General features: G+C 63.4%; 208 protein-coding genes, 1 tRNA gene, 1 other RNA gene and 4 pseudogenes (2 of these 214 cut by a window edge). 113 read left to right on the top strand and 101 right to left on the bottom strand.

Translation table 11 applies throughout. From position 1 onward, the window contains the following. From ACP2YP_RS36505 to ACP2YP_RS36480, 6 genes are all read left to right on the top strand, one after another. Positions 1-45, top strand: partial view of a hypothetical protein gene (locus ACP2YP_RS36505; protein ID WP_426421139.1) — the 3' portion only. The gene continues 204 nt to the left of window position 1, outside the view; 45 of the gene's 249 nt are visible here — the last part of the coding sequence; the start codon falls outside the window, past its left edge; the stop codon is at positions 43-45. A 134-nt stretch (positions 46-179) separates the two neighbouring features. Continuing rightward, on the top strand, positions 180-902 hold the full coding sequence (locus tag ACP2YP_RS36500) for a hypothetical protein (protein WP_426421138.1): 723 nt from the start codon (positions 180-182) through the stop codon (positions 900-902). An 88-nt stretch (positions 903-990) separates the two neighbouring features. Next, positions 991-1671 carry a hypothetical protein gene (locus ACP2YP_RS36495; protein WP_426421137.1) on the top strand — a complete coding sequence of 227 codons (681 nt, stop codon included), beginning with the start codon at positions 991-993 and terminating at the stop codon, positions 1669-1671. A gap of 240 nt (positions 1672-1911) precedes the next feature. Beyond that, complete coding sequence (locus ACP2YP_RS36490; protein WP_426421136.1) at positions 1912-3654, top strand: hypothetical protein; 1743 nt, start codon at positions 1912-1914, stop codon at positions 3652-3654. Between the two features lie 10 nt (positions 3655-3664). After that, positions 3665-4132 carry a hypothetical protein gene (locus ACP2YP_RS36485; RefSeq protein ID WP_426421135.1) on the top strand — a complete coding sequence of 156 codons (468 nt, stop codon included), beginning with the start codon at positions 3665-3667 and terminating at the stop codon, positions 4130-4132. A gap of 2 nt (positions 4133-4134) precedes the next feature. Next, positions 4135-6018: a hypothetical protein gene (locus tag ACP2YP_RS36480; RefSeq protein ID WP_426421134.1), complete on the top strand. Its 1884-nt coding sequence runs from the start codon at positions 4135-4137 to the stop codon at positions 6016-6018. A gap of 85 nt (positions 6019-6103) precedes the next feature. Here ACP2YP_RS36480 and ACP2YP_RS36475 read toward each other — a convergent pair whose 3' ends face one another. From ACP2YP_RS36475 to ACP2YP_RS36465, 3 genes are all read right to left on the bottom strand, one after another. After that, entirely contained in the window at positions 6104-8797 is a 2694-nt protein-coding gene (locus ACP2YP_RS36475; RefSeq protein ID WP_426421133.1) for a DUF2235 domain-containing protein, read from the bottom strand. 259 nt (positions 8798-9056) lie between these two features. Beyond that, a complete protein-coding gene (locus ACP2YP_RS36470) occupies positions 9057-9242 on the bottom strand; it encodes a hypothetical protein (protein WP_426426399.1) in 186 nt (61 codons plus the stop codon). Next, entirely contained in the window at positions 9155-9382 is a 228-nt protein-coding gene (locus tag ACP2YP_RS36465; RefSeq protein ID WP_426421132.1) for a hypothetical protein, read from the bottom strand. Before ACP2YP_RS36465 ends, ACP2YP_RS36470 begins: the two co-directional genes overlap by 88 nt. A 79-nt stretch (positions 9383-9461) precedes the next feature. Here ACP2YP_RS36465 and ACP2YP_RS36460 point away from each other — a divergent pair, with 79 nt between their 5' ends. Next, complete coding sequence (locus ACP2YP_RS36460; RefSeq protein ID WP_426421131.1) at positions 9462-9923, top strand: DUF6314 family protein; 462 nt, start codon at positions 9462-9464, stop codon at positions 9921-9923. Between the two features lie 22 nt (positions 9924-9945). On the opposite strand, the gene ACP2YP_RS36455 is transcribed toward ACP2YP_RS36460, so the two are convergent. From ACP2YP_RS36455 to ACP2YP_RS36430, 6 genes and pseudogenes are all read right to left on the bottom strand, one after another. Further along, a complete protein-coding gene (locus ACP2YP_RS36455; RefSeq protein WP_426421130.1) occupies positions 9946-10248 on the bottom strand; it encodes a hypothetical protein in 303 nt (100 codons plus the stop codon). 424 nt (positions 10249-10672) lie between these two features. Then, complete coding sequence (locus tag ACP2YP_RS36450; protein ID WP_426421129.1) at positions 10673-11941, bottom strand: threonine/serine ThrE exporter family protein; 1269 nt, start codon at positions 11939-11941, stop codon at positions 10673-10675. Between the two features lie 187 nt (positions 11942-12128). Further along, positions 12129-12305, bottom strand: a pseudogene (locus tag ACP2YP_RS36445) ((2Fe-2S)-binding protein); the annotation flags it as partial. Positions 12306-12521: 216 nt separating this feature from the next. Continuing rightward, positions 12522-13472, bottom strand: a complete 951-nt coding sequence (locus ACP2YP_RS36440) for an MBL fold metallo-hydrolase (protein ID WP_426421128.1) — start codon at positions 13470-13472, stop codon at positions 12522-12524. A 263-nt stretch (positions 13473-13735) separates the two neighbouring features. Then, positions 13736-14095: a hypothetical protein gene (locus ACP2YP_RS36435; RefSeq protein WP_426421127.1), complete on the bottom strand. Its 360-nt coding sequence runs from the start codon at positions 14093-14095 to the stop codon at positions 13736-13738. Between the two features lie 421 nt (positions 14096-14516). After that, positions 14517-15527 carry a helix-turn-helix domain-containing protein gene (locus ACP2YP_RS36430; protein WP_426421126.1) on the bottom strand — a complete coding sequence of 337 codons (1011 nt, stop codon included), beginning with the start codon at positions 15525-15527 and terminating at the stop codon, positions 14517-14519. Between the two features lie 652 nt (positions 15528-16179). Between ACP2YP_RS36430 and ACP2YP_RS36425 the strand changes: the two genes are divergently transcribed. The 11 genes from ACP2YP_RS36425 to ACP2YP_RS36375 all read left to right on the top strand — a co-directional run bounded on the left by ACP2YP_RS36425 (position 16180) and on the right by ACP2YP_RS36375 (position 26327). Then, positions 16180-16692, top strand: coding sequence for a hypothetical protein (locus ACP2YP_RS36425; protein WP_426421125.1), 513 nt, complete (start codon positions 16180-16182; stop codon positions 16690-16692). 540 nt (positions 16693-17232) lie between these two features. After that, on the top strand, positions 17233-17883 hold the full coding sequence (locus ACP2YP_RS36420) for a hydrolase (RefSeq protein WP_426421124.1): 651 nt from the start codon (positions 17233-17235) through the stop codon (positions 17881-17883). Between the two features lie 78 nt (positions 17884-17961). Then, the gene (locus tag ACP2YP_RS36415; RefSeq protein ID WP_426421123.1) at positions 17962-18246 is read left to right on the top strand and encodes a XapX domain-containing protein; all 285 of its coding nucleotides are present in this window, start codon (positions 17962-17964) and stop codon (positions 18244-18246) included. Then, the gene (locus ACP2YP_RS36410) at positions 18243-20120 is read left to right on the top strand and encodes an amidohydrolase (RefSeq protein WP_426421122.1); all 1878 of its coding nucleotides are present in this window, start codon (positions 18243-18245) and stop codon (positions 20118-20120) included. The genes ACP2YP_RS36415 and ACP2YP_RS36410 overlap by 4 nt, the downstream gene beginning before the upstream one ends. Before the next feature lies 1 nt (position 20121). Beyond that, positions 20122-20559, top strand: a complete 438-nt coding sequence (locus ACP2YP_RS36405) for a DoxX family protein (RefSeq protein ID WP_426421121.1) — start codon at positions 20122-20124, stop codon at positions 20557-20559. Continuing rightward, a complete protein-coding gene (locus ACP2YP_RS36400) occupies positions 20552-21460 on the top strand; it encodes a glyoxalase (RefSeq protein WP_426421120.1) in 909 nt (302 codons plus the stop codon). Before ACP2YP_RS36405 ends, ACP2YP_RS36400 begins: the two co-directional genes overlap by 8 nt. A 59-nt stretch (positions 21461-21519) precedes the next feature. Next, positions 21520-21747: a hypothetical protein gene (locus ACP2YP_RS36395; protein WP_426421119.1), complete on the top strand. Its 228-nt coding sequence runs from the start codon at positions 21520-21522 to the stop codon at positions 21745-21747. 416 nt (positions 21748-22163) lie between these two features. Beyond that, positions 22164-22916 carry an SDR family oxidoreductase gene (locus tag ACP2YP_RS36390; protein WP_426421118.1) on the top strand — a complete coding sequence of 251 codons (753 nt, stop codon included), beginning with the start codon at positions 22164-22166 and terminating at the stop codon, positions 22914-22916. 65 nt (positions 22917-22981) lie between these two features. Then, positions 22982-23371 carry a cupin domain-containing protein gene (locus ACP2YP_RS36385; protein WP_426421117.1) on the top strand — a complete coding sequence of 130 codons (390 nt, stop codon included), beginning with the start codon at positions 22982-22984 and terminating at the stop codon, positions 23369-23371. A 198-nt stretch (positions 23372-23569) separates the two neighbouring features. Continuing rightward, entirely contained in the window at positions 23570-25123 is a 1554-nt protein-coding gene (locus tag ACP2YP_RS36380) for an MFS transporter (RefSeq protein WP_426421116.1), read from the top strand. Between the two features lie 10 nt (positions 25124-25133). Next, positions 25134-26327 (top strand): HlyD family secretion protein, encoded by a 1194-nt coding sequence (locus ACP2YP_RS36375; protein ID WP_426421115.1) that lies wholly within the window; start codon positions 25134-25136, stop codon positions 26325-26327. 156 nt (positions 26328-26483) lie between these two features. On the opposite strand, the gene ACP2YP_RS36370 is transcribed toward ACP2YP_RS36375, so the two are convergent. The 12 genes from ACP2YP_RS36370 to ACP2YP_RS36315 all read right to left on the bottom strand — a co-directional run bounded on the left by ACP2YP_RS36370 (position 26484) and on the right by ACP2YP_RS36315 (position 39409). Beyond that, complete coding sequence (locus ACP2YP_RS36370) at positions 26484-27266, bottom strand: 3-hydroxybutyrate dehydrogenase (RefSeq protein ID WP_426421114.1); 783 nt, start codon at positions 27264-27266, stop codon at positions 26484-26486. A gap of 38 nt (positions 27267-27304) precedes the next feature. Then, positions 27305-28918 carry an MDR family MFS transporter gene (locus tag ACP2YP_RS36365; protein WP_426421113.1) on the bottom strand — a complete coding sequence of 538 codons (1614 nt, stop codon included), beginning with the start codon at positions 28916-28918 and terminating at the stop codon, positions 27305-27307. A gap of 48 nt (positions 28919-28966) precedes the next feature. After that, positions 28967-30112 carry an HlyD family secretion protein gene (locus ACP2YP_RS36360; protein ID WP_426421112.1) on the bottom strand — a complete coding sequence of 382 codons (1146 nt, stop codon included), beginning with the start codon at positions 30110-30112 and terminating at the stop codon, positions 28967-28969. A 28-nt stretch (positions 30113-30140) separates the two neighbouring features. Next, positions 30141-31325 carry a DUF3734 domain-containing protein gene (locus ACP2YP_RS36355; protein WP_426421111.1) on the bottom strand — a complete coding sequence of 395 codons (1185 nt, stop codon included), beginning with the start codon at positions 31323-31325 and terminating at the stop codon, positions 30141-30143. A gap of 33 nt (positions 31326-31358) precedes the next feature. After that, on the bottom strand, positions 31359-32156 hold the full coding sequence (locus tag ACP2YP_RS36350) for an acetoacetate decarboxylase (protein WP_426421110.1): 798 nt from the start codon (positions 32154-32156) through the stop codon (positions 31359-31361). 77 nt (positions 32157-32233) lie between these two features. Then, positions 32234-33439: an NAD(P)/FAD-dependent oxidoreductase gene (locus ACP2YP_RS36345; protein WP_426421109.1), complete on the bottom strand. Its 1206-nt coding sequence runs from the start codon at positions 33437-33439 to the stop codon at positions 32234-32236. Between the two features lie 118 nt (positions 33440-33557). Further along, complete coding sequence (locus ACP2YP_RS36340) at positions 33558-33851, bottom strand: hypothetical protein (protein ID WP_426421108.1); 294 nt, start codon at positions 33849-33851, stop codon at positions 33558-33560. 99 nt (positions 33852-33950) lie between these two features. Continuing rightward, positions 33951-34904 (bottom strand): helix-turn-helix domain-containing protein, encoded by a 954-nt coding sequence (locus tag ACP2YP_RS36335; protein ID WP_426421107.1) that lies wholly within the window; start codon positions 34902-34904, stop codon positions 33951-33953. A gap of 51 nt (positions 34905-34955) precedes the next feature. Next, positions 34956-35951 carry a helix-turn-helix transcriptional regulator gene (locus ACP2YP_RS36330; RefSeq protein ID WP_426421106.1) on the bottom strand — a complete coding sequence of 332 codons (996 nt, stop codon included), beginning with the start codon at positions 35949-35951 and terminating at the stop codon, positions 34956-34958. A 190-nt stretch (positions 35952-36141) separates the two neighbouring features. Further along, positions 36142-38238 carry an ATP-binding protein gene (locus ACP2YP_RS36325; protein ID WP_426421105.1) on the bottom strand — a complete coding sequence of 699 codons (2097 nt, stop codon included), beginning with the start codon at positions 38236-38238 and terminating at the stop codon, positions 36142-36144. Further along, a complete protein-coding gene (locus ACP2YP_RS36320) occupies positions 38231-38668 on the bottom strand; it encodes a response regulator transcription factor (RefSeq protein ID WP_426421104.1) in 438 nt (145 codons plus the stop codon). The genes ACP2YP_RS36325 and ACP2YP_RS36320 overlap by 8 nt, the downstream gene beginning before the upstream one ends. A gap of 39 nt (positions 38669-38707) precedes the next feature. After that, positions 38708-39409 carry a response regulator transcription factor gene (locus ACP2YP_RS36315; RefSeq protein WP_426421103.1) on the bottom strand — a complete coding sequence of 234 codons (702 nt, stop codon included), beginning with the start codon at positions 39407-39409 and terminating at the stop codon, positions 38708-38710. Between the two features lie 704 nt (positions 39410-40113). Between ACP2YP_RS36315 and ACP2YP_RS36310 the strand changes: the two genes are divergently transcribed. The 3 genes from ACP2YP_RS36310 (at position 40114) to ACP2YP_RS36300 (ending at position 42127) form a co-directional block, all read left to right on the top strand. Further along, a complete protein-coding gene (locus ACP2YP_RS36310; RefSeq protein WP_426426397.1) occupies positions 40114-40767 on the top strand; it encodes a sigma-70 family RNA polymerase sigma factor in 654 nt (217 codons plus the stop codon). Positions 40768-40885: 118 nt separating this feature from the next. After that, on the top strand, positions 40886-41815 hold the full coding sequence (locus tag ACP2YP_RS36305; protein WP_426426395.1) for a helix-turn-helix domain-containing protein: 930 nt from the start codon (positions 40886-40888) through the stop codon (positions 41813-41815). Between the two features lie 111 nt (positions 41816-41926). Beyond that, positions 41927-42127 (top strand): hypothetical protein, encoded by a 201-nt coding sequence (locus tag ACP2YP_RS36300; RefSeq protein ID WP_426421102.1) that lies wholly within the window; start codon positions 41927-41929, stop codon positions 42125-42127. Positions 42128-42710: 583 nt separating this feature from the next. On the opposite strand, the gene ACP2YP_RS36295 is transcribed toward ACP2YP_RS36300, so the two are convergent. Both ACP2YP_RS36295 and ACP2YP_RS36290 read right to left on the bottom strand, forming a co-directional pair. Continuing rightward, positions 42711-45818, bottom strand: a complete 3108-nt coding sequence (locus ACP2YP_RS36295) for an efflux RND transporter permease subunit (protein WP_426421101.1) — start codon at positions 45816-45818, stop codon at positions 42711-42713. 13 nt (positions 45819-45831) lie between these two features. Continuing rightward, on the bottom strand, positions 45832-47082 hold the full coding sequence (locus ACP2YP_RS36290; protein ID WP_426421100.1) for an efflux RND transporter periplasmic adaptor subunit: 1251 nt from the start codon (positions 47080-47082) through the stop codon (positions 45832-45834). Between the two features lie 226 nt (positions 47083-47308). Between ACP2YP_RS36290 and ACP2YP_RS36285 the strand changes: the two genes are divergently transcribed. The 7 genes from ACP2YP_RS36285 to ACP2YP_RS36255 all read left to right on the top strand — a co-directional run bounded on the left by ACP2YP_RS36285 (position 47309) and on the right by ACP2YP_RS36255 (position 54506). Further along, entirely contained in the window at positions 47309-47965 is a 657-nt protein-coding gene (locus ACP2YP_RS36285; protein WP_426421099.1) for a response regulator, read from the top strand. A gap of 3 nt (positions 47966-47968) precedes the next feature. After that, on the top strand, positions 47969-49303 hold the full coding sequence (locus ACP2YP_RS36280; protein WP_426421098.1) for an ATP-binding protein: 1335 nt from the start codon (positions 47969-47971) through the stop codon (positions 49301-49303). Positions 49304-49499: 196 nt separating this feature from the next. Then, positions 49500-50420, top strand: coding sequence for a hydrogen peroxide-inducible genes activator (locus ACP2YP_RS36275; protein ID WP_426421097.1), 921 nt, complete (start codon positions 49500-49502; stop codon positions 50418-50420). Positions 50421-50447: 27 nt separating this feature from the next. After that, positions 50448-51245 carry a hypothetical protein gene (locus ACP2YP_RS36270; RefSeq protein ID WP_426421096.1) on the top strand — a complete coding sequence of 266 codons (798 nt, stop codon included), beginning with the start codon at positions 50448-50450 and terminating at the stop codon, positions 51243-51245. A gap of 354 nt (positions 51246-51599) precedes the next feature. After that, a complete protein-coding gene (locus tag ACP2YP_RS36265) occupies positions 51600-53123 on the top strand; it encodes a catalase (protein ID WP_426421095.1) in 1524 nt (507 codons plus the stop codon). Positions 53124-53195: 72 nt separating this feature from the next. After that, a complete protein-coding gene (locus ACP2YP_RS36260; RefSeq protein ID WP_426421094.1) occupies positions 53196-53834 on the top strand; it encodes an ankyrin repeat domain-containing protein in 639 nt (212 codons plus the stop codon). Between the two features lie 96 nt (positions 53835-53930). Next, entirely contained in the window at positions 53931-54506 is a 576-nt protein-coding gene (locus ACP2YP_RS36255) for an NADPH-dependent FMN reductase (protein ID WP_426421093.1), read from the top strand. 654 nt (positions 54507-55160) lie between these two features. Here ACP2YP_RS36255 and ACP2YP_RS36250 read toward each other — a convergent pair. Beyond that, positions 55161-55245: transfer RNA gene (locus tag ACP2YP_RS36250), tRNA-Leu, on the bottom strand. Between the two features lie 156 nt (positions 55246-55401). Here ACP2YP_RS36250 and ACP2YP_RS36245 point away from each other — a divergent pair. Then, positions 55402-55944, top strand: coding sequence for a disulfide bond formation protein B (locus tag ACP2YP_RS36245; protein ID WP_426421092.1), 543 nt, complete (start codon positions 55402-55404; stop codon positions 55942-55944). Here ACP2YP_RS36245 and ACP2YP_RS36240 read toward each other — a convergent pair whose 3' ends face one another. Genes ACP2YP_RS36240 through ACP2YP_RS36230 form a run of 3 tightly spaced genes read right to left on the bottom strand, consistent with a single transcriptional unit; the run spans position 55945 to position 59490 of the window. Further along, positions 55945-56676: an ABC transporter ATP-binding protein gene (locus ACP2YP_RS36240; RefSeq protein WP_426421091.1), complete on the bottom strand. Its 732-nt coding sequence runs from the start codon at positions 56674-56676 to the stop codon at positions 55945-55947. It abuts the gene before it with no gap. Further along, positions 56673-58442 (bottom strand): ABC transporter permease subunit, encoded by a 1770-nt coding sequence (locus tag ACP2YP_RS36235; protein ID WP_426421090.1) that lies wholly within the window; start codon positions 58440-58442, stop codon positions 56673-56675. The genes ACP2YP_RS36240 and ACP2YP_RS36235 overlap by 4 nt, the downstream gene beginning before the upstream one ends. A 7-nt stretch (positions 58443-58449) precedes the next feature. Then, positions 58450-59490 (bottom strand): branched-chain amino acid ABC transporter permease, encoded by a 1041-nt coding sequence (locus tag ACP2YP_RS36230; RefSeq protein ID WP_426421089.1) that lies wholly within the window; start codon positions 59488-59490, stop codon positions 58450-58452. Positions 59491-59667: 177 nt separating this feature from the next. On the opposite strand from ACP2YP_RS36230, the gene ACP2YP_RS36225 reads away from it, so the two are divergent. Continuing rightward, positions 59668-60201, top strand: a complete 534-nt coding sequence (locus ACP2YP_RS36225) for a MarR family winged helix-turn-helix transcriptional regulator (RefSeq protein ID WP_426421088.1) — start codon at positions 59668-59670, stop codon at positions 60199-60201. Positions 60202-60326: 125 nt separating this feature from the next. Here ACP2YP_RS36225 and ACP2YP_RS36220 read toward each other — a convergent pair whose 3' ends face one another. The 10 genes from ACP2YP_RS36220 to ACP2YP_RS36175 all read right to left on the bottom strand — a co-directional run bounded on the left by ACP2YP_RS36220 (position 60327) and on the right by ACP2YP_RS36175 (position 71851). Continuing rightward, positions 60327-61610 (bottom strand): glycerate kinase type-2 family protein, encoded by a 1284-nt coding sequence (locus ACP2YP_RS36220; RefSeq protein ID WP_426421087.1) that lies wholly within the window; start codon positions 61608-61610, stop codon positions 60327-60329. A 194-nt stretch (positions 61611-61804) separates the two neighbouring features. Continuing rightward, the gene (locus ACP2YP_RS36215; RefSeq protein WP_426421086.1) at positions 61805-63034 is read right to left on the bottom strand and encodes an ABC transporter substrate-binding protein; all 1230 of its coding nucleotides are present in this window, start codon (positions 63032-63034) and stop codon (positions 61805-61807) included. Between the two features lie 163 nt (positions 63035-63197). Next, a complete protein-coding gene (locus ACP2YP_RS36210) occupies positions 63198-64427 on the bottom strand; it encodes an ABC transporter substrate-binding protein (protein WP_426421085.1) in 1230 nt (409 codons plus the stop codon). Between the two features lie 225 nt (positions 64428-64652). Continuing rightward, positions 64653-65879 carry an ABC transporter substrate-binding protein gene (locus ACP2YP_RS36205; RefSeq protein WP_426421084.1) on the bottom strand — a complete coding sequence of 409 codons (1227 nt, stop codon included), beginning with the start codon at positions 65877-65879 and terminating at the stop codon, positions 64653-64655. 120 nt (positions 65880-65999) lie between these two features. Beyond that, positions 66000-67229, bottom strand: a complete 1230-nt coding sequence (locus tag ACP2YP_RS36200; RefSeq protein WP_426421083.1) for an ABC transporter substrate-binding protein — start codon at positions 67227-67229, stop codon at positions 66000-66002. Positions 67230-67258: 29 nt separating this feature from the next. Beyond that, the gene (locus tag ACP2YP_RS36195) at positions 67259-68275 is read right to left on the bottom strand and encodes a branched-chain amino acid ABC transporter permease (protein ID WP_426421082.1); all 1017 of its coding nucleotides are present in this window, start codon (positions 68273-68275) and stop codon (positions 67259-67261) included. Between the two features lie 2 nt (positions 68276-68277). Then, entirely contained in the window at positions 68278-69156 is an 879-nt protein-coding gene (locus ACP2YP_RS36190; protein WP_426421081.1) for a branched-chain amino acid ABC transporter permease, read from the bottom strand. Positions 69157-69410: 254 nt separating this feature from the next. Continuing rightward, positions 69411-70124, bottom strand: coding sequence for an ABC transporter ATP-binding protein (locus ACP2YP_RS36185; RefSeq protein ID WP_045002467.1), 714 nt, complete (start codon positions 70122-70124; stop codon positions 69411-69413). Next, positions 70121-70918 (bottom strand): ABC transporter ATP-binding protein, encoded by a 798-nt coding sequence (locus ACP2YP_RS36180; protein WP_426421080.1) that lies wholly within the window; start codon positions 70916-70918, stop codon positions 70121-70123. Before ACP2YP_RS36180 ends, ACP2YP_RS36185 begins: the two co-directional genes overlap by 4 nt. A gap of 66 nt (positions 70919-70984) precedes the next feature. Next, a complete protein-coding gene (locus ACP2YP_RS36175; protein WP_426421079.1) occupies positions 70985-71851 on the bottom strand; it encodes an IclR family transcriptional regulator in 867 nt (288 codons plus the stop codon). Positions 71852-71980: 129 nt separating this feature from the next. Between ACP2YP_RS36175 and ACP2YP_RS36170 the strand changes: the two genes are divergently transcribed. From ACP2YP_RS36170 to pimD, 5 genes and pseudogenes are all read left to right on the top strand, one after another. Continuing rightward, positions 71981-74077 (top strand): 3-hydroxyacyl-CoA dehydrogenase NAD-binding domain-containing protein, encoded by a 2097-nt coding sequence (locus ACP2YP_RS36170; protein WP_426421078.1) that lies wholly within the window; start codon positions 71981-71983, stop codon positions 74075-74077. A gap of 223 nt (positions 74078-74300) precedes the next feature. After that, on the top strand, positions 74301-75977 hold the full coding sequence (pimA, locus tag ACP2YP_RS36165; protein WP_426421077.1) for a dicarboxylate--CoA ligase PimA: 1677 nt from the start codon (positions 74301-74303) through the stop codon (positions 75975-75977). A 74-nt stretch (positions 75978-76051) separates the two neighbouring features. Then, a pseudogene (locus ACP2YP_RS36160) lies at positions 76052-76174 on the top strand (acetyl-CoA C-acyltransferase); the annotation flags it as partial. Positions 76175-76190: 16 nt separating this feature from the next. Continuing rightward, complete coding sequence (gene pimC, locus ACP2YP_RS36155) at positions 76191-77381, top strand: pimeloyl-CoA dehydrogenase large subunit (RefSeq protein WP_426421076.1); 1191 nt, start codon at positions 76191-76193, stop codon at positions 77379-77381. A 133-nt stretch (positions 77382-77514) separates the two neighbouring features. Then, the gene (gene pimD / locus ACP2YP_RS36150; protein ID WP_426421075.1) at positions 77515-78657 is read left to right on the top strand and encodes a pimeloyl-CoA dehydrogenase small subunit; all 1143 of its coding nucleotides are present in this window, start codon (positions 77515-77517) and stop codon (positions 78655-78657) included. An 81-nt stretch (positions 78658-78738) separates the two neighbouring features. Here the strand turns inward: pimD and ACP2YP_RS36145 are convergent, their stop codons facing one another. Together ACP2YP_RS36145 and ACP2YP_RS36140 are read right to left on the bottom strand one after the other, a co-directional pair. Further along, entirely contained in the window at positions 78739-79620 is an 882-nt protein-coding gene (locus ACP2YP_RS36145; RefSeq protein ID WP_426421074.1) for a hypothetical protein, read from the bottom strand. Between the two features lie 2 nt (positions 79621-79622). After that, the gene (locus ACP2YP_RS36140; protein ID WP_426421073.1) at positions 79623-80981 is read right to left on the bottom strand and encodes an MBOAT family O-acyltransferase; all 1359 of its coding nucleotides are present in this window, start codon (positions 80979-80981) and stop codon (positions 79623-79625) included. Positions 80982-81331: 350 nt separating this feature from the next. On the opposite strand from ACP2YP_RS36140, the gene glpK reads away from it, so the two are divergent. The 3 genes from glpK (at position 81332) to ACP2YP_RS36125 (ending at position 86117) form a co-directional block, all read left to right on the top strand. Next, positions 81332-82834, top strand: coding sequence for a glycerol kinase GlpK (gene glpK / locus ACP2YP_RS36135; protein WP_426421072.1), 1503 nt, complete (start codon positions 81332-81334; stop codon positions 82832-82834). A 45-nt stretch (positions 82835-82879) separates the two neighbouring features. Then, positions 82880-85327 carry a penicillin acylase family protein gene (locus ACP2YP_RS36130; protein ID WP_426421071.1) on the top strand — a complete coding sequence of 816 codons (2448 nt, stop codon included), beginning with the start codon at positions 82880-82882 and terminating at the stop codon, positions 85325-85327. 193 nt (positions 85328-85520) lie between these two features. Continuing rightward, positions 85521-86117, top strand: a complete 597-nt coding sequence (locus ACP2YP_RS36125; RefSeq protein WP_426421070.1) for a GNAT family N-acetyltransferase — start codon at positions 85521-85523, stop codon at positions 86115-86117. 129 nt (positions 86118-86246) lie between these two features. Here ACP2YP_RS36125 and ACP2YP_RS36120 read toward each other — a convergent pair whose 3' ends face one another. Next, positions 86247-86618, bottom strand: coding sequence for a BBP7 family outer membrane beta-barrel protein (locus ACP2YP_RS36120; RefSeq protein WP_426421069.1), 372 nt, complete (start codon positions 86616-86618; stop codon positions 86247-86249). 296 nt (positions 86619-86914) lie between these two features. Between ACP2YP_RS36120 and ACP2YP_RS36115 the strand changes: the two genes are divergently transcribed. After that, positions 86915-87673 (top strand): CPBP family intramembrane glutamic endopeptidase, encoded by a 759-nt coding sequence (locus tag ACP2YP_RS36115; RefSeq protein ID WP_426421068.1) that lies wholly within the window; start codon positions 86915-86917, stop codon positions 87671-87673. Positions 87674-87840: 167 nt separating this feature from the next. Here the strand turns inward: ACP2YP_RS36115 and ACP2YP_RS36110 are convergent, their stop codons facing one another. Beyond that, on the bottom strand, positions 87841-88788 hold the full coding sequence (locus ACP2YP_RS36110; protein WP_426421067.1) for a threonine/serine dehydratase: 948 nt from the start codon (positions 88786-88788) through the stop codon (positions 87841-87843). A 167-nt stretch (positions 88789-88955) separates the two neighbouring features. On the opposite strand from ACP2YP_RS36110, the gene ACP2YP_RS36105 reads away from it, so the two are divergent. After that, positions 88956-89585: a glutathione S-transferase family protein gene (locus ACP2YP_RS36105; protein WP_426421066.1), complete on the top strand. Its 630-nt coding sequence runs from the start codon at positions 88956-88958 to the stop codon at positions 89583-89585. A gap of 317 nt (positions 89586-89902) precedes the next feature. On the opposite strand, the gene metH is transcribed toward ACP2YP_RS36105, so the two are convergent. After that, the gene (metH, locus tag ACP2YP_RS36100; protein WP_426421065.1) at positions 89903-93754 is read right to left on the bottom strand and encodes a methionine synthase; all 3852 of its coding nucleotides are present in this window, start codon (positions 93752-93754) and stop codon (positions 89903-89905) included. Positions 93755-93760: 6 nt separating this feature from the next. Further along, on the bottom strand, positions 93761-94687 hold the full coding sequence (metF, locus tag ACP2YP_RS36095; protein ID WP_426421064.1) for a methylenetetrahydrofolate reductase [NAD(P)H]: 927 nt from the start codon (positions 94685-94687) through the stop codon (positions 93761-93763). A gap of 394 nt (positions 94688-95081) precedes the next feature. Here metF and ACP2YP_RS36090 point away from each other — a divergent pair, with 394 nt between their 5' ends. Then, on the top strand, positions 95082-96098 hold the full coding sequence (locus tag ACP2YP_RS36090; protein WP_426421063.1) for an LLM class flavin-dependent oxidoreductase: 1017 nt from the start codon (positions 95082-95084) through the stop codon (positions 96096-96098). Between the two features lie 112 nt (positions 96099-96210). Here ACP2YP_RS36090 and ACP2YP_RS36085 read toward each other — a convergent pair whose 3' ends face one another. Both ACP2YP_RS36085 and ACP2YP_RS36080 read right to left on the bottom strand, forming a co-directional pair. Beyond that, a complete protein-coding gene (locus tag ACP2YP_RS36085; protein ID WP_426421062.1) occupies positions 96211-97071 on the bottom strand; it encodes a prephenate dehydratase in 861 nt (286 codons plus the stop codon). Between the two features lie 21 nt (positions 97072-97092). Then, positions 97093-97833 (bottom strand): 3-deoxy-manno-octulosonate cytidylyltransferase, encoded by a 741-nt coding sequence (locus ACP2YP_RS36080; RefSeq protein ID WP_426421061.1) that lies wholly within the window; start codon positions 97831-97833, stop codon positions 97093-97095. 234 nt (positions 97834-98067) lie between these two features. On the opposite strand from ACP2YP_RS36080, the gene ACP2YP_RS36075 reads away from it, so the two are divergent. From ACP2YP_RS36075 to ACP2YP_RS36050, 6 genes are all read left to right on the top strand, one after another. Then, entirely contained in the window at positions 98068-98622 is a 555-nt protein-coding gene (locus tag ACP2YP_RS36075) for a c-type cytochrome (RefSeq protein ID WP_426421060.1), read from the top strand. A gap of 211 nt (positions 98623-98833) precedes the next feature. Next, positions 98834-100750 carry an extracellular solute-binding protein gene (locus tag ACP2YP_RS36070; RefSeq protein ID WP_426421059.1) on the top strand — a complete coding sequence of 639 codons (1917 nt, stop codon included), beginning with the start codon at positions 98834-98836 and terminating at the stop codon, positions 100748-100750. A 14-nt stretch (positions 100751-100764) separates the two neighbouring features. Further along, positions 100765-102636, top strand: a complete 1872-nt coding sequence (locus tag ACP2YP_RS36065) for an extracellular solute-binding protein (RefSeq protein ID WP_426421058.1) — start codon at positions 100765-100767, stop codon at positions 102634-102636. Positions 102637-102638: 2 nt separating this feature from the next. Next, a complete protein-coding gene (locus ACP2YP_RS36060; RefSeq protein WP_426421057.1) occupies positions 102639-103748 on the top strand; it encodes a microcin C ABC transporter permease YejB in 1110 nt (369 codons plus the stop codon). Beyond that, complete coding sequence (locus ACP2YP_RS36055) at positions 103748-104926, top strand: ABC transporter permease (protein ID WP_426421056.1); 1179 nt, start codon at positions 103748-103750, stop codon at positions 104924-104926. Before ACP2YP_RS36060 ends, ACP2YP_RS36055 begins: the two co-directional genes overlap by 1 nt. A gap of 7 nt (positions 104927-104933) precedes the next feature. Then, positions 104934-106571, top strand: a complete 1638-nt coding sequence (locus tag ACP2YP_RS36050) for an ABC transporter ATP-binding protein (RefSeq protein ID WP_426421055.1) — start codon at positions 104934-104936, stop codon at positions 106569-106571. 22 nt (positions 106572-106593) lie between these two features. Here ACP2YP_RS36050 and ACP2YP_RS36045 read toward each other — a convergent pair whose 3' ends face one another. Further along, positions 106594-107472, bottom strand: coding sequence for a C40 family peptidase (locus tag ACP2YP_RS36045; RefSeq protein WP_426421054.1), 879 nt, complete (start codon positions 107470-107472; stop codon positions 106594-106596). Further along, positions 107465-108838 (bottom strand): leucyl aminopeptidase family protein, encoded by a 1374-nt coding sequence (locus ACP2YP_RS36040; protein ID WP_426421053.1) that lies wholly within the window; start codon positions 108836-108838, stop codon positions 107465-107467. Before ACP2YP_RS36040 ends, ACP2YP_RS36045 begins: the two co-directional genes overlap by 8 nt. A 202-nt stretch (positions 108839-109040) precedes the next feature. Here ACP2YP_RS36040 and ACP2YP_RS36035 point away from each other — a divergent pair, with 202 nt between their 5' ends. From ACP2YP_RS36035 to ACP2YP_RS36025, 3 genes are all read left to right on the top strand, one after another. Then, positions 109041-109244: a hypothetical protein gene (locus tag ACP2YP_RS36035; RefSeq protein WP_426421052.1), complete on the top strand. Its 204-nt coding sequence runs from the start codon at positions 109041-109043 to the stop codon at positions 109242-109244. A 275-nt stretch (positions 109245-109519) separates the two neighbouring features. After that, positions 109520-111028, top strand: a complete 1509-nt coding sequence (locus ACP2YP_RS36030; RefSeq protein ID WP_426421051.1) for a metallophosphoesterase family protein — start codon at positions 109520-109522, stop codon at positions 111026-111028. A gap of 71 nt (positions 111029-111099) precedes the next feature. After that, entirely contained in the window at positions 111100-111912 is an 813-nt protein-coding gene (locus tag ACP2YP_RS36025) for a tetratricopeptide repeat protein (RefSeq protein ID WP_426421050.1), read from the top strand. Positions 111913-111975: 63 nt separating this feature from the next. On the opposite strand, the gene ACP2YP_RS36020 is transcribed toward ACP2YP_RS36025, so the two are convergent. The 10 genes from ACP2YP_RS36020 to ACP2YP_RS35975 form a co-directional block, all read right to left on the bottom strand. Next, on the bottom strand, positions 111976-112950 hold the full coding sequence (locus ACP2YP_RS36020) for a type II secretion system F family protein (RefSeq protein ID WP_426421049.1): 975 nt from the start codon (positions 112948-112950) through the stop codon (positions 111976-111978). A gap of 9 nt (positions 112951-112959) precedes the next feature. Continuing rightward, positions 112960-113937: a type II secretion system F family protein gene (locus tag ACP2YP_RS36015; RefSeq protein ID WP_426421048.1), complete on the bottom strand. Its 978-nt coding sequence runs from the start codon at positions 113935-113937 to the stop codon at positions 112960-112962. 16 nt (positions 113938-113953) lie between these two features. After that, positions 113954-115417 carry a CpaF family protein gene (locus ACP2YP_RS36010; RefSeq protein WP_426421047.1) on the bottom strand — a complete coding sequence of 488 codons (1464 nt, stop codon included), beginning with the start codon at positions 115415-115417 and terminating at the stop codon, positions 113954-113956. Positions 115418-115438: 21 nt separating this feature from the next. Further along, complete coding sequence (locus tag ACP2YP_RS36005; protein WP_426421046.1) at positions 115439-116704, bottom strand: AAA family ATPase; 1266 nt, start codon at positions 116702-116704, stop codon at positions 115439-115441. Further along, positions 116701-117435, bottom strand: a complete 735-nt coding sequence (locus tag ACP2YP_RS36000) for a CpaD family pilus assembly protein (RefSeq protein WP_426421045.1) — start codon at positions 117433-117435, stop codon at positions 116701-116703. The genes ACP2YP_RS36005 and ACP2YP_RS36000 overlap by 4 nt, the downstream gene beginning before the upstream one ends. A 20-nt stretch (positions 117436-117455) precedes the next feature. Continuing rightward, positions 117456-118931 carry a type II and III secretion system protein family protein gene (locus ACP2YP_RS35995; protein ID WP_426426393.1) on the bottom strand — a complete coding sequence of 492 codons (1476 nt, stop codon included), beginning with the start codon at positions 118929-118931 and terminating at the stop codon, positions 117456-117458. A gap of 11 nt (positions 118932-118942) precedes the next feature. Continuing rightward, positions 118943-119740, bottom strand: a complete 798-nt coding sequence (gene cpaB / locus ACP2YP_RS35990; RefSeq protein WP_426421044.1) for a Flp pilus assembly protein CpaB — start codon at positions 119738-119740, stop codon at positions 118943-118945. Between the two features lie 127 nt (positions 119741-119867). Further along, positions 119868-120392, bottom strand: a complete 525-nt coding sequence (locus ACP2YP_RS35985; protein WP_426421043.1) for an A24 family peptidase — start codon at positions 120390-120392, stop codon at positions 119868-119870. A gap of 125 nt (positions 120393-120517) precedes the next feature. Further along, on the bottom strand, positions 120518-120658 hold the full coding sequence (locus ACP2YP_RS35980) for a hypothetical protein (RefSeq protein WP_426426482.1): 141 nt from the start codon (positions 120656-120658) through the stop codon (positions 120518-120520). A 77-nt stretch (positions 120659-120735) separates the two neighbouring features. Then, positions 120736-120900 carry a Flp family type IVb pilin gene (locus tag ACP2YP_RS35975; protein ID WP_426421042.1) on the bottom strand — a complete coding sequence of 55 codons (165 nt, stop codon included), beginning with the start codon at positions 120898-120900 and terminating at the stop codon, positions 120736-120738. A gap of 257 nt (positions 120901-121157) precedes the next feature. Between ACP2YP_RS35975 and ACP2YP_RS35970 the strand changes: the two genes are divergently transcribed. The 4 genes from ACP2YP_RS35970 to ACP2YP_RS35955 all read left to right on the top strand — a co-directional run bounded on the left by ACP2YP_RS35970 (position 121158) and on the right by ACP2YP_RS35955 (position 124083). Beyond that, on the top strand, positions 121158-121985 hold the full coding sequence (locus tag ACP2YP_RS35970) for a sterol desaturase family protein (RefSeq protein ID WP_426426392.1): 828 nt from the start codon (positions 121158-121160) through the stop codon (positions 121983-121985). Positions 121986-122145: 160 nt separating this feature from the next. Beyond that, positions 122146-122643, top strand: a complete 498-nt coding sequence (locus ACP2YP_RS35965) for a pilus assembly protein N-terminal domain-containing protein (protein WP_426421041.1) — start codon at positions 122146-122148, stop codon at positions 122641-122643. 211 nt (positions 122644-122854) lie between these two features. After that, positions 122855-123436, top strand: coding sequence for a TadE/TadG family type IV pilus assembly protein (locus ACP2YP_RS35960; RefSeq protein ID WP_426421040.1), 582 nt, complete (start codon positions 122855-122857; stop codon positions 123434-123436). 23 nt (positions 123437-123459) lie between these two features. Then, positions 123460-124083, top strand: a complete 624-nt coding sequence (locus ACP2YP_RS35955; RefSeq protein ID WP_426421039.1) for a TadE/TadG family type IV pilus assembly protein — start codon at positions 123460-123462, stop codon at positions 124081-124083. A 92-nt stretch (positions 124084-124175) separates the two neighbouring features. Here ACP2YP_RS35955 and ACP2YP_RS35950 read toward each other — a convergent pair whose 3' ends face one another. The 3 genes from ACP2YP_RS35950 to ACP2YP_RS35940 all read right to left on the bottom strand — a co-directional run bounded on the left by ACP2YP_RS35950 (position 124176) and on the right by ACP2YP_RS35940 (position 126544). Then, positions 124176-124388 carry a cold-shock protein gene (locus ACP2YP_RS35950; protein ID WP_148755276.1) on the bottom strand — a complete coding sequence of 71 codons (213 nt, stop codon included), beginning with the start codon at positions 124386-124388 and terminating at the stop codon, positions 124176-124178. Between the two features lie 270 nt (positions 124389-124658). After that, positions 124659-124946, bottom strand: coding sequence for a translation initiation factor IF-1 (gene infA, locus ACP2YP_RS35945; protein WP_008131890.1), 288 nt, complete (start codon positions 124944-124946; stop codon positions 124659-124661). A gap of 23 nt (positions 124947-124969) precedes the next feature. Then, on the bottom strand, positions 124970-126544 hold the full coding sequence (locus ACP2YP_RS35940) for a DEAD/DEAH box helicase (protein ID WP_426421038.1): 1575 nt from the start codon (positions 126542-126544) through the stop codon (positions 124970-124972). A 502-nt stretch (positions 126545-127046) separates the two neighbouring features. On the opposite strand from ACP2YP_RS35940, the gene urtA reads away from it, so the two are divergent. The 15 genes from urtA to ACP2YP_RS35865 all read left to right on the top strand — a co-directional run bounded on the left by urtA (position 127047) and on the right by ACP2YP_RS35865 (position 140963). Continuing rightward, positions 127047-128369: an urea ABC transporter substrate-binding protein gene (gene urtA / locus ACP2YP_RS35935; RefSeq protein WP_426421037.1), complete on the top strand. Its 1323-nt coding sequence runs from the start codon at positions 127047-127049 to the stop codon at positions 128367-128369. Positions 128370-128450: 81 nt separating this feature from the next. After that, a complete protein-coding gene (gene urtB, locus ACP2YP_RS35930) occupies positions 128451-130061 on the top strand; it encodes an urea ABC transporter permease subunit UrtB (RefSeq protein ID WP_426421036.1) in 1611 nt (536 codons plus the stop codon). After that, positions 130058-131227: an urea ABC transporter permease subunit UrtC gene (urtC, locus tag ACP2YP_RS35925; RefSeq protein ID WP_426421035.1), complete on the top strand. Its 1170-nt coding sequence runs from the start codon at positions 130058-130060 to the stop codon at positions 131225-131227. The genes urtB and urtC overlap by 4 nt, the downstream gene beginning before the upstream one ends. A gap of 5 nt (positions 131228-131232) precedes the next feature. Continuing rightward, entirely contained in the window at positions 131233-131994 is a 762-nt protein-coding gene (gene urtD, locus ACP2YP_RS35920) for an urea ABC transporter ATP-binding protein UrtD (RefSeq protein ID WP_426421034.1), read from the top strand. A gap of 3 nt (positions 131995-131997) precedes the next feature. Further along, positions 131998-132693, top strand: coding sequence for an urea ABC transporter ATP-binding subunit UrtE (gene urtE / locus ACP2YP_RS35915; RefSeq protein WP_426421033.1), 696 nt, complete (start codon positions 131998-132000; stop codon positions 132691-132693). 53 nt (positions 132694-132746) lie between these two features. After that, positions 132747-133589, top strand: a complete 843-nt coding sequence (locus ACP2YP_RS35910; RefSeq protein ID WP_426421032.1) for an urease accessory protein UreD — start codon at positions 132747-132749, stop codon at positions 133587-133589. A gap of 40 nt (positions 133590-133629) precedes the next feature. Next, positions 133630-133932: an urease subunit gamma gene (locus ACP2YP_RS35905; protein ID WP_007605424.1), complete on the top strand. Its 303-nt coding sequence runs from the start codon at positions 133630-133632 to the stop codon at positions 133930-133932. A gap of 9 nt (positions 133933-133941) precedes the next feature. Further along, positions 133942-134247, top strand: coding sequence for an urease subunit beta (locus ACP2YP_RS35900; RefSeq protein ID WP_092227079.1), 306 nt, complete (start codon positions 133942-133944; stop codon positions 134245-134247). Between the two features lie 3 nt (positions 134248-134250). After that, positions 134251-134790 carry an HD domain-containing protein gene (locus ACP2YP_RS35895; protein WP_426421031.1) on the top strand — a complete coding sequence of 180 codons (540 nt, stop codon included), beginning with the start codon at positions 134251-134253 and terminating at the stop codon, positions 134788-134790. Positions 134791-134827: 37 nt separating this feature from the next. After that, positions 134828-136543 carry an urease subunit alpha gene (gene ureC, locus ACP2YP_RS35890; RefSeq protein WP_426421030.1) on the top strand — a complete coding sequence of 572 codons (1716 nt, stop codon included), beginning with the start codon at positions 134828-134830 and terminating at the stop codon, positions 136541-136543. Between the two features lie 154 nt (positions 136544-136697). Further along, positions 136698-136997, top strand: a complete 300-nt coding sequence (locus ACP2YP_RS35885) for a putative quinol monooxygenase (RefSeq protein WP_426421029.1) — start codon at positions 136698-136700, stop codon at positions 136995-136997. A gap of 6 nt (positions 136998-137003) precedes the next feature. Further along, a complete protein-coding gene (locus tag ACP2YP_RS35880) occupies positions 137004-137633 on the top strand; it encodes an urease accessory protein UreE (protein ID WP_426421028.1) in 630 nt (209 codons plus the stop codon). Beyond that, positions 137614-138342 (top strand): urease accessory protein UreF, encoded by a 729-nt coding sequence (locus tag ACP2YP_RS35875; RefSeq protein ID WP_426426391.1) that lies wholly within the window; start codon positions 137614-137616, stop codon positions 138340-138342. The genes ACP2YP_RS35880 and ACP2YP_RS35875 overlap by 20 nt, the downstream gene beginning before the upstream one ends. A gap of 38 nt (positions 138343-138380) precedes the next feature. Further along, positions 138381-139004 carry an urease accessory protein UreG gene (ureG, locus tag ACP2YP_RS35870; protein ID WP_426421027.1) on the top strand — a complete coding sequence of 208 codons (624 nt, stop codon included), beginning with the start codon at positions 138381-138383 and terminating at the stop codon, positions 139002-139004. Between the two features lie 300 nt (positions 139005-139304). Continuing rightward, a complete protein-coding gene (locus tag ACP2YP_RS35865; RefSeq protein WP_426421026.1) occupies positions 139305-140963 on the top strand; it encodes a CHASE domain-containing protein in 1659 nt (552 codons plus the stop codon). Here ACP2YP_RS35865 and ACP2YP_RS35860 read toward each other — a convergent pair. From ACP2YP_RS35860 to ACP2YP_RS35840, 5 genes are all read right to left on the bottom strand, one after another. Then, positions 140960-141568 (bottom strand): TetR/AcrR family transcriptional regulator, encoded by a 609-nt coding sequence (locus ACP2YP_RS35860; protein ID WP_426421025.1) that lies wholly within the window; start codon positions 141566-141568, stop codon positions 140960-140962. The genes ACP2YP_RS35865 and ACP2YP_RS35860 overlap by 4 nt on opposite strands. Positions 141569-141672: 104 nt before the next feature. After that, positions 141673-142815 (bottom strand): OpgC domain-containing protein, encoded by a 1143-nt coding sequence (locus ACP2YP_RS35855; RefSeq protein WP_426421024.1) that lies wholly within the window; start codon positions 142813-142815, stop codon positions 141673-141675. 188 nt (positions 142816-143003) lie between these two features. Then, positions 143004-143456, bottom strand: a complete 453-nt coding sequence (locus ACP2YP_RS35850; RefSeq protein ID WP_426421023.1) for a hypothetical protein — start codon at positions 143454-143456, stop codon at positions 143004-143006. An 80-nt stretch (positions 143457-143536) separates the two neighbouring features. After that, the gene (locus ACP2YP_RS35845; protein ID WP_426426390.1) at positions 143537-143908 is read right to left on the bottom strand and encodes a DUF883 family protein; all 372 of its coding nucleotides are present in this window, start codon (positions 143906-143908) and stop codon (positions 143537-143539) included. Between the two features lie 80 nt (positions 143909-143988). After that, entirely contained in the window at positions 143989-145101 is a 1113-nt protein-coding gene (locus ACP2YP_RS35840) for an AI-2E family transporter (RefSeq protein WP_426421022.1), read from the bottom strand. Between the two features lie 218 nt (positions 145102-145319). Here ACP2YP_RS35840 and ACP2YP_RS35835 point away from each other — a divergent pair, with 218 nt between their 5' ends. Together ACP2YP_RS35835 and ACP2YP_RS35830 are read left to right on the top strand one after the other, a co-directional pair. Further along, on the top strand, positions 145320-146093 hold the full coding sequence (locus tag ACP2YP_RS35835) for a L,D-transpeptidase (RefSeq protein ID WP_426421021.1): 774 nt from the start codon (positions 145320-145322) through the stop codon (positions 146091-146093). Positions 146094-146111: 18 nt separating this feature from the next. Further along, a complete protein-coding gene (locus ACP2YP_RS35830; RefSeq protein WP_426421020.1) occupies positions 146112-146765 on the top strand; it encodes a DUF2865 domain-containing protein in 654 nt (217 codons plus the stop codon). 69 nt (positions 146766-146834) lie between these two features. Here ACP2YP_RS35830 and ACP2YP_RS35825 read toward each other — a convergent pair whose 3' ends face one another. Beyond that, entirely contained in the window at positions 146835-148931 is a 2097-nt protein-coding gene (locus tag ACP2YP_RS35825) for a methyl-accepting chemotaxis protein (RefSeq protein WP_426421019.1), read from the bottom strand. A gap of 202 nt (positions 148932-149133) precedes the next feature. On the opposite strand from ACP2YP_RS35825, the gene ACP2YP_RS35820 reads away from it, so the two are divergent. Next, positions 149134-149289 (top strand): Thivi_2564 family membrane protein, encoded by a 156-nt coding sequence (locus tag ACP2YP_RS35820; RefSeq protein ID WP_426421018.1) that lies wholly within the window; start codon positions 149134-149136, stop codon positions 149287-149289. Positions 149290-149364: 75 nt separating this feature from the next. Here ACP2YP_RS35820 and ACP2YP_RS35815 read toward each other — a convergent pair whose 3' ends face one another. From ACP2YP_RS35815 to cysD, 4 genes are all read right to left on the bottom strand, one after another. Then, positions 149365-149565, bottom strand: a complete 201-nt coding sequence (locus ACP2YP_RS35815) for a CsbD family protein (RefSeq protein ID WP_426421017.1) — start codon at positions 149563-149565, stop codon at positions 149365-149367. A gap of 107 nt (positions 149566-149672) precedes the next feature. After that, positions 149673-151838 (bottom strand): malate synthase G, encoded by a 2166-nt coding sequence (locus ACP2YP_RS35810; protein WP_426421016.1) that lies wholly within the window; start codon positions 151836-151838, stop codon positions 149673-149675. 293 nt (positions 151839-152131) lie between these two features. After that, complete coding sequence (gene cysC / locus ACP2YP_RS35805) at positions 152132-154069, bottom strand: adenylyl-sulfate kinase (protein WP_426421015.1); 1938 nt, start codon at positions 154067-154069, stop codon at positions 152132-152134. A 19-nt stretch (positions 154070-154088) separates the two neighbouring features. Beyond that, positions 154089-154883, bottom strand: coding sequence for a sulfate adenylyltransferase subunit CysD (gene cysD, locus ACP2YP_RS35800; protein WP_426421014.1), 795 nt, complete (start codon positions 154881-154883; stop codon positions 154089-154091). 236 nt (positions 154884-155119) lie between these two features. Between cysD and cysG the strand changes: the two genes are divergently transcribed. The 9 genes from cysG (at position 155120) to ACP2YP_RS35755 (ending at position 163354) form a co-directional block, all read left to right on the top strand. Continuing rightward, on the top strand, positions 155120-156544 hold the full coding sequence (cysG, locus tag ACP2YP_RS35795; RefSeq protein ID WP_426421013.1) for a siroheme synthase CysG: 1425 nt from the start codon (positions 155120-155122) through the stop codon (positions 156542-156544). Beyond that, complete coding sequence (locus ACP2YP_RS35790; protein WP_426421012.1) at positions 156541-156858, top strand: DUF2849 domain-containing protein; 318 nt, start codon at positions 156541-156543, stop codon at positions 156856-156858. The genes cysG and ACP2YP_RS35790 overlap by 4 nt, the downstream gene beginning before the upstream one ends. An 11-nt stretch (positions 156859-156869) precedes the next feature. Then, positions 156870-158525 carry a nitrite/sulfite reductase gene (locus ACP2YP_RS35785; protein ID WP_426421011.1) on the top strand — a complete coding sequence of 552 codons (1656 nt, stop codon included), beginning with the start codon at positions 156870-156872 and terminating at the stop codon, positions 158523-158525. Then, a complete protein-coding gene (locus ACP2YP_RS35780) occupies positions 158512-159027 on the top strand; it encodes a DUF934 domain-containing protein (protein WP_426409536.1) in 516 nt (171 codons plus the stop codon). Before ACP2YP_RS35785 ends, ACP2YP_RS35780 begins: the two co-directional genes overlap by 14 nt. Positions 159028-159032: 5 nt before the next feature. Next, on the top strand, positions 159033-159773 hold the full coding sequence (locus ACP2YP_RS35775; protein ID WP_426421010.1) for a phosphoadenylyl-sulfate reductase: 741 nt from the start codon (positions 159033-159035) through the stop codon (positions 159771-159773). A gap of 112 nt (positions 159774-159885) precedes the next feature. Continuing rightward, the gene (locus ACP2YP_RS35770; protein WP_426426389.1) at positions 159886-160716 is read left to right on the top strand and encodes a TOBE-like domain-containing protein; all 831 of its coding nucleotides are present in this window, start codon (positions 159886-159888) and stop codon (positions 160714-160716) included. A gap of 90 nt (positions 160717-160806) precedes the next feature. Beyond that, positions 160807-161310 carry a CAP domain-containing protein gene (locus tag ACP2YP_RS35765; RefSeq protein WP_426421009.1) on the top strand — a complete coding sequence of 168 codons (504 nt, stop codon included), beginning with the start codon at positions 160807-160809 and terminating at the stop codon, positions 161308-161310. Between the two features lie 78 nt (positions 161311-161388). Continuing rightward, on the top strand, positions 161389-162564 hold the full coding sequence (locus tag ACP2YP_RS35760; RefSeq protein WP_426421008.1) for a DUF3734 domain-containing protein: 1176 nt from the start codon (positions 161389-161391) through the stop codon (positions 162562-162564). Position 162565: 1 nt separating this feature from the next. Further along, positions 162566-163354 carry a 3-hydroxybutyrate dehydrogenase gene (locus tag ACP2YP_RS35755; RefSeq protein WP_426421007.1) on the top strand — a complete coding sequence of 263 codons (789 nt, stop codon included), beginning with the start codon at positions 162566-162568 and terminating at the stop codon, positions 163352-163354. 123 nt (positions 163355-163477) lie between these two features. Here the strand turns inward: ACP2YP_RS35755 and ACP2YP_RS35750 are convergent, their stop codons facing one another. The 3 genes from ACP2YP_RS35750 to ACP2YP_RS35740 form a co-directional block, all read right to left on the bottom strand. Continuing rightward, positions 163478-164296 carry a sulfite exporter TauE/SafE family protein gene (locus ACP2YP_RS35750; protein WP_426421006.1) on the bottom strand — a complete coding sequence of 273 codons (819 nt, stop codon included), beginning with the start codon at positions 164294-164296 and terminating at the stop codon, positions 163478-163480. A gap of 196 nt (positions 164297-164492) precedes the next feature. Then, entirely contained in the window at positions 164493-165860 is a 1368-nt protein-coding gene (locus tag ACP2YP_RS35745; protein WP_426421005.1) for an oligosaccharide flippase family protein, read from the bottom strand. A gap of 121 nt (positions 165861-165981) precedes the next feature. Beyond that, on the bottom strand, positions 165982-166821 hold the full coding sequence (locus ACP2YP_RS35740; protein ID WP_426421004.1) for a protein-disulfide reductase DsbD domain-containing protein: 840 nt from the start codon (positions 166819-166821) through the stop codon (positions 165982-165984). A 142-nt stretch (positions 166822-166963) separates the two neighbouring features. Here ACP2YP_RS35740 and ACP2YP_RS35735 point away from each other — a divergent pair, with 142 nt between their 5' ends. After that, on the top strand, positions 166964-167608 hold the full coding sequence (locus ACP2YP_RS35735) for a YqgE/AlgH family protein (protein WP_426421003.1): 645 nt from the start codon (positions 166964-166966) through the stop codon (positions 167606-167608). Between the two features lie 167 nt (positions 167609-167775). Here ACP2YP_RS35735 and ACP2YP_RS35730 read toward each other — a convergent pair whose 3' ends face one another. Next, complete coding sequence (locus ACP2YP_RS35730) at positions 167776-168663, bottom strand: TauD/TfdA dioxygenase family protein (protein ID WP_426421002.1); 888 nt, start codon at positions 168661-168663, stop codon at positions 167776-167778. Between the two features lie 171 nt (positions 168664-168834). Here ACP2YP_RS35730 and ACP2YP_RS35725 point away from each other — a divergent pair, with 171 nt between their 5' ends. Next, positions 168835-169572, top strand: coding sequence for an SDR family NAD(P)-dependent oxidoreductase (locus ACP2YP_RS35725; RefSeq protein WP_426421001.1), 738 nt, complete (start codon positions 168835-168837; stop codon positions 169570-169572). A gap of 62 nt (positions 169573-169634) precedes the next feature. Beyond that, positions 169635-170009, top strand: a complete 375-nt coding sequence (locus ACP2YP_RS35720) for a CsbD family protein (protein WP_426421000.1) — start codon at positions 169635-169637, stop codon at positions 170007-170009. Between the two features lie 157 nt (positions 170010-170166). On the opposite strand, the gene ACP2YP_RS35715 is transcribed toward ACP2YP_RS35720, so the two are convergent. Next, a complete protein-coding gene (locus ACP2YP_RS35715; RefSeq protein WP_426420999.1) occupies positions 170167-171852 on the bottom strand; it encodes an SGNH family hydrolase in 1686 nt (561 codons plus the stop codon). A gap of 149 nt (positions 171853-172001) precedes the next feature. Next, positions 172002-173402, bottom strand: a complete 1401-nt coding sequence (locus tag ACP2YP_RS35710) for a lytic murein transglycosylase (RefSeq protein WP_426426388.1) — start codon at positions 173400-173402, stop codon at positions 172002-172004. 217 nt (positions 173403-173619) lie between these two features. Here ACP2YP_RS35710 and ACP2YP_RS35705 point away from each other — a divergent pair, with 217 nt between their 5' ends. Continuing rightward, positions 173620-174495 carry a UTP--glucose-1-phosphate uridylyltransferase gene (locus tag ACP2YP_RS35705; protein ID WP_426420998.1) on the top strand — a complete coding sequence of 292 codons (876 nt, stop codon included), beginning with the start codon at positions 173620-173622 and terminating at the stop codon, positions 174493-174495. A gap of 120 nt (positions 174496-174615) precedes the next feature. Here ACP2YP_RS35705 and ACP2YP_RS35700 read toward each other — a convergent pair whose 3' ends face one another. Continuing rightward, positions 174616-176112, bottom strand: a complete 1497-nt coding sequence (locus ACP2YP_RS35700; protein ID WP_426420997.1) for a diguanylate cyclase — start codon at positions 176110-176112, stop codon at positions 174616-174618. 146 nt (positions 176113-176258) lie between these two features. Between ACP2YP_RS35700 and ACP2YP_RS35695 the strand changes: the two genes are divergently transcribed. Then, complete coding sequence (locus tag ACP2YP_RS35695) at positions 176259-176540, top strand: DUF7662 domain-containing protein (protein ID WP_426420996.1); 282 nt, start codon at positions 176259-176261, stop codon at positions 176538-176540. Here ACP2YP_RS35695 and ACP2YP_RS35690 read toward each other — a convergent pair. Both ACP2YP_RS35690 and ACP2YP_RS35685 read right to left on the bottom strand, forming a co-directional pair. Beyond that, on the bottom strand, positions 176537-179413 hold the full coding sequence (locus tag ACP2YP_RS35690; RefSeq protein WP_426420995.1) for an EAL domain-containing protein: 2877 nt from the start codon (positions 179411-179413) through the stop codon (positions 176537-176539). The genes ACP2YP_RS35695 and ACP2YP_RS35690 overlap by 4 nt on opposite strands. A 165-nt stretch (positions 179414-179578) precedes the next feature. After that, entirely contained in the window at positions 179579-180577 is a 999-nt protein-coding gene (locus tag ACP2YP_RS35685; RefSeq protein ID WP_426420994.1) for an NAD(P)H-quinone oxidoreductase, read from the bottom strand. Positions 180578-180697: 120 nt separating this feature from the next. On the opposite strand from ACP2YP_RS35685, the gene ACP2YP_RS35680 reads away from it, so the two are divergent. Together ACP2YP_RS35680 and ACP2YP_RS35675 are read left to right on the top strand one after the other, a co-directional pair. After that, positions 180698-180889 carry a DUF1192 domain-containing protein gene (locus ACP2YP_RS35680; RefSeq protein WP_426420993.1) on the top strand — a complete coding sequence of 64 codons (192 nt, stop codon included), beginning with the start codon at positions 180698-180700 and terminating at the stop codon, positions 180887-180889. Positions 180890-181434: 545 nt separating this feature from the next. Then, a complete protein-coding gene (locus ACP2YP_RS35675) occupies positions 181435-181944 on the top strand; it encodes a DUF1465 family protein (protein WP_426420992.1) in 510 nt (169 codons plus the stop codon). 155 nt (positions 181945-182099) lie between these two features. Here the strand turns inward: ACP2YP_RS35675 and rpmE are convergent, their stop codons facing one another. Continuing rightward, positions 182100-182327, bottom strand: coding sequence for a 50S ribosomal protein L31 (rpmE, locus tag ACP2YP_RS35670; RefSeq protein ID WP_027530154.1), 228 nt, complete (start codon positions 182325-182327; stop codon positions 182100-182102). A gap of 203 nt (positions 182328-182530) precedes the next feature. Here rpmE and ACP2YP_RS35665 point away from each other — a divergent pair, with 203 nt between their 5' ends. After that, positions 182531-184357, top strand: a complete 1827-nt coding sequence (locus ACP2YP_RS35665) for an ABC transporter ATP-binding protein/permease (protein WP_426420991.1) — start codon at positions 182531-182533, stop codon at positions 184355-184357. A gap of 18 nt (positions 184358-184375) precedes the next feature. Here ACP2YP_RS35665 and ACP2YP_RS35660 read toward each other — a convergent pair whose 3' ends face one another. From ACP2YP_RS35660 to ACP2YP_RS35645, 4 genes are all read right to left on the bottom strand, one after another. Continuing rightward, positions 184376-184657, bottom strand: a complete 282-nt coding sequence (locus tag ACP2YP_RS35660; RefSeq protein ID WP_426420990.1) for a hypothetical protein — start codon at positions 184655-184657, stop codon at positions 184376-184378. A gap of 67 nt (positions 184658-184724) precedes the next feature. Continuing rightward, positions 184725-185171 (bottom strand): GNAT family N-acetyltransferase, encoded by a 447-nt coding sequence (locus ACP2YP_RS35655; RefSeq protein ID WP_426420989.1) that lies wholly within the window; start codon positions 185169-185171, stop codon positions 184725-184727. Further along, positions 185171-186199, bottom strand: a complete 1029-nt coding sequence (locus tag ACP2YP_RS35650) for a peptidoglycan -binding protein (RefSeq protein ID WP_426420988.1) — start codon at positions 186197-186199, stop codon at positions 185171-185173. Before ACP2YP_RS35650 ends, ACP2YP_RS35655 begins: the two co-directional genes overlap by 1 nt. A gap of 155 nt (positions 186200-186354) precedes the next feature. Then, positions 186355-187377: a flagellar motor protein MotA gene (locus tag ACP2YP_RS35645; RefSeq protein ID WP_426420987.1), complete on the bottom strand. Its 1023-nt coding sequence runs from the start codon at positions 187375-187377 to the stop codon at positions 186355-186357. 170 nt (positions 187378-187547) lie between these two features. Here ACP2YP_RS35645 and ACP2YP_RS35640 point away from each other — a divergent pair, with 170 nt between their 5' ends. From ACP2YP_RS35640 to ACP2YP_RS35630, 3 genes and pseudogenes are all read left to right on the top strand, one after another. Further along, on the top strand, positions 187548-188579 hold the full coding sequence (locus ACP2YP_RS35640; protein ID WP_426420986.1) for an SAM-dependent methyltransferase: 1032 nt from the start codon (positions 187548-187550) through the stop codon (positions 188577-188579). A 98-nt stretch (positions 188580-188677) separates the two neighbouring features. After that, positions 188678-189007: pseudogene (locus tag ACP2YP_RS35635) on the top strand (efflux RND transporter permease subunit); the annotation flags it as partial. Between the two features lie 122 nt (positions 189008-189129). Beyond that, entirely contained in the window at positions 189130-190257 is a 1128-nt protein-coding gene (locus tag ACP2YP_RS35630) for an AAA family ATPase (RefSeq protein ID WP_426420985.1), read from the top strand. 389 nt (positions 190258-190646) lie between these two features. On the opposite strand, the gene ACP2YP_RS35625 is transcribed toward ACP2YP_RS35630, so the two are convergent. Beyond that, the gene (locus tag ACP2YP_RS35625; protein ID WP_426420984.1) at positions 190647-191342 is read right to left on the bottom strand and encodes a winged helix-turn-helix transcriptional regulator; all 696 of its coding nucleotides are present in this window, start codon (positions 191340-191342) and stop codon (positions 190647-190649) included. An 83-nt stretch (positions 191343-191425) separates the two neighbouring features. Then, positions 191426-191737, bottom strand: a complete 312-nt coding sequence (locus ACP2YP_RS35620; protein ID WP_035971275.1) for a hypothetical protein — start codon at positions 191735-191737, stop codon at positions 191426-191428. A gap of 614 nt (positions 191738-192351) precedes the next feature. Here ACP2YP_RS35620 and ACP2YP_RS35615 point away from each other — a divergent pair. The 4 genes from ACP2YP_RS35615 to ACP2YP_RS35600 all read left to right on the top strand — a co-directional run bounded on the left by ACP2YP_RS35615 (position 192352) and on the right by ACP2YP_RS35600 (position 195377). Next, entirely contained in the window at positions 192352-192780 is a 429-nt protein-coding gene (locus ACP2YP_RS35615) for a PaaI family thioesterase (protein ID WP_426420983.1), read from the top strand. Between the two features lie 169 nt (positions 192781-192949). Beyond that, positions 192950-193513, top strand: coding sequence for an N-acetyltransferase family protein (locus tag ACP2YP_RS35610; protein WP_426420982.1), 564 nt, complete (start codon positions 192950-192952; stop codon positions 193511-193513). Positions 193514-193721: 208 nt separating this feature from the next. Beyond that, positions 193722-194177 (top strand): MaoC family dehydratase, encoded by a 456-nt coding sequence (locus ACP2YP_RS35605; protein WP_195804748.1) that lies wholly within the window; start codon positions 193722-193724, stop codon positions 194175-194177. A 291-nt stretch (positions 194178-194468) separates the two neighbouring features. Continuing rightward, positions 194469-195377 carry a DMT family transporter gene (locus ACP2YP_RS35600; RefSeq protein WP_426420981.1) on the top strand — a complete coding sequence of 303 codons (909 nt, stop codon included), beginning with the start codon at positions 194469-194471 and terminating at the stop codon, positions 195375-195377. Between the two features lie 363 nt (positions 195378-195740). On the opposite strand, the gene ACP2YP_RS35595 is transcribed toward ACP2YP_RS35600, so the two are convergent. The 8 genes from ACP2YP_RS35595 to tkt form a co-directional block, all read right to left on the bottom strand. Continuing rightward, positions 195741-196526 carry an inositol monophosphatase family protein gene (locus tag ACP2YP_RS35595; protein ID WP_426420980.1) on the bottom strand — a complete coding sequence of 262 codons (786 nt, stop codon included), beginning with the start codon at positions 196524-196526 and terminating at the stop codon, positions 195741-195743. A 128-nt stretch (positions 196527-196654) separates the two neighbouring features. Next, positions 196655-197761 carry an HcpA family protein gene (locus tag ACP2YP_RS35590; RefSeq protein WP_426420979.1) on the bottom strand — a complete coding sequence of 369 codons (1107 nt, stop codon included), beginning with the start codon at positions 197759-197761 and terminating at the stop codon, positions 196655-196657. A gap of 8 nt (positions 197762-197769) precedes the next feature. Next, positions 197770-198438, bottom strand: a complete 669-nt coding sequence (locus ACP2YP_RS35585) for a thiamine phosphate synthase (protein ID WP_426420978.1) — start codon at positions 198436-198438, stop codon at positions 197770-197772. A 3-nt stretch (positions 198439-198441) separates the two neighbouring features. Continuing rightward, positions 198442-199482, bottom strand: a complete 1041-nt coding sequence (locus tag ACP2YP_RS35580) for a class I fructose-bisphosphate aldolase (RefSeq protein WP_426420977.1) — start codon at positions 199480-199482, stop codon at positions 198442-198444. A 144-nt stretch (positions 199483-199626) separates the two neighbouring features. Further along, positions 199627-200694 (bottom strand): class II fructose-bisphosphate aldolase, encoded by a 1068-nt coding sequence (fba, locus tag ACP2YP_RS35575; RefSeq protein ID WP_426420976.1) that lies wholly within the window; start codon positions 200692-200694, stop codon positions 199627-199629. 49 nt (positions 200695-200743) lie between these two features. Further along, positions 200744-201940: a phosphoglycerate kinase gene (locus tag ACP2YP_RS35570; RefSeq protein WP_426420975.1), complete on the bottom strand. Its 1197-nt coding sequence runs from the start codon at positions 201938-201940 to the stop codon at positions 200744-200746. Positions 201941-202085: 145 nt separating this feature from the next. Continuing rightward, positions 202086-203093 (bottom strand): type I glyceraldehyde-3-phosphate dehydrogenase, encoded by a 1008-nt coding sequence (gap, locus tag ACP2YP_RS35565; protein WP_426420974.1) that lies wholly within the window; start codon positions 203091-203093, stop codon positions 202086-202088. Between the two features lie 168 nt (positions 203094-203261). Further along, positions 203262-205247, bottom strand: coding sequence for a transketolase (gene tkt / locus ACP2YP_RS35560; protein ID WP_426420973.1), 1986 nt, complete (start codon positions 205245-205247; stop codon positions 203262-203264). 413 nt (positions 205248-205660) lie between these two features. On the opposite strand from tkt, the gene ACP2YP_RS35555 reads away from it, so the two are divergent. The 5 genes from ACP2YP_RS35555 to ACP2YP_RS35535 all read left to right on the top strand — a co-directional run bounded on the left by ACP2YP_RS35555 (position 205661) and on the right by ACP2YP_RS35535 (position 208366). Continuing rightward, positions 205661-205981, top strand: a complete 321-nt coding sequence (locus ACP2YP_RS35555; RefSeq protein ID WP_027530137.1) for a DUF4164 domain-containing protein — start codon at positions 205661-205663, stop codon at positions 205979-205981. After that, positions 205978-206361: a cell division protein ZapA gene (locus ACP2YP_RS35550; RefSeq protein ID WP_426420972.1), complete on the top strand. Its 384-nt coding sequence runs from the start codon at positions 205978-205980 to the stop codon at positions 206359-206361. Before ACP2YP_RS35555 ends, ACP2YP_RS35550 begins: the two co-directional genes overlap by 4 nt. Positions 206362-206595: 234 nt before the next feature. After that, positions 206596-206756: non-coding RNA, 6S RNA (gene ssrS, locus ACP2YP_RS35545), on the top strand. Between the two features lie 211 nt (positions 206757-206967). After that, entirely contained in the window at positions 206968-207564 is a 597-nt protein-coding gene (locus ACP2YP_RS35540; RefSeq protein WP_426420971.1) for a 5-formyltetrahydrofolate cyclo-ligase, read from the top strand. After that, positions 207542-208366, top strand: coding sequence for a TIGR00282 family metallophosphoesterase (locus tag ACP2YP_RS35535; RefSeq protein WP_426420970.1), 825 nt, complete (start codon positions 207542-207544; stop codon positions 208364-208366). The genes ACP2YP_RS35540 and ACP2YP_RS35535 overlap by 23 nt, the downstream gene beginning before the upstream one ends. Before the next feature lie 198 nt (positions 208367-208564). Here ACP2YP_RS35535 and ACP2YP_RS35530 read toward each other — a convergent pair whose 3' ends face one another. The 4 genes from ACP2YP_RS35530 to ACP2YP_RS35515 all read right to left on the bottom strand — a co-directional run bounded on the left by ACP2YP_RS35530 (position 208565) and on the right by ACP2YP_RS35515 (position 215005). Beyond that, the gene (locus ACP2YP_RS35530) at positions 208565-209908 is read right to left on the bottom strand and encodes a c-type cytochrome (protein ID WP_426420969.1); all 1344 of its coding nucleotides are present in this window, start codon (positions 209906-209908) and stop codon (positions 208565-208567) included. Continuing rightward, positions 209905-212079 carry a molybdopterin cofactor-binding domain-containing protein gene (locus tag ACP2YP_RS35525; RefSeq protein ID WP_426420968.1) on the bottom strand — a complete coding sequence of 725 codons (2175 nt, stop codon included), beginning with the start codon at positions 212077-212079 and terminating at the stop codon, positions 209905-209907. The genes ACP2YP_RS35530 and ACP2YP_RS35525 overlap by 4 nt, the downstream gene beginning before the upstream one ends. A gap of 8 nt (positions 212080-212087) precedes the next feature. Then, positions 212088-212552, bottom strand: a complete 465-nt coding sequence (locus ACP2YP_RS35520) for a (2Fe-2S)-binding protein (RefSeq protein ID WP_426420967.1) — start codon at positions 212550-212552, stop codon at positions 212088-212090. 710 nt (positions 212553-213262) lie between these two features. Further along, entirely contained in the window at positions 213263-215005 is a 1743-nt protein-coding gene (locus tag ACP2YP_RS35515) for a methyl-accepting chemotaxis protein (RefSeq protein ID WP_426420966.1), read from the bottom strand. Between the two features lie 209 nt (positions 215006-215214). Here ACP2YP_RS35515 and ACP2YP_RS35510 point away from each other — a divergent pair, with 209 nt between their 5' ends. From ACP2YP_RS35510 to ACP2YP_RS35480, 7 genes and pseudogenes are all read left to right on the top strand, one after another. Next, positions 215215-215961, top strand: a complete 747-nt coding sequence (locus tag ACP2YP_RS35510) for a YebC/PmpR family DNA-binding transcriptional regulator (protein WP_426420965.1) — start codon at positions 215215-215217, stop codon at positions 215959-215961. Between the two features lie 98 nt (positions 215962-216059). Then, positions 216060-216587: a crossover junction endodeoxyribonuclease RuvC gene (ruvC, locus tag ACP2YP_RS35505; RefSeq protein ID WP_200471882.1), complete on the top strand. Its 528-nt coding sequence runs from the start codon at positions 216060-216062 to the stop codon at positions 216585-216587. Next, on the top strand, positions 216584-217201 hold the full coding sequence (ruvA, locus tag ACP2YP_RS35500; protein ID WP_254133958.1) for a Holliday junction branch migration protein RuvA: 618 nt from the start codon (positions 216584-216586) through the stop codon (positions 217199-217201). The genes ruvC and ruvA overlap by 4 nt, the downstream gene beginning before the upstream one ends. 125 nt (positions 217202-217326) lie before the next feature. Continuing rightward, positions 217327-218385: a Holliday junction branch migration DNA helicase RuvB gene (gene ruvB, locus ACP2YP_RS35495; protein ID WP_426420964.1), complete on the top strand. Its 1059-nt coding sequence runs from the start codon at positions 217327-217329 to the stop codon at positions 218383-218385. 129 nt (positions 218386-218514) lie between these two features. Then, on the top strand, positions 218515-219432 hold the full coding sequence (locus ACP2YP_RS35490; RefSeq protein WP_426420963.1) for a metallophosphoesterase: 918 nt from the start codon (positions 218515-218517) through the stop codon (positions 219430-219432). Between the two features lie 56 nt (positions 219433-219488). After that, a complete protein-coding gene (locus ACP2YP_RS35485; protein WP_426420962.1) occupies positions 219489-219683 on the top strand; it encodes a type II toxin-antitoxin system VapB family antitoxin in 195 nt (64 codons plus the stop codon). An 11-nt stretch (positions 219684-219694) separates the two neighbouring features. Next, positions 219695-219772 (top strand): annotated as a pseudogene (locus tag ACP2YP_RS35480) (acyl-CoA thioester hydrolase); the annotation flags it as partial. On the opposite strand, the gene ACP2YP_RS35475 reads toward ACP2YP_RS35480, so the two are convergent. Next, complete coding sequence (locus ACP2YP_RS35475; protein ID WP_426420961.1) at positions 219754-221457, bottom strand: recombinase family protein; 1704 nt, start codon at positions 221455-221457, stop codon at positions 219754-219756. The pseudogene ACP2YP_RS35480 and the gene ACP2YP_RS35475 overlap by 19 nt on opposite strands. A 1375-nt stretch (positions 221458-222832) precedes the next feature. On the opposite strand from ACP2YP_RS35475, the gene ACP2YP_RS35470 reads away from it, so the two are divergent. Further along, entirely contained in the window at positions 222833-223294 is a 462-nt protein-coding gene (locus ACP2YP_RS35470; RefSeq protein WP_426420960.1) for a hypothetical protein, read from the top strand. Positions 223295-223401: 107 nt separating this feature from the next. On the opposite strand, the gene ACP2YP_RS35465 is transcribed toward ACP2YP_RS35470, so the two are convergent. Next, positions 223402-223866, bottom strand: coding sequence for a hypothetical protein (locus ACP2YP_RS35465; RefSeq protein WP_426420959.1), 465 nt, complete (start codon positions 223864-223866; stop codon positions 223402-223404). A gap of 397 nt (positions 223867-224263) precedes the next feature. Beyond that, the gene (locus tag ACP2YP_RS35460) at positions 224264-224752 is read right to left on the bottom strand and encodes a hypothetical protein (RefSeq protein ID WP_426420958.1); all 489 of its coding nucleotides are present in this window, start codon (positions 224750-224752) and stop codon (positions 224264-224266) included. Between the two features lie 393 nt (positions 224753-225145). On the opposite strand from ACP2YP_RS35460, the gene ACP2YP_RS35455 reads away from it, so the two are divergent. The 4 genes from ACP2YP_RS35455 to ACP2YP_RS35440 all read left to right on the top strand — a co-directional run. Beyond that, complete coding sequence (locus tag ACP2YP_RS35455) at positions 225146-225481, top strand: hypothetical protein (protein WP_426420957.1); 336 nt, start codon at positions 225146-225148, stop codon at positions 225479-225481. A gap of 115 nt (positions 225482-225596) precedes the next feature. After that, positions 225597-226529: a hypothetical protein gene (locus ACP2YP_RS35450; protein ID WP_426420956.1), complete on the top strand. Its 933-nt coding sequence runs from the start codon at positions 225597-225599 to the stop codon at positions 226527-226529. Between the two features lie 76 nt (positions 226530-226605). Then, positions 226606-226953 (top strand): hypothetical protein, encoded by a 348-nt coding sequence (locus ACP2YP_RS35445; RefSeq protein WP_426420955.1) that lies wholly within the window; start codon positions 226606-226608, stop codon positions 226951-226953. A 706-nt stretch (positions 226954-227659) separates the two neighbouring features. Then, positions 227660-229268: the 5' portion of a hypothetical protein gene (locus ACP2YP_RS35440; RefSeq protein ID WP_426420954.1), read on the top strand. 20 nt of this gene lie beyond the right edge of the window; the window shows 1609 of its 1629 coding nt (coding positions 1-1609); its start codon is at positions 227660-227662; its stop codon lies beyond the right edge, outside the window.

Raw genomic sequence — 229268 nt, 5'->3', positions numbered from 1 at the left:
GTCGCGGACATCCAGGATGCCTACGATCTCGCCAAAGCCGCCTGATTCCATTGGGTTTTTTGGGATTGTCGCCGCAACCGTGGTGATTGTCGCCGCAAAAGCACACTCAAGCCTTAATTCGTGCCCTTTTCCCGGGCATCGCTAACAACATCGTGAACCGGCCCTTTCCGGAGAGACGTTTGTCCAGAGCCATCACCATCATCGTGCTGACCTGTTTCCTCGTCCTCGGTGCCGCCACCACCGCCATTCTCGGCCGCGACAGCGTGCCCAGCGTCAGCGCCGAGATGATCACGCAGGTCCCGCCGAAGCCGCTCGCCGCCAACCGCGCCGCCAAGGCCGACCGGCTGGTTCCGACGCTGGCGCTGGCCTCGGCCGCGATCGAGCCTGTGCAGGTCCCCGCCGACAGGCTGTCCCAGGCCCCCGTGCTGATCGAGCCGCTGCGCCAGGCCTTTGCCGCAGCCACCCCGTCTGATTTTTCCATGCCCAATTCAACTTCATCGGCGAGCGTGAACGAGGCGCCCGCCACCGCGGGGGCTCCCGCCGTCATCGAGGCCCCGCCGAAGCCGAAGGCCGTCGCGAAGCCGCAGCCGCAAAAGACCTATTCGCTGCTCTCCGACGTGCAGATCGCCGGCATCAGGGATCGCCTGAAGCTGTCGTCGTCGCAGGAATATTACTGGCCCTCGGTCGAGTCCGCGCTGCGCAACGTCGCCCGCAAAATCTCGGCGAACAGGCTCTCCAATCCCAACGGGCCCAACGTGCAGATCGATCCGAACTGCGACGAGGTTCAGCAGTTGAAGTCGGCCGCAATGCCGCTGCTGTTCCAGCTGCGTGACGACCAGAAGGAAGAAGTGCGCAAGCTCGCTCGCATCATCGGCCTCGAGAAGGTCGCGCAGCAGATCTGAGGCTTCAGGTTCCTCCGCGGAACTGCGCTCTCATCAGGAACATCCGGCAATCGACAGGCGTTGCCCGCTCCAAACAGGGAGTGGACCAATGCGCGCCTCGACAGCCTATTTCGTCGGTGCCGGATCGATCGTCGCCGCTATCGCCATTGGTCTCGGCGGCGGCATCGTCGCCGGCAATATCATGCATCCGATCGCGCCCAAGCAGGGGCCCGATACCAGCAAGATGGCGCAACGCGCGGAAGCCGCCGCGCCGGTCACGACAAATGCGCCATCGGAGCGCGTGCAATATCTCACCGGTTCGCAAAGCTTCGGAGCGATGATCGCTGCGCCCGCACAGGCGCAGAGCGAGGCCAAGCCCGATGTGCAGACCACACAGGCGAGCGTTGAACCCGCGGCACCGCCGCCTCCGCAGACAACGGCCGCGATCGAGCCCCCCAAGCCGGTGCCTGCGTCGCCTCCGCAAGCGACAAAACCCGTCGAGCAACAGATTTCGACCGAACCGGCATCCTCTTCCGACAACGCCTACGCCAAAGCCAGGGATTCTGACGTGAAGCGCGCCGCGTCGGAGCGGCGGCGGGCGGAGCGGCACGAGCGCTGGGCCGAGCGCCGTCGCTATGACCAGCGCGATGCACGCGGCGCGCGCGATCAGACCAATTGGGATGATGTCGCGCGCAACGTCCGCGAGGACTCCGACGCGCGTGACTATGCCGGTCGTCCCCGCGGCGGCTTCCCACAGATCCGGCTGTTCGGTCCCGATGATGACGACTAGAGCCATTTCCGTTCCGATGGAATCGGAACGGGACTCTAGATTCTTGTATTGACGCGTTTTCTTGACGCGAACCGGCATCCACTTCGCTTGAAAACGCTCTAGCGCCTGACCCATCTTGGCCGCCGCCGCGCACGCGATCGTGAGCAGCGTTTCGTCCAAGGGAAGCGCCTGCCTCAATTTTCAACTTCCGGATGATCCCTGCGCAAGGCATGATCGACGCAGCCAGCCAGAGGCCGCGTCATGGGAGTAGCGCTGCTAGCTTGGGGACGCTTCTTCGGTCCGCACGGCGAACGCGTGACCGTACCGGCGCCGGTCGACGGGCGTGGCGCACCTTGGCTGCTCGATTTCCTCGCCACCCATGTCCGCGCGCTGCGCAATGTCGGCTTCACCGCGATCCAGCTGCCGCCGACGTCGAAGGCGCAAGGCGGTGCCGGGCCGGGCTGTGACGGCTATGGCGTGTTCGATCCCCGCGACATCGGCGGCAAGAACCAGCAAGGCTCACTCGCCACGCGCTACGGCACCAGGGCATCTCTGACGCGTCTGGTCGCCGTCGCGCATGCCTGCGATATCGACGTCTATCTCGATCTCGTTCTGCATCAGCGCATCGGCGAGAATGGTGGGCCCGGCGTGTTCCGCTATCTCGGCGCGGACGGGCAGTCGCTGAACGGACGGCACACCACCTCTCCCGGCTGGTTTCGTGGCGTGCCGCCGGACGATCTGCCCGACGATGACGTGCCGAGCCCGCCCAACGATTTTCCGTTCGGTCGCGAGCTGTCCTACCAGCACTGCCGTCCGCCGCGCGTCACGGTCGAGGATGCGCTCGACTTCGGCGAATGGGTATTCCGCACCACAGGCGCGGACGGCGCACGCTTCGACGACGTCAAGGGGACCTGGGCGCCGTTCGTGCGCGAGTTCATGACCCACGGCGTGATGGCGTCGAAATTCTTCTATTCGGAGTATTTCGATGGCAATCGCGCGATCCTCAACGGCTGGGCGACGCAGCCGCCGCTGAGCGGCCGGTCGCTGGTCGCCGACTTCCCGATGCATTGGGCGCTGCAATCCGCCTGCGACGGCGGCAATGCGCGCGTGCTGGACGGCGCCGGCTATACGAGCTGGCGTCCCGATCTCGCCTGCACCTTCGTCGACAATCCCGACACCGATACCTCGCCGGGCCAACAGATCACCAGCAACAAGCTGCTCGCCTACGCCTTGCTGTTGTCGATCGAGGGCTACCCCTTCGTCTACGGCAAGGACTATTTTCCACCCAGCGTCTGGCCCGGCGCCTACGGGCTGAAACCGTGGATCGACAACCTCGTCTGGATCCACGAGCACCTCGCCAACGGGCCGACCAGCGGCCGTTTCCTCGATGACAAGGTTATCGTGCTCAACCGGACCGGTGCACCCGGCCTGCTGACTGCGCTCAACTTCGACACCATGAATGCGCGCACGGTCAGCTGCCAGACCGCGTTCGGGGCCAACGTGCACCTGCACGATTACACCGGCCATCATGATGATGTCTGGACCGACGCAAATGGCGTCGCGAACTTCACGATACCGAGCAACGCCTTCAGCAAGGGCCAGAGCTATCTGTGCTTCTCGCGCGCGGACTTGAATCTCGCGTCCATCCGGCATCCGCGCCACACCACGCAGACGATCTTCGGCGCCGCCGATCTCGACACGCTGCCGGCCACCAATGCCGAGACCGAGACGGCACGGATCTGGGTGGAGCAGGGCAGCATGATCGCCCTCCAGGTTAGCCTCGATCGCCACGGCGTGCCGGCAGATGGCTCGATCAAGGTCACCGTCACCGATGCGCTAGGGCACAGCGTGGTCGAGGCATTGTGCAGCGGCGACCATGTCAGCGCGGAAGCAACGGCCGGTGCGACCGGCGAGCATCATATTCGCGTCGCGGGCCGGCAGTTGCCGGAGCACGGCGCGCCGTTTTCCATCGACGTGACCTACCTTGGCCCACAGATCGTTTGAGAGGATCCCTATGTCATTGCAGCTATTGTGGATGTCCGCCGACAGCCTCGTTGCCGCCTTTGCGCTGTCCTTTGTTGTGCCGGTGCGGCATGCGCTGCCGCTCGCGCTGATGTTCGGCCTGTGCGACGGGCTCGGCTCGGCACTCGGCGTCAGCCTGCCGCTTGCGGGTGGACTCGCCGCGATCCTGCTGATGGCGAGCGGTGCGGCGCTTCTCGTCCGACCGCCCATCGCGCAACGTCTGCTGACGGCGCCGGGCTGGCTCTACGTGTTGCCGCCGCTGCTGGCGATCGACAATGTCGTGTCGCGCACGAGCAATGCGCCGGCGCTTGCGGCGCTGTCGAGCGCGGTCATGGCCGGGCTCGGCTTCGCCTGCGGAGCCGTCCTGCTGAGCTGGTGCCGCGCGGGCTTGCGCGATGCGCGACCAGTGGCTGCGGCCTGCCTGATCGCAGGCGGAAGCCTGCTCGCCTGGGGAGCCTGACCATGGCCGGCTCCGTCACCACCCGCAGCTATGACCTCGCCAGAACTGGCGCGAACAATGCCGAGACGGTGCTGACTGCGACCGCCGTCCGCACCAAAGGCATCGTCAAGCTCTTCAGCATTCCCATTCCCGACGACCCCCGGCTCGAGGCGCAGCCGTTGGCTGTCGGCGGCGTGCACACGCCTGATGGCAAGACCCGCGACCTGATCTTTCAGGCCACCATGGGCAACTGGGTCTACGCCTTCGATGCGGTGACCGGCGTAAAAATCTGGGCGACGAATCTCGGCCGTCCCATCGTCGGAACGCCTGCGATCGACGGTCACATGACCAACGTCAATTGGGGGATCCTGTCGACCCCCGTGATCGACGAGACCGCCGGCATCCTCTACGCCTGCGCCTGGATCAGCGACGATGGCAGCGTCGCCAGGGCCCAGCATTTTCTCGCAGGCTTGCGGATCAGCGACGGCGCCAAGGTGCACGACCTGCTCAATCTGGAGGGCGCGGTCTACACGCCGCCCGGCGGCCTGCCCGTGCAGAAATTCGTCTCGATTCAGCGCAAGCAACGCAGCGCGCTGACGCTGACGGGGAACCACGTGCTGATTCCCTTCGGCACAATCAGGGAGACCTCGGCGGCGGCGCGGGGCTGGCTTATCGCGGTCGATGTCCATGCCTGGCATATAGCGGCCGCATGGTGCTCCACCGTGACCGGCTCCGGCGGCGGGCTGTGGCAGAGCGGGGCCGGTCCCGCCATTGCCCCCGACGGTTCAATCTATGTCATCACCGGCAACGGCGCGTTCTCGCCGCAGCATGGCGATTTCGGCGAGAGCGTGGTGCGGCTGGCCCTGCACACCGGACCTCTCACGCATTTCGAGGTGCTGTCGTGGTGGACGCCGTGGACAGACGCCAACCGTGTCGGCGCCGCGGCCGCAGCGCTGCTCGACGATGACGATGCGCACGCGCTGCCGTCGAACGTCTCGCTGACCGCGGTGATCGGCCATGCCAAGCGGATGGGAATGGCGCTCACGCCGCTCCATGCGCGCGAGACGGCGCATGTCGCGGTGACATCAGGGCCCGACGCAATGGATGCACAGATCGCGCCGGTCGTGGCGCATCATTTGGCTGCGATGCAGGAATCGGCGTGGAGCGATCAGGACTTTGGATCGGGCGGACCGGTCTATGTCGCATTGGCTCACGCCGTGCTGGCGGCGGGCAAGGACGGCATTCTCTACACCGGGAACGCCGCGGCGCTCGGCGACACGCAGCCGGCCGATCTTCAGGCCGGCCACTTCGCCGCCAATTATGCCAAGCTCAAGATGCCGCCGATCCTCTATACGTTCTTTGATCCTGCCGTGCCGCCGGCGCCGGACTCACCAACGCAACTGAATCTGTTTCCAGGCGGCGCGACCCGGCATCTGCACGGCACGCCGTTGCTGTTCTCGTCGACCGCGCATGGCGTGATGCATATCGTCGGTGGCGAGAACAGCACGCTGCGGGCCTGGTCGATCGCGACCGACGGGACCTCGACCTATCTCGCCGGATCCAACGAGATCGCCTCGGTGCAATCGCCGCGTCCGTCGGGCGGCATGCCCGGCTGGAGCATCACGCTCGCCGCCAATAACGGCACTGATGCCATTATCGTCGCGATGGTCCCGTACAAGGACAGCAACATGCTGATTAGCCCGGGCCGCTTCCTGATCTATGACGCCGAGAATTTCGCGACCAATCCGGATGGCTCGAAGCGGCTTCAGGTGATCTGGGACAGCGAGAACTGGGGTCCTGAGCACGCCTTCATGCATCCCAAGTTCAACCGCCCGATCGTCTGGAAAGGCCGGATCTATCGCCCGACCTATAACGGACTGCTGGATGTCTATGGGCTGACGAACTAGAGCTGGCGTGGCGAGCCCCGGAATAACGGCGGCGCAGTTGACCCTCCCCTGGAGGGCCGCGGCGCTGCGGGCGCGACACCCATAATCATGGGGGCGGCGGCGCTGGCAACCGCTGGATCCGGATCGTCGCCGTTCCGCTGTTGTTTTGGTAGAACTGGACGCGTCGTCCCTGCACCGGAACGAGCCAGCGCGGCGCGAGCCGCGTGGAGATGAGGCGTGGGAAGAGCTGGACGGCGTCGTTGACGTAGAAGAACAGCTCGCCGGCCTCGGGCGCCTCGAATTCCGCGACGAGCTGCTCGGACAATCCCTGCTTGCGCCAGAGCGCGCGCGCCGCCGGCAGCGCCGCGGCCGGGATCGGCTCGAAATCTCCGAACGGCTTCCAGACACGATTCAATTCGCTGCCCTGTGTCTTGAACTCTGGGGAGTCCTCGACATGGATCGGGTAGTTGTTCTTGCTCTCGTCCTCATAGGCCGGCACCGTCGCGTTGACCCGCCGCGGCAGCTCGTTCGTCGGCAGTCCGTTGATGGCCTGCAGCGGCAGATCGTAAGATCCGCGCGCGCCCACCCGCACGACCGGCTGGAACCAGTCGGCGCCCTGCAGCCGCAGGATCGGGACGGCGAGGCGGTGGGTCGGATCCGGCGGGGTCTTGAATCCGTTCAGGCCGGTCATGATGGTGCGGTCGAACCACGGATCTGCCATCTCAATCCAGACGCGGTATTTGCGGCCCTTCTCGACCGCGACGCGGCTTGGCCAGCAGAAATCGCTGACGTCGAACAATTCGCCGTCGCGCGCCGTCACCGGCGTGTCGCCGACGGCACGCGTCGATGCGCTGCTCTTGCAGAAGTCGCCGACGCCCGCGCGCCAGTCGAGATAGCCGCGGGACAGCAACAGCAGAGCGGAGCCGAAGATGGCCGCGAGGAAAACCGCCGGCATCAGGACGTTGGTGAAGGCCATGCGCACCGGCCAGGCGTGCAGCCGCATCCAGCGGCCGATCGCGAGCAACCAGCCGGATTTGCTGACCCGGCTGCGCGATGCCATCCGGTCGGGCCGGTACCAGGCCAGTCGGGCGCGTTCCTGAATGCTGTCGCGCAGCGCCGCATTCCTGTTCCACGCGATCAGGATGATGACGACGAGGACCGTGGTGAGGAAGGGATAATAGAGCGCGATCGCGAGCCATGGTGCCGCGTAGGACGGCAACACGCTCGCGAGCAGATCGGCGAACGGCTTGACGACCGTGCCCGTGCCGTTGTCGATCGCCGTGATCCATTTGAGCAGGGTGGTATCTTCGAGCCCATGCGCCTTGGACGATCCCACGACGGTGCGTGCGATCCAGGGCCATGCGGCCAGGATGCCGAGCGCGATCAGCAGCGAGAAATAGGCGAAGCGGCGCCACCACACGGTGTCGAGGACCTGCCGCGCCATCTCGGGATTCGGCGGGCTCATCGCCATGAAGGCGTCGGCTTCCGCCGCCCTATGGCCATCGCCTGCCCTGTTCGCGTAAGCGGACCTCATGGCCTTGCGCGTTTCGTCCCGCGTCAGCGGCAGCACCTGGCCATCCGGCAGCAGCACCCTGGCATTTGCCGGAAGCATCAGCGGCGCATAATTGTCGCATCCGTGCAGCATGCGCTCGACCACGCCGAAGTGCACCACCGGCGGTCCGCCATCTTCCACACGGTCGTGGATCGGCCGCGGGCCGTAGCGGTACAGCACCCCGGCGCCGCTGCGCGAATCGTGCATCGGCCCGATCGCCGACTGGTACTTGCGGAAACGCTCGATCGTGCCGTCCTGGAAGCGGAGCCGGTTGCCGAGCTGCTCGGCCATCCAGACCAACGGCACAAAGGACAGCGTGGATTCCGGATAGCCGCCGCCGATGTCGGAATGGGAGCCCGCGAACCACACCTCCTTGACGGTCTGCTCCTCGGCAAGCCCGGCCTGGTCGATGCGCAGCGGATGGAAGGTGGTGCGTTCGTCGTCGAGCGCGAGCGCATGGCAGGCGTGCTTCACCTTGTTGGAGAGCCGGTAGTTTCGGAACGAGATCGGCCAGATCGCCCAGTCGATCGCGACACGAAGCTCCTCGATCGGCACGCCGAACGCCTCGACCGTGTCGAACAGTCCGAGGAATTCGATCTTGACCGCCTTGCGGCCGTCCATGGCCTCGCGGACCCTGGCATAAGAGCGATGCCGGAAAACGAGATGATAGAGATAGATCAGCACATCTCGGATCCAGCGCACGACCCAGATCGTCGGCAGGCTGCGATAGCCCACAGACTCCTTGCGATACTCCCGCCACGCGGCCATCGTGTTGCGCTGCATCTCCGCATGCGACACGGCGACCTTGTCGATCACCGCCGGCACCAGTCCCTGGCTTGCGATCAGGGCTGCCAGCGTGCGCGCGGTGAAAGCGCCGCGGCTGAAGCCGAAGATGTAGATCTCGTCGCCTTCGCGCCAGTTCCAGCACAGGAAGCGATAGAGCTTGCGGACGTTGGCGGGCACGCCGACGCCGGTGGCGCCGTCGAGGGCGGCGAGCGGCGCCCAGCCGGCGGTGCCGACGCCCTTGATGTAGTAGGCGATCTGATCGGGCTTGGTATGGTCGAGCGCCTCGTAGAGACGCCAAACGCTGGATTCCTGGGTGGTGAAGGCGTTGCCGGTGCCGTCGGCAAACAGCACCAGCTTCCGCGGCGGACGTGCGTCGGGTGCATTCGCAGCGGCTCTTGGATCATCGTGCGTATGGTCCGGCCTTGCAGCACCGCCATGCAGCGCCCCGTCCTGGTGCGTCATGGACTCCTCCAAAAATTCAGTTGGGGATGCTTTAAGCCCGGCTCGGGCGGCATCCTTCAAATTCAATCAGTGATTTCATTGTGAAATAATGGATGTATTTCGTTCACAATCGCGCTGAGGTAGCAAGCAAAATTGCGCCGTCTTGCTCCGGCTGTCTATGATCTCCGCCACAATCGGCAAAAGAAATGCCCCGGCAAGCCCGGGCGTGACTCCTCTTAGCGAAGCGGCTGCTATTGCGAAGCGGCCGCGCGGCCAGTTCTCATTTGCCGTTGCCGCGGCAGGCGCCGCCCGGGCCGATGTGGTAGCCGCACGGGCAGGCATGCGCGGCGGGGTTGGCGAAGTTCTTCAGGCAACCGCTTAAAGCGTCTCCACCTTCGGCGGCGGGTATCGTCGTGCCAGTATCGACAGCGGCAGACGCCGCTCGTCCGCCGGCAGTTCGAGCCAGGCCAGCACCAGCGGCCGCTTCCAGTCGCCGACGCCGAACTCCATGTCGACCCATTTCTGCGGCTCGGGCCCGTCGAGGCCGCGGACCCAGACGAAATAGCGAGGCAGGTCGTCGGTGTCCGTCGTGGGTCTCCTGGCCATCACTAGCTCACTGCCTCGACATCGGTTGCTGCAGGATATAGGCATCGGCTCGGCGAAGTCGAACTCAGGTCCCGGGGATATGAACGAAACCGCGATCGACAGTTGGGGTGACGCCTCGGACGTCGTGACGAGGCTGGCCGGCTCCTGGTCGTTCAACCGGGTGATCGAAGGGCAAGGGGGCATGCAGGGCCTTGCGACCTTCACGCCATTGCATGCGGGCAGCCTGGCCTATCGCGAGCAGGGACGCTTGAAACTCCTGAACGGCACCGAGCTTGAGGCCGAGCGCGAGTACGTCTTCTGCAATCGCGACCGGGGATTCGACGTCCTCTTCAAGGAAAGTCCGCCGCGGCTCTTCCACACGATCGAACTCGCTGCATCCGATGGCGGAGCCTTGAGCGGAAGCGCTGGCCATCTCTGCAATCTCGATCATTATCAGTCGACGTACACCTTCTGCGGCCACGGCGGCTTGATCATTCGTCACGTCGTGTCGGGCCCGCGCAAGGACTACACGCTGACGACGATCTACACGCGGGTGGCGTGAGGCGCGCCGCCACTTGGCAACGTCACAGCCAGAGCTCGGAGGTCGCCACCCGGTTGATGTCGGCCAGCCGCCGCTCGGCATCGCCGCGGAGGTCGAGGCTTGCCACCAGCGCCAGCAGGCGTTGATAGGTGCTGTCGGCGACCTCGACCGGCAGCGGGGCCTCGTCAAACGCCTCGACATAGCTGCCGACGAGACCGCTCAACAGGCGGCACAGGCCGCGCTGGTCGGGATCGTCGCGGCCGAGCGTTTCGAGCTTTTGCTGAAAGTTTTGGAAGGTCCGCAAACCGTGGTGCTGTTCGGAAAGCCACGCGTGCAGGTCGTTCATCTGAGCCTCTTCGGTGAAGTGAAGAAGCTAAGGGCTTATACAGTGGGGATGTGACGATTGGTAGAAGGCGGACGAGATGCTGTCATGCTGTGACAGTCCGCCTTCGCCAAGGGGCTTCAGCGGGACAGCCTTCGCCGCTTCGCTTGGATAGGGCTTTGCGTGGCTCGCCCAGCCGTAGCTGCGAAGCAGCGAAGGCTGGTGCCTCTGGCCGATAATCGCCTGATGGCATAACCATTTGAATTTGAAGTCATTTTTTTTCATTGATGGCTGCCGATACCAAACAGCAATACCAACAAGATGACGTAGGGTACTAGCCGGCAAAAATAAAATTGCAGGCTCCGCAGCAGGCGCCGCCCATTGTGCTCCGGGCTCCAAGATCGACCTGACCGGAATCGCGTGGCGCCCGTTACGACGCGCGAGTCCATCAAGAGCGGCCTTCAAGCAGCATGCGTGGCAGGATCAGCCCAAGAGTCATGGCGAGTATGACCAGAAATGCCGTAGCTCCGTTGGCAGCGATGTTCGTCAGCAGCGTATGCGGCGCACGAGATCCTATCGAGACCAACTCGACGAAGGTGCTCGCTGCCTGGAACAGAAAGAAGCCCGGAATCATCGAAACAACCGCGGAAAAGCCGAGCGCGGCGAAGGGTAAATGCAGGCGGTCGACAACCGGCGTGACGATGATGCTGACCAGAATGCAGGCGACAAGCGCTCCGGTCGCGACATTCGACCCCGCGAGCGAGATCATTGCCCAGCGAGCCGCATGTCCGAGCATGCCGGCTACTATGGGGAACGGCAGCATGCGCCACGGCATCGAGAAGAAGGTACCAAAGGAGGCGACGGCGCACCCTGCTGCAATCACGTCGGCCAGGAGCGGAACGGGCGCGGACGGCCCAGCTACCGGTAGGGTTGCGCCACTCGTGGTAAAGCCCAATAGCAGCCCGAAGCAGATCACAAGCAAGATGATGCAGGCATAGGTCAGACGAGCGATGCCAAGCGCGATCCGCGTGCGTGCGAGATCGATGGCTCCGTTGAGAAGATGTGGACCAGGTACCAGCACCATGCAGGGACAGAATGCGACCAGAGCGACTGCAATCGTCTGGTGCAAGCTGATAGCGGCGCCGGCCGCCACGATGCCGGCGATTAGGGCGGCACAAAGCGGCTGGATGAAAGGGTTGTTGCTGAAGCCTGATAGCCAGCGGCGGGCGAGCGCGCCGAGGGCGGCGCTCGCCGCGATCAGCATGAGACTCGTGGCATCGAGTGCGCCGAAGATTACTCCGAGCGACGCCGCGCCGATGGCTGCAAATGACGTGAAGTGCAATGTGCATACGGGTGGCAAGCTTCCGGCCGATAACAGTGCCGGTCGGACTTCGTCAGCACTTAGCGTGCCGTGGCAGACCCGATCCACCACTCTTGTGATGGCTAGCACCCTGTTCATGTCAATGCCGAGCGGCTTCGTAGGAACGATCTCGGACAAGGATGTATCTTCGAACTCGACCGTAAGTTTGTCCCAATCTGGCAGTACCTTCGCTCGCACGCCCAGGGCTCGACCGAGGCGCTCCGCAATCACGACGGTACGCTCTGTGGTCTGGCCGTGAGCGAACAGCAGCATGGCGGCCAGTGCAACCACGCCTGGTGCTGCCTCGCGCGCCGCGGGCTCGAGTTCAAGCGGAGAAGATCGAAAGGCGGCAGTCATGGTTGCTCACCATCTCGTACTGGGTGGTCCAGCCGTCATCGACCGAGATGGCCGTGCCCGTGATTTGGTCCGCCGCAGCGACTTCGATCTGTGCGATGACGCGCGGTCCGACTTCGCTGTCTGCGAGCTTCCTCGGAACCTCCGGAGCGAGCACCGGCGAGCCGAAGTGCTTCCACGACGTTGAACCGCAAGCTACCAGCGCGTCGTCGATGAGACTTCTGATCGTGCGGGTGCAGCGGCCGCATTCGACGCTGCAGCCAAGGCAGCCATAGATCTGCTTGGTGTTTCCCGGAGAGTTGTCTGTGACCTTGACAGCATTACGTACGTCGTGATCGCTCAACACGTTGCAGGAACAAACAATCATTGGAGCACGCGACCTTCTGTGATGAAGCAGTTGTATCGCCCGTCACCAGCCGAGACGCACCTGCTGATCGCCGCTGATCCAACAGCAGATCGATCGACGCCTTCACACGGTTTGCGAGAAACAAATTGGGGATGCCAACCGGCTAGCGAGCAGCCAAGGCGCGAACTCACTAACGCGATGAGCACGCGCCCTGGTCGGCTCTAACCCAACACGCTGTCAGTAGTCCCAGATGGCCGGCACCCAACGAAAGGCGTCACCGTCGACCGCCACATGGCCGACGGACGGGAACGGCATGTGAGTGGCCACCAGCAACTCTCCGGTCTGCGCCAGCTCCCGCAGAAGACGGACCCGGACGCGGGCTGACTCCTCGGGGAAGTGTTCGAAGCCATTGTGCCAGTCGGGGTGCTCGAACCCGACCGTGAACACGGCGTCACCGGCGAATGTCAGCCGGTCGCCGCCGGATGCCAGACGGACTATGCTGTGTCCGGGCGTGTGGCCGCCGGTGCGAGTGACGACCACCCCTGGTGCCACTTCGTGCTTCTCCTCGAACAGCCGTAGCTGGCTGCGGTACTCGTTCAAGAACCGCTTGGCGGCCGATCGAAGCGCGTCCGGGAAGCCCGGCGGCATGGAGGTGCGCGAAAAATCGGGCGACGCCCAGAACTCGACCTCGGCGGCCGCCACGTGGATTCGCAGGTCCGGACGCAGCCGGTCCTTCATCCCGTCGACGAGCAGCCCGCCAATGTGGTCCATGTGCATATGGGTCAGCACCACGTCGGTCACCGATCCAAGATCGATACCGGCGGCCTCCAGTCGCTGGGCCAACCGCCCGGCCCGCGGCAAGTTCGCGTCCGTCCCCCAACCTGCGTCGACGAGTATGGTCCGGCCGCCGCTACGCACCACGACCGCGTTCAGCGCCCAATCGATCATTTCCGGCGGCAGGAACATGTTTTTCACCCAGGCCGCCCGGACGGTCGGGTCGGTGTCGTGTGCCAACATCTTGGTTGGCAGCGATAGGATCCCATCGCTCACCACCAGCACGTCAATCTCGCCGACCCGCAGCGCGTAGCGCGACGGGACCAGTTCGTCGAGGTGCGGTCTCGCCGCGTGTGAGGTGTTTTCCAGGCTCACGTCTGTCTCCTGCTGCGTGTCGAGGATGATCTGATTCATCTTTGAAAACTCCTGCGTTTGATCTTGGCGTTTGATCTTGGCGTTAGATCCTAAGCGGTCTGCGCTTCCTGCGTGGGAAGCTGTCGTGGTGCTCAGAGATCGGCGACACGCTCTGCTGGTGTGTCACCGCGATGGTCTATCGCACCTGACTTGCGACTGCCCCGGAGCGATTGCCGTTGCTATCGAGCGATTGCTGCTAAGAAGCCGACTATTCCAGCATGACGCATTCGTCGAAATGGGTAACTTGATGGCCATCGGCACGCTCAATTGCGTTGAGCCGTCCAATAGCCGGAGCATATGGAGCTCCCGGCGCGACCGTTCCACCTGCCGCCACCGGTGGTGCCGGCGAGCTTGCCGGAGCCCGAAGCATACTTGTCGTGAACCGTGACTGACGCGCGCACCGCGCCGGATCGCGCCACGTATCCTCTGAAATTCAGCAGATTCGGGTGCGAGACGATTCCGTCGGAAACATTGACGGTGAAATTGTAGCTGGGCTCGCACACGCCTCTTTGCGTCACGAAGACGAGGTCCCAGGACCCATCATAGGCCGATCGCGCCTGTGCGGCCGAGGTCAGCGTGACGAAGCAGCTGGTTGCAATCATCCAGAGCGCAGGCGTCTTCATGGTACTTCTCCGTTTTTGTGGAACGATGGTTCATTTGCCTTGGGCCGCGGTGCTGTCCAGCCGGGGTCGAGACCCTCCGGCAACGGTCATGACCACCGAACACTTAAGCTCATTCTCTCGCGGTTACTGCACAGTCCAGCCGAGACGAGGGGACACGAACTTGGGCGTAGTTCGGATCCCGGTCCGCGTGGGGGAGGTGAGCGCCGTCTCCGGTCGTGATGGACATCACCGGATTGATCTCTTGCGGGGATTGCGCCGGAATTTCCACCTCCTCACCGGTTGCCGATGTGAAGCGAATGGCCAACGAAAGTCCGTACACGATTGCCGGTGCGACGAATCTCCGCCGCGGTGCGATTGCGAGGGAGCTGACGAAGTTCCAGGACATCGTTTGTCTCCGTTATTGAGTGGGCACTGTGACGGTTTAGCTGACCGAGCCGGCGACTGCCCCAGAGCGATTGCCGTGCTTGCAGAGCTGTTGCTGGCAACGCACGCGCCGCCGCCAATCGCTCGGGGTTTCGCTGGTGAGCTTCCTGAATGCCAAGGCGAAGGCGCTTTGAGAGGAGTAGCCAAGCGCCGCTGCGACCGACACGATCGATGCGTCGGTGTCATGCAGCATCTTCATGGCCTGATCGAGCCGCTGTTGGCGCAGCCAGGCATGAGGTGAAAGCCCGGTGCTATCCTTGAAGGCACGGCAGAAGTGGAAGCGCGACAGGCCGGCATCGGAAGCCAAGGCAGCGAGGGAGACGTCTGAATCGTCATCGGAGCGCAAGCGTTCGATGGCGCGGCGCAACGCCGTCGGTGATAGCCCACCCCGGATCGGCTGGAACGTGGTTGACGAGCCGGTGTGTGCTGCCAAGAGGCGCGTGGCGAGGAGCTCCGTCATCTGCTGCCTGAATATCGCGTCCAGGATCCCGGGGCCGTCCAGGAAATCCGCCGCGCTCATGAGCAGCCGGGATGTCGTGGGGTCTGGATATGCCGTTCGCTCGAGGAGATCGCTCGGTGCGACCTTGTCGGCCTCGCTTGAAATGCGATCGAGCGCAGCTTGCGGCAGATAGAGCTGAACAACACTCATGGGCTGGCGAATGTCCCACCGTGAGGTCGAACCGGCCGGAATGATCGTCACAACTCCTGGGCGCGCCGTTCCTATCGCAACCGAGTTCCCGGTGCGCCGCTCCAGCCGCTGGGAGCCGGTGGGGTAAGTCATGACGACGTGCTCAGCCATGGGCTCGACCACGTCGTGCAGAGCTCCATGCTCCCAATAGGCAATGGCGCCGCCGCGCGGGTCCGAGACCATGCGAAGCGGTGTGGTCTTGAGGACGCGCGCCATCTCCACATCCGCAGGACGCCGGTCGGCGATCGGCAAATTGCCCTGGTGCGCCCTAGGCGCGACTAGCAGAGCCTCCAAAGGATCGCGCAACATCGGATTGCTCATGGCGGTCTACTCGCGTTTGGAAGGCCATGCGCTCACTCCGCACAGGCCCTTCTACGGATCAACGAGGCGCCGTTGCCTCCTTGCTCGTAACAATGATGGCAAATGCCGCGCGACGATATCGTGCAGCGGGCCTGGTCACATTGGCTCGGTGAATAGACTGACCTGTATCTTGGGATAGTACCGACGCGACGTCCGCTGTCGCGCAGACGGCCGCACCGAGCGATTGCGGTTGGCCGTGGTGCCGGAGGGCTGATTTTCGTCAAAATTGACGCGATGGGCACGCACGTTAACAGCAATCTCTCTACAAATGCACCAATCACTCCGGGGCAGCAGCACGGATGGTGCGGTAGAAGCCGTCGTGCTCACGCAACTACGCTGGCAATGCTGGCCCGGAACAACTCGGTCAGTCGAATTGCGAGGAGCCGCTGCGAAAGGCACTCGAGCACACACGCATGGACGCGGCTTCGCTAATCCATTCGGTGGCCCAAAGAAACCGAGATTCTAACCGACGGATGGATCCTATGATCACAGTCACCAAGAAGGATGGCGTCCAGATATCATGCCAGGATTGCCAGCCCGATGTTTTCCCTCACAGTTGGCCGCTGACCGCGGGCGAGCGGCAGAGCCAGATGCTCTACTTCGGGGGTGCGTCATGATACTTGGTATGAGCCTGGCGACGTTCACCATGGTCCATGTGATCATCAGCCTGATTGCAATCGTGGCAGGCCTGATCGTGATGTGCGGGATGCTCGGCTCGAAGCGGATGCCGGGCCTCACTGCGACCTTCCTTGTATTCACTATCCTGACTAGCGCTTCAGGGTTTCTGATTCCGCCGCTGCTGTTCGAGAAACCGTTGCCGTCCCATATGATCGGTATTCTCTCGCTGGTTCTGCTGGCGATAGCCTGTGTTGCGCTGTACGGGATGAAGCTCGCCGGTGCCTGGCGCTGGATCTACGCGCTAACTGCGATGGTATCGCTTTATCTGAACATATTCGTGCTGGTGGTTCAGTCGTTCCTGAAAGTGCCGGCGCTGCATGCGCTGGCGCCAAGCGTGCCGCCGGCCGAGCCGCCGTTCGCCATCGTCCAGGGCATCGTGCTGGCATTCTTCGTCGTCGTCATCATCGGCGTGATCCGGCGATACCGGTCGAAACCAATACACGCCTGACTTCGGGTTCGTCGAACCCGGCAGTCACCGACATTCAGAATCGTCGTCCAAGCGGACACGCGTGAGCCTGAGGAGTCCGGCTTGCGAAGCGAAGCGGCCTGCGCAAAGCCAAGGTAGCCGTCGCTCGCAAGCTTGCCGTCACTCTGCCTCGAACGTGCATCGAAGGTACAGAATTCAAATGGTCATCAACGCGGGCTGCTGATCGGCCTGCGTTAGAGGATGAAGGGGTTCTCGCTGACCAGCGGGAGCGAGCGACCTCCCTTGGTCGGTTGCCGGTGTGAGATGGCCCTGCGCGATCGGCGAAGACGCTGGCGTTAGCAGCAATCGCTCTACAGGTGCGGCAATCGCTGAGGCGCAGCCCTCGCTTCGATGCGCTAGATCACGGTGGTGCCGACATCCAGCCGGATTAAAACGATGATTTCGAAGGAAACCGAAGCCGGTGACAGGCCCGGCCTCGAAAGGGCGATCGCAAGAGGGCACTCCACGCGAGATCACTAGTTAGCAAACGATATCGATCACCGAAATCAAGGAGACGCCATCATGTCAAAGCTTGAAATGCTGACCCCCCAGAACAGCGCCATCGCGCTGATCGATTATCAGCCTGCGATGTACCAGGGCGTGCAGTCGCACGACCGTCTGGTTGTCTTCAACAACATCCAGGTTCTGGCAAAGGCGGCAAAGCTGTTCAAGATTCCGACCGTGCTGACCACAGTCGCGAAGGACAGCTTCTCCGGTCCCTTCATGCCCGAAGTCACGGACTTATTTCCCAATCACGACATCATCGACCGTACCTCGATGAACTCCTGGCTCGACGCAGGCTTCCGCAAGGCGGTTGCTGCCACCGGCCGCAAGAAGTTCGTCATCGCCGGCCTCTGGACCGAGGCCTGCGTGATGTTCCCGACCCTCGACATGCTGCGCGAGGGCTACGAGATTTACATCCCGGCCGATGCCTGCGGCGACCTCTCGATGGAGGCGCATGAGCGCTCGATGGAGCGTGCGATCCAGGCTGGCGCGATCCCGATCACGTCTTGCCAGTATGTGTTCGAACTCCAGCAGGATTGGGCTCGCTCAGAGACCTATGAAGGCGTCATGGACATCCTGCGCGCGCACTCGCCATACGGCATCCAGGTCCGCTTCTCGAAATGGGCGCTGGGCGAGCATGCCTCGGAAGGCGGCTCCAAGGCGGCCTGACGCAGGATTTGCAACGCATTGCATGCGACGCCGACGGAGAGATCCGCGGGCGGCAACACTGAAGACGCGGAGGGCGTCATGAAGGTTTACGTCCTGTCTCTCGGTGCCGGCATCCTCGTTGGCGTGATCTACAGCCTCCTCAATGTGCGATCGCCGGCCCCGCCGCTGGTGGCGCTGGTAGGCCTGCTCGGCATCCTCGTCGGCGAGCAGGCGATCCCGGTCGGCAAGCAAATCATGGCGGGGTCGGGGTTATCCGCTGCCTGGCGGCAGGCGAAATGCGCGCCGCACATGTTCGGATCGTTGCCCGGCCGGCATGCCGGCAGAGAAACATCAACCGCCAGCCCCGCGGAGAAAGCATCATGAGCGCTCCCGATACAATCCTTCATCGCGGCCTTTTCACCACCCTCGACCGTTCCAACCCGACCGTGAGCGCCGTCGCCATCAAGGACGGGGTCTTCACGGCGGTCGGCCGCGACCACGACGTGATGAAGCTGGCCGGGCCATCGACCAGGGTGATCGATCTGAAAGGACGGCGTGCCCTGCCGGGGTTGATCGATAATCATCTCCACATCATTCGCGGCGGACTCAACTTCAACATGGAGTTGCGCTGGGACGGCGTGTGGTCGCTCGCTGATGCCATGGCGATGCTGAAGCGACAGGTGGCGATCACGCCGCCGCCACAATGGGTGCGCGTCGTCGGCGGATTTACCGAGCACCAATTCGCGGAGAAGCGGCTCCCCACCATCGACGAGCTTAACGCAGCGGCGCCCGAAACGCCGGTGTTCATCCTTCACCTCTATGACCGCGCGATTCTGAACGCCGCCGCGCTGCGCGCGGTTGGCTACGCCAAGGACACTCCGGAACCTCCGGGCGGCGAGATCGTGCGCGACGCCAAAGGCAATCCGACCGGCCTGCTGCTCGCCAAGCCGAACGCCAACATCCTCTATGCCACGCTCGCCAAGGGACCGAAGCTGCCGTTCGACTACCAGGTCAATTCAACCCGGCACTTCATGCGCGAATTGAACCGGCTCGGCGTCACCGGCGCGATCGACGCCGGCGGTGGCTTCCAGAACTATCCGGAGGACTATGCGGTCATCCAGAAGCTTTCGGACGAGGGGCAGCTCACGATCCGTCTGGCCTACAACCTCTTTACTCAGAAGCCCAAGGGTGAAAAGGACGATTTCCTGAACTGGACCAGGACCTCCAGATACAAGCAGGGCACCGATTACTTCCGCCACAATGGCGCCGGCGAGATGCTGGTGTTCTCGGCCGCCGATTTCGAGGATTTCCGCGTCGCGCGCCCCGACATGTCGCCGGAGATGGAAGGCGAGCTGGAAGAAGTCGTGCGTGTGCTGGCGCAGAACAGGTGGCCGTGGCGGCTGCACGCGACCTATGACGAGACCATCTCGCGCGCACTCAACGTGTTCGAGAAGGTCAACCAGGACATGCCGCTGGACGGCCTGCACTGGTTCTTCGATCACGCCGAGACAATTTCCGACCAATCGATCGATCGCATCGCCGCGCTTGGCGGCGGCATCGCCGTGCAGCACCGCATGGCCTATCAGGGCGAGTATTTCGTCGAACGCTACGGATACGGCGCGGCTGAAGCGACGCCGCCGGTGAAGACGATCCTCGACAAGGGCGTCAAGGTGTCCGCGGGCACCGACGCGACCCGGGTCGCATCCTACAATCCCTGGGTCTCGCTCGCCTGGCTCGTCACCGGCATGACGGTCGGCGGCTTGCGTCTCTATCCGCCGCGCAACTGCCTCGATCGCGAGACCGCGCTGCGGATGTGGACCGAGAATGTCACCTGGTTCTCGAATGAAGAAGGCAAGAAGGGGCGCATCGAGGTCGGGCAACTCGCTGATCTGATCGTTCCGGATCGCGACTATTTCTCGTGCAGCGAAGCCGAGATCGCCGACACGACGAGTGACCTCACGATGGTCGGCGGTCGAATCGTCTATGGCGCGGGAGACTTCAGAACTCTCGACGCCAACGAGCCGCCGCCAGCGATGCCAAACTGGTCGCCGGTGCGCACTTTCGGCGGATACGGCAACTGGGTCGGGTCGGACGGCAAGGCACAGGCCGTTAGAGCCCACGCCATGCAGATATGTGGATGCGCCAACGCCTGTGGCGTGCACGGTCACGACCATGCCCGCGCCTGGTCTGGCAAGTTGCCCGTCTCGGATATCAGGAGTTTCTGGGGTGCGCTCGGCTGCGCCTGCTGGGCGGTGTGACATGGCTGCGATGACAGACACACCGCGCTGGATATCGGCCACTCTCTCGATGCCCGGATTGCTGCCGATCGCGAGGATTGCGCTGGTTTCGGCGTTCCTGATCGGCGGGATCCAGAAACTCGCTGATTTTCCCGCAGCCGTCGCCGAGCAGGCGCATTTCGGTTTGGAGCCGGCATGGCTATGGGCGATCGCTGCCATCGTCGTCGAACTCGGCGGCTCCGCGCTGGTGATTGTCGGGCGCTGGGTCTGGCTCGGGGCAGGGGGCCTCGGCGTGCTGACAGCGGTCTCCATGCTCGTCGCAAACAATTTCTGGGCGCAGACCAGTCATGACCGCTTCATGGCCACCAACGCCTTCTTCGAGCACCTGGGCTTGATCGCCGGTCTGGTGTTGATCACCGCATTATCCCTGCGCGAACAGCAAAGAGGCTACCATGCTTGATGACCGTCATCTGATCAAAACCCTGCTGCTGGCAGCCGCGATGCTCACGGGCCCGTCCGCAGCCATTGCGAGGGACGCGGAGCAGGCAGTTCCGCAAGTTGGCGTCGGCGCACAATATGACACGACCCATGTCTATGTTGCGCCAGACGACGTCGACAAGTTCGTGACAAGCTTCCTTGCCACCTTCGGTGGTCAGAGCACGAAGCAGGTGGTCGCGACCGTAACGCCCACGCCGAGCAGCACGACGTCGCAGCTGCTGCAGACGCCGGTAGGCACCGTCTCCCTGTTCGGCTTCAAGACGCCGATCCCTTATCCGTTCGGCGCGGAGCGCACCGGCTACCTCGTCACCGATATCGATGAGGCGATCGAACTCGCCAGGGCATCGGGAGCGGACGTGCTTGTGGCTACCTTCCCTGATCCGATCGGACGCGACGCCGTCATCCAATGGCCGGGTGGTGTCAACATGCAGCTCTACTGGCACACCACCAAGCCATCCTACGCGGCGTTCGAGACGATCCCCGAGAACCGGGTATACGTCTCGCCGGAGCGGGCCGACGCATTCACCCGGAGCTTCCTGCGTTTCTCACGGGGCAAGATCATCTCGGATGACGCGAAGGCGCCGGGTGTCGAGATCGGCCGCCCGAAGGACACATATCGTCGCATTCGCATCGAGTCCGTGTTCGGAAAGATGACCGTGTTCGTCACGGACGGTCAGCTGCCTTTCCCCCACGGCCGCGAACTCACGGGCTATGAGGTGACCAACCTGAAGGACACCTTGGCGAAGGCGGCGGGAGCAGGAGCCAAAGTCCTCGTCGAATCGTTTGCATCGGATCGCAGGGATTCGGCAGTCGTGCAGTTCCCAGGCGGCTACATCGCGGAGATTCATGCCACCGTTAGATAGTTTCCCGTTTGCAGCGCGCGCCACCCTCGACGCTAATGACCGGCACGACGACGCAGATCATGATTGATCTGGCCGATATCATTGTTCGCGGAGGCGATGGACACCCGGCCGGAGCTCGATCAGGCAAGATGGCCCTGAATGTCCTCCTGTTCGCCATCGGATGCGGCGCGGCCGCCCTTCTCTTCATGCGTTTCAAAATGTGGCGCTTTGGGCTGCCGCCGATTGCAAGCGTAGCCGTGCTTGCAATTCGCTTTGCCGGCCCAGAGGATGATTCCAAGCACGATTGAGCCATGATCGCGCGAGCGCTCCCGGCCTGGCGAGCGGAAATGTTGCACGATTCTGGGGCGCAGGCATTGGCAGCAATCGCTCTACAGGTACGGCAATCGCTCTGGCGCAACCGCAGCTCCGATCCGCTAGATCATCACGGTGCCCATATCCAACCGGGCGGAGTAAGGAAAATGATCTGGCAATGCATCGTCGGACCCCGTGCGATCGCAGCGGCTTCTGCGCGCGGGTTGCCCGCAATATCAGGTTCTGCGCGCAAGACGATCGAAACAGTCTCCGACTTCGCTTGCATCCTTTCCAACCTGGTCATGGACGTGCGGGATTGCTACCGGCCCGAGCTGCACTACATGCGTGGCCCCGGTCCGAAATGGCACGCGAAGCATCAATAGAGCGTTTAACGACAACGGAGGATCAAAGCATGAAGATCGTCGTGATCGGCGGCACCGGCCTGATCGGCTCGAAGACCGTCGCCATTTTGCGCCAGGGCGGCCACGAGGTCGTCGCCGCTTCGCCCAATACCGGCGTCAACACCATCACCGGCGAGGGCCTCAAAGAGGCTGTGGCCGGCGCGCAAGTCGTGATCGATCTCGCCAACGCGCCCTCGTGGGAGGACAAGGCGGTGCTGGAATTCTTCGAGACTTCCGGCCGCAACCTTCTCGCGGCGGAGGCCGCAGCGAACGTCCGGCACCATGTCGCACTCTCTATCGTCGCAATCGACCGGACCGACAATGGCTATTTCCGCGCCAAAGTCGCGCAGGAGAAACTGATCAAAGCCTCCGGGATCCCCTACACCATCGTCCGGTCGACCCAGTTCCTGGAATTCCTGGGTGGCATCGCCGATTCAGGTGCGGATGGAAACAGAGTCAGGCTCCCGCCCATCCTGTTCCAGCCTATCGCGTCGGATGACGTTGCTGCCAACGTTGCCGATGTGGCGCTCGCGCCGCCGCGCAACGGCATCGTCGAAATCGCCGGCCCGGAACGAGCGCCGTTCAACCAAATCGTCGCACGCTATCTGAAGGCAGTCGGCGACCCGCGTGAGGTCGTGGGCGACCCCGAGGCCGGATACTTCGGCAGCCGGGTGGAGGAACGCTCGCTCGTGCCATTGGGCGAAGCGCGCCTCGGCCGGATCGGTCTCGACGAATGGCTCCGCCGCTCACAAGCAGCAGCCTGATTCCGCATCGAAGGTGCGCCCGGCCCGTCACGAGCGGGTCCGGGCAACGAACGAAGGAAACGACTATGACGATCAAATTCGCTGCATTGGTTCTTCTGTGCCTCACGACCGGCACGGCGGCGGCGCAGGAGGCCAAGGTCATGCCACTCATGTCCAAGGATCTTCCGGAGTTTCCCGGCAAGGAAGCTCTGATGATCACCGTCGAGCATCCGCCCGGCGGATCGAACGCTAGCCACCGGCACAATGCGCATGCGTTCGTTTACGTGCTGGAGGGCTCCGTCGTGATGCAGCTGAAGGGCGGGAAAGAGGTGACACTGACCCCAGGACAGGCCTTCTATGAAGGCCCTGGCGATGTTCATGTCGTCGATCGGAACGCAAGCGCCACCCAGCCGGCGAAATTCCTGGTGCTCTTGATCAAGGACAAGGGTGCACCGGTGCTCATGCCCGCACAGTGACCGTCGCAGCAAGGGTATACGAAACCGACAGCGGGAGCCGTGAGGCCATGTCCGCGGCGATCGTCAAACGTGGTTCAATCACTCGAAGAGGGGTTTTGTCATGTTCACGGCGACGAACGAAGAGCCCGCCTTCGTTTGGTTGGCGACCATCGCCGCCCCCGAAATCGAGGTTCTCTTCGATGACGATTGGCACCTGCCATGAGTATGAAGCCACTCTTAGGTTTACTCGGCGTGCTGATCGCTGCAATGAGCAGCGAGTTCAACGACACAGTTACGTCAACCGCGCTGGTCGATATTCGAGGCGCTCTTGGTATCGACTATGATTCCGGCACCTGGATCGAAAGCCTCTACAGCACGGGGCTTGCCATTGGGATGGCTTTCGCTCCCTGGTGCGCGGTGACGTTCACGCTTCGCAGGTTCACCCTCTGGGTCGTCGCCGTCGTCGGAGCATCGACGCTCCTGATCCCATTGGCGCTCAACCTGCCGGCGATTCTGATCCTGCGCGTGATCCAAGGTTTAGCCGGCGGACTCACGATCCCGCTTCTCATGACAACGGCGCTGATGGTGCTGCCGCCGCCGATCCGTCTCTATGGTCTGGCCATGTACGGGTTGACAGCGACATTCACAGCGCCTTTCAGTGCCTCGCTCGCCGCGCTCTGGACCGATGTCGTCGGCGACTGGCGCTTCGTCTTCCTGGCAGCGCTCCCTTTGAGCGCTCTAGCGTCGGTGCTCGTCTGGTACGGCATGGAGGCCGGCGAACCTGAATACGACCGGCTTCGGATCTTCGATTGGCGCGGCGCGCTGCTGATGATACTGGGCTTTGGCGCCTTCACCACCATGTTGATGCAGGGCGATCGGCTGGATTGGTTCGAATCTCCGCTCATCTGTGTCCTCGCTCTAATCAGTAGCATTGCCATCCCGTTGCTACTCATCAACGAGTGGTTCCATCCGATGCCGCTGCTTAAGCTGCAGATGCTGCTACGGCGCAATTTCGCATATGCAGCGCTTGCCCTCTTTGCCTTTGTAGTGCTCAGCGCCTCCTCGACAGTGATCCCGGCGACGTTTCTGACAAGTGTGCAAGCCTACAGGCCGGTCCAGGCTCATCTGATCACGCTGATCGTCGCGCTAGGTCAGTTTGTGATGCTACCGGCGATGGCGCTGCTGCTCGACCATCGGCACGTGGATGCGCGGGCAGTTACCCTTTTCGGCCTTGCGCTGATGTTGATCGCCTGCCTTGGCTCCTCATCCGTCGACATCACCTGGCATCGCGATCAGTTCTATATCTGGCAGGTTCTCCAGATGGTTGGCCAGCCGATGGTCGTCGTGCCTCTGCTGATGATGGCGACGAATACGGTTCGCTCCCACGCCGAGGGGCCGCTCGCCTCGGCATTGATCAACACGACGCGCGCCCTGGCCGAGCCGGTGGCGATCTGGCTCATCGAGCTCATCGAGCATTGGCGCGGCGCCCTGCATTCCGAGCGACTTGTCGATCAGATCGGGCTCAATCGCTTCCGGACCATCCAGGCCCACGGGCTGCTACCGCAAGATCCTGCGCCGCTCCTGCCGAACGGAACCCCACGCGCAGCGGGAAGCCTTGAACAATTCGCCGCGGCAGTGACGCAGCAGGCGCACGTGCTCACGACAGCCGACGCCTATCTCGTCATGGCTGCCCTCGTCGTCGCCTTTATGGCGCTGGTGGTGATCCTCCCCGAGCGCACTTATTCGCCACGCATTCTGTTTTCCAAGAAATAAGGAGGCTATGATGTCGGTCGTCCCTTCCGACACGTCGTTTCGCATCCGACCTGGTGAGTCGCCGCCGGTGGGGACTCCGGTCCAATCCAACAAGGTAGAAGCGCTTCCCGCGAAGAAACGGCGGACCCGCTGGCCATGGCTTCTGGCAAGTGGCATCGTCGCGGCGAGCGCCGCCACTTTGCTTTGGCGCATTTATATGCCGACGCCTCATATCTGGACAAATAATGCCTATGTACGGGTACATTATGCGACAATCGCATCACGGGTCGCTGGTCAGATCACCTCTGTAACCGTCGATAACAATCAAATGGTCAAGGCCGGCGATCTCCTGGTTCAACTTGACGATCGCGATTTTCTTGCCGCCCTGGATACAGCTCGAGCCACGCTGGCGCGTGACCGCGCCGCGGCCGCGAATGCCGCCGCCAATGTCAGCCGTCAAGTGGCCTTGATCGCCCAGGCCAAAGCGCAACTTGCAATGGCACAAGCGCAGCTCAACTTCGCAGAGAAGGATGCCACCCGCTATCAACAGCTCGCCTTCACAGGCGCTGGCACTGTGAAGATGCAACAGCAGGCTGACACTTCTCTATTGACAGGCCAAGCGTCGGCCGACGGTGCCAAAGCCGCGCTGGAGGCTGCGCACACGCAGCTTACGATCGCAAACGCGGAACAAGAAGCGGCCATGGCCACGGTTAAGGCCGATGAAGCGCAGTTGACGCAGGCGCAACTCAACCTTTCCTACACTCAGATCCGCGCACCGGTGGACGGTATGGTCGGGCAGCGCGCTGTACAGGTCGGAAACTACGTCAGCCCGGGCGCCGGGTTGATGGCGGTCGTTCCCCTGTCCGATGTTTATGTCGAGGCGAACTACCGCGAAGTCCAGCTGAAACATGTCCAGCCGGGGCAACACGCCCGCATCCACGTCGATGCCTATGACATCGATCTCGATGGCACGGTGGTCGGCGTGCCCGCTGCCACGGGGGCCACTTTCGCCCCGATTCAGCCCGACAACGCCACGGGTAATTTCACGAAGATCGTCCAGCGCTTGCCAGTCAAGATCACGCTATCTCCGAATCAACCGCTCGCGCGGCTCCTTCGCGTTGGCCTCTCCGTTGAGGCGACGATCGAGACAGGCTTGGAAGATGTTGTCGGCGCTCATCGCACGTCTAATGCGGCCTTGACCGACCTATCCAAGAAGGAATTCTAGGATCGCAGGAGTCCTGACAGTAGCCTCTATCTCACGTCACGCTGCATCGTCCGGGATCTTGCCGAACCGAAACTTGGATCGATCCCTGGCGCCATGCTCCGGGGGGCGGGGCGCCTCGAGCGAGCGGAGATGTCCTGCGGCTCTGATCGTAGCATGCTACTGCGCGGTCCATCCGCCATCGACCGAGATCGAGGTGCCCGTGATCTGGTCTGCCGCAGGCGAGCACAGGAAGGCTACGGTGGCTCCCAACTGCTCCGGAGAGACGAATTCGGAGGACGGTTGTTTCTCGCCGAGAAGTGCCTTGGCTGCGTCCTTTTGACTAATGCCTTTCTGCGCGGCGATGTCACTGATCTGCTTTTCGACCAGGGGCGTCCGCACCCAGCCGGGGCAGACCGCGTTGCAGGTCACGCCGCTGCCGGCGGTCTCCAGGCCAACCACCTTGGTCAAGCCGATCAGCCCGTGCTTGGCCGCGACATAAGCCGCCTTGTGGGTCGAGGCGACGAGGCCGTGCGCGGACGCGATGTTGACGATCCGTCCCCACCCCTGCTGCTTCATATGGGGCACCGCCGCCGCTGTGCCGTGGAACGCGGCCGACAGATTGATATCCAGGATCGCATGCCACTTTGCGGACGGAAATTCTTCCACCGGCGCTGTGAACTGGATGCCGGCATTGTTGACGAGGATATCGAGGCGTCCAAACGTCTCGATCGTCGTGGCGATCAATCCGCGAACCGCATCGCCATTCGACATATCTGCGCCGTCGTAGACCACACGAACGCCATGCTCGCGCTCGATCTCGCTGCGGATCGTCTCGATTTCGTTGGGGTCGCCGAACCCGTTCAACACGAGGTTGGCGCGGAGCCTTGCGAGTTCCTTGGCGATTCCGAGCCCGATGCCGCTGGTCGATCCGGTGACGATGGCTGCCTTGTTCTTGAACATGGAATTTCCTTTCGCTGTCAGGTGGAATTGAAGGAGGGTTAGTGAGCCCCGCCGGCGTCGAGCTGGCCGGAACTCTTCAGCATCATGGCTGCGGCAAGTGCGACGATCAGTGCGGCGCCCAGCAGGAAGAACATGTCGCTGAAGGCCAGAATGAACGCCTGCTTCTGGACGATCTTGCCGATCGCGACATAGGCTCGGCGAGTTGCATCGAAGCGATCGATCACGCCGTGGCTTATGAAATACTGCGTCAGCTTCTCGATCCTTGCCTGCGTGGCCGGCTCCAGCGTGGAGACCGACTGCATCAGCACGTTGGAGTGATATTGCTCGCGCTTGGTCAGCAGCGTCTGCAACAGCGCGATGCCGACGGCGCCGCCAAGGTTGCGCATCATGTTGAACAGGCCGGAAGCAGAGCCGGCGTTCTCCGCCTCGATGCCGGAAGTCGCGACTGCCGACAACGGCGCGAACACCAGCGCCTGACCGAAGGCACGGACGACATTCGGCCAGAACAGCTGATCGGTCGCGTAATCGTTGGTCATGTGGATGTTCATGAAGTTCGAAGCGGCGAACATCGCGAAACCGATGCCGATGATGATCCGGGCGTCGAAGCGCTGCATCAGTCGCGGCACCAGCGGAATCAGCAACAGTTGCGGAAAGCCGGTCCATGCCAGCACCATGCCGATCTGCTCGGCGTTGTAGCCTTGAATCCGCGACAGATAGACGGGCAGGATGAACACCGAGCCATAGAGCGCGATGCCGAGCAGGAAGTTGGCCAGGATGCCGAAGCCGAAATTGCGGCGAACCAGCAGGCGAAGGTTCAACAGCGGCTTCCTCGCGGTCAACTCGATCGAAAGGAAGGCCGACAGTGCGACTGCGGCGACGATCGACAGCCTGACGATGAAGGGCGAGCCGAACCAGTCGTCCTTATTGCCTTCCTCCAGCACGGTTTGCAGAGCGCCGAGACCGACGGCCATGGTGACGATGCCGAACCAGTCGCCCTCGCGCAGCAACGCGAGATTCATCGGCTTGGTTTCGAGCGAGTACCACAACATGCCGATCATCAGCGCGCCCGGCACCAGATTGACATAGAAGATATATTCCCAGCCCCAGTTCTCGGTGAGATACCCGCCGATGGTCGGACCGATCGCGGGTGCAAAGGTCGCGGAGACCGCGAACATGGCAAGGCCAATCGACTGCTTCGCCTTCGGCAGAAGCGTGATGATCAGTGTGAAAGCCATCGGGATCAGCACGCCGCCGGAAAAGCCCTGCACCGCGCGCATCACGATCATCTGCGGCAGGTTTTGCGCGAGTGCGCACGCTGCAGAAAACACCATGAAGAGGGAGGCGTTGGTCAGGAGGTAGATGCGGACAGAGAATACCTGTGCGAGCCAACCGGAGAGCGGAATCACGACGATCTCGGCTATTAGATAGGAGGTCGAGATCCAGCCGCCGTCATCGATGCCGGCACCGATCGCGCCCTGGATGTCCGCCAGCGAGGCGTTGACAATCTGGATGTTGAGCACCGCCATGAAGGCGCCGAGCGTGGCGCCGGTCACCGCGATCCAGGTCTTTGCGGAGATGGTAGCTGGAGCGGTAGCGGCTGCCCCGTGGCCGCTGACGGGAATGTTGTCGGTACTGGTTTGCTGCGTAGTCATGGTGGTTCCCCGGGACATGCAAGAGAGATGCAGTCGCACCCGTTCAGCTCAGCTGCGGGGCGCGGTGCGCAAGGCGAGGCGCTTTCGGGCTTCACGCTCGGCGACGGCCGCAGCCTTGGTGTTGACGGTCGGCTCGGCCGACATGCCCGGGCGCAGCAGACCGGTGAGGCCGGGATCGTTGAGCACAATCTTCACGGGAATGCGCTGCACGATCTTGGTGAAGTTGCCGGTGGCGTTGTCGGGCGGCAGCAGAGCGAATTCCAGGCCGCTCGCCGGCGACAGGCTGTCGACATGGCCCTGCAGCTTCGTGCCGTGGAAGCTGTCGATGGTCAGCTCGACCGGCTGGCCGCTCCGCACATGGGTGAGCTGGGTCTCCTTGAAATTGGCGACGATGTAGACGGCATCGAGCGGCACCACCGCCATCAGCTGCGTACCGGCCTGGACGAACTGTCCGACGCGGAGCGAGCGGGCGCCGACCGTACCGTCGACCGGTGCGGTGACCCTGGTGTAGGACAGGTTCAATGCCGCCTGCTCCTGCACCGCGCGGGCGCGATCATGCTGTGCGATGACCCGGGCACGCTCGGTGGTGAGCACGTCAACCTGGCGCTCGGCCGCCAGCAGGCCGGACTTCGCGCGTTGCGATTGTGCGCTGCCGGCGCGCAGCGCGGCGTCAGTCTGCTGCGCCCGCTGCACCGTGCCGGAACCGGTCTTCATCAGGCCGTCGTAGCGAGCCTGCTCTTCCTGTGCGAACTTCAGACTGGCCTCGGCCGCTGCGACGTCTGCCGCGCCTTGCGCGATGACCTGCTGCTGCAGGATGATTTGCGCATCGAGGTTGCGGATTGCGGCTTCCGAGGCGGCGACATCGGCCTCGGCCTGGTCGAGCGCGGTGCGGAAATCACGATCGTCGATCTGCGCCAGCAACTCGCCGGCCTTCACCGCTTGGTTATCGTTTACGAGAACCCGCGCGATGTAGCCCGAGACCTTCGGCGCGATGATGGTGGAGTCGGCCTTCACATAGGCGTCGTCGGTGGTTTCGAGATAGCGGCCGGTGGTCAGGTAGTAGTAGCCATAATCGACCGTCGCGACGACGCCCGCCGTCAGCAGCAGGGCGAGCGCGGCCCGCTTGATCGTCTGTCGGGACGGTTGAAGGCTGGTTTTGACGTCCTGCTCGGAAGCATAGGAAAGGGTCGACATGGCATTCTCCGAAACCTGTGGGGGGCGCTCAGAGTCCATCGCGGCGATGGACGTCGTGGGTGACGATGCCGAGCTCCGGGGCGGGCGGGTCCAGGCGTCTTGGGTCGGCGAGCGTGCGGCGAATGTCCTCGAGTCCGCTCTGCCAATGGGCGCGCATCGCGCTCAAGCCGAACTCGTAGTCCCGTGAATGGCCCTCGTGGATCTTGGTCTGATAGATCAGATGAACGATGTTGTAGGAGCGTTGGCGCGCCAGATCTGCGATGGCGCGGATTTCCGGGTCCTGCTTCGCGGCGTCCGGCAACTTCGCGATCGTCCGTTGCAAGGCCTGACGCATCTTCTGCATCCGTAGCACCTGGTCGGTGACGGTCCGTGTCCGGCTCGAATACTGGATGTCCTTCTGCCGGCTCGACACTTCCATCATGTCGTAGGGAACGCGGCCCCTGGCCGACCAGAGATCGATCTGGAATGTCAGCGTGTCACAGGGCTCGCCGGACAGCACACGGGAAAGAGGTGTGTTCGAGACCACGCCGCCATCCCAATAATGCTCGCCCTCGATTTCGACGGCGGGAAAGCCCGGCGGCAGGGCGCCGGACGCCATGAAATGCTTCGGTCCGAGCTTGCGCTCGGCGGTGTCGAAATAGGTCAGGTTGCCAGTGCGGACGTTGACTGCGCCGACGCTGACGCGCACCTCACCCGAGTTCAGTCGGTCGAAATCGACGAGCCGCTCCAGCGTCTGGTGCAATGGTGCCGTATCGTAGAAGCTGGTTGCGGCATTACCCGAGAACGGCGACCAAAGTGGCGAGGGGAAGCGCGGCTTGAAGAAGCCGGGCTGGCCCTGGACCAGCGCTCGCGTCGCCGCCAGCACGTTGCGTATCGAGCTGATGTCGAACGCAAAGGGCAGGGCATTGGCCAGCCCTTCGCCGGCGGGCCACTCGATCGAGAAGGCACAGATGGTTTCCCAGAACTCGCGCAGCCGCGTCACCCGCTCGGCTTCGGGGGAGCCCGCGATGATGGCGGCGTTGAGCGCGCCGATCGAGATGCCGGCGAGCCAGTTCGGCCGGATGCCGGCCTCGTGCAGGCCTTCATAGACGCCGGCCTGATAGGCGCCGAGCGCGCCGCCGCCCTGCAGCACCAGTGCGACGACATCGTATGGCAGCGGTCGCTTGCTCGGCTGCGGCACGGGATTGCTATGCTCGCGCATCACGTTCAGCATTTTGAGAACTCCAGATGGCATGGTTGATTTCGATCAGCTGGCACTTGCATCGATCAGGATCTCGGAGGACCTGCGGCGGTGTGTAGCTTCGCCCGAAGCGAGATAGTCGTGAACCACGGTGCCGAGCCCAAGCGTGAGGTCGGCCAAAATATGTTTCGCCGACAGAACCTGGAGGACCGGCAGTTCGGCAACAGGTGCCAGGGCATGCGAGTACAGGTCGAGCGCAGCGGGCCCGGTCCATGCCCCCTTCACATTGATGTCCTCGAGGTGGTAGCGCACCAATTCGCAGATGCGCGGTGTCCCGTCGACATGTGGGATGATCTTGAGCAGGAAGTTGGGCGCGGTGAGCTTTTTTGCCTCGGCCGTGGTGTCGAGGGCGCGGTGCTTGTAGCCCATGGTACCGGTCGCGATCCGCACCGAGCCGTAGTTCAAGCTGCCGACCAGCGTGTCGATCTCGACTTCAAGCTTCGGCTGCGCCAGCTTCTTGGGAAAGCCCCACAGCTCGCGCCCGCCGGCAATCGGCGGATGATCGTTGAGGAACATCTGGTGGGTGAAGCTGCCGGACTTGCCCTGATAGGACACCGGGATGACCTGACCGCTTTCGGTGTAGTCGCCGAAGCCGGTCGAATCGGGCATGCGGATGAACTCGTAGTTCACCACCGGCTCGGTGACTTCGAGCGGTGCGGGCACGATCCGGCGTAGCACCTCGGGGTCCGTCCGGTACTGGATGATAAAGTATTCGCGATTGATGAAGCGGTAGGGGCCGGGCGGGAAAGCGGGGCTTGTCAGTGGCATGGCGAACGCCGTCGTGCGCACGGTCTCGTGGTTCATCGGAGTGACTCCAGATCTATGATGGTGAGCGGGCCGCGCACTCTGCGCGAGACGCGCGGCTGGTTGTTTTGACACAGCTACAATTCGCCGACGTGCTCGGGATCGGCCGAGGCCAGCGCAGCGGCGCGCTCGGCCGGTGGCGGATAGATCCAGACGGTGTTGATCTGCTGCTTGGTCTTCTTCGCTTCCGCGCCGACCAGCTTCAATGTCCGCTCCCAACCGATCGTGAAGATCGCACCGGCCTCTCCGAGGTCGAGACAGGTGGCGTAGGCTTCCTGGTGGTAGGGCCTGGTCGGAACTCCCAGCAGTTCGGCAGCGGCATTGTTGCCGGCAAAGGCACCCATCCGCGTGGCGTGCTGGCACGACATGAGCGCGTAGTTGCCGACGTTGTCGCATGCGGCCCTGGCGGCATCGCCGGTGGCGAATACGCCAGGTACCGTCAACACGCGCAGATCACGGTCGACCAGCAGCCGACCGAAACTGTCGCGCTCGGCGGGGATCTGCGCGGTCAGCGGTGCCGCGCGCATGCCGGCGGCCCAGATCACGGTCGCGCACGCGATGTGCTCGCCGTTCGACAACGTGACCCCGGATTTGTTCAGCGACGCAACGGCGGTACCGAGCCGGGTCTCGACGCCGACCTTGCGCAGCGCTTCCTCGATGACGGGGCGGGGAGACGCGCCCATGTCGGGAGCGACCGCGCTGTTCCTTTCGACGATGATGACGCGGGGCTTGGCACCCTTGCCGAGAATCGCGCGCAGCCTTGCCGGCATCTCGGTCGCCACTTCGATGCCGGTGAACCCGCCGCCGGCGACCACCACCGTGTCGCGCGCCGCCGACGCGGGCTGATCCGCCAGGCGGTGCAGATGCCGGTCGAGCGCAATCGCATCGTCGAGCTGATCGACGCTAAAGCCATGCTCGGCGAGACCGGGTATATTCGGGCGGAACAGCCGGCTGCCCGTGGCCACGATCAAGCGATCGTAGGGCAGTGTCTTTCGTGCGCCCTTGGCCGCGACGATCTGCACGGTGCGGGACTTGCTGTCGATCGTCTCGGCGCTACCCTGCACGTAGACCACGTCGATCGCGCTGAGAACGTCGAGCAGAGGTGCTGTCAACGTCTCCGGCTTCGGTTCGTAGAGGCGCGGGCGGACCACCAGCGTCGATTCGGGTGCCACAACTGCGATCTCGAGATCTTCGGGCGAGACGCCCTGGATGTCGCGCAGACGAGCGGCGGAAAGGGCGGCGTACATGCCGGCGAAGCCGGAACCAATGATGACTAGTCGCATGTGGTCTACTCTTGTGATTTGAAGTTTCCTGGACATAGGCGCGTCAGCACCGCCGCTTCTCATTGGCGGCAAGCCATTTGCGATCGACGACGATGACGCGAATCGAACTTGTCGGGTGTTATGGAGAAGGGCAGCTCGACATCGACGAGACCCTCGGTGGCCAGTATTCGCGAAAGGTCATTGGCTGAGCTGCGTTCGGGCTCCAGTCGGCGTAGGGGAGCTGGGCGCTATCCCTTTTCACGATCGACATCACCGGATTGCTCCTTTGGAAGGCCTGGGCCGGAATTTCCATCTCCTCGCCGGTGGCCGAGGTGAAGCGTATGGCCAAGGAGAGGCCGTACACGATCGTGGTCGCTGCAATTCTCCGTCGCGGGACGATTGCAAGGAGGCTGATGAAGGTTCTCGACGCCATCGTTTGTCTCCGTCTGTCGGGAGCGTGGGGGACCCTGATCATCTACCGGACCGAAGCTGCCACTGCGCCAGAGCGATTGCGGCACCTGCAGAGCGATTGTTATTTCCGGATACGCCGTCGCCAATCGCTCGGGGTTTCGCCGGTCAACTTCCTGAACGCTGCCGTGAACGCAGTTTGCGAGGTGTAGCCGAGCTCTGCGGCCACCGTTGCAATCGCTGCGTCGGTACCACGCAGCATGTTCATGGCCTGCTCGAGCCGGTTCTGGCGCAGCCAGGCGTGAGGCGAAAGCCCGGTGCTTTCCCGGAACGCCCGGCAGAAGTGGAAGCGCGACAGTCCTGCATCGGACGCCAATGCAGCGAGAGACACGTCAGCGTCGCTTTCCGAGCGCAAGCGCTCGATTGCGCGTCGCAGAGCGTGGGGAGAGAGCCCGCCCATGATCGGTTCAGGCGTGGTCGGCACGCCGATGTGCTCGGTCAGGATGCGCGTTGCCGCGAGGTCCGCCAGTTGCTGCCTGAACAATGCGTCCAGAACTGTATTGCCCTGCAGCACGTCGGCGGCAGTCATCAGCAATTCGAAAGTGATGGGGTCGAGATGTCCTGTCCTTTCCACGAGATCGCCGGGAGCGGGTGCGTTGGCCTCGCGGGCGACGCGTTCAAGGGTTGCGTGCGGAAGATAGAGCTGGATGACATCGACAGGGCCCGGGATATCCCATCTGGCGCTCGAACCGGCGGGGATGATCGTCACAACGCCGGCGCGCGCCGTTCCAATCGCAACCGATTTCCCGCTGCGCCGCTCGAGGCGCTGAACGCCCGTGGGGTAAGCCATGATGACGTGGTCGATCATCGGCTCGACCACGTCGTGCAGAGGCCCATGCTTCCAATGCGCGATGGCGCCGTTGGAAGCGTCTGAAGCCATCTCGAGAGGCGTGGTCTTGAGGACGCGCGTCATCTCCACATCCGCAGGACGCCGGTCGCCGACCGACAACTCGCTCCGGCGATCGCCAGACGCAACCCGCGGAGTCTTCGGAGGATCGGCCAAGCTCTCGTTGCTCATCGATCTGTCCTCACGCTCCGAAAGCACACCATACCTGCGGAGCGGTTGCGGCTAACGCACGCGTCGGCGCCAGTCGCTCGGCGTTTCGCCGGTGGATCGCCTGAACGCTGCGGCGAAGGCTGTTTGCGAGGCATAGCCGAGCTCCGCTGCAATCAAGGCGATCGTTGCGTCGGTGTCGCGCAGCATGTTCATGGCCTGCTCGAGGCGATGCTGCCGCAGCCAGGCATGAGGCGAAAGCCCGGTGCTCTCCTTGAAGGCGCGGCAGAAGTGGAAGCGCGACAGGCCGGCGTCGGAAGCCAGGGCATCGAGGGAGACGTCCGCCTCGCTGTCCGACCGCAAGCGTTCGACGGCACGGTGCAGGACCTTCGGCGAAAGACCGCCCACGACCGGCTGGAATGTGGTTGGCGAGCTGATATGCGCAGCCAGAAGCCGCATGGCCAGAAGGTCCGTCAGCTGAAGCCTGAACAGCGTATCCAGCGCGCCGTTGCCATCCAGCACGCTGGCTGCGCTCAATAGCAGTCGGGATGTGATGGGGTCGGGATGCGCCGTTCGTTCGAGGAGATCGGTCGATGCCGCCCTGGCTTCATCGGCAAAGCGCTTCAGCGATGCGTGCGGTAGATAGAGCTGAACGACATCAACTGGTTTTGGAATGTCCCAGCGAGAGCTCGATCCTTCGGGAATGACGATCACGACCCCGCGGCGGAATGTCCCTTTCGCGACCGATCTGCCGGACCGCCGCTCCATGCGCTGCACCGAACCGTTGTAAGCCATGATGACGTGATGGCTCATGGGTTCGACGACGTCGTGCAATGGTTCATGCTTCCAGTGCGCGATCCCGGCGCCCGAAGCATCCAGGGCCATGCGGAGAGGTGCGGTGTGGAGGACGCGCGCCATCTCCACATCGGCAGCGTGCCGGTCGGATGCCGGCAAGTTCTCCTGTTGTGTGCTGGGCTTGACAAGCAGAGCCCTCAGGGGATCGGCAATCGGCTCGCTCATGGATTTCGTCCTGTTGGGGGGCTTGCGCTCGCCTGTCGCCGGCCGGTTCATGAGTCGGCAGGCAGGGGAGCGATCGCCTCGACCATGCTGGTCACGATGACGAGGATTGATGCCCGGCGATATCGTGCATCGGGTCTGATTTCCCCGGTTCAGGGGATAGAGTCACCTATGCCTCGGGATAGGTCGGCGCGATTTCGCGGCATCAGGCGCAATGAAAACTGGATCGAACAGCACGACACGCCTAGCGAACGGCGTCGCCGGGATCGGGACTGGCAGCCGTTGGCACCGGAAGCGTGAAGTGGAAATGCGCACCGCCATTCGGACGGTTCGCGCCCGCGATGCTACCGCCATGCGCGGTGATGATCGACTGACAGATGGCAAGGCCGATACCGATTCCCGCGTCCTTGGTGCTGAAGAAGCTGTCGAAGACATGCGCCAGATCTGCTTCGGGAATGCCCGGCCCATTGTCGAGAACGGAGAAGACGACCCAGCCTTCGCCATCGATCGAAGTCCGGGTGTCGATCCGGCGCGTCGGCTGGCCCGATTGCACGATCGCCTGGATGCTGTTGACCAGCAGGTTGATGATGACCTGCTGCAACTGGATTCGGTCGCCCATAACCTTGGGAAGTCCGGCACCGAAGGTTGCCGACAGAACGATCGACTTCGAATCGATATCATGACGAATGAACAGGAGGGCCTCCTCGACCACCTCGTTCAGGTCGATCAGGCGCTTCTCCGGCTCGTGCTTGGCCGCCATACCGCGGATGCGATGAATGATGTCGCTGGCGCGACGCGCATTCGACACGATCCGGGAGGTGAGCTGGGTGACCTTTTCGGTGTTTTGATCGGCGCGCGCCAGCCATCTCAGGCTGGTCTCGCCGTTGGTCACGATGGCCGCAAGCGGCTGGTTGATCTCATGCGCGATCGACGTCGCCAGTTCTCCGAGCGTCGCGATGCGTCCGGCGTGCGAGAAGTCGGCCTGCAGTTTTCGAAGCTGCTGCTCGGCGTTCAACCGCTCGGTAATGTCCTGCATGGTGATGAAGGTGTTATCCAGCTGCTCCGGCGGCACCGGATATGTCACCGTGAACAGGACGTCGATGATCGAGCCGTCGAAGGCGCGGATCCGGGTTTCCGCAATGAAATTCCGGCGGCCCTCGAAGTGCGCAACCATCACCCGTTCGGCAAGTCCGGGAGCGGCGGCAAAAATATAGCGAACCGGCCGGATGAGATCGGCGGGATTGCCGGCACGGAACAGCGAAACAGCGTCCCGATTGACGTCGGTGACGCGAACGACGTCCTTGGCATGTTCGACAAGGTCCGGATTGCGCTCGAGATAGCTCGCGATATCGTCCACCCCGTTCGCCTTCAAATGGTCGAAGGCCTCACCAGCGCGACGGGAATCCACCTGCCAAAGCGCCGTCGGCAGATATTGGATGAGCCTGCGGTACCTGTCCTCACTCGCCTGCAATTCCCACGTCGTGCGATCGTCATTTATCGCACCATTGATCGTCACGAACACGGTGCCGTGGGGCTTCGGCTCTGCCGCGTGCCAGGCCTTGACGACGGGTTCGCGCAGGCTCCCGCTCAGGACCATCTTGCGTGTTTCCACCCGCATACGTTCGCTCGCGACGCTTTCAAGCAGCGCGGCCAGCACGGAGCGGCTCTCGGCCGGCCAGAACGCACCGACGGGCCGGCCGATCATCTGTTCGTAGCCGGCGTGGGCGCCGAACATACGGACCGCGCGATCGTTGACGGCGAGAATGCGGGTTGCCGTCAGCAATCCCTCAACCCAATCCGGATGCTGATCCAGATCGATGGTGGCACCGCTGCGCCGGTGTTCCGCGATCGCATCCAGCACAGGGCGCGCGGGCGACGTATCGAGTTCCCATGCTGCGGCGAGTGAGGATTGCAACTCGGCATCCATGCGGAGGTACGACGCTTGAGAGAGAGACCCTGCGTCGCGGCCGAACTCGACGATATCAAGAACGTCGCCGGCTGCGTCCCGTCTGACGATTTGCCTCACGGCAGCCACGACGTTCATTCCGGTCAGCCCGCGCCGATGGACGATGCCTTCCCACCGGCCTTCGCGCAAGAGCGCGCCGAAATGGTCGGTGCCAGCGTGGACAAGCGAGCCGATCGCTTGGACGGGCTGGCCCACCATCGCCATAGCGGGCCAGCCGTAGAGCGTCTCCGACGCGGTATTCCAGTATCTGATGATGCCATGCGCGTCGCTGATGATGACGCTTTCGGACGCCAGATCGACCAGCTCCATGGCATGGGGAAGGTCAAAATGGAGCTCATGGCCGTTCGCGCCGGCGCGGCGGGAAAGATTACTCATCTGACGGCGTGCCCCGCCGATTGTCGTCGCGTACGTCGCCCGGGCGGCTCAGCGCGGCCTGCAGGTGTTGAAGAAGGACTTCGTCGTTGACCGGCTTGGTCAGGCACGCCTGAGCCCCTCCCTTCAGCGCGCGCGCGCGAGTGGCCGGACTTGGGTCGGCGGTGATGACGATAACCGGCATTGACGAACTTAGTTCCCGCAATCGCTCCTGAAGTTCCAGGCCACTCCGCCCCGGCATGCTCACATCGGTGATCAGGCAGGAGAAGCGACCCGGCATGTATTCGGCCATGAAGGCCTCCGCGCGGTCGAAAGTGCGACATGCAACGTCCATGACGAGAAGAAGATCGGAAAGCGCCTCTCGCACGGCCTCGTCGTCGTCTACGACGGCGACCAGAGGTGGCTTGGACGAACGGACGTTTTTCGCTGGCATGGCTCCACGACCATCCGCGCAATGCCGGCCAGGTTGTACCTATTCTTTGGTGTAGGTCGGAGGCTCTCCTCGAAGCTCGGCAGGCAAGGTCTCCCACAGCCGGATTAGTTCTCCGATCGAGCCCGCCCGCAATTTCCTCGTCGCATTGCCGCGATGCAGCTTGACCGTGATCTCGCTGATGCCGAGGTCAAACGCGATCTGCTTGTTGAGACGACCCTTGACCACTGCACGCAGCACCTCGCGCTCGCGTGGCGTCAATGTTGCGTAGCGCTCGATATGTTGCCGGGCGCGACGTGCGGTCGCTCTTTGTGCGACATCTTTGTCGAGCGCGGCCGTGACCGCGTCGAGCAGCGCCTGGTCCCTGACGGGCTTGGTGAGAAAGTCGATGGCGCCTGCCTTCATCGCCTGCACCGTCATTGCGATGTCGCCATGACCGGTGAGGAAGATGATCGGCCGCGTGTTGCCGTTCAGCAGGAGATGCTGCTGCAGATCGAGACCACTGGCGCCGGGCATTCGGACGTCGAGGATCAGGCAGCCCGGCCGTTCCGGCAGATCGGCGTGCAACAGTTCCTGCGTCGATCCAAAGCAGCAAGCATCGAGTCCGACTGACAGGAGCAGTTCGCGAAGCGCGAAGCGCACCTCCGCGTCGTCATCCACGATCAGGACGAGCGGGTGATCTTTGGTTTCGGAATCCACGTTTAAGGGAGGTGAGGCATAAGAGCGGGCGGTTGTCTCAAGCATGGCGTGGCCTCTTGATCGCTTCCGGCTCCGCGGTCTGTCGTCGTGTCTTTCGGAGGGTCAGAAGACGCCTCTTCCCCGCACGGAATAGTCACGACCACCCGGGCTTTTACGGCTCTTAAGGCTATACCGTACCGTCGTCTTTCCCAAAACGCGCATGGATTGCCTAATTCTGCTTTACGCCGCTGACTTTATCACAAACGCACGATGGAACCGGAGCGGGATGGCTGGCGAGCCACGCGCATTGCGCACGCAAGCCTGGACGACCGTCCACGGATGACCGGTCACAACCGAGTTTGACCCTTTCTTGTCAGCCATTTTTCGCGCGCATTTCGCGTTTCCCACCAGGCTGCCGCCGCACCTTAGAGGCGAGACTTGACCGATCCGCGGCCAGCAGCTCAGCGCACCCCCGCTTCCAGCCGACCGGCTGGTTCACCCTAGACCAGGGGACTAGAAGCACGAGCCCCTCGCAGGATAGCCCGAAGGGCTTCCTGCGACGCATCCTCATCGCCGTCTCGTTGAAAGAAGCGGAGAAGGCGATGTCCATCACCGAGGAGCGACGACCAGCGCAGAAACGGACGTCATCATTGCACCGACTTCGGCGAAGCACTCCCTCATCCCGCCATGCGACGACCCACCCAGCTGTGTCTCCGAGCAGTTGCGTTGATCCCGTTCCTCAGTCCTCGGGCAGGCCGTTCGACGACAAGCTGGTCTACGCCGTTCATCAGGCGCAGCGGGGCGCCTCGGCATGTTCTCCGGAACATGTATCGCGCAATCTCGAGAGGAGCCGAGGCGTTGTCGAGGACGTCTCCGACGAGATGCTGCTCCGGAGCGTTGCGGAGGGCGACAAGGCAGCCATGCACATCATCTTCGCCCGACACCGCAAGAGGGTTTCCCAATTCATCCAGCGCCTGGTTCGTAATCCGGCGATCATCGATGATCTCGTCAATCAGGTGTTCCTCGACGTGTGGCGCTCCGCAAACATGTTCGAAGGTCGCGCGCGCGTCGCCACCTGGCTGTTGGCGATCGCCCGGTTCAAGGCGATCGGTTCACAGCGAGGGCGAACGCATGAGGATATCGATCGAGACGATGTGCTTGGAATTATCGACGGCGGAGAAACGCCGGACTTGGCCCTGGACCGCAAGGAAACCGAGGGCATCCTGCGCGCATGCATCGACAAGTTGCCCCCGGCCCATCGGGAAATCATCGACTTGTTCTACTTCCGCGAGAACTCCGTAGCCGAAGTCAGCGGGATCATTGGTATTCCGCAGGCCACCGTTAAGAGCAGGATTTTTTATGCACGCAAGAAGCTTGCGAGCATCCTGGTAGCGGCGGGTTTCGACGCCACGGCAACCCTCTGAAATCGTGATGTAAATCATTTTGTCATGAGCTCCGCTGGACGGCTCTTCAGCCATCCGCAATAATGGACATCGGTGCGCCGACTTGCTGATCCGCATGCCTGCATGAGCAATGGTTGATATGGCACAGAGCGGTTTTCATGGTCAGAAGTTTGCGGAACTTCTGCGTCTTCGAGATACCCCGCCATCGGTGATCACGCGGTCGATGCGTGGCGTCGAGGTCGCAGCCACGGAAACGCGGGATGACAATCCCGTTCCCGGTCTTTGCGGCGCAATGGTCCCCGAGGATGCCTACATCGTCAGCTTGAAACTTCGCGATTATCCCGACTGCGAATACTGGGAGCACGGAAAGTGCGTGACCAAGCCCGATATCCGGGCAGGCGCAACTTATCTCTACGACATGAAGAACGATCCGCGGTTTGTGATCGACAAGCCGTTTCACTCCCTTCATTTCTATGTTCCGGCTCTTGCTCTCAACGGCATTGCAGAGAGGTTCGGAGCGCGGCGTGTCGGCCAACTCGACTGTCAGTTCGGCACTGGCTTTCACGACGAGATCGTGCATCACGTCGGCGCAGCGCTATTGCAGAGCTTGCGTCGGCCGTCCGAGACGAATCAGCTTTTCGTCGATCACATGATGCTCGCGCTTACGGCGCATGTCGCTCAAGCGTATGGTGGACTGCGCGGTGCCGAACCCGTGACCAGCGGCCTTGCTCCGTGGCAGGTGAGACGTGCTTGCGAAAAGCTCCGGGCTGATCTCACGGGGAAGCTTGCGATGCAGGAGATCGCCGCTGAGTTGGGCCTCTCGGTCGGCCATTTTTCCCGAGCTTTTCGAACGTCCGTCGGGCTGCCACCACATCAGTGGCTGCTTCGCCAGCGCGTGAGCGCCGCCAAGCAGTTGATGACCGTTCGCGGTTTAACACTGGCCGAGATTGCGATAGCGGCGGGGTTTGCCAGTCAAAGCCACTTTACCCGCGTATTCTCGAACTTGGTTGGCGTCAGCCCAGGCGAGTGGCGCCGCGATGCTCGGAGTGGCCGAGAAAGCGAGATTTGAGCTGGGACTTGGCGATCGCACGCGGCATGTCGGCTGGGGCAGAAGCTTGGATTGACGGCGATCGGATTCCTCAGAAGATCGCGTCCTCGAACAGGAAAACGCATATCGGTGATGGCTAGTCAGCTTCTGGACGAATTTCGGTCGTGCGGCGCTGCAGTCGACGTCCGTTCTGATCTGCTAGGCGTTGTCGCGCGCGCCACCATTCTTGCGGGCCATCTGCTCAATTCCTTCATTTGGAAAAGCGAAATTCGCCGCGAACGTTTGTTCGCTCGATACCAGCAAAAATGCCAGCAAACCGGACGGCTGCGGTGAATTTTTACGTGTGTTTTCAATGCGTCGCGAAAATTTTCTCGTGAAAACCGGAATCGAACCAAAGGCTTAAGTTATTGTTATTATTTGTATTTTTTCCGTGGTGCCCCTGGCCGATAATTGCCTAATGGCATAACCAGCTGAATTTGCAGTGATTTTCGGCGCCGATTGCTCCCGATACCAGCAGTAATACCAGCAAGTTGACGCGCGGTAGAGCTGCCAAAAATAAAACAGCAGGCTCCCGGGCTGCAGGCACGCCCTATGCCGTTCGGTCTCCACAACGCCCCAACCGGAATCGAACCCGGCTCCCGACGGGATCGACCCCATCATAATATCGCGAGGTCAAGGAGGATCTTGTGGGTAGGCGTCCGCCAGCTCCTGCTCGAGCATCCCGTTCGCCACGGTGAGCGCAATTATGGTCGCCGGCAGATCGCCGTCGCGCGCTCCATGGCCTGGTCGGCGACAGCCTCGAGCTCCGCGGCAGCGTCACCGGGTCGCTCGGGCGCTGCCTCACCGGCCATCTCGGGGCCTCGAATCGCTCCCTCTTTGCCGGCGCCCTCCCCGGCACTTCGCCGCGGGCATATCGTCACTCTGCCGGTTGCGGTGTGGAGGAGGCATCGTATGCGGCCGCGCGAACGAAGCGGTGGGCGCGGCAGAACCAAGGATAGAGGGCTGGGAGCACCAGTAATGTGAGCAAGGTCGCGCTGATCAGGCCGCCGATGACGACGGTCGCGAGCGGGCGCTGCACTTCGGCGCCGGAGTTCGTCGAAAGTGCCATTGGCAGGAAACCGAGGCTTGCCACGGTCGCCGTCATCAGCACGGGGCGCAGCCGCGTCATGGCCGCCTGCCAGGCCGCAGCGGCGGCGGCGAGTCCTTCCTTCCGCCGTTCCTCCATGTAGCTCACCATCACGACGCCATTCAAAATGGCAATCCCGAACAAAGCGATGAAGCCGACCGCGGCCGAGATACTGAACGGCATGCCGCGCACTACGAGCGCAAAGATGCCGCCGACTGCCGCAAATGGCACGTTGAAGAAGATCAACGTCGCAAGCCGTGCGCTGCCGAACATCAGATAGAGTAGCAGGAAGATGACGGCGAGCGCGACCGGCACCACAGTCGACAGTCGCGCTATTCCCTCCTGAAGGTCCTGGAAACTTCCAGTCCAGGAGATCGTATAGCCCGGTGGCAGGTGCACCTGGGCTGCAACTGCCTGCTGCGCGTCGGCGACAAAGCCGGCGAGCGGCCGCGCGCGTACATTGGCCTGCACCTTCGCCACGCGCTTGCCCAGCTCGCGCTCGATCTGGGCGGGACCAGGCTCCCAGTTGATATCGGCGAGATCGCCGAGAGCAACCGATACGCCGGTGCCGTTGCCGACGCGCAGCGAGCGAATGCGCGAGATGTCGTCGCGGTCCTGCGGGGCCAACCGGACGCGAATATTGTACCTCTCTTCCCCGTCCTTCATGGTGCCCACGGTGCGTCCGCCGAGCGCCTCGACGAGATCGAGCACCTGGGTAGCGTTGAATCCGTATCGCGCAATGGCTTCGCGATTGACGACCACCCGGAGATAGGGCTGGCCCACGGTTTGCTTGGCCTGCACATCGGCCGCGCCGGGAACACCCGAAACGACACGCGCCACTTGGTCGGCCAGGTCGCGGAGTGTTGCGGTGTCGGTCCCGTGGATCACGATGCCGAGGTCGGCCATGACGCCCTGCAGGAGATCGTCCATGCGCATCTCGATCGGTTGCGCCCAGCTTTGGGTAATGCCGGGCACACTCTGATCCAGAGCCTCCTTATAAGCTTCAATCAACCCCGCCTCTGTCTGCGCGGTGCGCCATTCCGACTTCGGCTTGAGGATGATGAAGGTGTCGCTTTGCTCGACGCCCATCGGGTCGGTCGGGATCTCCGAGCTGCCGCCAAGCGTGACGACGGTCTCGACCTCGGGGAATTTTTTCAGCGTCTTCTCGACCATGGTCTGGGTGGCAATGGCTGATTCGAGCGAGATGCCGGGTAGCTTGGTGGTCGTGACGGTGAGCGCGCCTTCCTCCAGCCGAGGCAGGAACTCCGCACCGAGACGGGAGCCGATCACCAGAGCGCTCCCCAGCATCACGGTTGCTACCAACATCGTGATCCCTGGATGGCGCATGGTTCTCGTGAGCACCGGCGCATAACCGCGACGGGCAAAGCCAATGATGCGACTGTCGCGTTCGGCGACCGGTTTGCGCAGGAAAAACGACGCGAGCACCGGCATAACAGTGAGCGTGAGGGCCAGCGAAGCGCCCAGCGCGAACATGACGGTCAGCGCCATCGGACGGAACATCTTGCCCTCCACGCCCTGCAAACTGAGGATCGGAACATAGATCAGCGTGATGATCGCGACCGCAAACGCGACCGGCTGGGCAACGTCGTGCGCTGCCTCGCGCACCGCCTGTGATGCCGGAAGCGAGGGTGCCTCCGCGCGACGGCGGACGATGTTTTCGATCATGACGACCGCACCGTCGACCAGCAGCCCGAAATCGATGGCGCCGAGGCTCATCAGGTTGCCTGAGAGACCCGTGAAGTACATCGCGGTGACGGCCGCGAGCATCGAGAGCGGAATGGCGAGCGCGACAATGAGGGCGGCGCGAAAATTGCCCAGCAAGAGCAGCAGCACCATGATCACCAGCAACGCGCCCTCGGCGAGATTGTGGGCCACGGTCTCCAGAACGCGATCGATCAGACCGGCGCGATTGTAGTATGGAGTGATACTGACGCCGGGCGGCAGGGTCTTGTTGATCTGCCCAACAGCGGTTCCGAGCCGCTGCGCGACTGCCCGCGTATTCTCGCCCAACGTCATCAGCGCGACGCCTACTATGGCCTGGCCGTTGCCTTGGCTCGTGACCGCGCCGAGCCGCGGCATCGGTGCCTCGACCACTTCGGCGACGTTCCTGACGTAGAGCGGCGAACCGCCGGATGCGGTGCGCAGGACGATATTGCCGATGTCGCCCATCGACTGCAGCAGCCCTTCGCCGCGGATCACGGCCTGCTCGCCGTTCCGCGCGATGGTCGCACCGCCAGTCGCACGATTATTTTGCGACACCGCATTATAGATGTCCCCGATAGACAGACCGAAGCGTGTCAGTGCGCTCTCGGAGACGCGGACCTCGTAGGTCTTGAGTTCGCCGCCGTTGACGTTGACCTCGGTAATGCCCGGAACTTGCTTGAGCTGCGGTGCGACCTGCCAGTCCAGGATCGAGCGCAACTGCATCAGTGAGTAGCCCTTGCCCTCAACCCTAAACTGATAGATTTCGGAGAGGCCATCGGAGAGCGGCCCGAGCATGGGCGTGCCAGTGCCCGCCGGCAACGACGTCTGGGTCAGGCGCTGCGCCACCAGCGTGCGGTCGCTCAAGATGTCGCTGCCGTCGGCGAACTTCACGTAGATGACGGAAAGCCCGTAGCGCGAGATCGAGCGGTAGCTCGTCATGCCCGGCAAGCCCTGCAGAGCGAGTTCGATCGGCGTGGTGATCGAACGCTCCACATCCGGGGGAGCGAGCCCTGGCGCTTGGGTCGTGACCAGCACCTGCAGCGGCGAGATGTCCGGATCGGCGTCGAAAGGCAGGCGCTGCATGCTCAACACGCCAACGCCGACCAGCGCGGCGATCAGGACAAGAACGAGCATGCGGTTACCCAGGGCGGCATCAACAATACGATTGATCATGGCCGTGTCTCCTTCAGCCCTGGTCCGGAATGGTGGATTGCATCAGCGCCGCCTTGAGCCAATAGCTGCCCTCGCCGACGACTTGGGTCCCGGCAGTAAGTCCGCTCGTGATCTGCGTGTTTCCGTTTGCAGCCAGGCCGGTATGAACCGCGCGCCAGGCGAACTCGCCATGGCCTGTCGGGACGAATACGACGCTCTGCCCATTGACGTCCTGCAGGCTACTGCTCGGCACCATGACAGCGTTGCCGCCCTGCTGCGAGAGGATGGTGACGGTCGCGAACATGTTGACGCGCAGTGCGCCGTCCCGGTTGGGCACCTCACAGCGCACCTTGGCCATGCCCGTTCCCGATTCGATCTGATCGGGGATGTAGGTGACGCGGGCAGCAAAGACACGGCCCGGGAAAGCGCTCACCTTGACCTCGACTGCATCGCCCACCTTGACTGCGCCGAGATCCCTCTCGGCTACATCCGCCTGCACCCACACAGTTGAAAGGTCGGAGACGGTGAAGATCGCGCTTGCCGGATCCACAATCTCCCCTTGCGCGACCGACACCGAATCGAGCACGCCGTCGAATGGCGCGACAATCGCGGCCCGCGAGTCGAGCGTCGGCTCGTCACTGGGGCTTGTGCCCGCGGCGGCCGGGCGCATGGGCAAGAGCCGCGCCTCTTCTTCCTGGTACTGCCGCAATTGAGCTTCCTTGGTGCGGAGATCGGCTTCCATGGTGGCTGCGGTGGCGCGACGGGTCTGGACCTCGGCCTGGGTCACGAGGTCGCTGCGAATGAGGTTTGTTGCGCGGTCATAAGCTGCATTTGCCGCAGTGAGTTGCGCCTTTGCCTGATTGAGCGCCGCCTCAGCGCCCAGAACTTTGCTGTGGGCGGCACTAAGGTCGAAATTGTCGAGAACGGCCAATCGCTGCCCCGCGGTCACCCGATCACCGGCGTTGACGTCGAGCGTCTCGATCCGGCCGCGCGCCATGGATCTGATGCGGGCAACATGGAGCTGATCATATCCAACACTACCGGTCGCTGACACGGCGCGCATCAGCGGGCCGGCCTTCGCTTCCTCCACTTGCAATTGCAGGTTCGCAAGCTTCGGCTCTGAGAGAGCAATTGTCGCGGGGAGCTGCGCATCTGTCGCCATAACTGCGGGTGCGCTCACAGCCACCGAGTTGGAAGAGGACGAACGACCCGCTGCGAATCCCAGGACTACGGCGATACCGAATGTTGCCACACCAAAAAGCAGTCGACGCTTCAGAGTCGACAACGTCCCAGGAAAACGCGACTGGCGCTGATGGGACTCCGACCAATTCATCGCGAATACGTGAGCTGTGCGTGATGGGCTAGTATGGTTCATTTCCCGCTCCTGACCAAAACCGTTCGTCGGGATCGTTAGCGGGCTTTTCTGACGCCGACCTGAAGCCTATCTGCATGACGTTCAGGTTGGCGTCAGCTTCCTCCTGCAATTTCCCTTCATGACAACGAGCGGGCCCATGCGAGTATTGCTGGTTGAAGACGAGCCGCATCTTGGTTCGGCTTTGCAGGAGCATGTTAGAGCAGCCGGACACGCCGTCGACTGGTTCGAACGGCTTGAACCGGCGGAGCACGCGGTGCGCACGGTATCTTATGACGCGCTGCTACTTGATCTGCATCTGCCCGATGGGCGCGGCCTCGATTTCCTGCGCAAGCTTCGCCGCGGCGGTAATGCGCTCCCGGTCGTCATCCTCACCGCGCGCGACCTGGTCAGTGACCGGATCGAGGGGCTGAAGGCGGGTGCTGACGATTACATCGTCAAGCCCTTCGACCTCGACGAAGTGAATGCGCGATTGGAGGCCGTCAGCCGCCGGTATTTTGGCAACTCAGTGCCGGTCGTTCGGATCGGTCCGGTAGAGTTGGAGTGGGAATCGAAAGTCGCGCGGCTAAACGGACGATCGGTCGAACTGAGCGCGCGGGAGTGGGCCGTCATCGAGGTGCTGGGTCGGCGGAAGCAATCGACGGTGTCGAAAGAGCAGATCGAGGACGCGCTATACGCGTTCGGCGAGGAGATCGAGAGCAATACCATCGAAGTCTATGTCAGCCGCATCCGCCGCAAGCTTGGGCGGGATTTCATTCGCACGATACGCGGTCTCGGCTACCGCTTGGGAGATTAGCACGTGGCACGCGGGAGCCTGGTTTCGCGGTTGATCTGGATGCTGGCCTCATCGATGGCGGGGCTATGGCTGCTGGGGAGCATCGCCGCCGGCATGTTGACCGTATTCGAGATTAACGAGCGGCTCGACGATGCGATCGAGGAGGTCGCGCAGCGGCTGCTGCCCGTGACCTATGATGCTGTCCAGCAACCACAGGGCATGCAGCAGATGGCCAAGCACCTGATCGCGACAATGGATCCGAAGGCTCTGGCCTACCAGATCATCGGGCCGACCGGCGACATCGTCATGCGATCCGAGAACGCGCCCGAGACGCCGTTTCCGGTGCCGCGCCAGGCTGGATTTCATGACGCCCCACGTTACCGAATCTATTCTCAGCCAGCGGCTGTCGATGGCTATTTCATCGCGGTTGCCGAGCCCGCCGTGCACCGCTCCGAGTCTCTGAGGCGGGCAGTCGCGCTCACGGTCGGACCGCTGTTGCTGTTCTTGCCGCTATCATGGTTCCTAATCCGCTGGACAGTGCTCCGGAGCATGAGCTCCCTGGACCAGTTGCGGAGCGAGATCGGCCGGCGCGATGGCTCCAATCTGTCGCAGATCCCTGATATGGGCCTGCCGAGCGAGCTCGCCTCGATGCTGTCCGCAGTGAATCGCTTGCTGGAGCGGTTGGAGCGTGCGCTGGCTACTGAGCGCCAGTTCGCAGCGAACAGCGCGCACGAATTGCGGACGCCGATCGCCGCCGTGCTGGCGCAGATGCAATTGTTGTCGGCGCAGCTCGCCGGCACGCAGCATGCGGAGCGTGCCGCGCGGATCGTCAACCAGATAAAAGGGCTCAGCAGTCTTGCCGAGAAATTGCTGCAGCTGTCCCGGGCGGGGGCCGGCGCCGGCATGCAGCGGGAACGTATTGACGTGATGACCGTCCTGCAAGTTCTGGTTGATGAGTTTCGCCGACGCGAGGACGTGGGAGACAGGCTGGTGGTCACTGCGCAATGTCCCGACGAATTCATTGTGCAGGGAGAGTTGGATGTTCTCGGCATCACGCTCCGCAATCTGATCGAAAACGCCGTCCGCTATGGCGCTCCCGATGAGCCCATCGAAATCGTCATCGAGGGCGGTCGACAAATTCGGATGCTGAACGGCGGCGCTCCCATTCCATCCGAGACGCTCGAAACGCTGAAAAAGCCTTTCGTTCGCGGATCATCGGTCGGCGCAGGCGGAGGTCTCGGGCTCGCCATCGTTGACAATGTCATGAAGCAGATCGGCGGCAGCCTGACACTCATTTCTCCGATTATAGGTCGGCCCGCCGGCTTTGAGGCGCGTCTGGTCTTTCCTGAAACCACATGAAATCCTGAGTATTCGCGTCATTCGGCGTCGGCGCACATTCCGGGAGGTGTCGATCGAATCCCGAGTTGTTGGGCGCGAGAGTTGCCACGAGGCATGGCGAGTGGCTCGGCTGCCGCAGACGCCGGACATCATCAATGCGTGACTGCTCTCTTCGCAAAATCAAGGCGCGTAACGGACAAATTCATTGGACCTTCCCATGACCATCCTGCCAAGTCTTCAACAACTCCGCTTTCTATGTGCCCTAGCCGAGCGATGCCATTTCGGCCGTGCCGCAGAAAGTTGTGCCGTCACTCAATCGACGTTGAGCGGGGGAATTAAGGAGCTCGAGGCTCGGCTGGGCGTCGCGCTGTTTGAACGCAGCCATCGCCAGGTGATGCTGACGCCTCTGGGGAAAGAGATCGCGATGCGCGCCCAGCGTCTACTGGTCAACGCTGAGGAATTGGTCGGCTTGGCGCGCAGCGCGCAGGAGCCACTATCCGGGCTGCTCCGGTTCGGGGTTATTCCAACAGTCGGGCCTTATGTCCTGCCCTCCTTGCTTCCGCATTTGGGCACTGCGCTACCGAAGCTCAGGCTCTACGTCCGTGAGGCACAGACTACGGTACTTCTGGATAAGCTTGCCCAAGGCGAGCTTGATGTTTTGCTCGTGGCCATTCCCTACGAACTAGGCGACGTCGAAACGATGGAAATCACGCAAGACCCGATCGTCGTCGCAATGTCGCGCAACCATCCTCTTGGTCATCACAGCGCGGTCAGCCGCGATGATCTCTGTCGTGAGCAGTTGCTCCTGATCGAGGACGGACATTGCCTGCGCAGCCACTCACTGCAGGCATGTCGGGTGCCTGATCCAATTCGCAACGAGATCTTCCAGGCGACGAGCCTGCGAACGCTGGTCCAGATGGTGGCCGCGGAGCTTGGCATCACGCTGATGCCCCAGATCTCGATAGATTCAGAACTGGCTTCAACCCCCGACGTTGTAGTTCGGCCGCTCTCTCCAGACAAGCCGTTCCGGACCTTGATGCTGGCCTGGCGGTCGACCTCTGCGCGCGGCGCCGAATTCGGGATGCTCGGAACACTCATCCGAGAATGTCTGGCCGGTACCAGGAGAGCAGCTGCCTAATCGGAATACCGAAGCGCAACGAACGCAGTGATCCGGCGCGTTATTCGGCGTTCGCACTGGCGACACGCCTGCCAGGCGCAGGCGCGTCCATCAATATTCTTCGATGGTGCGCGAGGTCCTTCCCGTGCTGATGCCGGCTTCATCGGTGTCTCCGATTACTGCCTTCGAAACTTCCCGTTAGCGATTGGGCTCAAGGTGGCTGCATATGGCGACGGGGACGAACCGTCGGTGACGCCGAATTGTCTACGGCACCTGACGACGTCGTACCTGGGAGCGATTTATCTGACGGAGATGGTGATGTTGCACAAAACGGTTATCGTGTTGTTGGCAGTTGCATGCGTTGGCTCGGTCTCGCCAACGGTGGCGTTGGCCCGTGGCGGCGGTGGTGGCCACGGCGGGGGCCTGGGTGGCGGCGGCGGCTTTGGCGGCGGCGCTTTCCACGGAGGTGGATTCGGCGGTGGCAGTTTCCATAGTGGCGGCTTCGGCGGAGGTTACCATGGTAGTGGCCTCGCCGGTGGATTCGGCGGTGGCAGTTTCCATGGGGGCGGCTTTGGCGGTGGTTACCATGGTAGTGGCCTCGCCGGTGGATTCCATGGTGGCGGTTTCCACAACGGTGGATTTCATGAGCACGGCTTCAGGCACCGGTGGGCCTATGGCTACGGCTTCTACCCGCATGGCTATAACTACTACGGTTACGACGATCCTTACGCCTACAACACCTACTACGACGGTTCTCATGGTGACCATGGTGGTTGCTCCATGGTTCGCCGACGCGTACACACCGCTTATGGTTGGCGCCAGCGCCACGTTCAGGTGTGCGGTTGATCGACCGTCGCACGTCCATTCCAATCACAATTTGACACGATCATCTGGCTGACCGCGTGATGGTCGCCGTGGGATCACCTGTTGGTCTCAGCGTATTCTCGCGCTGAGATCAATTCGCCAACGCCAAAGGCCACGCGTGGCCACGATAAGCGCGCTCAGGTCAATCGATCGTGCGCAGCTGATCGCATTGCCATGTCCGTGTCGGTGCCGGTTCATCGACTTCTCCGATCACTGCCTTCGAAATTTCCTGTTAGCCATCGGGAGCGATACGGCGCATATCCCGCGGCGAGCGGCCGGCGCTCCCGGATTTTCCACGGCATCCGCCGCCATAAAATATGACATGGAGACTTCATCATGCGCGTGTTCCCAATAGTTTGTGTGATGGGACTGTTGTCTACGACCGCACTAGCCGCACCTGCCGCGATGACACAGGATTCGGGCGCGCCCGTCGGCGACAACGAAAACTCGAAAACCGCCGGACCGGACGGCCCAGTGCTTCTGGAGGACTTCCACCTCATCGAGAAACTGGCCCGCTTCGACCGCGAGCGAATCCCCGAGCGTGTGGTCCATGCACGCGGGACCGGAGTGCAGGGCCTGTTCGTAGCCTCGGAAGATTTCTCTCGCTACACGAAGGCATCGCTGTTTGCCAAGCCGGGCAAGGAGACGCCAGTCCTCGTTCGCTTCTCGACAGTTATGGGGTACCGTGGTTCGCCCGAGGCCGCGCGCGATCCGCGCGGGTTCGCCGTCAAGTTCTACACGGATGAAGGCAACTGGGATCTGGTCGGTAACGATCTCCCTGTCTTCTTCATCAGGGATGCGATCAAATTCCCAGATTTCGTCCACGCCAACAAGCCATCGGCCGTCACCAATATCCAGGATCCGAACCTCGCGTTCGATTTCTTCTCCCGCACGCCCGAATCGACGAACATGCTGACGTATCTTTATTCCACCCAAGGCATGCCGGAGAGCTATCGCGAGATGGACGGATTCGGGGTCCATGCGTTCCGGCTCGTCAGCGCCCAGGGACAGCAGATCTTCGCCAAATTCCACTGGAAGAGCGAACTGGGATTGCACAACCTGACCCTGGAACAACAGCAGACTGCTGATCCGAACTATGCGACCCGGGATCTGTATGACAACATTCGTGCTGGCCATTTCCCGAAATGGGATCTGTACGTGCAGGTCCTGACGGCGGAGCAGGTCGCACAGCTTCCCTATGACGGCTTCGACGATACGAAGACCTGGGAAAACGTGCCGGAAACCAAGATCGGCACGATGACCCTGAACAAGGTGCCGGACAATTATTTCCAGTACACCGAACAATCGGCGTTCGCGCCGGGCGTCATGGTTCCCGGTATAGAACCGTCTCCGGACAAGATGCTGCAAGGCCGCCTGTTCGCCTATGCGGATACACAGCGCTACCGTATCGGGACGAACTATCAGGAATTGCCGGCCAATCGTCCGCTGGTGAAGGTCGCCAACAACAATCAGGACGGCACCATGAGTATCGCTCCGCAAGTTGGCGAAGTGAACTATGAGCCTTCCACCGCGAAGAAGGTGGGCGCCGTCACTCCGCAGCCTTCCTTCAGGTTGGGCGAGTACCCAGTGTCCGGGGTCGTGCAGCAAAAGGCGATCGCCAAGACCGATGATTTCGGCCAAGCCGGCAACCATTGGCGCTCCTTCAGCAAGGATGAGCAGGCTTATCTCGTCAAGGCCATGGCGGCCGATTTGAACCGTGTCTCCGACCATGGGATCAAGCTCCGGCAAGTCAGCTATTTCTATAAGGCCGACCGGGACTACGGCACGCAACTGGCGGAGGCGACCCATCTTGACGTGAACGAGGTTGCTGCCCTCGCCGCCAAGGTAGTGTCGTACTAAGGGCCTGCAGTTGTGCCATGTGCGAATGAGCTGCCGCGAGACAACCGCGGCAGCGATTATCAAGGACCCCAGATGAAACGCATACGAAACGCTTTCCTGCTCACCGCAGTGTTGCTTGCGCCTGCCGCATTGGCGGTCCCCGCATCGGCCGTCGTTCGCATGGCGGAATCGCAAGACGGCGCGGCGAACACGCTCGTGCAACACGACGCTGGCAGCCCGAGCCAGGAACATATCAAGGAATTATTCTTCGATGCCGCACGGAGTGGGCGCGACGACCTGCTCGGCGGCCTAATCCAGTCCGGTATGGATCCAGATGAGAGGGATCCGCGTGGCTACACGGCGTTGATCCTCGCTGCATACAACGGAAAGGGCGCCACGGTCGACTTTCTGATCCAGAAGGGAGCAAATCCTTGTGCAACAGACGCCAAAGGCAGCAGCAGCCTGATGGGTGTCGCGTTCAAGGGAGAGACCGAGATCGCACAGCGCCTGATCGTCGCTGGTTGCGATGTAAACGCGCGCAACAATGCGGGCCAAACTGCATTGATGATGGCGTCCATGTTTGGTCAGTTCGAAGTCGTGAAGCTGCTGCTCGAGAACGGAGCAAATCCGACGCTCCAAGATAACGCCGGCAACACAGCAATCATCTTGGCACAGCAACAGAGTAATCCGCGAATGGTTGCTCTGCTCACGAGGGTAGCCAAAGGCCAGTGATCACTACAATGAACATCACGTGGCGATTTGCATTCAACCATGGGGAGAGCCAAATGGCCGAACGCAAGGCTTCATCAAACAGGAACGAGACTCTCCATGCATAAGCCTATCTCAAAGGTGCATCTCGTCGGCATGGCCGGAAGCCTGCGCAAGGCGTCCTATTCATCCGCCATATTGTCTAACCTGAGGGATCATGTTGCCGCGATCGCAACGCTCGAAATCCGTGATCTGCATCTTCCACTCTATAGTGAGGATGACGATGGAGCGGCCACGCCAGAGGACGTGCGCGACTTTCGGCAAGCCATAGGCGCCTGCGACGGCCTTGTCATTGTCACGCCGGAATACAATCATGGCATTCCCGGCGTGCTGAAAAACGCGCTGGACTGGGCGTCGCGCCCGTTCGGGAGTTCCGTGCTGATCGGCAAGCCTGTCCTGGTCATGTCTGTTTCACCGGCCTTCACAGGTGGCGTGCGCGCCCATGCACAGGTCAACGAAACGCTGCTCGCGATCCAGGCGCGCATTGCTCCTGGTCCACAGGTCGTGATCGGCAGCGTCGCCGAGAAGATAAGAGACGGCATTCTGGTCGACGAATCCTGCCAGCGCTTTGCCCTGGCAGCTCTCGATCGTTTGACCGAGATGTCCCGAAGCCTGGAAGGTTCGTTACAGGCCTAGATGCGGTGCGCTCGCGCTGTCGGAAGCTGATCGCCGGTGGCGACCTGTGCGATGAGATTGGTTTCATAGGATCGGGCCAGATGGGCTTCGGCATGGCACGGCCTGCCGCAAATCTGGAATGAGAGAGACTCATCATAGCTCGCAGCCAGCGTCGTTCACGCCGGCGCAAGCGCCTTCGCGGTACGTGGAAGGCTTCTCCGGTTTGATTGTTCTTGAGCGTCGAACTCTGGACGTTCATGCCGACCTTCGCCGCCCAGATCGCCGTGGCGTTCGGGCCGGCGCCCCGTCCTGCATCGGCGAAAGCGGTGGGTGAGAGTTCCACTCTCTCCGCCGCAGACCATGCGCCGGAAAATTCGCATGCAAGATCCGCAACAGCCAGATCAGGCCCTTAGCCCCATCACAGGAGCTCTGGCAGTCGACGTGTTCGGGTTGGCGCTCGCGCTATCGTTCTTGCGGGCATCTGCTCAATTCCTTCATTTGGAAAAGCGAAATTCGCCGCGAACGTTTGTTCGCCCGATACCAGCAAAAATGCCAGCAAATCGGACGGCTGCGGTGAATTTTTACGTGTGTTTTCAATGCGTCGCGAAAATTTTCTCGTGAAAACCGGAATCGAACCAAAGGCTTAAGTTATTGTTATTATTTGTATTTTTTCCGTGGTGCCCCTGGCCGGAATCGAACCAGCACTCCTTGCGGAACTCGATTTTGAGTCGAGCGCGTCTACCAGTTCCGCCACAGGGGCCCTCGGTCGGTCCCAGGAAGGAGCCTCGCGAAGCCGGCGGACTATAGCCATGGAAAAACCGGGGTCAACCCGCGCCAAAGTGATCCCGGGCGTTCTCGACAGGGGCTTGGGCCGGGGTTAGAGCCTTAAAGCCAAGCCTGATCCGGAGAGGCCGCCGTGACGACCCAGAGTGCCGCAATACCTGTATTTCGACCGGCCACCAGCGCGCCTGCGCTGACCGCCTCGCTGGCGGTCACCCTGATCGCGGCGGCGACGATCGCGGGGGCCTGGTTCTTCCAGCTCGTCCTGGAGATCCTGCCCTGTCCGCTCTGTCTCGAGCAGCGCTACGCCTATTATCTAGCGATCCCGCTCGGTGCGCTCACGGCGCTGGCGGCGAGGGGCGGCGCGCCGCGGCCGTTGTTGCTGGCGGGGCTCGCGATCCTCGCGCTGGCGGCGCTCGCCAATGCCGGCCTCGGCACCTACCATTCCGGCGTCGAATGGGGATTTTGGAAGGGCCCGACCGATTGCACCGGTCCGGTCGTCAATCTCGGCAGTGCCGGCGATCTCCTGTCGCGGCTCGACACCGTCAAGGTGGTGCAGTGCGATGAGGTGCAGTGGCGCTTCCTCGGTCTCTCGCTGGCCGGCTACAACGTGCTGGTCTCGCTGCTGATGGCCGCGATCGCCGCCTGGGGCTTTGTGCGGACGGCAAAGCGCGCGTAATTACAGCACGCTTGCACCTTCGTGCTGGAAGCCGAGATAGCTGGCCGCCACCCGCTCGTTTGCCGCGATCTCGCTGGCCTTGCCGCTGAGCACGAACTCGCCGAGCTCCATCACATAGGCCTGGTCGGCGATCTTCAGCGCGGCCTGTGCGTTCTGCTCGACCAGTAGCACGGAGACGCCGCTGGCGCGCAGCTCGGTGATGATGCGGAAGATGTCGGCGACGATGATCGGTGCGAGACCGAGGCTCGGCTCGTCCAGCATCAAGAGCTTCGGGGCGCCCATCAGCGCGCGGCCCATCGCGAGCATCTGCTGCTCGCCGCCGGAGAGCGTGCCGGCGAACTGCTTGCGCCGCTCCTTCAGCCGCGGAAACAGCGCATAGACCTGCTCCATCGAAGCCCTGGCCTTGCTTCTCTCGATGCGGAAAGCGCCTAGCTCGAGATTGTCCTCGACATTCATGGTCACGAACAACTCGCGGTGCTCAGGCACGAGGCCAAGCCCCATTGCGACGCGGTCCTCGATATCGAGCCGGGCCAGGTCCTGGCCGGCAAAGGCGACACGGCCCTTCAACGGCAGGATGCCCATGATCGCCGACAGCAGCGTGGTCTTGCCGGCGCCGTTGGCGCCGACGATGGTGACGATCTCGTTCTCGCCGACCTCGAGCGCGACCGAGCGCACGGCTTCGACCTTGCCATAGGCGACATGCGCATCGGTGACGGACAACAGCGCGCTCATGCCGCCACTCCGAGATAGGCCTTGATCACTTCGGGATTGGTCTTGATCGTGGCGGGCGTGCCTTCCGCGATCTTGGTGCCGAAATCCAGCACCACGATGCGGTCGGCGAGATTCATCACAAAGCCCATGTCGTGCTCGACCAGCAGCACGCTCATGCCGCCGTCGCGCAGATCGCGCAGCAGTTTCGAAAGCTGCTGCTTTTCCATGTGGCGCAGGCCGGCGGCGGGCTCGTCGAGCAGCAGCAGCATCGGATCGACGCACAGGGCGCGGGCGATCTCGACGATGCGCTGTTGCCCGAGCGACAACGATCCTGCGAGCTGATGCATCTGATCGGCGAGGCCGACGCGCTCGATCTGGCGGGCGGCTTCCGCAAGCAGTTTTGCTTCATCGGCGCGGTCGAGCCGCAGCATCGAGGCGAGCGGCCCGGACTGGCCACGCAGATGCGCACCGATCGCGACATTCTCCAGCACGGTCATGTCGGGCACGAGCTTGACGTGCTGGAAGGTGCGCGAGATGCCGAGCTTGACGATCTCCTGCGGCGGCGCGCGATCCACTTTCTTGCCCAGCACCGAGATCGAGCCCGAGGTCGCGGACAGCACGCCGGTGATCAGGTTGAAGGTGGTGCTCTTGCCGGCGCCATTCGGGCCGATCAGCGCGACGATCTCGCGGGCCTGGACGTCGAAGGAGACGTTGTTGACTGCGATCACGCCACCAAATTGTTTGCGCGCCTTCTCGACCTGGAGCAGGACGCTTCCCTGGACGGCCGAGCGGGTGCGGGTCTCGAGCTTCAGCGAGGTGTCCGGCTTCCTGCCACTGGTGCGCTCGGGCAGGAACGACATCAGCCAGGGCCAGACGCCGCCGGGGGCGAGCTGGAGCAGCGCCACCAGCATGATGCCGAACACGATGGTCTCGAGCTGGCCCGAGCCGTGCAGGATCAGCGGCAGGTAGCTCTGCAGCACCTCTTTCAGGATCACGACGATCGCCGCGCCGAGCACGCCGCCCCAGACATAGCCGGCGCCGCCGACCACCGCGATGAAGAGATATTCGATGCCGGCGTGTGCGCCGAATGGCGTCGGCGTCACCGCGCGCTGCAGATGGGCGTAGAGCCAGCCGGAAAGGCCCGCGAGCACGGCGGCATGGATGAACACCAGCAGCTTGGCGCGCGGCGTGTGCACGCCGAACGCCTCTGCTGCCACATGGCCGCGCCGCAGCGCGCGGATGGCGCGGCCGGTGCGGGAGTCCAGCAGGTTCATCGTGAGCAGGGCCGAGATCAGGACCGCGACCCAGATCGCATAATAGATCGAACCGGGCGAGAGCATTTTGAACGCGCCGATCGACAGCGGCGGGATCGCCGAGATGCCGTCGTTACGCCCAAGGAATTCCAGCTTGCTGAAGAGGTAGAACAGGCCGAGCCCCCAGGCCAGCGTACCGAGCGGGAGATAGTGGCCCGAAAGCCGGACCGTAATCAGGCCGAGCAGCACCGCGAGCAATCCGCTGACGACGAGCGATAGCGGCAAGGTCAACCAAGGCGACAGGCCATAGGCCGTCGTCAGAACCGCCGTGGTGTAGGCGCCGAAGCCGACGAAGGCCGCCTGTCCAAACGAGGTCAGGCCACCGACACCGGTGAGCAGCACGAGGCCCATCGCGACCAGCGCGGCGAGGCCGATATTGTCGAGTAGCACGATCCAGAATGGCGGCATGCCCGGGACGAACGGGATCGCCGCCATGACGAGCGTGAAGATGATGATGGGAAGCCGGCTCTGCATCTTGGCGTCAGTCCTTCTCTTCCTCGGCGGCAGGTGCTGCGAGCGACCGCAGCAGCAGCACGGGGATCAGGAGCATGAACACGATCACCTCCTTGTAGTTGGAGGCATAGAAGGACGAGAACGCCTCGACGATGCCGACGAAGACGGCTGCGACCGCTGTGAGGGGATAGCTGACGAGGCCGCCGATGATTGCGGCGACAAAGCCCTTCAGGCCGATCAGGAAGCCCGAGTCATAATAGAGCGTCGTGATCGGCACGATCATGATGCCCGACAGCGCGCCGATGACGGAGGCCAGCAGGAAGGCGATCTGGCCCGACAGCGTGGTGCGGATGCCGGCGAGCCGCGCCCCGAGCCGGTTGACCGCGGTGGCGCGCAGCGCCTTGCCGTAAAGCGTCAGCCCGAAGAACAGCCAGAGCCCGACGATGAAGGCGATGGTGATGCCGTAGACGGTGAGGCTCTGGCCGGTGAAGCGCAGCGAGCCTGCGGTGAAGGCGCCGGAGAGCACCGCCGGTCCGCGCTGGCCCTCGGCGCCGAAGAACAAGAGGCCCAGCCCCTGCAGCGCCAGATGCACACCGACCGAGGCGATCAGCAGGACCAGCACCGAGGTGTGTGCCAGCGGCTGGAACGCGATGCGGTAGAGATAGAGGCCGATCATGGCCACGATCACCAGCGACAGCGCGATGCAGACCGCGACCGGCGGCTTCTGGGCAGCGAAGTAAATCGTCAGCGCCAGCACGATCGCCGGCAGCACGATGTTGGCGAGGACGCTGCGCAGGATCAGCCGGCCATGCAGCGCCTTACGGGCCACGAACAGGTCGAAGGCGCAGGCGCCGATGCCCATCGCCAATGCAAGCTTCGCCGTACCCGGCATCTGGCCCGAGGCCAGCGAGGCATAAGTCAGCGCGCCATAGGTGACGAATTCGCCCTGGGGGATGAGGATGACGCGGGTGACGGCGAACACCAGCACCAGCGCCAGGCCGAGCAGCGCATAGATCGCGCCATTGGTGATGCCGTCCTGCAGCAGGAACAGCATGATGGTGGTGTTCAAGACCGGACGCTCCCCCTCAACGATCCGGACCGGTCGCCGCGATCGCGGTGGATGGTCCGTTCACAGCCATTGAAATACGCTGACGATATTTGATATGATCCATAACAATTATCAAATATAATCTCAAGGGCAGCGAACGACCCGGCCCGAATTTAGCGGGATTGCGAGCACGAGGCGATGACCGTTTCCAAAACCGCTGAAAAGTCTTCTGAAAAGCTGTCCGACGCGGCCAAGGGCCGCAAGGATACCGCCGAAGGGCAGGTGCAGGGTTCTGCCGAAGCCCTCCAGCTCGGCGAGCTCTCGGAACAGCTCGGCTACGTGCTGAAGCGGGCGCAGCTCAAGGTGTTCGAGAACTTTTTGCGCTGCATGGCCTCGCTCCAGCTGACGCCGGCGCAGTTTTCGGTGCTGCTGCTGGTTGAGAAGAACCCGGGCCGTAACCAGACCGAGATCGCCTCCACCCTCGGCATCCTCAGGCCGAATTTCGTGGCCCTGCTCGACAATCTCGAAAGCCGCGACCTCTGCGCCCGGATCCGCTCGACCAACGACCGCCGTTCGCACATCCTGGTTTTGACCGACAAGGGCAAGGCCGTGCTGACGCGCGCCAAGAAGCTCGTCGCCACCAAGCACGAGTCACGGCTCAACGAGCTGCTCGGACAGGCCAACCGCGAAGCCCTGCTCGAGATGCTGTCGAAGATCGCCAACGAGTTTTGAGACGGCGACCTCTCCGTCGGTCGTCATGCCCGGGCTTTGTCCCGGGCATCCACGTTCTTGGCGCGGCTGTAAAGTCGTGGATGGCCGGGACAAGCCCGGCCATGACGGGGAAGATATCCAAGGTCTCAGTCGACCAGGATCACCCTGATGTCGTTGACGTTCGTCAGCGTCGGGCCGGGCAGCAAGAGATCGCCGGTCGCCTCGAAGAACGTCGTCGCGTCGTTGTTGTCGAGATACGCCTGCGGCGCGAGCCCCAGCGCCTTCATCTTCGCAAACGTCGCCGCATCGATCATTGCGCCGGCGGGGTCGGTGGGATGGCCGGCGCCGCCGTCGGCGCCGTCGGTGTCGCCGGCGAGTGCCGAGATGTCAGGTGTGTCCTTCAGCAGCCCGGCGAGCGCCAGCGCGTATTCCTGGTTGGGGCCACCGCGGCCATTACCGCGCACGGTCACCGTGAGCTCACCGCCGGAGAGGATCGCGACGCGCTTGCCTTGCGCGCGGGCCGCGAGAGCGAGCCTGGCGTGATCGGCGGCGACCTCGCGCGCCTCGCCCTCGAGATCGGCGCCGAGATCGATGGTCTCGTAGCCGGCGTCCTTCGCGAGCTTCACCGCGGCGTCGAGCGACTGCTTCGGACGCGCGATCAACTCGAAATGCGCGCGCGCGAAGGCGGCGTCACCAGGCTTGGCGCTTTCGTTGGCGGGATCGTCGAGCGCACGGCGCACCGCATCGTCAATGGCGAGCTTGTACTTTGCCACGATCGCGCGCGCATCGGCCAGCGTGGTCGGATCGGGTACGGTCGGGCCTGAGGCGATCGCGGAGGGGTCGTCATGCGGCACGTCGGAGATCGCGAGCGTCACGATCTCGGCGGCGTTTTGGCCTGCGCGCGCCAGCCGCCCGCCCTTGATGCGCGAGAGATGTTTGCGCACGGTGTTCATCTCGCCGATCGGCGCGCCCGAGCGCAGCAGTGCCTTGTTGACCGCCTGCTTCTGCGCAAAGCTGATGCCGTCCACCGGTGCGATCCAGTTCGCCGAGCCGCCGCCGGTGAGCAGCACCAGCAGCAGATCGTCAGGCCCGGCTTCGCCCGCGAGCGCGAGCGTGTCGGCGGCGCCCTTCAAGCCGGCTTCGTCAGGCACGGGATGGCCGGCCTCGACGACGCGGATGCGGCGCGTCGGCACGCCGTAGCCATGGCGCGTGGTGGCGACGCCGATGAGCCGCTCCGGCGCGAGCTTGAGCGTGTCGAGATAATGCCGCTCCGCAGCTGCGGCCATCGCGGCCGCGCCCTTGCCGGCGGCGAGGCAGATCACGCGTCCCTTGGGCGCGGGGCGCAGATGCGGCGCCAGGATCGTGTTGGGATGGGCGGCGGCAACGGCGGCGTCGTAGAGCGCGCGGAGCAGGGGGCGTCGGTCGGTCATGACGAAAAGCCTTGAGCAGACGGAAGAGGCTGGCGACAAACGCCGCCTATCACATGCCTACCGCATCAGGCGTGAGAGCGTAAGCAGGCTTTACCATCATTCGATTGTGCAATCGCGTGATCATAATCCGCGCGCAAGCAAAAGCCCCCTGCGCTGGCTTCGCAGGGGGCTTTCCATTCTCAATTTGCGGACGGCTAGCCGCCGACGTCGGCGCTGATGACGTCGCCGAACAGATCCCACTTCTCGCCCTTGAACCGCTCGAGCCGGAGCTGGCTGATCGGCGCAAAGTCGGTTGCGGAGGTGTTGATCTGGATGCCCGGCAGCAGCACTTCGGTGCGATAATCCTTCAGGCTGGCGGCCTGCTTCATGATGTTCGCACGCGTAAGATCATCGCCGCACTGCTTCAGTACCTGAACCAGGGTCTGCGCCACGCCGTAACCGACGATGGTGCCGTGGTCGAGCTTGTGGCCGTCGGGGAAATATTTGGTCATGAAGGCGAGGAAGTCCTTCATGCCGGGATCATTGTTCCACTCCGGGTCCGATACGTCCTTGAGATAATCGGCCGAGATGATGTCCTGCGAGTTCTCGAACCCCGCCGGCTTGAGCACGCTGCCGACGGAAGCCGAGACGTTGTTGAGGAAGTGCAGCGGCTTCCAGCCGATCTCGGCGACCTTCTTGATCGCCTGGGCCGCGAATTTCGGCGTCGTGATGTTCATGAAGACGTTGGCGCCGGTCGACTTCAGCTTGACGATATGGTTGTCGATTGTCGGCTCGGAGGTCTCATAGCTCTCCTCCGCAACGATCATCGAGGCGGCCTTGGCCCCCAAGCCGTCCTTCAGGCCCTTGAGATAGTCCTTGCCGTAATCGTCGTTCTGGAAGAGCACGGCGATCTTGGCGTCAGGCTTGTTCTTGAGCAGCCACTTTGCGTAGATCTGCGTTTCGCTCTGGTAATTGGGCTGCCAGCCCATGGTCCAGGGGAAGTTTTGCGGATCGTTCCACTTGGTGGCGCCGGTGGCGACGAACAGCTGCGGCACCTTCTTCGAGTTCATATATTTGTGGATCGCCGAGTTCGGCGGCGTGCCGAGCGAGTTGAAGATGAACAGCACCTCGTCGCTTTCGACCAGCTTGCGCGCCTGCTCCACCGTCTTCGGCGGCGAGTAGGCATCGTCATAGGAGATGTAGTTGATCTTGCGGCCGTTGATGCCGCCTTCGTCGTTGATCTTCTTGAAATAGGCGGCCTCGGTCCGCCCGATGATGCCGTAGGCGGAAGCCGGTCCGCTGTAGGGCATGATGTTGCCGATCTTGATCTCGGTATCGGTCGCGCCGGTATCGTATTTCTTCTGGGCCGATGCGATGGAGGTCGAGGCCGCAATGAGCGCGAGCGCCAGTGAGGCGGCCGCAAGCTTGCCGGTGACAGCGGGCATTCCTATCTCCCTATTCTCTTGGTGTGTGCGCGCTCCTTTTCTTGCCCTGATTGTTTTTGGCGGCGCGGCCGCAATTCAATACGATTTGTATGACGTCTTCAACAGAAAGCCCCTGCGACGGCGTCGCAGGGGCTGCTTCTTTAGTAGTCATTTGGGGGAGGCTTCAGCCGCCGACATCGCCGCTGATGACGTCACCGAACAGTTCCCAAGTCTCGCCCTTGAACCGTTCCAGCTGCAACTGCGAGAGGGGCGCGAAGTCGGTTGGACTGGTGTTAACCTTGACTCCCGGAAGCAGTCCGCCGGGTTCGAAATCCCTCAAGCTCGCGGCCTGCTTCATGACGTTCGCGCGGGTGAGATCGTCGCCGCAAGCCTTCAACACCTGCACCAGCCCCTGCGAGACGATGTAGCCGTACATGACCGAGGCATCGGCCCGGTTCGCCTCGGGATAATATTTGTCCAGGAATTCGTTCCAGGCCTTCATGCTCGCGTCGTTCTTCCATTGCGGATCAGTAGGGTCCTTGAAATATTGGGAGGAGATGATGCCCTGCGCGTTCTCGAAACCCGCCGGCTTGATCACGCTGCCGATCGATGCCGACACGTTGTTGAGGAAATGCAGCGGCTTCCATCCGATCTCGGCGACCTTCTTGATCGCCTGGGCCGCGAATTTCGGCGTGGTGATGTTGAAGAACACGTCGGCGCCGGTCGACTTCATCTTGACGATGTGGGAATCGATCGTCGGTTCGGAAACTTCATAGCTTTCCTCGATCACGATCATCGAGGCGTTCTTGGCGCCAAGTCCGTCCTTAAAGCCCTTGAGATAGTCCTTGCCGTAGTCGTCGTTTTGATAGAGCACAGCGATCTTCGCATCCGGATGGTTCTTCAGCATGTATTTGGCGTAGATCTGCGATTCGCTCTGGTAGTTGGGTTGCCAGCCCATCGTCCAGGGGAAGTTTTGCGGGTCGTTCCACTTGGTGGCGCCGGTGGCGACGAAGAGCTGCGGCACCTTCTTCGAGTTCATGTATTTCTGAATCGCGGAGTTCGGCGGCGTGCCGAGCGAGTTGAAGATCAGCAGCACTTCGTCGCTCTCGACGAGCTTGCGGGCCTGTTCGACCGTCTTCGGTGGCGAGTAGGCATCGTCATAGGAGATGTAGTTGATCTTGCGGCCGTTGATGCCGCCTTCGTCGTTGATCTTCTTGAAATAGGCGGCCTCGGTCCGCCCGATGACGCCGTAGGCGGAGGCCGGTCCGCTGTAGGGCATGATGTTGCCGATCTTGATCTCGGTATCGGTCGCGCCGGTATCGTATTTCTTCTGGGCCGAGGCGATGGAGGTCGAGGCCGCAATGAGCGCGAGCGCCAGTGAGGCGGCCGCAAGCTTGCCGGTGACAGCGGACATTCCTATCTCCCTATTCTCCTGGTGTGTGCGCGCTCCTTTTCTTGCCCTGATTGTTTTTGGCGGCGCGGCCGCAATTCAATACGATTTACCTGGACCCTTCAACAGAAAGCCCCCGCGACAGCGTCGCAGGGGCTGCGTCTTTAGTAGTCAGGGATGCCTGTGCAACTGCGAGAAGGCGAGACCGTCTGAGTTGCCTGATGGCAGTCGGGCTATTCTGAGTTGCGATCAGTGGCCGAGGTCGCTCGAGATGATGTCGCCGAACAATTCCCACGACTTGCCCTTGAACCGCATCATCTGGAGCTGCTCGATCGGCGCGAAATTGTCGGCTGCGGTGCTGATCTTGATGCCGGGCAGCAGCGTGTCCGGCTGAAAGTCCCTCAAGCTCGCCGCCTGCTTCATGATGTTGTCGCGGGTGAGGTTGTCGCCGCACATCTGCAGCACTTTCGTCATGGTCTGGGCCGCGGCATAGCCGAACACCACGCCGGCTTCGAGCTTGTTGGCCTTCGGATCGAACTCCGCGAGGAAGTCGTAGAACCTCTTCATGCCGTCATCGGCGTTCCATTGCGGGTCAGAGCCGTCCTTGAGGTAGCTCGCCGACAGGATGCCTTGCGAGATCTCGAAGCCGGCCGGCTCGATCACGCCGCCGACGGACGCCGAGACGTTGGAGATGATGTGCATCGGATGCCAGTTGATCTCGGCCGCCTTCTTGATCGCTTGCGCCGCGAATTTCGGCGTGGTGATGCTGATGAAGACGTCGGCGCCCGAGGCCTTCAGCTTCACGATGTGCTCATCGACCGCTGGCTCCGAGGTGTCGTAGGGCTCCTCGAGCACGATCATCGCGGCCTTGGCGCCGAGCCCGTCCTTCAGCCCCTTCAGATAGTCCTTGCCGAAATCGTCGTTCTGGAAGAGCACGCCGATCTTCGCGTCGGGCTTCTCCTTCATGATGTACTTGGCGTAGATCTTGGCCTCGCTCGCGTAGCTCGGCTGCCAGCCCATGGTCCAGGGATATTGCTTGGGATCGTTCCACTTCGAGGCGCCGCTCGCCACGAACAATTGCGGCACCTTCTTCTCGTTCATGTATTTGCGGATGGCGCCGTTAGTGGAGGTGCCGAGCGAGCCGAAGATCAGCAGCACGTTGTCGCTCTCGACCAGCTTGCGCGCCTGTTCCACCGTCTTCGGCGGCGAGTAAGCATCGTCATATGAGATGAACTTGATCTTGCGGCCGTTGACGCCGCCCTCGGCATTGACCTTGTCGAAATAGGCCTCCTCGGCCTTGCCGATCGCGGCGTAGGCCGAGGCCGGGCCGCTATAGGGCATGATGTTGCCGATTTTGATCTCGGTATCGGAGGCGCCGGTGTCGTAGGACTTCTGTGCCAGCGCGGGATTGCTCATCGCAGTGCACAACGCGAATGCGGCCGAAATCACCGCAACCTGAAATCGAACGGCAGTCATTGCTCTCCCACCCCACCTGGATCGGCGTCGCATTGAACAAGATTGATGCACGACGTCAACAAAAAGCCCCCGCGACCGATCGCGGGGGCTTCTTTATGGTTGGACTATTGCGTCAGCTTGTCACTCGGAGGCGATGTCGCCGCTGATGATTTCGCCGAAAAGTTCCCATCTCTCGCCCTTGAAGCGCTGCATCTGGAGCTGCGCGATCGGGGCAAAGTCGGTGGCGCTGGTATTGAGCTTGACGCCGGGCAACATGGTGTCCGGGACAAAATCCTTCAGGCTCGCCGCCTGCTTCATCAGGTTGGTGCGGGTGAGATCGTCACCGCACATCTCCAGTACCTTGGCCAATGTCGACGCTGCGCCGTAGCCGTAGACCATGCTGGTGTCGGACTTGTCGGCGCCCGGCATGTACTTGTCGACGAACTCGTTCCACCTCTTCATGCCGGGGTCGTTGGCCCATTGCGGGTCCGTGGAGTCCTTGGCATAGGCCGCCGACAGCACGTTCTGCGAGGCCTCGAAGCCGGCCGGCTTCATCACGCTGCCGACCGAGATCGAGACGTTGGTGAGGATCTGGAGCGGCTTCCAGTTGAGCTCGGCCGTCTTCTTGATGGTCTGGGCCGCGAACTTCGGCGTCGCATAGATCAGCAGCACGTCGGGATTGGCGGCCTTGATCTTGACGATGTGACCGTCGATCGACGGCTCGGACACTTCATAGCTCTCCTCCATGATGATGGCCGAGGAGGCCTTGGCACCGAGACCGTCCTTGGTGCCCTTGAGGTAGTCTTTGCCGAAATCGTCGTTCTGATAGAGGATCGCGACCTTGGCGCCGGGCTTTTCCTTCATCAGCCATTTCGCGTAGATCTGCGCTTCGCTCTGGTAGGAGGGCTGCCAGCCCATGGTCCAGGGGAAGTTCTTCGGGTCGTTCCACTTGGTGGCGCCGGTGGCGACGAACAGCTGCGGGATCTTCTTGGCGTTGAGGTACTTCTGGATGGCGGAATTCGAGGGCGTGCCGAGCGGGTTGAACACGGCGAGCACCTCGTCGCTCTCGACCAGCTTGCGGACCTGCTCGACCGCTTTCGGCGGCGAATAGCCGTCGTCATAGGTGACGAAGTTGATCTTGCGGCCGTTGATGCCGCCCTTGTCGTTGATCATCTTGAAATAGGCTTCTTCGGTCTTGCCGATGATGCCATAGGCCGACGCCGGGCCGCTGTACGGCATGATGTTGCCGATCTTGATCTCGGTGTCGGACGCGCCGGTGTCGTATTTCTTTTGGGCGAGTGCTGCGCCGGAGGTGAGGGTCGCGACCGCCGATACGAGTGCGGTGGTTCGCAGTGTTCTTCCGAAAAACAAATTTAGTCTCCTTGCTTAATTGAACAGTTTCAGTTTTTCCTGAGCCGTCCGGCGAGTTGCTGGCCCAGGATTGCGACTTGCCTCGCGCCGTGCGGCACGAGGTAGATGACCAGGAACAGGAGCACGCCGAACACGGCGCCGGAGAGGCCCTTGGAGATGCCCTCCGCGATGTTCGGCACGAAGATGATGAAGGCGGCGCCGACGATCGAGCCGGGCAGCCAGCCGACGCCGCCGACGACCATGCCGAGGAACAGCTGGATCGCGAGCGTGATGGTGAAGCTGTCGGGCGCGACGAACTGCACCGCGATGGCGCTCAAGCCGCCGGCGACGCCGGTGATGGCGGCGGAGACGCCGAAGGCGAGCGTCTTGTACAGTGCAACATTGACGCCCATGGCCGAGGCCGCGATCTCGTTGTCGCGGATCGCCATGAAGGCGCGGCCCGAGCGGGAGCGCAACAGGTTCACCGAGAAGATGTAGATCGCGAGCACGACGACGAGCGTGAAATAATACAGCCACATGTCCTGCGACATCGGCAGGCCGAACGGCGCATCCGGCTTGGTGACGACCAGGCCCTGCACGCCGCCGGTCCATTTTTCGAGGAAGTTCAGCTTCAGGAGCTGCGGCATCGCGGTGGCGAGCGCGAAGGTCGCGAGCGCCAGGTAGACGCCGGAGAGCCGCAGCGCCGGCTGGCCGAACAGGAAGCCCGCACCGAAGCAAACCACGCCCGCGACCGGCAGGCAGAGGAAGTACGGGATGTTGAACTGCTCCATCATCACCGCGGTGACGTAGGCGCCGATGCCGTAGAACGCGCTCTGGCCGAGCGAGAATTGGCCGGAGCCGCCGGTCAGGATGTTCAGCGCCAGTACGGCGAGGCCCAGATACAGCAACTGGGTCAGCTGGAAGATCACGAAGTTCTTCGCGAACAGCGGAACGGCGATCAGAAGCAACAGCACCACCAGCGAGGTGCCGGTGCCCAGCGTCATGGCCCGCTTTGGAACGGCCTCGACCGCTGGGGCTTCGGTGACGACGTCTTCAACTGCGCTCATGATCAAACTCGCTTGACGATTTGCCGGCCGAACAGACCAGCGGGTTTGACGACCAGGACGGAGATGATCAGCGCGAGCGCGATCGGGAGTTTCAGCTCGTTGCCGACGCCGGGGATGTAGGTGCCGGCGAGATTCTCGAAGATGCCGACCAGGAAGCCGCCGACCACGGCGCCGAACGGGCTGGTCAGCCCGCCGAGCACGGCTGCGGCGAAGCCGTAGATCAGCACCCCGCCCATCATGTTGGGCTCGAGGAACACGACAGGGGCAATCAGCATGCCGGCGATCGCGCCGATCGCGGTCGCCATGCCCCAGCCGAGCGCGATCATCCAGGAGGTGTTGATGCCGACCAGCCGCGCCGATTCAGGCACCGACGCGGCCGCGCGCATGGCAAGGCCGATCCGGGTGTACTGGAAGAAGAAATAGAGACCGAGCAGCAGCAGCACGGTGACGCCGATCATGCCGGCCTGGTGGGTCGAGATCAGCTGACTGCCGAGGAACGGCGAGGAGCCGAACGGGGTCGGATATTGCTTGATGGTGAAGTCCCAGATCAGGCCGGCCGAGGAGTTGATGATCGCAAACAGCGCGATGAAGCCGGCGACATTGGTCAGAACAGGCGCTTTCGCCAGCGGCTTGAACAGGATGCGCTCGATCGCGATGCCGCCGACGAAGGAGAGCGCCAGCGTGATCACGAACGCGGCCCAATAGGGCACGCCCCATTGCATCAGCTGCCAGGAGATGAAGGTCGAGAACATCGCCATCTCGCCCTGCGCGAAGTTGAGATGGTCGATGGCCTGGTAGATCATGACCACCGCGAGCGCCATGCAGGCGTAGATGGCGCCCGTGGCAATCCCGGCCAGGACCTGGTTGGTAAACAGTTCCATTGTCCCGGCTCCTAAATCATGCCGAATTCGGGTTGAACTGCGGCGGCATTGACGGTCCACCTCTCCCATTGGGAGAGGTCGCGCCCAACGGGTCGCGCCGAAGGCGCGCCCGACGACAGGCTCAGGCGCGGGTGAGGGGTTAGGGTCTCACGGTGGAGCTGCGGCCCCTCACCCGATTTGCTGCGCAAATCGACCTCTCCCCGATGGGGAGAGGTGAACGGAGCGCGCGGATTGTTCGTTGCCATCATCCCACCTCAGTAACCCAGATAGGATTTGCGGATTTCTTCGTTGTTCGCGATGTCCTTGGCATTGCCCGACATCACGATGCGGCCGGTCTCGATCACATAGGCCTGGTCGGCGAGCTCGAGCGCGAGCTGGGCGTTCTGCTCGACCACCAGGATCGACACCTTGTCCTCGCGGTTGATCTTGCCGAGAATGCCGAACAGGTCGCGCACGACGAGCGGCGCGAGGCCGAAGGAGGGCTCGTCGAGCAGCATCAGCCGCGGCCGCAGCATCAGCGCGCGGGCGACCGCGAGCATCTGCTGCTCGCCGCCGGAAAGCGTGCCGGCCTGCTGGGTATGGCGCTGCTTCAGCACCGGGAAATGCGCATACATGCGCTCGATGTCGGAGACGATGCCGGCATTGTCCTTGCGGGTGATGGCCCCTAACTGGAGATTCTCCTCCACCGTCATGGTGGTGAAGGTGCCGCGGCCCTGCGGCACATGGGCGATGCCGAACCGGACGATGCTTTCGGTGGAGCGGTTGTTCAGCGGCTTGCCGTCGAACTCGATGCCGCCGGTGGAGCGCACCATGTTGCAGATCGCGCGCAGCGTCGTGGTCTTGCCGGCGCCATTGGCGCCGAGCAGCGTCGTCAGCGAGCCCTCGCTGAGCGAGAAAGAGAGGCCGTGGAGCGCCTGGACCTGGCCGTAATAGGCGCGCAGGTCCTTGACGTTGAGCAGCGTCGTCATTGGTCCTTGCTCCCGAGATAGGCCTTGATGACGTCGGGGTCCGCCTGCACCTGGGCGGGCGTGCCTTCCGCGAGCTTCTTGCCGAAATTCAGCGCGACGACGTGGTCGGCGATCGACATCACGAGGCCCATGTGGTGCTCGACCAGCAGCACCGTCATGTGGCGTTCATCCCGGATTTTGCGGATGAGGTCGCCGAGGACGTGGACCTCTTCGTGGTTGAGGCCGCCGGCGGGCTCGTCGAGCAGCAGGATTTTCGGGTCCGCAGCCAGAGCCCGTGCCAGCTCGACGCGCTTCTGGGTGCCGAAGGGCAGGCCGGAGACGGTGGTGTGGGCGACGTCCTCGAGGTCGAGATAGGCGAGGATCTCGTGCACCTTCTTGTTCACGCTGGTTTCGCTGCGGCGAATCCAGGCCAGCCGCAGCGAGTCGCTGATGATGTCGCTGGAGGTGCGGGCGTGCGTGCCGACGCGGACATTGTCCATCACCGAGAGGTTCGGAAACAGCGCCACGTTCTGGAAGGTGCGGCCGATGCCGATCTCGGCGATCCTATGCGGCGGCCGCGTCAAAATGCTCGCGCCCTCCATCAGGATGTCGCCGGACGACGGCTGGTAGAGGCGGGAGAGGCAGTTGAAGAGCGTGGTCTTGCCGGCGCCATTAGGGCCGATCAGTCCGAGGATCTGGCCCTTGCGCATGTCGAAGGACACGCCGTTGAGCGCGACGATGCCGCCGAACACGACGCTGACGTCGCGAACCGCGAGCAGGGGCGATGTCCCCTGCGCGAGCTGTGCCTGCGTCATGTCGTCTCGCCCACGCTATTCCGTGGGCGACGGGGCGATGCGAACCGCTCCCGATGATGACAAAGGCTATCTGAACCCCTCGGCCACACGTGCAACTTTTCCTCCTGATTTCAGCTTTTTGCTGACTTCTTTTTTGGATTGCGGCATCAGACCCCCAAGTGCCGCTTCGATGTTCCTTACCATCGCAAGCAGTCGCGGTCCAATGTCGTTGATCAAGCGCTCTTCCGTGAAGCGGAATGCAGGTGCACCGCAATTGAAGGCGTAAGGTCCGGTTCCGTCGTTGAGCTTGAGCGCGACGCCAGCGGCGCCGATGTCGTCGTGCCAATCGCCGACGGACATCGCGAAACCGTATTTTGCGACGGTCTCGCCCGAACGTTCCAGTCCGTCGCGCATCTTGGGCCAGCGGCTGCCGTAATGTTCGCGCAGGATGCGCGTGACTTCAGCGCGGTTCTCGTCGTCGAGCGCCCAGAAATAGGCGCGGCCCATCGCGCTGGTTGCAATCGGCACGCGAGAGCCGACGTCAAGTTGAACGCCAACCGTCTCGCTGCCGCGGCTCTGCCCGAAATAGATCATGCTATGACGGTCGCGGCCGCCGACGGCGACCGCGCCGCCGGTCGCGCGCATCATTTCCTCGCGGAACGGCTCGGACAAATGCCGAACGCCGAGATTGGCCAGCGCGGCGTAGCCAAGCGACATCGCGGCGGGCGTGAGTTGGTACTTTTCGAACCGGGGAACCGGCGCAAGATAGCCGAGCTTGGTCAGCGTGTAGGTCAGCCGGGACACGGTCGGCTTCGGCAGATTGGTGCGGGCCGCAATCTCCTGATTGCCGAGAAGGCCATCATTGGGTTGGAATGCGCGCAATACATCCAGTCCGCGGGAAAGCGCGACGACGAAATTCCGATCGGCCGCGGTCTTCTTTGCTGTACGCTTCATCCCTGATCTGCTCTTGCGCGGAGTCGTTGACAAGCCACGTGCTTCAAAATAACCCTGCCGTCAAGATGCGGAATTAAATTCCGCACTGCGAAATCGAACAAAAGTAAATCCCCACCAAGGAGGGAAACCGTGAGCGAAGTGGTCAAGCTTGAGCGTCATGACGAAGTCGGGATCGTCACGGTCAATAGCCCTCCGGTCAATGCGCTGAGCGCCGCCGTCCGCGGTGGCATTCTGGAGTGCATCAAGGCGGCGGTCGCCGATCCCGCCATCAAGGGCATCGTGCTGACCTGCGCCGGCCGCACCTTCATTGCCGGCGCCGACATCACCGAATTCGGCAAGCCGCCGAAGCCTCCGGCGCTCAATGACGTGCTGTCTGAGATCGAGAATTCGCCGAAGCCGGTGGTTGCCGCGATCCACGGCACCGCACTCGGCGGCGGCCTCGAGGTCGCGCTCGCCTGTCATTTCCGCGTCGCCGTCAAAGAGGCAAAGCTCGGCCTGCCCGAGGTGAAGCTCGGCCTGTTGCCGGGTGCCGGTGGCACCCAGCGCCTGCCGCGTGCGGTTGGCCCAGAGCTCGCGGTCAAGATGATCGTCGGCGGTGATCCGATTGGTGCGTCGGAAGCGCTGAAGAACGGCCTGATCGAGGAGATCGTCGAAGGCCCGACCTTGGGTGCTGAACTCTTCGTCCGCAAGCTCGTCGCCGAGAAGCGTCCGCTGCGCCGCCTGCGCGACGACGATTCCAAGATCGCGGCCGCCAAGGCCGACCGCTCGATCTTCACCAATGCGGTTGCCGCCATGACCAAGAAGTCGCGCGGCCTGGAAGCGCCGTTCGCGGCGGCCGACGCCGTCGGTGCGGCGATCGACCTGCCGTTCGACGAAGGTTTGAAGAAGGAGCGCGAAGGCTTCCTCAAGCTCGTCGCCAGCGACCAGTCCAAGGCGCAGCGCTATGCCTTCTTCGCCGAGCGCGAAGCCGCCAAGATCGCGGGCGTGCCTGAGGGCACCAAGTCGCGTCCGGTTAACCGTGTTGCCATTCTCGGCGCCGGCACCATGGGCGGCGGCATCGCGATGTCCTTTGCCAATGCGGGCATCCCCGTCACCCTGATCGAGACCGGCGAGGAGCAGCTCAAGCGCGGCATGGGCATCATGCAGAAGAATTGGGAAGCGACCGCCGCGCGCGGCGGCATCCCGGCTGACGCGCCCGCCAAGCGCATGGCGCTGATCAACGGCGTGGTCGGCATCGAGAATGTCGGCGACGCCGACCTCGTCATCGAGGCCGTGTTCGAGACCATGGCGGTCAAGCAGGAAGTGTTCGGCAAGCTCGACCAGTATGTCAAGCCGGGCGCGGTGCTCGCCTCCAACACCTCCTATCTCAACATCGACGAGATCGCGAAGGCGACCAAGCGTCCGCAGGACGTGCTTGGCATGCACTTCTTCTCGCCGGCCAATGTCATGAAGCTGTGCGAGATCGTGCGCGCCGACAAGACTGCGCCGGATGCGCTGGTGACTGCCGTGACCATCGCGCGCAAGATCGCAAAGGTGCCGGCCGTGGTCGGCGTCTGCGATGGCTTTGTCGGCAACCGCATGCTGGCGCAGCGTGGCAAGCAGTCGGAAAAGCTCTTGTTCGAAGGTGCTCTGCCGCAGCAGGTCGACGCTGTCGTGACCAAGTTCGGCATGCCGATGGGGCCGTTCGCAATGGGCGATCTCGCCGGCCTCGACATCGGCTGGCGCTCGCGCAAGGACCGCGGCATCAAGTCGGAGATCGCGGACGCGCTGTGCGAAGCCGGCCGCTTCGGCCAGAAGACCGGCAAGGGCTACTACAAATATGAAGCCGGCTCCCGCGCGCCGATGCCCGATCCGGAGGTCGAGAAGCTGATCGACGAGACACTGCTGCGCTTGGGCCGCAAGAAGCGCGTCGTCAGCGACGACGAGATCCTCGAGCGCATGATGTATCCGATGATCAACGAGGGCGCGAAGATCCTCGAAGAGGGCATCGCGGCGCGTCCCTCGGACATCGACGTGGTCTGGCTCTACGGCTACGGCTGGCCGATCTATCGCGGCGGCCCGATGTTCTGGGCCGACACCGTCGGCCTCAAGCACATCGCCGACCGTCTCGCCTTCTACGCCAAGGAGACCAACGACCCGAGCCTCGAGCCCGCCCCGCTGCTGAAGAAGCTCGCAGCCGAAGGCAAGACGTTCGCGTCGCTGGCGGCCGAGTCGAAGGCGGCGTGATAGGCTAGGGCGCTGTGACCGCCAATTCTTCCTCCCAGGCACGCTCTCTCCGTTCCCTCCCCCCTTGCGGGGGAGGGTCAGGGAGGGGGGTAGCCCCGGGAGAAGTCGGCGTTCGTGGCTACCCCCTTCCCCAACCCCTCCCCGCAAGGGGGAGGGGAGCCCATCCGTCCGTGCTCACCTCACACGACCCCGTCACGACTGTCTTGCAGAGTATCGACCGTAAATGACCCATCCCGGCGAACAGTTTTACCCCGAGGGCGTGCATTGGGACGACGCCATCGTCCAGGGCACGCTGCCTGACCTGCTCTCGGCGGCTGCCGCGAATTATGGCCTGCGGACCGCGCTGGAATTTCGCGATCGTCCGATCACTTATGCCGAGCTCGCGGCCATGGCCGAGCGCGCGGCGGCCGCGTTCCTGCGCGCCGGCTGCGGCAAGAACACCTCCGTCGCGCTGTTCCTCGGCAATACCCCCGATCATCCCGTCAATTTCTTCGGCGCGCTGAAGGCAGGCAGCCGCGTCGCGCATCTCTCGCCGCTCGACGGCGAGATCGCGCTGACGCACAAGGTCTCGGATTCCGGCTCGCGGTTGCTAGTCACCTCGAACCTCCAGGCATTGCTGCCGACCGCGCTGAAATTCCTGGAGAAGGGGCTGATCGATCGCCTCGTCGTCTGCGAGGACGACACTTGGGGCAAGGTCGGCACGCCGCAGGCGGCGATCCCGGATGATCCCCGCATCGTCACCTTCAAGGCCTTCGTCGAGGGCGCGCCGCTGCCGGCAGAGTGGCCTGCCGTTGCGATCGATGACGTCGCGCTGCTGCAATATACCGGCGGCACCACCGGCCTGCCCAAGGGCGCTATGCTCACGCACGGCAATCTCACCTCCGCGGTGTCGATCTACGACGTCTGGGGCAAGCCGGGACGCGCCGCGCGCGGCGACGTCGTCGAGCGCGTGATCTGCGTGCTGCCGCTGTTCCACATCTATGCGCTCACCGTCGTGCTGCTGTCCTCGCTCCGGCGCGGCAATCTGATCTCGCTTCACCAGCGCTTCGATGTCGAGGCCGTGATGCGCGACATCGAAGTCAAGCGCGCCACCTATTTCCCGGGCGTGCCGACGATGTGGATCGCGATCGCAGCACTCCCCAATCTCGACAAGCGCGACTTCTCCTCGCTCAATGCGATCGGCTCCGGCGGCGCGCCGCTGCCGGTCGAGGTCGCGAGCTTCTTCGAGCGCAAGGTCGGCAAGAAGCTCAAGAGCGGCTGGGGCATGACCGAGACCTGTTCGCCCGGCACCGGCCATCCGCCGGTCGGTCCCGACAAGCCCGGCTCGATCGGCCTGATGCTGCCCGGCATCGAGCTCGACGTCGTCTCGCTGGACGATCCCGCAAACGTGCTGTCGCCGGGCGAGGTCGGCGAGATCCGCATCAAGGGCCCAAACGTCACCAAGGGTTACTGGAACAAGCAGAAGGAATCCGCGGAGTATTTCTCCGACGGCCGCTTCCTGACCGGCGACATCGGCTATGTCGACACCGACGGCTATTTCTTCCTGGTCGATCGCAAGAAGGACATGATCATCTCCGGCGGCTTCAACGTCTATCCGCAGATGATCGAGCAGGCGATCTACACCGTAACAGGCGTGCACGAGGTGATCGTGCTCGGCATTCCCGACCAGTATCGCGGCGAGGCCGCAAAAGCCTTCATCAAGCTGAAGCCGGGCGCAAAACCGTTCTCGCTCGACGAGCTGCGCGCGCAGCTTGCCGGCAAGGTCGGCAAGCACGAATTGCCGGCGGCGGTCGAGTTCGTCGACGATCTGCCGCGCACGCCGGTCGGCAAGCTGTCGCGCCACGAACTGCGCCAGCGGCAGAAACCATCACAATCCACGCAACCAGGAGGTCGCTCTTGACCGACGCCGTCATCGTTTCCACCGCCCGCACGCCGATCGGCAAGGCCTATCGCGGCGCGCTCAATGCCACCGAGGGCGCCACGCTGCTCGGCCATGCCTTGATCGAAGGCCGCCGCCGCAAGGCGAAATACGCGGTCGTTACCATGTGCGTCGGCGGCGGCATGGGCGCGGCGGGACTTTTCGAGGTGTTGCAGTAATTTACAGGAGGATCCGATGGATCTCGCATTCACTAGGGAAGAGCAGGCGTTTCGCGAGGAAGTGCGGTCATTCTTCCGCGACAATGTGCCGCCGGATACGCGGCGCAAGCTGGTCGAGGGCCGTCATCTCTCGAAGGACGAGATGGTGACGTGGTGGCGCATCCTCAACAAGAAGGGCTGGGGCACCAGCCACTGGCCGACGCAGTATGGCGGCACCGGCTGGACCTCCGTGCAGCACTACATCTTCAACGAGGAGCTGCAGTCCTATCCGGCGCCACAACCGCTCGCCTTCGGCGTCAGCATGGTCGGCCCCGTGATCTACACCTTCGGCAATGAGGAGCAGAAGAAGAAGTATCTGCCGCGCATCGCCAACGTCGACGATTGGTGGTGCCAGGGCTTTTCGGAGCCCGGCTCCGGCTCCGACCTCGCCTCGCTGAAGACAAAAGCCGAGCGCAAGGGCGACAAGTGGATCATCAACGGCCAGAAGACCTGGACGACGCTGGCCCAGCACGCCGACATGATCTTCTGCCTCTGCCGCACCGACAACAACGCCAAGAAGCAGATGGGCATCTCCTTCATCGTGTTCCCGATGAAGTCGAAGGGCGTCACCGTGCGCCCGATCCAGACCATCGACGGCGGCGTCGAGGTCAACGAAGTGTTCTTCGACGACGTCGAGGTGCCCTACGAAAACCTGATCGGCGAGGAGAACAAGGGCTGGGATTACGCAAAATTCCTGCTCGGCAATGAGCGCACCGGCATTGCCCGTGTCGGCGTTTCCAAGGAGCGGCTGCGGCGCATCCGCGATCTCGCCTCAAAGGTCGAGTCCGGCGGCAAGCCGATCATCCAGGACGCAGCGTTCCGCGAGAAGCTGGCCGCCTGCGAGATCGAGCTGAAGGCGCTCGAGCTGACCCAGCTCCGCGTCGTCGCCGACGAAGGCAAGCACGGCAAGGGCAAGCCCAATCCGGCCTCCTCGGTGCTGAAGATCAAGGGCTCCGAGATCCAGCAGACCACCACCGAGTTGCTCATGGAAGTGATCGGCCCGTTCGCGGCTCCTTATGACGTGCACGGCGACGACGGCTCCAACGAAGCCATGGACTGGACCGCCCAGATCGCGCCGAGCTACTTCAACAACCGCAAGGTCTCGATCTACGGCGGCTCCAACGAGATCCAGCGCAACATCATCGCCAAGGCGGTGCTGGGACTCTAGGCGTCATTTCGGGGCGCGCGCCGCGCGAGCCCGGAATCCATAACCACGACCGAGAGTATGGATCCCGGGCTCGCGCGATGCGCGCCCCGGGATGACGAAACCAGATAATTCCGGGTACGAGGAAGCAAAGAACATGGATTTTGATTTGACCGAGGAGCAGCGGCTCCTGAAGGACAGCATCGACGGCCTGCTGACCGATTCCTACGATTTCGAGAGCCGCAAGAAGTACATGAAGGAGAAGGGCGGCTGGAGCCAGGCCGTCTGGGGCAAGCTCGCCGAGCAGGGTCTGCTCGGTCTGCCTTTCGCGGAGGCCGATGGCGGCTTCGGCGGCGGCGGCGTCGAGACCATGATCGTGATGGAAGCGCTCGGCAAGGCGCTGGTGCTCGAGCCTTATCTCGCGACAGTCGTGATCGGCGGCGGCTTCCTGCGTCACGCCGGCACCGATGCGCAGAAGGCCGCGCATGTGCCGGGGATCGTCGACGGCAGCAAGACGCTGGCGTTTGCCCAGCTCGAAAAGAACTCGCGCTACGATCTGTTCGACGTCGCCACGACGGCGAAGAAGAAGGGTGACGGCTGGGTGATCGACGGCGAAAAATTCGTCGTGCTCAACGGCGAGAACGCCGACACCCTCATCGTCACCGCGCGCACCAGGGGCGACCGCCGCGATACGACCGGCATCGGCGTGTTCCTGGTGCCGGCAAGCGCCAGGGGCGTGGCGAAGAAGTCGTACCCGACCCAGGACGGCCTGCACGCCGCAGACATCACCTTCACCGGTGTCGAAGTCGGCGCTGACGCCGCGATCGGCAACCCCGATGACTCGCTCGCGCTGATCGAGCGCGTGGTGGACGAAGCCCGCGTCGCGCTCTGCGCCGAAGCTGTCGGCTTGATGGATGAATCGCTCAAGACCACGGTCGAGTACATCAAGACGCGAAAACAATTTGGCGTCGCGATCGGCTCGTTCCAGTCGCTGCAGCACCGCGCCTCCGACATGTTCGTCGCCACCGAGCAGGCCCGCTCGATGTCGATGTTCGCGACCATGGCGAGCGATTTCACGGACGCCAAGGAGCGCGCCAACGCCATCGCAGCCGCCAAGGTGCAGATCGGCAAGTCGCTGAAGTTCGTCGGCCAGCAGTCGATCCAGCTCCACGGCGGCATCGGCATGACCATGGAGGCCAAGATCGGCCACTACTTCAAGCGCCTGACCATGATCGAGAACACCTTTGGCGACACCGACTACCACCAGCGCCGCGTCGCGGACGCGGGTGGGTTGATCTAAGTTGATCTGACCACACGAAGACTGTCGTCCCCCGCGAAAGCGGGGGATCCAGTACGCCGCGGCTTCTCGGTTCTAGAGCTGCTACCGGCCGTGCGCGGCCAGCGCGCCTTCGATCGCACGCACGACGAGCAGGGCCGATCGTTCGTCGAGATGCACGCCGTCGGCCCAGCGCAGTTCGCTCACCGGCGGATTGATCGGCAGCCAGCGTCCGCGATCCGGAAAGGCCGCGTGGACGATCGCCTTGCTCATCCTGACCATGCGCGAGTCCTCGATCTCCGCCGCAAACGGAATCTCGAGCAGGACGGCGCGTGATCCCCGCCGCTCGATGTCGTCGATGAGCTCTTTGATGCGCGCTACATTCACCCGCGCCGGACCAGTGGGGTCGTCGTCATTCATCTGTTGCACGGCACGATCGAGATAGACCTTGTTGTCGAATGGGCTCGGCGGTTCGCCGAGCAGGCGATCCCGCTCGGCGCGCGCGTCCGCAGCGTTCGGCGGCGTGTGATTCCACGTCTCGTAGGCGGCGACCGCCGTTCGTACCGGGCGCAGGAACAGCGCTTCGGTGCGCGCGCCACCCGAGAATTTGGCGATCAGCGCGTCGTCGGGCAGGCGCGTGAGAACATTGGTCTCGATCAGGACAATCTTCGGCAGGCTCTTCTGCTTCGCGACGATGGCGAGGCTGGTCACCGGCGAGCCGCCGGCCAGCGCGAGATTGCGGACGCGGGGCTGCGAGAAATATTCCTCCTTAAGACGCCAGGCGACCGAGCTGCCGACCAGCACGAGATCAGGCACGGGCTCTCCGACATAGCGGTTGAGCGTGATGATGGTGCCGTCGCGGGTCGTGACGGTCGGCTGCTGCAGTGCTGCGCCGAATCGCGCAGTGGCAAGGCCGCAGGCCAGCAGCAGCGCCACCGCGACACCAGCGCATTTGATCAGCCATGAAAACCCGGACGAGTGCTGCATGGTCAGAACTGGAAATAGATGAAGGCGGCGTCGGGTCCGGCCTCGAGCCAGGCCATCGCCGCCAGCGCGCCATAGAGATACGGCTCCCATCGCCGCAATTTGCCCGCGAGAAGCGCGCCGATGCCGAGGTGTTGGATCAGCACGGGCAGGGCGTAGAGCAGCGCCATGTTGCGAAACAGCTTGGTCGGATTGGGATTGTCGGTCGGCGAGAACATGCCTGAGAGATAGCCGAGCGCGTGATCGAAGTTCGGCAGCTTGAAGAAGATCCACAGCATCGTCACGCAGAAAAACACCACGCCCATGCGGACGACCCGCACCACAGGCCCGGCTTCGCCGAGCAGTTTCAGAAACGGCCGCTCAACGACCAGCAGCAGGCCATGCAGCATGCCCCACAACGCGTAGCTCAGGCTCGCGCCATGCCAGAGCCCGCCGAGCGTCATCACGATCATCAGATTGAGGCAGGTCCGGGCCGGCCCCTTCCTGTTGCCACCGAGCGGGATGTAGAGATAGGTCCTGAGCCAGGTGGACAGCGAGATGTGCCAGCGGATCCAGAACTCGGAGAACGAGACCGAGATGTAGGGCAGGTTGAAGTTGACGGGCAGGCGGTAGCCGAACAGCAGCCCAAGGCCGAGCGCGATCGCCGAATAGCCGAAGAAATCGGCATAGATCTGGTAGCTGTACAGGAACACGAGCAGCCAGCGGTCCGGCGTCGCCACCGTCTCGTAGAGCGGATAGTCCATGTAGGACGTCATCTCGTTGAGATTGTTCGCGACGTAGAGCTTGAAGAAGAAGCCGGTCAGGACCCATTTTGCGGCCTCGACGAGATCGACGTCGGCGAGCCGCTTCGGCGCGATCTGCGGCATGAACTGGCCCGCGCGGGTGATCGGCCCGGACACCAGCTGCGGGAAGAAGATGATGTAAAGGAACACGTCCCGCAGTGGCGGCGGCCGCTTCTCCCGCGTCAAATCGACCAGCAGGCTGATATTGTGGAACACGAAGAACGAGATGCCGATCGGCAGCGGCAATCGCAGCAACACATCCAGCGGCGCGACGCCGGTCGGGTGAACCGTGCCTAAGTCGATGAACAGCAGCTTGTATTTGAAGAACGCCAGCAGCGCGAGATTGAAGACGATGCCGGCCGGCATCCAGACCGCGCGGTTGTCGAACGCCAACACCAGGCAGAGATAGGTCCCGAGCACGGCGAGCAGCAGCATCGGCAGCAGGGCAGGCTGGCCGGAGCCATAGAACACCAGGCTTGCGAGCACCAGCAGCTGAACCTGGAAGCGGCGCAGCGGCGGCAAATAATAGGCGCCAAACACCACCGCAACAAAGACGCCGAACTGAAGGGAAGTGAATGTCATGCCGCCCCGGATTGTCCGGTCCGGCATGTATCATCTTCGCTCCCGCCGTCCTAGTCTTGCGGCCGAGTCTGCTTTCTTCCCCTCTCCCCCTGTGGGAGAGGGTGGCTCGCCGCATAGCGGCGAGACGGGTGAGGGGTTCTATCCGCGTGTCCAACTTTTAGCGAAGGCGCGGACAGAACCCCTCATCCGGCGCTTCCGCGCCACCTTCTCCCACAAGGGGAGAAGGAAGGGGCAGCGGCCCGCAAGCCACCTTGACCTTGTCGTCTTAATCCGCTCCTTTTGGCGCGACGGAATGACCCCTCCCGGGGACACGCCGAGAACACGTCAAGAAAGCGCCAGGGTAAGCTTCCATGTCTTTCGTCCTTGCCATCGACCAGGGCACCACGTCCTCGCGCGCGATCGTGTTTCGCAGCGACATCTCGATTGCCGCCCGCGCGCAGCAGGAGTTTCCGCAGCATTTTCCGGCCTCGGGCTGGGTCGAGCACGAGCCGGAGGACATCTGGACCTCGACCGTGATGGTCTGCCGCGACGCGATCCAGCGCGCCGGCATCACGGCCAAGGACATCGCCGCGATCGGCATCACCAACCAGCGCGAGACCACCGTGGTGTGGGATCGCGCGACGGGCCAGGCCGTGCACCGCGCCATCGTCTGGCAGGACCGCCGCACCGCGGAGGTCTGCGCGAAGCTCAAGCACGAAGGCCGTGAGCCCACGATCTCGCAGAAGACCGGCCTGATCATCGATCCCTATTTCTCCGGCACCAAGGTCGCCTGGATCCTCGACCATGTCCCCGGCGCGCGGGCGCGTGCCGCCCGCGGCGAGCTGATGTTCGGCACCGTCGATTGCTATTTGCTCTGGCGCCTCACCGGCGGCAAGGTGCACGCCACCGACGCCACCAACGCCTCGCGCACGCTGCTGTTCAATATCCACACCGGCCAGTGGGACGACGAGCTGCTGGAGATCATCGGCGTGCCGCGCTCGATGCTGCCCGAGGTGAAGGACTCGTCTGCCCGATTCGGCGAGACCACACCGGACCTGTTCGGCGGCGCCATCGCGATATCAGGCATCGCCGGCGACCAGCAGGCCGCGACCATCGGACAAGCCTGCTTCCGTCCGGGCATGATGAAATCGACCTACGGCACCGGTTGTTTTGCGCTTCTCAACACCGGCACCACGCCTGTGGTGTCGAAGAATAAGCTGCTCACCACCATCGCCTACCAGCTCGACCGCAAACGCACCTACGCGCTCGAAGGCTCGATCTTCGTCGCAGGCTCTGCGGTGCAATGGCTGCGCGACGGCCTCGGCATCATCAAGCATGCCGCCGAAACCGGACCTCTTGCGGACCAGTCCGACTCCATGCAGAGCGTCTATCTGGTCCCGGCCTTCGTCGGCATGGGCGCGCCCTACTGGAATCCGCGCGTCCGCGGCGCGCTGTTCGGCCTCACCCGCAACACCGGCCCGGCCGAGCTTGCCCACGCCGCACTCGAAAGCGTCTGTTACCAGACGTTTGATCTCTGGGCCGCGATGCGCGCGGACTGGCCGAGCTCGGAAATCGCGAGCGTCGTGCTCCGCGTCGACGGCGGCATGACCGCGTCGGACTGGACCATGCAGCGCCTTGCTGATCTCCTCGACGCGCCGGTCGACCGCCCCGTGATCCAGGAGACCACTGCGCTCGGTGCCGCCTATCTCGCCGGCCTCAACGCCGGGGTCTATCCCGAGCCGACGAAATTCGCCGACAATTGGCGCCTCGAGCACCGCTTCAAGCCGAACATGAGCCAGGCGACAAGGGAGCGGAAGCTCGCCGGCTGGGCACGCGCGGTGAAGGGCGTGCTGGCGAGCGACGAAGGGGAATAGCGGGCGCACATCGCGCCCCAAACAACAACAAAGAGAGGACCAACAATGAACACGGATTTCAACCGGGTCATCCAGAAGCTCTGCGGCGTAGCGATCTCTGCCGCGCTGCTTGCCTCGCCAGCCATCGCGCGCGACAAGGCGAACCCGCTCGGCAGCGCGCGGCAAACCAAAATGGATGTCGCCGGACTCAACGCCCCCGCCCGGATACTGGTCGATGTCTGGGGCATCCCGCACATCTATGCCGGTAACGAGCACGACCTGTTCTTCCTGCAAGGGTTCAATGCCGCGCGCGACCGGCTCTGGCAGATCGATCTCTGGCGCAAGCGCGGCCTCGGCCTGCTCGCCAGGGATTTCGGTCCGGCCTATGCCGAGCAGGACAAGGCGCTGCGGCTGTTTCTCTATCGCGGCGACATGACTGCGGAGTGGGCGGCCTACGGCCCCAAGGCGAAGACCTATGCGGAGGCCTTCGTTGCCGGCATCAACGCCTATGTCGCCGACGTGCGTGCGGGCAAGCGTCCGCTGCCGATCGAGTTCAGGATCGCCGGCACCACGCCGGATCCCTGGGTCGCGGACGACGTTGTCCGCATCCGCAGCCATGGGTTGACACGCAATGTCGCCTCCGAGGTGAAGCGCTCGCTGGTCGCCTGCGCGGCCGGCCTCGATGCGGATCGGTTTCGTGTGAAGCTCGAGCCGGCGTGGACGACGAAGGTCCCGGACGGACTCGATCCCTGCAGCGTGCCCAAGGCCGTGCTCGCGCCCTATGATCTCGCGACGCGCCCCGTGGCTTTTGCTGCGCCAAAGGACCAGAAGGCCGCGCTCGCGCACGATCCCGACAAGTTCCTCACCGAGGCCGACCAGCAGCGCGACACCATCGGCTCCAACAATTGGGTGATCGCGGCCTCGCGCACCGCGACCGGCCGTCCGATCCTCGCCAACGATCCGCATCGCGAGCACAGCGTGCCGTCGCTGCGCTACATCGTCGGGCTCAATGCGCCCGGCCTCTCCGTGATCGGCGCCGGCGAGCCGGCGCTGCCCGGCATTTCGATCGGCCATAACGGCACCATCGCCTTCGGCCTGACCATTTTCAACGTCGACCAGGAAGACCTCTACGTCTACGAGCTCAATCCGCAAAATCCCAACCAGTATCGCTACGGCAATGGCTGGGAGGACATGCGCATCGTCCACGAGACCGAGCAGGTGAAGGGCGAGGAGAATCGCGACCTCGAGCTGAAATTCACCCGCCACGGGCCCGTCATCTTCGTCGACGACGCCAACAAGCGCGCCTTCGCCGTGCGCTCGATCTGGTTCGAGCCGGGCACCTCGGCCTATTTCGGCTCGTCGGACTACATGACCGCGAAGGACTGGAACGGCTTCCTCGGCGCCATGCGGCGCTGGGGCGCGCCGTCGGAGAACCAGGTCTATGCCGACACCAAGGGCAATATCGGCTGGGTCGCAGCCGGCAAGACGCCGCGCCGCGTCAATTTCGACGGCCTGATGCCGGTGCCCGGCGACGGCCGCTATGAATGGCAGGGATTTTTGTCGCTCGACGAGCTGCCGAAGGCCTATCAGCCGAAGCAGGGCTTTTTCGCCACGGCGAACCACATGAACCTGCCGCCGGATTATCCGGTCAACGAGCGCAGGGTCGGTTTCGAATGGTCCGACAGCGCGCGCTGGCAGCGCATCACCGAGGTGCTCGCGGCCAACACCAAGGTGACGCTCGCCGACGCCATGGATCTGCAGAACGACGACACCACCATGCTGGGACGCCGGCTGGTCAAGCTGTTGCAGCCGCTCACGTCCGACGACGCCAACGTGAAGCAGGGCCTCGATCTGCTCAAGCCATGGGATGCGCGTGACGCCGCCGACAGCGCCGCGGCGGCCGTGTTCGAAGTCTGGATCGCCAATCATCTCGGCCCGGTGTTGCTGAAGACCACCGCGCCCAAGGCCGCCGATTTGATCGCACCCGAGGCCTCCAGCGTCTCGGCGCTCGTCGCGGCGCTGGAATCGCCGGATGCGTCTTTCGGCGCCGATCCCGCAGCCGGGCGCGACCGGATTTTGCGCGATAGCCTCGGTGCGGCCGTCGCCGATGTCGCCAGCAAGCTCGGTCCTGATCCGTCCACCTGGCGCTGGGGCCGCCTGCATGTCGCCAAATTCGATCACGCGCTGATGCCGCTTGCCGACAAGGCGACATCAGCGCAATTGTCGGTCGGCCCGCTCGCCTATGGCGGCGCCGCCAACGTGCCGCGCGCCGCCACCTATCGCCGCGCCGACTATCGGCTGCTCTCGGGCGCCTCGTTCCGCATGGTGCTCGACGTCGGCAATTGGGATGCAAGCCGCACCATCAACACGCCCGGCCAATCCGGCGATCCCTTCAGCGGCCACTACCGCGACCTCGCCCCGCTCTGGGCCACCGGCCAGTATGTGCCGCTGCTCTACAGCCTCCCCGCTGTGGAAGCCGCGACCGCGGAAGCGATCACGCTGACGCCGCGGTGAGTGGTGCGTATCCACAAGCACACCGTCGTCCCGGCGAAGGCCGGGACCCATAACCACGAGTGCAAATTATTTTGCGGCGTTGGGACGGCGAGTCCCGTTCACAACGCCGGCTGCGGAGTATGGGTCCCGGCCTCCGCCGGGACGACACTGAATGTATGGCTGCCGCTTTGGCCCAATCTGAACGAGCCAGCCCATGATCCTCCCCGATGGCTATTCCGACATCCCCGCCGGCAAGATCGCCGCGGTTGTCACCCATCTCGAAATGACCGCACGCCCCGCTGCCCGCGACGATCCACCCGGCGCGTGGTCGCTGTGCAAGGCCGACGCCCCAGCACTCAGCTGGTACCGCGACTTCTTCCGCCGCGTCGGCGAGGAATGGCTGTGGTTCTCGCGGCTACGCATGACCGACACGGAACTCGCCGCGATCATCCACGCCGCAGGTATCGAGGTCTACGCGCTCGTCGTAGACGGCCGCGACGAAGGCCTGCTGGAGCTGGATTTCCGCGACCCCGGCCAATGCGAGCTGGTCTATTTCGGCGTCACCGGTAGCTTGATCGGCACCGGCGCCGCCCGCTTCCTGATGAACCGCGCGCTGGAGCGTGCTTGGTCACGCGACGACGTGCGCCGCTTCTGGCTGCACACCTGCACCTTCGATCATCCGTCGGCCGTTGCGTTCTATCAGCGCTCGGGCTTTCGTCCGTTCCGCCGCCAGATCGAGGTGGCGGACGATCCGCGCCTCGACGGCACGGCACCGCGCACGGCGGCGAGGCATGTGCCGATCATTGATTAGCGCGCGGCTCCTTCCACCGTCATTGCGAGGAACTCTTGCGACGAAGCAATCCAGACTGCCTCCGCGGAAAGACACTGGATTGCTTCGCTACGCTCGCAATGACGGAGTACAGGCGTTGCTACGCTGCCCTCAATAATTATACCGCACGCCGAAACTAAAACCCTGCGCGAGCAGGTTCGTCGTATTGAACATCGGCGCGGGACGGTTCGGGCCGCCGCCGGCCGGCGGTGGCGTGAGGTTCGGATTGACGGTCGTGTCGATCAGCCCGCCGGCGCGCTGCACGCCGGTCCAGTACAGCACGTCGTAGCCGACGGTCAGGCGCCAGGCGGGCGCAATCTGATAGCCCGCCTTCAGTGACAGCTCCGACACCACGGCGAAGCGGGTCTGGTCGTAATGGCCGATATTGCTGGACAGCGCGAGGAAGCCGCCCCCGCCACGCGGCTTGTTCGGTAGCATAGGCTTGATAGCAATCCATTCATAATCGGTGAGTTCGTAGCTCATGATTCGAGCCCTCAGTTTGGACGCTTGAATCACAGGGGTGTGGCCAGACGCAACGCTTCCGGGCGGGGCCCGGTTGGACGCTTACGGGGTAGAAGCGGACATCTGCCAGCCGACAATCTCCGCTGAAACCGTCGAAAATGCCCCGAAGCCGACCTCGCTCACAAGATGTTGGACATTGACACGACACGCAATCGGTCGCAATGTTACAGCGTGTAGCGTTTTGTCGCTTCACTCCACGCGACGAAGCCCTGTCGATCTTTGCCTGCGAGTTCTAGGTCGGGATGAATTTGTCACGGATGCATTGGCGCCTGAGCGCTGTTGTGCTCGCTATTGTGCTGTCTCCAATTGGATTGGCCGTAGTCATCACAGCTATCGGTGTTGCCGCCCAAGCAATCTGGCAAATAGCACAGGGGGAAGCCGTTCGATTGCCGGCACCTGAAAACGTCAGGCTTTATGGGCTCTTTGCCTATGCTGCGAGTAGCTGGATTGCCGTGGCTCTGGCATGGTTCTGGTCAAGGCGCCATGAAATGCAAGGGGAGGTCTTTGTTTTCCGGCGGCTCACCTGGTCCAGCTTCTCAGGGAGCATTGTTGCTTCGGTGATCGTCATATTCGGTGTGCCCGTCGTGACGCATTGGCTAACTCAAATAACTGGCGCCCGAAGCCAGAACGTCCACATCGATTTCAACGACGCGTGGTCAGTTGCAATAGTCGTGTTTCTGTTCGTGGTTACAACGCCCGTGACCGAAGAAGTGCTTTACCGTGGGCTATTAGTCACTTGGCTGCGTCGGCTTGGCTGGAAGGATTTCAACATCCTGGTATTGGGCAGCCTTCTGTTTGCTGCCAATCACATTCTGCCACTCGGCTTAGTTTGGAGCGTCGCGATGATCCTGTTGGGAACCACAACTAACGGGTTACGCTTGCGTTACAAATCCCTGGTGCCCGGTTGGTTGACCCACGTGCTTTTCAACGCCCAACTCACCCTCTTTCATCCGCTGCTCGCTTGGCTTCTTTACCTTTCTAATATCGCGCTCCCCGGACCTTTGGGACGGCTGTAACGACCGGCTGCATCACTCCAACGTGTGCGTTGGCCACCCGAGGCAGCCAGATGCCTGCTTGCGGCCCATCGCGACATACAGCGCTGCCGCACAAACTTGGTCGCTAGAGGAGCACAGCGGACGTAGTCGACAGTCACATGAGCCCGCCGGGTTAATAGGTACACGGCCTAACTGCCGAAGCTCACCGCCGTCGTGTTAGCGCCGCAGACCAGCACCGCGACACGTTCGCCCGGCGACGGACGATAGCCGCCGGAGAGCAACGCAGCGAACGCCGCCGCGCCGCCTGGTTCGGCGACCAGACGCAGGCGCGACCATAGCGCGGCCTGGGCCTGCCGGATCGCGTCGTCGCTGACGAGGACGACGCGCTCGACATGGGCGCGCGCGATCGGAAACATCAGCTCTCCGACGCGCCGCGGCGCGAGGCTGTCGGCAGCGAGGCCGCTGGCCGGTGCGTCGACCGGGGTGCCTGCTTCGAACGCGCTGTGCAGGGTCGGCGAGAGCTCGGGCTCGACGGCTATGATGCGGGTTCTGCCGGCGGTCCACGCCGCGATGCCGCCGATCAGTCCGCCGCCGCCCACAGCCACCAGCAGCGTGTCGATGTCAGGGGCGTCCTGCTCCAGCTCCAGTCCAACGCTGCCCTGGCCGAGCAGGGTTTCGATCTGGTCGTAGGCGTGAACGGCCATCGCGCCGGTCCTTGCGACATGCGCTTCGCTGGCCGCAAGCGCATCGGCGTAGCGGTTGCCCGCGATCACGAGCTTCGCGCCATAACCCTTGATCCGCTCGGCCTTGGCGGGCGAGGTGATGTCAGGAACGAAAATCGTGGCGGGAATCTTGAGCCGCTGCGCCGCATAGGCGACCGCCGCGCCGTGATTGCCGCCGGATGCGGCGACGATTCCGGCTTGCGGCACTTGCCGCAGCAGCAGATTGGCAAAAGCGCCCCGCGCCTTGAACGATCCGGAATGCTGCAGCATCTCGAGCTTGAGCGTGACGGGCGCCGCCGGCAGGCCGAAATCGGCGAGATCGGCCTGGACGAGCGGCGTGCGCCTGATGTGCGGACGGATGACGGCCTCGGTCGCCGCGATCCGCTCCCGATTGATGTCTGATGTCGCTGTCATGATGCCGTCCTTGATAGCGCATCCGGGAGAAATTGTCGCGAGCGCCGTTGCGTCAGGCGCAATGCTCCAATTCTAGGATAAGTCCAGGATTGTCCTTGCGCGGCTACGATCTCATCGTGGAAACTGATCGGCCCTGCCTTGTCCAACGCCAGAGAAGAGCGAGAACCATGTTCCTGATCGGCCAATATGATTCCCCCTTCGTCCGCCGCGTCGCGATTGCGCTGCGGCTCTACGGGCTCGCCTTCGAGCACAGACCGTGGTCGACCTTCGGCGATGCCGACAAGATCGCGCCGTACAATCCGCTGCGCCGGGTGCCGACCCTGGTGTGTGAGGACGGCGAAGCGCTGATCGAGAGCACGATCATCCTGGACTACCTCGACGAGCTTGTCGGCGCAGACAAGGCGATGCTGCCGCGAAGCGGCGTCGAGCGTCGCCGGCATTTGCGCATCTGCGCGCTCGCCTCCGGCCTCGGCGACAAGGCGGTCAGCCTGCTCTACGAACGCGTGCTGCGGAAGGAGCAGCTTGCGCTATGGGTCGAACGCTGCCAGGCGCAGATCGGCGACGTGCTCGGCGTGCTGGAGGCCGAGCGCGCCAAGGTGGCGACGCCGTACTGGCTTGGCGACCGCATCGGTCATGCCGACATCGCCGTCGCCTGCGTCGTCCGCTTCACCCGCGAGGCGCATCCGCAATTGTTCGACTCGGCGCGCTATCCGGCGCTCGCGGCCCACGCCGAGCGCTGCGAGGCGCTGGCGCCGTTCAAGGACATCGTGCAGCCGCTGGCGCCGCCGCAGGGGTAGGCATGCTTCGTGTCCCGGACGCGGTGCAGCGTGCAACGCTGCTCCGCAGTGCCGGGACCCATGTCGCACGGATTGCGGGAAGGCGTGGGCCCCGGCTCTGCAGCGCATCACTTCGTGCTGCGCAGCGTCCGGGGCACAAGACCGGAGCGCTTGCGTCTGCCGGAGCGCGAAACCGGCGCAGGGCTCGATGATCAGATAATACGGGTGTTTTGCCCGACGGAGCAAGCGATTTTCGGTAACACCGAAAATCTCTGAAGCCCGTCAACCCCATCCCTACTGTGTATGGGGTTGTTTTCGCTTTTTGAGTTCGCGGGCGGCTATCCCGCGCCCGCGCGCTTCTTCTGCCAGACCAGATGCACCGCGCAGGTGCAGCCTGGCGGATGCGAGGCGAGATCGTTCGATGTCTCGTCATTCGCCGGTGTCGCCGGGAACGCCTTGTCGGCCTCCTTGCGCGACGGGATGTAGTTCAGCACCGGCGCGAGCCAGCGCTCGGTCTCGGCGACCGTCATGCCCTTGCGCGCGGCGTAGTCCTCGACCTGGTCGCGCTCGATCTTGCCGACGCCGAAATAATAGCTCTCGGGGTTCGCGAAATAGAGCCCTGATACGCTCGAGCCCGGCCACATCGCAAAGCTCTCAGTCAGCTTCACCCCGGCGGTCGCTTCCGCATCGAGCAGCTCGAACAGCGTCGCCTTCTCGGTGTGATCGGGCTGCGCGGGATAGCCGGGCGCGGGGCGGATGCCCTGATACTTCTCGAGGATCAGATCGTCATGTGAAAGCGCCTCGTCCGGCGCATAGGCCCAGAACTCGCGGCGCACGCGAGCATGCATGCGCTCGGCAAACGCTTCGGCCAGCCGGTCGGCCAGCGCCTTGCACAGGATCGAGGAGTAGTCGTCATTGGCGCTTCTGAAGCGGTCGGCGACTGCGTCTTCGCCGATGCCGGCGGTGACCACGAAGCCGCCGACATAGTCGGGCACGCCCGCGGGCGCGACGAAGTCGGCGAGCGCCGCGTTGAAGCGGCCCTCACGCTTCTCGAGCTGCTGGCGCAGAGTGTGCAGCGTCGCGATGCTCTTGGTGCGGCTCTCGTCGGCATAGAGCACGATGTCGTCACCTTCTGCATTCGCCGGCCAGAAGCCGACAGTGGCGCGCGCCCGGAACCATTTTTCCTTCACGATGGTGTTGAGCATCTTGCGCGCGTCGTCATAGAGCGAGCGTGCGACCTCGCCGACCTTGGCGTCGTCGAGGATCGCGGGGAAGCGGCCGGCGAGCTCCCAGGTCTGGAAGAACGGCGTCCAGTCGATATAGGGCACGAGCTCGGCGAGATCGTATTCGTCGAAGCTCCTGGTGTCGAGGAAGGTCGGCCTCACCGGCTTGTTGGCCGCGAAGTCGACCGGCACGCGGTTCTTGCGGGCCGCATCCAGCTTCAGCCGCTTCTTGTCGGCCTGCGCGCGCAGATGCGCATCCGAGATCTTTGCGTACTCGGCGCGCACCTCGGCTGCGTAAGCGTCGCGCTTCTCGGGCGAGAGCAGCGAGGACGCCACGCCGACGGCGCGGCTGGCGTCGTTGACGTGGACGACCGGACCGGCGCGATAGCTCGGGTCGATCTTCACCGCCGTATGCACGCGGCTCGTGGTGGCGCCGCCGATCAGCAGCGGCAGCTTCAGGCCTTCGCGCTGCAATTCGCCGGCGAAGAATGCCATCTCGTCGAGCGAAGGCGTGATCAGGCCGGACAGGCCGACGATGTCGGCCTTCTCCGCCTTCACCGTCTCGACGATCTTGGACGCCGGCACCATCACGCCGAGGTCGATCACCTCGTAGTTGTTGCACTGGAGCACGATGCCGACGATGTTCTTGCCGATGTCGTGGACGTCGCCCTTCACCGTCGCGAGCACAATCTTGCCGGCGGACGAGGAGCCTTCGGTGCCGATGCCGTTGGCGAGGTTGCGAGCCTTCTCTTCTTCCATGAACGGCATCAGCCAAGCCACCGCCTGCTTCATCACGCGCGCCGACTTCACCACCTGTGGCAGGAACATCTTGCCGTCGCCGAAGAGGTCGCCGACCACGTTCATGCCGGCCATCAGCGGGCCCTCGATCACGTCGAGCGGGCGCGAGGAGGCTTTGCGGGCTTCCTCGGTGTCCTGCTCGATGAACTCGGTGATCCCGTGGACCAGCGAATGCGACAGCCGCTTCGCCACCGGCCATTCGCGCCAGGCGAGATCGGCTTCCTTGCTCTCCGTCTTCTTGCCGCGGAATTTCTCGGCGAGCGCCAGCAGCCGTTCGGAGGCGCCGGGGTCGCGGTTGAGGATGACGTCCTCGCACACCTGCCGCAGCTCGGCGTCGATGTCGTCATAGACGATCATCTGTCCGGCATTGACGATGCCCATGTCCATGCCGGCCTTGATGGCGTGATACAGGAACACCGAGTGCATCGCCTCGCGCACCGGCTCGTTGCCGCGGAACGAGAACGACAGGTTCGACACGCCGCCCGAGATGTGCGCGCCGGGCAGGTTTTTGCGGATCCAGCGCGTCGCCTCGATGAAGTCGACGCCGTAATTGTTGTGCTCTTCGATGCCGGTCGCGATCGCAAAGATATTCGGATCGAAGATGATGTCTTCCGGCGGGAAGCCGACGCGGTTGACCAGGATGTCGTAGGCGCGCTTGCAGATCTCGGTCTTGCGCGCGAACGTGTCGGCTTGGCCGACCTCGTCGAACGCCATCACCACCACGGCCGCGCCGTGGCGGCGGGCGATCCTGGCTTCGTGGATGAACTTCTCCTCGCCTTCCTTCATCGAGATCGAGTTGACGACCGGCTTGCCCTGCACGCATTTCAGGCCGGCCTCGATCACCGAAAATTTGGAGGAGTCGACCATGACGGGGACGCGGGCGATGTCGGGCTCGGCGGCGACGAGGTTGAGGAAGGTCACCATCGCGGCTTCCGAATCCAGAAGACCCTCGTCCATGTTGACGTCGATGATCTGCGCGCCGTTCTCGACCTGGTCGCGCGCGACCTGCAGCGCTGCCGTGTAGTCGCCGTTGGTGATCAGCTTGCGGAAGCGCGCCGATCCCGTGACGTTGGTGCGCTCGCCGATATTGACGAAGGGAATCGCATCCGTCAGCACGAACGGCTCGAGGCCGGAGAGCCGCAGCTTTGGCGCGATCTCAGGCACGATGCGCGGCTTGTGCGGGGCGACCGCCGCAGCGATCGCAGCGATGTGGTCCGGCGTGGTGCCGCAGCAGCCGCCGACGATGTTGACGAGACCGTCGCGGGCGAACTCGCCGACGAGACGGGCCATATACTCCGGCGTCTCGTCATACTGGCCGAATTCGTTGGGCAGGCCGGCGTTGGGATAAGCGCAGACCAGCGCGTCGGCGACGCGGCCGATATCGGCGATATGCGCGCGCAGATCTTCGGCGCCAAGCGCGCAGTTGAAGCCGATGGTGACGGGCTTGGCGTGCCGGACCGAATTCCAGAACGCTTCCGGCATCTGACCGGAGAGCAGGCGGCCGGATTTGTCGGTGATGGTGCCCGACACCATCACCGGCATGTCGATGCCAAGCTCCTCGGTGATCTCGGCGATCGCATAGAGCGCGGCCTTGGCGTTCAGCGTATCGAAGATGGTCTCGACCAGCAGCAGATCGACGCCGCCGTCGATCAGGCCGCGGATCTGCTCGCCATAGGATTTGCGTAAGTCGTCGAAGGTGACGGCGCGGTAGCCGGGATTGGACACGTCAGGCGAGATCGAGGCGGTGCGGTTGGTCGGTCCAATGGCGCCGGCGACGAAGCGCGGCTTGCCGTCCTCTGCCGCGACACGCCTGGCGGCATTGCCGGCGAGGCGGGCGCCTTCGCGCGCCATCTCGTAGACGATGTCGGTGAGGTCGTAATCGGCCTGCGCGATCGAGGTGGTGGAGAAGGTGTTGGTCGCGACGATATCGGCGCCGGCGCGCAAATAGGCAGCGTGGATGTCTTCGATCGCCTGCGGCTGGGTCAGGATCAGGAGATCGTTGTTGCCGCGCAGGTCGCGATGGAAATTCTTGAAGCGCTCGCCGCGGAAGGCGGCCTCGTCGAACTGCAGGTTCTGGATCATCGTGCCCATGGCGCCGTCGAGCACGAGGATGCGCTCGCGCGCGGCGTTGATGAGGCCGGTTCGCTTGGGCGAGGTGGATACGGTCATGGTGTCTTAAGCCGCCTTCTGCGCGCTCTTGGCGCGAATGCCGAGCAAATGGCTGATCGCGAACACGAGATCGGCGCGGTTCATGGTGTAGAAATGAAAGGTGTCGACGCCGTGCTTGGCGAGCTTCTGCACCTGGCCGGCCGCGACGGTCGCGGCCACCAGCTTGCGGGTCTCGGCGTCGTCGTCGAGGCCCTCGAATTTCGCGGCGAACCAGTCCGGCACGGTGGTGCCGGCGCGGGTGACGAAGGCTCTCGCCTGCTTGAAATTGTGCATCGGCATGATGCCCGGCACGATCGGAATGTTGATGCCGCGGGCGCGGACGCGGTCGAGATAACGGAAGTAGAGGTCGTTATCGAAGAACACCTGCGTAATCGCGCGCGTCGCGCCGGCGTCGACCTTGGCCTTCAGCGTATCGATATCGGCGTCGAAGTCGCGCGCCTCGGGATGCTTCTCGGGGTAAGCCGAGACGGAGACTTCGATATCTGCGTGCCGTTTCTTGATCCCCGCGACGAGATCGGCCGAGCTTTGATAGCCGTCAGGATGGCTCGCATAGGGCGTGCCGATGCCGCCGGCGGGATCGCCGCGCAGGCCGACGATGTGGCGGACGCCGACCTCGTGATAGCGGTCGACGATCTCGTCGATCTCGCCGCGCGAGGCGCCAACGCAGGTCAGATGCGCGGCCGGCAGCAGCGCAGTCTCTTTCAGGATGCGCGAGATGGTCGAGTGGGTGCGTTCGCGGGTCGAGCCGCCGGCGCCATAGGTCACCGAGACGAATTTCGGATCGAGCGGGGCCAGCCGGTTGATGGTCTCCCAGAGATTCCGCTCCATATCTTCCGTCTTGGGCGGAAAGAACTCGAAGGAGATCGCAGGCCGCTTTGTGGCGAGGTGCCCGTCTTGCCCGCCAGTGTGGGCAGGAATCGTCAAATCGGTCATGGCACCACTCACTCCAGGGCGCTCGCCAGCGGTTTGGCGGCCGGGTCTAGCTTGGAGAGGCTAAGATAGGCCAAAGCCGGTTTTCTCGACAGCCCATCCGAGATGGGAAGTCGCCCACTCTTAGTAGAAATATGTCGAATATTGCGATACGGCGAATGAAGGTGGGAAATGACCTAGGGAGATATATTATAAAATAATATCAGTTAGATAGATCTATTTTCGGTAGCGGATAAGCTCGACCGATGCTTGGTGGGCAGAATGAATTTGGCGTTATGTTGTCTGCATTCGTCCCAACACCGTGCTCTGCCGTTCGCGCGACCTCTGCGCCAGCACACGCCAGACCTGCGCGGTTGGCCCATTGCCGCCGCGCGGCCCTCCATTACGTTAGCGCGCCATGATCCCGCTCTCAGTCCTCGACCTCTCCGTCGTCACCACTGGCGCAAAGCCCGCTGCGGCGTTGCGCAACAGCATCGACCTGGCGCGCCATGTCGATGGGCTCGGCTATGACCGCTACTGGCTCGCCGAGCATCACAACCTTGCCTCGGTCGCGAGCCCCGCGCCCGACGTGATGATCGGGCAGATCGCGGCGGTGACCAAGCACATCCGCGTCGGGTCCGGCGGCGTGATGCTGCCCAACCACGCGCCGCTGGTGGTAGCCGAGCGCTTCAAGATGCTGGAGGCATTGTTTCCCGGCCGCATCGACCTCGGCCTCGGCCGCGCGCCGGGAACTGATGGCGCTACGGCCTATGCGCTGCGCAGCCGGCTCGACCGCCGCGAGGGCGACGATTTCCTGGAGCGGCTGCATGAATTGATCCTGTGGGAGACCCGCGAATTCCCCGCAGGCCATCCTTACCACAACGTCGTCGCAATGCCGGACGATACGAAGCTGCCGCCGATCTGGCTGCTCGGCTCGAGCGATTATTCCTCGCAGCTCGCTGCGCAAGTCGGCATGGGCTTCGCCTTCGCCCATCATTTCGCGTCCCATGATGCGATCGACGCGATGGTGCACTATCGCAATCGCTTCCAGCCCTCGGCCTGGCGCGCGACACCGCATGCGATCCTCGGCGTCACCGTCATCACGGCCGACACGGACGAGGAGGCCGAAAAGATCGCCACGTCTTTCGATCTCAACCGGCTGCGCCGCGATCGCGGTCAATATCTGCCGCTGCCGAGCGCCGAGGAGGCGCTGGCCTATCCCTATACGGATTCCGAGCGCGTCTCGATCGCGCGCAACCGCTCGCGCCTGTTCGTCGGCAATCCGGCGACGGTGCAGAAGAAGCTGCAGCCGCTGATGGATGCAAGCAAGCCGGACGAATTGATGGTGATCACGGCCGTGTACGATCACGACGCGCGCAAGAAGTCGTATTCGCTGCTGGCAGAGGCGTTTGGGCTGGCGAAAAGCGCAGCGTAGACGATGATTGTCATTCCGGGGCGAAGCGAAGCATCGAACTATGGTGCGCACTTGCGCACCAGAGAATCTCGAGGTTCCGGGTTCACGCTTCGCGTGTCCCGGAACGACGGCCTCAATCCTGCTGCGTCTCGCTGAACGTCGCGCGGAACGGGTGGCCGGGATACACGCCGACAATGCGGAATTCGCGCGAGAAGAACTTTAGCTCCTCGATCGCAAACGCAAGGCCCTTGTCTTCAGGGTGGCCGTCGACATCGGCATAAAACTGTGTGGCGAAGAAATTGCCGTCGACCATATAGCTCTCGAGCTTGGTCATGTTGACGCCGTTGGTGGCAAAACCGCCGAGCGCCTTGTAGAGCGCGGCAGGCAAGTTGCGCACCCGGAAAACAAAAGTGGTGACCAGCGGGCCAGAGCCTTGCGCGGCCCATTTCGGCTCGCGCGCCAGCACGACGAAGCGTGTGGTGTTGTGCGCTTCGTCCTCGATGTCCTCGGCGAGAATGTCGAGGCCGTAGATCTGCGCGGCGAGGCGGGAGGCGATCGCGGCGACGGTCTTGTCGTTGCGCTCGGAGATGTCGCGTGCGCTGCCGGCGGTATCAGCGTGCACGATCCCCTTGATGCCGAGCTTGCGGATGATGCGCCGGCATTGGCCGAGCGCGTGGACATGGCTCTCGACGGACTTGATGTCGGACAGCTTCGTGCCTTTCACCGCCATCAATTGATGGCGGACCGGCAGGAACCACTCGCCGATGATGAAGAGGCCGGAGGCCGGCAGCAGATGATGGATGTCGGCGACGCGGCCGGCGACCGAATTCTCGATCGGGATCATGCCGAGATCGGCCTCACCCGACGAAATCGCCGACAGCGCGTCCTCAAAGGTGGCGCAGGGCAACGGCTCGGCGTCGGGATAGGCCTCGACGATGGCGATGTGGGAATTGGCGCCAGGTTCGCCCTGGAATGCGATTTTCAGCTTGCTCATGACGGGCCTTGTAGCAGCGGCTCAGGATTTGGAAAGGATGCTGCGCGCGGTTTCGAGGTCCGGCGGCGTGTCGACGCCGCGAGGCACGCTGTCGACGATCATGATGTCGATGCGCATGCCGGCTTCCACCGCCCGGAGTTGCTCCAGATTTTCTTGAACTTCCAGGGGGGAGCGTGGCAGCGACACGAACCGTTCCAGCGCCGCGCGCCGATAGGCGTAGAGGCCGATATGGTGGTAGCGCGGTCCGTCGCCATAGGGGGCGGTGGCGCGGGTGAAATACAGCGCCCGCAGCCGTCTCGGGCCGATCGGCGAACCGATGGCCTTCACGACGCTCGGCGCCAGGTCCTCTTCTTCGGTGTGGATCTGCGAGGCTAGCGTCACGATATCGACCGCTGGGTCGGCAAAGGGCGGCAGCACCTCGCTGATGGTCTCAGGCGTGATGGTCGGGAAATCACCCTGAAGATTGATCACGATCTCGGCCTTCCCTGCCGGATCGAGCTTCTGCATGGCCTCGTGGATGCGGTCGGATCCGGACGGATGCTCCGCGCGGGTCATCACCGCTTCGCCGCCATGGGCTGTCACGACGGACGCGATCTCGTCCGTATCGGTTGCCACCGCGACCCGGCCGACGCCGGCGGCCTCTGCCCGCCGCATCACGTGCACGATCATCGGCAGGCCCGCGATATCGGCGAGCGGCTTGCCGGGCAGGCGGGTGGCGGCCATGCGGGCCGGGATCAGCACCAGGATGCGGGGATCGATCATTGGTTCAGAGGGCTGGGTTCAAGGGCTTGGAAACGGGACGTTTTCCGCTTCGAGAAATGGTGCGGGGACGGGCTGATAGAACGGTCGCTTATACGGGTTGCCAGACCCCGGGCAAACCGATATCTCAATGGCAAAACTCGGGGAAACAGTAAGGAACGTTTTTGATTCTCCCGAGGCTCGTCCTGGCGGCCGCCCGGCCGCTTATTCTTCTTGCGGTGTGGGGCCTGGCCGGAAATGGACTCTTTCGAACTCAACAAGATTCTCGGTGCCGTGCTCGGTACCTGTCTCATTCTGCTGGTGACGAGCTTCACCGCCCAGGCACTGTTCTCGCCCAAGATGCCGGAAAAGCCGGGTTTTGAGATCGCCGTGAAGGAAGTGGCTGGCGACAAGGAGGGTGGCGCGGCTGCTGCTGCGCCCTCCGAGCCGATCGAAAAGCTGCTCCAGACCGCGTCCGTCGAGAAGGGCGCCTCCGCCGCCAAGAAGTGCGCCGCCTGCCACACTTTCGAGAAGGGCGGCCCGAATCGCGTTGGTCCGAACCTGTTCGGCATCGTTGACGACCATCGCGGCGAAGGCCGTAACGGCTTCAACTTCTCGGCTGCGATGAAGGCGAAGGGCGGCACCTGGACCATCGACGATCTGAACAAGTTCATCGCCAATCCGAAAGGCTTCGTTCCGGGCACCGCGATGGGCTTCGCCGGCATTCCGAAGGACTCGGAGCGCGCCGACGTTATCGCCTACCTGAACAGCCTCTCCGACAGCCCGAAGCCGCTCCCGACCGCGGCGAAATAAGGCTCTTCGGTCTCGATCTCAGATGTGCGGCCAGGCCTCAAAGCCTGGCCGTTTCCGTATTCGGGCCTCGCGGCGTTGTTATCGGGGCGTTTGGCCGCATCTCACAGGTCGTCCGGCCTTCCAAGATGAGGAAAAAGCAACATATTCCGTCGAAACCTCGCCTATATTGGGAACTTAAAGGAGTAGCCTCCTTCAAGACAGGAATGTTGATTTGGCCATTACCCGACGCGATCTCCTGCTCACCGGCGCGGCCGTTGCTGCGCTCCCTGCTTTCGGCTCCGTGGCGGGTGTTCCCGTCGTCGGCACGGCAGAAGCGCAATCGGCCGGTGAGCTGGCTTCAAGTGCGCTCCCTTGGCGCCATGCGCTGTCGCTATTCGGCGACATCAAGTACCCGGCCGACTTCAAGCGCTTCGACTACGTCAATCCGGACGCGCCGAAAGGCGGCGTCGCGCGCCAGATCGCCGTCGGCACCTTCGACAATTTCAATATCGTCGTATCGGGCGTGAAGGGGCAGGTCTCCGGTGCCGTCGCATTCATCTACGAATCCCTCACGACGCCCGCGCTCGACGAAGTCTCGACCGAATACGGCGCGCTGGCCGAAGCCGTGAGCCATCCGGACGATTTCTCCTTCGTCATCTATCGTTTGCGGCCACAGGCCAAATGGCATGATGGCAAGCAGGTCACCGTCGAGGACGTGATCTTCTCGCTCGATTCCTTCAAGAAGCACCACCCGATGTACTCGGCCTATTACAGCCACGTGGTGAAGGCGGAGAAGGTCGGTGAGCGCGACGTGAAATTCGTATTCGACGCGCCGGGGAACCGCGAACTGCCGCAGATCGTCGGGCAGCTCACGGTCCTGCCGAAGCATTGGTGGGAGGGAACGGACGCGCAGGGCCGCAAGCGCGATGTCTCTGCGACCACGCTCGAAGTGCCGTTGGGCTCCGGCCCCTACAAGGTCAAGGAATTCGTTGCCGGTCGCTCGATTGCGCTGGAGCGCGTCAAGGATTATTGGGGGCGCGACCTCGCCGCTAATGTGGGCCGCAACAATTTCGACGAGCTGCGCTACGAGTATTTCCGCGATGCCACTGTCGCGATCGAGGCTTTCAAGGCCGATCAGGTCGATTGGCGCACCGAGAACAGCGCCAAGAACTGGGCGACCGCCTACGATTTCCCGGCTGTGACCGAAAAGCGCGTGATCCTCGAGGAGTTCGCCAATCGCAGCTCGGGCGTGATGCAAGCCTTCGTGCCGAACCTGCGCCGCGCCAAGTTCGGCGATCCCCGCGTTCGCCGCGCGCTCAACTACGCCTTCGACTTCGAAGAGATGAACAAGCAGCTCTTCTATGGTCAGTACAAGCGCATCAGCAGCTATTTTGACGGCCTCGACGAGCTCATGGCGACGGGATTGCCGCAGGGAAAAGAGCTCGAAATCCTCGAGACGGTTCGCGCCCAAGTCCCGCCTGAAGTCTTCACGACGCCCTACACCAATCCGGTCGGCGGCACTCCTGAAGCGGTGCGCGACAATCTCCGGGAGGCGCTGCGCTTGTTCAAGGAGGCCGGCTACGAGGTGCGCGACCGCAGGCTGATCGACGTCAAAAGCGGCACCCAGTTCTCTCTTGAATTGCTGAACCAGGATCCGAGCTTCGAACGTGTCACGTTGTTCTACAAGCCGTCGCTGGAACGGCTCGGCATTGCCGTCAGCGTGCGGACGGTCGACCCAACCCAATACGAGAACAGGACGCGCGAGTGGGATTTCGACGTCGTCACCAACTCCTGGGGCGAGTCGCAGTCGCCGGGCAACGAGCAGCGCGAGTTCTGGTCGTCCAAAACAGCCGACATTGCCGGGTCGCGCAATATTGCCGGCATCAAGAATCCAGCGGTCGACAAGCTGATCGAACGGGTGATCTACACCAAGAACCGCGATGATCTCGTCGCGGCAACCAAAGCGCTCGACCGCGTGCTGCTGTGGAATCACTATGTCGTGCCGCAGTGGACCTATTCGAAGGTGCGCACTGCGCGCTGGGATCGCTTTGGCCAGCCGGCGGAATTGCCTAGATACGGTCAGTCCGGTTTCCCGTTCATCTGGTGGTACGACGCAGACAAGGCGGCGCGGATCGCAAAGAAGTCGTGAGGGACATTTCTCGCATGGCGCAGCTTTCACGCCGGCATGTATTGGCTTTGGGGGCTGGCGGCGCGCTTAGCGCTGCCGCACTCCGCAACGCGGCGGCGTCCGAGGGGCCCGCCGAGGTCCACGGCATCTCGGCGTTCGGCGATCTCAAATACTCCGCCGACTTCCACCATTTCGACTACGTCAATGTCGGCGCGCCGAAGGGCGGCGCGTTCTCGCTCATCCCCTCGGTGCGGGCCTACAATCAGTCCTATTTCACGTTCTCTTCGCTCAATGCTTATATCCTGAAAGGCGAGGGCGCGCAGGGTATGGACATGACCTTCGCGCCGCTGTTGGCGCGCGCCAATGACGAGCCCGACGCGATGTACGGGCTTGCCGCGAAATCTGTGCGGATCTCGCCGGACAAGCTGACCTACATCTTCACGATGCGGCCCGAGGCCCGCTTCCATGACGGTTCCAGGCTCTCCGCGCATGACGTCGCCTTCTCGCTCAACACGCTGAAGGAGAAGGGCCATCCGCTGATCGTCGTGCAGCTGCGCGATTTCGTGAAGGCCGAGGCGCTCGACGACGCCACCGTGGTCGTCACCTTCGCACCGAACCGCGCCCGCGACGTGCCGCTCTATGTCGCGAGCCTGCCGATCTTCTCGAAAGCGTATTACGCCACGCGCGCCTTCGATGAATCGACACTCGATACGCCGCTGGGCTCCGGTCCGTATAAGGTCGGCAGATTCGAGGTCAATCGCTACATCGAATACGAGCGCGTCAAGGACTGGTGGGGCGCCGACCTGCCGGTCTGCCGCGGTAGCTACAATTTCGATACGGTGCGCTACGAGTTCTACCGCGACCGCGACGTCGCCTTCGAAGGTTTTACTGGCAAGAACTATCTGTTCCGCGAGGAGCTCACCGCGCGCATCTGGGCCACGCGTTACGATTTTCCGGCGATAAAAGACGGGCGCGTCAAGCGCGAGCAGCTGCCGGACGAGACCCCGTCGGGCGCGCAGGGCTGGTTCATCAATACGCGTCGCGACAAGTTCAGGGATCCGCGCGTGCGCGAAGCGCTCATCTACGCCTTCGACTTCGAGTGGACCAACAAGTCGATCATGTACGGCGCCTATGCGCGCACGCAATCGCCGTTCCAGAACTCGGACATGATGGTGTCGGGCCCGCCGTCGCCGGAGGAGCTCGCACTGCTCGAGCCGTTCCGTGGCAAGGTACCCGACGAAGTGTTCGGCCGGCCCTTCGTGCCGCCAGTGTCGGACGGCTCCGGTCAGGATCGCGCCCTGTTGCGCAAGGCTGGCGAGTTGCTCAACGAGGCCGGCTACGTCATCAAGGACCGCAAGCGCGTGCTGCCCAATGGCGAGCCGTTCACGATCGAGTTCCTGAACGACGAGCAGTCGATCCAGCCGCATCACGGGCCCTATCTGAAGAACCTCGCGACGCTCGGCATCGACGCCACGTTCCGCCTGGTCGATGCCGTGCAGTACCGCGCGCGGCTCGAGGATTTTGATTTCGACATGACGATCGAACGCTTCTCGATGTCAGCGACGCCCGGCGATGCGATGCGGGCGTTCTTCTCCTCCCAGGCAGCCAAGACCAAGGGCTCGTACAATCTCGCCGGCATTTCCGATCCGATCATCGATGCGTTGATCGACAAGATCATTGCCGCCCAGACCCGGGTGGAGCTGACCACGGCCTGCCGCGCCTTCGACCGCGTGTTCCGGGCCGGGCGCTATTGGGTGCCGCAATGGTACGCGAACTTCCATCGCGTCGCCTATTGGGACCAGTTCAGCCATCCCGACAAGCCGCCGAAATATGCGCAAGGCGTCGGTGCCCCTGAGAACTGGTGGTTCGACGCCGCCAAGGCGGCCAAGCTCGAGCAGGCGAAATAATCATGAGCGCCTATATCGCCCGCCGCATCCTCCTGATGATTCCGACGCTGCTCGGGATCCTCTTTGTCTCCTTTGTCGTCGTGCAGTTCGCACCGGGCGGCCCGGTCGAGCGCGTGATCGCGCAGCTTTCGGGCGCCGACACCGGCGGGACCTCGCGAATTTCGGGCGGCGGCGACTTTGCGCAGCGCGCGCCGGGGCAGTTGGGCGCCGGTGGCGATGCCATCAATTCCAAGTATCGCGGCGCGCAAGGCCTCGACCCTGACTTCATCAAGAAACTGGAGAAGCAATTTGGCTTTGACAAGCCGGCACCGGAGCGCTTTGCGCTGATGGTGTGGAATTTCGCCCGCTTCGATTTCGGCAACAGCTATTTTCGCGATGTCAGCGTGCTCCAGCTTGTCAAGGAGAAGCTGCCGGTCTCGATCTCGCTCGGCATCTGGCTGACGTTCCTGACCTACCTGATCTCGATTCCGCTTGGCATCCGCAAGGCGGTGAAGGACGGAACGCGCTTCGATACCTGGACGTCGTCCGTGCTCGTGCTCGGTTATGCGATTCCTGGCTTCCTGTTCGCGATCCTCCTGATCATCCTGTTTGCCGGGGGCTCGTTCTTCAACTGGTTCCCGCTGCGCGGATTGACGTCAGACGGCTGGTCGCAATTTCCCTGGTATTGGAAAATCATCGATTACTTCTGGCATTTGACACTGCCGCTGATCGCCATGGGGCTCGGCGCGTTCACGACCATGACGTTCCTGACCAAGAATTCGTTTCTGGACGAGATCCGCAAGCAATACGTGATGACCGCGCGCGCGAAAGGCTGCAGCGAGAACCGGGTGCTCTATGGTCACGTCTTCCGCAACGCGATGCTCATTGTCATCGCAGGCTTTCCCAGTACCTTCATTCACGCCTTCTTCTCGGGCTCGCTTCTGATCGAGACCATCTTCTCACTCGACGGGTTGGGGCTGCTCAGTTTCGAGAGCGTTCTCAACCGCGACTACCCCGTGGTATTCGGCACGCTCTTCATCTTTTCGCTCGTCGGCCTCGTGGTCAACCTTATCTCTGACCTGGCCTACATGTGGATCGATCCGCGGATCGATTTCGAGGCGCGGGAGGTCTGATGACGCTGACCGCCCCCACCCCGATCGAGACCACCGCAAAGTCGCCGCTCGGCGACGCCGTGCCGATCACGCGCAAACCGTTTGTGCCGTCGCCGCTCAACAGGCGGCGCTGGCAGAATTTCAGGGCGAACCGACGCGGCTACTGGTCGTTCTGGATCTTCATGGTCCTGTTCATTGTTTCGCTATTTGCCGAGTTGATCGCCAACGACCGGCCGTTCCTGATCAAATATGACGGCCATCTCTACTGGCCGGCCTTCGTCACTTATTCGGAGACGACTTTTGGCGGCGATTTCGAGACTGCCGCTGACTACCGCGATCCCTATCTGCAGAAGCTGATCAAGGATAAGGGCGGCAGCATCGTCTGGCCACTCATTCGTTACTCCTACGACACCCATAATCTCGACCTGCCGACGCCGGCACCCTCACCGCCGACCTGGATGCTGACGGAGGCGCAGTGCAAGCCGGTAGTCGAGAAGAAGGGGCTGAAGAGCTGCCGCGACCTCGAATATAACTGGCTCGGCACTGACGATCAGGGCCGCGACGTGGTGGCGCGCCTGATCTATGGCTTCCGCATCTCGGTGCTGTTCGGCCTCTGCCTGACCATTGTCTCCTCCGTCATCGGCATCGCGGCGGGCGCGGTGCAGGGCTATTTCGGCGGTTGGGTCGACCTGTTGTTCCAGCGTTTCATCGAGATATGGACTGCGATCCCGTCGCTGTATCTGCTGCTGATCTTGTCGTCAGTGCTCGTGCCCGGCTTCTTCGTGCTTCTTGGCATCCTGCTCTTGTTTTCCTGGGTGTCGTTGGTTGGACTCGTGCGCGCGGAATTTTTGCGCGGACGCAACTTCGAGTACATCCAGGCGGCGCGGGCGCTCGGCGTGTCGAACGCCGTGATCATGTTCAAGCATTTGCTGCCGAACGCGATGGTCGCCACGATGACGTTCCTGCCATTCATTGTCTCCTCATCGGTCATGACGCTCACGGCGCTGGACTTCCTCGGCTTTGGCCTGCCGCCCGGATCGCCATCGCTCGGCGAACTGCTGTCTCAGGGTAAGTCTAACGTCCAGGCACCTTGGCTCGGTTTCTCCGGCTTCTTCTCGGTCGCGATCATGCTGTCGCTTTTGATCTTCATCGGCGAAGCCGTGCGCGACGCCTTTGATCCGCGCAAGACGTTCAAGTGAGGGCGTGATGGACGCGATCAACCAGCCCCTGCTCAGTGTACGCGAGCTCTCGGTGGCCTTCCACCAGGGCGGCGCCACCACGCTTGCAGTCGACAAGATCTCGTTCCAGATCAAGCGGGGTGAGTGCGTCGCACTGGTCGGCGAGTCCGGATCGGGCAAGTCGGTCAGCGCGCTCTCGATCCTGAAGCTACTGCCTTATCCCAATGCCTCGCATCCCTCAGGGAGCATTCGCTTCAAGGGACAAGAGCTGATCGACCGGTCGGAGCGCGAGATGCGGGAGGTTCGCGGCAGCGACATCTCCATCATCTTCCAGGAGCCGATGACCTCGCTCAACCCGCTGCACACGATCGAGGCGCAGATCGGCGAGATCATCCAGCTGCATAATCCGACCAGCAATGCGAAGGCGCGCGAGCGGACGCTGGAATTGCTGACTCAGGTCGGCATCCCCGAGCCCGAGACCCGGCTGAAGAGCTACCCGCATCAGCTCTCCGGCGGCCAGCGCCAGCGCGTGATGATCGCGATGGCGCTCGCCAACGAGCCGGACTTGCTGATCGCGGACGAGCCGACCACGGCGCTCGACGTCACCGTACAGGCGCAGATCCTGGCGCTGCTCGCCGAGATCCGCGCACGGCTCGGCATGAGCCTGCTCTTCATCACCCACGATCTCGGCATCGTGCGCCGCATCGCCGACACCGTCTGTGTCATGAAGGGCGGTGAGATCGTCGAGCAGGGGCCGGTCGAACAGGTCTTCAGGACGCCAAAACATCCCTATACGCGCGATCTGCTCGCGGCCGAGCCGAAGCCGGATCCCGCGCCGCCGCAGCCGAATGCGCCGGTGGTGATGTCGGCCGATGATCTCAAGGTGTGGTTTCCGGTCAAGCGCGGCCTGATGCGCAAGACAGTCGGTCACATCAAGGCGGTCGACGGCGTCAGCGTCGCCGTACGCAAGGGCGAGACGCTCGGCGTCGTCGGCGAGTCCGGTTCAGGCAAGACCACGCTGGGGCTCGCACTGCTGCGATTGATCTCCTCGAACGGGCGCATCGTGTTCCTGGGCAAGGACATCCAGGGCCTGCGCTTCAAGGAGATGCGGCCATTCCGGCGCGACATGCAGATCGTGTTCCAGGATCCGTTCGGCTCGCTCAGCCCGCGCATGTCGATCGCCGACATCATCGCTGAAGGCCTCTCCGTGCATCAGCCAAAGCTGTCGCGCGAGGAGCGCGAGGCGCGCGTCGTCAAGGCACTCGAAGACGTCGGGCTGAAGCCGGACACCCGCAACCGCTATCCGCATGAGTTCTCCGGCGGCCAGCGCCAGCGCATCAGCATTGCGCGCGCGGTGGTGCTGGAGCCGGATTTCGTCGTGCTGGACGAGCCGACCAGCGCGCTCGACATGCTCATTCAGGCGCAGATGGTCGACCTTCTGCGCGAATTGCAGCGCAAGCGCGACCTCACTTACATGTTCATCTCGCACGATCTGCGCGTGGTTGCCTCGCTCGCAAGCCATCTCATCGTGATGCGCGGCGGCAAGGTGGTCGAGGAAGGGCAAGCCACCGAGCTCTTCAAGAACCCGCAGACCGATTACACCCGCGCGTTGTTTGCCGCGGCGTTCCGGCTGGATACGGCCGGGAATGGGTCGGTTGCGACCTGATCCCGGCACGATCGCCGCGGCATCAGAGCCGCTTGATCGCGAGGACTTCGCTTCCAGCCTGCCTGATCCGCGCAATCGCCGGCTCGACCGGTTCGATCACCGTTGCCATGTGATGCGCGTTGGCGTGAACCATCGTGCTGCTGTCGCGGACGATGGCGACGTGTCCCTTCCAGAAAATCAGGTCGCCGCGCTGCAGCTTGCTTCGCTCACGCGGCTCCAGCGCGCGGCCGAGGCCGGCCTGCTGCATGTCGCTGTCGCGCGGGCAGCCGGTGCCGGCCGACGTCAGCGAGACTTGGACGAGGCCGGAGCAGTCGATGCCAAAACTGCTCTTGCCGCCCCAGAGATAGGGCGTGCCGACGAAGCGCTCGGCGACCGCGACGAAGTCCGGCTCGCGATGGTCGAGCGGCGCGAGATGGGTCTTTGGCAGGAATGCGCCCTCGCGCGTGACGGCGAAACTGCCGTCCTCGCGCGTGATCGTGAGCTTCGATCCGAGAACCAGCGTGTCGGCCGGCGGCAGCTTGATCGACGGACCCGGGAAGGCGAGCGTCCGCAGCGCGCTGACCTTGTGCGTTGGTGCGGCCGCGGGCTTCATCAGCGCCGCGTCCGGCAGCCAGCCGACATAACCGTCGCTGCCGAGCTGGCCCCAGGCCCAGCCTTCGCCGTTGCGGTCGTAGACCGTGACGCGCTCGCCGCGCAGCGCCTCCGTCATCAGCATCGCGTTCGAAGAGGGTTGCTCACGCACCGGCGCGATCGCTGCGACCACCTCGAATTCCTCGCCGGTGACGAAGCGATCGGCTTGCACTTCGCCTTCAAGATATTTCGCGGCGAGGTCGCCGCGCGCCGGTGTCAGCCTTGGATCGTGTCCTGGATCGTGTCTTGGATCGTTTCTTGGATCAAGCATAGCGCTCGCTCAGCACCTTGTAGATGGCGCGGGCGGCCTGGCATTCGCCGCCCTCGGGCCGCGCCGGCTTGGCGGTCGGCGTCCAGCCATAGATGTCGACATGCAGCCAGCTCCTGGCCTGCTCGACGAAGCGCTGCAGAAACAGCGCGCAGGTGATCGAGCCGGCAAAGCCGCCGGAAGGTGCGTTGGTGATGGTGGCGGTCTTGGAATCCAGCCACGCATCATAAGGGGGCCACAGCGGCATGCGCCACAACGGATCGTTCTCCTTCACCGCGCAGCGTGCGACGTCGGCGGCCAGCGTCTCATCATTGGTGTAAAAGGGCGGTAAATCCGGTCCCAGCGCGACGCGCGCGGCGCCGGTCAGCGTGCCCAGATCGATCAGCAGCTCGGGCTTCTCCTCGTCGGCCAGCGCCAGCGCGTCGGCGAGCACCAGCCGCCCTTCCGCGTCGGTATTGCCGATCTCGACGGTGATTCCCTTGCGGGAGGTGAAGATGTCGAGCGGGCGGAAGGCATTGCCGGCGACCGCGTTCTCGACGGCCGGAATCAGCACGCGCAGCCGCACCTTCAGCTTCGCATCCATCACCATGCGCGCCAGCGCCAGCACGTTGGCGGCGCCGCCCATGTCCTTCTTCATGATCAGCATTCCGCTCGACGGCTTGAGATCGAGCCCGCCGGTGTCGAAACAGACGCCCTTGCCGACCAGCGTCACCTTGGGATGGCTGGGATCGCCCCAGACGATGTCGATCAGTCGCGGCGCACGATCCGAGGCCATGCCGACGGCGTGGATCAGCGGAAAGTCGGTTTTGAGATCCTCGCCGATGGTGCATGCGTAACTTGCGCCGAACTCAGCGGCGAGCTCTTGCGCCGCCGCGGCCAGCTCCTCCGGCCCCATGTCGTTGGAGGGCGTGTTGATGAGGTCGCGCGCCAGCATTGCGGCATCGGCCATGCGGTTGATCTCGGCGGGGTCGACGCCGTCAGACGGCACCAGCCGGACGTCGGGGCGGTCCACCTTGCGGTAACGGGCGAAGCGGTAACTGCCGAGCGCGAAGGCGAGTGCCGCCAGTCGTGCATCGTGCGGTGCATTGGCGAAGCGATAGGTGCCGGGCGGCAGCAGGCCGGGCAGGGCACCCGGCCGGAACGGATCGCGCGATCTGGCGCCGTCGTCCTCAAGCCCGAACAGAACTTGCGCGATCGTGCCGTCGGGCGCGGGCAGTGCGAGATAGCCGCCCGGCTTGGCGGCAAAGGCGCTCGCTGTGGCAAACTGGCGTTGCGCCGGCGGCAGCGTCTCGCGCACGGCATCCCAGCTCGATTTGGTGACGAAGGTAATCGGGGTGGCAGTCGTGGACGTCTCGAAGACGGAAGGCATTGGCGGGTCCGCAAGGTCATTCGGTTGCAGGAGACTTCGCAGAGTTTTGCGGTGGCCGCAATCGGCTTTGCGGTCACCGCTCGGTGAGCCGCTACTCGCAGGGAAGCAGCCATGCTAGGTTCCGGCAGAGGTTGCCAAGCAGGTTGTCGAATGCGCAGAGAGCGCCGGTGACCGAAGACGAAGCGTGCCGGGAGGAATTGCAATGGAATTTGTGTGGAGCGTGATCACATTCATCGGCCAGGCCATCGAGGCCGTCTTTGGCTATGTCGAGCATCACCACTGGGTCTTCGCGTTCCTCGCGGGCGGCTACGTCTTCTATCTTCATGACCGCTCGATTCATGCGCGGTTCGATGCGCTCGACAAGCGCCTGGACGAAATCCGCAAGCGTCTCGCCATCGAATATTGATCCAGCCGGCGAAACAAGGTGCGGACCGATCTCGTATCTTGGTTGAGAAATGTCGTTCACGGGGGCGTTGCTGCAGGGCTTTACTAGCGCTGTGGTTGTGGCATTATTGTTGGTTATTCTTAAGTTGTTCCGTGCGGCTCTGCGCGTATCGAGTGCAAGAGCGCTGCTAAATCTTGGTTGATGCCGATCCGGTTTGGTCCCTGCCTGAACTCTTCGCCGAAGGCATTTCTCGTAATCGTTTGGGCGACGCAGCATTTGCAAATGAGCGGCGCAACATGGATCGATCGTTTGTCATTGCGCAGATATCCGACCTGCATCTGGACGGGTCGGGCCGGCTGCTTGCGGCGATCGAGGTCCTTGTCGAGGCGCTACGCGAGCGGATGGCGGAGTTTTCGGATGTGCCCGACCGCATCCTGCTGATCACAGGTGATATCGTCAATGACCCGACGCCGCGCGCGCTCGACGAAGCGCTGGTGGTCATCGCGTCCTTCCGGCAGACCGGCCTGTTCACCGACATCCAGGCGGTCGCCGGCAATCACGACGTCAAGCGTCCCAGCCAGCGCGGCGGCCGGCACGACGCCTACGACTATCTGCACCTGCCGCGGACCTCGAAGAGCATCTATTACCGCCAGGCCGGCCTCGACCTGGTGCTGCTCGACTCCAACAGGGCAAGCCTGACGACGCTTGCCAGCGGCAACTTCGATGAGCGGGCCTATCATGCGATGGTCGCGCAGTCCGCCCGGCTGAGCGTCGAGCTCGCAGGAAGCATCGGCTCGGGCGGACGCGCTGATTATTCCGAGCCCGCGGAAAATCTGGTGCGCGTGCTGGCGCTGCATCATCATCCGCTGCCGCAGGCGACCGGCGAGGGCAAGCGGTTTCTCGGCGTTCCGGACGAGCCGCTGATGTATCTCGCCGCGCCCGCGACCTTGCTCGAAGCCGCCACCTCGCTCAACGTCAATCTGGTCCTGCACGGGCACCGGCATGTCGAGGGGCTCAGCCGGTATTCGATCCCCGATCCGCGTGCGCCCCGGAGCGGCGGCGAGGATTTTTGGCGCACGATCTATGTGCTCTCCTGTCCGTCCTCCACCGGGCAGGGCGGCGACGACGCCGGCTTCAACATCGTCCATTTTGGTGCAGCGTCCGACGCCGAGCGGCCCCAGTACCGCTTCGCAATCGCCCGCTTTTCGCGACCGCGTAATGATGGCGCCTACAGGCCGCTCGATTCGAATCTGCCAGATGGCGTCGTCAGGCTTCCTGCGGGGCGAGATCTGTCCCGCGATCCCGCTGTCCAGTCCGTGATCGACATCGCCTCATGCGCATCGTTGAAGCGGGATCAGGTCCTGGTACTGGCGTGTCGGCTGCTGTCGCGCCGCGCCTTCTACGATGACGGCGGGCAGGACTGGGCGGACATTCTCTACACCTATCTCGTCACCTCCCATGCCTGGGCGGATCTCTCCGGCAGGTTCGCGAAGTCGGCGCGGAGGACCGATCTCGCGGCGCTGGCAGAAGTGAAGCGGCTGCTCCATCAGTTGATCGGACAATCTGCCGACACGCTCGGCATCGATCGCGCCGCGCTCGACGAGCTTCGCGCCGACCGCCGGGTCAATCGTGATGACCTCTCGCGCCGGTGGCCGACGCTGCTGCGCGAGGCTGCCGACATCGAGGGGAGGGCCCGGCAGCGGCTGCATTTGCTGCGGGACCTGAACGAGCAGGTGAAGCTGCTCGGCCTCGATCTCGGCCTTGGCGGCGAGATGCCGCCGCAAGGCGGCGGACTCCCGCGTTAACCGGCCATTAGGGTTAACAGTCTATTGCTGGCGCGTTCGGCTCGATCAATCGGCTCGAGAGTCAAAGCGTCATGCGTCAATGGTTCCGTCCTGCCCGGCTTCTTGCCTCCGCCTCGCTGATCGCGCTGGCGGCCGCGAGCCTCGGCGGCTGCACGGCAATGTCAAAACTCTCGGATGTTACCGGCTCGATCGGTCCGAAGGCGGAAGCCGCCCCGGCCGATCCGGCACGCGCCACCGAGACCTATGGCGAGCGCTACCGCGCCAATCCGAAGGATGCCGACGCGGCGCTGGCCTATGGCCAGGCCCTGCGCGCCAACGGCCAACGCGCCCAGGCCGTCGCCGTGCTCGAACAGGCGACCATCGCCAATCCCGGCAACAAGCCGCTGCTTGCCCAATACGGCCGCGCGCTCGCCGACAACGGCAATTTCCAGCAGGCCTTCGACGTGCTGTCGAAGGCGCATTCGCCCGACAACCCGGACTGGCGCCTGCTCTCGGTGCAGGGCACCGCGCTCGACCAGATGGGCCGTCACGACGAGGCGCGCGGTTATTATGCGAGCGCGCTGAAGATTGCGCCGGGCGATCCCGGCGTGCTCTCCAATCTTGGCCTGTCCTACATGCTGTCGAGGGACCTGCCCAAGGCGGAAGAGGCGCTGCGGCAGGCCTATGCTTCACCGCGTGCAAGCTCCCGGGTGCGGCAGAATCTCGGCCTGGTGGTCGGTCTCCAGGGCCGCTTTGCCGAGGCCGAAGCCATCGTGAAGGCGGACCTGCCGCCGGACCAGGCCGCGGCCAATGTTGCGTATCTCAAGGAGATGCTGAACCGCAACGATGGCCCGCGCGGTGCGTCGAAGCGGACGCCGGTTGCTTCGCTCAGCCAGCCCGACTGATCAGACCCGATCTTCCGATCCTGAAATTGGCTGCGGACTGCGTGCGGTCCGCAATCCCTGGCGTCAGTGCAGCTCGGAGATCTTGATGCCGGTCGGTCCGAGAATGACGACGAACAGCACCGGCAGGAAGAACAGGATCATCGGCACCGTCAGCTTCGGCGGCAGTGCGGCGGCCTTCTTCTCGGCTTCGTTCATGCGCATGTCGCGGTTTTCCTGCGCCATGACGCGCAGGGATTGGCCGAGCGGGGTGCCGTAGCGCTCCGCCTGCTGAAGTGCCAGACACACCGATTTGACGCCGTCGAGCCCGGTGCGCTTCGCCAGGTTTTCGTACGCCACCTTGCGGTCCTGCAAATAGGACAGCTCCGCGGTGGTCAGCGTGAACTCCTCCGACAGCGCGATCGACTGGCCAACGATTTCGGTCGCGACCTTGCGGAACGCCATTTCCACCGACATGCCGGATTCGATACAGATCAGCAGCAGGTCGAGCGCATCGGGAAAGGCGCGCTTGATCGAGAGCTGGCGCTTGGAGATCGCGTTCTTCAGGAACAGCATCGGGGCCTGCAGGCCGAGATAGGCCGCACCGACGCAGATGCCGATCTTGATCGGCATCGGGCGGTCCATATGAGCGATCAGGAACACGTAGATGACCGAGCCGACGAACAGCACGAGCGGGGCCACCATGCGGGCGAACAGGAACGTGACGTAAGGCGCCTGGCCGCGATAGCCCGCCATGATCAGCTTGTCGCGCGCGGCTTCCTGGGCCAGCCATTTGGTGAGGTTGAAGTCCTCGACGACCCGGGAGACGACCTGCTTGGGCGTCTGGCGCAGCGAGACCTTTTCGCTCTTGTTGAGGCGTTCGCGCTCACGCTGCCGGATACGTTCGCGCTCGCTTGCGACCGCCTTCATGCGCTTGGAAAGGCCTTCGCCGGCGAACAGCGGCATCACCAGCGTATAGACGGTGGCGCTGGCCGCGATGGCCGCCAGCAGCATGGTCATGAAATGGGGATCGTGCAGTTTCGTGACGAGGAAATCGACCATGCGGCACCATCAGAAATCGAAGTTGATCATCTTCTTCATCACCATGATGCCGACCGACATCCAGACGACGCAGCCCACCAGCATGAGCTGGCCGGTGGGATGGGTCCACAGCACGGAGATGTAGCCGGGCGTCGTGAGATAGACGAGGAACATCACGATCGGCGGCAACGAGCCGATGATGCCGGCCGAGGCCTTGGCCTCCATCGACATCGCCTGGATCTTTTCCTTCATCTTCTTGCGGTCGCGCAGCACCTTGGAGAGGTTACCCAGCGCTTCGGAGAGGTTGCCGCCCGACTTCTGCTGGATCGATATCACGATGCCGAAGAAGTTGGCCTCCGGCAGCGGCATGCGGTCATAGAGACGCGAGCAGGCCTCCCCAAGCGGCATGCCGATCGCCTGCGTCTCGATGATGGCCAGGAACTCGCTGCGCAGCGGTTCCGGCGCGTCGGCTGCGACGACCTTGATGGATTCGAACAGCGGCAGGCCGGCCTTGATGCCGCGGACGATGACATCGACGGCGTCGGGCAAGGCCGCCAGGAATTTGTTCTCGCGGCGCTTCTTCAGGAAGCCCAGCGCCCAGCGCGGTAGGCCGAGGCCGCCGGCAAAGGCGAGACCGATCGCGCCGAGCAAGCCGCCGCCGCCGAGCAGCGCACCGAAGAAGAACACGCCCGCCACGACGGCGGACACGATCCAGAATTTCTGCGGCGTCCAGTCGAGCCCGGCCTGCGAAATGCGGATGTGAAGCGGAACGCTCTTCTCCCGCGCGCGCCTCGCCTCGAGATCCTTGAGCGAGCTCTCGACCTGCTCACGGCGTGATCGCTGGCTCTTCTCGGACTGCTTGGCCGCGGGCGCGTCGGCGCGCGAGATCGAGGCGCGGCGGTTCTCGGCCTTCCGTTCGCCTGACAGCAGCGGATAGAGGAAGACCCAGGCCAGGCCGCCGACGGCGGCGGTGGCGAGGAAGGCGAGGGCGAGGATCTGGATGTTCATGGCGGTGCCGACCTGCTCACGTCTTCGGTGTCGATTCCGCGGCGTCGAGCGCAGCGGCTAGGCGTTTCTCTTCGCCGTAATAGCGGGCGCGTTCCCAGAATTTCGGGCGGCCGATGCCGGTCGAGCGGTGCTTGCCGATGATCTTGCCGTTGGCGTCCTCGCCGATCAGGTCGTAGAGGAAGATGTCCTGGGTGATGATGGTATCGCCTTCCATGCCCATCACCTCGGTGACGTGGGTGATGCGGCGCGAACCGTCGCGCAGGCGCGCGGCCTGGACGATGACGTCGATCGAGGCGCAGATCATTTCGCGAATGGTGCGCGAGGGCAGCGAGAAGCCGCCCATCGTGATCATGGATTCGCAGCGTGACAGCGCTTCGCGGGGATTGTTGGCGTGCAGCGTTCCCATCGAGCCGTCATGGCCGGTGTTCATGGCCTGGAGGAGGTCGAAGGCCTCCGGGCCGCGGACTTCGCCGACGATGATGCGTTCAGGACGCATACGCAGGCAGTTGCGCACCAGCTCGCGCATGGTGACCTGGCCTTCGCCCTCGATGTTGGGCGGCCGGGTTTCGAGCCGCACGACGTGGGGTTGCTGGAGCTGGAGTTCGGCGGCGTCTTCGCAGGTGATGACGCGCTCGTCGTGCTCGATATAGTTGGTCAGACAGTTGAGCAGCGTGGTTTTGCCCGAGCCGGTACCGCCGGAGATCAGCACGTTGCAGCGGACACGTCCGATGATCTGGAGAATCTCCGCGCCTTCCGGCGAGATCGCGCCGAACTTGACCAGCTGATCCAGCGTCAGCTTGTCCTTTTTGAACTTACGAATGGTGAGCGCAGGGCCGTCGATCGCCAGCGGCGGCACGATGGCGTTGACGCGGGAGCCGTCGGCGAGGCGCGCGTCGCAGATCGGCGAGGATTCGTCGACGCGGCGGCCGACCTGGCTGACGATGCGTTGGCAGATATTAAGGAGCTGCTGGTTGTCGCGGAAGCGGATGCCGGTCCGCTGGATCTTGCCGTTGACTTCGATGAAGACCGTACCGGCCCCGTTCACCATGATGTCGGCGATATCATCGCGCGCCAAAAGCGGCTCGAGCGGACCATAGCCGAGCACGTCGTTGCAGATGTCGTCGAGCAGCTCTTCCTGCTCGGCGATCGACATCACGATGTTCTTGATCGCGATGATCTCGTTGACGATGTCGCGGATTTCCTCGCGCGCGGACTCGGAATCCAGCTTGGCGAGCTGGGCGAGGTCGATGGCCTCGATCAGCGCGCCGAAGATGGTCGCCTTGACCTCGTAATAATTGTCCGAGCGGCGGCTCTCCATGGCCGGCGCAGGCCTGGAGGGGGCGAGCGGCGGGGAGGCGACGGCCGGCGGGGGCGGCGCACGCGACACCGTCGGCGCCGGAGCCTGGGCAGGCTCTGGCGACACGGCGCCGGGCTTGGGAGCCCGAAGGTCGGTGTCTGTTCCGCTACGCTTACCGAACACTTAACAACTCCATGGGACGGCCTATTTTCCCCGCAACTTCTCAATCAGCGGTGAAAGCAAGGACGACTTTTGTTTCTTCGTCTCGCTGCGGCCGGTCAGCCGCTGGGCGATCTGGAGGAACATCTCGATCGACTTGTGATTGGCGGAGATCTCCGCGATCATCTGGCCGTTGTTGGCGGCCGATCCGAAGATCTGCGGCTCGAACGGGATCGAGACGACCGGCTGGCTCTCGATCGCCTTGGCGAATTCGGCCGCCGCGATCTCCGGTCGCTTGGGAACGCCGACCTGGTTCAGGCAGTACAGCGGCGGGCGGTCGTTGGGACGCGCGGCCTTCAGGAGATCGAACAGGTTTTTGGCGTTGCGCAGGTTGGCGAGATCCGGCGCCGCCACGATCAGGATGTCGTCGGCCCCGATCAAAGCGCGCTTGGTCCAGCCCGACCATTGATGCGGGACGTCGAGCACGATGCAGGGCATGGTCGCGCGCAGCGTGTCGAACACCGCGTCGAAGGCGTCGGTGCCGAAATCATAGACCCGGTCGAGCGTCGCCGGCGCCGCCAGCAGGCTGAGGTGGTCGGTGCATTTCGACAGCAGGCGGTCGATGAAGGCGGTGTCGACGCGATCGGGCGAGAACACGGCATCCGCGATGCCCTGTGGCGGGTCCTGGTTGTAGTCGAGACCGGCGGTGCCGAAGGCGAGGTCGAGATCGGCGACCACGGCGTCCATCGCGAGGTCCCGCGCGATTGCCCAGGCGACGTTGTGGGAGATGGTGGAGGCGCCGACGCCGCCTTTGGCGCCGACCACGGCAATGATGCGGCCGACCGCCTTGGCTTCTGGCGCCGAGAACAGGTTGCAGATCGAGCGGACGACGTCGATCGCACCAACCGGCGCGAGCACGTAGTCGCTCACGCCGCGGCGCACCAGCTCGCGATAGAGCATGACGTCGTTGATGCGGCCGATCACGACCACCCGGGTGCCGGCGTCGCAGACGGTGGCGAGCTGGTCGAGCCCGGCCAACAAGTCGGTACGGGCATCGCTCTCGAGCACGATCACGTTCGGTGTCGGCGCCGAGCGATAGGCTTCGATCGCAGCCGCCATGCCGCCCATCTGGATCTTCAGATGGGCCTTGCCGAGACGGCGATCCTCGCCGGCCGATTGCACGGCGGCCGCAGTCTCCACGGTTTCGCAGAAGGCCTGAACCGACACGCGCGGTGCGGGCGCAATATGCTCCTCGACCGGCGCAGGGGCCTCCGGCTGCTCTTCTTGAGGCTGGCGCGCGTAGCTGATCATTTGCCGGTGTCGCTCAGTTTGGCCCTATCGGCCTCGGGATAGGCAACCGCCGTCGGAATTCCCTTACGGTACTTCTCGAAGGCGGCCGTGCGGCGCGCCGTGTAGGCCGGAGTTTCGGACCGCGGCTGCTCGAGGTCCGACGGATTGTCGACCATGGCCGCCATATTGCGCTGATAGGCGCAGCCGTAATTGTAGTAGTCCTTGTTCTCGAACCAGCTCTTGTTCTTCATCGAGGGGCCGAGATCCTCCGGCCAAAGGCCGCAGGGGCCCGCGACCGCGGCGATCTTGGAATAGGTCAGCCGGATCGGCGGCAGGAAGCGCTTGTCTTCCGGCTGGTAGGGACGGGTGATGATGCCGCGCGGGGGAACGCCCGCCGCCGCCAGCATCGCCTGAATCTCGTGCATCGATTCCGCCACCGGACGCGCATTCGGCGTTCCGGACGGCACGTCGATGTGGATGGCGCCGGTGCCCTCGTGCATCCAGGTCGAGGCCAGGCCCATCACGTCGGCGCGTTGGGCTGCGGTCAGGCCGCCGCGGGCGTGACCGACGAACACGACGATCGAACGGTTCTGCTCCTCGATCGCGATCGGATGCCGCTGCTTGTAATCGTCGGGAATGGAAGCGGTGGCCACCTCGTCGTGCTGGCAGCCGCCGAGCGCGAGTGCAATACCGACGAGGGCGCCACCGAGACCGGCGGCGCGGTGGCGGGTCTGGGGTCGTGTTGTGATCATACTATGTCCCCGTTCCGCCATCAGTCCGTGATGAAGCCGTAGGTGCCGCGGTAGTTCTTTGCCGGTTCGGTCCGGCCCGGCACGCCATAGATGCGATTGATGTTGCCGATCAGTTCGGCCTGCGGATCCGAAACTGCCGCGAAGCCATCATCCGGCCGCGACAAGTCCTTTGGCGCCGCCGCGCGAACGACATAGGGCGTCACGATCACGACCAGCTCGGTCGTGTTGTTGACGAAGTCGCGGCTGCGGAACAGGGTGCCGAGGATCGGGAGCTGCATGAGCCCCGGCAATCCGCTGATCGCCTGCTTGGTCTGCTGCTGGATCAGGCCGGCCATCGCCATCGCGCCGCCGGAGGGAATTTCCAGCGAGGTTTCGGCGCGGCGGGTCTTGATCGACGGCACTGTCAGCGAGTTGACCGAGGTCGAGGTCACGGCCTGCGACAGCGTGATCGCGTTTTCGTTCGACAGTTCCGAGACCTCAGTCATCACGTGCAGGCTGATCTTGCCCTCAGTCAGCACCACGGGAGTGAAGTTGAGCGAGATGCCGAACTTCTTGAAGCTGATCTGGGTGGTACAGACATGCGTGGTGGGATCGCAGGCGTAGCCTGCGGGCACCGGGAATTCGCCGCCGGCGATGAAGGTCGCGGCCTCGCCGGAGATCGCGGTCAGGTTCGGCTCGGCCAGCGTCCGGATCACGCCTGCGGTTTCCATCGCGCGCAGGGTGGCCTGCACCGACGGCGTCGCTCCGAACTTGGTGGTCAGAGCGTTGCCGTCTACGAGATTTTTGCCAAGCGCCGTGAACGGGTTAGTGTTGTTGAAGGTCACCACCGAGGTGCCGTAGTTCAGGTTCGCTGTGAGGTCGATGCCGAGCTGCTTGATGACGGTGCGCGCGACTTCGGCGACCGTCACCTTCAGCATCACCTGGTCGCGGCCGCGGACCACGATCGAATTCACCACCTTTTCGGCGCCGCCGGCAAGGCGTGCGGCGAGGTCGTTGGCCTGCTGCGCTTCAAGCGGGTTGGCCGCGCTCCCGGTCAGGACGACGCCGTCGCCGAGACCGTCGATCTGGATGTCGGAATTGGGCAGGATCTGCTTCAGCGCCGCACGCGCGCCGTTGAGATCGCGCTTGACCGCGATGTCATAGGCGGCGATCTGCTGGCCGGCGGAATCGAAGAACACGATGTTGGTCTGGCCGACCGAGGCGCCGATGATGTAGGCGCGCTGGGACGAGCGGACCACCGCATTGGCGATCTTGGGATCGGCAACCAGCACATCCTTGATGTCGCGCGGCAGGTCGATCACGATCGACTTGCCGATGCCGAGCGACAGGAAGCGCGCGTTCATCTGGCCGTCGGCCGCAACCGGCGCCGCGGGACGGTAATCTGCTGCGATCGCGGGCGTCAGCGCGGGGTTGAGCGTCAGCGCGAGAGCGGCCGAGAACGACAGGGCGCGAACCATCGAGGTCCGCATCGTCGCCAGATCTGCCCTGCATTTCATATCGACTGACCTCATCGTGCCTTCGCCGCCTGGGTTGGAATGCCGTAGCGAATGATCGAGACGCCATCGCGCTTCTGCGCGGTTTCATCGAGCGTGATCTCGCTCGTCTTGACGTCGGCAATGCTGCGCAGCGCCAGCGACAGCGTTCCGGCCTGGCGGGACGAAGACAGCAGCTGGGTTTGTGCGGAATTGAGCTCCAGCGTCACGGTCTTGCCGACCACCGCGTTCTGGCCCTCCTTCTCCTTCGGCGCCTGGTCGATGGCGAGCACGCGGACATTGACCAGAATGACCTCGGAGGTGACGATATCCTGGGCGCCGGCGCTCTGGTCCGGGTTCTTGAGGCGGCGCGTCAGCAGCACATCGACGCGATCGTTCGGCAGGATGAAGCCGCCCGCGCCGGTCTCCGGCGAGATTTCGGTGGAGATGGCGCGCATGCCGCTTGGCAGGATCGCAGCCATGAAGCCGGACCCATCAGCCTTGACCAGCTTCTGGTCGCGGATCGGCTCACCCTGGATAAAGGGGGCGCGCGCGATCGAGCCCACGACCTGGGTCGCGCCCTCGGGGCGTTCGCTGCGGCGGATGAAGGTGGAGCTGGCGGTCGCGGTCGGCCAGGTCTGCCACTGCACGTCATCCGGCTTCACGGTCTGGCCGAGGCCGATGTCGTTCTTGGCGACCAGCACGTCGGTGGTGGGAAGCTGGGCGACCGGAGCCGCTGGGGGCGGCGCAGAGTCCGAGCCGCTCGCCAGATACGCGGCGATGCCGCCGGCGCAGATGGCGACCGTCAGGACGACTATGCGTGCCCTATTCATACGCTTCACTTTCCACAGAACGCCGCGACGCTGCCGCCGCCGTAATCGGCAGTTGACCAGCTATTCGTCAAAGCATGGTTAATGAGGCGTATCTAAATCGCCTTAACGCCGGGTTGATCCGGGGCGTTCAGCGCAGCGCGAGGTGAGCGAGGTCAATCGCCTTCACCCATTCGGTCTCGGGGTAGATCATCAGTGCGCCAAGTGCGAGCGCGATGCCGTAGGGAATGCCGGTCTGCTTGTCGTGGAGCCGTGCCAGCCAGGCCTCGCCGGCAAGCCCGTAAGGCAACGGCCATTGCCGGAACTGGAGCAGGAGCAGGGTCAGCGCGCCGCCGAACAGCGACGCGTAGAGCAGGAAGTCCATCAATGGGGCGAAGCCGAACCAGAGCGCCACGGAAGCTGCGACCTTGGCGTCGCCGCCGCCCATCCAGCCCATCGCAAAGCAAGTGAAAGCCACGACGAGGAGCAGCGCGCCGGCGCCGACATGGCTCAGCATCTCGTAAGGTGCCATGCCACCGGCAAAGGCGAGCGCGAAGAAACCTGCAACCAGTGCCAGCGAAACGCGGTTCGAGATCGTCATGGTGAAGAGATCGCTGGCGGCTGCGAACGCCATCAGGGCCGGGAAGAGCAGAAGGCGCGCGAGGTCGAGGATCATGGGCTGCGTCTTGAGGCCTGGGTCTGTCGCCCGGATCGGGGCGTCGGCGCATGCTAGGGGGCAGTGCTAAACAAACCGACAACGATCGCAGCTGCCTCGGGGCCGGTCATCCGGCGCCAGAAGGCTCACCACATGCTGGCGATGCGCATCGCGAGCGTGACCATGGCAAGCAGCAGCGCAAGGCAGACCCAATAGGCCGACGCGTCGCCTCGCGCCGTGTCCGCCTCGTTCGCCGCAACCGCGGCATCGGCTCTGTGCTTACGCAACGCCACTGGAACCCGCGCTGTCCAAAAAAACAAAGGCCCCGGAGGTCCGGGGCTTTTGCCGTCGTCTGCCGGTCGGCTTACTTCAGCGAGGAGCTGATCGAGCCGAACTTGGCGTTCAGCGTGGTGCCGAGTTGATTGACGACGGTGATGATGGCCAGCGCGATGCCGGCGGCGATCAGACCGTATTCGATGGCGGTGGCGCCGGATTCATCCTTCGCGAAACGCGCAATCAGGTTCTTCATGAACTAAACTCCATCTGGGTGAGGTCGCCTCGATCGGCGCTGTCTTGACACGGCGAACATGTGAGCCGAGCTCTTTCGGTAGAGTTAATTCGATCGGCCAAACCCGCGCTTCACGCGATGCTTTTGACCAGAGTGAATTTCGCCTTAAGGCGGCCGTCTCAATTCATTCCAGTTCCGAATGCGCCGTCAACTTCATCCTCCCTTAAATTTCGCGGAGTAGGTGTAAGAGGGATCAGCAGACTGGAACAGAAGCGATGATGTCGAGCCTACCCATGCAAGTCGCCCTGATGCTTGGCGACACCATCGAGAAGGTGATCCCCGTCACTCTCATGCTCGCGGTGGTCTTCACGGTGCTCGAGCATTTCTGGGCCTGCAATGCCGGTCCGTCGTGGTGGCGCAAGCGCGAGATCGTGACCGACATCTGCTACTGGTTCTTCGTGCCGGTGTTCGCCCGCACGATGCGGATCGGACTCCTGATCATTACCGCGGGCATCGTCTTCAACATCCACGACGCCGACGAGCTGATCGCCTTCTACGACAATGGCCACGGCCCGCTGTCGCAACTGCCGCTCTGGCTGCAGGGCGTGCTGTTCCTGGTCCTGGCCGACTTCATGCTGTACTGGCTGCACCGGTTGTTTCACGGCGGCGGGTTCTGGAAATATCATGCGATCCATCACTCCTCCGAGGAGATCAGCTGGATCTCGGCGGCCCGCTTCCATCCGGTCAATCTGATGCTCGGCACCATCGGCGTCGACGTCGTGTTGCTGATGGCCGGCATTTCGCCGAACGTGATGATCTGGGTCGGCCCGTTCACGACCTTCCATTCGGCCTTCGTGCATGCCAATTTGAACTGGACCTTCGGGCCATTCAGATATGTGCTGGCGACGCCGGTGTTCCACCGCTGGCATCACACCCCGCTCCAGGAGGGCGGCGACACCAATTTTGCCGGCACCTTCCCGATCTGGGACCTGCTGTTCGGGACCTTCCGCATGCCGAACGGCGAGCTGCCGCAGGATTACGGCAAGGACGAAGCGACAATGCCGAAGGAGATCGGCGGCCAGCTTGCCTATCCGTTCCGCCAATAGGATTGCGTCCAGCCCCGGGGCGACAAAAACGCCAGTCCGTTCAAACAATACCTGCCGAATTTGCGGAACGTTCACGAATTACAGGCAGGTTAACCGGGTCGGGCGCCGGCTCCGCTTCCTGATCGATTCTGCCGGTTTGTGACGTCCCGGGGGTAAGAGTATGCGTAAAGAGTTCCTGCGCCGCCATGCGCGCATCTGTCTCCTGGCTGCGGCTGCGATGCTGGCTTCGCCGGCCATTGGCCTTGCCGAGTCCACCGCCGATACCATCGCGGTCAATGTCGACCAGGCCAAGCTCGTGCGGCTGCCCGGCAAGGTGGCAACGATCGTGGTCGGGAATCCCCTGATCGCCGACGTGACGCTGCAGCCCGGCGGGATGATCGTCGTGACCGGCAAGGGTTACGGCGCCACCAACTTCATCGCGCTCGACCGCGGCGGCGAGATCCTGGTCGATCGGCAGATCCAGGTCGAAGGCCCGAGCGACCGGCTCGTCACCGTCTTTCGCGGGATCGAGCGGGAGTCCTATAGCTGCCTGCCGATCTGCCAGCGCCGCGTAACGCTTGGCGACAGCGACAACTACTTCAACACCACGATGGGTCAGGCCGGAACGCTGAGCGGCAATGCCAGCGGCAGCGGCGCCGCGGCTGCCAAGACCAACTAGCAAGAGCAACCGAGAAACCAACGGGCGGGATCATCCGGTCCCGCGCGGCGCTGTCGCGTGTGGCAGGGGCTGTCCCCTGCGCCGCGGCCGATATGGTTAAACCGAGCTTAACGGTGCGGTTCCGGCCAGTGCGGACTGCCTGAAACACTTAAACAATCAGTTTCCGCTACTGATCAGAGCAGAGATCGCTGCCGCCGGGGAATTTCACGCGATGCCATCGCCTGCACCATCGAGGTTCACGCTCCGGACTGCGCTGTGCCGGTTTCGCGGCAATCGCCGCGGATCCGCGGCTGTCGAGTTCGCACTGGTCGCGCCGATGTTCTTCGCCCTGTTGTTCGCGATCATCGAGACGGCGCTGATGTTCTTCGCGAGCCAGGTGCTCGAGACCGTCGCGCAGAATTCGGCGCGCGTGCTCCTGACCGGACAGGCGCAGTCCGGCTCGGTGGCGAGCTGCGCGGTGAATTCGGTGAGTACGCCGTGCACGCAGGCGACATTCAAGGCTTACGTCTGTAGCCAGATCCCGGCGCTGTTCGACTGCAACACTCTCATCGTCGACGTCCAGAATTCTTCAAACTTTGCGTCGACGGCTGCCTCCGGCAGCTATGACGCGTCCTGCAATCTCGACACCTCCAACATGGGGTACAATCCCGGGAGCTCCGCCGCAACCGTCTTGGTGACGCTCTACTATCCGTGGCCACTGTTCGTGACCGGTCTCGGCTACAACATTGCCTGCCCCAGCAACAGCAAGCGTCTTCTGGTTGCGACAGTCGCATTCCAGAACGAGCCCTACTAAACCCATCAGATCAGAGCAGAGCGATGCAGTCGATTGTGAAGATCTTGCGAGACAGCCGGACATCTGCAAGCGCGTTCGTTGCGGACACGAGCGCGCTCGCTGCGACGGAATTCGCAATGATGGTGCCGCTGATGCTGATCATGTTCTTCGGCACCGTCGAGCTCTCGTCCGCGGTGGCGATCGATCGTAAGGTGACGTTGATTGCGCGGACCCTGTCCGATTTGACGTCGCAGTCCGCGGGGACGGTGACCGACACCAACCTCCTGAACTCGTTCATTGCAGGCACCAAGATCGTCCGTCCTTACGATCCCAATCCCCTGACCGGCACCATCGTGCAGATCTATATCGACGCCAACAGCAAGGCGACGATTCAATGGAGCAAGTCCGCCGTCGTCACGAGCGGTTCGGTGTCGCTGATAGATACGCCTTCGTCTTCGTCTCTGGCGGCCAACACCACGGTCACGTCGATGATACCGTCGACGCTCTTGCTTCCGTCGACCTATCTCATCTTCAGCCAGGTGAGCTACATCTACACAGCTCCCATCAAATACGTCCTGAAGTCGGGCGTCACGCTGAGCGATGTCTCCTATACGCGGCCGCGACAAGTCACTTGCGTCTACTATGGCGGCGTTCCGACATCGTGCTGAGCTCAATGGCGAGCGGGCTCGTCGATACCGCATAAAAAAGGCCGTGCTTCACGCACGGCCTTTTTCGTTGTTCGGTGCGCTCGCGCTGGAGATCAGCCTGCGTCGCGGAGGTTGTCGGCAGCCGACTTGCCGGAGCGGCGATCGGCGACGATCTCGTAGGAGATCTTCTGGCCTTCGCGCAGCGAGCCGAGGCCTGCACGCTCGACGGCGCTGATGTGAACGAACACGTCCTGTCCACCTTCATCCGGCTGAATGAAGCCGAAGCCCTTGGTCGCGTTAAACCACTTTACGGTTCCCATGCTCATGGGGGTAGTCCCTTCTCAGATATACAGTGTCGAAGCCCACTTTCGCAGGCAGGTTAGATCGAGTTTCTGGAAGGGTCGTCAGCGTGTCTGAACCGGCTGTACCGGTGGATGCTAATGTCGTCCGGCCGAAAATCGATTGGCTGATTTTATTGGAAATAAGGCGGCAAAACAATCCTGACGCGCACGATTTTTTGATCCGCCGTGATGTCCACGGCGGATCAGCATGCAGGTCGGCATTTTACTTCCGCGCTCGCGCGTGGATGGCCCCGCTTAGCGGCGGCGGAACTGGCCGCCGCGCTGTCCGGGACGAGGAGGTCCGCCCACTCCGCTGGGACGTTCGTCCTTGTGGCGGAAAATCAGCCGGCCCTTTTCGAGGTCGTAGGGCGACATTTCCACCGTCACGCGGTCTCCCGCCAGCGTCTTGATGCGGTTCTTCTTCATCTTGCCGGCGGTGTAGGCGACGATCTCGTGCCCGGCGTCGAGCTGCACGCGGTAGCGCGCGTCGGGGAGGATTTCGGTGACCAGTCCTTCGAACTGGATCAGCTCTTCCTTAGCCATGAATTTCTCCAGGTCGTGGACGGCTAGTGCGAATGGGGTTTGCGGTTCGGGTGGCCGTTCGGCCGACTCTCACGGCGCAAAAAGGCCACGCCTTGTATCCCATCAGGCGCCCCCGCGCTATGCGCTGAACGCTGTTCCGGGCGGTCGGTTTGCGAAGAATGCACCTTTCCACCGGAGCGAGGATTGCGAGATCCCTTCGAGGCCTTCGGGCCATTACCTGGCCTCCCCTCGACACGCCGTCCGTCAGCATGCCGCGCCTCGCCATGCCGGCCCTCACCGGACCGTCCGTCGCTCTGCTTGCCGGCGCTGTGGTGGCGTCCGTCAGCATGCCTTTCATCGTTACGCCGTCCGTCACCGTGCCGTGCGCCGTGCGGACGCTGGCCCGGGCGTCCGCCCGGGCGGCCCTGCCGTTGCTGCTGCGGGGGAGCGCCCGCATCGCGGCGGCCGGCATCGGTGCGCAGATCCTCGCGCGGCAGCGCGACCTTGATCAGCCGCTCGATGTCGCGGAGATAGCTGAGCTCCTCGCCCCCTGCGACCAGCGAGATCGCGGTGCCGTCGGCGCCGGCGCGCGCGGTGCGGCCGATGCGGTGCACATAGGTCTCTGGCACGTTGGGCAGATCGAAATTGATGACGTGGCTGATGCCGTCGACGTCGATGCCGCGAGCGGCGATGTCGGTGGCGACCAGGGTGCGGATGTCACCGGAGCGGAACTGGGCGAGCGTGCGCTCACGATGGTTCTGCGACTTGTTGCCGTGAATGGCGCTGGCGGCGATGCCGGCCCTCTCCAGCGTCTTCACGACCTTGTCGGCGCCGTGCTTGGTGCGCGTAAACACCAGCGCGCGGTTGATCGGCTCGTCCTTCAGGAGCTTGGTCAGGAAGGCGGGCTTGGCCGAAAAATCGACCTGGATGATGCGCTGGTTGATGCGCTCGGCGGTCGAGGAGACCGGAGTCACCGCGACGCGGGCGGGGTCACGCAGCATGGCGTCGGCAAGCTCGGCGATGTCCCTCGGCATGGTGGCCGAGAAGAACAACGTCTGCCGCTTGATCGGCAGCTTGGCGACGATTTTGCGGATGTCGTTGATGAAGCCCATGTCGAGCATACGGTCGGCCTCGTCGAGCACGAGGAATTCGACGCTGCCAAGCTTCAGCCCGTTGCTCTGCACGAGGTCGAGCAGGCGGCCGGGGGTGGCAACCAGCACGTCAACGCCCTGCATCAGGGCGCGGACCTGGCGGCCCATCGGCACGCCGCCGATGGCGAGCGTCGAGGACAGGCGGATATGGCGCCCATAGGCGTTGAAGCTGTCGAGGATCTGCCCCGAAAGCTCGCGAGTCGGCGACAGCACCAGCACACGGCAGGTCTTGGGCTGCGGCTTGATGCGGTGCTCGAGCAGGCGATGCAGGATCGGCAGCGCGAAGGACGCGGTCTTGCCGGTGCCGGTCTGGGCGATGCCGACGACGTCGCGGCCGGTCAGCGCCGTGGGAATCGTCTGGGCCTGGATGGGGGTGGGCGTGACGTAATTCTCTTCGGCGAGCGCACGCGAGATGGGTTCGGCGAGGCCGAAATCCTGAAAGGAAGTCAAAAGAGGGGCTCTTTTCATGTCAAAGGCGGGCGCCCGGCGCAATCGGCTGGGCACGCGCAAAGGGGTGTCGAGAAGACACCTGCGTGTTTGGGGTGTCGATGGCTTGGGAGATATGGGGCAAGCCAGAGGCCCGTAGAGGGCTTAAGAACACGCGGCTCGCAACGACCGCTCGATTCGCAAGCGATCTCACCGTCATATGGAACATTGACGCGGCGCTTTCAAGGCAGGCGTTCACTTGGCGTCGATTGCGGTGCAAAAATAATTATGCCGGAATTTTAGCCAGCGATTATTTTTTGCCCAAAAAATGAACTGTCTGCCGTATATGCAACCATTTTATTCGCCCAAATTTTGAGCGATTGGACCGCGACGAAAGTTTGATTGTGACGGAATTGTCTAGACTGACCAATCACTTGGCAGGTGCCCAACCCATGGCATGGTTCTTGCGATTCCGTTAATCGCAGGCGGCCGTGGGGCCGTTTCGCAGCGTTTTTCACGTCTGCGTCAGGGAGATGATACATCCATGCCTACCAAATCCATTCACGATATAGCGGCGTCATTTAGCCGCCGCGGCGTTCTCGCCGCGACCACCGGACTGATGCTCGGTCTGGCGTCCATTTCCGGTGCCAAGGCCGCGGACGACACCATCAAGGTCGGCGTCCTGCACTCCCTCTCCGGCACCATGGCCATCAGCGAAACCACGCTGAAGGACACCATCCTTTTCCTGATCGACGAACAGAACAAGAAGGGCGGCGTGCTCGGCAAGAAGCTCGAGGCCGTCGTCGTCGACCCCGCCTCGAACTGGCCGCTGTTTGCCGAAAAGGCGCGCGAGCTGATCACCAAGGACAAGGTCGCGGTCGTGTTCGGCTGCTGGACCTCGGTGTCGCGCAAGTCGGTGCTGCCGGTGTTCAAGGAGCTCAACAACATCCTGTTCTACCCCGTGCAGTACGAGGGCGAAGAGTCCGAGCGTAACGTGTTCTACACCGGTGCGGCGCCGAACCAGCAGGCGATCCCGGCCGTCGACTATCTGATGAAGGACGAGAAGGTGAAGCGCTGGGTGCTCGCGGGCACCGACTACGTCTATCCGCGCACCACCAACAAGATCCTGGAAGCCTACCTGAAGTCCAAGGGTGTCGCCCAGGAAGACATCATGATCAACTACACGCCGTTCGGTCACTCCGACTGGCAGACGATCGTGGCCGACATCAAGAAGTTCGGCTCGGCCGGCAAGAAGACCGCGGTGGTCTCGACCATCAACGGCGACGCCAACGTCCCCTTCTACAAGGAGCTCGGCAACCAGGGCATCAAGGCGAAGGACATCCCGGTGGTCGCGTTCTCGGTGGGTGAGGAGGAGCTCGCCGGCATCGACACCAAGCCGCTGGTCGGCCATCTCGCCGCCTGGAACTACTTCGAGTCGATCAAGACCCCGGCGAACGAGAAGTTCATCAAGGACTGGCAGGCCTACACCAAGAACCCGAAGCGTACGACCAACGATCCCATGGAAGCGCACGTGATCGGCTTCAACATGTGGATCAAGGCCGTCGAGAAGGTGAAGTCGACCGATCCGGACAAGGTGATCGACGCGCTTCCCGGCATCGAGGCGCCAAACCTGACCGGTGGCGTGTCGAAGATGCTGCCGAACCACCACATCACCAAGCCGGTGTTCATCGGCGAGATCAAGGGCAACGGCCAGTTCGACGTGGTCTGGAAGACCCCGGGTCTTGTCGCGGGCGACGCCTGGTCGAAGGAGCTCGACGGCTCCAAGGACCTGATTGGCGACTGGGTCGGCAAGAAGTGCGGCAACTTCAACACCAAGACCAACAAGTGCCTCGGCTCCGGCTCCTGATCCGGATCTGACATCGACTGCACAATGGGAGAAGACGGCTATTCCGCCGTCTTCTCCCCACTTCTGCCGGGGTGATCTACAGTGCCAACCAATCTATCCGCTCGTCTTTGTACCTTTGTCCTCTCGCTGTTCCTGATCGCGTTCGCGCCGCCGGCCTTTGCCGGTCCGTTCGAGGATGCGGTCGCCAAATTTGCCAACGACGACTATTCCGACACGGACGAAGCGATCGGCGTGGTCGCCAGCAGCGGCAACAAGCTCGCTTTCCCCATCATCAGCGCGCTCCAGGACGGCCGCCTGATGGCTGATCCGGACAGCAAAAAAGTTTACGTCACCGGCACCGACGGCAAGTCCATCGACGCCGCGACCGGCGAGCCCGTGGCCAGCGTGCCGGACAGTGCGAGCGCCGTCCGCCTCAACAACCGCCTGCGCCGCAGCGTCGACGCTGCGCTCGGCAGCCTGACGCTGCAGTCGCCTGATCTCACTGCGCGACTCCAGGCTGCGCAATCCGTCTTCAAGTCGCATGAGGAGACGGCGCTCGAGCCTGTCGAAAGCGCGCTCGCCAAGGAAACCAACCGATCGGCCAAAACCGCGCTCGGTGAAGCACGTGCGGCCATCCTGCTATTCAAGTCCGACGCAACCGAAGTGCAGAAGCTCGAGGCCGTCGCCACCATCAAGGCGCGCGGCGATCAGGAAGCGCTGGCGCTGTTGTCCGATATCGGCACCGACCAGCCGGCCTCCGTCACGAAGGCGGCGGCGAGCGGCATCAGCTCGATCCAGAGTTCGCTAGCAGTCTGGTCCACGGTGCAGAATGCCTGGTACGGCCTGTCGCTCGGCTCGGTGCTGCTGCTCGCCGCGATCGGGCTCGCCATCACCTTCGGCGTGATGGGCGTGATCAACATGGCTCATGGCGAGATGGTGATGATCGGCGCCTACACCACCTTCGTGGTGCAGGAGGTGATCCGCACCCGCTATCCCGCTCTGTTCGACTATTCGCTGCTGATCGCCGTGCCGCTCGCCTTCCTCGTCGCCGGCGCCATCGGCGTGCTGATCGAGCGCAGCATCATCCGATTCCTCTACGGCCGGCCGCTGGAGACGCTGCTTGCGACCTGGGGCCTGTCGCTGGTGCTGCAGCAGGCGGTGCGCACCATGTTCGGCCCGACCAACCGCGAGGTCGGCAACCCCTCCTGGATGAGCGGCGCGTTCGAGCTCGGCCAGATCACCATCACCTACAACCGGCTCTGGATCCTCGTCTTCACGCTTGCAGTGTTCATGATCCTGCTCGCAATGCTGCGCTACACCGCGCTTGGGCTCGAGATGCGCGCGGTGACGCAGAACCGTCGCATGGCGGCCTCGATGGGCATTGCCACCTCTCGCGTCGACGCACTGACCTTCGGCCTCGGCTCCGGCATTGCCGGCATCGCCGGCGTGGCACTGTCGCAGATCGACAATGTCAGCCCCAATCTTGGCCAGAGTTATATTATCGACAGTTTTATGGTCGTGGTGTTCGGCGGCGTCGGCAATCTCTGGGGCACGCTGGTCGGCGCCTTCACGCTCGGCATCGCCAACAAGTTCCTGGAGCCGGTCGCCGGCGCCGTGCTCGGCAAGATCGCGATTCTGGTTCTGATCATCCTGTTCATTCAGAAGCGGCCGCGCGGCCTGTTCGCGCTCAAGGGCCGTGCGGTGGAAGCATGACCCCTCACATGCTGACGCGATCGCTGGACCGCGGCGCGGTGATCTTCCTCGCGATCGTCGCCGCCTGCGGCATCCTCATCCCGCTCTCCAATCTGCTGCTGCCGGCGGGCTCGTTCCTGCAGGTGCCGACCTATCTGGTCGCGCTCTGGGGCAAATATGTCTGTTACGCCATTCTCGCGCTGTCGATCGACCTGATCTGGGGCTATTGCGGCATCCTCTCGCTCGGCCACGGCGCCTTCTTCGCGCTCGGCGGCTACGCCATGGGCATGTATTTGATGCGGCAGATCGGCACCCGCGGCGTCTACGGCAATCCGCTCCTGCCGGACTTCATGGTGTTCCTGAACTACTCGAAACTGCCGTGGTACTGGCACGGCTTCGACATGTTCTGGTTCGCAGGCCTGATGGTGTTGTTCGTGCCGGGCCTGCTCGCCTTCTGCTTCGGCTGGCTTGCGTTCCGCTCCCGCGTCACTGGCGTATATCTCTCGATCATCACGCAGGCGATGACCTACGCCCTGCTGCTCGCCTTCTTCCGCAACGATTTCGGCTTCGGCGGCAACAACGGCCTGACCGACTTCAAGGACATTCTGGGCTTCAACGTCCAGGCCGAGGGCACGCGCGCGGCGCTGTTCGCGCTGAGTTGTCTGGCGCTGATCCTCAGCTTCCTGATTTGCCGCTCCGTGGTGTCGTCCAAGCTTGGCAAGGTGCTGATCGCGATCCGCGATGCGGAATCGCGCAGCCGCTTCCTTGGCTACCGCGTCGAATCCTACAAGCTGTTCGTGTTCACGCTGTCGGCCTGCATGGCGGGCGTGGCCGGCGCGCTCTATGTGCCGCAGGTCGGCATCATTAACCCGAGCGAATTCGCGCCGGGCAATTCGATCGAGGCGGTGATCTGGGTCGCGGTCGGCGGCCGCGGCACGTTGATCGGCGCGGCGCTCGGCGCCGTCGTCGTCAATTACGCCAAGACGTTCTTCACCTCCGGCGCGCTCGCACCTTACTGGCTGTTCATGCTGGGCGCGATGTTCATCCTGGTGACGCTGCTGCTGCCCAAAGGCATCGTCGGTACCTTCAATGCCTGGCGGGAATCGTCGAAAGAGAGGCTTCCTGCGCAGGCCCACGCGAGCGCGGCGGCCGAAGACGGCGTCACCGAACCTGATATGGCGGAGTAGCGGTCATGAACGTCATGGATACCCGCGCGACCTCCGCGATGCTCTATCTCGACGGCGTGCACGTCTCGTTCGACGGCTTCCACGCCATCAACAATCTGTCGCTGACGCTCGCGCCCGGCGAAATGCGCGCCATCATCGGTCCGAACGGCGCCGGCAAGACCACGATGATGGACATCATCACCGGCAAGACCAGGCCGGACGAAGGCACGGTGCTGTTCGACGGCGTCACCGACTTGACGCGGCTGGATGAGACCCGCATCGCCGAGCTCGGCATCGGCCGCAAATTCCAGAAGCCGACGGTGTTCGAAAGCCAGACCGTGCAGGACAACCTTCTGCTCGCGCTCAATGTCGATCACAGCGTCAAGGGCACGCTGTTCTGGCGCGGCAGCAGGGCGGAGTCGGAGCGCATCGACAAGGTGCTGGAGACGATTCGCCTCACCGACGCCCGCAACCGCCTCGCCGGCAGCCTCAGCCACGGCCAGAAGCAATGGCTCGAGATCGGCATGCTGTTGGCGCAAGACCCGAAGCTGCTGCTCGTCGACGAGCCCGTTGCGGGCATGACCGACGTCGAGACGCATCTCACGGCCGAGTTGCTGAAAGCGATCAACAAGACCCACACCGTGATGGTGGTCGAGCACGACATGACCTTCGTGCGCGAGCTCGGGGTCAAGGTCACCTGCCTGCACGAAGGCACGGTGCTCGCGGAGGGAACCATCGACCAGGTCTCGTCCAACGAGCGGGTCATCGAAGTCTATCTGGGACGCTGAGCCATGCTTGAGGTCAAGGACATCAACCTGTTCTACGGCGCGGCGCAGGCGCTGCGCGGCGTGTCGATCGCGGCCGAGCCGGGCAAGGTGACGTGCGTGCTCGGGCGTAACGGCGTCGGCAAGACCTCGCTGTTGCGCGCCATGGTCGGGCAATATCCGATCTCCTCGGGCGCGATCGTGTTCGACGGCAGCGACATCACGGGCCTGAAGCCCTATGAGCGGGCACGCAAGGGCATCGGCTTCGTGCCGCAGGGCCGCGAGATCTTTCCGCTTCTGACGGTCGAGGAGAACCTCAAGACCGGCTTCGGCCCGCTCAGGCGCGAGGACAAGCATATTCCGGACGACGTGTTCTCGCTGTTCCCGGTGCTGCAATCCATGCTCGGCCGGCGCGGCGGCGATCTCTCCGGCGGCCAGCAACAGCAGCTCGCGATCGGGCGTGCGCTGGTGATGCGGCCGAAATTGCTGCTGCTCGACGAACCCACCGAGGGCATCCAGCCCTCGATCATCAAGGACATCGGCCGGGCCATCTCTTACTTGCGCAACCTCGGCAACATCGCCATCGTGCTGGTCGAACAATATCTCGACTTTGCCTGCGAGCTCGGCGACAGTTTCGCGGTGATGGATCGCGGCGCGGTGAAGTTCACGTGCGACCGCTCCAATCTCGATGCCAGCGAGATCAGCCGCCAGATGGCGCTGTAAGCCGGAAAATTGTAGGCTAGAAAAATCCTGCCGCGGCCGGCTGGGGGAGACGGATGCGCAGCGACGCCTTGCCAACATCTTTGGCGACATCTTCGGTGTTCGAAGCCAATCGTGCCCGCGGCGCGGTGCGCTTCGACGTGCACGCCCGCGACGGTGTGACGCGGCGTGGTGCTTTGCATGAATCCGGCTCGCTCCGCGTGCGCTTTCCCTCGCCGGAGGACGATGGCCTGTCAGGCGTGTTCGTCAACACGGCCGGCGGTGTCGCTGGCGGCGATCGCTTCGACATCGAGATCTCGGCCGCCGACGCTGCGCGTTTGACGCTGACAACGGCGGCTGCCGAAAAGGTTTATCGCGCGCCGGGCGCGGCTGCGCAGCTCAACATTTCCCTGAGGGTCGCCGCTGGCGCGCATCTCGGCTGGTTGCCCCAGGAGACGATCCTGTTCGATCGCGCCCGGGTTCATCGCCGCTTCGACATCGAACTCGATGATGCAGCCTCGCTCCTGCTTTGTGAAATTGTCGTATTCGGCCGCACCGCCATGGGCGAGCGCATGGAGCAGGGCGAGTTCGTCGACCGCTGGCGGTTGCGCCGTGGCGGCAGGCTGGTCTTTGCCGAGACTATCAGGCTCGACGGCAACATCGGCGCCAAGCTCGCGCGATCGGCGGTCGCCAAGGCGGGTGTTGCGATCGGCACGGCCCTGATCGTGCCCGGCGACGAGGCACTGGTCGAACGCATCCGCGAGGCATCGGAATCTTTCGCCGGCGAGGTCGGAATCTCCGCCTGGAATGGCTTTGCAATGGCGCGGTTCTGTGCCCAAGATGCTGCGCGTTTGCGCGCCGACATGATGGTCGTGCTGGCGCGCACCGGTGCGGCCTTGCCGCGGCTCTGGCTGAATTGATGGCTGGCCGAATTGAGGTGTTGAACGGAAGAGATGTCGTATGAACCTGTCTCCCCGCGAAAAGGACAAGCTTCTGATCTCGATGGCGGCGATCGTGGCGCGCCGCAGGCTCGACCGCGGCGTCAAGCTCAATCATCCCGAGGCGATCGCGATCATCTCCGACTTCATCCTCGAGGGTGCGCGCGACGGCCGCACCGTCGCCGAACTGATGCAATCCGGCGCGCAGGTGCTGACCCGCGACCAGGTGATGCCAGGCATTCCCGAGATGATTCACGACATCCAGGTGGAGGCGACATTCCCTGATGGCACCAAGCTCGTCACCGTGCACGAACCGATCCGATAGGAGCGCATCATGATCCCCGGCGAACTCTTCATCCAGGACGGCGAGATCGAGCTCAATGCCGGCCGCAAGACCGTGACGCTGACGGTGGCCAACACCGGTGACCGCCCGATCCAGGTCGGCTCGCACTACCACTTCTTCGAGACCAATCCCGCGCTGAAATTCGACCGCAAAAAATCCCGCGGCATGCGCCTCGACATCGCCGCCGGCACCGCCGTCCGCTTCGAACCCGGCCAGACCCGCGACGTCCAGCTCGTCGCGCTCGCCGGCAAGAAGACCATCTACGGTTTTCGTGGCGACGTGATGGGGAAGCTGTGACGCATGTTGCCGCCCGTCCGGTTCATTTCCGAAGCTGCCGAGGTGGCCGTTCGCCGGCATAAGAGCATGATGCGTAAGGGGCGAGACAACGAGCCCTACGCAAATCATCTTGCCGAAGTCGCGAACTTCCTTGCTATCGCAACGAACGGTGGGGATGCCGAGCTCGTTGCAGCCGGCTGGCTGCACGATACGCTCGAGGATACTGAGACGACTACCGAAGAGCTCTCAGTAAGATTCTCTGATCGTGTGGCTGCCCTCGTCACCGAATGCACAGATGACATGAGCTTGCCAAAGGTCGAGCGGCGGAGGAGACAGGTCGTCGATGCGCCGAAGAAGTCGGCCGATGCCAAGCTAATCAAAATTGCCGACAAGATCAGCAATATCGGGGCTCGTATTCGTTCCAACCCGACCGCTGAGCAGCGTGCCGATCTGATCGAGTACACCGATTGGGCGGTACAGGTCGTCGCGGGCTGCCGCGGCGGTAATGCCTATCTCGACGAAATGTTCGACGACGTGGTGGAACGAGCGAGAGCCTCGCTATGAACACCCTCAAGAAATTCAAACGCAAACGGGGCTTGTGATGTCCGTCAAGATGAAGCGTTCCGTCTATGCCGACATGTTCGGTCCGACCACCGGCGACAAGGTGCGGCTGGCCGACACTGATCTCATCATCGAGGTGGAGAAGGATTTCACGACCTACGGCGAAGAGGTGAAGTTCGGCGGCGGCAAGGTGATCCGTGACGGCATGGGGCAGTCGCAGGTCACCAACAAGCAGGGCGCAGCCGACACCGTCATCACCAATGCGCTGATCGTCGATCACTGGGGCATCGTCAAGGCCGACGTCGCCATCAAGGACGGCATGATTGCCGGCATCGGCAAGGCCGGCAATCCCGACATCCAGCCGGGCGTCACCATCATCATCGGCCCCGGCACCGACGTGATCGCGGGTGAAGGAAAAATCCTCACCGCCGGCGGCTTCGACAGCCACATCCATTTCATCTGCCCGCAGCAGATCGAGCACGCGCTGATGTCCGGCGTCACCTCGATGCTGGGCGGCGGCACGGGCCCCTCGCACGGTACCTTCGCCACGACCTGTACGCCAGGCCCCTGGCACATGGGACGAATGATTCAGTCGTTCGATGCCTTCCCGGTTAATCTCGGCATTTCCGGCAAGGGCAACGCCTCGCGCCCTGCCGCGCTGGTCGAGATGATCAAGGCCGGCGCCTGCGCGCTGAAGCTGCATGAGGACTGGGGCACCACGCCGGCCGCAATCGACAATTGCCTGTCGGTGGCCGACGATTACGACATTCAGGTCATGCTGCATTCCGACACGCTGAACGAATCCGGCTTCGTCGAGGATACGATCAAGGCGTTCAAGGGCCGCACCATCCACGCCTTCCACACCGAAGGCGCGGGCGGCGGTCACGCGCCTGACATCATCAAGGTCGCCGGCTTGAAGAACGTGCTGCCGTCCTCGACCAATCCGACGCGGCCGTTCACCCGCAACACCATCGACGAGCATCTGGACATGCTGATGGTGTGCCATCACCTCGATCCCTCGATCGCGGAAGATCTGGCGTTCGCTGAAAGCCGCATCCGCAAGGAAACCATCGCCGCCGAGGACATCCTGCACGATCTCGGCGCGCTCTCGATGATGTCGTCGGATTCCCAGGCCATGGGCCGCCTCGGCGAGGTCATCATCCGGACCTGGCAGACCGCCGACAAGATGAAGAAGCAGCGCGGGTCGCTGCCGCAGGACAAGGGCAAGGACAATGACAATTTCCGCGTGAAGCGTTACATCGCCAAGTACACGATCAACCCGGCGATCGCGCACGGCGTATCAAAGCTGATCGGTTCGGTGGAAAAGGGCAAGCTCGCCGATCTCGTGCTGTGGTCGCCGGCCTTCTTCGGCGTCAAGCCGGACTGCATTGTCAAGGGGGGTATGATCGTCGCCGCACCCATGGGCGATCCCAACGCTTCGATCCCGACGCCGCAGCCGGTGCATTACCAGCCAATGTTCGGCGCCTTCGGAAAGGCGCGCACGGCGTCGTCGGTGGTCTTCACCTCGAAGGCAGCCATCACCGGAGGTCTCGCGCGAAGGCTCGGCATCGAAAAGAAGCTCTATGCGGTCCAGAATACCCGCAGCAAGATCTCGAAGAAGAGCATGATCCACAATGACGCCACGCCCAATATCGAGGTCGATCCGGAAACCTACGAGGTGCGCGCCGATGGCGAGCTTCTGACCTGTCCGCCCGCCGAGGTGCTGCCGATGGCGCAGCGCTATTTCATGTACTGAAATAGCGTCTCAACGCATGTCCCAGGAATACGTCTTGGGTGCATGTCCCGATTGCATGTCCGGGGGCGGCTTTTCCGGTTTTGCGTTCGATCCGCGCTGGTCTAAGGTCCCGCCCGGTATCTAACCCTTAGAAGAAAAGCCGGGAGGATTTCTTGTGATCTACGTCGTTGCCACCCTGACCATCAAGCCCGAAACGCGCGCCGAATTCATTGCAGCCGCCACCGCCTGCATCAAGGAGACGCGGAAAGAACCCGGCAATATCGCCTACGACCTGCATGAGAGCGTCACCGATCCGACCAAGATGGTGTTCGTCGAGCAGTGGGAGAATGCCGAAGCACTGGTGCCGCATCGCGGCCAGGAACACATGAAGACGTTCGGCCGCGTCGCCGTGAAGTGCTTTACGGCACCGCCGAAGATCGAAGTCATCACGCCCGAAAGGGTCGAGACGAGGTAACAGCGCATGATCCGGGCGACGCAGGTTAAGGGACAGCACCGCTTCACGGAAACGCCGGCGGATACGGTCGTGCTCGATTTCGACGATCGGCACCGCCGCCGTATGGCGATGACGGGGACGCGGGGCCTGAATTTCCTACTCGACCTGGAGAACGCCGTCGCACTGCGCGGCGGCGATGCGCTGGTGCTGGAGGACGGCCGGCTGGTCGAGGTGGTCGCGGCACCCGAGCCGCTGCTCGAGATCCGCGGCCGCGACCCGCACCATCTCATCCGCGTTGCCTGGCATCTCGGCAACCGCCATCTGCCGACGCAGCTCATGGCCAAAGCCTTGCGCATTCGCCGCGACCACGTCATCGAAGCCATGGTGAAGGGGCTTGGCGCGCGGGTGGTCGAGATCGAGGCGCCGTTCGATCCCGAAGGCGGGGCTTATGCCGATGCCGGTCATGCGCATGGGCATGACGACCACGGACATCAGGATCATCTTGATCACGGCCATGACCATCACGGCCACGACCACCATCATGATCATGTCGCCCATGACCATGACCATGGGCATGATCATCACCATCACCACGACGAACATTGCGATCATCCCGACCATCACCACGGCCACAAGCATGCTCATGACCACAAATGAGCCGGTCAATGCCGGTGATCTCGCCGAGCGCGAGGCGGCGGCGCTGTACCGGCTGATGACGTGGTTGTCGCCGGCCTTTCCCGTCGGCGGTTTCTCCTATTCCAGCGGCATCGAGTGGGCGGTCGAAGCGGGGGACGTCGCCGACATCGTGACGTTGGCCGATTGGCTGGATGCCATGCTCGGCGACGGCTCCGGCTTTTGCGATGCGACGTTTCTGGTCCATGCTTACCGTGCCACTGAAGCCGGTGAAGACGCCGCCTTGAACAATATCGCCGAGCTCGCTGCCGCCTTCGTGCCGTCGCGCGAACGGCAGCTCGAGACGACCTCGCAAGGCCGTGCCTTCATCGACATCTCCCGCGCGGCGTGGGATGCCGAGGGCCTCGATGCCATGGTCGCGGCATGCCGCACGCCACTGGTCTATCCCGTCGCCGTCGGCATCGTCGCCGCGCTGCATGGCGTGCCGCTGGCGCCGACGCTGCACGCCTTCCTGCATGCGCTGGTCTCGAATTGGATTTCGGCGGCAAGCCGACTCATTCCGCTCGGCCAGACCGACAGCCAACGCGTGCTGGTGAAGCTGGAAGCCGCGGTTGCCGCGACCGCCAATCGTGCGCTGAAGGCTACACTGGATGACCTCGGCAGCGCGACCTTCCGCGCCGATCTCGCCAGCCTGCGGCACGAGACGCAATATACGCGGCTGTTTCGCTCGTGAGCGGTACGGCCTTCAACCGATCAAGAGAGAGCAACTCCATGGCAACTTCTCACGGCCCCTTGCGTGTCGGCGTTGGCGGCCCCGTTGGATCGGGCAAGACCGCGCTGATGGATCTGCTCTGCAAGACCATGCGCGAGCGCTACGACATCGCAGCGATCACCAACGACATCTACACCAAGTGGGATGCTGAATTCCTCGTGCGATCGGGCTCGCTGACGCCTGACCGCATTGCCGGCGTCGAGACTGGCGGCTGCCCGCACACCGCGATCCGCGAGGACGCCTCGATGAATCTCGCGGCAGTTGCGGACATGCGCGCCAAATTCCCCGGGCTAGATCTCGTGCTGATCGAATCCGGCGGCGACAATCTGGCGGCGACCTTCTCGCCGGAGCTGGCCGACCTCACCATCTATGTCATCGACGTTGCCGCCGGCGACAAGATTCCGTCCAAGGGCGGCCCTGGCATCACCCGTTCCGACCTTCTGGTCATCAACAAGATCGACCTCGCGCCCCATGTCGGTGCCTCCCTCGAGAAGATGGACACGGATGCCAGGCGCATGCGCGGCGAGCGCCCGTTCGTCATGACCAATCTGAAGAAGAGCGAGGGGCTCGACCGCATCGTCGACTTCATCGAGACCAAAGGTGGGTTGAAACGGTCGGGCTGACGGGCCGCGGCGACATGGCACAGGCATTTTCCGCCGTTAACCTGTGAGGCAAAGCCTCGTCAGCGGAACAAATTTTGGACACGGCGATTGTCCACCTCCGGCGCCCGGAGCAGAGCCTTTGTTGGCCGGACGATCGGCCGGGCGGATTAAGCTTTTTGGGCGACCGAAGTTGCGTACAGATGCCTCCTCCGTCATTATCTCCGCCACTGGGGTCCACCCTGTTTCGGCACATGGCCGTTCGAGCGGCGTTGATATGCTCCGTGTTTATTGCCGACCTCCTGCCTTCGCCTGAGTAATCGCGTGGTCCGGCTGGGTTTCATCATCGGCTTCATTGCTCTGCTCGGAGCTTTGCTCTCCGGGCTTGCGGCCTATCGCGTCCACGACCAGGAGCTGGCGCTGGACCGGATTGCGCTGGCCCGCGCGATTGACGTTCATGCAAGCCTTGTCCAGGACAGGTCGACCGAGCGCGAGCTGCTAGCGCGTGTCGCCTCAGGCCTGTTCCGCGCGCCGTCGGTGCTGAAGCCCAACATGCTCGAGCCGCTGCGCTCGGCGATCTACGCCTTCAAGACCGACTTCGTGGTGGCCGGCTGGGTCGCCCGGCTGCAGCCGAGTGAGCTCGCCGCGGCACAGACCGCGATCGCGGCCGCCGGCTTCCCAAAGCCGCAGATCCGCGACTACAGCGACAAGCCGATCAATCCGGCGAGCCTGACCCAGCCGATCGACGTGCTGATGGACCTCGAGCCGCGCAGCGACGAGACCAAGACGCTGCCGGGCCGCAGTTACGATAACGATCCGGTTCGCAATGCGATGCTGACGCGTGCCAGGGTCGAGAAGCGGTCCGTCGCTTCCGATCCGGTGCCGCTCTTGAGCGGGAGCGGGCCGATCGGCGTCATCGTGGCCGCTCCCGTCATTCCCGAGGGCGCGACCGAACCGGCCGGCTTCATCACGTTTTCCTACGAGCTGGCTTCGCTGATGCTGACCAACGACGATCTGTCGTTGTTCTCGGTCGCGCTCAGGGATCCGCGCAAGGAAGGCAGCGAGCTCGTTGCCAACGATCAGGGCGTCGTGTCCACCCGCATGACGACGCCGGACGGGCCGGCGCCGTCGGCGACGCGCACCGTGAGCTTCGGCGGCCGCGACTGGCATCTCGGCTATTACGCCAAAACCAATTCGGCGCGGCGCGCCGAGCAGACCTCGATCATCGTGGCGGCGATCGGCTTCGCCATCACCGCGATGGTGTGCGGCCTGTTCGGTTACGTCGCCTACAACAACTTACGGCTCAGCCGTGAAATCCAGGTGCGGATCGGCTTCGAGCGACGGCTGACGGCGGTGATTGACGAGCTCAACCACCGGGTCAAGAATATCCTCGCGGTGATCCAGTCGATCGTGACGCGCACGCTGCGCCACGGTTCGGACATCGACGTCGCGCGCGAGCTGCTGATCGGCCGCATCCACGCCATGTCCAACGTGGTCTCGCTGCTCAGCGAGAGCCAGTGGCAGGGCGTCAAGCTGAAGGGCCTGTTCGAAGCGCGCGCCATTCCGCATGCGGATCGCATCGCCGTCACCGGCCCGGACATCGCAGTCAGCGCGCGCGCCGCGCAGAGCCTGTCGCTGCTGTTCTTCGAGCTTGCCTCGCATTCGGACGAAGGCCTGTCGCTGGTCGGCAAGCATCCGCACATCACGGCAAACTGGACGGTGACGGGCGAAGCGGGGGCAGAGGTTTTCCAGTTCCGCTGGGAGGAGTTCAACACCAGCGAGGCGACGCGCCGCCCGGATTCGGATTTCGGCCTGATCCTGCTCGACCGTGTCGCTCCCGAAGCGCTCGGTGGCACCGCCAAGCGCTACTTCACCGACGTCTCCTATGTCTACGAGCTCACGGCGCCGATGGAGACGGTCGTGGACATGACCGAGCGCGATCGCACCGAAAAGCTGTCGCAGCCGGTGAAGCCGGTGCGCTAGCTCTTCGGCCGCAACACCAGGTCGACCAGGTTGCGTGCATAGGCCGGCGTGATCGGGGCGATGCCGAAGACGTAGCGGTAAAACAGGCTGCCATAGATGGCGTCGTAGAGATCCTCTGCCGGAGCTTCGGCCAAAATGCTGCCGTCACGCTGGCCGGTCGCGATCATCTCCACCAGCGCGTCGCGGCGGAACTGGAGGTAGCGGGCATAGAACAGCTCCGCCGAGCCGGTCTTGGAAATGCATTCGGAGATGACCGCAAGCTGCACCTTGCCGAACTCGCCTTGCAAGGCCTCCGCATAGGCCGCGGCATGCCGGCGTGCGCGCGCCGCGGGCGTGCCCGCACTCACCGGCGGTAGCGGCAGCATTTGCGCGGCGTGATGGAGAAAGGCGTCGATCAGCAACGCTTCCCGCGACGGCCACCATTTGTAGATCGTCATCTTGGAGACGTTGGAGTGGCGCGCGACGGCATCGATCGTGGTCGTGGCAAGGCCGGTCGTCGCCATCAGCGCATAGGCGCTTTCGAGGATGGCGTTCGTGGTCTCGATCGAGCGCGGCCGGCCGCGCCGGGGGACGCCCTCGGCCGCATCGCTCGTGCCCTTCGCCATGACCAAGCCGGTCTCCTTGCGCAGAGGCCGCTATTCCTGCGGCCGTTCCGTCCCGCATAGCGCAGGTGCGGCGCCCGGCCTAGCGGAATCCGCGACCGTTACGGCTAGGCTCGCTGCCGTACAGCCGCCGGCTCGTCCTGACGCTTCGACCAGGAGATATAATAGGCCACCGCCGTCATCGCCGCGAAACCGACAAGGCTCACCCCGATCTGCATCACGACCAGATTGGCACCGGTGATCAGGATGAGATGGCCGGCGAAGGACAGGAATACGCCGACGCAGAACACGGCGAGCCATTCCTCGCCGCATTTGATCATCATCTGAAGCGGCTTCCATTGCAGCCCCGGATGGTCGGGCGGGATGAGGTGGGTTGCGATGAAAGCGAGCGCGAGGAAATGGATCACGCGATAGGGCGCGAGATTTTCCTTGTCGGTCGGCGAGATGCCGTTGAGCACGACATCCGGCAAATAGACGGACAGTGTCGGCGAATGGCGCATCAGGGTGATGGCCATCGCCGACACGAGATAGGCGCCCGCCAGCACGCGGAGCCAGGGCAGGTTGCGCAAGGCGCGGCCTGACGCGCCGGTGACGGCGAACCAGCCACCCAGCACCATCAGCATCTGCCAGCAGAACGGATTGAACGCCCATTCCTGGTCAGGATAGGTCCGGAAATTCCAGTCGAACCAGCGCGCTGCGAAATAGAACGCGACAGAGAGCGCCAGCGTCACGTTCGGCCGCCGCAACAGCCCCCACAAGGCAAACGGAAAGAAGGCCATCAGCGGGATCATCAATTGCAGCAGGTCGAGGTTCAGCGGCTCCTCCTGGAGCACGAGACCGCGGACCAGAATGCGCAGCGGATGCTCGAGTATCCCGGAGATATTGTAGTCGCTGATGATCTCCGGCGCCATCGATTGCGAGGCGACATAGGCGATGGTGTCGATGTAGATCACGAACAGCACGACATAGGCGGCATAGAGCCGCCAGACGCGGCGAAAGATGCGCGTCGCGGCGACGACATAGCCGCGCTCCAGTGCCATCCTGCCGTGGATGATGGCGACGCCATAGCCCACCACGAACACGAACAGGTCGGCGGCGCCGCTGAAGCCGAAGTTGCGCAGCGTCAGCAGGTTGACGACATTGTTCGGGATGTGATCGACGAAGACCGACCAGGTCGCAACGCCGAGTGTCAGATAGAGCCGGGCATCGTGATGAAATGCGGAGAGGTTCGCCTTAACGGACGGCTTCATTTCTGAATATTTCAATTGGAATCAGGGCGATGCTTTTAGCGGCAACCGCCTGCCTATCCGAGTAGCGTTTGCGTGAGGGAGGGCCGATCTAACGAGACTGATGAAAAATTGCGCAGAGGCCGGCCCTTGAATTCCTGCGAGCTTGCTCGTCCGGCCGGTAGCGCAACTTTCTTAATGCGGTCTCGCGCTCATTCGGCCGGCTCGGCTGAGGCCTCATCCGCAGCCCCGGCGCGGCTTGCCATGATTCCGAGCGCAACACCGCCGATGGCCAGGATCGGCAACAGTCGCTTGACCCCGATGGCGCGGACGATCTGCAGGCCCATGGCGATCAGCATGGGATCGGCGAGCATGCTCGGGGCCGCCTTCGCGGCGCGCTCGGCGGCAATGCGGGCGCGCGTCCGCAGCTCCCGCTTGTAGCCCCAATAGGTTCCTGCCGCGGCAAGCGTCAGCAAGAAAAAGATGCCGGCACCCGCAAGGCAGGCCTGCACGGGACCATATTTCTCCAGCACCGAGATGAAGGCTGCCGCGCAGAGGAAGCATGTGGTGATGAACAGCGCGAGTGCCGCACCGGCCGCCAGCGAGGTCAGCCGCATTGTCGTGCCCGTCGATGCGCTGATGCCGTCGATGATGCGCTGAAACACGGTCTTGCTCCTCAGGTCCCCACAAGCCCATTCACCACGTGTCGTTTGTCGCGGCGGACGCCGCCCTCAGTTCGCGCAGCTCAGCGGCGCCAGGCGAAGCCGATCAGGAAGCCGATACCGAGCGCGACACCGACGGTCGCGAGCGGCCGCTGCGTGATCGCGTCTTCCAGCGTTTCCTCGATCGAGCCGTAGGCATCCTGCGCCGCGTCCATCATCGCGCTGCCACGCTCGGAGAAGTCGTCGAGCGTCGAATCCATATTGTCGCGCGCCTGCTTGTAACCGCGCCGGGCCTGCTTGCCCGTGGCGTTGGCGAACGTGTTGAGGGCGTCGGTGATCTGGTCGGTGAGGGCGGCGATATCGCTTTTCACGGCTGCTACATCCTTCTCGATGCGGTCTCTGGTGGCTTTGTCTGCCCAGTCTTTCATCCCGGCTTCGCCATTGGTCATTGACATCACGAACTCCTGAATCGTCGGCGGCTGAGGCTGCCCGGAAAACGCTTCGTCGCGGGGGAAGTTCCGTCCGTTGAAACCGGTCACGCCTGCGGAAGCTGCGGCGAATTCTCCGGCAGCAGATGCTCCTTCAGGATCAACCCGACGATCAGCAGCGGAGATGACAGGAACGCACCCATCGGCCCCCACAGCCAGGTCCAGAAGGCGAGAGCGACGAATACGGCGAGCGCATTCAGCGCCAGCCTGCGGCCGATAATGGTCGGCGTGACGAAGTGCCCTTCCATGAAGGTAATACCGCCGAAGGCGATCGCCGCGACCAGGCCGCCGCCGAGGGTCGGGAAGGTGACGACGCCGACGACGGCCAATATGACGAACATGGCGACGGGACCGATGATGGGGATGAAGTTGAGTGCGGCCGCGAGCGCACCGAGCCCGGCCGGATTGGGCATGCCGGTGACCGCGCAGACGATCCCGGCCGCGACGCCCACCCCGATGTTGATGACGGTCACCGTCAGCAGGTAATTGCCGAGATGGACCTCGATCTCGTTCAGGATCCGCAGCGTGCGCAGCCGGGCGTCGCGCTCGCCGAAATTCATGATCAATGCACGCCGCAGGTCGCGCCAACTTGCGATGAACAGGATCAGGGTGGCGAAGAACAGCAGGAATTCGGCGAAGGTCGGCGACAGGAATTCCAGCGTCGGCTGCACCCATTCGATCTTGGGAAGCTGGAGGCTTGGCAGCCCCTCGGAGCCGCCGACCATGGTCTGAAGCTCCTGCCACAGTGCGAGCGGTCGGTCGAAGACGTGCATCTTTTCCTTGAGCTGCGCGCCCAGCTCCGGCAGGCGCGAGCTCCACTCCATGACCGGCGCAGCGATCAGCGCGAACACGAACGCAGCCAGCGCGGTCACCGCCACCACGATCAGAACGGCGCCGACTGCACGCGGGACGCGCCGCCGCTCCAGAAAGCTTGCGGCCGGCGACAGCATGGTGCCTGCGACAATGGCCATCACGACCGGCAGGAAGAACGCCTTGGCGACATAGAGCACCGCGACGACGGCGATCAGGAGCAGACCGGCCAGCGCAAAGGCAACGAACTCGGTGCGCCGGATGACCGGTGGCAGCTCGCTGTGGCTTTCGGGAAGCGGGACGCCTTCGCTGTTGCCGGAAATCAGCCGTTCACTGGGAAGGACGCGCACAATCTCTCTCCCCGCACGGAGGCTCTACCCGCACGCCCATTGCCGTTTGTTGACCGGGAAAACGTCCCAATGGGGCTGCGGTTCCATCGCGCCTTCGTGAAGCTGCGCTCGCTTGACTGTGACATCACGGCCGCACGCGAGGGTGGAACTTGAGTCGGCGCTGCTGCGTTTACGGGACTGCAGCATCACCCAGATGCACACATCCAACGGGGCAGCACATGACAAAGTTCTCCGTAATCCGTCGCAGCTTCTCGCCGCGCGTCGTCACCGCTTGTGCCTTTGCGACAACTCTGCTGACCGTGCCGTTCGCGGCCCAGGCCCAAACGCTCGGTTACGCGCCGATGCAGCCGCAGGCTTATCCGCAGGACCAGACCTATTCGCAACGTTACACCAGCGAGGCGCCGCAGGCCGCCGACGAAGATGCGGCGCTGCCGGATCGCCTGCGCCGGCAGATCGTGAGCTTCGACCGCAACGAGCCGGCCGGCACCATCGTCATCGATACCGCCAACACCTATCTTTACTATGTGCTCGGCAACGGGCGTGCCATGCGCTACGGCGTCGGCGTCGGCCGCGAGGGATTCACCTGGTCGGGCGTGCAGAGCATCAGCCACAAGGCGGAATGGCCGGATTGGCATCCGCCGGCAGAGATGATCGCGCGCCAGCCCTATCTGCCGCGCTTCGTCGCCGGCGGCCCCGGCAATCCGCTCGGGGCGCGCGCGATGTATCTCGGCTCCAGCCAATACCGCATTCACGGCACCAACGATCCGACAACGATCGGAAAGTTCGTCTCCTCCGGCTGCATCCGCCTGACCAATGAAGATGTCAGCGATCTCTTCAGCCGCGTCAGCGTCGGCACCAGGGTCGTGGTGCTGCCGAAAAATGCACCGCTGATGGCGCGCGGCGGCGATCCTGTACGCAAGCGGCCGGCCGTAACGACGCTGCCCTCAGGCCGCCAGGCGCTGAACATCATCCCGGCGTCGTCGGTAGACTAAAGAGTTGAGTGAGGTCACATGATGAGACGTTCGATCAGCAAGCTCGCTGGGGGGACGGCCGCGTTCGTCACGATCGCTTCCCTCGGCCTTGCGCTGACGCCTTCGGCGCACGCGGAAGACTTCTTCTCGGCGCTGTTCGGCGGCTTCCGCATGCGGCCGCCGCCGGAGATCCGGATACCGTTCCCGAACGACGACATGCCGCGCTACGACGCGCCGCGCCAGCGGGCGTCCTATGGTGGTGGCGCGGCCTATTGCGTGCGCGGCTGTGACGGGCGTTATTTCCCGGCGCAAGGCAACGACTCCGAGAGCAAGGCGCAATCCTGCAAGAACTTCTGCCCGGCGTCAGAGACCTCGCTGGTCTATGGCAGCAACATCGACGACGCCACGACCGACAGCGGCAAGTCCTATTCCGATCTGCCGAACGCCTTCCGCTATCGCAACGAGATCGTTTCCGGGTGTACCTGCAACGGCAAGGATCCGGTCGGCCTTGCTTCGCTCAAGGCCGAGGAAGATCCGACCTTGCGCAAAGGCGATATCGTTGCAGGTAGCAATGGCCTCGTGGTCGCCAACCGCAATGCCAACGATGGCCGCGGTATCGCGATGAACTTCTCCCCATTGCCGGAGTCGATCCGCGCAAAATTCCGCCAGGTGCCGGTCGTGGCGAAGGAGTAGGGGCGCTTTTCCTCGGCGTCGTCCTGCCTTTCCAAGACGACGCTGCTGAGAGTGCAGCGACCGCGTGCCCTACGCCGCGCGGATCTTGCCCAGGAAATCGCTGACCTGATCGCCGAGCTGGCGGCTCTGGGTCTCGAGCAGTTCGGAGGCGTGCTTGACGTTCTCCGCCGCGCCGGCCGCGGTATCGGCGTCGGCCTTCACGCCGGTGATGTTGTCGGAGACATTTTTGGTGCCCTGCGCGGCATATTGCGTGCTGCGGGTGATCTCCTGCGTGGCCGCACCCTGCTCCTGCACGGCGGCGGCAATCGCGGTGGCGACCTCATTGACCTCGCCGATGATGCCGCCGATCGCCTGGATCGCGTTGATGGCGTCGCCCGCGACCTTCTGGATGTCGGCGATCTGCCCCGAAATATCCTCCGTCGCCTTGGCCGTCTGGCTGGCCAGCGACTTCACTTCGGATGCGACAACTGCGAAACCACGTCCGGCCTCGCCGGCGCGTGCCGCTTCGATCGTGGCGTTGAGCGCCAGCAGATTGGTCTGCGCGGCAATCGTGTTGATCAGGCCGACGACCTCGCCGATCCGGTTGGCCGAATTGGCGAGGCCCTGGACAGTACCGTCGGTATCGCGGGCCTGGCTGACCGCGCGGCTGGCGATCCCTGCGGCGTGAGCCGCCTGCTGGCTGATGTCGTTGATCGAGGCCGAGAGCTCCTCGGCAGCCGCCGCGACGCTGTCGACGCTGCCGGAGGCATCGCCCGAGGCCTTGCCGGCCATCTGCACCCGCTCATTGGTCTGGCGCGAAACCGCGGAGAGCTCCGAGGCCGTCTTGCGCATCTCGCTGGAGGCCTGGCTCAACTGCGCCAGAGTCTGATGCACCAAGCCCTCGAATTCTCTGATGGAGGCTTCGATCGTGCGCTGGCGCGCTGCCGCACCCGAGTTGTGTTTGCGTTCCTGCGCCTCGATCTGCAGCTTGTCGGTTGCCTGCTGCTTGAAGGTTTCCAGCGCGCCGGCAAGCGCACCGATCTCGTCCCTGCGATCGAGATAACCGCTGTCGACGGTGAGGTCGCCGCCGGCAACCTTCAGCATGGCGTCGCGGATATTGTGCAGCGGACGGATCACGCGGCGCGTGACCGTGAGCATCGCCCCGACCGTCAGCAACGTGGCGAGAACCAGCATCCCGATCTGAATGGCGAGCGCCCGGCTCGCCGCCGTGTATTGGCCGGCCGCATAGTCGCGGGCTTCGTCGAGAGCGCGTTCGGCCACCGCGACCGCCGTGCCCATGCGCTGCGAGGTCAGCGGCGTCCATTGGTCGGCGGTCATGTCGGTTTTCGACCCCACCATGATCTGGTCGATCAGGCGGTCGCGCAGCGCCAGATAATCCGCGTTGAAATAGGCGGCCTTGGCCGCATTCATCGCGCCCGCGAGCTCCGGCGACAGCTTCATGCCGAGCGTTGCGGAATCGAGGCCGCTCCAGGCGTTCTCGATGGCGCCGACGAATTTGGTGTAGGTCTGCTGCGCTTCCAGCGGCAGGCTGCCGGTGGCGACCAGTCCGGTCGCGACCAGATCGGAGGCTTCGCCGGCGGTGTTACGCAACAGCCAGGCGGCCTGTTTGATCGACAGCAGTTGGTCGATCTGGGGATCGTTGTGATTGACGACGCCGGTCAGGCGCGCGGAGATCTCCTCCAGCGTCGCCAGCAGTGCGCCGGTCTGCTCCGTGTAGTCCTTCGAGAGCGCAGCCCGTCGCGCTTTCTTCGGCTTGCGCATCTCATTCCAGGCCTCGGTCTGGAGCGTCACCAGTTTGTCGAGCTGCTGGTTCAAATTTCCGAGCAGGGTGGCCTGCTCGGCGAAGGGGATCGTGGGTAGCAGCGCGGCGGTGGCGCGGATCGCCGGCATCTCGGCGTCATGAATGCCGCGAAGGAATTTCTCGATCTCCGCCGAGACCGGCGCCTCGCCGTTCAACACGCGCGGCGTCGAGGAGCGATCGGTGCGGAGATTGTGCATCGCCTTGAAGGCGTTCGACGAGGCCTCGGCCACCGCGGCGATATGGCCGGTGGCGCGCAGCCGCTCCCACGACTGCCAGGCGGTCGTCACCAGCAGCGCCACCACGCAGGCCGCCAGAAGAGCAATGACGGACTGCAGCAGCGCCGAAACGGTCATACGTCGAAGCATGATGGAATCCCCCAATTCCGCATTTTTTGCAGAAAGGGATAAATAGAGTGGTAACGCGCGTTAAGGATGTGGCCCGAGAGGAAGCCGCCCCGCTGATAAAAGTACATATTCCTTAAGGGTCACAAGGGGTTGCCTGAGCGGAACCGGCGCGGAAGTCAGGCGTTAGGACATCGTTAGCAATTTGGCTGAAGGGGGCCCTGCCATGATCGTCGGCGTACTCGTCACTTTTCTCGTCGTTATCCTCGTTCTTTATCTCATCAACATGCTGCCGATGGACGGCCGCGCCAAGCAGATCGCCCGCGTCATCGTCATCATCATCGGCATCGTGTCGCTGCTGAAATATCTCGCTGTGTTTTAGGGCGGACCTGGAGCCCGGACTCCATCCACGGAACTCTCCAGCAAAAAGCCCCGGCAGAGCCGGGGCTGCGTCGCTCTAATGCAGTGATTTGAGCCAGGCGTCGACGTCCTGCCGGACCTGATCCTTGGCGAGGCCGTAGCGCTGCTTGAGCCGGCCTTCAAGCTGTTCTCGGCGTCCCTCGATCACGTTGAGATCGTCGTCAGTGAGCTTGCCCCATTTCTCCTTGGCGGAACCCTTGAACTGCTTCCAATTTCCTTCGATGCGATTCCAGTCCATGACCATCTCCTGAAGAGTTGATGGCCCTACAACCATTGCGGCGCGCAGCCGTTCCGCAGCGCGCCGCGGCGTTTCGCCCGAGCAATCAGGCTCAGCCCGCCGCCTTCTTAGCCTAGCGCCTTGGCCTCGCGGCGGCGCGCGGTCAGGATGTACTCGGTGTAACCGTTCGGCTGCTCACGTCCCCTGAAGATGAGGTCGGAAGCGGCCTTGAAGGCGACGCCGTCGAAGGCGGGCGCCATCGGCTTGTAGATCGCATCGCCCGCGTTCTGCTGGTCGACGACGACGGCCATGCGCTTGAGCGATTCCATCACCTGCGCTTCGGTGATGACGCCCTGGTGCAGCCAGTTGGCGAGATGCTGGCTGGAGATGCGCAACGTCGCGCGGTCTTCCATCAGGCCGACATCGTGGATGTCAGGCACCTTGGAGCAGCCGACGCCCTGGTCGATCCAGCGCACGACGTAGCCCAGAATGCCCTGGCAGTTGTTGTCGATCTCCTGCTTGACGTCGTCGGGCGCCCAGTTCGACTTCGACACCGGAATGGTGAGGATGTCGGAGAGCTTGGCGCGCGGACCGCCCTTGGTCAGCTCCTGCTGGCGCGCGATCACGTCGACCTGGTGATAGTGCAGGGCGTGCAAGGTCGCCGCGGTCGGCGACGGCACCCACGCCGTGGTGGCGCCGGCCTGCGGATGAGCGAGCTTCTGCTGCAGCATGTCCGCCATCTTGTCCGGCGCGGCCCACATGCCCTTGCCGATCTGGGCGTGGCCGGGCAGGCCGTCGATCAGGCCCATGTCGACGTTCCAGTCCTCATAGGCCTTGATCCAGGCCTGCGCCTTCATCTCGTTCTTGCGGATCATCGGACCCGCTTCCATCGAGGTGTGGATCTCGTCGCCGGTGCGGTCGAGGAAGCCGGTGTTGATGAACATGATGCGCTTGGAGGCGCGCTGGATGCAGGCCTTGAGGTTGACGGTGGTGCGCCGCTCCTCGTCCATGATGCCGACCTTGAGCGTGTTTTCCGGCAGGCCCAGCATCTTCTCGACACGGTCAAAGATCTCGCAGGTCAGCGACACCTCGTCCGGGCCGTGCATCTTTGGCTTGACGATATAGGCAGATCCCGTGCGGCTGTTCTTGACCTTGGAGTTGCCTTTCAAGTCATGAATGGCAAGAAGTCCGGAGACCGCGGCATCGAGCAGGCCTTCCGGGACTTCCTCGCCGGTCTCGTCCAGCACCGCGTCGGTGAACATGTGGTGACCGCAATTGCGCATCAAGAGCAGGCTGCGGCCGTGCAGCTTCACCTCGCCCTTGCCGTCCGGCGTCTTGTAGGAGCGGTCGGCATTGAGCGAACGCGTCAGCGTCTTGCCGCCCTTCTCGAAATCGGCCGACAGCGTGCCGTTCATCAGGCCGAGCGTGTTGCGATAGACCAGCACCTTGTCCTCGGCATCGACCGCGGCGACCGAATCCTCCATGTCGAGAATGGTCGACACGGCAGATTCCATGATCATGTCGGCGACACCGGCGGGATCGTCCTTGCCGATGGTGCTGTTGCGATCGATCTTCACCTCGACATGCAGGCCGTTGTTGGCGACCAGCACGGCGCTCGGCGCGGCTGCATCGCCCTGGAAGCCGGCGAACTGCGCGGCGTTCTTCAGCGCGGTGGCGTTGCCGCTCTTGAGCTTCACCGCGAGCTGACCCGCGACGACGCTATAGGCGGTGACGTCGGTGTGGCTGCCGGTTGCGAGCGGCACGGCGGCGTCGAGGAAGGCTTTTGCTTTCGCGATCACCTTGTCGCCGCGTGCCTTGTTATAGCCCTTGCCGCTCTCGGCAGCGTCGTGCGGGACCGCGTCGGTGCCGTAGAAGGCGTCATAGAGCGAGCCCCAGCGCGCATTCGCTGCGTTCAGCGCGTAGCGCGCGTTGGTGAGCGGCACGACCAGCTGCGGACCGCAGATCTTGCCGATCTCTTCGTCGACATCAGCGGTCTCGACCTTCTGCGTCGCCGGCTCGGGAACGAGATAGCCGATCTCCTTCAGGAAGGCGGTGTAGGCATCGAGGTCGAACGCCTTGCCCTTGTTGGCGCGGTGCCAGTCGTCGATCTTGGCCTGCAGCGAGTCACGGAAGGCGAGCAGCGACCGATTCTTCGGCCCCAACTCCTTGATGATGGCGGCCACCCCGGCCCAGAACGCATCCGGCGCGATCCCGGTTTTCGGGGCGGCTTCCTCGGCGATGAAATCGAAAAGGACGGGGGCGATCTTCAATCCGTGGGCGTCGACGCGTTTCATGATGGTCTTTCTTGTTGGAAATGGCTGTTTTTGGCTGCTTTTGACCCGACAGCAGCAAAATGCGCCCACGCGGGGCGGCTTTCGGGACCTATTAGCCCCAAAATCGGGGCGGTGAGAAGACCCCCAGCGGGTTGTCAAAATGTCAAGACGAGGTGGGGGCTCAGCGCACCACTGTCATTCTCCGCGAAAGCGGGGAATCCAGTACGCCGCGGCTTCTCCGTATCCCAACGCTGTCTCTGGAATACTGGGTCGCCCGGTCAAGCCGGGCGACGACAGTTGGGACTAGGATGGACTCAAATATTCGCGGCGAGGTCCACGACTTCGTCGAACAGCACGCCGGTTGTCTTCAGCATCTGCTCGATCTCGTCGGCCGCGTCCGCAACCGTCCGCGTCGACGTATCGATCACGAGCTCTGCTGCCTCGGGCCGCTCGTAGTCGTTGCCGATGCCTGTAAACGAGGCAAGCGCGCCGGCGCGGGCCTTCTTGTAGTGGCCCTTGGGATCGCGCTCCTCGCAGATTTCGGCCGGCGTCGCGACGTGGATCTCGCGGAACGCAGCGTCGGCGATGCGGCGTGCGGTGGCGCGGTCCTCGCGGGCCGGTGAGACCGCGGCGACGATGGCGATGTGGCCGTTGCGGGCGAGATGGGTCGCGACCTCCGCGAGACGGCGGATGTTCTCGCTGCGATCGGTGGCGGAGAATCCGAGATCGCCGTTGAGTCCGGCACGCACTGTGTCGCCGTCGAGCAGGATCGGCGAGCCGCCATTGGTGAACAGCCGCCGCTCCAGCGCCTTCGCCAGCGTCGACTTGCCGGAGGCGGGAAGACCGGTGAGCCAGACCACGGCGCCGTTGTGGCGATAGCGCGCGGAGCGCTCGTCGGGCCGCAGCGCCGATTCTACCGGCACGATGTCAACCGGCACGGCGCGCTGGCCGGCATCGACCGACAGAACGAGACCGCCACCAGCGATGCGCCCGGACACCTCGATCACGAGACGCCCGGTGCGCGGATTCTCTGTGTAAGGATCAGCCGCGATCGGGCTCGAAAGAGAAATGTCGATCTCGCCGACATGGTTGCGGCCGATCGCCTTGTTCTCGCGGCTCTCGAGCTCGCCGGGGTCGACCGCCTTCTCGATGGCGACGACGGTGGCGCGACTCTCCTTCGGCCCGCAGCGCACAAGGAGCTGATCGCCCTTGGCGAGCGGCTTGTCGTGCAGCCAGAAGATGCGCGCGCGCAGCCGCCGCGTCTCGCGCGGGGCGGCGTCGACATGCGCGATGATGTCGCCGCGCTCGAGGAACAATTCGCGGTCGAGCGTGATGCCGACCGAGCGGCCTGCGCCCTGACGCGTCGCGACCGGGGTCACCGGCCAGCTCTCGACCGTCTTGATCTTCGCGATCTTGCCGGCCGGCATGATCACGATCTCGTCGCCGGCAATCAGGCTGCCGGATTCGATGCGGCCTGCGACGATGCGGCGATCGTCGAACTTGTAGATCGCCTGCACCGGCAGGCGGAGCGCCAGCGCTTCCAGCGGCCGCGCCGGCTCGAGCCTGTCGAGCGCCTCGACCACGGTCGGCCCCTTGTACCAGCCGATGCGGTCGGTGCGTTCGGCGACGCCGTCGCCGTCGCGCGCCGAGATCGGGACGATCGCAGCCGGCGTCACGCCGAGGCCGTTGAGATGCGCGGAGATCTCGTCGCTGATCTCCTTGAAGCGATCGGCGGAGAAATCGACGCGGTCCATCTTGTTGACGACGACAGCGACCTGCTTCACGCCGAGCAGATGCAGGAGATAGCCGTGACGGCGGGTCTGGTCGCGCACGCCTTCGAGCGCGTCGATGATCAGCACCGCGCCGTCGGCCTGCGAGGCGCCGGTGATCATGTTGCGCAGGAATTCGGCGTGGCCGGGCGCGTCGATCAGCACGATGTCGCGCGAATTGGTGCGGAAGCGGATCTGCGTGGTGTCGATGGTGATGCCCTGGTCGCGCTCGGTCTGCAGCGCATCGAGCAGGAACGACCATTCGAACGGCATGCCGCGCCGCGCGCTGACGGCCTTCAGCATCTCGAGCTTGCCGTCAGGCAGGCTGCCGGTTTCGTGCAGGAGGCGGCCGACCAGCGTCGACTTGCCGTGGTCGACATGGCCGACGATGACGATGCGGACCTGCGGACGCGTCGTGCCATTTGGCATCGAATTGGTGCCGTTCGACGTGGCGGGCGAAGCGGGGGTGACGATCATGTTCATACGACGCTCGCGTCCTTGATCAGAGATAGCCGGCGACGCGCAGGCGCTCGAAAGCGTCCTCGGTCTCGTGGTCGAGCGCGCGGCCGGCACGCTCCGGCACCTTGGTCTGCTCGAGCTCGGCCAGGATCTCTTCGATGTTCGACGCGGTCGAGGCGACCGGATTGGTGATGTCCTGATCGCCCAGCGAGCGATAGCGCTTGCCGTTCTGCGACAGATAGAGCGGGATGATCGGGATATTCTCGCGCTTGGTGTAGGCCCAGATGTCGGCCTCGGTCCAATGCAGGATCGGGTGGATGCGCAAATGCGCGCCTTGCGGCGGCGATGCGTTGAAATGATCCCAGAATTCCGGCGGCTGGTCGCGCACGTCCCAATTGCCTTCGAGACCGCGCGGCGAGAACACGCGCTCCTTGGCGCGGGTGGCTTCCTCGTCGCGGCGGATGCCTGCGATCAGGCCGTCAAAACCGTATTTGGCGAGCGCCATCTTGAGGCCTTCGGTCTTGCGCGCGGCGGAACGGGCGGCCGGCGGCAGCGTTGGGTCGACGGCATCGATGGGCGGGCAGGGCTCGACGCGAAGATCGAGCTCCCACTCTTTCCCGTAATGATCGCGGAACCGATACATCTCCGGAAACTTCTTGCCAGTGTCGACATGGAGAGCCGGAAACGGCAGGCGGCCGAAGAACGCCTTGCGCGCCAGCCAGATCATCACGTTGGAGTCCTTGCCGAGTGACCACAGCAGGGCGATCTTCTTCAGACGAGCGAAGGCCTCGCGGAAGATGTAGATGCTCTGCGCTTCCAACTGGTCGAGATGGTCCATGCTTGGGGCGGTCAGCGCGAGGGGAATTTGCTCGGAAACGAGAGTCTGGGAGTCCCGTCCATCTGCGCCGGAATCGGTCCTGAGAAGATGCATCTCTGCCACTTTGCGTTTGGAGGCGAATTTTCTATAGTTGCAATGCAGAAGAGAAGAAAAAATTTTCTCTTTGCGCGCTCGAAACGACACATATATAGAAAATAATTCCAGTCAACCCCGAATGTGGGGCAAGCGAGTATCGTATGCGGTTCTTGCCGGTGTTCCTCGATCTCAAGGCCGGTCCGGTGGTTCTCATCGGTGCGGGCGAGCTTTTGCGCGCAAAACTGCGCGTGCTCGCCGCTGCCGGTGCGCGCATCCGCGTGCATGCGATCGATGGCAATCATGAGCTGGGCCTGAACTCCGATGACGCGACGCGTATCGAGATCGCGACGGGTGATCCGCTGACCGCCGATCTTGCCGGCGTTATTGCCATCGTCTGTGCGGGCGCTGGCGATGTTGGCGTTGCGATGTCGGCGCGGGCGAAGTCGCTCGGCCTGCCGGTCAACGTCATGGACGATCTCGAACATTCCAGCTTCATCTTCCCGGCAATCGTCGATCGCGGCGATGTCGTGGTCGCAGTCGGCACCGGCGGAACCTCGCCGGTGGTGGCACGGCGCGTACGCGAGAAGATCGAGGCGCTGCTGCCTGCGCGTATCGGCGAGCTTGCCGAATTCATCGGCGGTTTCCGCAAATCCATCAACGAGCGCATTGCCGAGTTTCAGCTGCGCCGCCGCTTCTGGGAGCGCGTCATCGACGGTCCGATCGGCGCCGCCGTGTTGGCCGGCCGCAAGGATGAGGCGGACGCGGCGCTGAAGGCTATTCCCGATCCGTCCGCGTTCGCGCGCGCTGACAAGCCGGAAGGCTCGGTCGCGCTGGTCGGCGCCGGCCCTGGCGATCCCGATCTCCTCACCATCAAGGCGCTGCGCGCGCTGCAGGATGCCGACATCGTCTTCCACGACGAGCTGGTCTCTCCGGACATTCTCGACCGCATCCGTCGCGACACCACGCGCGTCGCCGTTGGCCGCCGTGTCGGCAAGCCCGGCATCGGCCAGGATGCCATCAACAGGCGCATGATCGAAGCAGCGCACGCCGGCCAGCGCGTGGTGCGGCTGAAGGGCGGCGATCCCTTCGTGTTCGGTCGCGGTGGCGAAGAGATTGAAGCGCTGCGCGCGGCGGGTGTTGCCTATTCGATCATCCCCGGCATCACCGCGGGACTCGGCGGCGCTGCCGATTTCGAGGTGCCGCTCACCTACCGTCATGAAGCAACCCGCATCACCTTCCTCACCGCGCACAAGGCGCGTGACGCGGAGACGGTGGATTGGTCGACCCTGACCGACACCAAGATGACCGTCGTGGTCTACATGGGCATGACCGCTGCGCCCGCCATTCGCGCCGGCCTGTTCGCCGCCGGCCGTTCGCCGGAGACGCCGGTCGGCGTGTTCGCCCGCGTCACGCGGCCCGATGCGCGGGGCGCGATCGGCACGCTGCGCGACCTGCCCGAACTCGTGCGGCAGACCAATGGCGGTCCCGCCATTCTCATCATCGGCGACGTGGTCCGGCATGCCGGGTCTCTGCGCCGTCAATCCGCACAGCAAATCATCTCTGACCTATTGGATGCAGCCGAATGACCTCCCCGCTTGAACAGAAGAAGATCAAAATCGCCGGCCCCTCGGTCGTGACCGCCAACCGCACCTGGGACGGCATCGTGGTGTACCGCACCGCCGCCAAGAGCTGGTCCGCGGACCTCTCGGAAGCCGCGATCGTGCGCGACTCCGACGAGGCGAAAGCGTTGCTTGCAGAATCCGTGGCCGATGACGTCGGCGCGATCGGTCCCTATATCGCCCCGGTGCAGGTCGGTGAAGACGGCAGGATCGAACCCGGCAATCTGCGCGAACAGATCCGCCGCACCGGCGTGACCATCGGACAGCCGGCCCAGGTTTAAGGCATTCTCTCATGTACGCTTACGACGAAATCGACCGCACGCTCGTCAACGAGCGCGTCTCGGAGTTCCGCGACCAGGTGAAGCGCCGTCTCTCGGGCGAGCTCACCGAGGATGAGTTCAAGATCCTGCGGCTTCAGAACGGCGTCTATCTGCAGCTGCACGCCTACATGTTCCGCGTCGCGATCCCCTACGGGACGCTGGCGTCGAACCAGTTGCGGGCGCTCGCCCATGTCGCGCGCAAATACGACCGTGGCTACGGCCATTTCACCACGCGGCAGAACATCCAGTTCAACTGGATCAAGCTCGCCGAGCTGCCGGACGCGCTCGCGGATCTCGCCGAGGTCGGTATCCATGCGATGCAGACCTCCGGCAACAACATGCGCAACGTCACCTCGGACCAGTGGGCCGGCGTCGCGCCCGGTGAGATCGAGGACCCGCGCATCTGGTCGGAGCTGATCCGCCAGCACACGACGCTGCATCCGGAATTCTCGTTCCTGCCGCGCAAGTTCAAGATCGCGATCACCGCGTCGGACCATGACCGCGCCGCGATCAAGATCCACGACATCGGGCTGAAGCTGATCAAGAACGAGAAGGGCGAGACCGGTTTCGAGGTGCTCGTCGGCGGCGGTCTCGGCCGTACGCCGTTCATCGGCAAGACCATCAAGCACTTCGTCCACGGCCGCGATATCCTCAGCTATATCGAGGCGATCCTGCGCGTCTACAATCAGTACGGCCGCCGCGACAACATCTACAAGGCGCGCATCAAGATCCTGGTGCACGAGCTCGGCATCGAGAAATTCTCGCGTGAGGTCGAGGACGAGTGGCAGCACATCCGCAACTCCTCGCTCCAGATCGACGACGAGGTGATCGAGGACATCCGTTCGCGCTTCACCTATCCGAACTACGAGAAGCTGCCGCACATGCCGGACGAGCTGCGGCAGGCCGCGGCGGACGCGGAGTTCGAGGCGTGGCGCAAGAATTCGGTGTCGCCGCACAAGGTGCAGGGCTATTCCATCGTCACGATCTCGCTGAAGCCGATCGGCGCGCCTCCCGGCGATGCCACGGCCGGGCAGATGGATGCGCTGGCCGATCTCGCCGACAAATATTCCTTCGGTGAGATTCGCGTCGGCCATGAGCAGAACCTGGCCCTGCCGCATGTCGCCAAGCGCGACCTCCCGGCGTTGTGGAAGGCGCTCGACAAGCTCGGGCTCGCCACGCCGAACGTCAACCTGATCACCGACATCATCGCCTGCCCGGGGCTCGACTATTGCTCGCTGGCGAATGCGCGCTCGATCCCGATCGCGCAGGAGCTGACGCGGCGCTTCGCCAACCACGAGCTCGCTAACCTGATCGGCCGGTTGCACATCAACATCTCCGGCTGCATCAATGCCTGCGGCCATCACCATGTCGGCCATATCGGCATTCTCGGCGTCGAGAAGAACGGCGAGGAGGTCTATCAGATCACCATCGGCGGCCGTGCCGACGAGGGTGCTGCACTCGGCAATCTGATCGGCCCCGGCGTCAAGTTCGACGAGGTCGCCGACGTCATCGAAGACGTCGTGGAAGCCTATCTGGCGCTGCGCGAGCGGCCGGAGGAGCTATTCATCGACACGGTGAAGCGCCTCGGCGTCGAACCCTTCAAGGAGCGCGTCTATGCCACTCGTTAACGGCGGGAAAATCGCCGACGACAGTTTCGTCAAGCTGGCCGTCGACACGCCGCTGCCCGAGAGCGGCGACATCCTGGTGCCGGCCGAGCGTTTCGTCGGCGAGGCGGAGGCGTTGCTCAAACGCGCCGGCAAGGTCGGCGTGATCTGGCCGAACAACCGCGACATCGACGAACTCGTGCCGTATCTCGGCAAGGTCGCCGCGGTGGCGCTGGTGTTCCCGACTTTCCGAGACGGGCGTGCCTACAGCCAGGCGCGGCTGCTGCGCGAGCGTTACAACTATCGCGGCGAGTTGCGCGCGACGGGCCAGATCCTGCGCGACCAGTTCGTGTTCATGCTGCGCGCCGGCTTCGATTCGTTCGAGGTCAAGAAGCAGGCGGATGCGGAAGCGTTCATGCAGACCGCGAAGCGCTACTCGGTGTTCTACCAGCCGACCGGCGACGGCCGGATCACGGCGCTGCACCGGCGCATGCAGCTGCGTCACTCCGAGGGGGTCGGCACGTGAACGCCATGGCTGCTCAATTTGAAACGGCTGCTCGATTTGAATCGCAATCCGCGTCGGTGCTGCCGACCGCGGATGAGCTCGACCGCGCCTTGCGCGATGCCGCTCCGGCCGAAATCATTGCCGCGGCACTGAAGACCGTCGGCCGCGATCAGCTCGCCGTGGTGTCGTCGTTCGGGACCGAGTCGGCAGCGCTGTTGAAGGTGATGGCAGACGTCGATCCGGCGATTCCGGTGATCTTCCTCGATACCGGCTGGCTGTTCGAAGAGACGCTCGCCTATCGCGACACGCTGATCGCGAAGCTCGGCTTGAGAGATGTTCGGTCGATCAAGCCGCTGGAGGAGGCTCTGAAGCGGGACGATCCCGATCAGGACCTCTGGTTCTCCAACCCCGATGCTTGCTGCCATATCCGCAAGGTCGAGCCGCTGGCGCGGGCGCTGAAGCCGTTCTCGGCGTGGGTCAACGGCCGCAAGCGCTTCCAGGGCAATGCGCGCGCCGACATTCCGGTGGTCGAGGTCGATGATACGCGCTTGAAGTTCAATCCTTTCGCCAATGTCTCGCGCGAGGAGATCAAGGACATCTATGCGCGCGCCAAATTGCCGCATCATCCGCTTCAAGCGTCGGGTTTCATGTCGGTCGGGTGTATGCCTTGCACGAGCAGAACGACCGAAGGCGAGGATGAGCGCGCGGGTCGCTGGCGCGGTCGGCCCAAGACAGAATGCGGCATCCACACCATGAAGACTTCGTAGCACAGTCGAGCTGCGCGGCTACGAACAAGAAAATCCGGTTCCGTTGACTTGGGAGACTTTCGCCACGAGTTTCGCCTGCATGCCTTCGCCGACATTGACGTCGTCGAAGTGAATAGAGATGGACATGATGCGCCGTATCGTTCCGCTCGCTGCAGGACTGCTCGTAACCAGTTTCTTCGCAAGCGCGGCTCTCGCTGCTGATATCAGCCTCTTGAACGTGTCGTACGATCCGACACGCGAGCTCTATGTCGAATTCAACAAGGCGTTCGCGAACGCCTATCAGAAGGAAACCGGCAAGAGCGTCGAGATCAAGCAGTCGCATGGCGGTAGCGGCTCGCAGGCGCGCGCCGTGATCGATGGGTTGCAGGCCGATGTGGTGACGCTCGCGCTGCCGTTCGGCGCGCTCGATGCGAAGGTGCGTAAAGAATTGCGCAAATGGCTGCGCTCGTTGCATCACGAGATCAACGTCACCTCGATCTTCGTCACCCACGACCAGGAAGAGGCGCTGGAAGTCGCCAACCGCGTCGTCGTCATGGACAAGGGCAGGATCGAGCAGATCGGCTCGCCCGACGACGTCTACGAGACGCCGGCGACCGCCTTCGTGCATGGCTTCATCGGCGAATCCATCGAGCTGCCGGTCCAGGTCGAGGGCGGCGTCATCAGGCTCGGCGACCGGCCGCTGCGGCTTGCGGCAGACGGGCTTGCGCCTGGCGCGTCAAGACTGTTCGTGCGGCGACATGACATGCTGGTCGGCCCGCCTGGTTCGGGCGCCTTCGAGGGCGCGGTTCAGCATGTCCGGAATTTCGGTCCCGTTCAGCGGGCCGAGGTTGCTCTGTCCGGCGGCGAGACCATCGAGATCGACGCTCCTCGCGACCGGGAATTGCGCGCCGGCGACACGATCGGCCTCGAGCCCCGCCGCTACCGCATATTTGCGGGCGGCTGAGCCGCCCCGTCAGGTCGAATTTTCCTCAAAATTCACCTTTCAGCCACGGTTGGTATGCAACAACGGCCGCTCATTTGGGGGCCTCGATTCATGCGCGCTGCGGCCGCAATTCTCATCACTTTGCTTCTCGCCGGCTGCGCCGGCAATGAAGCGCCGGTCCAGCAGCCGTCGATGTATGCCGACATGTCGGTCCCGGGCGCCAAGCTGGATGCGCCGGCGGCCGCGATCATGATCTCGCAATACCGCCAGAACAACGGCCTCGGCACCGTCGTGATCGACCCCGATCTGATGCGGCTTGCCGAATCCCAGTCCAACGCCATGGCCGCCGCCAACAAGATGGACCATGACGTCCGCGCGCCGCTCGCCAAGCGCCTTGCCGCTGGCGGCTATCCGGCGACCGTGGCGGTCGAGAACATCTCGGCCGGCTATCATACGCTGGCGGAAGCGTTTTCCGGCTGGCGCGACTCGCCTCCGCACCGCGCCAACATGCTCAAGAGCGGTGTCACAAAATTGGGCATAGCGGCGAGCTATGCTCCAGGCACCAAATACAAGGTGTTCTGGACCATGATCCTGGCTTCGACCGATCCCAGATAAGCCAGACTTGATCCCGGGATGCATTGACGCCGCGGCAGACTGTCGCCACGGTGGCTCATCTTTTGCTATTGTTCCCGAATGACAGATCATAGCCCGGAAGTCGCAACAGTCCCCGCGAAGGCGCAACGCGTCCTGGTTCTCCAGGGCGGCGGTGCGCTCGGCTCGTATCAGGCCGGCGCCTATCAGTCGCTGTGCCATTTCGACTTCGAGCCTGAATGGGTCGCCGGCATCTCGATCGGTGCGGTCAATGCCGCCATCATCGCCGGCAATGAGGGCCACACCCGCGTCAAGCGGCTCAAGGAATTCTGGGAGATGGTCTCGGCGCCGGTGCCGTGGAAGCCGATCGGCAAGAGCGACCATAGCCGCGAGCTGTTCAATTCGACCAGCGCCGCGCTGATCGCGACCTTCGGCGTGCCGGGCTTCTTCGTCCCGCGCCTGCCGCCGGCGCCGCTCTGGCCGCCGGGCAGCCCGCAGGCCGAGAGCTATTACGATACTGCGCCGCTGAAGAAGACACTGGAGCGTCTGGTCGACTTCGACCGCATCAACGATTTGAAGACGCGCCTGTCGGTCGGCGCCGTCGGTGTCACCTCCGGCAACTTCAAATATTTCGACAATTACGAGTTCAAGAAGCTCGGCAAGAAAATCGGTCCCGAGCACATCATGGCCTCCGGCGCACTGCCGCCGGGCTTTCCGTCGGTTGTGATCGAGGGCGAGCATTATTGGGACGGCGGCATCGCCTCCAACACGCCGCTCGACTTCGTGCTCGATGCCGAGGTCGCTCGCGACATGCTGATCTTCCAGGTCGACCTGTTCAGCGCCCGCGGCGACTTGCCGAATTCGCTGCTCGAGGCTACCGAGCGCGAGAAGGACATCCGCTTCTCCAGCCGCACGCGGATGAACACCGACAAGAACAAGCAGATCCACAACGCCCGCCGGGCCGTGCGCGACCTGATCGGCAAATTGCCGGACTATCTGAAGAACGACCCGTCCGTCGAATTCCTCGCAAAGGTCTCGCGCGAAAGCACTGTTACCGTGGTGCACCTGATCTATCGCAGCAAGAACTACGAATCCTCGTCCAAGGACTACGACTTCTCGCATGTCGCGATGGTCGAGCATTGGGAAAGCGGCGTGCGCGACGTGCATCTGTCGATGCGCCACAAGGACTGGCTCGAGAAGCCGCAGTCCGGCGAGACCATGGTGACCTACGATCTCACGGGGGACGTTACCGCGCCCCCGCCAAAAAGGAGCGAATAACATGGGTACTCTGTCAGGCAAGAACGCCGTCGTGACCGGTTCGACCAGCGGCATCGGGCTCGCCTATGCGCGGGCCTTTGCGGCTGCCGGCGCCAATGTCGTGATCAACGGGTTCGGCTCGCCGGAGGATATCGAGAAGGAGCGCGCCAAGATCGAGTCCGATTTCGGCGTCAAGGCGGTCTACTCGCCGGCGGACATGACCAAGCCGGCCGAGATCGCCGGGATGATCGCGCTCGGCGATACGTCGTTCGGCTCGGTCGACATCCTCGTCAACAATGCCGGCATCCAGTTCGTCTCGCCGATCGAGGAATTCCCGCCGGAGAAGTGGGACCAGATCATCGCGATCAATTTGTCCTCGGCCTTCCACGCCATCCGCGCCGCCGTCCCCGGCATGAAGAAGAAGGGCTGGGGCCGCATCATCAACACCGCGTCGGCGCACTCGCTGGTCGCCTCGCCCTTCAAATCGGCTTACGTCTCGGCCAAGCACGGCATCGCCGGTCTGACCAAGACCGTGGCGCTGGAAGTCGCGACCAACAAGATCACCTGCAACTGCATCAGCCCCGGCTATGTCTGGACGCCGCTGGTCGAGAAGCAGATCCCCGATACGATGAAGGCGCGCAATCTCACCCGCGAGCAGGTCATCAACGACGTGCTGCTCGACGCGCAGCCGACCAAGGAGTTCGTGACGTCCGAGCAGGTCGCTGCCTTGGCGCTATTCCTGTGCAGCGACGACGCCGCGCAGATCACAGGCACGAACCTGTCGATCGACGGCGGCTGGACCGCGGAGTAACGGCTACGATGCCGTAGGGTGGGCAAAGGCGCAAAGCGCCGTGCCTACCATTTTTCCGCGGCTGAGGAGATGCGGTGGGCACGCTTCGCTTTGCCCACCCCACGATTCCGTCGCCGTGTGGGCTTAATGGCTCCAGGCCAGAGCGATCGCGGATTGCAGGTTCAGTTCCGTGAACATGATCTTGCCGGCGACCACGACGAGGACGCTGGCGAGCGCCACGCGCAGCACCGTCTCCGGCACGCGCGTCGCGCTGTAGCTGCCGAGGATGATGCCGGGCAGCGAGCCCAACAGCAGCACGCCCATCAGCGCCCAGTCGACCGAACCGAGCATCCAGTGTCCGATGCCGGCCACCAGCGTCAGCGGCACGGCATGTGCGATGTCGGAGCCGACGATGGTTGCCATCGGCAGGCGCGGGTAGAGCAGCAGCAGCACGGTCACGCCGACCGCGCCGGCACCGACGGAGGAAATCGAGACCAGCACACCGAGCACGACCCCGGTGACGACAGTCGCAATCACCGTGGTGCGCTCACTGACCTGCTCCATGCGCCGGCGATAGCGCTCCATGATCGACCGGCGGAAGATCAGCGATGTCGCGGTCAGGATCAGCGCGAAGCATAGCACCAGATTGATGAGGTTACGCTCGGCATCGCCCCTGAGATCGAGCTTCCACAGCACCAGCAGCGTCAGCGCGCTCGCAGGAATGCTGCCGCAGGCCAGCCGCAGCACCGCCGGCCAGTGCACGCTGCGCGACCAGCCGTGCACCACGCTGCCGCCGGTCTTGGTGGCGGCGGCATAGAGCAGGTCGGTGCCGACGGCGGTGGTCGGATGGATGCCGAACAGCAGGATCAGCAGCGGCGTCATCAACGAGCCGCCTCCCACGCCAGTCAGCCCGACAAGCAGGCCGACGCCGAAACCAGAGGCGACGTAAAGCGGATCAATCATATCAGCGGGAGTCTAGGTTTATCTCGTCAGTTGGGCAATATGACGTAGAATAAATTTCCCCTGGGGCGCAACTGCTTGGGTGGAATAAGAAAAATTGTACTCTGAACAGGAAATGGGCAGGTATTTCACGTCGTCCTTGGGCTCGTTGCGAAACAGCCGTTCCCCGAGAGGGCGGGCAGGGACGGGCGCGTCGGATCTATTTGCCAAACGCCAGCACATGCAGCCCCAGGCGCTGCCGCACGATCCAGAACAGCAGCACCGTTTCGAACGTGAGCGAGATCGAGGTCGCGGCCGCGGCGCCGTGGCCGCCGAAGCGCGGCACCAGCGCGATGCAGAGTACGACATTCATCACGAAGGCGAGCGCGTAGGCCAGCGCGCAGATCTTCTGCTGGCCGAGCATGTTGAGGAGCCGCTCGACCGGTCCGATCGCGGCGCGCACCACGAGGCCGATCGCGGCGACGAACATGATGTCGTAGCCAACGACGAATTGCGGTCCGAACAGCCAGAGCAGCGGCTTGCCGAGCGCGAGCAGAACGGCGGTCGCCGCCAGCGACGGCCAGAACGTCCAGTTGATGGCGTGCGCGACATAGGCCGACAGCCGCGCCTTGTCGCCGAGCGCGTTGTACTCGGCAAAGCGATGCGCCGTTGTCGCCGACATCGCGTAGTGAATGAACGACACCAGCGCCAGCGTCTTCACCACGGCGAAGTAGACGCCGACCTCGTCGGACGGGCGGAACTGCTGCAGCACCAGCACGTCGGTGTAGGACAGGAGCAGATAGAAGCTTTCGACCAGCAGGATCGGCAGCGAGACCGCGAGCCAGCCGCTGATGTCATAGGCCTTGGGGCCGGGCGCGATGTGATCGGCGAGCTTGCGGTTCAACACCACCATCTGCCCCGTCATCGCGATCCATACCGCACCTAGGCTCGCGACCATCGCGGCGACCGCGCCGAGATGGTAGCCGAGCAGGAAGGCGCCCGCCGTGATGCCGATGATCAGCGCCTGGCGGATGATGAATTGCGGCATCAGGCCGAGCTGCATCCAGTCATGCGATCGCGCGATGCCGTCCTGGGTGTTGGCGACGACGAAGGCGGGCAGCGTCATGCAACCGATATAGAGCGGCAGCTCCTCGGCCGGATCGATCCACGGCGACAGCAGCGTTACAATTCCGGCAAGCGCCAGAGAGACCAGCGTGGAGACTGCAAAAGTCAGCCAACGGCTGCCGGAGAGAAAGCCGCGCAGCAGCGCATGGTCACCGCTGGCGCGATATTCCGGAATGATTTTTTGCGCGGAGGCCGAGATGCCAAAATCCATCATGCTGCCGAGCAGCAGCACCCAGGTCCAGACATAGACATAAATGCCGTAATCGGCCGTCCCCATCCAGCGTGCGAGCAGGACCTGCGAGAAATAGGCGAGGCCCGCGCTGATGACGCGGATGATGAAGATGGTGCCGGCGAGCCTGCGCGTCAGCGACGCTTCGCTCGATCCGCCCGTCAGCCTGGCACGCAGCCGCGCGATCAGCCCGGACGGTCCGGTCATTGCGGGTTCTGCATCCATCACGGCCAATTCGAAGAATCCCCGGGCGTTCCGCATGCTGCGGCAGGCTTGGGAATTAGCAACCATTCGTTAAGATTCGGTTGGGTGGGTGCTGCCCCAGAGTCGTCCAGGCGAAAGCCAGGACGACCAACTACTCCAAATTCGTATTGAACTCGTACGATTTCTCCGGCCCCACCAGCGTGAACTTCAGCGCTGCACCGTCGGGCTTGACGCCTGGCGGCAATCCGTCGAGCTCGAACGAAAATCGCTTCACACCGGGCGGGCTGTGCTCGACCGGATCAGGAATGGGCAACGACCACTCGGCCGTCGGCCCTTCCACGAACAGATTGACCTTGCTGTTCTCAGGTGCAACGACGTCGACCACCACGCTCTTGGGCCCGTCGCGCTTGACGTCGCGGATGGTCAGCGGATTGGGGTCGCCGATCGTGGCGGGCTTCGGCACGGTGTCGAGCGCCGTGCGCAGATTGGCATCTTCGGTCGAGGCGACGTTGTTGAAGCCGAGCTCGACATTGGCCTCGACGGGAATGCAGAGCTTTTCGCAGACCGCGTAATTGATCTCGGCGCGCAACGTCACGGGCTTGTCGGCGGCCTTGGCGACGATGCGCAAGGGCAGCACGATCTGGTCGTGATAGCCGATCGAATGGCCGCCCGCGCCGTCGTCGAACTTCAGCGGCGCCGGCCACATCACTGTCACCGCTTCGACATTATCCGACTTGGAGAAGTCGAACCGCGGCGGAACGCCGGAATCGCCGGGTATGCGCCAGTAGGTCTTCCAGCCGGGTTGGAGCTGGAAAGCGATACCGCCGAGCAGGACCGCGCCACTGCGCGATCCCGCGAGCAACCGCACCGCAGAATGGCCGTCGCGCTGCCACGGTGACGCGTCGTCGGCATGGGCACCCATCGCCAGCGACGACGCAAGCAAGGTTGTCGCAACGCCAATCGCCGCATGCAGGGGAACTCTTGTCAGCATGACACGTCTTTACAGGGTCGCCCCGGGGCAAACCATTGAATTGCTTGTGATGGATGCACTTGATTCAAGTCTCTGCAAGCCTTGATTTGACAGCCGGGCGGCCCGACATCAGGATAGGAATTGAAACCGGAGTGCGTCATCCATGGCTCCCACAGGCAAGAGGACGGGCGAAAGCACCCGCAGCGCAGGCGCTGGGCTCCCCAATTCGGCCGGTTATCTCGACGGCCGGCTCCTGATCGCGATGCCTGTCATGGGCGACTCCCGCTTCGAACGCTCGGTGATTTATCTTTGTGCGCATTCGGCCGAGGGCGCGATGGGCATCATCGTCAATCATCCGGCCGGCAGCATCGATTTCCCAGAGCTTTTGGAGCAGCTCGGCATCGTCAAGAAGGGCGAGCACATCAAGCTGCCGCAAAATGCCGAAAGCATGAAGGTGCTGGCCGGCGGCCCGGTCGACACCGGCCGCGGCTTCGTGCTGCATTCCAGTGACTTCTACATCGAGCACGCGACACTGCGGATCGACGACGGCGTCTGCCTCACGGCGACCGTCGACATCCTGCGTGCGATTGCCAACGGCTCCGGCCCCAAGCACGCCATCCTCGCGCTCGGCTATGCCGGCTGGGCCCCGGGCCAGCTCGAGACCGAGATCCAGAGCAATGGCTGGCTGCATTGCGACGCGGACGCGGATTTGATCTTCGGCGACGACGTCGACGAGAAATACGGGCGAGCGCTGCGCAAGATCGGCATCGATCCCGGGATGCTGTCGAACGAGGCCGGACACGCGTAGCTTTCTAGTGGGTATGGCATAGCTCTCACCGTCGTCATTGCGAGGAGCCCTTGCGACGAAGCAATCCAGAAACTCTCCGCGGAGGCATTCTGGATTGCTTCGCTTCGCTCGCAATGACGGAATTTGTTGAGACGCGCTCGCTCTCAACGACAGGCTGATCGTTCGTCCTACTCCGCCGCCTGCTGCTGCACCGTCGGCTCGGTCCCCGCCACCGTCGCCCGGCGCATGTCGCGGGGCTGCGACTGGTCGTAGCGGCGGACGCGGTGCATGGTCTGGCGGTTATCCCACATCACGAGATCATGCAGCTTCCATTTGTGGACGTAGACGAATTCTGCGTTCGTCGCGTGCTCGTTGAGATCGCGCAGCAAAAGCCGTCCCTCCGGCACGCTCATGCTCACGATCTTGCCGGCATGCGATGAGAGATACAACGACTTGCGGCGATGCACCGGATGGGTCCGCACCAGCCGCTGCAGCACCGGCTTGAACATCGCCTTCTCATCGTCGGTATATTCGGTGAAGCCGAGCGATCCCCGCGAATACATCAACGAGTGCTCGCAGACGAGATCCTCGATCTCGGCTTTGGTCTCGTCGTCGAGCGCTTCATAGGCCGCGCGCATGTCGGCGAATTCGGTGTTGCCGCCCTTCGGGTTCACCACGCGCGCCGACAGCAGCGAGAATTTCGCCGGAACGGGGCGGAACGAGCTGTCGGAATGCCACAGGCAGTTGCCGAGATTGAACAGATGCGAGCGGCTGTCCTTCGGGAGTGGCTTGCCGTCCTTGCCGAGATTGGAGACGTCATTGAGGCCGGACTGGAGCCGGTAGTCCTTTTCCTTGGTGACGGTGCCACCGCGAGCATCCTCACGCTGGCCAAAGTTCAGCGCAAACGCCATCTGCTGCGCGTCGGTGATGTCTTGGTCGTGGAAGACCAGCACCGCGTATTTGTCCATGGCGGACTCGACCTCGCGGGCCTCATCCGGTGTGAGAGGCTTTCGCAGGTCGAGGCCGGAAACCTCGCCGACAAAATGCTTCTGAAGCTGCCCGATGGCCATTGTCATAGCGTCTCTCCCGCGGGTGCGAGCGGTTGGTCCCGCTCTGCCATCGAAAAAGCTACTCGCGCGTCCGGCGTTGTCAACGCTCGGTGCGCATATCTCCTAAGCCCAGAGATTGACAAGGCTGGCATCGATCCGCAGACAGGTCAAACAAGCAAAACAAAAGGGGAGGCCGCGATGGCGAACGAGCTCGATTTCTCAGGCAAGCAGGTTCTTGTCGTCGGTGGTTCCAGCGGTATCGGCAACGGCATCGCGCAAGCCTTTCGTGCGAGGGGCGCAGCTGTCGCGGTGTGTGGCACGCGTGCTCGGCCCGCGGACTATTCTGCGGAGGAAGGCTCCGATCTCACCGGTCTTGCTTATTCGCAGCTCGACGTCGGCAATGCCGGAGCCGTCGAAACGTTCAAACCGTCCTTCGACCGGCTCGATATCCTGGTGCTCGCGCAGGGCGCGGTGATCTATCGCCGCGGCGAGTTCGAGATGGCGGGCTTCCGCAAGGTCGTCGAGGTCAATCTGATGAGCCTGATGGCGTGCGCCACGCGGTTTCATTCCATGTTGCGGGATTCCAGGGGCGCGCTGGTCATGGTGTCCTCGACCGCGGCCTATCATTCCACCATGGGCAATCCCGCCTACAACGCCTCGAAGACCGGCGCGGTCGGATTGACGCGGACGCTGGGCGAGGCGTGGGCGGAAGATGGCATCCGCGTCAATGGCATCGCACCCGGTCTCGTCGACACCAAGATGACGAAGGTGACGACCGACAATCCCAAGCGGCTCGAAGATGCGCTGTCACGCATTCCGCTGCGGCGCTTGGGCACGCCGGCCGACATGGCGGGCGCAGCATTGTTCCTGGCCTCGCCGTTGTCGTCGTACATCATCGGTCAGACATTGGTCGTCGATGGCGGGCTTATTCTCTAGGCGGAAAAGGAACTGCGCTGCTTCTGATCGGTTACTCCGGCAGACCCCCGAGGAGGAGCATCATGGACAAGGATCGGATCGTCGGATCGGCCAAGGAATTCGCTGGACGCGCGGAAGGCGCGGTCGGCGATCTCGCAGGCGATGCGCAGACGCAGGCATCGGGCAAGGCGCGCGAAGCCGCCGGCACCGTGCAGAATCTCTACGGCCAGGCCAAGGACGCCGTGCGCGATGCCGCGGACACCGCGAGCAGCTACGCCAAGGATGCCTATGAGAATAGCGGCGACACGCTTCGCGATGGCTCGCAGGCGCTGTCCAAGAAGGTGCAGGACAATCCGCTCGGCGCGCTGCTTGTTGCCGGCGGCATCGGCTTCGCCCTCGCGCTTCTGATGTCGCGCCCCGCCCGCCGCCCGCCGCCGCGCTGGCGTTATTACGGCTGATAGCTAACGCGCGATCTCTCGTGCCCCGGATGCAATGCGGCGTGAAATGCCGCATTGCTGAGCCGGGGCCCATTCTTTTTGTGAATGTCGTAAGTGCTGGGTCCCGGCTCTGCGCAGCAGCGTTGCACGCTGCAGCGCGTCCGGGACACGAGATCGACTACCGAACCACTTCCGCGGAACGCCCGACATTGCCAGGCGGACGCGGGATCGCCGGGTTCGGATTCGGATTTCGCGGCGCCGGCGCCAGTTGACGCGGCGCTGGCTGCGGCGAGCCGAAGCCGAAGAAATCGCGCAAGGACGGCGCGGCCTGTGCCGGCTGCTGCGGCGGCGTTGGCTTCTTCGGCGCGACCGGCTTAGGCGGCGTGATCGCAGCGGCAGCACCGGGCGTGCCGGGAGCCGCAACACCCCCGTCAGGCGTCGTCGCAGCCACCGGCGTATCGCCCTTGGCCTGCTCGCGACCGACTTCGCGGCGCGGCCAGGCATAATCGTCGGCACGGCCAGCAGGCGCAGCCAGCGGCTCGCCCTTCACCAACGTCCGGGCTGCGAGCGCATCGACGGCGGCAGGGCGCGTGCCCGGTCCACCCAGCAATTGATCGGTCGAGATCGAGGCCGCGACCAGCGGCACGATCGGGCCTGCGAGCGGCCGCGGCGGCGGCTTGCCGGGCTCGGCACTGGTGTCGGGCGTCGCCGGCTCGCTCGGCAGTGCGATCGGGCCGGAGCGTCCCGCCAGCAGGCGCGTGATCTCGCGCTCGACATAATGGGCGAGTTTCCGCGCGCCAGGTTTTGTGAAGTAGACGCCGTCACCGCTGCGCAGCTGGCGGATCTGGCCTTCGAAATCCGGGCCCTTCTGCAGGAAGCGGCCGGCTTCGTCGACAAAGCCGTCCCAGACGTCGACATAGGTGATGCCGGCCTTGGCCGCGCCTTCGCGATAGAGCGAATCCAGGAACAGCATGTCCGCGGTGCCCCTGGGTCCGCGGATCGCGGGCAGGCCGACCCAGAGCACCGGCACGCCCTTGGCCTTGAGGACGTTGGCGAGCTCCTCGATCTTCTTGCTGTAGAGCTCGACCCAGTGGTCGTCGCGGAATTCGTAAAGGCCGTTCGGGTTGCGCGCGGTCTTTTCGGGCGCGGCAGCAGGTGTATCGGCGTCGTCCTGCGGCAGGTCGGTGTCAACAGGCTTGTCGTCGGGCTTGGCAGCGGTGTCCGGCTTGGCATCGCCGGGCTTGGTTTGCGGCTTGGCGCGCGCGCCCTTGTCGTTCTTCTTGTCCTTGTCGGACGCCTTGTCGGATTTGTCGGGCGCAGCTTCGCGGATCGCGATGCGGTCGTTGAGGCCCAGCATGACGACGATGACGTCAGGCTTCTCGGTCTCCAGAATGCCCTTCGCCGCCGCCGCCCAGTCCGAGGGCTCACCCTTCGGCTGATACTTGATCAGGCCGGATGTGGTCCTGTGCTTGCGGATCACGCCCATGTCGGGCTGCTCGGTGTAGGCGTCTTCCAGGCCGTAGGCGAGCCAGTCGGCCATGGCGTCGCCGATCACCAGCACGTTCTTGTCGGGAATGGTGTCGCGCTTGGCGGGCGACGGCGCGCGCGAAAAATCCTGGCGCGGGGCCTGCGGTTGCTGCTGCTGGAACGGCGCGAAGAAATCGCCGCCGAACCAGCCGCCATCGCGTCCGCCTCCCCGTTGTTGCGGGGCTTGACGTTGCGGCGGCCCGCCGAAGCCGGGGAAGTTGAAGAACTGCGCGGAAGCCGGTCCTGCGATCGAGACCAGGATCGCGAGCGCCGTCCCCAGCGCGATCAGCGGGCCGGTTTCGGTCAGCGCCTTGAAAAAGGATTTTGGCTTCGACATGCGATCTCGGGCGCGCGCAACGGAGTCTGGAAGTAGGTCGTTATAATAACGGAATCGGGCGTCAAACGGGCAAATTCTCTTGCAAATTCTTGGCGCCATGCACTGGGGATCGGCCAAAATCCCGCTTCAGGGTTACTTTCGGCCCGCTTTTACCGCCCGCGCAGCCGATCGAGCGCGTCGGACGAGGCAAATCCGTCCGCGGGCACCCCGATCGAGGCCTGGAAGTTGCGCAGCGCGTCTCGGGTCTGGCCGCCGAACTGGCCGTCCGGCGTGCCCTTGTAGAAGCCGCGCTGGGCCAGCAGCTGCTGGAGTTCCAGCCGCTCGCCTCTCGACAATTCCCGCTCCTGCCGCGGCCAGGGCTGCACGAAGGGCTGGCCGCCGCGCAGGCGATCGGCGAAATGGCCGATCGCCATGGCATAGGCCTCGGCCGGATTGTATTTCATGATGACCCGGAAATTCTGCAGCATCAGGAAGCCCGGTCCCTGCGCGCCGGCCGGCGCCAGCAGATAGGCCTTTTCCGCCGGATGCGGGAAGGGCTGGTTGGTTGGCCGCTTGAGCCCAAGCTTCTCCCATTGCGCGATCGTCATCGCCTTGGCGCGATCGGCCAGCATGTAGTTGAAGCCCTGCGGCACCACGACCTCGAACCCCCAGGTCTGGCCGCTCTGCCAGCCGTCCTTCTTCAGATTGTTGGCGGTGGAGGCAATCAGGTCGGCCGGATTGTCGACGACGTCGCGCCTTCCGTCCCCGTCGCCGTCCACGGCGAAGCGCTTGAACGCGGTCGGCATGAACTGGGTCGGGCCGAACGCGCCGGCCCAGGAGCCGCGCATCTGCTCCGGGCGCAGGTCGCCGCGATTGAGGATCTCCAGCGCCGAGAGGAACTCGTCCCTGAAATAGGCCTGACGGCGGCCGACGCAGGCGAGTGTCGCGGTCGATTGCAGCACGCTGCGATCACCCATCTGCGTCGAATAGTTGGACTCGATGCCCCAGATCGCGGCGATGATATAGCGGTCGACGCCATAGGCCTTTTCGGTCGCGTCGAACTGCGCCTTGTACGTGGCGAGGACTTCCTTGCCCTTGGCGAGGCGGTTGTCGTTCACGAGGATGTCGAGATAATCCCAGATCGACTTGGTGAACTCGGGCTGCGAATCCATCAGGTCCATGATGCGCAGATCGGGCGTGAGGCCTGCGGTGAAGCGCTGGAAGTTGTCCTGCGTGATGCCGCGTCGTGCGGCATCAGGCCACATGCCCGCGACGCAATTGTCGAAATTGCCGGCGGCCTCGCGGATCGCGGCGGCCGTCATCAGCGGATGGCCGGAGGCGCCGTCCTCGCCGCTCCAAGGCTGAGCTCCCGTTTGAGCGCCGCCGGGTGCTCCTTGCGAGGGCGCCGGGTTCGAGCCGGAGAAAATACCTCCGAACAGGTTGGACAGTCCGTTTTGCCCTTGTTGCCCTTGGGCCTGCGCGGATACGGGGAACAGGAGCGCGGCCGCAAGCATTGTCGCGCCGGCCACAAATCCCCTGCGTTCTGCCAAGCTTGCCACCGATTTCCTCATGTCCCACCCGTCCGGCCAAAAATCAGCCATCAGGAGGCCTCGTTACGGTTGCCAATATCTTAACAAAGGTGAAATTTCGGTGGTGGCCTTTTCTCTATTCCAGGTTTTCTCAATTCCACGCGCCGAGCCCTACATCCGCCTTTGTTACCGGCTGCAAACCGGCTAGCAAGATGCCATTGCTCTCCTCACATGTGTCCCAAGGTATTCGATCAATCACATGAAAATCCGCAAAGCCGTATTCCCCGTCGCCGGCCTCGGCACCCGCGTCTTGCCCGCCACCAAGGCGATGCCGAAGGAGATGCTCACCATCGTCGACACGCCGCTGATCCAATACGTCTATGACGAGGCGAGGGAAGCCGGCATCGAGCACTTCATCTTCGTCACCGGCCGCAACAAAAATGTCATCGAAGATCATTTCGACAAGATGTTCGAGCTCGACTCGACGCTCGCTGCGCGCGGCAAGAAGGCCGAGCAGGAGATTTTGGCGCAGAACCAGCCGGAAGCCGGCGCCGTCAGCTTCACCCGGCAGCAGGCGCCGCTCGGCCTCGGCCACGCGGTCTGGTGCGCGCGCGACATCGTCGGCGACGAGCCGTTCGCGGTGGTGCTGCCCGACGAGCTCGTGCTCAACACGCCCGGCTGCCTGAAGCAGATGATCGAGACCGCGTCCTCGCTCGGCGAGAAATCCAACCTGATCGCGGTCGAGGCGGTGCCCGATCATCTCACCCATCAATACGGCATCTGCGGCGTCGGAAAACGCACCGGCAAGATGTTCGAGGTCGACGGCATGGTCGAGAAGCCTGCAAAGGGCACCGCGCCCTCCAACCTCTCGATCACCGGCCGCTACATTCTCCAGCCCGAGATCTTCAAGATCCTCGAGACCCAGGAGCGCGGCGCCGGCGGCGAGATCCAGCTCACCGACGCCATGATCGGCCTCGCCAAGTCGCAAAAATTCTACGGCGTCGAGTTCGAGGGCGAGCGCCATGATTGCGGCTCCAAGCCCGGCTTCCTCCGCGCCAACATCGCCTACGGCCTCAGGCGGCCGGAATTGCGTGAGGGGCTGATCGCGGAGATGAAGAAATATCTGGGGCAGTAGTCGGGCGTCACGCCCGCTCGTCATTGCGAGGAGCGAAGCGACGAAGCAATCCAGAGTATCGCCGCGGAGCAATTCTGGATTGCTTCGCTGCGCTCGAAATGACGACGGTGAGAGAACCCTTCACGCCACCAGCGACAGTTTCGGCAAGCTCGCCACCACCGACTGGTTGCGGCCGCCGGCTTTCGCCGCGTAGAGCGCCTTGTCGGCGGCGGCGACCAGGATGGCCCAGTCCATGCCGGCCGTGGGCGCAAGGCTGGCGATGCCGCAGGAGACGGTCGATCCTGCCCCGCCGTCGGACCAGCCAAGCACCTTGGCCCGGATGGTCTCGGCGATCTTGAAGGCGTCGGCGGCGGACGTGTTCGGCAGCAGCACGGCGAACTCCTCGCCGCCATAGCGCGCGGCGCAGTCGCCGGCGCGGCCCACCGAATCGGAGATGCAGATGGCAATGCCGACCAGCACCTGGTCGCCGGCCTGGTGGCCGAAGGTGTCGTTGTAGGCCTTGAAGTGATCGGCATCGATCATCAACAGCGCGACCTGCGTCTTCTGACGCATGGCGCGGCGCCATTCCATGTCGATGACTTGGTCGAACTTGCGGCGGTTACGCAGGCCCGTGAGCGCGTCCGTCGTCGCCATCTCCTCGAGCTTGCTTTCGGCATCCGCACGGCGGCTGATCTCACGGGCGAGCACGATGGCCGAGCCCAGCACGAACAGGGAGAGCACCAGGACCACGGCGCCGATGCGGAGCGCCTCCTTCTGCCACAGCGCGAACACCGTGCTCAGCGGCTTGCCCGCCACCACGAACAGCGGGCCGGTGTCGCTGCTGCGCGCATAGAGCCGCGCGGTCGGATCGACCGGGCCCCGTCCCGCAAACGAGCTGCCGACGCGGAGATTGTCGGCCTTCCAGGCCTGGCGGTCGTTTAGATTCCTGCCGATGATGTCGAGATCGAACGGCCGCCGCATCATGATGGTGCGGTCGCGCTTGAGCACGGTGATGGTGTCCTCTTGGTCGAGGCTCAGCCGCTCGAACAATTCGTGGAAATAGGTGAAGCGGATCGAGCCGGCGACGACACCCATGAAGCCGCCGTCGGTATCGCTAAGACGCCGGCTCAACACGATCGAATAGGCTCCGCGGAACAGCATCGGGCGGCTGATGAAGAGGCCGGCATTGGGATTGTCGCGGTGGACCGTGAAATACTCCTCACTGCCGCGATTTTCCGGAACCGGATCGAGCGTGGAGGCATCGATGGTCAGATCGCCGCCCGCATCGAACACCTGGATGGCGCCGAAATGCCTTGCGGTCGTGGAGTGGTCGAACAGGATGAGCTGGCGGATCGGCCTTGAGACCGTGTTGATCTCGGGCAGCAGCACGTTGCTGGCGACGGCTTTCAGAGACAGGTCGTAGATGTCGATGTTGCGGCTGATGTCGGCGTCGATCGACGTGGCCAGGTTTTCCAGCGTCTGGCGGGCAAGCGCCTCCTCGCCGTGGCGCATGTCCAGCATGACGTTGACGCAAATGGCGGAAAAGCCGATCACCGTCACGACGGACGAGATGATCAGCAGCTTCGCCGAAATGCGCCACGGCCGGCGGGCCGTTGTGTCGCGCGATCCAGACAGCATCCTTTGCTCCCGACCGTAGTGGATGCGCCTGAAATCTTGCGTAGTGTTTAAGCCGCGACGGCGCTGCCGCAATCAGTTAAGGATTGGTTTCCGCCGGTCTCGCTTTTGAGCAGGTCAGACCGCGGACGAAGGGATAGAGGACGGCGGTGAACGATTACGACGCGCTACGCGATTACCTGCTGCGGCAGAAGCAGATGGAATTCGTGCTGAGCTTTGAAGAGATCGAGGAGATCATCGGCGCGGCCCTGCCGCGGGCGGCGAATCGTGCCTCATGGTGGGATACCTTGCGCAGCCCGGATATCAAGATGCCGCAGCGCGAAGCCTGCCTCGCCGCGGGCTTTAAGGCCACGCGGATGCCGGACGGCCAGACGGTGCGGTTCACGAAGCAGAAGAGCGACCGCCGGCGCCTAACCGCAAAGAGCGACTAGCTCGCCGCTTCGAGCCGCACTTCGGTCAGCAGCCGCATCGCCGCGTCGGCGTCCATCGGCTCGCCGAAGGCAAAGCCCTGCGCGTATTCGCAGCCCAGCTGATACAGCTCGACGGCGTCGGAATCGGTCTCGGCGCCTTCCGCCACCACGTCCATGCCCAGATCATGCGCGAGCGCGATGATCGACTTCAGGATCACCGGCCGCGTGCCGCGATTGGTGGTACGGACAAAGGACTGGTCGATCTTGATGGTGTCGAACGGGAAGCGCTGGAGATAGGCCAGCGACGAATGGCCGGTGCCGAAATCGTCGAGCGACAGCCCGGTGCCGAGCTCGCGGATCCGCGTCAGCATTTGCGCCGCGTGCTCCGGATTCTCCATCACCAGCGATTCCGTCAATTCCAGCTTCAGCGTGCCGCGCGCCACCGAGGAGCGCGACAGCACGGTGCGGATGTCGTGGATCAGGTCATGGCGCAGCAACTGCCGCGAGGAGACGTTGACGGATGCGAAGATCGGCTCGCGCGAACGCATCGCGCGCTGCCAGATCGAGAGCTGCTTTGCGGTCTGGTCGAGCACGAACATGCCGAGATCGACGATCAGGCCGGTCTCTTCCGCAATGGTGATGAATTCCGACGGCGCCATGCGCCCGAGCTTCGGATGATCCCAGCGCACCAGCGCTTCGAAGCCCGCGACGGAACGGTCCTCCAGCCGGACGATCGGCTGGTACAGGATGGTGAGCTCCTGCCGCTCGATGGCGCGGCGCAGCTCGCTCTCCAGCGTCAGGCGATCGGTTTTTCGCGCGCGCATGGCGGGCTTGTAGACGTCGATGCGGTCGCCGCCGATGCGCTTGGAATGATACATCGCAAGCTCGGCGTCCTTGATGATCTCGTCCGTCAGCTGTGTCTGAGGATCAGAGAGAGCCAGCCCGATCGAAGCGGTCAGGAAAATCTCGCGGTCGTTGAAGGCGATCGGCGCGCGGATGGTCTTGCGGATGGTTTCCGCAAAGGCGGTGATGCGGGCCGGGTCCTGCTCCGACAGCAGGATCAGGCCGAACTGGTCGCCGGCCATCCGGGCCAATGTATCCTGGGGCTTCAGGATGCGGGTGAGGCGGCGGGCCAGCGTCAGCAGGATGGAATCGCCCACCGCGATGCCGACGGAATCGTTGACCTGCTTGAAGCGGTCGAGGTCGATCACCATCAGCGTCGGCCGCAGCGTCGGCATCGACTTGGCGAAATGCGCGACCGCACCTAACCGGTCCATGAACAGCTTGCGGTTGGGCAGGCCGGTGAGATTGTCATGCACGGAATCGTGCAGCAGGCGTTCTTCGGCGTTGCGGAGCTCAGTGACGTCGGTGAGCGTGCCGACCACGCGCGACACCTCGCCATCCGAGCCGACCACCGGGCGCGCCTTCAGCGCGAACCACATGAAATGGCCGTCGGGGGTGCGCAGGCGGAAATCCTGCACCAGCCGGCCGCGGCGCTGGTCGAGCACGCTGTCGAGCGCGGCGCGGAAACGGTCCTGGTCGAGCGGATGCAGCACTTCGAGCCATGACGCCGCCGGGCCTTCCAGCGTGCCGCGCTTGAGGCCGAGCAGCGCTTCGGTCTCGGGGCTGGTGAAAACCTTGTCGGCGGAAACGTCCCAGTCCCAGATCAGATCGCCAGAACCGGCCAGAGCCAGCGCCCGCCGCTCGATGTCGGAGACGACGCCGGTGGTGGCGCCGCCGCCGGCAAAGGCGTGCTGCATCACCGTGAAGCCGATCAGCATCACGATCAGCACGAGGCCGCCGAGCAGCGCCGGGCCGACGATGTCGTTGGTGACGGAACCCGCGACCGTCATGCCGGCCGCGACCACCCAGACCACCAGCAGGAACCAGGTCGGGATCAGCAGCACCGCGCGGTCGAAGCCGTGGGTCGAGAGATAGACGATCAGCGCGAAGCCGGCGAAGGCGATCAGCACCAGCGAGATGCGCGCGATGCCGGAAGCGACGGCCGGGTCGAACAGAGCGAGGGCAACCAGCGAGCCCAGGAACGCCAGCCAGCCCACCGTGATGTGCGAGTAGCGCACATGCCATCGACTGAGATTGAGATAGGCGAACAGGAACACGAGCAGTGTCGCCGCCAAGATCGCTTCACCCGCCGCGCGCCAGATGCGCTCGGCGTTGTTCGACATGTCGAGCACCTTGCCCCAGAAGCCGAAATCGACGCCGATATAGACCAGCACCGCCCAGGCGAGCGCCGCCGCCGCCGGGAACATGATGCTGCCCTTCACCACGAACAGAATCGTGAGCACCAGCGCAAGCAGGCCGGAGATGCCGATGACGATGCCCTGGTAGAGCGTGAACGAGTTGACCTTGTCCTTGTAGGCTTCCGGTTCCCACAGATAGAGCTGCGGCAGCTTGTCGGTGCGCAGTTCCGCGACGAAGGTGACGACCGCGCCGGGATCGAGCGTGATGCGGAACACGTCGGCGGTCGGGCTTTCCTGTCGCTCCGGCCGGTCGCCGGTCGAGGGCGTGATGGTCGCGATGCGCGACAGCCCGAGGTCGGGCCACAACAGGCCTGACGACACGATGCGGTAATGCGGGGCGACGATCAGGCGGTCGAGCTGGTCGTCGGTGTTGTTGGCGAGCGCGAACACCACCCAGTTCTGGCCGCCTTCACGGGCGCGCACCTCGATGCGGCGGACGATGCCGTCGGTGCCGGGCGCGGTCGAGACCTGGATGCGGTCGGCGTCGCTGCGCTGATGCTCGAGCACGCCGGTGAGGTCGATCGCGGGCGCGTCGCCGCGGACGCTGACAGCGTCAAGCGCGCGTGCAGGCGACGCGGCGACAAGAATCATGAGGCCCAGCGCGATGGGCGCGAGGCACCTGATCAGACGCAAGGTCAGTTCTCCGCGTTCGACGCAAACTCTGAGTGCAAGACTGGTCGTAAGGCTGGCACGTAAAGGCGATTTCAGACCGGACAGAAGTGGTTCGGCATGCGGCGATAGATGCCACGAAACCCAAGAAAATCAAAGGGTTTCCGCCTGGTTTGCTGGGTCAGCGGCCTAGACCTCCAACACAATTTTGCCAATATGTGCGGAGGTCTCCATGCGCCGGTGTGCGTCGGATGCCTTTTCCAGCGGGAAAGCGCTGTCCATCAGCGGTTTGACGCGACCTTCGCGCAAAAGCGGCATCGCTTTAGCCTCGATTGCGGCCACCATTGCCGCCTTGTCCGCATTACTACGGGGGCGCAAGGTCGAGCCGGTATGGGTCAACCGTTTCACCATCACTTTGGCGATGTTGACGCTGACCTTGGGGCCGTTGAGGGTTGCGATTTGCACGATGCGGCCGTCGACCGCGGCGGCGTCATAGTTGCGGTCGACATACTCGCCTGCGACCATGTCGAGGATCAGGTTGACGCCGACCTTGTTGGTCTCTTCCTTGACCACGGCGACGAAGTCTTCGGTTTTGTAGTTGATGGCGCGATCGGCGCCGAGCTTGAGGCAGGCATCGATCTTGTCCTGCGATCCGACGGTGACGAACACCTTTGCGCCGAACGCCTTGGCAAGCTGGATCGCCATGGTGCCGATGCCGGAGGAGCCGCCATGGATCAGCAGCGTCTCGCCGGCCTTCAGGCCGCCGCGCTCGAACACATTGTGCCAGACCGTCATCAGGGTTTCCGGCAGCGCGCCGGCTTCCGTGATCGACAGGGCCGGCGGCACGCTCATCGCCTGGGCGTCCTGCGCGATGCAGTACTGCGCGTAACCGCCGCCGGCGACGAGCGACATCACCTTGTCGCCGATCTTGTGCCGCTTGGCGTTGCTGCCGACGGCGACCACTTCACCGGCGATCTCGAGACCCGGCAGGTCGCTGGCGCCGGGCGGCGGCGGGTAGGCGCCGGAGCGCTGCGCCACGTCGGGCCGGTTGACGCCGGCGGCCTGCACCCTGACCAGGATCTCGTCGGGACCGGGCTGCGGCAGGGCCCGTTGTTCCGGCACCAGCACCTCCGGTCCGCCGGGCTTGGAGATGGCGACCACGGTCATTTGCGCGGGCAGCTTTTCCATGATTTGTCCTTGGAGAAGAGGGCAGGATTGAACAGGCCAGTTGATTAACCAGAGCGCCCGGCGCTGGCAACCGCTTCAACTTCGTTTGACCGCCTGGCGGACCTGATCGGAGGAACGACGATGTCGATGGAAGACGACGACCGCCCGCGCAAGAAGGTCACCCACGAGATCGGACAAGATCTCTCACTGTTGTCGGTCGAGGAACTGACCGAGCGCGTGACCCTGCTGAAGACCGAGATCGCAAGACTGGAAGAAGCCGCCACCAAGAAGCGCGCCTCCCGCGATGCGGCGAACAGTGTGTTCAAGACGTAGAGGCGGCCTCGACTCTCGCGTCTCCGGACGCGGTGCGCCGAATTCCCCCGCCGTCATTCCGGGGCGGCGCGTCAGCGCCGAGCCCGGAATCCATAACCACAGGACGTTGAAATGGGCAGGCGGGCCACTCCGTCTTCCTGGGGTTATGGATTCTCACGACTTCGTCGCGCCCCGGAATGACGGCGGATAGAGACGCACGCGCCACGGGGCTCGGCCACTGACCGACATGGCTAACGAATCCTCAAAATAATCGCTCGTTTACTCGCCATTAAGCTTTCGAGCTTATGACTGGAACTGTCCTCGTTTGGACACCGAGTGGCTCCTGTCCACTCTGTTTGACGCCTCCCTGTTATCAACTTTCAAAGCCGCCGGTCCTTCCGGCGGCTCTTTTTTGCGTTCTCTTAGGTTGAACTTTGTAGGAAAGACCCGCGGAAACCATATCCGCGCTTGTCGCTGGACTCCGCGTCTCGCCCGCGCAATGATTTGTTCATCATAAGCCGGCGCCAAAGCCGGACGGGTAAACAGTTGCGTAAGGGGCGTTAACCATGGAACGTTTGCAGGCCGACGGCGCTCTCGTTCAACTCAGCGAGCGGTTCACCAATTCTGCGGCGTTCGGCGTCCTGTTCCGTGAGGGCATGGATCTCGTCGAAGAAACCGCCGCCTATCTCGACGGCGCCGGCCGCAACGAAGCCAAGGCGCTCGATCGCGCCGTCAGCCTGACTTACGCGACCGAGAGCATGCGCCTCACCACCCGCCTGATGCAGCTCGCTTCGTGGCTGCTGCTGCATCGCGCGGTGAAGGAAGGCGAGATGACGCTGGTCCAGGCCAACCGCGAGAAGACCAAGGTCAAGCTCAGCGCCGCCGATCCCGGCCCCGCCGACACCATCGAGAAGCTGCCGACGCAGCTCCAGGACCTGATCCATCGTTCGATGAACCTTCAGACCCGCGTGCGCCGCCTCGACACCACCATCCACACCCCGCCGGCGGACGTCCCCGCGATCGGCAACCCGCTGGTGCCGCATCTCAACGCGCTGAAGGCCGCGTTCGAGCGGTAGGCTTATACGTTGTCATTCCGGGGCGCGCGAAGCGCGAACCCGGAATCTCGAGGTTCCGGGTTCGATGCTACGCATCGCCCCGGAACGACGGTCGGAAAAACAAAAACGCCCCCGGTCCGCCGGGGGCGTTTTTAGTCTCCAGCCGTGCGGCCGGATCAATCCTTTTTGAGAAAGCCCGAAAACTTCTTCTGGAAGCGCGAGACGCGGCCGCCGCGATCCATCAGCTGGGCGTTGCCGCCGGTCCAGGCCGGGTGCGACTTCGGGTCGATGTCGAGGTTCAGCGTGTCGCCTTCCTTGCCCCAGGTGGAGCGGGTCAGGTACTCGGTTCCGTCGGTCATGACGACCTTAATCGTATGATAATCCGGATGAATTTCGGCTTTCATGGCAATTCCTAGGGCGCCCGGCGCCTTGCTTGAGTGACTATCGAATGACGGATTTGGCCGGGTCTATACCTCACGAGGTCCCCTAAAACAAGCCATTGTGGCGACAGCAGAACCGGGCCGTCCCCTAAGGGACATCCCGGATTTGCCTCGCCCCCTGCCGCGGCCTATGTGGAGCTAACGTCTCTCTTTTGGTCGGATTCTAAATGAGCGCAGTAGAACGGCTTGAAACCGGGCCCGCAGAGGCCCCGTCGATCGAAGCCGAGCTGATCGAGCAGCCGGAAAAGGGCCGCGCCAAGCTGCGGCCGCTGATGGCGCTCGCGCCTTACGTGGCCCGCTATCGCGGCCGGGCGGCGCTCGCCTTCGTCGCGCTGACGGTCGCCGCGCTCACCACGCTGCTGGTGCCGGTCGCGGTGCGCCGGATGATCGATTTCGGCCTGACGCCGGAAGGCATCGCGCTGATCAACAGCTACTTCTCGGTGATGATCGCGGTGGTCGCCGTGCTCGCGCTGGCGAGCGCCTCGCGCTACTACCTCGTGATGACGATCGGCGAGCGCATCGTCGCCGATCTCAGGCGCGACGTGTTTGCGCATCTGCTCTCGCTCTCGCCGGCCTTCTTCGATTCCGCGCGCAGCGGCGAATTGGTGTCGCGCCTCACCGCCGACACCACGCAGATCAAATCCGCGGTCGGCGCCTCCGTTTCGATCGCGCTGCGCAATCTGATGATGTTCTTTGGCGCGGCGGCGATGATGGTGATTACCAGCCCGCGTCTCTCCGGTTTCGTGCTGCTGGCGATCCCCCTGATCGTGCTGCCGCTGGTCGCATTCGGGCGCTGGGTGCGGCGCCTCTCGCGCAATGCGCAGGACACGCTTGCCGATGCGTCCGCCTATGCCGGCGAGCTGGTCGGTGCGATCCGCACCGTGCAGGCCTATACCAGCGAAGGCTTGGCTGCGAAGCGGTTCGGCGGCGAGGTCGAGCAGGCCTATGAGGCCGCGCGCACCTCGACCCAGGCCCGCGCGGTTCTCACCGCCATCGTCATCTTCATCGTGTTCGCAAGCGTGGTCGGGATCCTCTGGATCGGCTCGCATGACGTGCTGACCGGCGCGATCACGCCGGGCCGGCTCGGCCAGTTCGTGCTCTATGCAGCCTTCGCTGCCGCAGGCCTCGGCCAGCTCAGCGAGGTCTGGGGCGAGGTCTCGGCCGCGTCCGGCGCCGCCGAACGCCTGTTCGAGATCCTGCACGTGCAGCCCGACATCAAGGCGCCGGCGTCGCCGCGTGCGCTGCCGGTGCCGGGACGCGGCGAGGTCGGCTTCGATCGCGTCAGCTTCGCCTATCCGGCGCGGCCCGACGCCAACGTGCTCGACGCCGTGTCGTTCACGGTGCGGCCCGGCGAGAAGGTTGCGATCGTCGGCCCGTCCGGCGCCGGCAAGAGCACCATCTTCCACCTGCTGCTGCGCTTCTACGATCCGCGGGGTGGCGCGATCTCGCTCGACGGCGTGCCGGTGAAGGCCGCCGACCCCCGCGATTTCCGCTCCCGCATCGCCCTGGTGCCGCAGGAATCCAATGTGTTCGCCGCGAGCGCCCGAGAAAACATCCGCTTCGGCCGGCCCGATGCGAGTGATGCCGAGGTCGAGCGTGCGGCCGAGCTCGCGCATGCCGCCGAGTTCATCCGCCGCCTGCCCGAAGGTTTCGACACCCCGCTCGGCGAGCGCGGCGTCACCCTCTCCGGCGGCCAGCGCCAGCGCATCGCGATCGCGCGCGCCATCCTGCGCGATGCGCCGCTCTTGCTGCTCGATGAAGCGACCTCCGCGCTCGACGCCGAAAGCGAGACGCTGGTGCAGACCGCGCTCGAAGAGCTGATGAGCCACCGCACCACCCTGGTGATCGCGCATCGCCTCGCTACCGTGCTCTCCTGCGACCGCATCCTGGTGATGGACCAGGGCAAGATCGTCGAGCAGGGCACGCATGCCGAGCTGGTTGCTGTGAATGGGCTCTATGCCAGGCTGGCGAGGTTGCAGTTCGAGGGGGCGTGAGGTGGGGGCTTCACGCGCTCACGGGCACTTCGGCGAGCCCATCGGCACGTTCGGCCACGGCCAGTTCTTCCAGCTGCCGCCCTCGCCGATGCAGGCCGATCCGCTGTCGGCCGGAGTCGGGCTGTCTGTCGGAGCGGGGGTGCTCGTCGGCGCAGGGGCACTCGTGGTCTCACTTGCTGTCTCACTTGCCACCTTGGGCGGCGGCGCGAGGCGCTCGTCGACATAGATCGTCGACAGGTAGCCGGCGACAATGACGCCGAGACAGACCGAGGCCCCCTTGGCCAGATCGCTCAGCCGCATCGATCCTCTCCATCTGCTTGCTGGTTGCGACACTAGCAAACCACGTCGGGCTTCTCCGTGACTGAAGTCACGGCCGCCAAATCATCTTCAGCACCGGCCGTCCCGACGTCGGGTTCACGTCGGAGCCCTCATGGGCAAAGCCGTTGCGCTCGTAGAAGCGGATGGCGCGGCTGTTGTCCTTGTTGACGAGCAGCGTGACGCCTGATGGCGACAGGCGCTTGACTTCGTCGACCAGCAGCCTCGCCGCGTCCGAGCCCCAATGACTGGGATCAACCACGAGCTGGTCGAGATAGCCGTCACCATCGATGGTGACGAAGCCGGTCAGGGCGCCGTCCTGTTCGGCCACCACGATCGCGGCTTTCGGCACAAGATCGTTGCGCCAGCGCTCGCGCCACCAGTCCAGCCGCGCAGCAAAATCGATCTGCGGATAGGCCTGCTGCCAGGTGCGATGCCAGAGGTCGATCGCCGCCGCTTCGTCAGCGTCTGCGTAGGGGCGGAGGTGGAGCGCGCTCACTACCGCTCCGTCAGCTTCAGCTCGATGCGGCGATTGCGCTTGTAGGCGTCCTCGGTGTTGGCGGTGTCGAGCGGCTGGAATTCGCCGAAGCCGGCGGCGACCAGGCGCTGGGCCGGCACACCGAGCGAGATCAGATATTGCACCACTGAGATCGCGCGTGCCGCCGACAGGTCCCAGTTCGACTTGAAATTCGGGCCATTCACCGGCCGCACGTCGGTATGGCCGTCGACGCGCAGCACCCAGGCGATCTCGGCCGGGATCTTCTTGTCGAGCTCGATCAGCGCGGCCGCGACCGTGTCGAGCTCGGCGCGGCCCTCGGGCAGCAGCGTCGCCTGTCCGGTGTCGAAGAACACTTCGGACTGGAACACGAAGCGGTCGCCGACCACGCGGATGTCAGGGCGGTTGCCGAGAATGGCGCGTAAGCGCCCGAAGAACTCCGAGCGGTACCGCGACAATTCCTGCACGCGCTGCGCCAGCGCGACGTTCAGGCGTGAGCCGAGATCGGCAATGCGATTTTGCGATTCCTTGTCGCGCTTCTCGCTCGCGTCGAGCGCCTCTTCGAGTGCCGCCAATTGCCGGCGCAGCGCGCTGATCTGCTGGTTCAGCACCTCGATCTGCGCCAGCGCCCGCGCCGAGACTGCCTTCTCGGAGTCCAGCGCCTTGCCGAGCTCGGACGTCTTGCCCTGCGCGTCGTTGCCGGCGGCAGCTAAGCCGTCATAGAGGCCCTTGATGCGATCGCGCTCGCTCTCGGCCGAGGCGAGTCCGGCCTTCAGCGATGAGACCTGGTCGTCGAGCGTGAGCTTGCCGAGCTTCTCCAGCGACAGCAGCTCGTTGAGCTGGGCGATCTTGGCGTTGAGCTGCTCCAACGCCTTGTCCTTGCCGGTCACCTCCTGCGACAGGAAGAACTGCACGACCAGGAACACCGAGAGCAGGAACACGATCGACAGCACCAGCGTCGACAGCGCGTCGACGAATCCGGGCCAGTAGTTGAAGGCGCCTTCGCTGCGGCGGCCGCGGGCTAGAGCCATTGTCGTCGGTCTCCACTCTCGTGTCCCGGACGCGGTGCAGCGTGCAACGCTGCTCCGCAGAGCCGGGACCCATTCCTCGTTTCTCTGGGCCCCGGCTCTGCGACGCATCACTTCGTGCTGCATCGCGTCCGGGGCACGAGCCCTTCGTTCTGTCCTTAACTCTTCTCGGGCTGACGCGCGATGCGCTCCAGCAGGCGGCGGATCTCGCGGTTCTGCTCGCCCTGGCCGTCGGCCCATTCGCGGATCATCTGCTGCTCGGTCCGCATGTGCGAGACCAGCGCCTGGATCGCCTCGGCGAGGCTCGCCATCGCCGCGGTGGTGCCGCGGCTGGCGCTGCCTTCCTCGAGCACGGAGCGCAAGCGCTCGACGGCGGCCTGGAGCTCGCCGCTGGCAACCCCGCCGCCACTGCTCGCGACGGCGGCGACCTCGCCGGTGCCATATTCGCGCACGGTGGTGGCGAGCCAGTCTTCGAGGTCGGTGTAGAAGCGGTTCTGGGCCTGGCTCGATTGCAGATCGAGGAAGCCGAGGATCAGCGAGCCGGCGAGGCCGAACAGCGAGCTCGAGAACGAGATGCCCATGCCGCCGAGCGGGGCGGCAAGGCCCTCCTTCAGCGTATCGAACAGCGCGCCGGCATCGCCGCCGACCTTGAGACCGTCGATCACCTTGCCGACCGAGCCGACCGTCTCGATCAGGCCCCAGAAGGTGCCGAGCAGGCCGAGGAAGACCAGCAGGCCGGTCATGTAACGGGAGATGTCGCGGGCCTCGTCCAGGCGGGTCGCGATCGAATCGAGCAGGTGCCGCATCGTGGTCTGGGTGATCGACATCCGCCCGGTGCGCTCGCCGCCCAGGATCATCGCCATCGGCGCCAGCAGTTTTGGGTGCCGGGCCGGCGCCAGGCCGGGGTCGGCGATGCGGAAATTGTTGACCCAGGACACTTCAGGGTAGAGCCGGATGACCTGCCGGAAGGCCAGCACGATGCCGATGAACAGCACCGCCCCGATCAGGGCGTTCAGCCCGGGATTGGCGAAAAAGGCCTGGATGATCTGCTTGTAGAGCACCACGCCCACCAGCGTGCACAGCACCAGGAAAACCAGCATCCGCACCAGGAAGACGCTGGGCGAGGACAGTTTTGTGTATTCGATCTCGAGGGAGGAGCGGGGCGAGGCGCCTGACGGCATGGCCGGTATCATCCGTTACTTGCTTGCATCCGCACTATGGCACAGCGCCGGCTCAAAAAAAGCGCCGGATGGCGGATTTCGGGGAGGGTGTGGGAACCCAAAGCTGAAACCGGGCATTCTTCCCATTGCTGTCCAAGGAAAAACTGGCAAACTGGCCAAGGAATGCTCGCATGAGCGTCGTGTCCACGATCATCGGGACTGCCGAACGCGTGCCGCTGCCGGATCTCGTGGTTCGCGCCGCGATCCAGCGGCTGTGCTCGCGCACCGCGACGCGGCTGGCCGCACACAGCGTGTCCGACGACGCGGCCTTCGCCGGACGGATGATGCTGCGGCCGATCGCCGAGCACGCCGATGCCGCCTACACCCAGCATTGCGAAGTGCCGCAAAGCTTGTTCGCGCAGGTGCTGGGCCCGAACCGCAAATACTCCTCCTGCTTCTACAAGACCGATGCGACGACGCTGCAGGAGGCGGAGGAGGAAGCACTGCGTCAGACCGTCGAGCATGCCGGCCTCGCCGACGGGCAGACCGTCCTCGAGCTCGGCTGCGGCTGGGGCTCGCTGTCGCTGTGGATCGCGCGGCAGTTTCCGCATGCCAAGGTCACGGCGGTGTCGAACTCGCAGTCGCAGCGCGCCTATGTCGAGGACATCGCGCAGAGCCGCGGCCTGCTCAATCTGCGCGTCGTCACCGCCGACATGAACGTGTTCGCGCCTGAGGGCCAGTTCGACCGCATCGTCTCGGTCGAGATGTTCGAGCACATCATGAACTGGCGCAAGCTGATGACGCGCGTGCGCGCGTGGCTTGCGCCGGAGGGGCGCTTCTTCATGCACATCTTCACCCACCGTGCCGGCTCCTATTCGTTCGACCGCGCCAATCGCGAGGACTGGATCGCGCAGCACTTCTTCACCGGTGGCGTGATGCCGAGCCATCAGCTCATCCGGCAATATGCCGATATCTTCGCCATCGAGAAGGAATGGCGCTGGAGCGGCACGCATTATCAGCGCACCGCAACTGATTGGCTCGCCAATTTCGACGCGCATCGCGACGCGATCGAAGTCTCCTTGCGCAACGTCTATGGCGACGAGACCTATTTGTGGATGCGGCGCTGGCGCTGGTTCTTCCTCGTCACCGCCGGCCTGTTCGGTTACGCCGACGGAACGGAGTGGGGTGTCAGCCACTATCGGATGAAGGCGGCGGGCTGCTGAGTCTAAGCAGCCTTGCGGGCTCGCGTCTTTGATGACTTGCGCGGCTTGCCCGGCTTTCTAGGTAAGGGACGCGCAGCCAGACTTAAGCCAAGTGCGCGTTCGCCAAGGACCTGCGGAAGGAAGGCAAGCCGCTGGTGGACGCCACCATCGAGGCCTGCCGCCTGCGCTTTCGCCCGATCCTGATGACCGGCCTTGCCTTCATCTGCGGCGTGCTGCCGATGGCCGTCGCCCACGGCGCCGGCGGCGCCAGCCAGCAATCGCTCGGCACGGTCGTGATAGGCGGCATGATCGCGGTGGTGATCCTGGCGCTGCTGATGGTGCCGGTGTTCTTCGTCTCGGTGCAGCGCGTGCTGGCGGGGGATCGGGAGAAGGCAGTGGAGAAGGCCGAGACGTATGGGCCGCCTGCGCCGGCGAGGGCCGGCCACTGAACGCCGGATCGGTCGGCTTGCTTTCTCGGGATAGTCAATCCAGACTGCATCTCTGGATTGAGATGGCATGTATTCGCACCGCGGCGCGAATGCACCGCCAACCCGCTGATTGAGAGCATGTGATGCGTCCGACCGACGTTGCGATCTCCAACTATCGCTCCATTCGGCAGCTCTCGATACCCATCCACCCCTTGTCCGTGTTTGTGGGTGAGAATGGTGTCGGCAAATCCAATCTCTACAAGTCCTTGTCGCTGTTGCGCGACGCGGCGGCAGGTCGAATCACGCGCACGATCGCCGAGGAAGGCGGATTAAATTCCGTCTGCTGGTCCGGCCTTCGCAAGCGAGGCGAAGATGGACGACTGCGTTTGTCGGCCAAATTCGATAGTCTCAGATATTCCATTGAGCTCGGATTTCCCGGCCCGGTTGAGGCGGCATTTTCCGGCGAACCGATGATCAAGGCTGAAAGTATCGAGACGACGCAGGGCAAACGTAAGGTTCAGCTGATGGCGCGAACGAATTCGCTCGTCAGCGTCCGTGGCGAGAGCGGCGCCTGGAACAGCCACAAGGATGCGGTGCTGCCGTCTGAGACGGCGCTTGCGGGTTTTTCCGATGGCAGGGAATGCCCTGAAATCGACCTGATCAGAAACGCGATGCTGGGCTGGCGATTCTATCATGACTTTCGCACCGATCCGGCGTCGCCGATACGAAAGCCGTGTCTGGCGATCACAACACCCTCGCTCAGTGCCGATGGAACCGATTTGGCCGCCGCCTTGGCGACGCTCTATTCCATTCGGGAAGACGCCACCGACTTGCAGGACGCGATCCAGGATGCATTCCCGGGCGCTGAGCTCCGCGCATGGGAAGAAAATGGTTGGTGTGAATTTGAGCTGCAACTGGCGGATATGCCGCGGCCGTTCAAGGCCCACGAATTATCCGATGGGACGCTAAAATACATCTGCCTGCTCGCAGTGTTCATGGGCTATCGGCTGCCGCCCTTCATCGCGCTGAACGAGCCGGAGACCAGCCTGCATCCGTCGCTTCTAGCGCCATTGGCGCGGCTGGTCGCCAAGGCGTCACGCCGCGCGGACATCTGGATTGTCACGCACTCGGAACAACTGATGGAGGCATTGCGAAGCGAGACTTCTGTTCCGCTTCGCCGAGTGATCAAGCCGAAAGGCGCCACGACCATCGAGGGTCTGACCATTGGCGGTGAATATCGGGACGAGGAATCCGACCAAGACGACTCTTAGTCGTTGCAGGTCGAGCCGTCGTGCGAGGCCGTGCACCTATAAAGCCGGCGTCATGTACGCCTGCTTTGCTCCTATAGCGGCCAAGTTCGTGCGGCATCGCAGTATGTCGCGATGGGCCAATTCCGGACGAGGCTGACGCAAGACGGATCATGCAGATTGTTTTAGGCGATCACTCGGTGGAATTTGAGACCAAGCATTGGAACTTAGATAAGGTGTGCTGGTTTTGCCCGATTGGCTTCTCTCAGTTCCTCATGCGGAAAGGAGAGATTCCAGCGCGCGTGTGGTAAATGAGCGATTTAGACCATATCTGGCGGTGGCGCTCAGTCGTGGCGTTGAACATTCGCCACTCCTCGACTGGCCCATCGGCACCGTTCTTGACCTGCCCTCGCTCAAAATGCTGCCGCTCGTCGCGGCTGAGAACTGGCGTCGACCGGCAATACATCCGCGAAAAGATACCGATCGAACCATGTCGGAAACGCGCGGGCCAGATCGCGCTTTCCAGAAAGCTCGAGCCCCAGCCGTTTCGCTTCGATGAAGCTGACGTCCCCCCGCCACCACGCAACTAGAACTGGTAGCTTTGCGCGCAGGAGCAATGGCTCGGGGAACCCGGGGTTCACCAGACAAAAAGATATTTCGGATGCTTTGAGCAGCAGAAAGCGGGGCTTCATACCGTCGAGCTCGAACCGAACGACGATCGGTCGAGCGGGGAGCGCATCGCTCCGCACGCGCCGCTGCATATCGACGAACAACGGCTCCGCGTCGAGATTTTCCTTCTCGGACTGACGCGGCAGGAAGCGCTGACCCCATGTGCCCAAGGCCATGACGACGGAGCTGATCTCCTTCCCGGACGCCGTGAGTTCATATTCCGGCCCCGAGTTTCCATCGTGGCGCTCGACTGCGCCGATAGCGATCAGTTCCTGGAGCCTCTCCGACAACATGGTTTTGGAGATGCGAGGAATGCCTCGGCGAATGTCGTTGAAGCGTCGGCTCCCGCAGAGAAGTTCCCGCACCAGAAGCAGCGTCCAGCGTCCACCCAAGACTTCATGGGCGCGCGCGATCGAGCAAAACTGTCCATACCCGGCCATCCCGGCAGACTACCAGGTATGGCCGAGTTGCACAGGTCCGGAATCCGTACCCCCGCGCCTGTTGGATTGTGTCGGGACGAGTATTAAGTCTCGTCGGTGACGACAACGATCGTCGGCGCGCCGCCGGAACTGATCGACGCGGCGTGTTCCAGGGCTTCCTTGCCGCCCTTGGACGTTGCACAGCTTTTCAGTGCATCGATCGTCGGAAAGCTTACATCGGACATCCAATGGTAGGGCGGTGGCGCAAACGCCGGCCCGACCACGCGCTTGGTGACGATACCTGTCGCGCCGATGAGTCTCGGGCCGGCGTAGGAAAGATGCTCGTCATGATAGGCGCGCTCAAACGCCACGGCGTCTTTGGGGATAGGATAGATAATGAGGAGATGAGCTGACATGGTGTGTTCCTTCCTAACCATGAGTGAAGTTGCCAGAGCAGTATGGATTGGCCGGCGTTGTCTGCGGGGTATGGAATTCTGACCTTGCTCGTTGAACGCCGCCCGGGTGTGGCGTCGCCACGCGAGACCGAGCCGCTCGGTCGTCTCGGAAGCCGCTATCGCGACGAACAGGTGTGATCGCGGCAAACGATGCGGCGACGCCTGTCGCCCGAGTCCACCGTCGTTCCGCTCCGTCGCTTCGTGCGGGAGAACAGGATGTTACGACGCGTCTTCCGCGTTGCTGCGGCCAGCGTGGGAATGCCTATCGCTTCGGCTTCCTCAGTCTCAGCGTGGCGGCGGTCAATGGTACGGTTGCACCCTCACTGTCGATCAGGCGTACACGCGGAGGCTTTCCTTGACGATCAATGATTTCGACCGGAGCGTCTCGGCCGGTGACATGTTCTTCGCCCCACTGCGTTAGCGCCAGAAACCTCGGCGAAGCGGTCCGGATTACGCACCCAACGCGCCAGCATTTCGGAGCGATAATATCCTCGAACGGCCTACATAGGAATCGAGGACATTTTTCGGTGCACGGCTCTCGTTGCTTGCCGCGCGTCATTCAGGAGAGCAGATCAATGGATATCAAGATCCCCGAAACACTGGACGCCTGGAACGCAGCCGGCGACGATTATCTCCCCGGTCTCCTTGCGATGCGCTTTCGTAAAGTAGAGGCTGATGAAGTTGTCGCGACGCTTGAGGTAAGCAGCGCCCACGCCGCCTGGCATGGCTATCTGCACGCCGGCACCGTGACGTCACTCGCTGACACCTGCTGTGGTTACGGGACTCTGCGCGGCCTTCCGGCCGGCGCCAGTGGTTTCACCACCGTTGAGCTCAAGAGCAACCTAATCGGAACGACACGCGAGGGCATCGTGATCTGTACCGCGCGTCCGATACATAAAGGACGTACCACGCAAGTGTGGGACGCCGAAGTGCGCCGCGAGGCCGATGGCGTCGCAATCGCTTACTTTCGCAACACGCAATTGGTCCTGTGGCCGAAAGCGTGATTGGCAGTCGTCGGCTACGCCGAAACCCGGCTCCGTCCGGAGTGGTGTCCGTCTATCGGCTCCGCCGTCGGTCGCAGAGGGAGCAATTTTCTTGGGCTTCCATTCCGACGTGAGCTGCCGGTGTGGCGCACCCGGCACGATTCGACGTGCGGCCTCGAGCGATTGAAGAATGGCTTACCAAATCCAGCGTTATCCTGCCGAATTGATCGACGTGGTACATCTGACTGCTGGCGAACGTGTCGTTATCCGGCCTGTCTTGCCGCAGGATCGGGAACTTCTGAACGCGTTCTTCCATAGTCTCTCTGCTGACGCGCGGTGCAGTCGGTTCATGCATCCTGTCAATGGACTGTCTTCCGAACTGTTGCGGCAATTCACGCAGGTTGACTATGCCAATCATGTCGCGCTCGTTGCCGAAGTCTTCGTCGATGGCTGCGAAGTCGTAATTGGAGAGGCGCGCTATGTTCGAGCGGCCGACGCCTCGTCAGCAGAATTTGCGGTATCGGTGGCCGACTCCTGGCAGAGTAACGGCCTCGCAAAACTGCTCTTGGGCAGACTTGAATGCTTCGCGTCAGAGGCCGGCGTTCGTCAGATAACGGCTCAGACATTTGCTAGTAATAAGAAAATGCTGGCGGTGGCAGCAAAAGCTGGCTTCAAGATTTCTGCGAGTCTCGGCGCGCCGGGCGTAATGCGGCTTGTAAAGAGACTGGCTCCGCTGCAGCAGAGACCGAAATGACGCCCGATACCCCTTTTACGACGTTGAACAAATGCAAGCGCCCCAGGCTGCGAAGTGTGATCGCCCTGTGCCTCGGGCTGGCCGGATTGGTCCTCCTTATGGGGGCAAATTTGGGAGGCGGGGTCGGCGGGCAGCGATACGCGACAATACCGTCAAGCGAGGTCGATGGCCGGGACCAATCGGCCACGCCCCACAGTGATTTGAGGGACTGGCGATGATCGAGTGGTTCGAGGATTTGTCTTTGGGAATGCGCTTCAAAAGTGGAACTGTCCAAGTCTCCGAGCACGATATCAAGCAGTTCGCGGCCAAGTTCGATCCGCAGCCGTTTCATCTAGACGATGACGCTGCGCAAAAAACGATTTTCAAAGGCCTCGCAGCATCGGGATGGCACACCGCTGCCATAGCAATGAGCCTTGCGGTTCAAACTCGTCCGTTTGGTCCTCATCCCCTCATTGGTCTCGGAGTTGACGGTCTTCGCTGGATGATGCCGGTGAGACCCGGCGATATCCTGTTCGTCGAAGGCGAAGTTGTTGGCCTCACGCCTTCCAAGTCCAAGCCTCAAGGCACCGTTTTGATCAAGTGGATTGCTTACAATCAGAACGGCGACGCGGTTTACACTTTCACTCCGATTGGTTTTGTGCCGTGTCGGCCGAAAGCGATCTAGACGCGCGGTGAGGCGATCGAGGCGCCCAAGGGTCCGCGGGATGACGGGAACACCGTAGCCCTTGTGGGCGTCACCTATCGCCTTGTCGGATTCGACGCGGCGGAGACCGGCCGTCTGACGCAAGGGCCAGCGAGGCTGCGCCCGGCGGCTACCCTTCGGCTGCGGTCGATCATTACCGGCGGGCGGCTCAATCTTTCCGCGTCCTATGGGCCGACCGGCCGAGGGAAGCCCAATATGGCCGGCTGTGCGGCGGCCGCACTGACTATGTTCCGAACTGCAGCAGAGACCGAAATGACGCCCAATACCCCGTTGAACAAATGCAATCGCGCTATTCGCTCGCACGCTTGGGGCCTGCTGCTTGTGGTCGCGACCGCCGTTGGTTGGGGCCTCGGCTGGCCCACGATGAAGCTCGCCATGCACGATTGGCCGCCGCTGTTCGCCCGCGGCTGCGCCGGGCTGGCTGCCGCGCTCGGCCTTGCCATCATCGCGGTGGTGCGGGGACAGAACCTCTTACCCTCGCGCAGCCTGGCGCCGCGGCTCGCCCTCGGGGCAGCGACTAATGTGTTCGCCCCTATGGGCTTCACAGCCCTGGCGCTGCTGTGGCTTACGGTGGCACAAGCTGCGCTGCTGACTTACTCCATGCCGATCTGGGCGACGTTGCTCGCCTGGCCGATCCTTGGGGAGCGCCCCAGGCTGCGAAGTGTGATCGCCCTGTGCCTCGGCATGGCCGGATTGGTCCTCCTTATGGGGGCGAATTTTGGAGGCGGGATCGAAACCTTTCCGGGCGTGGCGCTCGCCCTTGCCGCGGCCATCCTGTTCGCCCTGGGCGCGGTCACCTCCCGGGCGCCTATTCCACTGCCGCCGATGGTCTCAACCGCGTGGCAGATCGGCCTCGGTTCGGCGGCAATGATCGTCGTTGGCTTGACCCTCAACGGGTCGGAGATCAGGCCGCTGAGCTTCGCTGGAGCAGGCGGGCTCGCCTACCAGGCGGTGTGTTCCATGGCTCTCTGTTATCTCTCGTGGTTCGCTGCCCTTGAGCGTGTTCCCGCAGCGACGGCATCGACCGGGCTTCTACTGGTCCCGGTTGTCGGCGCGCTGTCTGCCACTGCGATTCTCGGTGAAGCGCTAGGTTTCCGAGAAATCTGCGCATTCGTGCTGACACTTGGAGGGGTGGCACTGGAGTTGCGGGGACGCAGATGATGGACCGCGCCGCAGGCATGTCGGCTTCGGTCAGCGCCTTGGCTTTCCGAATCGCCGAGCCCGGCTGCTTAAGCGCGCAGCGACGTAAACCCACAGACGCAACAGCCGCAACTTTTTTGATTCATTTTGAATTGCTTGTCGCTCCAATTCGCGGCAGGCGGTGATCGCCGAAGTCAGCTTTGGGTCAATTTCCGACGTTTCAGCGGAGATGTCGGCTGGCTGATGTCCGCTTCTATCCCGTAAGCGTCCAATCGGGATCTGCCCCGAATGGGTTGCGTCTGGCCAGACTCTTGATTCCAGCTCCCAAACTGGGGCTCGAATCATGCGCTACGAACGCGCCGAATTATGAATGGATCGCAATCCCTACCTCCGCAACACCTTCACCAGCTCCCCGTGCACGAACTCGTTCCCGCACACGACGTCGCCCGTGACCAGCGCATCGCCGGGCGTGTTGATGTCGCTCACCGTTCCGCCGGCTTCGCGCACCATCAGCATGCCGGCGGCGATGTCCCAGGATTGCAGATTGCGCTCCCAGTAGCCGTCGAGGCGGCCGGCGGCGACGAAGGCCAGGTCGAGCGAGGCGGCGCCGAAGCGGCGCAGGCCTGCGACGCGGTCCTGGATCGCGGTCATCTCGCGGCGGAATTCCTCGTGGTCGCCGCGGCCGAGATGGGGCAGGCCGCAGGCCACCACGCATTCGTTGAGCTGGCGGCGGCCGGCGACGCGCAGGCGCTGGTCGTTGAGGAAGACGCCCTTGCCGCGCTCGGCGATGTAGAGCTCGTCATTGGCGGGGTTGTAGATCACGCCGGCGATGATGGTGCCCTCGCGCACGAGACCGATCGAGATCGCGAATTGCGGGATGCCGTGCAGGAAGTTGGTAGTGCCGTCGAGCGGGTCGACGATCCAGGTGTGGCTCTTGTCGGAGCCTTCCCGCGTGCCGCCTTCCTCGCCGATGAAGCCATAGCCCGGCCGCGCCTTGGAGAGGTCCTGGTAGACGATTTCTTCGGCGCGCTTGTCGGCGAGCGAGACGAAGTTGGCCGGCCCCTTCAGCGAGACCTGGAGATGCTCGATCTCGCCGAGATCGCGCTTGAGGCTGCGGCCGGCGCGGCGCGCGGCTTTGACCATGACGTTGATAGTAGCGGAATACAGCATGAGATCAGTCTTGATTGGGGGAGGGGCGCAAAATCGCGCCATTTGAGGGGATTGCGTGCCCCGCGAGGGGCCAAACGTCAAGTCGTTCGGGTCCCTTGCAGGTCATTTGCAGGCCATTTGGCGTCAGGTCATTTGTTCCCGAGCCATTTCTTGGCGGCGGCCTCCGCCTTGGCGCGGTCGTCCGCGGGCAGATCGGCCAGCTGCTTGTCGAGCTCCGGATCGCCCTTGCCGGAGGTTTTGGCCACCAGGTGCCATTTGAACCCCTCGACCTTGTCCACGGATGTGCCCATGCCGTTGATCAGAACCCAGGCGAGGCGGTTCTGCGCGATCGCGCTGCCCTGGCGGGACGCCTTGCGCAGCAATGCCACGGCCGCGGGCTGGTTCTTCGGCGTGCCGGTGCCGTTGAACATGGCGATGGCATATTCGACCTCGGCATCGACATTGTCGGCCAGCGAGGCTGCCTGCAGCAGCCGCACCGACCTTTCGGGGTCCTTCGGCACGCCGGTGCCTTCCTTGTAGAACGTCGCGAGCGCGTATTGCGCCTCGGGCAGCCCGGCGTCGGCCGCCTGGCGCAACAGCTCGGCGGAGCGCTTGACGTCCTGCGGCAGGGTCTGTCCGTCCAGATAAAGCAGAGCGAGGTTGTAGGCCGCCTTGGGCTCGCCGAGCTTGGCGGCGGAGGCCATCAGCTTGACCGCCTCGCCCTTGTCGACGGGACCGCCGCGGCCGGCGATGCGCAGCATGGCGAGCGCAAACATCGCCTCACGGTCGCCGGCATCGGACGCGCGCTTGTACCACTCGACCGCCTTGGCGTAGTCGCGCCTTATGCCCATGGCGTTGGAATAGAGCTCGCCCAGCATGGTCATGGCCTTGGCATCGCCGGTCGTGGCGCGCGCGCTGGCGAGGTCGAAGGCGGTCTTGTACTGGCCGCGCTGATAGGCGCCGAACACCAGGTCGACGTTGGAATTGTCCGTCGGCGGCGCGGGGATCACGGTTGCCGGCAGCGTCGGGCTCGGCGAGGCCGACGGCTTTGGCGCCGGTGCGGCCTCCTTCTTCTTGGAGATCGTGTGCGGCGCGACCTTTGGCTTGTCCTTTGCGGCTCCCTTTGTCGTTTCCTTGGGCTTGTGCTTTTCGGGCGCAGGGCTCGGGATCGTCGCCGGCGGCGTGATCTGGAGCTGCGCGGCCGCAGGCGCCGCCAGCAGCAGCGTGGCCAGAAGGGTGATGCGCGGGAGCGTCATGGCGGGCGTTAGCCCTGGCCCACGGCAACAGCCGTGAAGGCCTTCTTGATCGCGGCGTCGGCCTCGATCAGCGCGGCCTTGGGCCCGCGTGGATCGGCCCAGACGAGATCGCCGACCAGCACGAAATCGGCGCCGCTGGCGGCGAAGTCGTGCGCCTCCTCGAACGTAACAGCGAAGCCGACGCAGGGCGGCTCGAACAGCTCCGCCCACCAGTCCAGCCGCTCGGCAACCGCCTGGGATGACGGCCGCTGGCCTTTCGCGTCGGGCTCGCCGAACAGCAAATAGTCCGCACCCATCTCGCCCGCATTCATGGACTCGTGCCGCGTCTCGAGCCCGCCGACACCGGCGATGCGATCGGGCTTGAGCGACGGCATCGCCTCTTCCAGCGCGGCGATGCCTGCGAGATGCGCGCCATCTGCGCCGCCGCGGGCGACGATCTCAGGATGGCCATCGACGAGCAGGGCTGCGCCCGCGTTCTGCACGACCGGCGCCAGGGCCTTGATCCGCGAGATCATGGTGCGCTGGTCGGTCTCCTGTAGCCGCACCAGCACGGCTGCGACATCGACGGCTGCAAGCAGCGCCGGCAATTCGGCAAGCAGCGGGGCGGGGTCATCGACAACCGGCGTCGCGAGATAGAGACGCGGCGCCGGGCGCGGTGGAGGCGATTTGTTCGACAAGATCTAGGCTGCCTTCTTTTCCAGGCTGCTTTGCCATTCGCCCTTGGAGGCGAGGCCATTCATGCGTGCACGATGACTGAATGCGTTTTGTCCGGCCGCGACGTTCTCGGCCTTGCCCGACCAGGCCTTCTGCGGCGCGGCCTGCAGCGCGCGGCCGTAGGAGAAGGTCAGGCCCCAGGGCAGGGGTCCGAGCTTGTGCATGGCGTTGAGATGCGCGGTCGCCTCCTCGTCCGACTGGCCGCCGGAGAGGAAGGCGATGCCCGGCACCGCCGCCGGCACGCACGCCTTCAGCAGCCGGATCGTCTTCTCCGCGACCTCCTCGACGGAAGCTTGCTTCGCGCATTTCTTGCCTGAGATCGCCATGTTCGGCTTCAGCACCATGCCCTCGAGCGCGACGCGCTGGACGCGCAACTCCTGGAACGTCTTGTTGAGCACGCGACTCGTGATCTCGTAGCAGCGGTCGATGTCGTGATCGCCGTCCATCAGCACCTCCGGCTCGACGATCGGCACGATCTGCGCCGCCTGGCACAGCGCGGCGTAACGCGCGAGCGCATGCGCATTGACGCTGATCGCGGTCATCGAGGGAATGCCCCGGCCGTCAGTGCCGCTGCCGATATCGATCACCGCGCGCCATTTGGCGAAGCGTGCGCCGCGCTCGTAGTATGTCTTCAGGCGATCGGCGAGCTTGTCGAGCCCGACGGTGACTGTCTCGCCCGGGCACATCGGCAGGGCTTGCGTGCCCTCGTCGACCTTGATGCCGGGGATGGCGCCGCTACTCTCGATCAGCTTCACCAGCGGCGTGCCGTCTTTCGCGTCCTGCCAGATGGTCTCGTCATAGAGGATCACGCCGGAGATGTACTGGCTCATGGCCTCTTTCGAGCGGAACAGCATCTCGCGATAGTCGCGGCGGTTGCTTTCTGTCGATTCCACGCCGATCGCGTCAAACCGCTTCCTGATGGTGCCGGAGGATTCGTCGGCGGCAAGGATGCCCTTGCCGGGCGCGACCATGGCGGTCGCGATCCTGTTGAGCTCAGTCAGATTCATCGAGAGGTCCTCCCAAAACGATTCTGCCCTTGCCTGTGAAAATAGACGGTTCTCGGGCAATTGCCGAGTTAACGTTCGTCGCAGGGTAAAGGGGGGAGGTTTTGTTCACCTCTCCCCGCGAAGACCGGGGAGAGGGAGGGATAATCACGCGACGCGAGGGTCCAGCTCGCCCTTGGCGTAGCGCTTGGCCATATCGGCGGGGGTCAGGATCTTCTTGAACTTGGCGGCCTGGCCGGCGGTGTTGAACTCCTGGAGCCGCTGCTTGCACAGCTTGGTCATGGCTTCCATCGCCGGCTTCAGGTACTTGCGCGGATCGAACTCTTCCGGATTGTCCTTGAGCACTTTCCGGATCTGGCCGGTCATGGCCATGCGGTTGTCGGTGTCGATGTTGATCTTGCGCACGCCGTGCTTGATGCCGCGCTGGATCTCGCCGACCGGCACGCCCCAGGTCGGCTTCATCTTGCCGCCATAGGCGTTGATGATGTCCTGCAGGTCCTGCGGCACCGAGGAGGAGCCGTGCATCACGAGATGCGTGTTCGGCAGCTTGCGGTGGATCTCCTCGATCACGTTCATGGCGAGGATGTCGCCATCCGGCTTGCGGGTAAATTTGTACGCACCGTGAGAAGTCCCCATCGCGATCGCGAGCGCGTCGACCCTGGTCTCCTGGACGAATTTTACGGCCTCGTCCGGATTGGTCAGCAGCTGGTCGTGGCTCAGCTTGCCTTCGGCGCCGTGGCCGTCTTCCTTGTCGCCCATGCCGGTCTCGAGCGAGCCGAGCACGCCGAGCTCACCCTCGACCGAGATGCCGCCGAGATGAGCCATGTCGGTCACGGTCTTGGTGACGCCCACATTGTAGGTCCAGTCGCCGGGGGTCTTGCCGTCGGCCTTGAGGGAGCCGTCCATCATCACCGAGGTGAAGCCGGCCTGGATCGCGGTCATGCAGGTCGCGGCCTCGTTGCCGTGGTCGAGATGCACGCAGACCGGGATGTGCGGGTAGATCTCGGTCACCGCGTCCATCATGTGCTTGAGCATGACGTCGTTGGCGTAGGAGCGCGCACCGCGCGAGGCCTGGATGATGACGGGCGCGTCGACCTGGTTGGCCGCGTCCATGATCGCCAGCGCCTGCTCCATGTTGTTGATGTTGAAGGCCGGGACGCCGTAATCGTGCTCCGCCGCATGATCGAGCAATTGACGCAACGTGATCCGAGCCATCGTCTTTTCTCCGTTCGGGCCTAAGGGCCGCTTGTTTCTTGCCGATGAATTACTTGGTGCGCAGAACTTCGACGCCGGGCAGGGGCTTGCCCTCCATCCATTCAAGAAATGCGCCACCGGCGGTCGAGACATAGGTGAACTGACCGGCCACGTGGGCCTGGTTGAGGGCCGCAACCGTGTCGCCGCCGCCCGCGATCGAGACCAGCTTTTTCGCCTTGGTACGCTCGGCGGCGTGCTTGGCGGCCGCGACCGTGCCGCGGTCGAACGGCTGCATCTCGAACGCGCCGAGCGGTCCGTTCCAGACCAGCGTCGCGGCGTCGTCGATCGCGGCATGGATCCGCGCGATCGACTGCGGGCCGACGTCGAGGATCATGCCGTCGGCCGGGATCGCATCGAGGCCGTAGGCGTGCGAGGGCGCATTGGCAGCGAAATGATAGGCGACCGTCGCGTCGACGGGGAGGATGATGGCGCAGTTGGCGGCTTCCGCCTTCTCCATGATGCGCAATGCGGTGGGTGCGAGATCCTTCTCGGCCAGCGACTTGCCGACGCCGACACCCTGGGCGTGCAGGAAGGTGTTGGCCATGCCGCCGCCGATCACGAGCGCATCGACCTTGTTGACGAGGTTTTCGAGCAGGTCGATCTTGGTCGAGACCTTCGCGCCGCCGATGATCGCGATAACCGGCTTGGTCGGCGAGCCCAGCGCCTTCTCCAGCGCGTCGAGCTCGGCCTGCATGGTGCGGCCGGCATAGGCCGGCAGCTTGTGGCCGAGGCCTTCGGTCGAGGCGTGGGCGCGGTGCGCGGCCGAGAACGCGTCGTTGACCCAGATGTCGCCGAGCTTCGCGAGCTCCGCGACGAAAGCCGGATCGTTCTTTTCCTCTTCCTTGTGGAAGCGGGTGTTTTCCAGGCAGAGGATGTCGCCATCGTTCATGGCGGCCACGGCCGTAGCTGCGGGCTCACCGATGCAATCATCGGCGAAGGCGACGGGCTTCTTCACGACCTGCGACAGCGCTTCCGCAACCGGCTTGAGCGAGTCCTTGGCATCGCGGCCCTTCGGCCGGCCGAAATGCGCGAGCAGGATGACCTTGCCGCCCTTGTCCGAGATTTCGGTGATGGTCGGCGCGATGCGCTCGAGCCGGGTCGCGTCAGTGACGCGGCCGTTGTCCATGGGCACGTTGAGATCGACGCGCAGCAGCACGCGCTTGCCCTTCACGTCGACGTCGTCGAGGGTGCGGAATTTGTTCGCCATCGGACACTCTCTCTTGTCCCGGGCGCTGCGCGAGCCGCGAAGCGGTGCGCTGCAGAACCGGGACCTACGCGGGGGGAGATGGGTCCCGGCTCTGCGGAGCAGCGCAAGCGCGCTGCACCGCGTCCGGGACACGAGACCTATGTTCTTAGATCACCTTCGACATCGCGACGGCGGTGTCCGCCATGCGGTTCGAGAAACCCCACTCGTTGTCGTACCAGGACATCACGCGCACCAGGGTGCCGTTCTGCACCTTGGTCTGGTCCTCGTGGAAGGTCGAGGAGTGCGGGTCGTGATTGAAGTCGATCGAGACGTTCGGCGCGTTGGTGTAGCCAAGGATGCCCTTGAGCTGCTGCTCGGAGGCGCGCTTCATCGCGGCGTTGATTTCCTTCGGATCGGTGGCGCGCTTGGCGACGATCTTGAGGTCGATGACCGAGACGTTCGGCGACGGTACGCGGATCGAGACGCCGTCGAGCTTGCCCTTCAGCTCGGGCAGCACGAGGCCGATCGCCTTGGCGGCGCCGGTCGAGGTCGGGATCATCGACATCGCCGCCGCACGGCCGCGGTAGAGATCCTTGTGCAACGTGTCCAGCGTCGGCTGATCGCCGGTATAGGCGTGGATCGTGGTCATGAAGCCGGTCTCGATGCCGACCAGTTCGTTCAGCACCTTCGCAACCGGCGCGAGGCAGTTGGTGGTGCAGCTTCCGTTGGAGACGACCAGATGATCCCTGGTCAGCGTGTCGTGGTTGACGCCGTAGACGATGGTGGCGTCGGCGCCGTCGGCGGGCGCGGAGACCAGCACGCGCTTGGCGCCGGCGGTCAGGTGGGCGGAGGCCTTGTCCCTGGCGGTGAAGATGCCGGTGCATTCCAGCGCGATGTCGACGCCGAGATCCTTCCAGGGCAGCTTCGAGGGATCGCGCTCGGCGGTCACCTTGATCTTGCCGTTGCCGAGGCTGATCGAGTCACCGTTGACGGTGACGGTGCCGGGGAAGCGGCCATGGACGCTGTCGAAGCGAAGGAGATGGGCGTTGGTCTCGACCGGGCCGAGATCATTGATGCCGACGACCTCGATGTCCTTGCGGCCGGACTCAGCGATAGCCCGCAGGACGTTGCGGCCGATGCGACCAAAACCGTTAATTCCGACGCGGACTGCCATGTTTCGTCTCCTTATGACCGTTCAATGACGGGTTCGATAACGCCTATCATCCCGCACAACGCGCTTAGCGCGCCTGCGAGGGTTTTTTAGGGCGGACGCCCGGTTCGGCCGGGCGGTGCTTGATCATATGAGAGATTAGGTAGTCCTTTTTTTTGGTAAGCTCAACTCTCAGGAAACGCGCTTCAGCACGGCGTTGACCGCGGCCTCGGCGGTAATGCCGAAATGCTTGTAAAGGTCCTTCGCCGGCGCGCTCGCGCCGAAGGAATGCATGCCGATAAATTCGCCATCCTGGCCGATCACGGCATCCCAGCCCCAGCGCACCGCGGCCTCGATCGCGACCTTCACCGGCGCATTGCCGATGATGGCGGCGCGCTTGGCCTCTGGTTGCGCTAACAACAGCTCGAGCGAGGGCACCGAGACCACCCGCGACGGGATGCCGCGCTCGGCGAGCTGCTTCTGGGCGGCGACCGCGATCTCGACCTCGGAGCCGGAGGCGAACAGCGTCGCCTTGGCTTCGCCCTGGGCGGCGACCAGCTCGTAGGCGCCGCCCGCGCAGGGATTCTCATTCGGCGCGGTGGTGCGCAGCTGCGGCAGGTTCTGCCGCGTCAGCGCCAGCACCGTCGGACCATCGATACGATTCAGCGCAAGCTCCCAGCACTCGGCAACCTCGATGGAGTCGCAGGGACGGAACACGCGCATGTTCGGAATGGCGCGAAGTGCAGAGAGATGTTCCACCGGCTGATGGGTCGGGCCGTCCTCACCGAGACCGATGGAATCGTGCGTCATGACGTAGACGACGCCGGTGCCCATCAGCGCGGCAAGGCGCATCGCCGGACGCGCGTAGTCGGTGAACACCAGGAAGGTCGCGCCGTTCGGCGCGAAGCCGCCGTGCAGGAAGATGCCGTTCATGGCCGCGCACATGCCGTGCTCGCGGATGCCGTAGTGGATGAAGCGGCCCTTCGGCGTTCTGGCGGAGAAGGCGGTCGCCGACTTCGCCTTGTTGTTGTTGGAGCCGGTGAGGTCGGCGGAGCCGGCGAGGAATTCCATCGGCATGGCGCCGGCAATCACCTCGATCACGGCTTCCGACGACTTGCGGGTGGCCGCGGTCATCGGCTTTTCCAGCAGCTCTTTTTTGTACGATTTGAACGCCTTCGCCAGCGCCGCAGGCCGCTCATGGCGCAGGCGGCGCTCGAACTCGGCGCGCTTGCGGCTGCCGAGCTCACCGAGCCGCGCTTCCCATTCCTGTCGCGCCGCCGCGCCGCGGGAGCCGGCTGCGCGCCAGGCCTTCAGCACGTCATCAGGCACCGAGAACGGCTCGAGCGAGATGCCGAGATTTTCCTTGGCCGCCTTGAGCTCGTCGGCACCGAGCGCCTCGCCATGCGCCTTCGCGGTGCCGGCCTTGTGCGGCGCGCCGAAACCGATGGTGGTGCGGCAGGCGATCAGCGTCGGCTTGCTGGATTTTTGCGCGCGGGTGATCGCAGCAGCGATCGCGGCCTGGTCATGACCGTCGATCTTCTCCGCGGCCCAGCCGCACGCCTTGAAGCGCTTCACCTGGTCGACCGAGTCGGAAATCGAGGTCGGGCCGTCGATCGAGATGCCGTTGTCGTCGTAGAGCACGATCATCTTGTTGAGCTTCCAGTGCCCGGCCATGGCGATCGCTTCCTGCGACACGCCCTCCATCAGGTCGCCGTCGGAGGCGAGCACGTAGGTGTGGTGGTCAACGATCTTCTTGCCGAACTCGGCGGCGAGCATCTTCTCGGCGAGCGCCATGCCGACCGCGGTCGAGATGCCCTGGCCGAGCGGGCCGGTGGTGGTCTCGATGCCCTTGGTGTGGAAGTTCTCGGGGTGACCCGGCGTCAGTCCGCCGAGCTGGCGAAACTGCTTGAGCTGGTCCAGCGTCATGTCGGCGTTGCCGGTCAAGTACAGCAGCGAATAGAGCAGCATCGAACCGTGGCCGGCCGAGAGCACGAAGCGGTCGCGGTCGGGCCAGTCGGTGGCAGTGGCGTCGAATTTCAGGAATTGTGTGAACAGCACAGTGGCGATGTCGGCGGCGCCCATCGGCAGGCCGGGGTGGCCCGATTTCGCCTTCTCGACAGCGTCCATCGAGAGGCCACGGATCGCGTTGGCCATGCGGTTGGAGTCGACTTGCGTCATGTCTGAAATCCGTCTGAAATGAGGCGCTTGGCGGTGGGACGGGCCGCGTGGGGGAGCCTGGCGGCCGCTGAAGATCGGGGCTGGATAGCACCTCGGTTCCGGGAGGCCAAGGCAATCAAACGTCGGTTTGGCCGCAAAAGTTGCTTACGGCATGATCCGGAAAAGTGGCGGGCCGGTTTTCCGCGCGACAAACGCAGGGCGTTTGCGCGGGGATCATGCCCAAGAGGAACTGCCAGATCGGGATGAATCTCATCCCGATCTAGCAGTGCATAGTTTCGCGGCGGCGTTGCGCTTGGCTAGCTTGCCACGTAAATTTCTGCTTCTAACCGCTTGCCGAACCGAGTCTTTTGCCGGACGGCAAGCCCTTGAGGTAAAGGCCACGGGCAAGGCCCACAGGTTCCGCCGCTGACTGCATGAACGATCGCGTATCCAACAGCTCTGCCATGACGGAGTCCTCCGCCGTCGAGATCGAGATCGCGACCCGCAGGCTCACGGCGGCGCTCGACGCGCTCGAAAGCGCGGTCGAGCGGCGGCGCGATGCCGATCGCGACGAGAACGAGCTCGCGACGCGAATCCAGGCGCTGGGCGCCGATCGATCGCGGCTTGCCGACGAGCTCGACGGTGCGCTGGTGAAGGCGCGCAAGCTCGAGCGCACCAACCGCGAGATCTCCGATCGGCTGGATTCGGCAATCGTCACGATCCGCTCGGTGCTCGATACCGGAGAGGACGGATGAGCCACATCAACGTCACCATCAACGCCCGCCAATACCGCATGGCCTGCGAGGAGGGCCAGGAGGTGCGGCTGTTGAAGCTCGCCGAAAACCTGGAGACGCGGATTCAGTCGCTGCGCGGAAAATTCGGCGAGATCGGCGATGCACGCCTCACCGTGATGGCGGCGCTGACCGTTTGCGACGAGCTGGTCGACGCAGGCAACCGCATCCGCACCATGGAGCAGGAGCTGACCGAACTTAGGGATTTCCGCAACGCCGCCGTCGAGCGCGCCCGGCTGACCCAGACCGCGGTGGTGAATGCGCTGAACGCGGCCGCCGAACGCATCGAGAAGTCGACCCAGGTCCTGAACCGGACCGTCGGCAACGGGATCGCGATCGGGTAGAGGCTTGAAGAGTGTTTCGATCCGAGATCGCCAGCCGGGGTTGCGGTTCACCTCTCCCGGAGGGAGAGGTCGGATCGCATCGTAAGATGCGATCCGGGTGAGGGCTTACGGTCCCACTGCGGCCCCTCACCCGGATTGCTGCGCAATCCGACCTCTCCCCGCTGGGGAGAGGTGGGCAACGAGGCCTTTGCGATCACGCTGGCGATTCGTCAGTATCGTTGTTACATTGCGCAAGCGAGGCTGCGACGCGCGTCCGGAGCCATATATCCCCGGGGCCTTATCGATCCTTTAGGGAACTGTCCCTGGCCGGGCCCGTGGGCCCGGACATATGGTGCCCACCTACTTTCGTAGGGAACTCCGGGATCGAGTGCTTCAACGGCGTCTGCGGCTTCGCACTTTTGTTTGCTTGGTTTGTGCTTGTTGAAACGACTGCGGCCAGTTCAGCAGGTGTCATGCCCCGCCTAGTGCGCAATTGCGCACGGGGGACCGGGGCATCCAGTACGCCGCGGCCTTTGTGTGAATCACGACCGCCTCTGGGAATACTGGATCGGCCCGCCCCAGCGCGCAATTGCGCACAGGGCGGGCGATGACGTGGGGACCAAGCGCATGACCAACACCAAATCCGAACTCCGTGCCAAAGCCCTCGCGGCGCGCGATGCGCTGAGCGAGAAGAAGCGCATTGCCGCCGCCGCCAAGCTTGCCAAGCGCGGGCTGCCGTTCGATCTGCTGCCCGGCAGCATCGTCTCCGGCTATTCGCCGATCCGCAGCGAGATCGATCCGATGCCGCTGCTGAAGAAGCTGGCCGAGGAGGGCGCCAGGCTGGCGCTGCCCTGCGTCACCGCGCGCGGCCAGTCATTGGTCTTCCGCATCTTTCATCCGAACGACCGCCTGATGCTCGGCCCGCTCGGCATTCCCGAGCCGTCCCCGGCGGCGGCCGAAGTCATCCCAGACATCATGCTGACGCCGCTCGCGGCCTTCGACCGTCTCGGCCACCGCATCGGCTATGGCGCGGGGCATTACGACTTCACCTTCGCGCATCTGCGCAAGACCAAGAATATCCTCGGCATCGGACTTGCTTTTGCGGCGCAGGAGATCGAGGCGGTTCCGGCACTATCGCACGACGTCGCGCTGGATTATGTGCTAACGGAAACCGACGTGTTCGATTTCCGGAGTTCTGAAGTTGCGCATTCTCTTCGTGGGTGATGTGGTCGGCCGTAGCGGCCGCAACGCCATCGCCGAATATCTGCCCGGCATGGTCAAGGACTGGTCGCTCGATTTCGTCGTCGTCAACGGCGAGAACTCGGCCGGAGGCTTCGGCATCACGGAAGCGATCTATCAGGAATTTCTCGATGCCGGCGCCGACGCGGTGACGCTTGGCAACCACTCCTGGGACCAGCGCGAGGCGCTCGTATTCATCGAGCGCGCCGAGCGCCTGGTGCGGCCGGCGAACTATCCGCGCGGAACGCCCGGCCGCGGCGCCGCTTTGGTCGAGACCAAGAACGGCAAGCATGCGCTCGTCGTCAACGCTCTGGGCCGCGTCTTCATGACCCCGTTCGACGATCCCTTTGCCGCGCTCGAGCGTGAGCTCGGCGCCTGCCCGCTCGGCGTCGCTGCCGATGCCATTGTGGTCGACTTCCATTGCGAGGCGAGCAGCGAGAAGCAGGGCATCGGCTTCTTCTGCGACGGCCGCGCCAGCCTCGTCGTCGGCACGCACACCCATGTGCCGACCGCCGACCACCAGATCCTCACCGGCGGCACCGCCTACATGACCGATGCCGGCATGACCGGCGACTACGATTCCATCATCGGCATGCAGAAGGAAGAACCGCTGCGCAGGTTCACGTCGGGGATTCCGTCAGGCCGTTTCGAGCCGGCCGCGGGCGTCGCGACGCTCAGCGGCGTCGCGGTGGAAACGGATGACGCGACCGGGCTCGCGCTGCGGATTGCGCCTGTGCGCATGGGTGGAAGGTTGGAGCCGACGACGCCGAAGTTCTGGTTGAGCTGAATCTTCGAGCGGCATTGTCGGTGCCCCCTCTCCCCTTGTGGGAGAGGGTGGCTCGCCGCGTAAGCGGCGAGACGGGTGAGGGGTCTCTCTCCGTGCGCGAAACTGTCTCTTGAATTCGCGGAGAGATACCCCTCATTCGGCGCTTCGCGCCACCTTCTCCCACAAGGGGAGAAGGTGCAGCGGTGTTTGCGGCCACATCTACTCCGCCGTCTGCTCCCGCAACTCCGCCACGTCCTTCGCCGACAGCTTCGAGCCCTTCGTGCCGAACCGCGCCGTCACGTAATTCGCCACCGCCGCGATCTCGTCGTCGCTATACGCATTGCCGAACGCCGGCATCGACAGCGCGCCGTCGGGCGTTTGGCGCTTGGTGCCAGATAGCACGATCTGCGCGACATTGGTGGCAGCAGGGTCGTTGACGGCCCAGGTGCCGGTCAGCGTCGCCATCGGCGAGACCGGGCTTTCGCCGCTCCAGCCATGGCAGCTGGCGCAGGCGCTGGCGAACACCTTCTTGCCGCGGACGTCCGCCGTGACGCCGTCCTTGTGCGAGGCCGGTGCGACCGGCGCTGTCGTGGCCGGAAGGTCGGGCGAGGCGACCTGTGGCACGCTGCGCAAGTAAGCAACGATGGAGCGGATGTCCTCTGGCGCAAACTGGCTAAAACTGTGGTCGACCGCTTCGCCCATCGGACCTGAGGCCGAGCCGTGGCCCGGCGCGTGGCCGACCGACAGATACGCAATCAGATCCTCATCACGCCAGTTGCCGAGGCCGGTGGCCTTGTCGGACGAGATGTTGAAGGCGTGCCAGCCGGCGGTGATGGCACCGGCGAACTTCTTGCGGTTGTCCAGCGCAAAGCCGAGATTGCGCGGCGTGTGGCATTCGCCGCAATGCGCCAGCGCTTCCGCCAGATACGCACCGCGATTCCACTCCGGGCTCTTCGACATATCGGGCGCAAAGCGCGTGTCCGGATTGAACACGGCCGACCAGAAGATCATCGCCCAGCGCTGGTTGAACGGGAACGACAGCGTGTTCTCCGGCGCCTCGGCGCGCACCGGCGGCAGGCTGAACAGATACGCCTTTACCGCCAGCACGTCCTCGTCGCTCATGTAGGTGTAGGACGTGTAGGGCATTGCCGGATAGAGCCGGGCGCCATCATGGCGCTTGCCGCGCTGGACTGCGTTGAGGAAGTCCTGGTCACTGTAATTGCCGATGCCGGTGTCCTTGTCCGGCGTGATGTTGGTGGAATAGAGCGTGCCGAACGGCAGCTTGAAGCCGAGCCCGCCGGAATAATCCTTCTCGCCGGGCTTGGTGTGGCAGACCATACAGTCGGCCGCCTTCGCCAGATATTCGCCGCGCTCGACTAGGCTCGCCTTCTCGATCTTGGCAGGCACGCCCGTGGGCTTGCCGGCGCGGTAATCCGCCAGCGCCACCCTGTTGCCGCCGGCGAAATCGAGCGGACCGGGTCCGCGGATGATGAAGACGCCGAGCGCCACCGCGACGATGGCGATCACGACGAGGCTCACAAAGATACGCATTGTCCGGCTCATGCCTTCTTCCCCACAGCCAGCAATTTCCGATCAATCGGCAGGCGCCACAGCGTCACGCCGGTTGCGGCGAGGATCGCGTTGCGCAGCGCAGGCGGTCCAGCATTGACGCCGGCCTCGCCGATGCCACCGGGCGCCTCGCCGCTCTTGACGACGATGACCTCGATCTTCGGCGTCTCGTTGATGCGCATCATGCGGTAGTCGTGGAAGTTCGACTGCTGCACGCGGCCCTTGTCGATGGTGATCTCGCCATAGAGCGCGGCGGTGAGGCCGAAGATCAGTCCACCCTCGATCTGCGCCTTCACCGTATCGGGGTTGACCGCGATGCCGGTGTCGACCACCGAGGTCACGCGACGAAGCACGATCTCGCCGATGTCGTCCACCTCGGCTTCCACCACGGTCGCGATGAAGCTCGCGAACGACGGCTGCACGCAGACGCCGCGCCCGACACGGGGCGGCAGCGGCAGGCCCCAGCCGGACCTTTCAGCCACCTGGTTGAGCACCGCGAGCATGCGCGGGTTCTTGGTCAGCATGGACTTCCGGAAGTCGATCGGATCCTTGCCGGCCTTGCGCGCGAGCTCGTCCATGGCGCATTCGATCGCGAACACGTTGTTGTTCGGGCCGACGCCGCGCCAGAAGCCGGTCGGCACCCCCGGCGGTTCGGCATGGACATATTCGACATGGAAGTTGGCGAAGTCGTAAGGCGCATCAACGGCGGCGTCGATCGCGTCGATGTCGATGCCCTTCTGGAACGCCGGCGGCAGCCAGCGCGCCATGATCGAGGAGCCCGCGACCTTGTACTTCCAGGCCGCGACCTTGCCGTCGACCAGCGACGCCGTGATCTGGTCGCGATAGACCGGGCGGTAGACGTCGTGCTGGATGTCCTCCTCGCGCGTCCAGATCACCTTCACGGGATAGTCGACCTGCTTGGCGATTTTGACCGCCGCGATCACCATGTCCGGCTCGAGCTTGCGGCCAAAACCGCCGCCGAGCAGATGCTGGTTGACGATCACCTTGTCGACGGAGAGGCCGGCGGCCTTGGCCGCCTCCGACTGCACCCGCGTCATGATCTGCGTGCCGGTCCAGATCTCGCAGGAATCTTTCGTGACCCGCACGGTGGCGTTGATCGGCTCCATAGACGCATGCGCCAGGAACGGCAGCTCGTAAGCCGCCTCGAACCTGTCGCCGGTTGCAAGCGCCTTGGCGATGTCGCCGGTGGATTTCGCGACCGCGCCGTCCTTTGCGCTGGCATCGCGCAGGTTCTGCCAGATGTCCTTGGTGCTGATTTTGGCGTTCGGGCCCTCGTTCCACTCGATCGTGAGCGCCGCCAGGCCCTGTTTCGCCGCCCACATGTGATCGCCGATCACGGCGACAGCATCGTCGAGCACGACGACCTTGCGCACGCCGGCGACTTTCATCGCGGCGCTGTCGTCGACCTTGCCGACCTTGCCCCCGAACACCGGGCAATTGGCGATCGCGGCGATCTTCATGTCGGGCAGGATCGCGTCGATGCCGTAAAGTGCCTTGCCGTTGACCTTGTCCGGCGTGTCGAGCCGCTTCAGCGGCTGGCCGATCAGGACAAAATCCTTGGGATCCTTGACCGCGACGTCCTTCGGCGGCGTCTGGCCCTGCGCGGCGAGCGCCAGTTCGCCATAGCCGAGCTTGCGGCCGCTCGCGGCATGCGCGACCTCGCCCTTCGAGGCCGTGCAGCTTGCGGCGTCGACGCCCCACTGGCTGGCTGCGGCCTGCACCAGCATCGCGCGCGCGGTGGCGCCGGCCTTGCGCAGCGGCATCCACCAGGCGCGGATCGAGTTCGAGTTGCCGGTGACCTGGAGGCCGAAGGTCGGGTTGGCGTAGAGCTTGTCGTTGGGCGGCGCGTGCTGCACCTCGACCTTGCTCCAGTCGGCATCTAGCTCTTCGGCGAGCACGGCCGAGATCGAGGTGTAGGTGCCCTGGCCCATCTCGACCTGCGGCATCATCAGCACGGTGCGGCCGGTGTCGTCGATGCGGATGAAGGCATTGGGTGCGAATCTGCCGTCGGTCGTATCCTTCTGCGGAGGCTCGTTGGCTGCGGCGCGCAGCGGCAGATGGAAGGCGAGCAGGAAGCCGGTGGCGAGGCCGCCGGTCAGAAGCGCACGGCGGGAGACGTCGGGAACAGTCTTGTCGGTGATCATGGCGGACCTCACGATTGACGACCGGAGGCGGCCAGCTTGATGGCCTCGCGGATCCGCACATAGGTGCCGCAGCGGCAGATGTTGCCGGCCATCGCCGCATCGATGTCGGCATCGTCAGGGTTGGGCGTCGCCGCCAGCAGGGCCGCAGCCGACATGATCTGGCCGGGCTGGCAATAGCCGCACTGGATCACCTCGGCATCGAGCCAGGCCTTCTGCACTTTCGCGCCTGAAGGCGTGCTGCCGACATGCTCGATGGTGGTGATGGCGCGGTTCTCGACCGCGCTGACCGGCAGCACGCAGGAGCGCACCGCCTTGCCGTCGACATGCACCGTGCAGGCGCCGCATTGCGCGATGCCGCAGCCGAATTTGGTGCCGGTCATTCCGAGGATGTCGCGCAGCACCCACAGCAGCGGCATTTCGGGTGGCGCGTCGAAGGACTTCGTTTCGCCGTTGATGGTGAGAGTTGTTGCCATATGCATCCCCTTCTTCGCCAGATCGCTTACGGCGATTGAGTTGGCGAACTCGCGCGCGACAATAATCATACCAATGTGAAACGATGAAGCATCGAAATGTCTCGCAATGCATATTTGCGTTGCTGGCGCATCAGGCCATGACGTTCACGAATTTGTGCGGCGATCGGTGCGGCGCTTTTAGGCTAATTGATATGATGTGCGTCATTTTCTGACGCATTTTCATCATACCCGTGATTGATCGCCGCAGATGATCGTGCGAATGCGCAAGACCGTGCAAAGACGAAAGTCGTGCGATTGTGAAAGTCGGGTGCGGTGCGAGCACCGCAGCGCCTGCTGACGGGCTCAATCGCAACGGCCAGCTGCCGGATAACCAACAAGCGCGATGATGCCATCGTGCGCCTGTTTTGCCCGACGGGTCAACGGCTACATTCAGCGCCTGGAGCTTGATGCGTTGAAGTCGAATCAACCTCGGCCGACGTCACAGCAACAACTCTCTCCGTTCCCTCCCCCGCAAGGGGGGAGGGAACGCGCCATCGTCGGGGCGCGAGGCGAGTCTCACCTCACCAGGCGCCTAAGCCATTGATTCCGCGCGCCGCGGCTACTGTGCATGGGGTTGTTTTCCAGATTCTCGATTTCCAGACGCAAGAATGCTGTCGCGTGACGCGCCTCGCGAGGGTCGTCAGCCCTGCCGAAAACCCATCTGGAATGCACTACAGCTTGTAGGCCGTGCGAAATCCGCCCCAGTGCCGGCCCTGCACGCGGATCGGGACGTCGATCTCGCGCATCATCACCGTGATGCCGTTGCCCATGTCGCGCGCATAGCTCTGGATCAGGTACGAGCGTAGATTGTGTGCGGCGGCCAACCCCGCCGGATCGTTGAAGATGCGGCGGTTGCGGCTGTTGGCCGTGTTCCAGGCGACATCGCCCGGCCGCTGCGGATGCGAATAGATCTTGTTGTGGACTGGCAGGAAGCCGTTGCGATCGACCATGGCGCAGAACGCCATGCGCGGCTCCTTGGCGAGAAAGCCTTCCTGGAACGGCGGCAGCGCGCGGTCGGCCCAGTCCAGATATTTTGTGCGGTATTGCTGCGGATTGGTGCCGGCGATCTCGGCGTAGTCGGTGTCGAAGAGGTCATCCATCCTGACCTCGCCGCGCGCGACCGCCTGCTCGAACATCCGGGTCAGCGCGGTGCCCGCCTCCATCGCGCGGGTGACGAACTCCGTGTTCTCCTCGTGGATCGACCAGAGCTTGTCTTCGATCTTCTCGCGCTGCGCGGCATTGGGGTTGACGAATTGCGTGCGGGCGCCGGCCTTGGCCTGCTCGATCACGCGCAGGCGGCAGGCGCCGACGTCTTCGAGGCTGCCGTCAATGATCGCCTGCGGCGCGAGCCGGCTTGCGTCCGCACCGCCGATCAGCACGCCGTCCATCGCGATCTCGTAGACCGGCAACACGCCGCGCTGGGTTTCGAATTTGAGGTGGCAGGGCAGGCGTTCGGTCTTGCGGCGGTCGTCGTGCTCGCTCTGGCGGAGCAGCACTGCGCAGCGCGACTTCAGCTTCTGGGCGAAGGTTGTCACGGCCTTGCCGGCGCTGGCGACGTTCTCGCCATGGGTCTCGGCGGCCTTGGTCGCGGCGTCGATCTCGGCCGCGCTCTCGCCGACCGAGACGATGAACTGCGATGCGCTGGTCGCGTTGCCGGAGACCTCGCTGGTGGTGGCGTTCTGCTCGGCCACCGCGCCGTTGACGGTGTCGAACACCGGGCGGATCGCCTCGATCGCCTGCGAGATGCGGTGCACCGCGTCGGCGGAGCCGGCGGCATCGCGCTGGAGCGCGTCGATCTTTTTGGAGATCTCCTCGGTGGCACCCTGGGTCTGCACCGCGAGCGCCTTGACCTCGGTGGCGACGACCGCAAAGCCCTTGCCGGCAGCACCGGCGCGCGCGGCCTCGATGGTGGAGTTGAGCGCGAGCAGGGTGGTCTGCCGCGCGATCTGGGCGATCAGATTGACGACGTTGCCGATCGCCGCGGAGGATTCACGCAGGCGATCGACATTGGCACGCGCCTCTTGCGCTGCGGCGCTGGCCTGGTCGGCGAGCTTGCCGGCCTCGCGGACCTGCGCGCCGATGCCTTGCGCGGATTGGGTGAACTTGTCGGCGGCATGGGCAAAGCTCGAGGCGTTCGACTGGGCGGCATTGGTCCGTCCGGTCAGCGCGTCGGTGCGCTGGCGGATATCCGCAAGCGTCGCCGCAGTCGCCTCGGCGCCGCCGGCCACCGAATTGGCGGCGCGCTCGAGCTGGCGGATCATGGCGCCGAGCTCGAGTTCCAGCAGTTCCAGGATCTCCCGGGCCGAATCGACCTCGGCGGCCGGAGCGGGTGCGGCCGCTGGCTGCGCGGCCTGCGGGGCTGCCGCTGGTGCGGCCATGTCCGGCCGGCGCTTCCGAAATAATGCGAACGCCATTGGGTCTACTCTTGTGGAGAGATGGGCGGACGCTATTTTCGCAGGCCGGGATGAAATCAGGGTTAACGATGCCTGAGTTCTGGGCACAGGGTCACTACGGTATTACCTTAAAGTATGACAGGCTCTTTCATTCCGGTGGGTTGGCGGCCTATAAGGCCGCGCTTCCCCACGCTCACCTTTGGCGCACGATTCCCTAGAGAAGATCACGCATGGCCGGACATTCCCAATTCAAGAACATCATGCACCGCAAGGGGCGGCAGGATGCCCAGAAGTCGAAGCTGTTCGGCAAGCTGGCGCGGGAAATCACTGTCGCTGCCAAGCTCGGCACGCCCGACCCCAACATGAACCCGCGCCTGCGTGCGGCCATCATCGCGGCCCGCCAGGAGAACATGCCGAAGGACAATATCGAGCGCGCCGTGAAGAAGGCGCTTGGTAACGAGGGCGAGAACTATGACGAGATCCGCTACGAGGGCTATGGCCCCGGCGGTGTCGCCGTCATCGTCGAGGCGCTGACCGACAACCGCAACCGCGCCGCCTCCGATATCCGCTCCTTCTTCACCAAATCCGGCGGCAATCTCGGCGAAACCGGCTCGGTGTCCTTCATGTTCGACCGCACCGGCATCATCGAATACGACCGCAGCGTCGCCGATGACGATTCGATGCTCGATGCCGCGATCGAGGCCGGCGCCGACGACGTGGTGTCGGGCGAAGGCGGCCACGAGATCTACGCCTCGACCGAAAGCTATCGCGACGTCGCCAAGGCGCTGGAAGCCAAGTTCGGCGAGCCGCGCAAGGCTGCGCTGATCTGGAAACCGCAGAACACGGTCGCGGTCGACGACGAGACCGGCGAGAAGCTCTTGAAGCTGATGGACCTGCTCAACGAGCACGACGACGTCCAGAACGTCTACGCCAATTTCGAGATTTCGGACGCGCTGGTCGCGAAGATGGGCGGCTGAGGCCTCGGAGCGCCGCTCCACCTGCCAGGCCGCCTTTCTCCGGGGACTTCTGTTCTGTTTCTGTTTCGCTATCATGGGCCAACCGCTATCACTGGCCCATGACCGCGCTCCCGATTCGCCAACCCGTTCGCATCATCGGCATCGACCCCGGCCTGCGCCGCACCGGCTGGGGCGTGATCGAGGCCGACGGCAATCGCCTGATCTATGTTGCCTGCGGCTCGGTGGAACCGCCGGACGATTTGCCGTTGTCGAGCCGGCTGCTCGCGATCCATGAGGGGCTCACGGCGGTTCTCTCCAATCACAATCCGATGGAAGCCGCGGTCGAGCAGACCTTCGTGAACAAGGACGGTGTCGCGACGCTGAAGCTCGGCCAGGCCCGTGGCATCGCCATGCTGGCGCCGGCAATGTTCGGCATCTCTGTCGCCGAATACGCGCCGAACCAGGTGAAGAAGACGGTGGTCGGCGCCGGTCACGCCGACAAGCAACAGATCGCGATGATGCTGAAGATATTGCTGCCCAAGGCCGAGCCACCGTCGGCCGATGCCGCCGACGCGCTCGCCATCGCCATCACCCATGCCCATCATCGCCAGAGCGCGGCGCTCAGGCTGAAGGTGGTGGGACTATGATCGGCAAGCTCAAGGGCCTGATCGATTCCTACGGCGAAGATTATGTCGTCCTCGACGTCGGCGGCGTCGGCTATCAGGTGCATTGCTCGGCGCGCACGCTGCAGCATCTGCCTTCGCCGGGCGAGGCCGCCGTGCTGTCGATCGAGACTTACGTTCGCGAGGACCAGATCAAGCTGTTCGGCTTCCGCACCGACCAGGAGCGCGAATGGTTTCGCCTGCTCCAGACCGTACAGGGCGTGGGTGCCAAGGTCGCTCTCGCCGTGCTCGGCACGCTCGCGCCGGCCGATCTCGCCAATGCGATTGCTCTGCGCGACAAGGCTGCAGTGGCGCGCACCCCCGGCGTCGGGCCCAAGGTGGCTGAGCGCATCGTCACCGAGTTGAAGGACAAGGCGCCGGCCTTCGCCAATGTCGATCCCGCCGTCGTGCATCTCGCCGGCGCCGTCGACGAGCAGCGCGCGCCGCGGCCGGTGGCGGACGCGATCTCCGCGCTGGTCAATCTCGGCTACGGCCAGCCGCAGGCCGCCGCAGCCATCGCCTCGGCCTCGCGCAGTGCGGGTGAGAATGCCGAAACGGCGCAGCTCATTCGCCTTGGCTTGAAGGAGCTCGCGAAGTGAGCGCGGCAATGGTCAATCTCGTAGGGTGGGCAAAGCGAAGCGTGCCCACCACCTTTGGAGCGATCGGAGACATGGTGGGCACGGCGCGAAGGGCGCCTTTACCCACCCTACGAGGAGTTCGCTAAGTGAGCGATCCCAAGGCCAACCGCATGGTTTCGCCCGAGCGGCGCAGCGACGATGTCGGCGACACTGCGCTGCGTCCGCAATCGCTGTCCGACTTCGTCGGCCAGCAGCAGGCGCGCAAGAATCTCTCGATCTTCATCGAGGCGGCGCGCAAGCGCGGCGAGGCGCTGGATCACGTGCTGTTCGTCGGTCCGCCGGGTCTCGGCAAGACCACGCTGGCGCAGATTGTGGCCAAGGAGCTCGGTGTCGGCTTTCGCGCCACGTCAGGCCCCGTGATCGCCAAGGCCGGCGATCTCGCCGCGCTGCTGACCAATCTCGAAGAGCGCGACGTGCTCTTCATCGACGAGATCCATCGCCTGAGCCCGGCGGTGGAAGAGGTGCTCTATCCCGCGATGGAGGATTTTCAGCTCGACCTCATCATCGGTGAGGGCCCGGCTGCACGCTCGGTCAAGATCGAGCTGTCGAAATTCACCCTCGTCGGCGCCACCACGCGCGCAGGCCTGCTCACCAATCCCTTGCGCGATCGCTTCGGCATTCCGGTCCGCCTCAACTTCTATACGATCGAGGAGCTGGAGAGGATTGTCACCCGCGGCGCGCGCGTGCTCAATGTCGGCATGAGCGCCGACGGCGCCAACGAGATCGCGCGCCGGGCCCGCGGCACGCCGCGCATCGCCGGCCGCCTGTTGCGCCGCGTACGCGATTTCGCTTCAGCCGCCGATGCCGCCTCGATCGACCGCAAGATCGCCGACCATGCGCTGAGTGCGCTCGAGGTCGACGCCGCTGGCCTGGACGCCATGGACCGCCGCTACCTCACGACCATCGCGCAAAACTATGGTGGCGGCCCGGTCGGCGTGGAGACGATGGCGGCCGCGCTGTCGGAGCCGCGCGATGCGATCGAGGACATCATCGAGCCCTATCTCATTCAGTGCGGCTATCTCCAGCGCACGCCGCGCGGCCGTCTGCTCACCTCGCACGCCTTCCGCCATCTCGGCATCGCCGAGCCGTCGCGCGATGCGGCGGCCCAGTTCGGCCTGTTCGGCACCGACGAAAGCGAGGAGTGATCTGCGCCAGCGCGCATTGCCCTGGTGTCATGAACTTCCGGTAATCTCCCTGCAAATGATCTGCACAAGCGCACCGCAATTCCGCTCCAATCGGACCGCATCACGGAAGCGCATCAGAAACGGGCTTCCATGATCTCTCGGCGTCATCTCATCCGGTCTGTCGGCGGTCTTTCTGCGCTCGGCATCTCGACGGCCGCCTATGGCGTCGGCGTCGAGCCGGAGTTGCGGCCGCGCATCACCCGCTATCATCCGACCCCACGGCAATGGCCGGCGGATTTTCCGCTGAAGATCGCCGTCATCGCCGACATCCACGCCTGCGATCCCTGGATGTCGCTGCCGCGGATCGAGGCCATCGTCGATCAGGCCAATGCGCTCAAGCCCGATCTCATCGTGCTGCTCGGCGACTATGTCGCTGGTCATCACCATGTCACGCGCATCATCCCGGCCGGTGAATGGGCGGGTGTGCTGACTGGCCTCAAGGCGCCGCTCGGCGTTCATGCCGTCATGGGCAACCACGACTATTGGGACGACCAGGTCGTGCAGCGGGCCGGGCGCGGGCCGACGGTCGCCCATCGCGCGCTGGAAGCGGCTGGCATTCCCGTCTACGAGAACGACGCCGTGCGTCTCACCAGGAATGGTCGCCCGTTCTGGCTCGCCGGCCTCGGCGATCAACTCGCCTATGCGCCGCCGCAGCGCTATGGCCACGCTCAGCGCTCTGGTGCCGACGATCTCACCGCGACGCTCGCAAAGGTCACCGACGACGCGCCCGTGATCCTGCTCGCGCATGAGCCCTATATCGCGACGCGCGTGCCCGCGCGTGTCGCGCTTCAGCTTTCTGGCCACACCCATGGCGGTCAGGTCCGCCTGTTCGGCTGGTCGCCGGCGCTTCCGCCGCAGCACGGCGTTCCGCTCGTTTACGGCCATCTGCGGCTGAAGTGCGACGTCATCATCTCCGGCGGCCTCGGTTGCAGCGTCATACCGGTCCGCGTCGGCGTGCCGCCGGAGATCGTCGAGGTGACGCTTGGGCGGGCGCCGGTGGTGGCCTGACGACGGGGCGTGAAAACTACATCAGATGATGCTACATCTGAGGTAGAGGAGCGCTCATGATAGCGACAATTTCAATTAACGATGAGCTTTTCGCAAAAGTACGACAGTTTGTCGGCGTTGCAGAGACATCTGCCGTTGTCGAGCAAGCATTGAGGGCGTTCGTCCAGAGGCCGCACGCCGTCTTGCGCGCGCCGGAGGGATCCAGTCTGATGCCCGTGCGTCGCCACGACGCCGTCCCTGATATTCAGTGAGTTGTAGCTTGATGTCACATCTCGACGGCGAGATCCGCGACGGCCGCCACCACATGCAGGTCCGCGTCTATTACGAGGACACGGATTTCCCTGACTTGCCATTGTCGTAGTAGGCAAACGTGCTGATTTCTCCTGCCTTGCGGTTTTCGGGGAAAAGTTTCTCACCGAGAAGGGCGGCGCTGTTCATGTAGGGCGTATATTCGTAGGGCATCCGCTTGCGAACCGGATGCACTACAATGCAGCCGATCAAGTTGCGGAAGGCGATGCGAGTTTCGATCGCCTTCGGGGCGAACTTGAGCGCAGTGACCAGTCTTCGAGTCTCCGAACGGTATCGGTCACTGAATTTTGGGTGGTCGAATGGGATCCCACTTTCGCCGCCACTGCCCATCAGCCGCAAGCGCTCTTCAACGGTTTCCCGTTCCAGGTCGCATTCATCGATCCGCTTGAGTAACTCATCCGGTTTGCGACGGCTGTTCGCGATGGCATATGTCAGCCGTTCGATCTCGGTAGTCAACACACGGCGTCGACGGTCCAGTTTAGCGCGTTCGCTGCCGCCCTTGTTCCGACCGTTTTTGCATTCCTCCTTCCAAGCACGCATCGCCTCTTCAGTGGCCTTCGGCGAAAGCAATTTCGCTTCGATTTTTTCGGAGGCATCCTTGAGCAGGATGTCCATGTCAAAGCTACGGGTGTGCTCGCAGGTGCCCCGCTGATGCGCGTTGGCGCATGCGGCACGCGGCGCGCCATTCGGGGAGGATTGAGCGATTCGCATATGGCCGTTGCAGACACCGCACCGCAGAACGCCGGCAAGCGGGTGTTCATTGTTGCGCGGAATCACGAGGCGGCGGCGCGGCTTGCCAGTCGGCCCGAACATATGTACGGCACGCGCGCTACGAACCTTCTGCGCTCGGTCCCAGAGCGCTTGCGGAATGATCCGCAGCTCAGGCTTTTTGACTATGATATGGCGTTCTTCTGGATTGCGGCGCTTCTGTTTCTTCTGCGTCTCCGGGTTGAGAATTGTCGAGCAAACGTTCCAATGTATCTCGCCGATATATAGATCGTTGCCGATAATGCCGCGACCATGCCGACCGCCTGTGATGCACTGATGATTCCAGGTGGTGCGACCAGCCTTGTTCTTGTGACGAGTTGCCCCGGGTGAGGGCACGCCTTCGCGGGTGAGATCAGCGGCGATAGTTCGGGTCGAGCGGCCCATCGCATATTCGGTGAAAATGCGGAGCACGATCTTTGCTTCGTTCTCATCGATCACGCGTTCGCCGGGCGCGCCCGGCCTCGGCCGATAACCATAGGCGTGTGAGCCAGGAATTCTTCCGTTGGCAACAGCGTTGTCATGGCCGCGCCGAACCTTTTCGGCGAGCTGCGGCTTGTAAATCGTATTGTAGAGACTTGCGATGCTGATGTCGGTGGCGGTCGCATAGACGCCCTTCTGATCCATCAGCTCAACGCGGTTGAACTCGAAAATCTGCTTGAGACGCTGGATGGTTGCGGGATCGCGCGACAAGCGGTCGAAGTGCTCAACGACGACCACGTCAAAGTCATGATTTCGCACACCGTTGAGCAGGCGTTGATAGCCGTCCCGCGCACCTTCGGTAAGACCAGATTTTGCGGCATCCACAAATTCCCCGATGACATCGAGATTGCTGCGCAACGCAACCTTCCTGCAGAGCAATAGCTGACCGTCAATCGAGGTCGCCTTTTGCATGTCGCTGGAATAGCGGGCGTACAGTACGGCCGTTTTCTTGGATGACGCTGTCGTCATGCCGGTCCTCTATCGGCTGCCCCAAACCGTCGTTTTCATCCCGTGCGATCTGGCGTCCGATGGCGCGCGCCAGGTCAAACCAGATTTCCTCATTGTCGGGATTATCCCAGCTCTGAGGGTGGGAGGGGGCAAGCGGTCGAATGATAGCCCGTTGTCCTCGGAGCGATCGGATGCGGGTACGCATTTGCAAACTCGCCAGCGGAAGCTAACGTAAATTTCCGCCCTGCGCTACAGCGGGGCGGCTGTGATTACTTGCGGCGCTTGCTTCCGCCATTCGCATCTCCGATCGCTCCTGTGCCGGCCAGAACTTCTCTGCAATTTCACGACTTTGTTGCTGCGATGATCCGATCCAGATCGTCGTTCAGCCACAGCTTCCCTCGGCCGTGGCCGCGACCCGACAGGAATCACAGGACCACACGTGACCTTTGCCTGTGGAGCACTCATGGAAGTCTCGATCTGCGCACTTGTGAGTCCATTCATGTTGACCGCGGCGGCGGCGAATGAAAATGAGATTCTTCAAATATCTCAATGCTCCGTATCGGGTATTAGCGCACTCCTGCGATGGTGGTCGTAGGCGGGAGCAGACTCGCTAAGCAAAGCGGAGTAAAAATACTTGCGCGTGACGGCCACGAAGGTCCGAAGACCTGCGTCCAACTCTCTTAGGAGCTCTCCTGTGGCATTCCCGCGCTCACCGGCGGCAACGCCGTATGTTCGGAAGCGGTCCGCATCGACACGCCGACCGCCATCCCGAACATCAAGAAGATCATCGAGCACGAAAGGGGTCAGTTCACGGATAACGCGGATCGAGGAACAGCAAGCGCGAAGGGGGCGATCGTACGCCTATCCGTTAGGCATCAGCTCCTTCATCCCCGCGACCGCCTTGGTCCACTCCAACGATACCCGATCGACGGCTCGTAGATCGGCATCCTTGCCCGGATCGGCCTTGAACCAACTGGCGTTGCGCGCAGCTGCGCCAGAAGTCGGCGTCCGTCCCGAGATCGTCCGAATAGATGCTCTGGCCCACGAGCTGGACCTTGCGGACGAGCCCGTCGAAACCTTCCTCCATCGCGCGCAGCGCCTGACGGACGAGGTGGTGCCCCTGTGCCAGTTCGTCCCGAAGCAGCACGTTGCGGGCGATCTCGTCCCGACAACTTCGGCTCGAGAAGCTGGGCCGCCATCCGTCTGGCGCTGTGGCTGAGGTGATGACCGTAGATCCAGCGATGCCAGTCGCCCTCGCGCGCGACGGACGCGCGGATTAGGACACGACCGTGGACCGCTTGCAGGTGGCATGATCGCTCGATGCACAGAGATCACTTGCGTCTATTCATAGTTTTATATTAAGTGAGGCCTCACCAAGAATATTGGGAGGGTCCCCATGCATATGGTGCTGTTCCAACCAAAGGACGATCACGAAGCCCAAGCTATTGTAAAAGCTATGGAAAATGCCGCCCCAGGCATCCTTTTGCGGTATTTTTCTGAGGTTTCGAAGCCAGCCCCCGAGGCTGAACCGACGGAAGACGCTGTCGATCCGGTACTGGTTAAAGAGGTCGTGAAGGCTATTCAGCCCGCGCCTCGACATTTCGTGCTGAGCCTCTTGTACGGCGACAGTTCGTGGTGGATGTCCCGCGGCGACGCTCGGTCCAGTATCCGGCCAGAAACAATTGCCCTATCCCGACGGCTGAAGCCAGTTTTTCCGCTCCTCGCCTCGCCCATTGATGCGCTGGTCGTGCGACAGCGCGAGTACTTTCCTGAAGGCGGTTATAAGGGCATCAAGTACACACCCACCCTGTTGGGGGTAGCGGTACGTGAGGCGCTAAAGGCGGAGAGCCACGCCTGACCGCGCCGAGCGGGGTGCGACAAGCCGGTGCATGACTTAGGCAGCTTGTCCGCCCTGCCCGCGCGGCTCTTGAAGGCGTTCCAACAGCCGAATGAACCACAGTTGGCTTACGCGACAAATTCCCCGATCAAGTACGACACGAACTCTTCCGTAAAATTATATCGCGGCACCTCGTTAAATGCGATCTCGTAGATCGCGCCAAAGTGCACCATGATCGTTATAACCGCGAGTAAATCTTGGTGATCCTGATAGTAGTAGACAAAGAACGGCGTCGGTCCCGGATTGTAGCTCACCCCTTTCCTCAGGACGATAATTTGCCTTACCAAAGGCGGTCCCCGCAAATCCGCGCGCATCTCGGCGATGAGCCGAGGAGCATTCTTCCCGAGATCGGGACATGGTCGAGCCTTACGAACCACGAAGCCGCGCGCCTCAAGCGCCGCCATACGCTCAGCCGTTTCTTTCCAATCACGGAGAGCAGGATTGTAGGTCAATTCATCATCGTCGATGAGCTTTGCGTGTGTCTGGCACAGCCAGATGCCGTTGGTGATGTCGCTTCGTTGCTTGGGCGTCATCGTCTCTTCCTAGCGCGCTCCTCCCGGTGACGCTGCCGTTATGTGCGCAGCCACCCCCGTGTTGGCCACGCCATCATCGCCGTCTGGTCCTGATGTTGGCGCGCGGCAATCAGGATTGGAGCATTTCATGCCCACCCGTTTCGCCAGTCTCTCGACGACTGGTCTGCTGAAGTCATCCCTCGCCAAGCTGTCGCTCTCCTGTGCCAGGATAGGTTGTGCGCCTTCCTGATAGCTCGCATAGAGCGAGGAGGACCACTCTAGGTATTTAGGTACTGTGATCGGCTGACCGGTGCGGTCCGCGCTTGCGCCCGGGGGGTGGCTAGGGCGAGAAATTTTCAGGGGGGTATAACAACACAATCCAGTGCCGAGCGTGATCCGGGTCGGAATGGATGTCGCGTTAGCCCTCGCTCGGCTTCGTGGCTCGCGCTACGCACTTTGTAACGAATTCTGTGGCGTTGGCAGGCTGCCAATCGAAGCCAACCTGTTGCAGCAAATCCGCGCACAGCTCGCGGCCTGTGAAGTCTTTGGTTAGCTTTGCGTAGTGCTGTAGCACTGCTGGATCAACCTCTCCTCTCGTCGCGTCTAGATGATCAAAGCAGTTGGCGCGGTTGGCCGCCTCCTCGAACTGGCGCACATCATCGGAATGTTCGGCTGCTACTTCTCGCCAGTATCGGGCTCGTTCTTTGAAGATCGCGGCCAGATCATCGGCGACGGGCCGCACGGCGCGACTTTCGGTTTCAATCAATTGCTTAAGCGAGGCGATGTCGTCAGCTTGTGCCTGCTCGTCAAATTTACCGGTCGCACGATCAAACCTGCGAAACTGGCGAGTTTCAAGCAGCATGAGCTGCCTGCGGAGTTGTTCGATGGACAGGAAATCGTGGGGCATGTCATCCTCTTCCAAATAAGTCTGCGGTCACTCGCAAGGCATGGCGCATCGCTCAGCGAACAGAGATTGCTGTTCAGCGGTCTACAAGGCGTCACCCTCTTGCGAGTTGGGGTACTGGTCGCGAGCGATCTCGGTCGAGCGAGGTGGATGTTGGGTTAGGTCGCTTCCACACGTCAAGTCGCCGGACGCGGACGCGGCGAGCGTTCCATATAGGACAATCTGTCCGGTATGGAAAAAAGGGGCTGAAAATCACAAATGCATCAATGCAGTCAATTTTTAGTCGCGTGCGGAAAATTCTGCTACCAATTCTGAAACAGCATAACTGCTCTGGTCGGTTGGCTGCCCAAGTGAACATTCATTTAGGCAGAACGACTGCTTGATCGGATATTGTTTATGGCCTTTGAATTGATGCCCCGCCTGGCCCGACTGACTAAGGTCCACGGCATAACTTTGGATGGCAACGATCTTGTGGTCCAGTGCGCCACGAACGCGGGGGAGCGCGGCGACTTGAGAATGCCCATAGTGGAAGCATTGAAGCTCTCCGAATGGCTTTCGCGGCTACAGTATTCGATCACGCTGGACCCGAACGAATATTCAGTGACGTACGAGTACATGCCGCGATTGGCTCAATTGACCAAAGCTCATGGCATGGTGTTGAACGGCAGGGAGGTCGTAGTTCAATGCGCCACAGCCGTGGTGGAGTGGACCGACATAGCGACCTCAATTTGAGGAAGCGCTCAAGCTGCGCGAGACGCTCTCGACGTTGCTTAGTTCGTTTGTGCCTAGGTTAAAGGGAAAGAAAGGAGAGCCCGAGCGCGTTCTTCGTTTCCCGCGACCGGTCAGCTTGCAAGCGGTGCTTGAGATACAGCGATTTCATTACCGTAACAATCGCTATATCCAATCTCTCAGTAGAGACGAACTCGAACAACGTTTGCATGACGTGTTGGCGAACGTGCTGACGCTTCGCGATGACGGCAAGTACGCTTTAATTCAGCCGAAGCGGAATGGAATGCGTGCTCCGACGCGTAACATTGACTTTTTGTTGCTGTACGCCGAATTGGCGGAGGAATTTCTAATTCGGGGGCTGCTTGATGGTGAGCAATCGACCAACCCGCCGGAAAAGATTAGACGTTTGGCGGATGAGAGTTGGTGTCGTAGGCCGGATTGGGTGAGTGCCTCGCAGCATTCCCGCGAAAGCTATTTTAATGCGCCAAGAATGCTCTTCAAATTCGGGAAGGCAGGGCACATGCGCGCGTTGTATGAGCGGGGCGAATTGCTTGTCAAGCCAGCGTCGTATTTCGCAAGCGCGGATGGCGCGGCGCGTCAGGATAACGAGCTCACGATAAGTTGGTATCGTGACGGAAAAAAGATAGATTTTTCTACCAGCGATTATTATTGTTGGTGCTGCGCTTCCGTCTACGATTATCGCCTATTTATGGATTTCGGGAGTGATGCGTGTCTTGCGATAAACGACATTGATGCGTTCATTGAGAGATTTGCAAACGCTGTGGCAGCGCAGGTGGCCGGCGTGGGAAACGTACGCCTTATACCGGCGTACTACTACGACCCGCTTTCTGTTTCAGACGATCCAGCCGAATTCGTTACCGTTCAAGATGAAGCGATCCAGTGCGCGAAGCATTTTCGGTTTGCGTATCAGTGGGAGTTTCGAGTTGTCATCACGCGGTCTACGCCTCCACCGTTCCAGCCGTTCAAATTCGAAATGGGCTCGCTTCGAGACATTGCGGAACTGATTGTCGCGCCGGGTTCGTTAGATTGAAGTCACGAGCGACGTTCATCATTATCGAGAGCGCACATTTCTAACCAGCCGCTTTCTGATCCTGGAGAAAGAGCCAATGCTGCCATTGAACACACGAGCCAAACGGAGCGAGTTTCGCGCCAAAGCAGACAAACGCGCAAATCATCACGCGCCGCAAATCGAGGACATTTTGCCAATCGTAATCGAGGCGGTCTTTGAGCATGCCGATCCCGGCAGTCTCTTTGGCTCGCTTTACAATGGGAAGTTGACCGGCAGAAGCGGCTGGGCACAATTTAACGGTCGCCGCGTTTGGGGCGGCTACAAAAATCAGCGCATCGAATTTCGGGAAGAAAATCGCCTTGGCCGAGCTATTGCTCGTTTCGACAACCAGTCTTCAAAGGCCGAGGTGGAGCGGCAAATCCGTGCCTTCCGGCGGCGAAAGTGATGAGGGCCGTGTTCGGACAAGCCGAGATACCTTTTGATGATCAACGGCAGGATAAGCGCTAACTTGTCCGATGGCGCTTGAAAACGCTCAACAGCCGGAACCCTTCAAGCTGAATACGAGGGTTTAAGTGGTCCACCCAAACGATATTCCGCGTCGCCGCTCTCAGACACTGCCAGTCCTGATGAACGGCGATCGGCGGGCTTCTCTGAGTGAAGTCTCCCTATGCAGGCGTCGCCGCGCGGGTGGTTTAGGGCATGTCCTTCTGTTGGTGATAACGTGAGAACGCAAGTCAGTCCCGGCGACCGACGGCAAGCGAATTCGCTACGCCAACGTACCGGCTGATCGCGGTGGCCTGTCCTTCTCAGTATCGAACGCGCGTTTAGTTCGTGCCACAGCCCCAGAAGTCGAAGTAGGCTCGCACACCCGTCGACAGGACCTTTCCGGCCGCGCAGGTCTACAAAAGCCTTTTGCCGTCGGGTAAGGGCGACAAACGCGACTGGCTCCGACTGATCTTCGCCGAGAACGCCTGGCAACTCGTCCAGGACTACACAGTGGACCTCGGGCACATCCCGATCCGATTTGCGAACCGTATCTACCTTCGGACCTGTCCGAACCGGACATCGACATCCGCAGCCTGGCGTTGAAGTCCCCGACGACGCGATTAAGATTGAGAACGTTCTGAAATGACGGCTTTGCGCCTTGGCTTTTGGCAGTAGTGGTCATCTGCCAGCTCGTCGGAAGCTCTGCGCCAGAGTTTGTTCATACAACGGGCTCGTTGCTCACCGATAAGCCCAAAACTACCGCAGACATACAAGTTCTCGCTCGCCAAAGAGGGATCCCCGGTGTAGCGACAGCATTTCATGAGTGGATAGGCGACCGCGCCAACTCAGCGACCCGAAAGTATCCGGTCTTCATAGTCGCCGCTCAGGGAGGCGGACAGTATGCCGCCTATCATACCGCCCTTTCGCTTGCTCGTCTTTATGACGTCTGCCCAAAGCTCAGGAATCATGTATTTGCGATCAGCTCGGTGTCTGGTGGTAGCTTCGGCGCGGCAATGTTTACCGAATTGCTTCGCCAGAAAGGGACACTCGACGACCGCTGTTCGACCAAGGTCGTAGCTCCCGGTCCGTTGGAAACGTCGGTGCGAGACTTCTTTTCGAGCGATTTCGTTACTCCGGTCTTGGCCACCGGGCTTCTGTTCGACCTTCCTACGCTGCTGATCCCGCAGCTTCGTCTTCTTCCCGATAGGGCTCGAACGCTGGAGCTCGCCTATCATCAGGCAATCTCGCCTAAATCAGAGACGACCGAAACGCAATTCTATTCAACATGGTCCCCATCGGGCACCGCCCCCGCCTTGTTCTTCAACAGTACAAGCGCAAACTATGGAAGGCCAGTCATCGTATCTCAACTCTATATGGCCGACCAACGACCGGTTCAACTGCTCGAACAGCTCGTGGCGCAATCAATGAGATTATTCGGAAGGCGCTTTTCCACCAAGGAAGAACAAGAGCGAGCGGATCGCTTCAGACTTCTAATCATCGATGGCATTCAGGCCAACACTTATACACGTCCAAACTACTTCAACATTCTAGAGTACCGGCCGGATCTACAGATGTCCAGGGCCACCGCTTCCGTTCTGAGCGCAAGATTTCCGTACGTCACTCCACCAGGCCTGTTGCATTCGGACAAAGTTTACGCCGCGGCAGATACTACATTGCGGGAGACCACGGACCTTCAGCTCATCGATGGAGGTTTCTGGGACAATAGCGGAATCTCAACGGCAATCGGGATTATGAGACAATTGCGATCGGCGAACGAAACGAAGGAGCTCGCCGGCAATCTCGAATTCCACCTGATTTCGTTCGGTCACGCTCGCTCGGCGTTGCAAATGGAAGGATCCCGGGACGCCCAATCCGAACTATTTGCTCCGATAACGACTTTTGAAGCGGTTCGTGAATCACGCCGATTTCGGAGTACAGATGCAGAAGCGGCTGGCTTTCAGGCTGTGCATAGTTACGAACTTTTCGATCATCAATTTCAGGCACCGCTATCATGGACCCTATCATCACGCATTCGGCGGGAAATCGAGGCAAGAAGCGGAGGCGAAGTCGCGCCGTCGTTATGTTGCGCTTTGCCAGAGGTTCCGATCTTTGCTTCGATGCTGCCGGATTTCACCCTGAACCTGGAGCCCATGAAGCAATACCTCGCGCCCGGCTACTTATCGAAGCCGGAGAAAGACGGGTTTCGACTGGTAACGCCAAACCTTAGGGCATTTCGCGCGATCATATGGCTCGTTCAACAGACGTCACAGAATG

Origin of the sequence: Bradyrhizobium genosp. A, assembly GCF_049949275.1 — a bacterium.
In the GTDB taxonomy this organism is placed as follows: Bacteria; Pseudomonadota; Alphaproteobacteria; order Rhizobiales; family Xanthobacteraceae; genus Bradyrhizobium.
Note: the sequence above shows the minus strand (reverse complement) of the source record. Positions and strands in the feature narration are given on the sequence as shown.

Coding starts and splice junctions, on each gene's coding strand:
- ACP2YP_RS36255 (WP_426421093.1), top strand. CDS start 53,931: ATGCATAAGCCTATCTCAAAGGTGCATCTCGTCGGCATGGCCGGAAGC.
- cpaB (WP_426421044.1), bottom strand. CDS start 119,740: ATGAATAGGGCACGCATAGTCGTCCTGACGGTCGCCATCTGCGCCGGC.
- ACP2YP_RS36370 (WP_426421114.1), bottom strand. CDS start 27,266: ATGTTCAAGAACAAGGCAGCCATCGTCACCGGATCGACCAGCGGCATC.
- ACP2YP_RS35490 (WP_426420963.1), top strand. CDS start 218,515: ATGATCTCTCGGCGTCATCTCATCCGGTCTGTCGGCGGTCTTTCTGCG.
- ACP2YP_RS35720 (WP_426421000.1), top strand. CDS start 169,635: ATGGACAAGGATCGGATCGTCGGATCGGCCAAGGAATTCGCTGGACGC.
- ACP2YP_RS36210 (WP_426421085.1), bottom strand. CDS start 64,427: ATGTCCGCTGTCACCGGCAAGCTTGCGGCCGCCTCACTGGCGCTCGCG.
- ACP2YP_RS35725 (WP_426421001.1), top strand. CDS start 168,835: ATGGCGAACGAGCTCGATTTCTCAGGCAAGCAGGTTCTTGTCGTCGGT.
- ureG (WP_426421027.1), top strand. CDS start 138,381: ATGGCAACTTCTCACGGCCCCTTGCGTGTCGGCGTTGGCGGCCCCGTT.
- ACP2YP_RS35615 (WP_426420983.1), top strand. CDS start 192,352: ATGGATATCAAGATCCCCGAAACACTGGACGCCTGGAACGCAGCCGGC.
- ACP2YP_RS35630 (WP_426420985.1), top strand. CDS start 189,130: ATGCGTCCGACCGACGTTGCGATCTCCAACTATCGCTCCATTCGGCAG.
- urtA (WP_426421037.1), top strand. CDS start 127,047: ATGCCTACCAAATCCATTCACGATATAGCGGCGTCATTTAGCCGCCGC.
- ACP2YP_RS35995 (WP_426426393.1), bottom strand. CDS start 118,931: ATGAAATGCAGGGCAGATCTGGCGACGATGCGGACCTCGATGGTTCGC.
- ACP2YP_RS35825 (WP_426421019.1), bottom strand. CDS start 148,931: ATGCTTCGACGTATGACCGTTTCGGCGCTGCTGCAGTCCGTCATTGCT.
- ACP2YP_RS35665 (WP_426420991.1), top strand. CDS start 182,531: ATGAGCGCAGTAGAACGGCTTGAAACCGGGCCCGCAGAGGCCCCGTCG.
- ACP2YP_RS36015 (WP_426421048.1), bottom strand. CDS start 113,937: ATGAACATCCAGATCCTCGCCCTCGCCTTCCTCGCCACCGCCGCCGTC.
- ACP2YP_RS36450 (WP_426421129.1), bottom strand. CDS start 11,941: ATGACTGCCGCCTTTCGATCTTCTCCGCTTGAACTCGAGCCCGCGGCG.
- ACP2YP_RS36020 (WP_426421049.1), bottom strand. CDS start 112,950: ATGGTCGATTTCCTCGTCACGAAACTGCACGATCCCCATTTCATGACC.
- ACP2YP_RS35740 (WP_426421004.1), bottom strand. CDS start 166,821: ATGCTGACAAGAGTTCCCCTGCATGCGGCGATTGGCGTTGCGACAACC.
- ACP2YP_RS36390 (WP_426421118.1), top strand. CDS start 22,164: ATGAAGATCGTCGTGATCGGCGGCACCGGCCTGATCGGCTCGAAGACC.
- ACP2YP_RS36040 (WP_426421053.1), bottom strand. CDS start 108,838: ATGCCTTCCGTCTTCGAGACGTCCACGACTGCCACCCCGATTACCTTC.
- ACP2YP_RS36185 (WP_045002467.1), bottom strand. CDS start 70,124: ATGACGACGCTGCTCAACGTCAAGGACCTGCGCGCCTATTACGGCCAG.
- ACP2YP_RS35965 (WP_426421041.1), top strand. CDS start 122,146: ATGCGTAAAGAGTTCCTGCGCCGCCATGCGCGCATCTGTCTCCTGGCT.
- ACP2YP_RS36305 (WP_426426395.1), top strand. CDS start 40,886: ATGGCACAGAGCGGTTTTCATGGTCAGAAGTTTGCGGAACTTCTGCGT.
- fba (WP_426420976.1), bottom strand. CDS start 200,694: ATGGCTCGGATCACGTTGCGTCAATTGCTCGATCATGCGGCGGAGCAC.
- ACP2YP_RS36340 (WP_426421108.1), bottom strand. CDS start 33,851: ATGGCGTCGAGAACCTTCATCAGCCTCCTTGCAATCGTCCCGCGACGG.
- ACP2YP_RS35650 (WP_426420988.1), bottom strand. CDS start 186,199: ATGGCTCTAGCCCGCGGCCGCCGCAGCGAAGGCGCCTTCAACTACTGG.
- ACP2YP_RS35680 (WP_426420993.1), top strand. CDS start 180,698: ATGTCGATGGAAGACGACGACCGCCCGCGCAAGAAGGTCACCCACGAG.
- urtE (WP_426421033.1), top strand. CDS start 131,998: ATGCTTGAGGTCAAGGACATCAACCTGTTCTACGGCGCGGCGCAGGCG.
- ACP2YP_RS35600 (WP_426420981.1), top strand. CDS start 194,469: ATGACGCCCAATACCCCGTTGAACAAATGCAATCGCGCTATTCGCTCG.
- ACP2YP_RS35520 (WP_426420967.1), bottom strand. CDS start 212,552: ATGGCAACAACTCTCACCATCAACGGCGAAACGAAGTCCTTCGACGCG.
- ruvA (WP_254133958.1), top strand. CDS start 216,584: ATGATCGGCAAGCTCAAGGGCCTGATCGATTCCTACGGCGAAGATTAT.
- ACP2YP_RS36175 (WP_426421079.1), bottom strand. CDS start 71,851: ATGAAGCGTACAGCAAAGAAGACCGCGGCCGATCGGAATTTCGTCGTC.
- ACP2YP_RS36225 (WP_426421088.1), top strand. CDS start 59,668: ATGACCGTTTCCAAAACCGCTGAAAAGTCTTCTGAAAAGCTGTCCGAC.
- ACP2YP_RS35760 (WP_426421008.1), top strand. CDS start 161,389: ATGACAGATCATAGCCCGGAAGTCGCAACAGTCCCCGCGAAGGCGCAA.
- ACP2YP_RS36350 (WP_426421110.1), bottom strand. CDS start 32,156: ATGAACCACGAGACCGTGCGCACGACGGCGTTCGCCATGCCACTGACA.
- ACP2YP_RS35735 (WP_426421003.1), top strand. CDS start 166,964: ATGGCTCCCACAGGCAAGAGGACGGGCGAAAGCACCCGCAGCGCAGGC.
- ACP2YP_RS35445 (WP_426420955.1), top strand. CDS start 226,606: ATGCTGCCATTGAACACACGAGCCAAACGGAGCGAGTTTCGCGCCAAA.
- ACP2YP_RS36130 (WP_426421071.1), top strand. CDS start 82,880: ATGAACACGGATTTCAACCGGGTCATCCAGAAGCTCTGCGGCGTAGCG.
- ACP2YP_RS36330 (WP_426421106.1), bottom strand. CDS start 35,951: ATGAACCGGCCGGCGACAGGCGAGCGCAAGCCCCCCAACAGGACGAAA.
- pimC (WP_426421076.1), top strand. CDS start 76,191: ATGGATCTCGCATTCACTAGGGAAGAGCAGGCGTTTCGCGAGGAAGTG.
- ACP2YP_RS35985 (WP_426421043.1), bottom strand. CDS start 120,392: ATGATCCTCGACCTCGCGCGCCTTCTGCTCTTCCCGGCCCTGATGGCG.
- ACP2YP_RS35910 (WP_426421032.1), top strand. CDS start 132,747: ATGCGCAGCGACGCCTTGCCAACATCTTTGGCGACATCTTCGGTGTTC.
- ACP2YP_RS35515 (WP_426420966.1), bottom strand. CDS start 215,005: ATGGCGTTCGCATTATTTCGGAAGCGCCGGCCGGACATGGCCGCACCA.
- ACP2YP_RS35900 (WP_092227079.1), top strand. CDS start 133,942: ATGATCCCCGGCGAACTCTTCATCCAGGACGGCGAGATCGAGCTCAAT.
- ACP2YP_RS36375 (WP_426421115.1), top strand. CDS start 25,134: ATGTCGGTCGTCCCTTCCGACACGTCGTTTCGCATCCGACCTGGTGAG.
- ACP2YP_RS36320 (WP_426421104.1), bottom strand. CDS start 38,668: ATGCCAGCGAAAAACGTCCGTTCGTCCAAGCCACCTCTGGTCGCCGTC.
- ACP2YP_RS36035 (WP_426421052.1), top strand. CDS start 109,041: ATGGAATTTGTGTGGAGCGTGATCACATTCATCGGCCAGGCCATCGAG.
- ACP2YP_RS36285 (WP_426421099.1), top strand. CDS start 47,309: ATGCGAGTATTGCTGGTTGAAGACGAGCCGCATCTTGGTTCGGCTTTG.
- ACP2YP_RS36485 (WP_426421135.1), top strand. CDS start 3,665: ATGTCATTGCAGCTATTGTGGATGTCCGCCGACAGCCTCGTTGCCGCC.
- urtD (WP_426421034.1), top strand. CDS start 131,233: ATGAACGTCATGGATACCCGCGCGACCTCCGCGATGCTCTATCTCGAC.
- ACP2YP_RS36455 (WP_426421130.1), bottom strand. CDS start 10,248: ATGAACGACCTGCACGCGTGGCTTTCCGAACAGCACCACGGTTTGCGG.
- ACP2YP_RS36315 (WP_426421103.1), bottom strand. CDS start 39,409: ATGCTTGAGACAACCGCCCGCTCTTATGCCTCACCTCCCTTAAACGTG.
- ACP2YP_RS35975 (WP_426421042.1), bottom strand. CDS start 120,900: ATGAAGAACCTGATTGCGCGTTTCGCGAAGGATGAATCCGGCGCCACC.
- ACP2YP_RS36065 (WP_426421058.1), top strand. CDS start 100,765: ATGGCGCAGCTTTCACGCCGGCATGTATTGGCTTTGGGGGCTGGCGGC.
- ACP2YP_RS36115 (WP_426421068.1), top strand. CDS start 86,915: ATGCATTGGCGCCTGAGCGCTGTTGTGCTCGCTATTGTGCTGTCTCCA.
- ACP2YP_RS35730 (WP_426421002.1), bottom strand. CDS start 168,663: ATGACAATGGCCATCGGGCAGCTTCAGAAGCATTTTGTCGGCGAGGTT.
- ACP2YP_RS36080 (WP_426421061.1), bottom strand. CDS start 97,833: ATGATCGATCCCCGCATCCTGGTGCTGATCCCGGCCCGCATGGCCGCC.
- ACP2YP_RS35620 (WP_035971275.1), bottom strand. CDS start 191,737: ATGTCAGCTCATCTCCTCATTATCTATCCTATCCCCAAAGACGCCGTG.
- ACP2YP_RS36300 (WP_426421102.1), top strand. CDS start 41,927: ATGGCTAGTCAGCTTCTGGACGAATTTCGGTCGTGCGGCGCTGCAGTC.
- ACP2YP_RS35550 (WP_426420972.1), top strand. CDS start 205,978: ATGAGCCACATCAACGTCACCATCAACGCCCGCCAATACCGCATGGCC.
- ACP2YP_RS36090 (WP_426421063.1), top strand. CDS start 95,082: ATGATCCCGCTCTCAGTCCTCGACCTCTCCGTCGTCACCACTGGCGCA.
- ACP2YP_RS36480 (WP_426421134.1), top strand. CDS start 4,135: ATGGCCGGCTCCGTCACCACCCGCAGCTATGACCTCGCCAGAACTGGC.
- ACP2YP_RS36195 (WP_426421082.1), bottom strand. CDS start 68,275: ATGAGCGCAGTTGAAGACGTCGTCACCGAAGCCCCAGCGGTCGAGGCC.
- ACP2YP_RS36000 (WP_426421045.1), bottom strand. CDS start 117,435: ATGATCACAACACGACCCCAGACCCGCCACCGCGCCGCCGGTCTCGGT.
- ACP2YP_RS35940 (WP_426421038.1), bottom strand. CDS start 126,544: ATGAAAAGAGCCCCTCTTTTGACTTCCTTTCAGGATTTCGGCCTCGCC.
- ACP2YP_RS35905 (WP_007605424.1), top strand. CDS start 133,630: ATGAACCTGTCTCCCCGCGAAAAGGACAAGCTTCTGATCTCGATGGCG.
- ACP2YP_RS36460 (WP_426421131.1), top strand. CDS start 9,462: ATGAACGAAACCGCGATCGACAGTTGGGGTGACGCCTCGGACGTCGTG.
- ACP2YP_RS36050 (WP_426421055.1), top strand. CDS start 104,934: ATGGACGCGATCAACCAGCCCCTGCTCAGTGTACGCGAGCTCTCGGTG.
- ACP2YP_RS35595 (WP_426420980.1), bottom strand. CDS start 196,526: ATGCTGTATTCCGCTACTATCAACGTCATGGTCAAAGCCGCGCGCCGC.
- ACP2YP_RS35955 (WP_426421039.1), top strand. CDS start 123,460: ATGCAGTCGATTGTGAAGATCTTGCGAGACAGCCGGACATCTGCAAGC.
- ACP2YP_RS35700 (WP_426420997.1), bottom strand. CDS start 176,112: ATGCTGTCTGGATCGCGCGACACAACGGCCCGCCGGCCGTGGCGCATT.
- ACP2YP_RS36425 (WP_426421125.1), top strand. CDS start 16,180: ATGATACTTGGTATGAGCCTGGCGACGTTCACCATGGTCCATGTGATC.
- ACP2YP_RS35880 (WP_426421028.1), top strand. CDS start 137,004: ATGATCCGGGCGACGCAGGTTAAGGGACAGCACCGCTTCACGGAAACG.
- ACP2YP_RS35645 (WP_426420987.1), bottom strand. CDS start 187,377: ATGCCGTCAGGCGCCTCGCCCCGCTCCTCCCTCGAGATCGAATACACA.
- ACP2YP_RS36260 (WP_426421094.1), top strand. CDS start 53,196: ATGAAACGCATACGAAACGCTTTCCTGCTCACCGCAGTGTTGCTTGCG.
- ACP2YP_RS36380 (WP_426421116.1), top strand. CDS start 23,570: ATGAGTATGAAGCCACTCTTAGGTTTACTCGGCGTGCTGATCGCTGCA.
- ACP2YP_RS35775 (WP_426421010.1), top strand. CDS start 159,033: ATGGCTGCTCAATTTGAAACGGCTGCTCGATTTGAATCGCAATCCGCG.
- ACP2YP_RS35855 (WP_426421024.1), bottom strand. CDS start 142,815: ATGAAGCCGTCCGTTAAGGCGAACCTCTCCGCATTTCATCACGATGCC.
- ureC (WP_426421030.1), top strand. CDS start 134,828: ATGTCCGTCAAGATGAAGCGTTCCGTCTATGCCGACATGTTCGGTCCG.
- ACP2YP_RS35950 (WP_148755276.1), bottom strand. CDS start 124,388: ATGAGCATGGGAACCGTAAAGTGGTTTAACGCGACCAAGGGCTTCGGC.
- ACP2YP_RS35610 (WP_426420982.1), top strand. CDS start 192,950: ATGGCTTACCAAATCCAGCGTTATCCTGCCGAATTGATCGACGTGGTA.
- ACP2YP_RS35845 (WP_426426390.1), bottom strand. CDS start 143,908: ATGTCAATGACCAATGGCGAAGCCGGGATGAAAGACTGGGCAGACAAA.
- ACP2YP_RS36140 (WP_426421073.1), bottom strand. CDS start 80,981: ATGACATTCACTTCCCTTCAGTTCGGCGTCTTTGTTGCGGTGGTGTTT.
- ACP2YP_RS35640 (WP_426420986.1), top strand. CDS start 187,548: ATGAGCGTCGTGTCCACGATCATCGGGACTGCCGAACGCGTGCCGCTG.
- infA (WP_008131890.1), bottom strand. CDS start 124,946: ATGGCTAAGGAAGAGCTGATCCAGTTCGAAGGACTGGTCACCGAAATC.
- glpK (WP_426421072.1), top strand. CDS start 81,332: ATGTCTTTCGTCCTTGCCATCGACCAGGGCACCACGTCCTCGCGCGCG.
- ACP2YP_RS36365 (WP_426421113.1), bottom strand. CDS start 28,918: ATGACTACGCAGCAAACCAGTACCGACAACATTCCCGTCAGCGGCCAC.
- ACP2YP_RS36025 (WP_426421050.1), top strand. CDS start 111,100: ATGCGTCAATGGTTCCGTCCTGCCCGGCTTCTTGCCTCCGCCTCGCTG.
- ACP2YP_RS35510 (WP_426420965.1), top strand. CDS start 215,215: ATGGCCGGACATTCCCAATTCAAGAACATCATGCACCGCAAGGGGCGG.
- ACP2YP_RS35525 (WP_426420968.1), bottom strand. CDS start 212,079: ATGATCACCGACAAGACTGTTCCCGACGTCTCCCGCCGTGCGCTTCTG.
- ACP2YP_RS36055 (WP_426421056.1), top strand. CDS start 103,748: ATGACGCTGACCGCCCCCACCCCGATCGAGACCACCGCAAAGTCGCCG.
- ACP2YP_RS35970 (WP_426426392.1), top strand. CDS start 121,158: ATGTCGAGCCTACCCATGCAAGTCGCCCTGATGCTTGGCGACACCATC.
- ACP2YP_RS36400 (WP_426421120.1), top strand. CDS start 20,552: ATGCTTGATGACCGTCATCTGATCAAAACCCTGCTGCTGGCAGCCGCG.
- ACP2YP_RS36045 (WP_426421054.1), bottom strand. CDS start 107,472: ATGCTTGATCCAAGAAACGATCCAAGACACGATCCAGGACACGATCCA.
- ACP2YP_RS35570 (WP_426420975.1), bottom strand. CDS start 201,940: ATGGCGAACAAATTCCGCACCCTCGACGACGTCGACGTGAAGGGCAAG.
- ACP2YP_RS36465 (WP_426421132.1), bottom strand. CDS start 9,382: ATGGCCAGGAGACCCACGACGGACACCGACGACCTGCCTCGCTATTTC.
- ACP2YP_RS36495 (WP_426421137.1), top strand. CDS start 991: ATGCGCGCCTCGACAGCCTATTTCGTCGGTGCCGGATCGATCGTCGCC.
- ACP2YP_RS35590 (WP_426420979.1), bottom strand. CDS start 197,761: ATGACGCTCCCGCGCATCACCCTTCTGGCCACGCTGCTGCTGGCGGCG.
- pimA (WP_426421077.1), top strand. CDS start 74,301: ATGACCCATCCCGGCGAACAGTTTTACCCCGAGGGCGTGCATTGGGAC.
- ACP2YP_RS36275 (WP_426421097.1), top strand. CDS start 49,500: ATGACCATCCTGCCAAGTCTTCAACAACTCCGCTTTCTATGTGCCCTA.
- ACP2YP_RS36220 (WP_426421087.1), bottom strand. CDS start 61,610: ATGACCGACCGACGCCCCCTGCTCCGCGCGCTCTACGACGCCGCCGTT.
- ACP2YP_RS35625 (WP_426420984.1), bottom strand. CDS start 191,342: ATGGCCGGGTATGGACAGTTTTGCTCGATCGCGCGCGCCCATGAAGTC.
- metF (WP_426421064.1), bottom strand. CDS start 94,687: ATGACCGATTTGACGATTCCTGCCCACACTGGCGGGCAAGACGGGCAC.
- ACP2YP_RS35555 (WP_027530137.1), top strand. CDS start 205,661: ATGAACGATCGCGTATCCAACAGCTCTGCCATGACGGAGTCCTCCGCC.
- ACP2YP_RS36490 (WP_426421136.1), top strand. CDS start 1,912: ATGGGAGTAGCGCTGCTAGCTTGGGGACGCTTCTTCGGTCCGCACGGC.
- ACP2YP_RS35815 (WP_426421017.1), bottom strand. CDS start 149,565: ATGGACTGGAATCGCATCGAAGGAAATTGGAAGCAGTTCAAGGGTTCC.
- ACP2YP_RS36145 (WP_426421074.1), bottom strand. CDS start 79,620: ATGCAGCACTCGTCCGGGTTTTCATGGCTGATCAAATGCGCTGGTGTC.
- ACP2YP_RS35580 (WP_426420977.1), bottom strand. CDS start 199,482: ATGAATCTGACTGAGCTCAACAGGATCGCGACCGCCATGGTCGCGCCC.
- ACP2YP_RS36415 (WP_426421123.1), top strand. CDS start 17,962: ATGAAGGTTTACGTCCTGTCTCTCGGTGCCGGCATCCTCGTTGGCGTG.
- ACP2YP_RS35675 (WP_426420992.1), top strand. CDS start 181,435: ATGGAACGTTTGCAGGCCGACGGCGCTCTCGTTCAACTCAGCGAGCGG.
- ACP2YP_RS36085 (WP_426421062.1), bottom strand. CDS start 97,071: ATGAGCAAGCTGAAAATCGCATTCCAGGGCGAACCTGGCGCCAATTCC.
- ACP2YP_RS36325 (WP_426421105.1), bottom strand. CDS start 38,238: ATGAGTAATCTTTCCCGCCGCGCCGGCGCGAACGGCCATGAGCTCCAT.
- rpmE (WP_027530154.1), bottom strand. CDS start 182,327: ATGAAAGCCGAAATTCATCCGGATTATCATACGATTAAGGTCGTCATG.
- urtC (WP_426421035.1), top strand. CDS start 130,058: ATGACCCCTCACATGCTGACGCGATCGCTGGACCGCGGCGCGGTGATC.
- ACP2YP_RS35755 (WP_426421007.1), top strand. CDS start 162,566: ATGGGTACTCTGTCAGGCAAGAACGCCGTCGTGACCGGTTCGACCAGC.
- ACP2YP_RS36180 (WP_426421080.1), bottom strand. CDS start 70,918: ATGACGCAGGCACAGCTCGCGCAGGGGACATCGCCCCTGCTCGCGGTT.
- cysG (WP_426421013.1), top strand. CDS start 155,120: ATGCGGTTCTTGCCGGTGTTCCTCGATCTCAAGGCCGGTCCGGTGGTT.
- ACP2YP_RS35705 (WP_426420998.1), top strand. CDS start 173,620: ATGAAAATCCGCAAAGCCGTATTCCCCGTCGCCGGCCTCGGCACCCGC.
- ACP2YP_RS35790 (WP_426421012.1), top strand. CDS start 156,541: ATGACCTCCCCGCTTGAACAGAAGAAGATCAAAATCGCCGGCCCCTCG.
- ACP2YP_RS35455 (WP_426420957.1), top strand. CDS start 225,146: ATGGCCTTTGAATTGATGCCCCGCCTGGCCCGACTGACTAAGGTCCAC.
- ACP2YP_RS35465 (WP_426420959.1), bottom strand. CDS start 223,866: ATGACGCCCAAGCAACGAAGCGACATCACCAACGGCATCTGGCTGTGC.
- ACP2YP_RS35780 (WP_426409536.1), top strand. CDS start 158,512: ATGCCACTCGTTAACGGCGGGAAAATCGCCGACGACAGTTTCGTCAAG.
- ACP2YP_RS35765 (WP_426421009.1), top strand. CDS start 160,807: ATGCGCGCTGCGGCCGCAATTCTCATCACTTTGCTTCTCGCCGGCTGC.
- ACP2YP_RS36295 (WP_426421101.1), bottom strand. CDS start 45,818: ATGATCAATCGTATTGTTGATGCCGCCCTGGGTAACCGCATGCTCGTT.
- ACP2YP_RS35470 (WP_426420960.1), top strand. CDS start 222,833: ATGCATATGGTGCTGTTCCAACCAAAGGACGATCACGAAGCCCAAGCT.
- ACP2YP_RS36355 (WP_426421111.1), bottom strand. CDS start 31,325: ATGCTGAACGTGATGCGCGAGCATAGCAATCCCGTGCCGCAGCCGAGC.
- ACP2YP_RS36120 (WP_426421069.1), bottom strand. CDS start 86,618: ATGAGCTACGAACTCACCGATTATGAATGGATTGCTATCAAGCCTATG.
- ACP2YP_RS36410 (WP_426421122.1), top strand. CDS start 18,243: ATGAGCGCTCCCGATACAATCCTTCATCGCGGCCTTTTCACCACCCTC.
- ACP2YP_RS35785 (WP_426421011.1), top strand. CDS start 156,870: ATGTACGCTTACGACGAAATCGACCGCACGCTCGTCAACGAGCGCGTC.
- ACP2YP_RS35875 (WP_426426391.1), top strand. CDS start 137,614: ATGCTCATGACCACAAATGAGCCGGTCAATGCCGGTGATCTCGCCGAG.
- ACP2YP_RS36420 (WP_426421124.1), top strand. CDS start 17,233: ATGTCAAAGCTTGAAATGCTGACCCCCCAGAACAGCGCCATCGCGCTG.
- ACP2YP_RS36215 (WP_426421086.1), bottom strand. CDS start 63,034: ATGCCCGCTGTCACCGGCAAGCTTGCGGCCGCCTCACTGGCGCTCGCG.
- metH (WP_426421065.1), bottom strand. CDS start 93,754: ATGACCGTATCCACCTCGCCCAAGCGAACCGGCCTCATCAACGCCGCG.
- ACP2YP_RS36335 (WP_426421107.1), bottom strand. CDS start 34,904: ATGAGCAACGAGAGCTTGGCCGATCCTCCGAAGACTCCGCGGGTTGCG.
- tkt (WP_426420973.1), bottom strand. CDS start 205,247: ATGACGCAAGTCGACTCCAACCGCATGGCCAACGCGATCCGTGGCCTC.
- ACP2YP_RS36030 (WP_426421051.1), top strand. CDS start 109,520: ATGGATCGATCGTTTGTCATTGCGCAGATATCCGACCTGCATCTGGAC.
- ACP2YP_RS36435 (WP_426421127.1), bottom strand. CDS start 14,095: ATGAAGACGCCTGCGCTCTGGATGATTGCAACCAGCTGCTTCGTCACG.
- ACP2YP_RS36190 (WP_426421081.1), bottom strand. CDS start 69,156: ATGGAACTGTTTACCAACCAGGTCCTGGCCGGGATTGCCACGGGCGCC.
- ACP2YP_RS36475 (WP_426421133.1), bottom strand. CDS start 8,797: ATGACGCACCAGGACGGGGCGCTGCATGGCGGTGCTGCAAGGCCGGAC.
- ACP2YP_RS35485 (WP_426420962.1), top strand. CDS start 219,489: ATGATAGCGACAATTTCAATTAACGATGAGCTTTTCGCAAAAGTACGA.
- ACP2YP_RS36395 (WP_426421119.1), top strand. CDS start 21,520: ATGATTGATCTGGCCGATATCATTGTTCGCGGAGGCGATGGACACCCG.
- ACP2YP_RS35715 (WP_426420999.1), bottom strand. CDS start 171,852: ATGTCGAAGCCAAAATCCTTTTTCAAGGCGCTGACCGAAACCGGCCCG.
- ACP2YP_RS36105 (WP_426421066.1), top strand. CDS start 88,956: ATGTTCCTGATCGGCCAATATGATTCCCCCTTCGTCCGCCGCGTCGCG.
- cysD (WP_426421014.1), bottom strand. CDS start 154,883: ATGGACCATCTCGACCAGTTGGAAGCGCAGAGCATCTACATCTTCCGC.
- ACP2YP_RS36060 (WP_426421057.1), top strand. CDS start 102,639: ATGAGCGCCTATATCGCCCGCCGCATCCTCCTGATGATTCCGACGCTG.
- ACP2YP_RS36385 (WP_426421117.1), top strand. CDS start 22,982: ATGACGATCAAATTCGCTGCATTGGTTCTTCTGTGCCTCACGACCGGC.
- ACP2YP_RS35750 (WP_426421006.1), bottom strand. CDS start 164,296: ATGATTGATCCGCTTTACGTCGCCTCTGGTTTCGGCGTCGGCCTGCTT.
- ACP2YP_RS36235 (WP_426421090.1), bottom strand. CDS start 58,442: ATGCAGAGCCGGCTTCCCATCATCATCTTCACGCTCGTCATGGCGGCG.
- ACP2YP_RS36240 (WP_426421091.1), bottom strand. CDS start 56,676: ATGAGCGCGCTGTTGTCCGTCACCGATGCGCATGTCGCCTATGGCAAG.
- ACP2YP_RS36430 (WP_426421126.1), bottom strand. CDS start 15,527: ATGAGCAATCCGATGTTGCGCGATCCTTTGGAGGCTCTGCTAGTCGCG.
- ACP2YP_RS36345 (WP_426421109.1), bottom strand. CDS start 33,439: ATGCGACTAGTCATCATTGGTTCCGGCTTCGCCGGCATGTACGCCGCC.
- ACP2YP_RS36205 (WP_426421084.1), bottom strand. CDS start 65,879: ATGACTGCCGTTCGATTTCAGGTTGCGGTGATTTCGGCCGCATTCGCG.
- ACP2YP_RS35810 (WP_426421016.1), bottom strand. CDS start 151,838: ATGAAACGCGTCGACGCCCACGGATTGAAGATCGCCCCCGTCCTTTTC.
- gap (WP_426420974.1), bottom strand. CDS start 203,093: ATGGCAGTCCGCGTCGGAATTAACGGTTTTGGTCGCATCGGCCGCAAC.
- ACP2YP_RS35860 (WP_426421025.1), bottom strand. CDS start 141,568: ATGGCGAAGGGCACGAGCGATGCGGCCGAGGGCGTCCCCCGGCGCGGC.
- ACP2YP_RS35820 (WP_426421018.1), top strand. CDS start 149,134: ATGATCGTCGGCGTACTCGTCACTTTTCTCGTCGTTATCCTCGTTCTT.
- ACP2YP_RS35540 (WP_426420971.1), top strand. CDS start 206,968: ATGACCAACACCAAATCCGAACTCCGTGCCAAAGCCCTCGCGGCGCGC.
- ACP2YP_RS35895 (WP_426421031.1), top strand. CDS start 134,251: ATGTTGCCGCCCGTCCGGTTCATTTCCGAAGCTGCCGAGGTGGCCGTT.
- ACP2YP_RS35685 (WP_426420994.1), bottom strand. CDS start 180,577: ATGGAAAAGCTGCCCGCGCAAATGACCGTGGTCGCCATCTCCAAGCCC.
- ACP2YP_RS35475 (WP_426420961.1), bottom strand. CDS start 221,457: ATGACGACAGCGTCATCCAAGAAAACGGCCGTACTGTACGCCCGCTAT.
- ACP2YP_RS35830 (WP_426421020.1), top strand. CDS start 146,112: ATGATGAGACGTTCGATCAGCAAGCTCGCTGGGGGGACGGCCGCGTTC.
- ACP2YP_RS35710 (WP_426426388.1), bottom strand. CDS start 173,402: ATGAGGAAATCGGTGGCAAGCTTGGCAGAACGCAGGGGATTTGTGGCC.
- ACP2YP_RS36005 (WP_426421046.1), bottom strand. CDS start 116,704: ATGATCAGCTACGCGCGCCAGCCTCAAGAAGAGCAGCCGGAGGCCCCT.
- ACP2YP_RS36110 (WP_426421067.1), bottom strand. CDS start 88,788: ATGACAGCGACATCAGACATCAATCGGGAGCGGATCGCGGCGACCGAG.
- ACP2YP_RS35530 (WP_426420969.1), bottom strand. CDS start 209,908: ATGAGCCGGACAATGCGTATCTTTGTGAGCCTCGTCGTGATCGCCATC.
- ACP2YP_RS35835 (WP_426421021.1), top strand. CDS start 145,320: ATGACAAAGTTCTCCGTAATCCGTCGCAGCTTCTCGCCGCGCGTCGTC.
- ACP2YP_RS36440 (WP_426421128.1), bottom strand. CDS start 13,472: ATGAATCAGATCATCCTCGACACGCAGCAGGAGACAGACGTGAGCCTG.
- ACP2YP_RS36075 (WP_426421060.1), top strand. CDS start 98,068: ATGGACTCTTTCGAACTCAACAAGATTCTCGGTGCCGTGCTCGGTACC.
- ACP2YP_RS35660 (WP_426420990.1), bottom strand. CDS start 184,657: ATGCGGCTGAGCGATCTGGCCAAGGGGGCCTCGGTCTGTCTCGGCGTC.
- ACP2YP_RS36125 (WP_426421070.1), top strand. CDS start 85,521: ATGATCCTCCCCGATGGCTATTCCGACATCCCCGCCGGCAAGATCGCC.
- ACP2YP_RS35460 (WP_426420958.1), bottom strand. CDS start 224,752: ATGCCCCACGATTTCCTGTCCATCGAACAACTCCGCAGGCAGCTCATG.
- cysC (WP_426421015.1), bottom strand. CDS start 154,069: ATGAACATGATCGTCACCCCCGCTTCGCCCGCCACGTCGAACGGCACC.
- pimD (WP_426421075.1), top strand. CDS start 77,515: ATGGATTTTGATTTGACCGAGGAGCAGCGGCTCCTGAAGGACAGCATC.
- ACP2YP_RS36405 (WP_426421121.1), top strand. CDS start 20,122: ATGGCTGCGATGACAGACACACCGCGCTGGATATCGGCCACTCTCTCG.
- ruvC (WP_200471882.1), top strand. CDS start 216,060: ATGACCGCGCTCCCGATTCGCCAACCCGTTCGCATCATCGGCATCGAC.
- ACP2YP_RS36265 (WP_426421095.1), top strand. CDS start 51,600: ATGCGCGTGTTCCCAATAGTTTGTGTGATGGGACTGTTGTCTACGACC.
- ACP2YP_RS36360 (WP_426421112.1), bottom strand. CDS start 30,112: ATGTCGACCCTTTCCTATGCTTCCGAGCAGGACGTCAAAACCAGCCTT.
- ACP2YP_RS35960 (WP_426421040.1), top strand. CDS start 122,855: ATGCCATCGCCTGCACCATCGAGGTTCACGCTCCGGACTGCGCTGTGC.